This is a genomic window from Paraburkholderia sp. BR10882, assembly GCF_040948855.1.
GTDB classification, from domain to species: domain Bacteria; phylum Pseudomonadota; class Gammaproteobacteria; order Burkholderiales; family Burkholderiaceae; genus Paraburkholderia; species Paraburkholderia nodosa_A.
In genome coordinates, this window is record NZ_JBFPKP010000008.1 from 1 (window position 1) to 223,431 (window position 223,431).

Consider the following 223,431-nt stretch of genomic DNA (forward strand, 5'->3'; position numbering starts at 1 on the left):
CTGCGGCCCGCATCCGGTTTCTTCATGACATCCAGCCCATCCCGGCGACCCGGCAAGCCGTCTCAAGGCAAAAAGAGTTCCGCATCCCCCGCGCGCCCGCAGGGCGCGGCGCCGGCGCGCAGCCACGCCGTGCACCTGGCCCCCGATTCGCTGGGCTTTGCGCTCGACCAGGCCGCTCATGCGGTCGGCGCGGTGCGCGCCGGTTCGGCCTTGCCTGGCGCGCTCGCGAGCGCCTTCGCCGCCTTGCCCGCCGACTTCGCGCCGCAGGCTCGCGGCGCTGTGCAGGACATCGCCTATCGCACCATGCGGCGGCTCGGCACGGTCGACTGGCTGATCCGGCAGCGCGTGAGCAAGGCGCCGCCGCAGCTCGTCGCGAACCTGCTCGCCTGCGCGCTGGCGTTGCTCGCCGAAGACGAGGCGAGCGCCGCCTACACGCCGTTTACGGTCGTCGATCAGGTCGTGGGCGCGGTGGGCGCGCGCCGCGAGATCGCCTTCGCGAAGGGGCTCGTCAATGCGGTACTGCGCGGATTTTTGCGCGAGCGCGACACCGCGCTTGCCGCCGCCCAGGCCGATGAAACCGCCCACTGGAACTATCCGCGCTGGTGGATCGACGCGGTCCGCGCCGCGTGGCCCACGCAGTGGCAGGCGATTCTCGCCGCGGGCAACACGCAAGGCCCGCTCACGCTGCGCGTGAATGCGCGCCGCACGAGCGCCGCCGATTACGTCCAGCGGCTCGCCGCCGACAACATCGCCGCCACGCAGATCGGCGAACACGCCGTGCGTCTGGCCGCCGCGTTGCCGGTGGATCGCATCCCCGGGTTCCTCGCGGGCGACGTGTCCGTGCAGGACGCCGGCGCGCAAGTGGCCGCACAAATCCTCGGCGTGTGTGACGGCATGCGTGTGCTCGACGCGTGCGCGGCGCCCGGCGGCAAGAGCGGCCATCTGCTCGAGCTTGCCGACATCGATCTGGTTGCGCTCGAAAGCGACGCCACGCGCGCTGCGCGCATCGGCGAAAACTTCGCGCGCCTCGGTTTCGCGCAAGACGATCCCACGCACCCGATGCGGCGCGCATCGATCGTGGTCGGCGACGCGGGCAATCCTGCCGCGTGGCATGACGGCGAAGGCTTCGATCGCATCCTCGCCGACGTGCCATGCTCGGCCTCGGGCATCGTGCGCCGTCATCCGGACATTCGCTGGCTGCGCCGCGAGAGCGACATCGCGGCGCTTGCCGCCGAGCAGCGCCGCATCGTCGATGCGCTGTGGCCGCTCGTGAAACCGGGCGGCGAACTGCTGTACGTGACCTGTTCGATCTTCCCCGAGGAAGGCGAGGCGCAGGCGCGCTGGTTTGAAAGCACCCATGCGGATGCGGTACGATTGGACGCCCCGGGGCAACTGCTGCCCGTGGCATTCGGCGCGCCGGCCCAGGGGCCAGAAGACGGCGCAGCCGGCGAAGCGCGGCACGATGCTGCTGCAAAGGCCGAAGTGACGACGACTGTCTTTCCCGTTCCCGATCGCACCGCAGATCACGACGGATTCTTCTACGCGCGCTTTCAGAAACGGTGACCATCAAACGCTTCTTCCCGCTGCGGTTCGCGGCCCTGATCTGGCTGGTGCTTGCCGTCGTCGGCTTCGCGGCCGCCGCGCCGGCGCGCGCCGACTCGATCTCGGTGCAGCGCGCGTCGCTCCAGGCCGACAGCAACGGCTGGAGCCTCGACGCCCGTTTCGACTTCGACCTCAACAGCAGCCTGGAAGACGCGGTCAACAAGGGCATTCCGCTCTACTTCACCACCGACTTCGAGCTCACGCGCGCGCGCTGGTACTGGTTCGACGAACAGCCGGTGAGCGTTTCGCAAAGCATTCGCCTGTCGTTCCAGCCGCTCACGCGCGAGTACCGCGTCTCGAGCGGCGGTCTGCAGCTCGGCTTCTCGACGCTCGCAGAAGCGCTCGCGGTCATCAAGCACGTCACCTCGTGGCACGTGATCGATCGCAACGACGTGCACGCCGGCGAAACGTACACGGCCTCGGTGCGCATGCAGCTCGACGTCGCGCTGATGCCCAAGCCGTTCCAGATCGACGCCGTGAACAACCGCGACTGGAACCTCGCTTCCGACTGGAAGCGCTTCAACTTCACGGTGACCGAACGTGCTAAATAAAGTACGCCGCGCCACCAGCTTCAGCAGCGTCGTCGTCAAGCTGCTCGTCTCCACCGTCGCGTTCACCGCGACGCTGCTGCTCGTCCTGCTCGCCGCGGCGAGCGCGAACACCGAGTTCTTCGACCGCTACTACGGCTGGCTCTACGCAGCCAATATCGTCGTCGCGCTGATCTTCCTGTCGGTGGTCACGGCGCTCATGATCGTGATCGTCGTGCGCTTGAGGCGCGGCAAGTTCGGCACGCGGCTGCTCGCGAAGCTCGCGTTCTTCTTCGCGCTCGTGGGCGTGGTGCCGGGCGGCATCATCTATATCGTTTCCTATCAGTTCGTCTCGCGCTCGATCGAGTCGTGGTTCGACGTGAACGTGGAAACCGCGCTCACCGCCGGCCTGAATCTCGGCCGCGGCATGCTCGACGCCTCGCTCTCCGACCTGCAAACCAAGGGCCGTCTGATGGCCGAGCAGATCGCGAACGGCGATTCGGCAGGCACGACGCTCACGCTGCTGCGCGCGCGCGACCAGTTCGGCGTGCAGGACGCGATGATCGTCGAGCCGGTGCGCAGCATGTCGGGCGCGGCACCCGACATGCACGTGGTGGCGCAGGCGTCGAGCAACTTCTCGTCGCTCATGCCCGCCGATATGCCCACGGCGCTCATGATCGATCAGGCGCGCGGGCGCGGCTATGCGGCGATCGAAGGCGAAGTGGACGGCGACCCGCATCAGCTTGGCTCGAAGGGCGCGCTTCGATTGCGGGTGGTCACGCGCATTCCCGATGCGAACACAACGGATCTGCAGCCGGTCGAGCGTTTCCTGCAGCTCGAGCAGCCGGTGCCGGCCGCGCTCGCGCGCAACGCCGACGCCGTGCAGCGCGCGTATCGCGAGTACCAGGAGAAGGCGCTCGGCCGCACGGGCCTGCGCAAGATGTATATCGGCACGCTCACGCTCGCGCTCTTTCTCGCCACTTTCGTCGCGATGATGCTCGCGCTCGCCCTCGGCAACCAGCTCGCGAGGCCGCTCTTCCTGCTCGCGCAGGGCACGAAGGAAGTGACCGAGGGCGACTACACGCCCAAGCGCGAAATCAAGTCGCGCGACGAGCTGGGCTTCCTCACGCAGTCGTTCAACGCGATGACGCGCCAGCTTTCCGAAGCGCGCCAGGCCGTGGAGAAGAACCGCGTCGCGCTCGAGCATTCGAAGGCGTACCTCGAGAGCATTCTCGCGAACCTCACGGCGGGCGTGTTCGTGTTCGACCGGCAGTTCCGCCTCACGACGGCGAACCCCGGCGCGGAGCGCATTTTCCGTCAGCCGTTCCAGACGCAGCTCGGCGTCGCGCTCGATCACATCGGCGCGCTCACGGAGTTCGGCGCGATGGTGCGCAAGGCCTTCGCCGACCAGGAAGCTTCGCGCGGCGATGGCGATCAAGAGCGCGGCCATTGGCAGCAGCAGTTCTCCGTGCCGATTCCGGGCGAGACCGATCCGCTCACGCTGCTCGTGCGCGGCGCGCGCCTCGTATCCGACACGGGCCGCGACGCGGGCGACATGCAGACCTCGGGCTACGTCGTGGTGTTCGACGACATCTCCGACGTGATCTCGGCGCAGCGCTCGGTGGCGTGGGGCGAAGTCGCGCGGCGTCTCGCGCACGAGATCAAGAATCCGCTCACGCCGATACAGCTCTCGGCCGAACGCCTGCAGATGAAGCTCACCGACAAGCTCGCGCCCACCGACGCCGAAGTGCTCAGGCGCGGCGCGACCACCATCGTCAATCAGGTCGCGGCGATGAAGCAGATGGTCGACGACTTCCGCGATTACGCGCGCACGCCGCCGGCGGTGCTCGCGAACCTGCAGCTCAATGAACTCGTGAGCGAAGTGCTCACGCTCTACGGCGCGGAAGAAGGCAAGAGCGCGATCAAGGTCGAGCTCTCCGAATTGCCCGTGATACGCGGCGACGCGACACAATTGCGTCAGGTGATCCACAACCTGCTGCAAAACGCGCAGGACGCGGTGGCCGACACGCAGAATCCTCGCGTGACGCTCGAGACCCGCGCCGTAGAATACGGGGACCCCGACGCGCAAGGACGCACGCGCGTGGCGGTTCGTCTCACGGTATCGGACAACGGCCCGGGTTTCCCGGCGCGCATTCTCACGCGTGCGTTCGAACCCTATGTGACGACCAAGGCCAAAGGAACAGGACTCGGGCTTGCGATGGTCAAGAAGATCGTCGACGAGCACGGCGCGCGCATCGACATCCGCAATCGAATGAGAGCGGGCGATGTGATCGAAGGCGCGCAGATCTCGATTCTCTTTCTCCAGTTGGCAGACGATGCCGCCACGCCCGGACCCGGCCGATCCGGGGAGGGGCAGGCGCGTGCCGAAGCGGAGCAAGGATCAAAAGCAACAGTGCAGACAAGGGCAGCGTAAATGGCAACCATCCTGGTGGTAGACGATGAAATGGGCATCCGGGAATTGCTCTCGGAGATCCTCAGCGACGAAGGACACGTCGTGGAGCTCGCGGAAGATGCGCAGCAGGCGCGCGACTTCCGGCAGCGCCACGTGCCGGATCTCGTGCTGCTCGATATCTGGATGCCGGACACCGATGGCGTGACGCTGCTCAAGGAATGGGCCGCGCAGGGCCATCTCACCATGCCGGTCATCATGATGTCGGGGCACGCGACCATCGACACCGCCGTCGAGGCGACGAAGATCGGCGCGCTCAACTTCCTCGAAAAACCGATCGCGCTGCAAAAGCTGCTGAAGGCGGTCGAGCAGGGGCTCGCGCGCGGCACGGCCGCGCCGGTCGCGCCGGCCACAGCGGCGGCAGCGGGGAAGACGGCGGCGGGCGGACCCGCGGTCGTGGCATCGGCGGCGGCGCTGCCGGTACTGGGCGCCGACGGCGTCCATGGCATGCAGGCGGCGGCCACGCAAACGGCATCGATCTCGTTCGATATCCCGCTGCGCGATGCGCGCGACGCGTTCGAGCGTGCCTACTTCGAGTACCACCTCGCGCGCGAGAACGGCAGCATGACGCGCGTGGCCGAAAAAACGGGGCTTGAGCGTACGCACCTGTATCGCAAGCTCAAGCAGCTCGGCGTGGACCTCGGCAAGAGCAAGGGCGAATGAACGCGTGCAAGTGAGCGGCGCGGACAGGCGCGTCAATTTTGCGAAAGCCACTTGGCAAGCGCTGATTTCACCGCTATAATCTTCTTTCTTCGTTGGCCCGGTAGCTCAGTTGGTAGAGCAGCGGATTGAAAATCCGCGTGTCGATGGTTCGATTCCGTCCCAGGCCACCAGAATGCAGCCCCAGGAGATCGTTCGATTCCTGGGGCTTTTTCGTTGTGCGCGTTGTCCTGCGGCTTGAGCTCCAGACATCGACGGTATCCGGGGTATAAGGGTGCGCCGATGCCCGTAGAAGGGGCCCGGCCTATACTGCATGAGCCGGCGCGGGGGTTGTCCCTGCCGGCCCGCCGGGCGCCAGGCGACAAAAGCGGGCAAGGAAGCCAGCAAAGCGCCAGCAACGAAAGCATTCGCGCGGAAACCTCATACACGGAGTTTCACGGTGACTCGAACAGAAGCCAAAGGCGCGCTCGTCCTGTTTTCCGGCGGCCAGGATTCGGCCACGTGCCTTGCATGGGCGCTCGACCGCTACCAGAGCGTCGAAACGCTCGGCTTCGATTACGGCCAGCGTCATCGCGTCGAACTGGAATGCCGCGAGGGTTTTCGCGCGGCGATCGCCAGCACGTTCCCCGAGTGGGGCGAGCGTCTCGGCGACGATCACATGATCGATCTCTCGGTGCTCGGCTCGATCAGCGACACAGCCATGACGCGCGAGATCGAGATCGAAACCGCCGCGAGCGGCTTGCCGAACACCTTCGTGCCGGGCCGCAACCTGATGTTCATGCAGATCGCCGCGGCGATCGCTTATCGTCGCGGGCTCAAGGTGCTCGTGGGCGGGATGTGCGAAACCGACTTCTCGGGCTATCCCGACTGCCGCGACGACACGATGAAGGCGCTGCAGGTCGTGCTCAATCTCGGCATGGACACGCGCTTCGTGCTGGAAACGCCGCTCATGTGGCTCGACAAGGCCGATACATGGCGCCTCGCCGAAAAGCTGGGCGGCGAAGCGCTGGTGGATATGGTCCGCGTGGAAACGCACACCTGCTACCTGGGCGAGCGCGCGGAGCTTCACGCGTGGGGGTTCGGCTGCGGCGAGTGCCCGGCGTGCAAGTTGCGCAAGCGCGGGTATGAAGCGTATCTCGCCGGCGAGAACGTGACGGAAGCCCCGGCCTGAGTGTTAGCCTCGGGCCGCGCGCGTCACTTTCGCGGTGAATGAATACGGCCAGGGCCGCGCACGGGCGGCGCGCCCCCCCGCCGACACGATGATTTCGCGCCCGAGACCAACCGGCTTTGCACGCGCCTTGCGCGCATGAGCCAGAACCAGGCTGCACGATGACTTACGCGGTAAAGGAAATTTTCTACACATTGCAGGGCGAGGGCGCGAACGCCGGGCGTCCGGCCGTGTTCTGCCGGTTCGCCGGCTGCAATCTCTGGTCGGGCCGCGAGGAAGATCGCGAGCAGGCCGTTTGCCGCTTCTGCGACACCGACTTTGTCGGCACCGATGGCGAGAACGGCGGCAAATTCCGCACGCCGGAAGAACTCGTCGCGCAGATCGCCTCGCTGTGGCCCGAAGGCGAGGGCAACCGCTTCGTGGTCTGCACGGGCGGCGAGCCGATGCTGCAGATCGACCAGCCGTTCGTCGACGCGCTGCATGCCGCCGGTTTCGAGATCGCGATCGAAACGAACGGCTCGCTGCCGGTGCTGGAAACGATCGACTGGATCTGCGTGAGCCCGAAGGCCGACGCGCCGCTCGTCGTCACGAAGGGCAACGAGTTGAAGGTTGTCGTGCCGCAGGAAAACCAGCGCCTGGCAGAGTACGCGAAGCTCGATTTCGAGTATTTTCTCGTGCAGCCCATGGACGGCCCGTCGCGCGACCTGAACACGAAGCTCGCCATCGACTGGTGCAAGCGCCATCCGCAGTGGCGCCTGTCGATGCAGACCCACAAATACCTGAACATTCCCTGATTCACGCGAATTTACCTGAAGAAGCGCCGTGCTGACGATCACCCGAAAACTCGAATTCGACGCGGGCCACCGCATCCCCGACCACCGCAGCCAGTGCCGTAATCTGCACGGCCATCGCTACGTGCTCGAAATCACGCTGGAAGGCGACCTCGTCGAAACCGAGGGCGCGCCCGACCGCGGCATGGTGATGGACTTCGCCGATGTGAAGTCGCTCGCGAACCAGCATCTCGTCGATCTGTGGGATCACGCGTTCCTCGTCTTCGCGGGCGATACGCAGGTGCGCGGCTTCCTCGAAACGCTGCCGGGCCACAAGACAGTCGTGATCGACCGCATTCCGACCGTGGAAAACCTCGCGGCCATCGCGTTCGACATTCTCGCGAACGTGTACGACGCGCACTATGGCGTGAATCTGCGCCTGCACAAGCTGCGCCTGTACGAGACGCCGAACTGCTGGGCCGAAGTCACGCGCGACTGACGCGAGCAGGACCCCGCTTCAGTCGTTTCACCCGCCGCTTCACCCTCGCTCCGACGACCCGCGCAAGGCGGGTTTTCCGTGCCGACCGCCAGGTTTTTGTCGCGGTATGATCATTGCCGCAAGGCCTGCGCATCCCCGCGCGCGGCCCGACAAACACATAACGGAGCGAGACCTGCCGGCTGCCGCGCTGCCGGGCGACACCGCCCGCGCCTGGCGCGTGCGCCCCGCGGCCTCGCCGGGAGCACGGCGATGAGCACCTTCACCAATCCCCTCAAGGAACGCCTCAAGGAGGCGGACCCGCTATTCGGCTTATGGCTTTCGATGGGCAGCGAGACCGCCGCCGAGGCGCTCGCGCACGCCGGCTTCGACTGGCTGTTGATCGACATGGAGCACACGCCCAACGACAGCGCCGACACCATCGCGCAACTGCGCGCCATCGCGGCCGCGCATCTGCCCACCGAGCCCGTGGTACGTCTGCCGGACAGCGAGCCGTGGCTCGTGAAGCATGTGCTCGACGCGGGCGCGCGCACGGTGATGTTCCCCAACGTGGCCTCGGCTGAAGAGGCCGCACGCGCTGTGAGCCTCACGCAGTACCCCGACGCGCGCACGCCCGGCGGCCAGCGCGGCGTGGCGGGCGTGGTGCGCGCGGCGGCCTACGGCATGCGGCGCGATTATCTTCAGGGCGCGAACGCGCAGATCGCGACGATCGTGCAGATCGAGTCGGCGGCGGCACTGGCCGAAGTCGAGAAGATCGCGAAGGTGCCGGGCGTCGACTGCCTGTTCGTGGGTCCAGCCGATCTGGCGGCGAGCCTCGGCCATCTCGGCGACTCGAAGCATCCGGACGTCGTCGCCGCCGTGCAGCGCATCGTCGCGGCCGCGCGCGAGGCGGGCGTCGCGGCAGGCATCTTCGCCATGGATGCGGCCGCCGCCAGGCAGTATCGCGAGATGGGTTTCAGCTTCATCGCCCTGGCCGCCGACGTGATATGGCTCGTGCGCGCGACACGCCAGGCGCTGCAGGAGGCGAGATCATGAAGCGTCCGAAAGCGCTTTTCGGGCGAGCGCGCGTGCTCGCCATCGGCTGTCTCGCGGCCGCTGCGCTCGGTGTGAGCGGAGTGACGGCAGCCGCCGACGCTGCGAGCGCCACCGCAGGCGCGGAGTCCGATCCGCAAACGGCCAACGCCGTTGCCGACTACAACGCGGGCAACCTCAGCGCGGCGCGCGCCGAGTTCCTGGCGGCGGCCGAGCGCGGCAACCGGCTGGCGGAGTTCAACTACGCGATGATGCTCGTGAACGGCGAAGGCGGGGCCGCCGACGTGGGCGAGGGCCGCAAGTGGCTGCGCAAGGCGGCGGACGCGAACATGTCGCACGCGCAGTACGTGTACGGCAAGATGTACGACGACGGCGACTTCGTCGAGCGCGATCCCGTGCAGGCGCACCAGTGGTTTCTCAAGGCGGCGAAGCAGGGTCACGTGCAGGCGGAGCTGGCGCTCGCGAACCAGTACCTCGACGGGCGCGGCACCACGCGCGACAACAAGCAGGCGTTCTACTGGTACAAGAAGGCCGCCGAGGGCGGCGACATGACCGCGCAATACGTGACCGGCTCGTTCTACGAGCGCGGCGGCGACGGCGTGCCGAAGAACCTCAACGTCGCGCGCGCGTACTATGCCGCAGCGGCGGCGCAGGGCGATCCCGTGGCGCGTTTGAAGTACCAGCAGTTGAGCGCGCAGCTGATGAAGTCGGCGCCCACCCAGTAAGCGCCAGCAAGCGACCGCGAAACAAAAACGCGCCGGGCATGCCGGCGCGTTTTTTTTGGTTGCTTCGATCTCTGCGATCGGGCGGGCATAGCTTCCCGCCACGCCTTCAACTCTGCATCAACCGCTTCTGGCGTCCCACGCTCATGATGAGCCCGATCGCCACGCCGAGCGTGGTGAGCGCCGTGCCGCCATAACTCATGAACGGCAGCGGCACGCCCACCACGGGCAGGATGCCGCTCACCATGCCGATGTTGACGAACGCATAGGTAAAGAACGCCATCGTGAGCGAGCCGGCCAGTAATCGCCCAAAGAGCGTCGAGCCGTTCGCGGCGATATAGAGCCCGCGCGCGATCAGACACATATAGAGCGTGAGCAGCACGAGGCCGCCCGCGAGGCCGAACTCTTCGGAGAACACCGCGAAGATGAAGTCGGTGTGCTTTTCGGGGATGAACTCCAGGTGCGACTGTGTGCCCTTCAACCAGCCCTTGCCGAGCGGGCCGCCCGAGCCGATCGCAATCACGGCCTGGATGGTGTGGAAGCCCTTGCCGAGCGGATCGGAGGTCGGGTCGAGCAACGTGCAGATGCGGTGCTTCTGGTAGTCGTGCATGAGCGGCCAGTTCACCTGCGGCTGGCAGATCTTGTCCTGGAACGCCGCGATCGAGGCCACCGCGATCACGCCTGCGATCAGCACCGGCACGATCAGCTTGAACGAGAGCCCCGCGAAATAGATGACGAAGAGGCCCGACGCGAACACGAGCACCGCGGTGCCCAGGTCCGGCTGCTTGGCGATGAGCCCCACCGGCACGAGCAGAATCACGAAGCCGACGACGAAGTCGTACCAGCGCATCACGCCTTCGCGGCGCTGGTAGTACCAGGCGAGCATGAGCGGCGTGGCGATCTTGAGGATTTCCGAGGGCTGAATCACGACGCCGACGTTGATCCAGCGCTTTGCGCCCTTGCGCGTGAGGCCGAATAGCGCCACGGCGATGAGCAGCGCGATGCCGAACGTATAGATCGGCACCGCGAAGCGCATGAGCGTGTTGGGCGGCACATTGGCGAGCGCCCACATCAGCACGAAGGTGAGCATGATGTTGCGCAGCTGGTCTTCCACGCGGCCCGGCACGTCGAGGCTCGCGCTGTACAGCGTGACGATGCCTACGCACAGCAGCAGGAACACGGTGAGCGCGAGCGGTCGGTCGAAGCCGAGGAACATCTTGCGCAGCGTGTCGAGCACCGCGCGCTTGTCGATCTTGTCGAACTGAAGGAAAGGCATGGTGGTTCCTTACTCGTCGATGCCGCCCGTTGCGGGCTTGGGCGGCGGTGCGAGCGTAGCCGCGTCGCTCGCGCTGGCGGGGCGGTGCGGGCGATGGGGGCCAGGGCCGAAGTGGCGGGGCACGGAGGCGGGCGCGGGGCGGGCGGCACCCGTGTCCGCCGTGCCGTTCGTGCCGCCGGTGCCGCCGTTCACGGCGTCGGTTGTGGCGGGCGCATCGAGGCTAACGTTCTGGCGTGGCTTGCGAGTCTTGCCGGCGGCGCTGCTTGCGGGCGTAGCCCGCGCCGCCGCGCCGGGGGCCGCAGCCGCAGCGGAGGCAGGCGCAGCAGCGGCCGCGCCCGAGGCTTGCGAAGCCGCCGCAGCAGCAGCCGAAGCAGCCGCAGCCGCAGATGCCGCGCCGGGAATCGGCAACGGCGTGAAGCCGGCTGCGACCCGCACCGGCTGTGCGGCCGGTGTGGCCGGTGTGGCCGGGGCAACGCCCGAGGCCCCCGCGGCTGCTGAAGCCGCCGATGCCGCCTCAGGCGGCGCGCCGATCACGGGCGCGGACGCGTCCTCCGTGGCCGAAGCCGCCGCGCTCACGGCCGCCTGCTCGACGCCGGGCTTGAGCCGGTCGACGAGCCAGTAATCGAGCACGCGACGAGCGATCGGACCTGCGGCCTGTGCGCCCCAGCCGCCGTTTTCGACGATCAGCGCGACGGCGATCTGCGGCTTCTCGGCTGGCGCGAACGTGATGAAGAGCGCGTGGTCGCGCAGATTTTCGGCGAGCGCATGCGCCTTGTACTTGCCGCCCTGCAGCGAGAAGACCTGCGCCGTGCCGGTCTTGCCCGCCGAGGTGTACGGCGCGTTGCGGAACACCTGGTAGGCCGTGCCCGACAGATTCATCGTCACGTTTTCCATGCCGCGCTTGACCACGTCGATATCGGCCTGGCTCACGTTCAGGCGCCCGCTTTCGCTCGGCACCGTGAGGCGCTCCTGCTTCGTGATCGGATTCTCGATCTCCTTCACGAGGTGGGGCTTCATCAGAATGCCGTTGTCGGCGAGCGTGGCCGTGGCATGCGCGAGCTGCAGGATCGTGAACGAGTTGTAGCCCTGGCCGATCCCGAGGCTGATCGTCTCGCCCTCGTACCAGCGCTGCTGCTCGGGCTTGCGGTACGCCTTGCGCTTCCATTCGGTGGAGGGCAGGATGCCGCGCGCCTCGCCCGCGATGTCGATGCCGGTGAGCTGGCCGAAGCCGAGCGGCTTCATGAAGTTGGCGATGTTGTCCACGCCCAGGTCGTGCGCGAGCATGAAGAAGTAGGTGTCGTTCGACACCATGATCGCGCGGTTCATGTCGATCCAGCCCTGGCCCGAGCGCACGTCGTTGTTGAAGCGGTGGCCGCCGAACATGTAGTAGCCGGGGTCGGAAAAGCCCCACTGCGGCGTGCGCTTGTGCAGCGTGAGCGCGGCGAGCGCCATGAACGGCTTGTAGGTCGAGCCCGGCGGGTAGGTGCCGTGCAGCGGACGGTTCAGGAGCGGGTGATCGGGCGAGTTGTTGAGCTCGTCCCAGGTCTGCTGGTCGATGCCGTCCACGAACGAGTTCGGGTCGAAGCTCGGTGCCGAGACGAACGCGAGAATGTCGCCCGTGGACGGCTCGATGGCCACGAGCGCGCCGCGCTTGCCCGCGAAGGCCTGCTCGGCCACCTGCTGCAGACCGATGTCGATCGACAGCACGAGGTTGTTGCCGGGCGTGGCCTGGGTGCGCGAGAGCGTGCGCACGGGGCGCCCGCCCGCCGTCACTTCCACTTCCTCGAAGCCGGTCAGGCCGTGCAGCTCGGTTTCGTAGCTTTGCTCGACGCCGATTTTGCCGATGTAGTCGGTGCCGTTATAGTTGTTCGCGTCCAGACGCGGATCGTAGTGCTCGGGATCGCTGTCGTTCTTGTCGGAGAGGTCGTCGATGCGCTCCTGGTCGCGCTGCGAAATCCGGCCGATATAGCCGATCACGTGCGCGGCCGTGGGCCCGAGCGGATATTGGCGGAACAGGCGCGCGCGCACTTCCACGCCGGGGAAGCGGAAGCGCTGGGCGGTGAAGCGCGCGACTTCGTCGTCGGTCAGGCGCGTGCGGATCGGCAGGCTCTCGAAGTTCTTCGAGTCTTCGAGCAGCTTCTTGAAGCGGCGGCGGTCGCGCGCATCGATCGGAATCACGGTCGAGAGCTCGTCGATCGTGTTGTCGAGCGTGTCGGCGAGCTTCGAGGGCGTGATTTCGAGCGTGTACGCCGAGTAGTTCTTCGCGAGCACGACGCCGTTGCGGTCGGTGATGATGCCGCGGTTCGGCACGATCGGCGCGACGGAAATGCGGTTTTCGTCGGCCTGCAGCGAATACTTGCTGTGGTTCCAGACCTGCAGATAGAGGAAGCGGAACGCGATCAGCCCGAAGCAGACGAACACGAACAGCCCCGCCGCCGCGACGCGCAGGCGGAACTTCGTGAGCTGCTGCTGGGTGTCCTTGAATTCGGTCATGCTGTCAGACCCAGGCGCCGCGGTTCCAATCGCGAGGAACGGCGGCCCGGGGTGCGTAAGAGGTAGTCAAGCGAGTCTTCCAGCGGCGGGCGGCGGGCCGCTCAAATGGGCCGGGTGTCGTCGGGATCGACGGGGCGGCGCTGCGGCAGGAGCAGCAGCACGCTCGCGATCGGCCAGAGGATCGCCTCGACGAAGCCGCTGATGAGATAACCCCAGCCAGGAAACGAAGCGCCCATCAGCAGGCGGATCACGAACGGCACGACCTGCGCGCCGACCAGCATGGGCGTGACGGCGAACATCTGCAGGCCGATCGACATCCACAGCACGCGGCGGTGAATGGTGATCGCGCCATAGGAAAGCAACGTGTACGCGAGCGCGTGCTCGCCGAGCAGATTCGCGTTGTGGACGTCCATGAGGAGCCCGAGGAAGAACGCGACGCCCATGCCGACTTTGCGCGGCTGGTGAATGTTCCAGAACAGCAGCACGAGCGCGACGAAGTCGGGCACGCCGGGCAGCTTGCCCCAGGGCAGCAGGTTCAGCAGGAACGCCGCCGCGAGGCTGAAAACGATGAAGTACGGATTGACCGGCTGCAGAATGTATTGCGGACGCGGCATCAATGGCCCCTTTTCTCGACGGCCTTCGCTGCCTCTTCGCGCAGGCTCTCCCTGGGCCGCTTTTTCTCCGCCGGCTTCGTGTCTGCTGCGGCGGCGTTCGCTGCCGGCTTGGCCTGCTGCGCCGGGGCCGCGCCCGATGCGGCGGCGGCGGGCTTCGCCTTCGCGTCATCGGCCTTCTTGTCAGCCTTTTTGTCCGCGGCCTTGGCGGCCTTCTTCTTCGCGTCCTTCGCCTCGGCGGCCGCTGCGGCTTCCTCGGCGGCGATCGGGTTGGGCGGCAACTGCGGCACATAGTGCAGCACGAGCACCTGGCGCGCCCCGCGCACGGCGGCGAGCGGCAGGCAGACCACGCGTGCGAACGCGGTGTCGGCCTGCTTGTCCACGCGCAGCACCTTCGCGACCGGCAGCCCTTGCGGATAGATGCCGTCGAGCCCGCTCGTCACGAGTTCGTCGCCCACTTGGAGATCGGCGCTGATCGGCACGAAGCGCAGATCGAGCAGGTCGCCCTTCGCCGTGCCGTAGATCACACTGCGCAGGCCCGTGCGCACGACTTCGACCGGCACGGCCTGGTCCTTGTCGGTGACGAGCGTGACTTCGGACTGCATGGGGAACACGCGTGTGACCTGGCCGATCACGCCGTCTTCGCTCAATACCGGTGAGCCGTTCTGCACGCCCTGCTGCGAGCCGCCGCCGATCACGACCTTTTGCGTGAACGGGTCGCGCGTGTCGTACTGGATCTCAGCAGGCGTGGTTTGCGCGCCGATGCGCTGCGAGAGCTGCAAAAGCGCGCGCAGGTGCGCGTTTTCGGCGGCGAGCGAAGCGGCCGCGTTGGCCTGCTGCGAAAGCTGGAGATTGCGCACGTGCAGCTGGGTGTTTTCGGTGCGCAGCGTGGAACTCGTCACGGCCAGATCGGCGGCGCCCATAAAGAAGTCACGCGGCACGAGCGCCGCGCGTTGCAGCGGGTAGAGACCCGCGCCGAGCACGCCGCGCACGATCTCGAGCGTCTTGAAACGCGCGTCGGAGACGAGGAGCGCGAGCGACAGCACGACGAAGAAAATCAGCCGTGCGAGTGCCGATGGGCCCTGTTTAAAGAGGGGCGGCGGACTGTATTCCATGGTCGGCGCCGGGGGCGTGTGCGGTTCGGTGAAACAGAGGGTGTAACGGAGGGCACAACGAAGTGTGAATCTTCGGCGCCCCGCAGGACGTCCCGTTGCGGGCGCCGTAACGGCGCGCGCGTCGCCACGCCATCAGTGGCGCGGCGACGCCGAAACCGCGCCGCGGGCGAGCGCAGCGGTGCGCGGCGCGCTTACTCGTACGAGAAGATGCTGCCAAGCTTGTCCATGCGCTCGAGCGCCATGCCCGAGCCGCGCACCACGCAGGTGAGCGGGTCTTCGGCCACGAGCACCGGCAGACCGGTTTCTTCGGCGAGCAGGCGGTCCAGGTCGCGCAGCAGCGCGCCGCCGCCCGTGAGCATCATGCCGCGTTCGGCGATGTCGGCGCCCAGTTCCGGCGGCGTTTGTTCGAGCGCGATCTTCACCGACGAGACGATCTGGTTCAGCGGGTCGGTGAGCGCTTCGAGAATTTCGTTGCTCGAAATGGTGAAGCTGCGCGGAATGCCTTCCGACAGGTTGCGGCCCTTCACTTCCATTTCCTTGACTTCGGAACCCGGGAAGGCCGAACCGATTTCCTTCTTGATGGCTTCGGCGGTTTGTTCGCCGATCAGCATGCCGTAGTTGCGGCGGATGTAGTTGACGATCGCTTCGTCGAACTTGTCGCCACCCACGCGCACCGAGCCCTTGTAGACGATGCCGCCGAGCGAGATCACGCCCACTTCGGTCGTGCCGCCGCCGATGTCGACGACCATCGAGCCCGTGGCTTCCGAAACCGGTAGGCCCGCGCCGATCGCGGCGGCCATCGGCTCTTCGATGAGGTACACCTGCGAGGCGCCCGCGCCGTGCGCGGCTTCCTTGATCGCGCGGCGCTCGACCTGGGTCGAACCGCACGGCACGCAGATGATGATGCGCGGCGACGGCGAGAACATGCGCGACTCGTGCGCCGTCTTGATGAACTGCTTGATCATCTGCTCGGTGACGGTGAAGTCGGCGATCACGCCGTCCTTCATCGGGCGGATGGCTTCGATGTTGCCCGGGACCTTGCCGAGCATCTGCTTGGCTTCCTTGCCGACTGCCTGAATCGTTTTCTTGCCGTTCGGGCCGCCTTCCTGGCGAATGGAGACGACCGAGGGTTCGTCGAGGACGATGCCCTTGCCGCGCATGTAGATCAGGGTGTTGGCGGTGCCGAGGTCGATCGCCAGGTCGTTGGAGAAGTAGCTACGCAGAAAACCGAACATTCAAAAATCCTGTCTCGCTTGTGGCCGTCCTTCCAGCTTGGTGGGCGAGGGCGGCAGCGGAAAAATTCACAGCCTCAGGGCGATATGCTCCACCACGAGAGCACTCCGAAATCACGGCGGAGGGCGTCGCAAGGGGCGCCACGAGGGGCCTGAGACTGCGGGGATAGTTACCGGAGGCAGCCTGGCTGCGCCGCCCGTTTGATCTTGTCTGGCCGCATTGAGTTGCGTACAGACCTGAAAGGCGGATGCAAGGCGGTCCGGGTTTGGGTCGAACGCGTAATGATACCTTATAATTTTGCCTGTTTTGCAGGATCCGGAAGGCAGTTTTTGACCTCATCGAAGCTTTCCTCCCGAGCCGGATCCGGCGCGATAAACCGCTGTTGCAGCACCGATTTCCGCACTGCCGCAGCCCCTTTTTCCGGTGACCGCATGGCCCTGACCCTGAACGATGTGAAGCGCATCGCGCATCTTGCGCGCCTCGAACTGGCCGACGCCGAAGCCGGCAATACGCTCGAACGCCTGAACGACTTCTTCGGCCTCGTCGAGCAGATGCAGGCCGTGGACACGACCGGCATCGCCCCGCTCGCCCACCCGATCGAGCAGATCGAGGACGTCGCGCTGCGTCTGCGCGAGGACGCCGTGACCGAAATCGTGGACCGCGAAGCGCTGCAGCGTCCCGCGCCCGCAGTGCAGGACGGACTTTACCTCGTACCGCGCGTGATTGAGTAAGCGCGCAGCATTTTTTCGCCATTTCGAAATCTTTCGAGTCGTCGGAACAGTTCGAAACGGCACGGACTCCCGAATTTTCCGGGGTTTTCCGGGTAGCGGCCCACACGTTTGCCAACGTCGGTCGAGCGGCTCCCGGACGGCGCAACGATCGGATTTCGACCACGCCGTGACGTTCTTCCAGGAATCACGCAATGCATGACAAAAGCTTGACCGAACTGCGCGCCGCGCTGGCTGCGAAGGAGTGCTCCGCAGTCGAGCTGGCCCAGCACTTTCTGGGCCGGATTGAAGCGCATCAAGACCTGAACGCCTTCGTCGACGTCAATCCCGAATTGACGCTCGCCCAGGCGAAGGCCGCCGACGCGCTCCTGCACTCGGGCCACGCGGGCCCGCTCGCGGGCATTCCGCTCGCGCACAAGGACGTGTTCGTCACGCGCGGCTGGCGCTCGACCGCCGGCTCGAAGATGCTTGCAAACTACGTGAGCCCGTTCGACGCGACCGTGGTCGAGCGGCTCGAGCGCGCGGGCATGGTCTGCCTCGGCAAGACCAACATGGACGAATTCGCGATGGGCTCGTCCAACGAGAACTCGCATTTCGGCGCCGTGAAGAACCCGTGGGACACGAAGGCCGTGCCGGGCGGCTCGTCGGGCGGTTCCGCCGCGGCCGTCGCCGCGCGCCTCGCGCCCGCCGCGACCGGCACCGACACCGGCGGCTCGATTCGCCAGCCGGCGTCGTTCACGGGCGTGACGGGCATCAAGCCCACCTACGGCCGCGTCTCGCGCTACGGCATGATCGCGTTCGCCTCGTCGCTCGACCAGGGCGGCCCGTTCGCGCACAGCGCCGGCGATTGCGCGCTGCTCCTGAGCGCCATGGGCGGCTTCGACGAGCGCGACTCGACGAGCCTCACGCACGAGCACGAGGACTACACGCGCTTCGTCGGCCAGACTTGGAGCCAGGACGCCAGCGCCGACAAGCCGCTCGCGGGCCTGCGCATCGGCCTGCCGAAGGAATACTTCGGCGCGGGTCTCGCCGACGACGTGCGCGCCGCCATCGACGCCGCGCTCAAGACGTACGAGTCGCTCGGCGCCACGCTCGTGGAAGTCACGCTGCCGAAAACCGAGCTGTCGATTCCCGTGTACTACGTGATCGCCCCGGCGGAAGCCTCGTCGAACCTCTCGCGCTTCGACGGCGTGCGCTTCGGCCACCGCGCCGCCGAATACCGCGATCTGCTCGACATGTACAAGAAGTCGCGTGCCGAGGGCTTCGGCCCCGAGGTGAAGCGCCGCATTCTGGTGGGCACCTACGTGCTCTCGCACGGCTACTACGATGCGTATTACCTGCAGGCGCAGAAGATTCGCCGCATCATTGCGCAAGACTTCCAGGAAGCGTTCAAACAGTGCGACGTCATCATGGGACCGGTCGCGCCGAGCGTGGCATGGGACCTGGGCGCGAAGGGCGACGATCCGCTGCAGATGTACCTCGCGGACATCTACACGCTCTCCACGAGCCTCGCGGGCCTGCCCGGCATGAGCGTGCCGTGCGGCTTCGGCGCGGGTGCGAACGCGCAGCGACCCGTCGGTCTGCAGATCGTCGGCAACTATTTCAACGAGGCCCGCATGCTGCAGGTCGCCGACGCCTTCCAGCGCGCGACCGACTGGCATCGCAAGGCGCCGGCAGGGGTATGAACATGGCAACACAGTGGGAAGTGGTGATCGGTCTGGAGACGCACGCGCAATTGTCGACGGCGTCGAAGATCTTCTCGGGCGCATCGACGCAGTTCGGCGCCGCGCCCAACTCGCAGGCCTGCCCCGTCGATCTCGCGCTGCCGGGCGTGCTGCCGGTGATGAACCGCGGCGCCGTGGAGCGCGCGATCCAGTTCGGCCTCGCGATCAACGCGACGATTGCGCCGCGCAGCATTTTCGCGCGCAAGAACTACTTCTATCCGGACCTGCCCAAGGGCTATCAGATCAGCCAGTACGAGATTCCGGTCGTGCAGGGCGGGCAGATCACGATCCAGGTCCCGGCCAACGAAAAGGCCGGCAAGGAAGCCTACGAGAAGACCGTCAATCTCACGCGCGCGCACCTCGAAGAAGACGCGGGCAAGTCGCTGCACGAAGACTTCGCGGGCATGACGGGCATCGACCTGAACCGCGCCGGCACGCCGCTGCTCGAAATCGTCACGGAACCCGAAATGCGCAGCGCCGCCGAAGCGGTTGCGTACGCGAAGTCGCTGCACACGCTCGTCGTGTGGCTCGGCATTTGCGACGGCAACATGCAGGAAGGCTCGTTCCGCTGCGACGCGAACGTCTCCGTGCGTCCGGTCGGCCAGAAGGAGTTCGGCACGCGCGCCGAGATCAAGAACCTGAACTCGTTCCGCTTCCTCGAAGAGGCGATCCAGTACGAAGTGCGCCGCCAGATCGAGCTGATCGAAGACGGCGGCACGGTGGTGCAGGAAACGCGCCTCTACGACCCGGACAAGCGCGAGACGCGTTCGATGCGCAGCAAGGAAGACGCGCACGATTACCGCTATTTCCCCGACCCCGACCTCATGCCGCTCGTGATCGATGCCGCATGGGTCGAGCGCGTGAAGGGCGAGCTGCCCGAGCTGCCCGCGACGATGCAAACGCGCTTTGTCGAGCAGTACGGCGTGACGCCGTATGACGCGAACGTGCTCACGTCGAGCAAGGCAATGGCGGCTTACTTCGAAGCAGTGGTGGCGAAGGCGGGCGCGGCGCAGGCCAAGACCGCCGCCAACTGGTTGATGGGCGAAGTCTCGTCGCAGCTCAACCGCGAAGGCCTCGACATCGCCGCTTCGCCGGTCTCGGCCGCGCAGTTCGCCGTGCTGCTCGCGCGCATCGCCGACGGCACGATCTCGAACAAGATCGCCAAGGAAGTGTTCCAGGCGATGTGGGACGAGAAGGCCGCCGACGAAGCCGCTGCCGATCGCATCATCGAAGCGAAGGGCCTCAAGCAGATCTCGGACACCGGCGCGCTCGAAGCGATCATCGACGAGGTGCTCGCCGCGAACCAGAAGTCGGTGGAAGAATTCCGCGCCGGCAAGGAAAAGGCGTTCAACGCGCTGATCGGCCAGGCGATGAAGGCCACCAAGGGCAAGGCGAACCCGCAGCAGGTCAACGAGCTGCTGAAGAAGAAGCTGGGCTGAGTTTGGGCGGGTTTGAGTAGCGTGCCGCCCTGATTCGGGCATGCTAGCGAGGCGGCGTCGTGCGTAGCAGCGCGGCGCCGCCTTGCCGCTTCAGGCGGGCTGCGGCGCTGGCGCCGTCAAATTCACGAGAGAGAGGAGAACAACGCATGTCCCACATCCCGAGTCTCGACAGTTACCGCGTGCCGTACTTCAGCGACAAGAAGGCGGAGACGTTCTCGCTCAACGCGCTCGACCCCGCCGCGAAACCGTTCTCGACCGGCAGCAAGGACGGTGACCGCGACCGGCTCGCCGAGATCGGCAACCAGCTCGACATATTGCAGGAGCGTCTGCATTCGCAGCGCCATCAGCGCGTGCTGCTCCTGTTGCAGGGCATGGACACGAGCGGCAAGGACGGCACGATCCGCGGCGTGTTTCACGAGGTCGATCCGCTCGGCCTGCGCATCGTGCCGTTTCGCGCGCCGACGCCCATCGAAGCCGCGCGCGACTTTCTCTGGCGCGTGCACCTGCAAGTGCCCGCGGCGGGCGAGCTGGCGATCTTCAACCGCAGCCACTACGAAGACGTGCTCGTGCCGCGCGTGATTGGCCAGATCGATTCGGCCGAGTGCGAGCGCCGCTACCGGCAGATTCGCCATTTCGAGGCGCTGCTCGCCGAGAGCGGCACGTCGATCATCAAGTGCATGCTGCACATCTCGAAGGACGAGCAGCGCAGTCGCATCCAGGCGCGCATCGACGACCCCACCAAGCACTGGAAATTCGACGTCTCCGATCTCGAAGCGCGCAGGCATTGGGACGCCTATCAGGCCGCGTACCACGACGCGCTCGCGGCTACCTCCACGGAATACGCGCCGTGGTACGTGATTCCCGCGAACTCGAAGTCGCATCGCAACCTCATGGTGGCCGAACTGCTGCTGCGCCTGATGGACAGTCTGAAACTCGAATTTCCGCCGGCCAAGGCCGAACTCAAGGGTCTCAGGATCGACTGAGACCGACCGTATTCCCTCGCGCGGCGCGGTGCAGTTCCGCTTCGGCGCGCCGTGCGAGGCAACGCACAATCAAGAGGAAAGAAGACATGTTGCGTGTGATCACCGCGAATCTGAACGGCATCCGCTCGGCGGCGAAGAAAGGCTTTTTCGAATGGTTCGGCGAACAGAAGGCCGACGTGCTCTGCGTGCAGGAAATCAAGTGCTCGCAGGACGACATGACCCCGGAATTCCTCGCCCCGCACGACTTCACGGGCTACTTCCAGCATGCGGTCAAGAAGGGCTATAGCGGCGCGGGCGTCTATTCGCGCCACGAGCCCGACGAGGTGATCATCGGCTTTGGCAGCGAGGAGTTCGACCCGGAAGGGCGCTATGTGGAAACGCGCTTCGGCAAGCTTTCGGTGATCTCCGTGTACGTGCCTTCGGGCTCGAGCGGCGACGAACGGCAGGCCGCGAAGTACCGCTTCATGGACGAATTCATGCCGCATCTCGCGGAACTCAAGCGTGAGCGCGAAGTGATCCTGTGCGGCGACGTGAACATCGTCCACAAGGAAATCGACATCAAGAACTGGAAGGGCAACCAGAAGAACTCCGGCTGCCTGCCCGAAGAGCGCGCATGGCTCACGAGCCTCTTCGACGACGTGGGCTACGTGGACGTGTTCCGCACGCTCGACCCGCGCCCCGAGCAATACACGTGGTGGAGCAACCGCGGCCAGGCGTATGCGAAGAACGTGGGGTGGCGAATCGACTATCAGATCGCGACGCCCGGCATTGCGCACAAGGCGAAAAAGACCTCGATCTTCAAGGACATCAAGTTCAGCGACCACGCGCCGCTGACCATCGACTACGACCACAAGGTCAAGAGCTGACGCTCACACCGGCGCGCTGTGAAACCGCTTTCAGGGCGCCGAGACCACCTTGCGCTTTTGCACGGCCGGGATGCCCTCGTAGTCGGGCAACTCGGCGAGCGGCTTGCCCATGGCCTTTGCGTAGAGCGGCATCATGTCGGCGAGGCGCTTGGCGATATCGGCGCGTCGCGCCGGCGTGTACGGATGCACGTAGATGAATCCCTGGTCGCGGTCGGCGCGCGTCGCCACCGCGAGCTTGTCCCACAGCGTGAGCGCCGCGCGCGGATCGAATCCCGCGCGCGAGGCGATATCGCTGCCGATCACGTCGGCTTCGGTTTCGTCGGCGCGGCCGTAGTGCATTTCCACGAGCTGCGAGCCGATACCGAGCGGAAACACGCCGAGATCCGCGAGTCCGAATAGCTGCGGCACAGAGCCCGATTCGATCTGCGCGGCCTGTTGTTCGCCCAGGCGCTCGCGCACGTGCTCGCGCACTGCATGCGCGATCTCGTGGCCAAGCAGCATGCCGAACTCGTTGTCGTTGAGCTTCACGCGATCGAGCAGGCCGCCATACACGACGATCTTGCCGCCCGGCAGCGCGTACATGCGGATGTCGTTCGAGCGGATCACCGCCACTTCCCACTTCCAGTTCTTGACGCGATCGCCCCACTTCAGCGAGTAAGGCGCGAGCCGGTCGACGAACGCCCGCACGCGCTGCACGTGCGGATCGCTTTCGGCATAGAGGCGGTTCGAATGGGCCGCGCCGCGCACGATCTCGTTGAACTCGGCAGTGGCCTGCGCTTCGAGCATCGGCGAGGGAATCAGATTGCGGTACACGGCGGCGTTGCCAAAGCGCACCACGCGGCCCGTGTTCGGCGCGCCGGGGGCGACGCTGCCCGGCGTAGCGCTCGCGTTTGCGCCGATGTTTGCTGCGCCGTTCGTGTTATTCGCCGGGTTGGTCGCGCCATTGCCGGCTGGCGGCAGTGCAGGATTGCCTGGCACGGCGGCGGGGGCGTTCGTCGCGGCGGGGTTCTCGGCAGCCCACGCATTCCATGCGCCAAGCGCCGGCCAGGCGGTGGCGAGCGCCAGCACGAGCGCACGCGCGCGCGCGCCGCTGCGCTGCAGCGCACGCGGGCTTTGCGCGACGGTCTCATGCGTGCTCACGACCGGACTCTCCACGGGGCAATACGAATGAGCAGGAGCATACCCGGTACCGCGAGCACCGTGCAGACGATGAAATAGTCGAACCAGCCGATCTTCGCCACCACGTAGCCGCTCGCGGCGGAGGCCAGCGTGCGCGGCACGGAGGCGAGGCTCGTGAAGAGTGCGAACTGCGTGGCGGTGTAACGCGGATCGGTCGTGCTTGCAATATAGGCAGTGAACGCAGCGAGCGTGAGTCCCGTTGCGAAGGTCTCGAAGCCGTACACGAGCGCGAGCGCAACGGCGCGCGGATCGAGCGTGAACTGCACGGTGGCGCCGAAGAGACCTGCGGCCCACGAAACCGCGTGGCTCACGGCGAGCACGGCATCGTAGATGGCGGCGAGCGAGGGCGAGCCTGCGCCGAGCTGCGCGAGCCACGCGAAACCCAGAGTAGAAATCATTTGCAGGAAGCCGAAGATCCACAGCCCGCGCCCAATGCCGATCTTCACGAGCGCCACGCCGCCGATAATGCCGCCCGCGAGGCTCGCGCCGAACGCCGTCATCTTGGCGATCACGCCGATCTCCGTGCGCGAATAGCCGATGTCGAGGAAGAACGATGTGGACAGGGTCGTCGCCATCGTATCGCCGAGTTTGTAGAGGAAGATAAACGCGAGCACAAAGAGTGCCGCGGCGAGACCGTCGCGGCGCACGAATTCGGCGAACGGCTGCACGATCGCTTCGCGCAGGTTCTTCGGCGGCGCGCCGTGCACTTCGGGCTCTTTCACGACGAGCGTCATGATCATGCCGGGAATCATGAACGCCGCCGTCACGACGAATACGGTGCTCCACGGCAGATGATCGGAGAGGATCAGCGCGAGCGAGCCCGGCACGAGTGCCGCGATCTTGTAGGCATTCACGTGCACGGCGTTGCCGAGGCCCTGCTGCGTATCAGTGAGCAGTTCGCGCCGGTAGGCGTCGATGGAGATGTCCTGGCTCGCGCCGAAGAACGCCACCAGCGCGGTGAGCGCGGCAACCGTCCAGATCGAATCTTTCGGCGAAACGTAGCCGAGCGTGCCGATGGCGAGCGCCACGAGAATCTGCGTGACGAGCATCCAGCCGCGCCGCCGCCCCGGGCGCCAGCCGGGCAGACGCGGCACGTAGCGGTCCATGAGCGGCGCCCAGACGAACTTCCAGGTGTAGGGGAACTGGATCAGCGCGAAGAGGCCGATCTCCTTGAGATTGACGCCCTCCGAGCGCAGCCACGCCTGCACCAGATAGACGAGCGTGAAGAGCGGCAGCCCGGAGGTAAAGCCGAGGAACACGCAGATCAGCATGTGCGTATTCAGATACGCACGCCAGCCGGGGTGGGATTCGTGAGCGGTAAGAGCGGGTGCCTCGTGGGGCGGATTCTGCATGTCGTCGTTAGCGGCGGCGGTGTTGGGTGCGGTTCCAGGTGAACTGGTCGGGCAGAAAAACACGCGACGCCGCGCACGGCGTCATTTTTTTCTCACGCGATAGACCGCAAGACTACCACGCCAGTTCACACCCCAACGAACGGTCTGACCCCCATGGAGCACGGCGCGGTCGAGAATTTCGATGCCCACCTCGGGCGCGAGCGCCTCGAAGTCCTTCACCGTGAGAACACGCACGTTCGGCGTGTTATGCCACTGGTAGGGCAGCGACTTCGAAACCGGCATGCGTCCGCGCATGACCGAAAGCCGGTGCGGCCAGTAGCCGAAGTTCGGGAACGAGACGATGCACTCCTTGCCCACGCGCGCCGTCTCGCGCAGGATGGCGGCCGTCTGGTGAATGGTCTGCAGCGTTTGCGAGAGGATCGCGAAGTCGAAGCTCGCGTCCTCGAACAGGCGCAGGCCGTCTTCCAGATTCTGCTGGATCACGTTGATGCCGTTCTTCACCGAAGCGAGCACGCCCGCGTCGTTGATCTCGATGCCGTAGCCCGTGCACTCCAGTTCCTCGGTGAGCAGCGAGAGCAGCGAGCCGTCGCCGCAGCCGAGGTCGAGCACCTTCGCGCGCGGTTCGATCCAGCGCGCGATGGTGCGAAAGTCGGGACGGGCGGAAAGACTGTCGAAAGCGCTCTGGTTCATGCGCCCACCTCAGCAGCAATACGTTCGTAGTAAGCGCGCACCACATTGTGATAGCGCGCGTCGTCGAGCAGGAAGGCGTCGTGGCCGTGCGGGGCGTCGATTTCCGCGTAGGTGACCTGGCGCTTGTGATCGAGCAGCGCCTTCACGAGTTCGCGCGAGCGTGCGGGCGCGAAACGCCAGTCGGTCGCGAAGCTCGCCACGAGGTATTTCGCCTTCGTGTGCGCGAGCGCGCGCGTGAGGTCGCCGTCATACGCCTTCGCGGGATCGAAGTAATCGAGCGCACGCGTGATCAGCAGGTAGGTGTTGGCGTCGAAGTAGTCGGCGAACTTGTCGCCTTGATAGCGCAGGTACGACTCCACTTCGAATTCCACGTCGAAGTTGAAGTTGTAGGCGTTCTCCGCGCCTTCCGCGCGGCGCAGCGCCCGGCCGAATTTCTCGGCCATGTCGTCGTCGGACAGATAGGTGATGTGGCCGATCATGCGCGCCACGCGCAGGCCTCGGCGCGGCTTCACGTGGTGGGCGTAGTAGTCGCCGCCATGGAAGTCGGGGTCCGAGAGGATGGCCGAGCGCGCGACTTCGTTGAACGCGATGTTCTGCGCCGAGAGCTTGGGCGTGGAGGCGACCACGATGCAGTGGCCGAGACGATCCGGATAGCGCAGGCTCCATGCAAGCGCTTGCATGCCGCCAAGGCTGCCGCCCATCACCGCGGCGAACTTCTCGATGCCGAAGCGATCGGCCACGCGCGCCTGGGCGTCCACCCAGTCCTCGACGGTCACGACCGGAAACTTCGCGCCATAGGGCTGGCCGGTGGCCGCGTCGAGGCTCATGGGGCCGGTCGAGCCGAAGCACGAGCCGAGATTGTTCACGCCGATCACGAAGAAGCGGTTGGTGTCGAGCGGCTTGCCCGGGCCGACCATGTTGTCCCACCACCCCACGTTCTTGGGGTCGTCCGCGTAGACGCCCGCCACGTGGTGCGACGCATTGAGCGCGTGACAGACGAGCACCGCGTTGCTGCGCGCGGCGTTGAGTGTGCCGTAGGTTTCGACCACGAGGTCGTACCCGGCCAGCGCCGTGCCGTTCTGCAGTTGCAGAGGCTCGTCGAAATGCAGTGTTTGAGGAGCGACGATGCCGATCGATTCCATTCGTTCCGCCTTGGTTTTTCGGGCGGCTAAACGGTGTCGGCGGGCGCGGAGTGCGAAAGGGTTGGCGCAGCTGACGACCTCTTTAGCCGCATTTATATCGAACTCCCGGGCCCAAGCCTTGAGAGTTCACGCGCCCGCAATCGAGTCAGCAAATCGGCGCGTGGGTATTGCAAAAGGAACGCAGAGTATATCGGAAAAAGTGCAAAGCGACGCGGCGCACGGGAAAGGCGGCCCGGGCGGCGCGCTGCCGCCCCGGCGCTTTTGCACCGTCCCTTCACGTGCCCGCGCACCGCGCGAGGCCGCGAAGTCTTATCACTTGCCGGGTGCGGACGGATTCGCGTTGCGCCAGCGCCGCAGCTGCAAGGCCGCGATGATCATCAGGAGGCCGTAGAGGACCGCATAGGCGGCGATCACCCAGATCAGCGAGAGCGCGCCAGCACCTGGGAACATCGCGAAGAAAAAGCCCACCGTGGCCGAGAGCAGCCCCGAAATCCCGACCGCCCACGGATGCGCGATGGCGTGCCGGTACTGGATCGCGTAGACGATCTCGAAGATGCCCGTGAAGAACGCCCAGACGCCGATGATCATGACGAGGACGATGGCGGTCTCGCCGGGCCAGAAGAACGCCACGAGGCCCGCGATCACGCCGATCAGACCGATGACGATGTAGGTCCAGCGCCGCGTGCCGCCGCCGCGCGCCCCGTAGATGAGCGCGAACGCGCCGTCGACGAGGGCGTAGGCGCCCCAGACGATGGCGAGCGTGAGCACGGTGAGGCCGGGCAGCGAGAAGGCGAGCACGCCGAAGACGATGGCGGCAATGCCTCGCGCAACGAGCCAGCCCCAGTGGGCGGAGAGGCCCATCAGGATGGGCGGCAGGCCGAGGGGAGGAACGGGACGGTTCATGCGACGGTTCTCCTTCCTGTTAGCGACGCGAGCAGCCGCCACGGAAAAACGCCGCCGCGGCCGCGCTATTGAAGAATGATGCGGATCTGCTCGTCGGCGTGCTCGCTCGGTGAACGCGTGAAGCCGCTTTGCGCGTAGCGATGCCAGCAACCGATCACATAGCGCACGACCAGATTCGCCCGGACCGTTGGATCGTATCCCTTGGCGGCCGGCTTCGCGTTGACATGGTCGGACCCCGAAATTGCCTTGCGCTCGGCCTCCTGGGCGAGGTCGACGCGCAGGCACTGGCGCAGCGACGCCTCGACGCGATCGAGCATCTGGTTCACGCGCTCGGCGAGGCGCTCATGCTCGCCCACGAGGGCTTCGCAGGTCAGTACGCGGGTCATGCCGGCGTTGCGTGTGGAAAAGTTGACGAGCATGAGGGCGATCGCACGCGCCTGCAGGACGCCGCTCGGCTCTTTTTCGACGATCTGGTTGATGAGGCCGAAGAGCGTCTGCTCGATGAAATCGATGAGGCCCTCGTACATCTGGGCCTTGCTCGCGAAATGGCGATACAGCGCGGCCTCGGAAACGCCCAGGCGCGCGGCCAGCGCCGCGGTGGTGATCTTCTCGCCGCGCGGCGCCTCGAGCATGGTGGCGAGCGTCTGGAGAATGTGGATACGGCGTTCGCCCGGTTTCGGGCGGGGGGCGCGGCGGGCCGCGCCCGGCGAATCTGCTGCTTCGACTGCTTCACGCGTTTGTGTCGGCTGCATGGATATCGTCCCTGGCGTTGGCCTCTGGGTTGGCGCTCCCCCGTTTTACTTCGAGCGTCCCGACTGCAGGCCTGGTTTCAGGGATTTTAGCGAACGAATGCGACGATCGACATAGTGCGGTCTGCCGGTGCCCGGCAGATGCGCCGGCAAATGCCCGGTGATCCAGACGGTGCGGATGCCGAGGCGCCGGTAACGCTTGAGATGGCTGCGCGTGTCTTCGATCAGGATCGCATCGGCGAGCGCCACGCCGGCCCGGCGCAGCGTGCCGCGCAGCATCGCGCAATCGGGCTTGGCGCGCCAGTAGCTGCGCGAGCGCATGCCTTCGATGGCGATCACGCGCTCGAACAGCCCCTCGATGCCGAGCGCCGCGAGCACCGCGTGCGCGTAGTCCTCGGGGCCGTTGGTGAGCACGATCTTGCGCCCGGGCAGCGCGGCGAGCGTGCGGGCGAGGCCGCGCTCGGCGTGCAGCATGCCGTGCAGGTCGTCGAAGGTGTGCACGACCTTGAGAAAGTCGTGCGGGTCGATCGGATGATGGCGCGTGAGGCCGAGCAGCGTCGCGCCGTAGCGGCGCGTGTAGCTCGTGCGCAGGTGATTGGCTTCGTCGCGGCTCACGCCGAGCGCGTCGATGATGTACTGCGTCATGCCGGCGTTGATGGCCGGGAAGATTGCGCGCGACGCATTGTGCAGCGTGTTGTCGAGGTCGAAGAGCCAGACGGGAGTGCCCACTTTGCGGGCGACGCGGCGCGGCCGGCGCCGGGCACGCCTGGCATGAAGGCTGGAGTCGGTCATCGCGGACGTGAGACGCGGCGGCGGCACGGCGCCGCCGCTGGGAGGAAGGCGCTTAGTGCGAGCGGATCATCGTGCCGAACGGCTGTTCGGTCAGGATTTCCAGCAGCACGGAGTGCTCGATGCGGCCGTCGATGATGTGCACCGAGCGCACGCCGCTCTTGGCTGCGTCGAGCGCCGACGAGATCTTCGGCAGCATGCCGCCCGAGATCGTGCCGTCTTCGAAGAGCGCGTCGATCTCGCGCGCCGAGAGGTCGGTGAGCAGATTGCCCGCCTTGTCCATCACGCCCGGGATGTTCGTCATCATCACGAGCTTTTCGGCGTTGAGCACGACGGCGAGCTTGCCCGCCACGAGGTCCGCGTTGATGTTGTACGAGAGGCCGTCTTCGCCGAAGCCGATCGGCGAGATCACCGGAATGAACGCGTCGTCCTGGAGCGCCTTCACGACCGCCGGGTTGATGGCCTCGACTTCGCCCACCTGGCCGATGTCGATGTACTGACCGGGTTTGTCGCGGTCCGGCATCATCAGCTTGCGCGCGTGGATCAGGCCGCCGTCCTTGCCGGTCAGGCCGACCGCGTGGCCGCCGAAGTGGTTGATCAGCGTGACGATGTCCTGCTGCACCTCGCCGCCGAGCACCCACTCGACGACTTCCATGGTTTCTTCGTCGGTCACGCGCATGCCCTGGATGAACGTGCCTTGCTTGCCGATCTTCTTGAGCGCCGTATCGATTTGCGGGCCGCCGCCGTGCACGATGACCGGATTGATGCCCACGAGCTTGAGCAGGATGACGTCGCGCGCGAAGCCCTGCTTGAGCCGCTCTTCGGTCATGGCGTTGCCGCCGTACTTGATGACGACGGTCTTGCCGTGATACTGGCGAATGTAAGGCAGCGCTTCGGCCAGAATTTCGGCTTTCAGGGTGGGGGCGATCTGCGAAAGGTCGATGGGCTCGGACATGGCGGCGGAGACTTGGACGAAAAACAGACGAAACTCGCGGACGAAGATCCGCGGACGAAGAACGCGGCCGCAAAACGGTCGAAACAGGGCGGATTGTACAGGACTGGCGCGGTGCAGCAGGGAAAACGGCGGGGAAAACGACGGGCACCGGACGCTTCGCGAGGCACATGCGCAACACGGGCGCGAGCGCATCGGCGCGCCGCAAAACGGGGCGAAATCGGCTGGGAAACGCGGGCGTGAAAAGCGAGGTGCAAGACGCGCGCGCGGGCTGTGGCATCATCTTCCTGTCGCCAACCCATGGCTTCGAGAGGAGTGCGCGCCATGACCGCCTCCGCCGTGCCCGCCACCGGCATGAAAAGCGCCCGCTGCCCCCGCTGCGGCAACAGCTTCGATTGCGGCAGGAACACCGAACCCTTCGATTGCTGGTGCAAGTCGCTGCCCGCCTTGCCCGCGAGCGAGCTGGACCCGCGCGGGCGCTGCCTCTGCCCCCAATGTCTCGCGGCGGCGGCGGCGCCGGCAGCGAGCGACGCGCCGAAGGGCAGGAGCGCTATGCCGTGAAGGGCGTGCTGCGTTGCGCAGCGTGCGCGAGCGCCGCGAGATCGGCGCTCACTTCGTCGAGCACCGGTTCCCACTGTCTGAACGCCTGCTGACGGTACAGCCGGGTATTCGGATACCACGGACTGTCGCGTCGATCCAGCAGCCAGACCCAATGCGGATTCACGTCCAGCAGCACCCAGGCGCGCTTGCCGAGCGCGCCCGCAAGGTGTGCGCTCGACGTGCACACGGAAATCACCAGGTCGAGCGCGTCGACGAACGCGGCGGTGTCGTCGAAGGTCTTCCACTGGGCGCTGAAGTCGGTCACCTCGAAGCCCGCTTCGTGCGCCGCGGCGATGTCCTGCTGTGCGCCGGGCTGCAGCGAATAGAACGCCACGCCCTCGATGCCGCCGAAATGCCGGGCATACCGCTCGAGTCCGATGCGACGAAACGGATTGCGCTTGTGCGTGAGGCTGCCCGTCCACGCGAGCCCGACCTTCAGACGCTGTTCGCCCGCCAGGCGCTCGCGCCAGCGCGCCGCCGCCTCGGGATCGGCCATGAGATAACCGGTGGGGCCCGGGACAGTCGCTTCTTCAGTACCGAATATCAGCGGCAGGCTCAACAGCGAGACTTCGCAATCGTAGGGCGGTAGGTTTTCGACGGGGCCGCCCGCGCAGTACAGGTCGCAATGGCGGCCCAGGCTGCGCGCGAGCAGCGCGCCCATCTGCGGAAACGTATTCCAGACGAGCCGGCCGCCTTCGCGATGCACGCGTTCGGCGAGCATGGGCACGTAGCGGCAGAATTGCAGCAGGTCGCCCATGCCCTGTTCGCCCCACACCAGCAATGTGCGGCCCGCGAGCGGCTCGCCTCGCCACTCGGGCTTCGGGAACACCGGGCGGCCCATGGCCAGTTCACTGGAGCCCTGCCAGCGCAGCTCGTGTCCGGGCCAGCCTTCGGCATAGTTGCCGCGCAGAAGCTGGATCATCGACAGGTTCGAACGTAGCGATGCGTCGTTGGGCGCATACTGGCAAGCGGCGCGCGCGGCGCGTTCGACCTCGTCCCACTGCTGCGTTTCCTTGCAGGCCATCGCATGGTTGTTCAGAGCGAGTGGGCTTTGCGGCGCGAGTTCGAGCGCGCGGCGGCTGGCGTGGAGTGATCGCGCCGCGTCGGTATCGGTTGGGAACACGCGCGCCAGGTTGATCCAGGCGTTGACGTTGTCGGGCTCTTCGGCGACCGTTTCTTCGAGCAGCTGCAGAATCTCGCGGTCTCCAAAATTGATCTGCATCAAAGCTGTTGCAAGATTGTTGCGCAGATTTGGAAACGTACGCGCGATTCCCAGCGCGTGGCGGTAAGGTTCTACCGCTTCGGCGTGACGGTTTGCAAACTGCAGCGCGAGGCCCGCTGCGAACCACGCGGCGGCCCGCTCCGGTGCGAGCCGGGCAAGCGCGGCGCTCAGGCGTATGGCTTCTTGCGCCAGCGCGCTATCCTGTGCGCGAGCGGCGATGAGGACGAGCGTGTCGTCGTCCAGGCCGCGCAGCTCGGCGCGCGTGGCGGCCAGCAATTCGTGTGCGGACGCATCGGTCGCCTCGTCGGTCCCACTGGCGGTGGCAGCGTCGATGAAATCGAGAAAGAGATTGCGCACAGCGTGGAGTACGTCAGGGGGCGAGGCTTGCATTGTTCCGTCTTGCTTGTCAGAAAGCGCCGAAGCAAAAGTGGTCGGCGGATGACATGGATTGAAGCAAACCCTTTCAAGATGATGAATCAGATAAGTCTTAACCGGTAAACTGACAGCATGCATCGCATAACCGTCAGTGCTCGCGTCAATCTCAGCCATCTGTTCTGGCTGCGCAGTCTCGCCATCATCGGCCAGCTCTGCACGATCGCGTTCGTGCAACTCTTCATCGGCGTGCAGTTGCCGTTGCCCGCCATGCTGTTCGTGATCGCCATGGAAGTGGCGTTCAACGGCGTGACCTGGCTGCGCGTCACGCAGGATCGTCCCGAATCGAATCTCGAACTGTTCGGCCAGCTCTGGGTCGATCTCGGCGCGCTTTCCGCGCTGCTCTTTCTCTCCGGCGGTACGACCAATCCGTTCGTCTCGCTGTACCTGCCCTCGCTCGCCATCGCGGCCGCCGTGTTGCCGTGGTATCTCACCGCCTGGCTCGCGGCCTTCGCAGTGGCCTGTTACGTGCTGCTCGGCTTCGATAACGTGCCGCTCAATCTCGACAATCCCGCCAACCTGTTCGACTACTATCGCGCGGGCATGTGGGTGAACTTCATGGTGAGCGTGTGCCTGATCGTGTGGTTCGTCGCGCGCATGTCGCGTGCGCTGCGCCAGCGCGACACCGCGCTCGGCGACGCGCAGCAGCGCCTGTTGCGCGACGAGCGTGCCGTGGCGCTGGGCGTGCAGGCCGCCACCGTGGCGCACGAGATCGGCACGCCGCTCTCGACCATCGCCATGCTCACCGAGGAGCTGCGCGACGTCGCGCGCACGGACAAGGGCCTCGAACCGTATGCCCCCGACCTCGAACTGCTCGACAAGCAGATCTCGCTTTGCACCTCGGCGCTCGCACGACTCAGAAGCCGCGCCTCATCCACCGGCGCGCGCCAGCTCGTGAGCGAATGGCTCGGGCCGTTCGTCGAGCAATGGCGCCTGCGCCATCCGCACGTGAAGTTCGAACTCCTCGACAATGGACTGAACGACTTCGCCCTCGACGACGCCGTCGCCGTTGGCCAGATCCTCACCATCCTGCTCGACAACGCCGCGCGCGCCAGCCGCGATTTCGTGACGCTGCGCGCCTATGCGGCCGCGCGGGCCGGCTACGTCGATTTCGAAGTTTGCGATGCCGGGCCCGGCATTCCGTCCTCGCTGCGCGCTTCGCTGGGCGCCGCGCCCGTGGACAGCACCCAGGGCGGTCACGGCGTCGGGTTGTATCTGGCGTTTTCGTCGGCGGCGCGGCTTGGCGGCTCGATCGAACTCAACGACGTCACGCCGCCCGGCAGCGCGTCGGGCGAAGTGAGCGGCGCGGATGACGAGACGTCGACCGGCGCCGTAACCGGCAGCGGCACGCGCACGCGCCGTCCACGCGGCACCCGTGCGGTGTTGCGCTTGCCGGCGAAGCAGGTCAAGGCGGGTCAGGCGAACCCCGCGGCGGCGCGCGAAGGCGCAGCGCCCGCGAGTTCGGAGATTGGATCAGGCGAGGGGCCGACCCGGTCCGACGCCGCGTAACAACACGGAGAATCAGGCATGAGCGATATGAGTTTTCTGGTCATCGACGACGACGAAGTGTTCTCCGACATCCTCACGCGCGGCCTCACGCGGCGCGGCTTCGAGGTGAAGCAGGCACACAATGCGGAAGAGGCGATTCGCTTCGCCAATCAGCAGAAGTTTTCGCAGATCACCGTGGACCTGCATCTCGGCAACGACTCGGGCCTGTCGCTCATCGCGCCGCTGCGCGAACTGCAGCCGGACGCACGCATGCTCGTGCTCACGGGCTACGCAAGCATCGCCACAGCGGTGCAGGCCGTGAAGGACGGCGCGGACAACTATCTGGCCAAGCCCGCCAACGTCGAGATGATTCTCTCGGCACTCCAAAGCGATGCGAGCGCCGTGCAGGCCGAAGAGGCCATCGAGCACCCGGCGCCGCTCTCGGTCGCGCGCCTAGAATGGGAGCACATCCAGCGCGTGCTGGCCGAGCACAACGGCAACATTTCGGCCACGGCGCGCGCGCTCAACATGCACCGCCGCACGCTGCAGCGCAAGCTCGCGAAGCGCCCGGTGCGCCAGTAAGCACAGTCCGGAGCGGTAAAAGAAAAGGGACCCCGCGGGGTCCCTTTTTCATGCGTCATGCGTAACGTTTAGAGCACGTAACGCGACAGGTCTTCGTCCTGCGCCACTTCGCCGAGCGCGCGGTCGACATAGGCAGCGTCGATCGTCACGCTCTTGCCCGCGTGATTGCCGGCCGCGAACGAGACATCTTCCAGCAGCTTCTCGATCACCGTGTACAGACGGCGCGCGCCGATGTTCTCGGTCTTCTCGTTCACGGAGAAGGCGATTTCCGCGAGGCGGCGAATCCCGTCTTCGGCGAAATCGAGCTGCACGTCCTCGGTGGCGAGCAGCGCCTGATACTGCTTCACGAGGCTCGCGTCGGTCGCGACCAGAATCGCTTCGAAGTCCTTCACGGAGAGCGAGTCGAGTTCCACACGAATCGGGAAACGGCCCTGCAGTTCGGGAATCAGATCGCTCGGCTTCGAAAGATGGAACGCGCCGCTCGCGATGAACAGAATGTGATCGGTCTTCACCATCCCGTATTTCGTGTTGATGGTCGTGCCTTCCACGAGCGGCAGCAGATCGCGCTGCACACCCTGACGCGAAACTTCGCCACCGCTGCCTTCGTTGTTGCGCGAGGCGATCTTGTCGATTTCGTCGAGGAACACGATGCCGTTCTGCTCGACGTTCTGCACGGCCTTTTGCTTGACCTCTTCGTCGTTGAGCATCTTGCCGGCTTCCTCGTCGGTCAGCAGCTTGAGCGCTTCCTTGACCTTCACCTTGCGGCGCGTTTTCTTGCCGCCGCCGAGATTGGCGAACATCGAGCGGATCTGCTCGGTCATGTCTTCCATGCCCGGCGGCCCCATGATGTCCATGCCCACTTGCGGCTGCTCGACGTCCAGCTCGATTTCCTTGTCGTCGAGCTGGCCTTCGCGCAGGCGCTTGCGGAAGGTCTGGCGCGTGGTGTTGTCGCCGCTTTCGGCGTGGCTCGCCGCATCGGACGAACCGAAGCCTACCGGGCGCGCCGTCGGCAGCAGGATGTCGAGAATGCGGTCTTCGGCCTGATCCGTGGCCTTGCTGCGCACCTTGCGCATTTCCGTTTCGCGCGTCTGCTTCACCGAGATTTCGATGAGGTCGCGCACGATGCTATCCACGTCGCGGCCCACGTAGCCCACTTCGGTGAACTTGGTCGCTTCGATCTTGATGAACGGCGCGTCAGCGAGCTTCGCGAGACGACGCGCGATTTCGGTCTTGCCGACACCCGTCGGCCCGATCATAAGGATGTTCTTCGGCGTGATTTCCTGGCGCAGCGGCTCGGCGACCTGCTGGCGGCGCCAGCGGTTGCGCAGCGCGACGGCCACGGCCTTCTTCGCGTTCGCCTGGCCGATGATGTGCTTGTCGAGTTCCGAGACGATCTCGGCGGGGGTCATGGTGCTCATCCTGATTCCTTCTCGTCGGTACGGTCGGTTGGCGAGTTATTCGATGGTTTCGATCACGCGGTTGTGATTCGTGTAGATACACATGTCGCCCGCGATCTCGAGCGATTTTTCGACGATCTCGCGCGGCGAGAGTTCGGTGTTCTCCACGAGCGCGCGAGCCGCGGCCTGCGCATACGCGCCGCCCGAACCGATCGCGCAGATGCCTTCTTCGGGATCGAGCACGTCGCCGTTGCCGGTGATCACGAGCGTGGTGGTCGCGTCGGCGGCGATCAGCATGGCTTCGAGGCGGCGCAGCATGCGGTCGGTGCGCCAGTCCTTGGCGAGTTCGACGGCGGCGCGCGTGAGGTTGCCCTGATGCTTTTCGAGCTTGGCTTCGAAGCGGTCGAGCAGCGAGAACGCGTCGGCGGTGCCGCCGGCGAAGCCGACCATGACCTTGCCGCCGTAAATGCGCCGGACCTTCTTCGCGCCACCCTTCATGACGATGTTGCCGAGGGTGACCTGGCCGTCGCCGCCGAGCGCGACCTTGTCGCCGCGCCGCACGGATACGATCGTCGTGCCGTGAAATTGCTCCATGTGCGTTCCTTTTTACCGTTGATGCCGGGTTGGATGCGAAGGTGGTATGCCTGCCGCTTTCGGGTGGGCGCCGCGGTGCTCGCGCGCCGTGCACGCTGCGGGCGCGGCCGCCCTGAATCCGGGTGCGTCGCGCGCGCTTTTCGCGCGCCGCGAGCGCATATCACCTGGAGTTTAGGGCGGCGATGGGCATATCAAGGGCCGCGGGCGCAGAAAACGGCACGGCGGCTCGGTGGCGCCGCGGCCACGCGCAAAAGAAAAAAGCGCACGGGGCTCCGTGCGCTTCGACAGGGAAGGCAAGTCGCTAGCCGCGCAAGCAGGGCTTCGCGGCCAGAATAAAGCTCAATCGCCGAACAGCTTCTGGCGCAGTTCGCGTCGCTCTTGCGCTTCGAGCGAGAGCGTGGCGGTCGGGCGCGCGAGCAGACGCGGGATGCCGATCGGCTCGCCCGTTTCTTCACACCAGCCGTAGTCGCCGGAATCGATGCGCGCGAGCGATTGCTGCACCTTCTTGAGCAGCTTGCGTTCGCGGTCGCGCGTACGCAGCTCGAGCGCATGCTCTTCTTCGATCGTCGCGCGGTCGGCCGGATCGGGAACGATCACGGTTTCGCGCAGATTCTCGGTGGTCTGGCCCGCATTGCGGAGGATTTCCGCCTGCAGCTGTTCGAGCCGGTTCTTGAAGAAGGCGAGCTGATCCTCGTTCATGTAATCCTTGTCGCTCATCTTCAGGATTTCGGCTTCGGTCAAGAGTCGTTTCGTCGTCATCTGGCTTGCTTCTTCAATGAGTGAGGCAAAACTGGCACATCTTGCCTGCACTTTTGTGTTGCCCGCAGTGGCCGCGGTGGCCGTTACCAACCTTTACCACTTTGCCAGGCGCAGTTACCGCGCCGTTATATGCGCGCTGGCGGGCACGGACGATGAACTGTCGTGACGCCCGAAGCGCCGCTGCGGGGCCGAACTCCTCTGGAAACCGGTCATCAGATGCTTGTGAGGCATATATCGTACCGACTGCGCGCTGCGACGCGATGCGCTGCCGGCGGGGCGTCCCTCGGGAATTCCGGGGCACCTCTCTTCCAGTGGGGCCGTATTGTAACCGAACCGCAAACTCGCGCCGCAAGCGGGAAATCCCTGCTGCCACCCGCCTGTCGCCAGGCCGTTTGCGCACCGGTCGATATCCAGAAAATATAACGCGCCAATCGTGAAAAAGCGATGGTCGGGTACGTTATTTGACGCACAGAACCGGAAGGAATGCTTTGCGCCGGCCGCAAACCTGGCGCCGGCGCTGCGTCGCAGTGCAAACTCCAGACGAAAACGCCCGGCAGCGAGCCGGGCGTATCGGGAAAAGCGGGGGAGCCGCTCAGGCGAGGCAGGCGTCGAGCCCGTCGGTGATGAGGTCCTGCGGCAGTTCGATGCCGATGAACACCATCTTGCTGCCCTTCTTCTCGATCGGCAGCCACTTGGCGGCCAGGTCGCTGCCCATCATCTGGTGCACGCCCTGGAACACCACCTTGCGGTCCACGCCCTTCATGTAGAGCACGCCCTTGTAGCGCAACAGGCGCTCGCCGTAGATCTGCAGGATGCCGCCGAGGAAGTCTTCGAGGCGGTTCGGATCGAACGGACGGTCGCTGCGGTAGACGAACGACTTGATCTTGTCGTCGTGGTGTGCGTGATGGTGGTGGGCGTGATCGTGGCCTTCGTGGTCGCACTGGCCGTGATCGTGGTCGCAATCAGCGTGGTCATGGTCATGCGCGTGGTCATGGTCATGATCGTGATGCGCATGAGCGTGATCGTCTTCGGCGAGGAAATCGGGGTCGATTTCGAGCTTCGCGTTCAGGTTGAAGCCGCGCAGGTCGAACACTTCCTTGATGTCGGCCTCGCCGAAATTGACCTGGCGGATCTGCGCCTTCGGATTCATGTGCAGCACGCGATGGCGCAGATCGGCGAGTTCATTCTCGTCGACGAGGTCGGCCTTCGTGATGAAGAGGCGGTCGGCGAAACCGACCTGGCGCTGCACCACTTCGTGCTCGTCGAGCTGATGGTTGCCGTGCTTGGCGTCCACGAGCGTGATGATCGCGTCGAGCAGGAATTCGTCGGCGATCTCGTTATCCATGAAGAACGTCTGCGCGACCGGGCCCGGATTGGCGAGGCCGGTGGTTTCGATCACCACGCGGTCGAAGTCCAGCTTGCCGTCGCGCCTTTGCTGCGCGAGATCGCCGAGCACGCGCGCGAGGTCGCCGCGAATCGTGCAGCAGATGCAGCCGTTGCTCATCTGGATGATCTGCTCGGTGCTGTCCTGCACGAGGATTTCGTTGTCGATGTTCTCTTCGCCGAACTCGTTCTCGATCACGGCGATCTTCATGCCGTGCTTCTCGTTCAGGATGCGCTTGAGCAGCGTGGTTTTACCGCTGCCGAGAAAGCCGGTCAGGATGGTGACGGGAATCATGCTGGTTGCCATGCTGTCTGCCTGGTAGGTGTTCGAGGGGTACGTTCAGGCGCGCCGCTTCGTGCTGTCGCTGCCTTCGAGTGTTACAACATAACTTCCTATTGAAACATATCTGCGCCGCGCCCGCATGCGGCGGCCGGGCGTGAGACCCAATCGGGGCGCGAACAGGCGGCCCGAAAGGCGTTCCGGCGCGGCGCCGAAAAGCCTCAAGTAAGGCCGTCTCAGGCGATTTGCAACAGCAGGCCTTTCAGATATTCGCCTTCCGGAAATGCCGTGAGCAGCGGATGATCCACACCGGCGCCAAGGCGCTTGAGGATACGCGCGTCCACCCTGGCGTCGGCGGCGGCGCCCGCCACGATCTTCTGGAACAGCGCCGAATCGATCGCACCCGAGCACGAGTACGTGAACAGCAGACCGCCCGGACGCAGCAGCTTGAAACCCGTGAGGTTGATGTCCTTGTAGGCGCGCGCGGCGCGGTCCACGTGTTCGCGCGAGGCCGCGAACTTCGGCGGATCGAGCACCACGAGATCGAAGCGCTCGCCATCGTCGTAGAGGCGGCGCAGCGTCTTGAAGGCATCGGCGTCGAGCCAGGCGGCGAGCGCGGCGTCGAAGCCGTTCGCCTCGACGTTTTTCTGCGCGGTGGCGAGTGCTTCGCCCGAGGAATCGATCGACACGACCCGTTTCGCACCGCCCTTCATGGCCGCGAGCGAGAAGCCGCCGGTGTAGCAGAAGCAGTTGAGCACCTCGCGCTCGCGCGCGTACGTCTGCACGAGCGCGCGGTTGTCGCGCTGATCCACGTAGAAGCCGGTCTTGTGCCCGTTGCGCACGTCCACGTGATAGCGCACGCCGTTCTCGCTCGTGATGATCGTGGCCGGCGGTTCGTCGCCTGCGAGCAGGCCGGTGATCTGTTCGAGCCCTTCCTTTTCGCGGATCGACACGTCCGAGCGCTCGTAGACGTTCGGGCAGCCCGTGGCCGACGTGAGCGCGGCGACGATCGCCTCCTTCCACGCCTCGACGCCCGCCGCCATGAACTGGCACACGAGCTGGCCGCGGCCGCTTTGTGCAACATCAACGCCGTCTTCGATGTAGTAGTCGACGATCAGACCAGGCAGGCCGTCGGCCTCGCCGAAGATCAGGCGCACCGCGCCCGTGCCGCTCACCATCGCGCGGCGGTCGGCCACGGCGCGCTGCACGCGTCGCTTGAAGAACGCGTGGTCGATGGGCTCGTTTTCGTCGAAGCTCCACACGCGTGCGCGAATCTGCGAATGCGGGCTGTAGGCGGCGCGCCCGAGGAAGCGGCCGTCGGCCGAGCGCACGATCACGGTCGCGCCTGGCGCGGGCTTGCCTTCCACGCGGTCGATCGCGTTCGCGTAGACCCACGGATGGCGGCGCAGCAGGGATTTTTCTTTGGACGGCTTGAGGGTGACGATATTCATGATGGCTTCGATGCTGGGTAACGGCACTCGTGTCGCGCAGCGTTGCGCGAGCGCCGTGGCGTATCAATCGCGCTTCTTGGCGCGCGGATGCGCGGTGTCGTAGACCTTCGCGAGATGCTGAAAGTCGAGCGACGTGTAGACCTGCGTGGCCGAGATGCTCGCGTGGCCGAGCAGTTCCTGCACGGCGCGCAGGTCGCCGCTCGACTGCAGCAGGTGGGTGGCGAACGAGTGCCGCAGCACGTGCGGGTGCACGTTCGCGGGAATGCCCGCCGCGATGGCGGCGCGCTTCACGCGCTCGCGCACCACGCCGGGCGCCATGCGGTTGCCGCGCACGGAGAGAAAAAGCGGGGCGTCGTCGTGCTTCACGAAGGCACTGCGGGCGGCGAGCCAGGCGTCGAGCGCGTCGAGCGCCTTGCGCCCGACCGGCACCATGCGGTGACGGTTGCCCTTGCCCAGCACCTCGACTTCGGCGGCGTCGCGCTTGAGCCAGCCCGCCGATTCGTAGCCGTCACGCTTGACGTAACGCACGTCGAGTCCCACGAGTTCGGCGAGCCGCAGTCCCGACGAGTAGAACAGCTCGAGCATCGCGCGGTCGCGCAGCGCTTCCGGGCCGCCTTCTTCCGAGCCGGCGATGGCGGGCGCTTCCATGAGATGCGCGGCGTCGTCGACGGAAAGCGCCTTCGGCAGCGTTTTGGCGCGCTTGGGCGCACGCACGGCGGCCACGGGATTCGCGTCCATTTCGATGCGCCCCGCGAGCCAGCGATAGAAGGCACGCCAGGCCGACAGCCGGTGCGCGATCGAGCGCGCCGAGAGGCCGCCCGCGTGCGCGCGGGCCACCGCGCCGCGCACTTGCGCGGGGGTAACCGTTTCGAGCGGCTTGCCGTTGGCGAGCTTCTTCAGCTCGTCGAGTTCATGCGTGTAGCCGCGCAGCGTGTGCTCCGAGAGCCGCCGCTCGTGTTCGAGCATCGCGAGATAGGCGGCGATCGGATCGGTTGGGTTCACGTTGGGCGGTTTCGGTGTGCGTCAGTGCGGCAGCAGGCGCGAGAGCGCCGCGCTCGCCAGTGCACCGATCTGCGTGAGAAAGTCGGTGGCCATGCCTTCGTGGAAGCGGCGCGGGTCGGTCGAGCCCATCACCAGCAGGCCGAAAGCTTCACCCCCTGGCGCGTCGTTCGAGGCCACAGCGGGGGCGCGCAGCGCGATGATCGCGACCGATTCGGCGGCGCCGTCGCTCGAGTCGAGCCATTGCGCGGCCTCGAAGCCGGTGTTCGCGCCGCAATACGGCGTGTCGAGACTGTTCGCGAAGATACGCACTTCCTCGCCGGTATGGCGCGCGAAATCGGCCTGGCTGTAGGACTCGGCGACGTCCCAGACGCGCAGCGCGGCTTGCGGCATGTCGAAAACGTCGCGCAGGTTCTGCGTGATCGAGCGCGGCAGCGCGTACGGGTCGCGCTCGGCGATCATGCGCGTGGTCCAGCGGTTGAACTTCGCGGCGATCGAATCGTTCTCGTGGCCATAGCGCAGCAGCTCAGAAAGACGCCGCTCGAGATGCTTGTTCTTCTCGCGCAGCATTTCCATCTGGCGCTCCTGCAGCGAGACGGCAGCCTTGCCGTGCGGATTGCCTAGCTTGATCGTCGCGAGCAGTTCGGCGTGCTCAACGAAAAAATCGGGGTGGGCGAGCAGATAGTCGGCAACTTCGCGATCGTTCATGTTGTGGACGCGTTGTAGTTGTGAGGCGCGCACGGCGGCGCGCAGTCTGTCATGCGGTTGATTGTTTTCGAGTATTCGTGCGGCGCGACGTTCTCTCGTTGCGCGCGCCGTACGAGGCCGATGTTGCGTGTCAGTCGGCCAGCTCGATCTCGCCTTCGAACACCGTGGCGGCCGGCCCCGCCATGGTGAGCGCGGCGGATTCGTCGCGCGCGCCGTCCCAGGCGATGGTCAGCAGGCCGCCGTGGGTATGCACCTTCACGGGCGTGTCGAGCAGCCCGCGGCGAATGCCCGCCGCCACGGCCGCGCATGCGCCCGTGCCGCACGCGAGCGTTTCGCCCGCGCCGCGCTCGAATACGCGCAGCTTCACTTCGTGGCGCGAAACGATCTGCATGAAACCGGCATTCACCTTGTTCGGGAAGCGCGCATGCGTTTCGATGACCGCGCCTTCGGCTTTTACCGGGTACGCCTCGACGTCGTCGACGACCTGCACCGCGTGCGGATTGCCCATCGAGACGACCGATACCCAGCGCCGGGTGCCGTTCACGTCGAGCGGCCAGAGCGTGTCGTTGCCTTCGCGGCGGCCTTCCAGGCCGTTCGCGTTGAACGGCACGAGCGCCGGCTCGAACTCCGGGCGGTCCATGTCGACGACGACTTCACCGTTTTCCTGCACGACGAGCGTGATCGTGCCCTTCTGCACCTGCACGCGCACGCGATTCGAATTGGTGAGCTTGCGGTCGCGCACGAATTTCACGAAGCAGCGCGCGCCGTTGCCGCAGTGCTCCACCTCGCCGCCGTCGCAATTGAAGATGCGATAGCGGAAGTCGACGCCTTCCACGGTCGGCTTCTCGACCAGCAGCAACTGGTCCGCGCCGATGCCGAAATGGCGATCGGCGAGCGCGCGCACACGCTCGGGCGTGAGCGCGAGGTCCTGGCTGTAGCCGTCGAGCACGACGAAGTCGTTGCCCGCGCCGTGCATCTTGGTGAATTTGAGTTTCATGCCGGTATTGTAAGCGAGGCCCGGGCGAAAACCCGGGCCCGGGTCGTGTGCGCAACGCTCAGTGATAGACGCTCGGCTCGCCTGGCGGGCGCGTCTTGAAGCGCTTGTGGACCCAGTAGTACTGCTCGGGAATGTGCGGAATCTGTTCTTCGAGGAAGGCGTTCATGCGGCGCGCGTCGAGATCGTCGTCGCCGGTTGGATAATTTTCCCAAGGTTTGAACACTTTCAGCCGATAACCCTTGTAATTGGGCAACACCTCGCCGATGAACGGTACCACCTGCGCATGACCGACCTTCGCCAGACGTCCCACCGCAGTCAGCGTGCACGCCGGCACGCCGAAGAAGGGCACGAACGTGGAATTGCGCATGCCGTAGTCCATGTCGGCGCCGAGCATCACGGGCTTCTTGTCGCGCAGCCAGCGCAGCACGGCGCGCGCGCTGTCCGCGCGGCTCACCATTTCCGCGCCGAAACGGCTGCGTCCCGCCTTGGCCGCGGCTTCGAATTCCGGGTTCGAGAACGGCTGGTAGAGCGAGCCGCACGGCCGGTGCAGCGAGTAGTTCAGAAACATGGAGCCCGCCTCGATGCCCACGAAATGCAGGCCGAGAAAGAGCGTCGGCGGCAGGTGCGGATCGGTGAGATCGATCTCGCTGTCGAGTTCGACGATCTTTTCGAGCTTCTTCGCCGAGGCGAACCATTGCACGCTGCGCTCCATGTAGCTGCGAATGGCGTGGCGAAAGTGCAGCCCCGCCACTTCCTCGCGCTTTTCGTCGCTCCATTCGGGGAAGCACAGCCGCAGATTCGTATGAACGACGCGCTTGCGCCGGCTCGGGATCTTGTAGAGCAGCCAGCCGAGGCCGTCGCCCAGACGCGCGACGAAGCCATAGGGCAGGATCGCGAACAGCTTGAGCAGGCCGATGGCGAAACGGGAGCCGAGTTTGCCTATCATGCGGCAACTCCGCTGCAGGGCTTGCGAACTGTGAAGGGGGCGATGAGCGGCACGCGGGAGAGACTCTGCGACAATTTAAGGAAGTCGCTATAATAAGGGCTTCGCCGAGTTAATAGACAACTTGCGGGGCGAAGCCGGTGGGCTGTGAACTGCGCGTAATCGAACGCGAATCATGGCAACCGGGCAGCAATTCCGCTAAAGCGTCGCCGCTTCAAAGCTCCCGAAGCTGGCTACGTGAACTCAACCGTCACCAGCTACAAGGAGCTAGACACGTGGCAAACGACTATTTCTTCACCTCCGAATCCGTCTCCGAAGGCCATCCGGACAAGGTCGCCGACCAGATCTCGGACGCGATCCTCGACGCCATCCTCACGCAAGACAAGTACTCGCGCGTTGCAGCGGAAACGCTGTGCAACACGGGTCTCGTCGTGCTGGCCGGTGAAATCACCACGACGGCCAACGTCGACTACATCCAGGTCGCGCGCGACACCATCAAGCGCATCGGCTACGACAACACCGACTACGGCATCGACTACCGCGGCTGCGCGGTGCTCGTCGCTTACGACAAGCAGTCGCCGGACATCGCCCAGGGCGTGGACCGCGCGCACGACAACAACCTCGACCAGGGCGCCGGCGACCAGGGCCTGATGTTCGGCTATGCGTGCGACGAAACGCCCGAGCTGATGCCGCTGCCGATCCACCTGTCGCACCGTCTGGTCGAGCGCCAGTCGAACCTGCGCCGCGACGGCCGTCTGCCGTGGCTGCGTCCGGATGCGAAGTCGCAGGTCACGATTCGCTACGTCGACGGCCGGCCGCACGCCATCGACACCGTCGTGCTCTCCACCCAGCACTCGCCGGACATCGACCTCGGCACGCTGCGCGAAGCCGTGATCGAGGAAGTCATCAAGCCGGTGCTGCCGGCCGAGTTGATCAAGGGCGACATCAAGTTCCTCGTGAACCCGACCGGTCGCTTCGTGATCGGCGGCCCGCAGGGCGATTGCGGTCTCACGGGCCGCAAGATCATCGTCGATACGTACGGCGGCGCAGCCCCGCACGGCGGCGGTGCGTTCTCGGGCAAGGATCCGTCGAAGGTGGACCGCTCGGCAGCCTACGCCGGCCGTTATGTCGCGAAGAACATCGTGGCCGCCGGCCTCGCGTCGCGCTGCCTGATTCAGGTGTCGTACGCCATCGGCGTGGCCGAGCCGACCTCGGTCATGGTCAACACGTTCGGCACCGGCAAGGTTTCGGACGCGACGATCACGAAGCTCGTGCGCGAACACTTCGACCTGCGTCCGAAGGGCATCATCCAGATGCTCGACCTGCTGCGCCCGATCTACGAAAAGACCGCCGCTTATGGCCACTTCGGCCGTGAAGAGCCGGAATTCTCGTGGGAAGCGACCGACAAGGCGCTGACTCTGGCCGAAGCCGCCGGCACGGAGCCGGTGAGCGCAGCCGTCGCGTAAGCGTTCGCATAAGCCGGCCTCGCGCCGGCTCAAGTGAAGCAAGCGAAGAAAAACCCCGCAGGGCGCAAGCCCGTGCGGGGTTTTTTGTTTTCTGCGGATCGCGCGGCGTGGGTCGCGCGCGGGTCTCAGCGCATCGCGAAGCCGAACCAGCCCGCACTGCTCGCGGCCATCCGGCGCGGCTTGCGCGTGCTGCGCGCCACATGAACCGTGGAAGGCGCGGCGAGCGTGCGCAGCGGTGCATTCGGACGATACAGCAGCGTGCGCAGCGAGAAGTGACGCGAGCCCGAGCGCATGCGCAGCACGGCGAAGAACGAGTGGAACCAGCTGCGCATGCCGTCGACGGGCTTCGCTTCGCGCACTTGTTGCGTGAGCGCGCGGGTGCGGGCGGCGTGGTGTCGCAGTGCGCGCACGAGGTGACGGCGGGCTGGGCGTGCCGCTTTCAGGGCAGTGTGGGCGGCGTGGGTCATGCGTTGAGTATCGAAGAGGGTATGCATGGCGGTTGAGCAATCGGGTTCGAGGTGCGCCTTGCGCGACGCTTTGCATCGAGCAGCAAACGTGCCTGTCTTTCAGGGCGTCACGATGTCGGTGGACGGGAGACGGGCCGCATGGCGCGGCGTAGGACGCGACGCGACGGATTCTTCTGTTGGAGCACCTTGTGTGGCAAGGCGTTCACGGCGATCCGTCCGTGCGATGAGAATTCGGCGAAGTCGAACAACATCGCGACAGGCTACACGCGAATCGTGACCGCAAAAAGTCGGTTAATACCCGGCCCTGCGCGTCTTTGATGCACACGATCCCGCCCTTTGTCTTCATCGCGGTGCGCGTGCGCCATTCGCGTGCGGCTCGATCCGAGGCGCGCATGGAGCCACTTCGTGTGAGCGCGTGGTCCTTCCCGCCGTGCCGGCACGCTTTACAATCGATGAGTCGGCGCGCGCCGACGCCTCAGCCTTATCGTTTGACGAAGCGACGAACGCAGGCTGCGGCCCTTGCTCGCATCGAGATCGCATAACGGAAGTCCCATGTCAGTCCATTCAAAGAAAGAACAGGTGCAGGCGCTGCGCGAGCGCGGCTTCGTGGTCGTGCCAGGGCTCGTTTCGCCCGAGCGCTGCGAGGCGATCAAGCGGGTTGCGCAGGAGCAGTTGCAGGCGGCTGCGGCGCCGCTCGAATTCGAAGCCGATTTGCGCTACCCCGGCGCGCCCGAATCGAAGGCCGCTCCCGGCGGCCACACGGTGCGGCGCCTGCTCGACGCCTACTCGCGCCACGCGCTGTATCGCGAGTGGGCCACGTCGCCGGAAATCGCGGGATGGATGGAGCTGTATTTCGGCGAGGAGCCGGTCCTCTCGCGTGCGCATCACAACTGCATGATGACGAAGCACCCGCACTACGGCAGCCTGACGGGCTGGCACCGCGACGTGCGCTACTGGTCGTTCGAGCGCGACGACCTCGTGTCGGTCTGGCTCGCGCTCGGGCCGGAGAAGATGGAAAACGGCGGTCTATGGTTCGTGCCGGGCTCGCATGACGCGCCGTTCACCTCGGACAGGTTCGACGCCGCGAAATTCTTCCGCGCCGACCTGCCCGAGAACAAGGCGTGGATCGATCGCGCCATCGCCCCGACGCTCGCCGCCGGCGATGTGGTCTTCTTCCACTGCAACACGCTGCATTCGGCGGGGCAGAACCAGAGCGATCAGGTGAAGTTTTCGCTCGTGTACACCTATCACGGCGCGAGCAACGTGCCGCTGCCGGGCACGCGCTCGGCGTCGAAGCCCGAGGTGAGGTTCTGAGGCGACGCAGTCGTGCTCTTCGTTAGCGCCGACGCCCCGACATCGCAAGCCCGGTGATGCCCGCGAGCGTCGCGGCGATGCCGCCCCCAATCAGGAGGATCGTGCGATTGGTGGGCGCGCCGGTAAAGAGGCGCGACATGTCGTTCGCGAACGAATGGAGCGACTGGCCGCCGAAGTACAACAGGACGACGCCACAGGCGATGAGCGCGATCGAAATCGCTTTGGCCATGAACAACCTCTCGCAAAGGATGGACGCCGCAGTGTAGGCGAGCGGCCGCGGCGCGTCCAGGGTGCGGTTTTTTCACCGGCCTGACACGCGCTCTCCATCGCCTTTCCCGCATAGTGGGCATCTGCACGGCTTGGGCGGATTGGCTAACATAGCTGCCTCACGCGAGCGTCGCGCCCACGGCACGTCGCGCCCATCCCTTCGCTCACTTCCCGTTTTCGCCGAGGATTCAGATCATGGCTTACGAAGCAGCCTCAGAACGCTATTCGGACATGCAGTACCGCTTTTGCGGCAAGTCGGGGCTCAAGCTGCCCGCGCTGTCGCTCGGTCTGTGGCACAACTTCGGCGACACCACGCCGATCTCGACCCAGCGCGACATCCTGCGCACCGCGTTCGATCTCGGCATCACGCACTTCGACCTCGCGAACAACTACGGGCCGCCGTACGGCAGTGCCGAAACCAACTTCGGCCGCATTTTCAAGGACGATTTCCGTCCTTACCGGGACGAACTGCTGATCTCGTCGAAGGCGGGTTGGGACATGTGGCCGGGCCCGTACGGCCAGGGCGGCGGCTCGCGCAAGTACGTGCTCGCGAGCCTCGATCAGAGCCTGCAGCGCATGGGCCTCGACTACGTCGACATCTTCTATTCGCACCGCTTCGACGTGGAAACGCCGCTCGAAGAGACGGCGGGCGCGCTGGCCACGGCCGTGCAGCAGGGCAAGGCGCTCTATGTCGGCATCTCGTCGTATTCGCCCGCGAAGACGCGCGAAATGGCGCGACTGCTCGCCGAATACAAGGTGCCGCTGCTCATTCACCAGCCGTCGTACAACATGCTCAACCGCTGGGTCGAGGAAGAACTGCTCGACACGCTCGAGGACCTGGGAACGGGCAGCATCGCGTTCACGCCGCTCGCGCAGGGCGTGCTCACGAACAAGTACCTGAACGGTGTGCCCGAAGACGCGCGCGTGAACCGTCCGGGCGGCGGCTCGCTCAAGAGCGAGCACCTGAGCGAGCAGAACATCGAGCACGTGCGCAAGCTCAACGACCTCGCGCTGCGCCGCGGCCAGAGCCTCGCGCAGATGGCGATCGCCTGGACGCTGCGCGGCGGCCGCGTGACCTCGGCGCTGATCGGCGCGAGCCGCGCGGAGCAGGTGCGCGAGAACGTCGCGGCGTTGAAGAACCTCGAGTTCTCGAAGGAAGAACTCGCGGAGATCGACCGCTATGCGACCGAAGGCGGCGTGAACCTGTGGGAGAAGCCGTCGACCGATCAGCCCATCTGAGCGGCACGCTTCTGCCTGCTTGCCGGCGCAAGGAACCGCCTCCTCGCGAGGCGGTTTTTTATGCGCGAACGATAGGCCTTACATCGGCCGTGGCCGCGCGGCGCGCCGTTCTTCGCTTTGTCATGTGGCCCTGCTAACGTCGCGGCAGCCTTTGCCGCGAGGAATCACCATGGAGTTCTCGAGCGCCGAAACTGAAGCGCTTTCCCCGTCCGCCACCCGCGCTGAACCCGCCAGGCGGCCAACCCACTCGCCCCAGCCCGCAACGGCGGCTCGCACCAACGCCGCGCTGATCGCATTCGCGTTCACCGCGCTCTGCTACGAACTCGTCGGATTGCCGCTCTTGCTGGACGCAACGGGCGGCCCGACGCTCGCCTTGCTGGCGACGCTCGCCCCCGTCGTGCTCGCCACGCCGATCCACTGGGGCCTCATTCACGAAGCTATCCACGGACAGCTGGCGCGCGACCGGCGCGTGAACGAATGGCTCGCCCGCGCGCTCGCGATCGGTCTGGCGATGCCGTTCGACGCCGTGCGTTTCGGACACCTGATGCATCATCGCTTCACGCGCGAGCCGTTCGACCGGCCCGATGTGCACGACACGCACGGCGCGAGCGGCCCGCGCTGGCGTCGTCGCGTGGCGTACTACGGGCGGCTGATGGGCGGCCTCTACCTCGCCGAATTGCTGCTGCCGCTCTTGGCGTTCATGCCGGGGCGGCTCGCGCGCGCGATCATCGAGCGCGGCGTGGGCGCGCATGGCCGCGAAGGCGTGCAGGTGCAGCGGCTCTTCGCGAACCACGCCACCGATCCCGTGAGGCGCGGCCGTGCGCGGCGCGACTGGCTTGCGTCGCTCGCCCTCTATGCGGCTTCGTTCGCGCTCTACGGCAAGGCCTGGCCCGTGCTGCTCGCGGTGATGTATCTGCGCGGACTGTGGCTCTCGCTCGCCGACAACCTGCCGCACTACGGCGTCGCGCTCGACGAACCGGGTCGCGCGCGGGATTTTCGCGTGCCGCGTGCGCTGGGCGTGCTGCTGATGAATCACCATCTGCATCGCCAGCATCATCTGCGTCCGACGCTGCCGTGGACGGCGCTGCCCGCGCTAGCACACGCCGAAGAGGCCGCAGGCGCGTCTGCGCGAACGGGCTATCTGGCCGCTGCGTTGCGTCAGTTCAAGGGCTTGCAGCCGGGGGGCGATCCCGGCTGAGGAGGGGGCAAGCGAATGCCGCGCGTGCGCGCAAGCCGCGGCGCTTCGAGCCGCGAGGATTCCGCTTCGTCGGTTCGCGCGTCTGCGCATCGCGAGCCGCCGTGCGTAGGGAGCGTACGGCAGACGTCCGCTACATCAGCGCCGGCAGTGTCTCGACGAGTGCAACGGCCGCGAGTACGCCGATCAGCGCGCCGATCACGCGCAGCGTGTTGTGTCTGAATTCCGTTGCGCACGGCACTGCGCCAAGAAAGAGCGCGCCAGCGAGGGCCATCGGGATGATCATCACGAAATCGCCGATCGTGAAATAACCTTCCATGCTTGTCTCCTGTCGATCCGGAGTGAGTGCTTCAGCACTGACTCCGGTCCCATGCAGGGGTTGCGTATCGTATGGGCGACGAAGGCTCGCAGTGGTTGTCGTTCTCGTCGCCATGCCGATGGCATGGCGCTGCGGCCCCGGGCCTGAAATCGAGTATAGGTGAGGCCGGCGAGCGCGGCGGCACGCGTGAGCGCCGCGAGGCTTTCCGTGAATCTCCTGTCGCGCCGCAAAAGCCCGCCAGAGGCGGAGTTCCGCTGCGGTGCGATGCGCGCGGCGCGCAAATCGCCAGTCGTCTGAATATTACGGACGCCTTTCGATTGCGGTGGCCCGCGGCACACAGAGGCGCGGGTGCGAACGTTGCATGCCGCGCGGGCTCAGGCCGCTCCGGCGCGCTCGCGCGCGCGCAAGGTGAGCGCGAGTGCTAGGCCCACGACCAGCAGCACGATCACGAGGCCGGCCACGCCGCCCCAGCCTGCACCGGCCCAGAAGTGTCCGCCGATCGAACCCATCACGCTCGACCCGAGGTAGTAGGCGAGCAGGTAAAGCGCAGCCGCCTGGCCCTTCGCTTCGCGCGCGAGGCGCCCAACCCAGCCGCTTGCTACTGCGTGCCCCGCGAAGAAGCCGATGGTCAGGCAGGCGATGCCCGCGGCAATCGCCGTGAGCGGCGCGAACAGCGTGAGCACGACGCCCGTGAGCATCAGCGCGAGACTGGCGATCAGCACGCGGCCGCGCCCGAACGTGTCGGCCATGCGGCCCGACCACGGCGAGGCGACCACGCCCGTCAGGTAGACGAGGAAGATCGCGCCGATGGCCGCCTGGCTCATGTGATAAGGCGCCGCGATCAACCGGTAGCCGATGTAGTTGTAGACCGTGACGAAGCTGCCCATCAGCACGAAGCCCATCACGAACAGCATGGGCAGACCCGGCCGCGCGAAATGGCGCAGCAGCGCCGCGCGGTGATGCACGAAACCGAGGCCGCTCTTCGGCGCGAAGTGGCGCGAGGGCGGCAGCAGCGAGCGGAACGCGAACATGGAGGCGAGCCCGAGCACGCCAATCACGGCCACGGCCGCACGCCAGCCGAACAGATCGGTGACGATGCCCGTGATCACGCGCCCCGCCATGCCGCCGATAGCCGTGCCGCCGACGTAGAGGCCCATCGAGAGACCGAGACCGTCCGGGTGCATTTCCTCGGCGAGCCAGGCCATGGCCACCGCGGGCACGCCGCCGAGCGCGATGCCCAGCAGCGTGCGCAGCACGAGCAGCTCATGCCAGTGCGGCACGAAGGCGGTGGCGAGCGTGAGCAGCGACGAGGCGCACAGCGATGCGGTCATCATGCCGCGCCGGCTCCAGCCTTCGGAGACGAAGCCCGCGACGAAGATCGCAACGGAAAGCGCGGCCGTGGTGAACGAGAGCGAGAGGCTGCTCTGCGCGGGGCTCACGCCGAAGGTCTGGGAGAACGCGGGCAGGAGCGGCTGCACGCAGTAGAGAAGCGAAAAGGTGGCGTAGCCGGCGAACAGCAGCGCGAGGCTTGCGCGCCAGAATGCGGGGGTGCCGCGTTCGATGTACGGAACGGCGGAGGGCGCGGAAGTGCGCGGGGCGCCCGGTGATGCAGTCACGACAGGATCTCCAGCAATATGGCAAAGGCGCAACGATACGCCTGTTGGGCAAATGGCGTTGTCGAGCGCCGCAGGCCGGGTGCCTGGCGTGACCGCGCGGCCGTTTAGCCCGGAGCGCGCGAGGCGCCTGGCTGCGCGCTGCGAGCGGCGGCCGGCGCAGCGCCTTGCGGCCCGCTGGCGGGCTGCGCTTTGTGCGCGTCGTCCGGGTGGACCAGCGCCGCGTCGCTCGGCAAGTCCGCCGCGTTCCAGCCGCCGCCGAGCGCCTTCACGAGCGCGACGCTCGCCGCCATGCGCCGGCGCGAGATCGCCACGGCCTGGCGTTCGTTGGTGAGCGCCGTGGTTTGCGCGACCACCACGTCGAGATAGGTGATCGCACCGCCCAGATAGCGATTGTTGATGGTGACGAGCGTGCGCTGCGCGGCATCCACCGCGCGGTCCTGGGCGTTCGCCTCCTGCTCCAGCACGCGCAGCGACGCGAGGTTGTCCTCGACCTCGCCGAAGGCGTCGAGCACTGTCTGGCGATATTGCGCGACGTTCTCGTCGTACTGCGCGCGCGCTTCGTTGCGCACCGCCTCGCGCCCGCCGAAGTCGATCAGCGTGCCCGCGAGCGTCGGCCCGAGCGACCAGAAGCGCGCGGGCGCGACGAGCCACTGGCTGAAGTTGGTCGCCTCCAGGCCGCCCGTGACCGCGAGCATGAGGTTCGGGAAGAACGCCGCCGTCGCCACGCCCACCTGCGCGTTCGCGGCGGCCACACGGCGCTCTGCGGCCGCGATGTCGGGGCGCCGTTCGAGCAGCGTCGACGGCACGCCCGGCGGGCTCGCGATCGCGCGCACCGCGTAGGCTTCCTTCGGCGCGGCAGCGAGTGTGAACGTGGAAGGCGACTGTCCGATCAGGATGGCGATGGCGTGCTCGAGCTGAGCGCGCTGCACGCCGAGATCGATCGCCTGTGCCTCGGTGGTCTGCAGCTGCGTTTGCGCCTGGCCCACGTCGGCGTCGGTGGCGATGCCGCCCGCGTAGCGGTTCTGCGTGAGTTCGAGCGATTCGCGGTAGGCCTTGATCGTGTCGTCGAGCAATTGCCGTTCGCGGTCGATGCCGCGCAGCTCGAAGTAGTCGGTCGCGAGTTCGGCCTGCATGGAGAGCAGCACGGCCTGCATGTCGGCGGCGCTCGCCTGTGCGTTCGCCTTGGCGGCCTCGACGTTGCGCGCGACGCGGCCCCAGATATCGGGCTCCCATGTGGCGTCGATGCCCACGGAGTAGTCGTTGATCGTTTGACCGGCCTTCGACGTGTACAGGAGATTCTGCGAGGTGCGGTAGCGCGAGAAGTCGCCGCTCGCCGTCACGAGCGGAAAAAAGCTCGAGCGCTGCTGCGCGACGTTCGCGCGCGCCGCGCGAAAGTGCGCCTGCGCGGCCTGCACGTTCTGGTTCGCGCCTTCGACCTGGGCTTCGAGCGCGTCGAGCGTGGCGTCCTCGTAGATTGTCCACCACGCGCCGCGCGAGGCGCTATCGGCGGGCTGCGCAATCGTCCAGCCCGTGCCTTCGAGTTCCTTGAACGTCGCGGCCACGGGCATGGTGGGGCGCACGTAGTCGGGGCCCCCCTTGCAGCCGCCGAGCGCCGCAAGCATGGCCAACGCGCACAGTCGAATCCGCGCGTGCTTCATCATTCGCCCTGCGCCTGCGCGCTGTTGCCCGTGTTCCTGCCCGCGCCACTCGCACCGCTCGCGCCATGCGCCGCATCGGCCTCGTGCTCGCCGTGCGGCTGCACGATGCGCACCGGCGTGCCGTCGACGATCGCGTCCTGCGGATTGACGATCACGCGCTCGTCGCCCGTGAGTCCCGACGCCACCGCCACGCGCGTGCCGAAGTCGGTGCCGAGCGTCACATTCACGAGCTTCACGCGATTTTGCGCATCGACAGTCGCCACCTTCACGCCGTCGGGGCGGAACAGGAAGGCGTTGCCGGGCAGCGTGATCGGCGTGGCCGAACCGTCGAGCGCGAAGTGGACCTGCGCGTAGGCGCCGGGCAACAGTTCGCCGCTGCGGTTGTCCACATCGACTTCGACCAGCATCGTGCGCTGCTGCGCATCGACGGCACCCGCCGTGCGCGCGACGATGCCGGGAAAGTGCTTGCCCTGCTCTTCGTTGAGCGTGAGATACGCATGCTGCTGCACGCGGATCTGCTGCGCGTAAGCCTGCGGCACGTTCGCGTACACGCGCAGACGGTCGGCCTGCGCAAGATGGAACAGCTCCTTTTGCGAGGTGCCGCCGTTGCCCGCGTCGATGAGTGCGCCCACGTCCACGTTGCGCGCCGTGACGATGCCGTCGAAGGGCGCCGTCACGCGTTCGTACGACTGCAGCTGCGAGAGCCGTGAGACGTTGAAGCGCGCGGAGTCGAGCGTGGCCTTTTTCGCGAGCATGTCGCCGACTTTTTCATCGGTGTCCTGTTTTGCCACCGAGCGCGTTTGCAGCATCTGCGTCCAGCGGTCGGCCGTGGTTTTCGCGAGCGCGTAGTTCGCTTCGGCGTTGGCGAGATCGGCGCGCGCGGCGCGCAACTGGTCGTCCACTTCGGGCGCGTCGATTTCGGCGAGCAACTGGCCCGCCTTCACGTGCGCGCCGATGTCGAAGTACCACTTGCGCAGATAGCCGCTCGTGCGCGCGTAGATCGGCGTGTCGAGAAACGCCTGCACGTTGCCGGGCAGCACGAGGTCGAGCGCGCGCGTCGAGCGCTGCGGCGTGACGACCTGCACGGTCAGCGTACTCGCGCTCTTTGCCTCGCGTTCGAGCGCCGCATGCGCGCTATGGCGCGACCAGATGCCCTGCGCCGCGAGGCCGAGCACGATGAGCGCGGCGAGCACAAGGGGCCAGCGCCGCGATCGATGACGCGACGGCTCTTGCGGCGAAGGCGTTTGCGAATGATTCGTCATGACAGGGTATTCATGATTTGGGCACCACGTTTTCACTGGCGCGCTGGCGGCGCTCGCCGAGCTTGCGGTAGATGAGCGAGAACACCACGGGGACGAAGATCAGCGTGGCGAGCGTGCCCACCGCGAGGCCGCCGATCACGGCGCGCCCGAGCGGTGCGTTCTGCTCGCCGCCTTCGCCCAGGCCGATGGCCATCGGCACCATGCCGATCACCATGGCGAGCGCGGTCATGAGCACGGGGCGAAAGCGCGTGTAGCCCGCTTCGATCGCGGCGCGCGCCGCATCGCCGTGCAGGCGCAACTGCTCGCGCGCGAAGCTGATGACGAGAATGGAGTTCGCCGTGGCGATGCCGATACACATGATCGCGCCCGTGAGCGCGGGAATGGACAGCGTGGTGTGCGTGAGGAACAGCATCCAGACGATGCCCGCGAGCGCGCCCGGCAGCGCCGTAATGATGATGAACGGATCGAGCCACGACTGGAAGTTCACGACGATCAGCAGATACACGAGCACGATCGCGAAGACGAGCCCGCCGAACAGTCCGGAGAACGAATCGTTCATCGTCTGCACCTGGCCGCGCAGCTTGATGCTCGACGTCTTCGGCAGCTCGCCGCGCGTCTGGTCGACGATCTTCGCGATGTCGTCGGAAACGGCGCCCAGGTCGCGCCCGTCGGCGGTGCCGTAAATGTCGATAGTGGTCTGCGCGTTGTAGTGCGTGACCACCGCGTCGCCCGAGATGCGCTGCATGCTCGCGAGCGAGCCGAGTATGTTGCTGCGCCCGTTCGCGGTGAGTGGAATGTTGGCGAGCGATTGCAGCGAATCGATCGTGTATTGCGGGGCTTCGGTGACGACGTTGTAGCTCACGCCGTTGATCGGGTTGAGCCAGAACGTGGGGGTGGTCTGCTGGCTGCCCGAGAGTGTGATGAGCAGGTCGCTCGCCACGTCCTTCTGCGTGAAGCCCGCCTGCTGCGCGCGCGTGCGGTCCACGTCGATGAAGATGCGCGGCAGGTCCGCGGGCTGCTGGATGCGCGCGTCGACGAAACCGGGCACGCCGCGCAGCCGAGCGAGCAGCTTCGCCGCGAACGCGCGGTTGCCGGCCACGTCGCGCCCGACGATCTGCACATCGATGGGCGAGGGCATGCCGAAGTTCAGCGTCTGGCTCACGATATCGGCGGGCAGGAAGGCGAACTGCACGCCCGGAAACTCGTTGTTGAGCGTGTGCCGCAGGAGGCGCACGTAACCGGCGGTGGAGTGATGGTCCTCGTTCAGCGAGATCAGCACGTCCGCGTCGGACGTGCCGATGGTGCCCGTGTTGCTGTACGAGAGGTTGATGCCCGAGACCGGCAGGCCGATGTTGTCGATGATCGAATGCAGCTCACCCGGCGGAATCAGCGTGCGCACGCGCTTGTCGATACGGTCGACGAGCACGGCAGTTTCTTCCACACGCATGCCGGTTTTCGCGCGCACGTGCAGCGCGATGGTGCCCGCATCGACCTGCGGAAAGAAGTCGCGCCCGAGGAACGGCATGAGCAGCAACGACGCGCCACAGCAGGCGAGAAACGCCACCACGAACCACACGGGATGCTTCACGCGCGCCGTGAGAAACTCGCGATAGCGCTCGCGCAGCCCCTCGAAGCCGCGCTCGAACGCGAGGTGCACGCGCATGAACGGATTGCGCGTCGCGCCATGCGTGTGATGCAGGTCGGCGGCCTTGCGATGGTGGCGCATCAGGTACTTCGCGAGCGTGGGAACGAGCGTACGCGAGAAGAAGTACGACGCCAGCATCGCAAACACCACGGCTTCCGCGAGCGGAATGAAGAGGTAATGCGCCACGCCCGTGAGCAGGAACATCGGCACGAACACGATGCAGATGGAGAGCGTGGAGACGAGCGTGGGGATCGCGATCTGATGCGCGCCGTCGAGAATCGCCTGTTCCAGCGTCTTGCCTTGCTCCAGTTGCTGGCTGATGTTCTCGATCGCGACCGTTGCGTCGTCAACCAGAATGCCGACCGCGAGCGCGAGCCCGCCCAGCGTCATGATGTTGATGGTCTCGCCGAGCGCCGCGAGCACGATGACCGAGGTGATCATCGACAGCGGAATCGAGATCGCGATGATGAGCGTGGCGCGCCAGTTGCCGAGAAACAGCAGGATCATGAGCGCCGTGAGCGCGGCGGCGATGAGCGCTTCGCGCAGCACGCCCTGCACGGAGGCGCGCACGAACAGCGACTGGTCGGCGACCGGATCGATATTGAGCGACGGTGGCACGAGATTGCGCAGCGTCGGCATCATTTCCTTGATGCGATCGACGATCTCCAGCGTCGACGTGTTGCCGCTCTTGTTGATGGTGAGAAGTGAGGCGCGCTGTCCGTCCACGCGCACGATATTGGTTTGCGGCACATAGCCGTCGCGCACGTGCGCCACGTCGCGGATGTAGATCGTGCCGCTATCCGTGGTTTTCACGGGAATGTCGTTCAGGCCCGCTAAGCTCTCGGGGCTTGCATTCATCGTCACCGAATATTCGGTTGCGCCGATTTTGGCCGTTCCCGAAGGCAGGATGAGGTTTTGCGCGCTGATCGCGTTCACCACGTCCATGGGCGAGAGATTGTGCTGCTGCAGCGCGCGCTGGTTGATGTCGACCATGATCTGCCGCTGCTTGCCGCCATAGGGCAGCGGCGCGGAGGCGCCCGGCACGGTCGCGAGCTGCGTCTTCAGGAAGTTGTTGCCGTAGTCGAACAGCTCCTGCTCGGTCAGCTGCGGCGAAGACAGCGACAGGCGCAGGATCGGCACCGTCGAGGCGTTGTAGCGCAGGATGAACGGCGGCTGGATGCCGGGCGGCAGCGAGCGCAACTGCGCCTGTGACAGCGCCGTGACTTCGGCGAGCGCTTCCTGGATATTGGCATGCGGCTGGAAGAAGATCTTCACGACCGCAATGCCATTCAGCGACGTCGATTCGGTGTGCTCGATATCGTTCACCGCCACGGAAAGGCCGCGCTCGTAGTTGAGCACGATGCGCTTTTCCATCTCGTCGGCGGGCAGACCCGTGTAGGTCCAGATCACCGAGAGCACCGGAATGTCGATGTTCGGGAAGATGTCCGTGGGCGTGCGCAGGATCGTCAGCGGCCCGACAATCAAAAGCAGCAACGCGAGCACGACGAACGTGTACGGGCGCTTGAGCGCGAGTCGAACGATCCACATGGAACGGCGGGTTCCTTCGCTGGTGGCGGAGTCTGGCTCGCGCGGCTGGTCTGGCCGCGGTGGCGAGCGTTCAGGTTATCGGTATCGTGGCGGGCTGTTGTGGCGCGCGTGCGGTCTTTGCCTGTGCTGCGCCGGGCCTTTGTGGTGCACGGTTGGGACAGGACTATAGCGCCACTCACCTTGCATCAGCGTACTTTTTCAGGGACTGCCCTAGCAAGGTCGCGAAGAATGGGGTTTACCATCTGTTACAGTCAGGTTTTCGTAAGATGCGTGAGCGAAGCGGGGCGGGGCTGTGGCGGCACGAGGCGCCAAATGCATGCCGCCGTTGATACACCCCCCTATTTTTTCGCTTTGCTCGCGCGCTCAAACAGGCAACAATGGGGTTGCCAAGGGTCCGGCCGTGCTTAAGCGCGCGGCGAGAGCGGGTCGCCCGAGGCGGGTTTGGATGCGCGCGCAACTGATCGTGCGCATCGGTTTTTTTGTCAGCATGCCGACCGGACTTCCTTCGAGGGAGCCGGCGAAGGTAGCGAGGTAACGGGGAAACATCATGCAAATCGGTTCTATTGTCCGTTCCGTTCATATCGCGGTGCCACAGGGTGCGCGCGGCATCGTGATGCGCATTCTCGGCGACATGGCGATGGTGACGTGGTATGCCGGGGAGCCCGGCACGTCGGCGCAGCTCAATACCGAGCCCTTTTTTCTCGAAGATCTGATCGATACGGGCGAGCACGTCATGCCCGCCGGCGCGCAGATCCACTGAGTCTGGGCCGTGTGACACGTTGACGAGGCGCCCTGCGTCTCGTCGCAGGGTTGTGCGCCGCGTTTGTGTTCATCATGTCTGCCGTGCGCAGCGATTGCTCGCCGGCACTGCCCGCAAGAGGCACAATTGCGGGTATGAATTACGATCCTTCTCCTGTCCCGGGCGGCCCCTCCGGTCCCGGCGACCAGCAAGCCGCGCCGTACGCGCGCCTCACGCCCGAATGCGTGCTCGACGCCGTCGATGGCGTGCTGATCCCGGCCGAGCGCCGCACGGATGGCCGCATGCTCGCGCTCAACAGCTACGAGAATCGCGTGTACCAGGTGGGCGTGGAAGACGGGCCGCCGCTCATCGCCAAGTTCTATCGCCCTGAGCGCTGGAGCGACGAGGCGATACTCGAGGAGCACGCATTCGTCGCCGAACTCGCCGCGCGCGAGATTCCGGCCGTGCCTGCGCTCGCCTTCGAAGGGCGCACGCTGCACGAGTTCGACGGGTATCGCTTCTCGCTGTTCGAGCGGCGCGGCGGCCGCGCGCCGGATCTCGACCGCAGCGACACGCTCGAATGGCTCGGCCGTTTCATCGGGCGCATTCATGCCGTGGGCGCAACGAGGTCGTACGAGGCACGCCCCACGCTCGACATTCAGTCCTACGGCTACGAGCCGCGCACGTATCTGCTCGAACACGGCTTCGTGCCCGAGGACGTGCGCGAAGCATGGCAGGCCGCGGTGACGCTCGCGCTCGAAGGCGTGGAGGCGGCCTTCGAGCGCGCGGGCGAGGTGCGGTCGTTGCGCCTGCACGGCGACTGCCATCCGAGCAATGTGCTCTGGACCGACGCCGGCCCGCATTTCGTGGACTTCGACGACAGCCGCATGGGTCCCGCTATCCAGGATTTGTGGCTGCTTTTGCCCGGCGATCGCGCGGGCGCTTCGCGTGCAATGGCCGATTTGCTCGCGGGTTACGAGGACTTCTGCGAATTCGAGCCGCGCGAGCTGCATCTCGTCGAAGCGCTGCGCACGCTGCGCCTCATCCACTACTCGGCCTGGCTCGCGCGCCGCTGGCACGATCCCGCGTTTCCGGCCGCCTTCCCGTGGTTCAACACGCAGCGCTACTGGGAAGAGCGCATTCTCGAACTGCGCGAGCAGATCGGCGCGATGCAGGAAGGACCGCTCTGGCCCGTGTGAACGTCGTGCGCCGGCTCACTGCGCGCTCGCCGGACTATCCGGTGCGCCGCCCTGGGCCGACGGCTTGACGATCAACTGCGCGCGCAGGTCGCGCGCCATCGTCTCGAACGCGGGGCGCATCTGCGCGAAATCGTCGGCGCTGCATACGTCGCTCGCGAAATGCGTTTGACCCGTACGCGTGACGCGCAGCACATTCGCCTGCGGGTCGAGCGCGTAGTGCGAACTGAAATCGATGAAACGGTTGTCGGCGTGCTGCGGCATGGGGACGTCGAGTACGCGCATGCCCGGCGGCAGCACGATGCGCGTGCGCTCGGTCACCACCACGTTGCGGCACATGAAGGGCTGCGTGCGCCGCGATTCGCCGAGCCAGTAGCGCAGATTCGCGTCGAGCCCGCCCACGAAGCTCGTGAGCGTGGGCACGGGCGTGGTCATTTCCGGGTCGACGAAACCGTCGAAGGTGCCCGTGAGCGTGAGCACGAGCGGACCCGCCGTGGCGTCGAGCGGGCTGGAGGCGAGCGTGGCGTTGCCGCGCAGGTTGGCGTTGCGCAGCTCCCATTGCAGCGACTCCTCGCGCTGCGCGGGCGTTTGCAGGCGCAGCACGCTGCGCGTCTGTTCGGCGGACCAGCCCTCCGACTGCAAGCGGTAGATGAAGCGCGCCGAGCCGTCGGGCGCGACCGTGATGTCGAGATCGCTCTCGCGCGTGGTCGTAGCCGTGGCGGGCGTGCGGACCTGGGTGCCGTCGCCGGCGAGCACGGCCTCGCGGTCCATGTCCGTCGACGGCAAATAGCCGAACTCGATGTTGCTCGCCGTGGAGTCCGCGAACATCTGCAGATCGGGCAGCCAGGTGATGACGTGATTGATCACGCCGAAGCCGGGGACGCTCGGCAGCGTGTAGACCGTGCCGCTGTTCACGAGCGCCGGCGTGCTGCGGATGCCGACGGCCCCGAGCAGCGCGCCGTAGAGTGCGACGTGGTCCTTGCAGTCGCCGTAGCGGTTCGCGAGCACGTCGGTTACGTGGTGCGGCACGATCTCGCCGCGCCCGATATTCATCGCCACGTAGCGGATGTTGCGGCGCACCCAGTCATAGAGCGTTTGCGCTTTGGCGCGCGGCGTATCGTCGTGCGCCGTGAGCGTCTGCGCAAGGCGCACGATGGCCGGGTCGCGCACGGTCGGATCCGCCGCCGCCTCGCGATAGACCGTCGCGAAGGCCGCGTAATCGGGAAAGGTGGACACCATCAGCCGGTCGCCGTAGCTCACGTAGGCGACCGAGCCATATTCGAGGCGCTCGAAGTTCGACTTGTCGTAGCGGTACTCGTAGCGCGTGCGGCCGTTCACGGTGGCCGGCGGCAGCACCGTGAAGCCGCGCGCGTCGGCGTAGAGCGGCACTTTCGCGGGCAGGTCGTAGATCACGCGAAAGCGGTGCGTGGGCGCGAGGTCGGGCGGCGTGAAGTCGCTGAACCAGCCCGGCACGAGCGGCACGCGCTGGATCTTGCGCCACGTGAGATGCACGCGCGCGCCCGGCTCCACGGCGGGGAACACGATCACCTTGTCCTGCACGTCCTGGAACATCGGGGCGTCGAACGAGCGCACCTCCTGCACGTCGCGGATCTGCTCGGGGCGCACGTCGTGTCGCCCGCCCTGGGCGTCCTCGGTCCACGCTTCGAGCACCTCCACGTGGGCCATCTCGCGGTTGAACCACACGTAATACTGGCCCGCGCGCGCGATGCCGGCCTCCGTGTTCACGCGCAGCGTGAGCGAGTCGAGCTTGGTGTACGAGCCGTCCGCGTTGACGGTGAAGGTCTGCGTTTCCGCTTCGTTGGTGTAGGGCGCCTGCGCGGCGCTGCCTGCCGGATTCAGCGTGCCCGCTTCGAGGGGCACCGGCGTGAGCTGCGCCACGCCCGGGCGCAGGTCGGCGGCGAAGGTTCCCGTGACGGGGCCGAGCACGGCTAGGCAAAGAGCGAGAGCGAGGCGCATGGGGGGCTCGGCAGGTGGCGGGTCGCAGATAGGCGCTACTTCTGCCACTTAAAAGTCATGCAACCCGCTTGTCAAGCGGATGGCCCGCACACCGCCCGCAGGGGGCCCTGAATCGAGTGTTGAGTCTAAACGCGCAACGACATGCCCGCCTGCAACGTTCTCCGCGGCGTCATAGGTCCCCCCACCGATTTGCTGCGCACGCAACAATCGAGGAAACACGGCGGCGCGCGGGCCGTTGTAGGGCATATGTATGTTTACCTCATATTGCCAAGGAGGCGGTTGGGGACTAAGGTTCGTGCAGCCGTCAAGCGGCAATTAAGTGTTCTATGCGTTTGCGCATGTAAAGAGCACGAAAGACCACGCCTACCAACAGCCATTTTGGATGGAACCAGAGCGAGCGCCTACCCCGCGCTCTCAACCTCTGGTCGATTCGGGAGATCCCATGAGCAGCGTTGCAGATTCGACGCGCGGTGCGCAAAGCGCACCTTTCTTTTCCAAAGAGGCGACCATCGCCCCGCCGGGCTTTTCGCGCTGGATGGTGCCGCCCGCGGCGCTGGCCGTGCATCTGTGTATCGGCCAGGCCTACGCGTTTTCCGTGTTCAACGCGCCGCTCACGAAGGTGATCGGCATTACGCAGTCCGCGGCCGATGACTGGTCGCTCACCACGCTGGGCTGGATTTTCTCGCTGGCCATCGTGTTTCTCGGCCTTTCCGCCGCGTTCGGCGGCAAGTGGCTCGAACGCGTGGGCCCGCGCCGCACGATGTTTACCGCGGCGTGCTGCTTTGGCGGCGGTTTCCTCGTTTCCGCGCTCGGCGTGTATCTGCATCAGATCGCGCTGCTCTATCTCGGCTACGGCGTGATCGGCGGCATCGGCCTCGGGCTCGGCTATGTCTCTCCGGTTTCGACGCTGATCCGCTGGTTCCCCGACCGCCGCGGCATGGCAACGGGCCTCGCGATCATGGGCTTCGGCGGCGGCGCGATGATCGCCGCACCGCTCTCCGTCATGCTGATGAAGCACTTCGCGAGCGACACGAGCGTGGGCGTCGCCCAGACCTTCGTGGTGCTCGGCGTGGCCTACTTCATCTCGATGACGATCGGCGCCATCACCATCCGCGTGCCCGCGCCGGACTGGAAGCCGGCGGGCTGGACCCCGCCCGTCGTGGCGAAGAAACTCGTGTCGAACCAGCACGTGCATATCGACCAGGCGCTCAAGACGCCGCAGTTCTACCTGATCTGGCTCGTGCTGTTCCTCAACGTGACGGCCGGCATCGGCATTCTGGGTCAGGCCTCGGTCATGATCCAGGAAAGCTTCAAGGACACCGTGAGCGCCGGCGCGGCGGCGGGCTTCGTCGGCCTGCTCTCGCTCTTCAACATGGGCGGGCGCTTCGTGTGGGCGTCGGCCTCCGACTGGGTGGGCCGCAAGAACACCTACTTCATCTTCTTCGTGTTCGGCGCGGTGCTCTATTACGCGGTGCCGCAGTTCGCGCAGAGCGGCAACATCGTGTTCTTCGTGCTCGCGTTCTGCCTGATTCTCTCGATGTACGGCGGCGGCTTTTCGACCGTGCCCGCGTATCTCGCGGATATGTTCGGCACGGCGTTCGTCGGCGGCATTCACGGCCGTCTGCTCACCGCTTGGGCCGCGGCAGGCGTGGCGGGCCCGGTGCTCGTGAACTACGTGCGTGCGTATCAGGTCGCACACGGCGTGGCGAAGGCCGATGCGTACACGATGACCGTGCACATCATGGCCTCGCTGCTCGTGGTCGGCTTCATCTGCAACCTGCTCGTGCGCCGCGTGGACGCGAAGCATCACATGAGCGAGACGCAACTCGCCGCCGGTAAATAAGGAGGAACGCGCAATGTCTACCCAAGCTGCCCCGAAATCGTCGAACAAGACGCTGATGGCGATCTTCTGGCTCTACGTGCTGGTGCCGCTCGTGTGGGGCGTGACCAACACGCTCACGCAGGCGATGAAGCTGTTCGGCTGATGCCGTGACGCTCAGGTGAAGCGAGGCGGCGCAAGCCGCCCGCCAGAAACACCCTATTGCGGGCCGCCGACGAAAGTCGCGACCCGCAGTTTTTTTGGGGGGCATAGTAGTGACACGAGCGCGAGACAGACGACGACGGGCGCTCACCTCACGCGTGAAGGCGGCCGCGCAGCGGCCTCACACGTCGCACGTCGATCCCGCGCCTGCTGCGTGTTCGCGCGCGGCCTTTGCGCCTTCCACCTGGAGAATGGTCGGCAGCGAGACGCCGTTCTTCGCCGCCGTGACCTCCGCGAGGATCGACACCGCGATTTCCGGCGGCGTGCGGCTGCCGATGTAAATGCCCACCGGCCCATGCAGCCGCGCGAGTTCCGCCTCGCTCAGGTCGAACTCCTTGAGCCGCTCGCGCCGCGCCGCGTTGTTGCGCCGTGAGCCCAGCGCGCCGACGTAGAACGCGGGCGTCTTGAGCGCCTCCATCAGTGCGAGGTCGTCGAGCTTGGGGTCGTGCGTGAGCGCGATCACGGCGCAGCGTTCGTCGAGCTTCATGTCGAGCACCGTGTCGTCGGGCATCGTGCGCACGAGCGCCGTGCCGGGCACGTCCCAGGTGTCGGTGTATTCCTCCCGCGGGTCGCACACCGTCACCTGGTAATCGAGCCCCACCGCGATCTGGCAGAGATAGCGCGAGAGCTGCCCCGCGCCGATCACCAGCATGCGGTAGCGCGGCCCGTGGATCGTGAGCAGGCGCACGTCGTCGAAGTCCACGCCATCGGTCGCTTTCGCGGGGCCGAGCGTGGCGCGGCCGGTCGCCATGTCGAGTGTGCGCGCAACGAGTTCGCCGCGCTCGACGGTTTCGAGCAGTTCGCGAATGCCCGAGGCCTCGGAGAGCGGTTCGAGCACGAGCTGGATCGTGCCGCCGCACGGCAGTCCGAAACGATGCGCCTCTTCCGCCGTGATGCCGTATTTGACGGCTTCGGGCTTCACGATCGTCACGCCTTCGCGGCGCACGCGGTCGATCAGATCGTCCTCGATGCAGCCGCCCGACACGGAGCCGACCACGAGGCCGTCGCCGCGCACCACGAGCATCGCGCCCTCGGGACGCGGCGACGAGCCCCACGTTTTCACCACTGTCACCAGCAGCGCGCGGTGCCCTGCGTCGAGCCAGCGCACGCTGGATTTCAGGACTTCGAGATCCACGCTGTCCATGATCGTTTCCTCTTCGGTGTTTCCTCTGCGCCTTCGCCTTGCGGCTGGCCTTCTGCGTCGCTCGCGGCGGGTTCCGCCGTCTCGTCGGTATTTTCCTGCGCGCCGCCGCCCAGCTGTTCCCCGAAACGCTTGAAAAACTCGCCGGCGATCTTGCGCGCCGCGCCATCCACGAGCCGCGAGCCGATCTGCGCGAGCTTGCCGCCCACCTGGGCGTTCGCGGTGTAGGTGAGCGTGGTCGATTCGTCGCCGGCGGATTCGAGCTTCACGTGCGCGTCGCCCTTGCCGAAGCCTGCGGCGCCGCCCTGGCCCTCGAAGACGATCGTGTAGCTGTTCGGCGCGTCGATATCGGCGAGCTGCATGCGGCCTTTGAAGCGCGCCTTCACCGGGCCCACCGCGGCGGTTAGCGCGACGGCGTAGGCGTTCTCACCGTCGGCTTCGATGCTTTCGCAGCCCGGTATGCACGCCTTGAGGATCGCCGTGTCGTTGAGCGCTTCCCAGGCGCGCTGTTGCGGCACCGGCAGCGTGTGGCTTTCGGTCAGCTCCATCGTGTGTCTCCTTGTGCCGGGCGCGCCTCCAGAGTATGCAATGCGCGTGCCGGTTTTGGCAGATGAGTCGCCAGATGCGTTGCTGCACGAGGCGCGGGCCCGATCGGCGCGGCTTCGCACAAGCTGCGCGCAAACGCTTCGAGGCTGTCGAGATTGTGGACGGGGTAATGCGCGTCGACGTGGGGCAGCATCGCCTGCACGCCGCGCGCCTTGGGCGCGAAATCGCGGTAACGCAAGAGCGGATTGAGCCAGATCACGCGATGCGCGAAGCGGTGCAGGCGCGCCATCTCTTCGCTGAGCAGACCGCATTCATCGTGATCAAGCCCGTCGGTGACGATCAGCACTGTCGCGCGCCCCCCGAGCATGCGGCGCGCCCAGCGGCGGTTGAATTCCGCAAGCGTGGCGCCGATGCGCGTGCCGCCGGACCAGTCCGCGACCTGGGTGGCGAGCTGGGCGAGCGCGACGTCGGGGTCGCGTTCGCGCAGCGCGCGCGTGGCGTGGGTCAGGCGCGTGCCGAACAGGAACACTTGCAGGCGTTCGCGCGATTGCAGCAACGCATGGCAGAAGTAGAGCACCGCGCGCGAGTAGCTGCTCATCGAGCCGGAAATGTCGAGCAGCAGCACGAGCGGCAGCTTGCGTTCCACCGGCGCGCGATATTTCCACACGGTCCAGTCGCCGCCCGCGCGTACCGCATGGCGCGCGCTCGCGCGCAGGTCGGCGTGGGTGCCGCGCGACGATGCCTTCAGGCGCCGCGTGCGAACGGTGGCGAGCGGCAGGCGGCGCGCGCGGATCAGGTGGCGCAGCGTGCGCCATTCGTCGGCGGTGAGCGTATCGAAGTCGCGCTGGCGCAAGCGCTCTTCGGCGCTGAACGTGGCGTGTGCGCGCAACTCGTGTTCTTCGTGCGAGGGCGGTGGCTTCGCGCCCGGCCGATGGGCAGGGCGCGCCGCGAGCGCGTCGGCGAGGCGGTTGTTGCGGCGCGGCGGCGGCACGCCGCCTTGCACCTTCGGCAGCAGCAGCGCGCGCAGCTTGCCTTCGAAATCCGGATCGCGCCAGAACAGCGCGAACGCCGCGTCGAAGATCTCGCGCTCGTCGGGCGCACTCGTGAGGAGCGCGGCGAGCGCTGCGTGCACGTCGTCGCGGCGGCCGAGGTCGATGTGGCGCAGCGCGTCGATCGCGTCGACGGCGCGCGAAGGCGACATCGGCAGGCCCGCGCCGCGCAGCACGCGCACGAAATGCACGACGTTGCGCGCGAACACGGGCGCGAGCGTGGGCATGGCGGCGGGCGATGTGGCGCGGGGCATCGTCCTCACTCCGCGAGCGCGAGCGTTTGCGCGATGCGTTGCGCGTCGAGCTGCGCGAGGTCGTCCTGGTACTTCAGCAGCACGCCTAGCGTGTCCTGCACCGACTGCGGATCGAGTTCCGTCACGGCGAGCGCGCTAAGCGCGCGGCACCAGTCGATCGTTTCCGCAATGCCGGGCGCCTTGAAGAGATCCATCGTGCGCAACTGGTGCACGAACGCCACGGCGCGTTGCTGCAAATCCGCGGCGGTTTCAGGCGCGCGCGCGGCCACGATCGCGAGTTCGCGTGCACGGTCCGGGTAGCCGAGCCATTGATAAAGGCAGCGCCGCTTGAGCGCATCGTGCACTTCGCGCGTGCGGTTCGACGTGATCACGACGAGCGGCGGCGTGCTCGCGCGCACGGTGCCGTATTCGGGAATCGATACCTGGAAGTCCGAAAGGAGCTCGAGCAGGAAGGCTTCGAACGGCTCGTCCGCGCGGTCGATTTCGTCGATCAGCAGCACGCGGCGCGCGCCCGGGTTTTGCGGGTCGGGCTGCAGCGCCTGCAGCAGCGGGCGCTTGAGCAGAAATTCGTCGCGATAGAGCGTGTCGTTGCGGGGCTTTTCGCCGGCGGCTTCGGCCAGTCGCAGCGCCATGATCTGGCGCGGATAGTCCCACTCGTACAGCGCGCTGGCTGTATCGAGTCCTTCGTAGCATTGCAGGCGCAAGACCGTCGTGCCGAGCATCGCCGCCGCGGCCTTCGCGAGTTCGGTCTTGCCCACGCCCGGCTCGCCTTCGAGAAACAGCGGGCGTTCCATGCGCAGCGCAAGAAAGAGCGCCGTGGCGAGTTCGCGGCTCGCGAAATAGCCGCGCGCTTCGAGTTGTGCGAGGGTGTCGTCGATCGAGGCGGATTGCATGCGGGAATCTGGCAACGCGAATCAAAGGCGGCGAGCGCTCCCATGTTCACCTGGAAGCGCTCGCCCTCGAGACCAGCCTAGCCGTTGGCCTTCGCCACCGCGCGCGCCGCAAGCACCGGGATGAGGTGCGCGCGATAGGCCGCGCTCGCGTGCAGGTCGGTGTTGAGGTCGTCGGCGGGCATCTTCACCGCGCGTGCGGCTTCGGGCGCGAAGTTCGTCTTCAGTGCGCTTTCCAGCGCACCCGCGCGAAATACCGAAGGCCCGGCGCCCGTGACCGCCACACGCACCTCCCCGGCGTACTTTGCGACGAACACGCCCGCGAGCGCGAAGTGCGAGGCCGGATTGCGAAACTTCTCGTAGGCCGCGCGTTCTGGCACCTGGAATTCGACGGCCACGATCAGCTCGTCGGGTTCCAGCGCCGTTTCGTACATGCCGAGGAAGAAGTCGTCCGCTGCGATGCGCCGCCGGTCCGTCACCACCGTCGCGTTCAGCGCGAGCACCGCCGCGGGATAGTCGGCGGCCGGATCGTCGTTCGCGAGCGAGCCGCCGAGCGTGCCGAGCGCGCGCACCTGGCGGTCGCCGATCATGCCCGCGAGGTCCGCGAGCGCCGGCAGCGTGTTGCGGATCTGCGCGTTCTCGGCGACGTCGGCATGGCACACGGCCGCGCCCACTTTCACCACCTTGCCGTCCACCTGCACGGCTTTCAGCTCGGGAATGCGCGTGACGTCCACGAGCGTGGTGGGCTGGGCGAGCCGCAGCTTCATCGCCGCGAGCAGGCTCTGACCGCCGCCGAGGAATTTGGCGTCGGCGTCGGCCGCGAGGGCTTTCACGGCGCCTTGCGCGTCGCTGGCGCGCTGATAGTCGAATGCGTACATGGAGCGCCTCCGCTCAAGGTTGTGAAGGGGCCTGCGCGGCCTGGATCGCTTGCCATACACGATGCGGCGTGGCCGGCATCTGCAGGTCCTTCACGCCTAGCGGCGCGAGTGCGTCAAGAATCGCGTTGATCACGGCGGGCGGCGAGCCGATCGCGCCGGCTTCGCCGCAGCCCTTCACGCCGAGCGGATTGTGCGTGCACGGCGTGCCTTTCGCGGTTTCGACCGTATACGAAGGCACATCCGACGCGTGCGGCATCGCATAGTCCATGTACGAGCCGGAGAGCAGCTGGCCACTCTCGTTGTCGTACACGCACTGCTCGAGCATCGCCTGGCCGATCCCCTGGCCGAGACCGCCATGCACCTGGCCTTCGACGATCATCGGGTTGATGACGTTGCCGAAGTCGTCGACCGCGGTGAAGCGTTCGATGCGCGTCTTGCCCGTCTCGGGATCGACTTCGACTTCGCAGAGATACGCGCCCGACGGATAGGTAAAGTTGGTCGGATCGTAGAACGCGCTTTCGTCGAGGCCCGGTTCCAGCGTCTCCAGCGGATAGTTGTGCGGCACGTAGGCGGCGAGCGAGATTTCCGCGAAGGTCTTCGTGCGGTCGGTGCCCGCGACGCGGAACACGCCGTCGGCGAACTCGATGTCCTCCGCGCCCGCTTCGAGCATGTGCGCGGCGATCTTCTTCGCCTTCGCCTCGATCTTGTCGAGCGCCTTCATGATGGCCGAGCCGCCCACCGAGATCGAGCGCGAGCCATAGGTGCCCATGCCGAACGGAATGCGGCCCGTGTCGCCGTGCACGATCTCGACCTGTTCGATCGGCACACCGAGGCGATCGGCCACGACTTGCGCGAACGTCGTCTCGTGGCCCTGGCCGTGACTGTGCGAGCCTGTGAACACGGTGACGGAACCGGTCGGGTTCACGCGGACCTCGCCGGCTTCGAAGAGGCCCGCGCGCGCGCCGAGCGCACCCGCGATGTTCGACGGCGCGAGCCCGCATGCCTCGATGTAGCATGAGTAGCCGAGACCGCGCAGTTTTCCCTGCGCCTTCGATGCGTCGCGGCGCGCGGCGAAACCCTTCACGTCGGCGAGCTCCAGTGCGCGCCCGAGACAGGCTTCGTAGTCGCCCGTGTCGTAGGTGAGGCCAACGGGCGTGGCATACGGGAAGCTCTTGATGAAGTTGCGGCGGCGGATTTCGGCCGGGTCGATGTTCATCTCGCGCGCGGCCGTCTCCACGAGACGTTCGACCACGTAGGTCGCTTCCGGACGCCCTGCGCCGCGGTACGCATCCACGGGCACCGTGTTCGTGAACACGGCCTTCACCTCGGCGTAGATCGCGGGCGTGGTGTACTGGCCCGCGAGCAGCGTGGCGTAGAGGATGGTCGGCACGCTCGAAGCGAACGTCGAGAGATACGCGCCCATGTTCGCCGTGGTGTGCACGCGCATGGCGAGGAACTTGCCGTCCTTGTCGAGGGCGAGTTCGGCTTTGGTCACGTGGTCGCGGCCGTGCGCATCGGAAACGAAGGACTCCGATCGTTCGGCGGTCCACTTCACCGGCCGGCGGATCTTCTTCGCGGCCCACGTGAGCGCGACATCTTCGGCATACAGAAAGATCTTCGAGCCGAAGCCGCCGCCCACGTCGGGCGCGACGATGCGCAGCTTCGTTTCCGGCAGCCCGAGCACGAACGCGGCCATCAGCAGGCGCTCGACGTGCGGGTTCTGGTTCGCCACGTACACGATGTAGCTGTCGTCGTGCTGCGAGTAGCTCGCGTTCACGGCGCGCGGCTCGATGGCGTTCGGTATCAGCCGGTTGTTGACGATGTCGAGCGTCGTCACGTGCGCGGCCTGTGCGAAAGCGGCGTCGGTCGCGGCCTTGTCGCCGTGGCCCCACGTGTAGCAGGTGTTGTTCGGCACGCCGTCGTGCACGAGAGGCTGGCCGGCGTCGGCGGCGTGCGCCGTGTCGACGGCGGCAGGCAGCTCTTCGTAATCGACCTCGACCAGTTCGGCGGCATCCTTCGCGGCCTTGACCGAATCGGCGATCACGAGTGCGACCTGGTCGCCGACGTGGCGCGCTTTCTCGTGCGCGATCACGGGATGCGGCGGCTCGTTCATGGGCGTGCCGTCGATGCTGTGGATGAGCCAGCCGCACGGCAGGCCGCCCACGTTTTCCGCGGCGAGGTCCGCGCCGGTGAAGACCGCCACGACGCCGGGCGAGGCCTTCGCGGCGTTGACGTCGATGCGCTTGATACGCGCATGGGCGTGCGGCGAGCGCACGAACACGGCGTAGGTCTGTGCGGGCAGCACGACGTCGTCGGTGTACTGGCCGACGCCGGTGAGGAAGCGGAAGTCTTCCTTGCGCTTGACGGGTGCGCCGATCATGCGATTGGGTTCGGGTGCGTTCATGGTGGCCTCCCGAGTCACGCCGTCGTGGCGGCAGCGGGGGCGCCGGTGCGCATTGCCTGCGCGCCCGCGGCCACGGCCTTCACGATGTTGTGATAGCCCGTACAGCGGCAGAAGTTGCCGTCGAGTCCTTCGCGTATGTCGCTTTCCGTGAGGTCGGGATTGGCGGCGGCGAGCGCGGTCGCGCACATCACCATGCCGGGCGTGCAGAAACCGCATTGCAGGCCGTGGCATTCGCGGAACGCGGCCTGCATGGGATGCAGCTCGCCATTCTTCGCGAGGCCTTCGATCGTCGTCACCTCCATGCCGTCGCACTGCACCGCGAGCTGGTTGCACGACTTGATCGCGCGGCCGTTCAGGTGGACGGTGCAGGCCCCGCATTGGGCAGTATCGCAGCCGACGTGCGTGCCGGTGAGACGCTGCTGTTCGCGCAGGAACTGGACGAGGAGCGTGTGAGGTTCGACCTCGGCGGTCACGGGCGCGCCGTTGACCGTGAGGCTAATACTGATCGCCATTGATTGTCTCCAATGTCGACCGGAGCACGGCGCTGCGTGTGGCTCCGGTCCCATGCCAGATGATGGGATAGAGACCTGCCTGGGCCCGCTTTTTTACACTGAATCGACCGCCATAACCGCCCGTGGGAAAACTCGCCCGTCTAACGCATTGCGCCTCTTTGCGCGCGCAACGCACGGCGCCACGCAAACCACGCGGGGCGCTTCGGGCGGATCGAACCATTGCGGGTGGAGCGGAATCTGGGTCCGGCTGGTGCCTTGCTGTTCAGTGAAGCCTGGGGTGACGCCCGGACAGTAAAGCACAATTTGCCGAATTTCGCTGCGCGGAGTTTTACCCTCCAGAATGCTTGCAGCCTGCAAAAAAAACGGCCCGCCTCGATGACTCGGGCGGGCCGTTGCGTTGCAGTGCAGCGATGAGTCACCGCGAGATCACGCGCATCAGTCGTGATGCACGTGCTCGTGCGGTGCGTGCGCGAGACGCGAATGGCGACGCGAGTAGCCGAAGTAGACGATGAGGCCGAACGCGGTCCAGACCAGGAACGCGACCCACGTGAGCGGCTGGAGATTGATCATGAGGAACAGGCACGAAGCGACCGCGAGAATCGGCACCACGGGCACACCCGGGCAGCGGAACGCGCGCGGCAGGTGCGGGTGCGTACGGCGCAGGACGAGCACGGCGATCGACACCATCGAGAAGGCGGCGAGCGTGCCGATGTTGATGAGTTCGGCGAGCACGTTCAGGGGCACGAGCGCGCCGATCAGACCAAAGAAAATGCCGACCAGCCAGGTCGTGAAGAACGGCGTGGCGAAGCGCGGATGCACCTTCGAGAGCTTCGCGGGCAAGAGACCGTCGCGCGACATCGCAAAGATGATGCGGGTCTGGCCGTAGCTCATCACGAGGATCACGGTGAGCATGCCGAGCACGGCGCCCAGATCGATGAAGCCCGCGACCCAGTTTTCGCCCGCCACCTGCAGCGCGAACGAGACCGGGTGGCCGACATGGGCGAAGCGCGGCGAGGGCACGATGCCGGTCACGACCGCCGCCACGGCGACGTAGAGCACCGCACACACGGCGAGCGAGGCGATGATACCGATGGGCAGATCGCGCTTGGGGTTCTTTACTTCCTCGGCGGCGGACGACACCGAGTCGAAGCCGATGAACGCGAAGAACATCACGGCCGCGGCGCCGAACACGCCGCGCCAGCCGTTGGGCATGAACGGATGCCAGTTCGCGGGGGTCACGTGGAACACGCCCACGGCGATCACGAGCAGCACCACGGTCACCTTGATCGCCACCATGATGTTGTTGATGCGCGTGGATTCGCGCACGCCCACGGAAAGCAGCCCCGTGATCGCCATCATCACGAGGAAGGCGGGCAGATTGAAGAGCGTGTGCACGCCGGGCACGGCGCCGGGCGCGGCCGAGAGCGCGGCCGGCAGCGTGAGGCCGAAGCCCGAAAGCAGCGACTGCAGGTAGCCAGACCAGCCCACCGAGACTGCGGAAGTGGCGAGCCCGTACTCGAGCATCAGGTCCCAGCCGATCACCCACGCGGCCAGCTCGCCGAGCGTGGCGTACGAATAGGTGTAGATCGAGCCGGCCACGGGAATGGTCGAGGCGAACTCGGCGTAGGCGAGCGCGGCGAAGCAGCAGGCCACGGCCGCGATCAGGAACGCGATCATGAGCGCCGGGCCGGCTTGCACGGCGCCGGTGCCGGTCAGCACGAAAATGCCGGTGCCGATGATCGCGCCGATGCCGAGAAAGGTGAGGTCGAGTGCGCCGAGTGCTTTTTTCAGGCCGGCGCCCTGGGCGCTTGCCTGCAACATGTGCTCGACGTTCTTCTTGCGAAAGAGGGACATTTGGCGGGGAACTCCACGTAAAACGCGCGAAGGCGAGGAGCTGGAGCGGTGGTTGACCCGTGGTTGACCCATGATTGACCTACGCCCGCCTGCGCCGGCTTCGCGTGCCGGATGCCTTTGGGGGAAACCCTAAATTTTAGCGGAACTCGCGCGCGAGACCGGTCGAGCAGGGTCGGAAACGTTCGTTCGACGCGGACGATTCCGCCGCAATCCGCGACGCCCGCGCGCGATCCTTGCGGGGACCCGCGCAAACGGCGAGATTCATTTCCGGATCAACGGGTTGTGGCGAAAGGCCGCCTTGATGCCGCAGGGGCGCCGCGACGTCAGGCGTTGACGGTAGGCGAAAGGTCGACGAGCCGGTTGCTCATCACATAGAAGGTCAGCTCGGCGTTATTGGTGAGCTTCATCTTTTCGAGCAGGCGGGTACGGTAGACGCTCACGGTCTTCACCGACAGCGAGAGCGCGTGCGCGATGTCGGTGAGACGCTTGCCCGAGGCGAGCATGCACAGCGTCTGGTATTCGCGGTCGGAGAGCTTCTCGTGCGGCAGTTGCTCGCCGTCCACCAGCACGTAGTCGGCGAGTGCTTCGGCCATGGCCGGGCTGACGTACTTGCGGCCCGCGGCGACCTGCTGGATCGCGGAGATCATCTGCGCGGCGTCCACCGTCTTCGACAGATAGCCGGCCGCGCCCGCCTTCAGCGCGCGCACCGCGTATTGATCCTCGCGATACATCGAGAACATCAGCACTGGCACGCGCGGCGCCTTTTTCTTGGCGCGCTTGAGCACCTCCACGCCATTCATGTCCGGCAGCGAGATGTCGAGCAGGACCACGTCGCACACATGCTTCGCGATCGCGGCCAGCGCCTCGGCGCCCGTTTGCGCTTCGATCACCTCGGTGGCAATGCCGCGGTCGAGCAGCAACTGGCGAACGCCCTGGCGCACGACGGCATGGTCATCGACGAGCAGGATGCGATGGGTCATGAGCGGGCGCCTTGTTTCATGAGGAGGGGCGAGGCGGAATGGGCGGCGCCGAGCAGCGCGTCCCAGGCGAAGCGCGCGCGCACGGTCGTGCCGCGCGGGGCGGCTTCCTGCAGTGCGTCGTCGTGGTGCGCGTGCGTGATGCCGCCCTTGACCGCGCGCAGCGAGCCGCCGAAGGCGGCGCAGCGCTCGCGCATGCCGGCGAGGCCGTAGTGGCCGGTGCGGCTCGCGCCTTTGTCCGTGCTGTCGTCGCCATGACCGTTCGTCAGGCTGCGGCGCGTGCGGCCCGCGGCGCGCGCGAGGCCGATGCCGTCGTCGGCGATGGTGAGCGTGAGGTGGCGCGCCGTGCTTTCGAGCCGCACCTCGGCGCACGTGGCCTGCGCGTGGCGCGCCACATTGGCGAGCGCCTCCTGGGCGACGCGGAATACGGCGAGAGCGGCCTCGGCGGGCAGGCGGGCAAGGCGCGCGTCGTCGCCGGCGCCGGCTACGCTTGCGGCGAGGCCCGTGCGCGCTGCGAAGCTGTGCACCCACGACGAGAGCGCCGGTGCCAGGCCCGCGTCGAGGTGCGGCGCGTGCAGGCCGTCGAGCACCTGGCGCATTGCGCCGGTGGCGGCTTCGAGCGAGCGGGCGACGAGCGCGAGCGCCTCGGCGCATTGCGGCGGGGCATTGGCGGGCAGCCAGGTGTGGACGTTGGCGAGCGCGAAGTGCGTGGCGGCGAGTTCCGCGCCGACGCTGTCGTGCAGGTCGCGCGCGAGCTGGTGGCGCACGGCTTCGTCGGCGTGAATGGACTGGGCGGCGCTGCCGTGGGCAAGCGTGCGGCTCGCGCGGCGGCGTGCGCCGCGCGCTGGCGCGGCAATCTGCCGATGTGCGCGCTCGAGGCCTTCGAGCGCGGCCACCGTGGCCGCCTGGTCGGCGGCAGCGGACCAGGCGAGGAGGGCGAGGCCGTCGACGCCATGAGCGGCGCGCGGCGCATCGCCGGCGGGCGTGCGCGCGTTCGGCGCGGCGTATCTCGACGTATCCATCATTCCCCCGTTCAGGAACCGGTTCCTGCTGTCAGACGTCCGTCGGGATTTGGCTTCCCCGCGTGACGGCGAACAGCACGGCGCAGCGTAACGAAATTTACAACCAGTAACAACCTGGCTCTGCCCCTGGACACGTATGAGTGTGTCCAATGTTGCGTTGCGATAATATCTTAAAAAAAGAAAAACTTCAGGCTGGGCAAGGGTTAGCGGCCAAACTTCAGGTGTAGCATGAGGTCGCAGCGCTTTGTCATGTAGGAAAAATACTGACAGGAAAGGTATCGCATTTGTGTGACAACTGTAACTGCGTCAACGACAAAATACAGGGCCAATTAAAAATGCGCAGGCGAAAAAAAACCGGAGCACGAGGCTCCGGTTCTTCTTGTCGCGAGCGACCTGACGCGGGCGCTTAACCGACGAACGCCTTTTCCACCACGTAGTGACCCGGCTGGTTGTTGCTGCCTTCCGTGAGGCCGGCCTTTTCCAGCAGATCGACGGTGTCGCGCAGCATGTGCGTGCTGCCGCAGAGCATGATGCGGTCGCGCTCGGGCGAGAACGACGGCAGATCGAGGTCTTCGAACAGCTTCTTCGTGTCGATCAGCTCGGTGATCCGACCGCGATTGTCGAACACTTCGCGCGTGACGGTCGGGTAGTACACCAGCTTCTCGCGCACGATCTCGCCGAGGTATTCATGCTCGCGCAGCTCTTCGGTGATGAAGTCCTTGTACGCGAGTTCGTCGACGAAACGGCAGGTGTGCGTGAGCACGATCTTGTCGAAGCGGTCGTAGATGTCCGGGTCTTTGATGATCGACATGAACGGTGCGAGGCCCGTGCCGGTCGAGAGCAGCCACAGCACCTTGCCGGGCAGCAGGTTGTCGGCCACTAGCGTGCCGACGGGCTTCTTGCCGATCAGCACCTTGTCGCCGATCTTCAGGTGCTGCAGGCGCGACGTGAGCGGGCCGTCCGGCACCTTGATGCTCAGAAACTCCAGATGTTCTTCGTAGTTCGCGCTCGCGAGCGAGTACGCGCGCATCAGCGGCTTGCCGTCCACTTCGAGGCCGACCATGGTGAACTGGCCGTTATCGAAACGCAGGGCCTGGTCGCGCGTGCAGGTGAAGCTGAAAAGCGTGTCGGTCCAGTGATGGACGCTCAGAACGGTTTCTTCGGTGAATTTGCTCATGGTTCCTGAAGTGCGAAACAAGCGCCGCCTGACTGCGGCGATCCTGCCGGCCTGCTGTCCAGTACAGCGTAGCTTTGACGATATGCCCGGGACCCGTCGGCCTGGCTTTACGCCACGGCAGGCAAGTCCCTGTTGTTTTGCCAGTTTGCCCCGCTGCGAACGGGGCGCAATCCGCTATTTTACCGCGCTCGCGCCGCAAGGACCCGGTCGATCCTGCTTGTCGATCTGCCTGGACCGGGTTGGGTCCGCTGCGCGGCAAGGGAGGGTGGCTCGCTGCGGCGGTGTGCTGGCGTTCGCGCGCGGGCGCAACACGCTTTCGCGGGGACGGCTGGCGACGGCAAAAGGGGGCGGCGGGTCAAACTTCACCCGGCCTCGCGGGCCGGAGCGGAGCTTGCCAGGACCCGCGAGAGCGGGTTCTCCTGCTGCTGGCGGCACGCGCCGGATTGCGAAAACGCGATCGGCTTGTGCGAATTTTCCGCTAAATGATACCGGAAGGTCTGACAGCCCGCAGCATTGACCCTGCTGGCGGGGCTGTTTCGGCGCGGGTTTTAGGCACCGATGCGCGCGTAATGGCGCCATTTTCGATGCTGCAGCGGTGCTGCGACGGTGCGCCGCGGCGCGCGAGACAGCGTGGCGAGGGAATGCATCTGAGGAGACCTGACGAAACGCGCGGCGCGCGCGACGCGACATATTAGCGCGGGCTTGCACGCGCCGCGGGCCGCGGGCCGCGATCGGGGGAGTGTCGCGCGGATGCTTCGGTGGAAGCCGCGCGCCGCCACTACTGCGTAGTGTGTCAGTCTTCGAGCCGCAGGCGCGCCATATACGGCAGATGATCGGAGAGCCAGGCGGTCTCCTGCGCGGGCTGGATCAGCTCGACGGGCTTGAGGCCCCGGACGAACATCTTGTCGAGCGCGAGCGCCGGCGAAAAGGCCGGAAAGGTGCGCGCCGGCTCGCCGAGCAGCGTCGCGACTTCCTGCAGCCCATGCTCCGCGAAGAGCGGCACGGAGTCGTTGCGCCAGTCGTTGAAGTCGCCCGCCAGCACGAGCGGCCCCTGCGGCGCCTCCTTCACGATCCAGTGCGCGATCCAGTTCATCTGCCGCAGCCGCGCGCTGCGGGTGAGCGCGAGGTGCGCGCACAGCAGCGTGACGGACTGGCCGGCTATGTTTGCGCGCGCAACGAGCAGCCCGCGCCGCTCGAAGCGGTGCGCGGAAATGTCCCAGCGTCCGCCCAGATCGAGCGGATGCGGCGAAAGAATCGCATTGCCGTGCCGCCATGAAGGCTTGAACACGTTGGGCCCGAGGGCGATCTGCAATTCGAGCGCGGTGGCGATTTCGGTGGCCTGGCAGTGCCAGACGTCGTCGAGCGGGTCGCCCAGCTGCGCGCCGAAGGCCGAGGCGAGCACCGGCTGCGGCAAGCGGCGGGCCATCGCCTCCTGGAGAAACCAGGCGTCGGCATGGGTGGACTGCACCCAGCGCCGCATCGCCTCCCAGGCCTCGAAGCCCAGCGGCGAGCGGCCCTTGTGCAGATTCCAGCTCACGGCGACGAAGTCTTTGCTCAGTGAGGTGTCGATGAGCGGTTGTTCGGGATTTCGCATGCGTTTTTTTCTAACGGATTGGGTCACGCCGGGTCGTGCATTGAATCGGTGCGGTCACTGTGCGGATGCGGACGGCGGCGCGAGCGTTGCGCGTACCCGGTACGCAAGCGAGGGGTTCTGGTCGACGATCTGCCAGGTCACCCACTGCCCATCGGGCACGATCAGGCCCGGGTGGCTCGCGTTCACCTGGCGCGGCTGCGGTGGCAGCCGGCAGCCTTCGGGCGTAGTCGGCACGGTGTCGTTCTCGAGGGTTTCCTGCGCGTCGACCGACAGGACGACCAGGTTCGCACGAACCTGCAGCGGCGAAACGGTGATCGTGCGCGAGAGATCGATGCTGCCGGCCGGCTGATCCTTGCAGCCCACGCGGTGCGAGACGACCTTGTGATGCGTGTCCGTGTGCGCCTGGCCGATCGAGGTCGTGCCATTGAACGCGTCGATTTGCTGGCCGTCGCGCATCACCTGCAACTCCCACTGGACAGCGCCCTGCGTGACAGGAGCGGGCGCACCGGCGGTCCCGGCGGGTGCAGTGGGCGGCGGCGGGGGCGGTGGCGTCACGGCGCGTGAGGTCGGCGGCGGGGGAGGCGGAGGTGGCTCCGCCGGCGCTTGCGTGCCCGGCAGGATGGGCGGCTCCGAAGGCGTCGTATAGGCCGGCTGCGCCGTTGTTTGCGCCAGCGCGCACACGCTCGTTCCGGCGAGAGCGGCCAAGAGCAGCAGGGCAAGGCAATGTATCCACAACTTCATATAGGTGGCTCCGTGCACGGCGCCGCGCGAGGCGACAGTGTCGGCAACGCTACGGCGGGGCGGGTACGTTCTGACCATCGATCCTATACCGGGTTCGCAAACGCCGGACCGCAGCGGTTCATGGGAGATGGGGGCGCGGCAGGCGCGCTTCAACCATCGCGCGCCGAGTGATTGGTTATTGAAGCGCAACAAACATAAATATATTGGGGTGTTTTGTCGAAAATTGTTGTCGTGACTGCAACGCTGACTTGTTCCTTATCGGGATGGCTTTTCGATAGCCCGTGTTTACACTGGCTTCCACGCGCCCAACGCGTTGTTCGGATTCCGCCGGCTGGCCAGCATCGGTTGCAAAGCTTGCCGGGCATCGTCTCGAAGGAGCATCGCCATGAAGCAGTCCGTTACGCTTGCTGTCCTGCTGGTCAGCGCCGCCACCGCTCTTGCCACTGCGCCCGCGTTCGCCGGCGGCGATGCGGCGACGCCGGCGGTTCAATCGCTTCCCGTCGCGGCGGTCGCCACGAACGCCCCGAAGACGCGTGCCGAGGTGAAGGCCGAGCTGGCCAGCGCCCGTGCTCACGGTGAACTGAGTCTGGACCCGAATTCGCCGGCTTATCCGCAGCAATACGCGATGGGCGGCTATACCGCGCCTCGCGAGCAGGCCGCGGGCTTCTTCCGCGCACACAACATCGCCAACTGACGCTTCGGCGCATGCGCGCCGACAGCCCTGCTCTGTTCCCTTCCGCTCTTTCCTTGCGAGAGTCTGGCGTAGCCTCCCCGCCGGGCGGCGTACAATTTTTGTCAGGCGGCGGCGCGCGTAGTGCGCTGCCCACCCCATGGCAGAGAGGATCGCGGTGCGGCCGGCTTGCCTGCCGGCGCTGCGAAGGCGGGACGCAGGGACATGGACCAGATCGAATGCGTGGTGATCGGCGCGGGCGTGGTCGGCCTCGCCGTTGCGCGTGCGCTTGCCGCGCGCGGGCGCGAGGTGATCGTGCTCGAAGCCGCCGAGGCCATCGGCACCAGCACCAGTTCGCGCAATAGCGAGGTGATTCACGCCGGGCTCTACTACCCGCGCGGCTCGCTCAAGGCCACGTTGTGCGTGCGCGGGCGCGAAATGCTCTACGAGTACTGCGCGTCGCACAATGTCACGCACGCGCGCTGCGGCAAGCTGCTCGTCGCCACGGCGGCGAACCAGATTCCGCAACTCGAGGCGATTCGGGCGCGCGGCAAGGAAAACGGCGTGTTCGACCTCACGCGCATCAGCGGCAGCGAGGCGCTCGCGCTCGAACCGGCGCTCGAATGCGTCGCGGCCGTGTACTCGCCGCAAACCGGCATCGTCGACAGCCATCAGCTCATGCTCGCGCTGCAAGGCGACGCGGAGCGCGACGGCGCCGTGATCGCGCTGAAGTCGCCGGTCGAGTCGATCGATGCGCTGGGCGGCGGCTTCACGGTGCGAACCGGCGGCGACGCGCCGATCGACATTCGAGCCACCTGCGTCATCAATAGCGCAGGCCTCTATGCGACGAAGCTCGCCAAACGCATTCGCGGGCTCGACGCGCGCCATGTGCCGCCGTTCTATCTGGCGCGCGGCAATTACTTCAGCGTTTCGGGTCGGGTGCCGTTCTCGCGCCTCATCTATCCGATGCCCAACGACGCGGGCCTCGGCGTGCATCTCACGCTCGACCTGGGCGGCCAGGCGCGCTTCGGCCCCGACGTCGAATGGATCGATGCGGTCGATTACGACGTCGATCCCCGCCGCGCCGATTCCTTCTACGCGCAGATCCGCACCTACTGGCCGGCGCTGCCAGACGGCGCGTTGCAGCCCGCTTACGCGGGCATCCGCCCGAAGCTCTCCGGGCCGGGCGAACCCGCCGCCGATTTCATGATCCAGGGCGCGGCGTCGCACGGCGTGCGCGGCCTCGTGAACCTGTTCGGCATCGAGTCGCCGGGGCTCACGGCTTCACTGGCGATCGCACAGCGCGTGTGCGAGATGGCTTCGTTCGATTGATCGGGCTTTGGGCCCTTCTTCCGCCGAGCGGCATCATGCCGCTCACTTATCTCCGGCATTGCAGCGTCACCGGGGCTTGCTTCGTTGTTAAGCTTCTTCGCGACGCCGCCACCAGAGCGGCTCAGAGGCATGCGCGGCACGCGCCACACCATAGCGCCGCGCGAAAACCCAGCGAACGAATCGCCACAATACTGGAGTGAGTCATATGAAATCGTCCCGCCGCAGCTTTCTGATTACGAGCATCGGCGTCGCTTCGACGCTCGCGCTTTCGCGCCAGGCCTTCGCCGACGCGCCCAAGGCTGCCGAATCCGATCCCACCTCCCAGGCGCTCGGCTACAAGCTCGACGCGACCAAGGTCGACCGAGCGAAGTTCGCGAAGTACGCCGCCGGCCAGGACTGCAGCAACTGCACGTTCTACCAGGGCAAGGCCACCGACGCGTTCGCGCCGTGCCCGATGTTCGGCGGCAAGCAGGTCGCGGGCAAGGGCTGGTGCAGCGCTTATAACAAGAAGGCGTGATGGAACGGTGCGGGCACTGCAACGCGTAGACCCCACACGCTTCGCTGCCCGCGCACGTCGTTCATGAAAGCGCGAGCGCGCTAGCGCCGCGCCTGCAGCAGCGGCGGCCGACGGTTGAACCACGGGCGCGCCGCCTCCAGTTGCGCCGCGAGGCGCAGCAACAATGCGTCGTTGCCCTCGCGCGCGGCGAACTGAACGCCGATCGGCAGCCCACGAGCGTTCCATGCGAGCGGCACCGACATCGACGGCTGGCCCGTCAGGTTGAAAAGCTCCGTGCAGCCGGCCCACGCGAATGCCTTGTTCGAGGCTTCGGTCAGCAGCTTTCTCATCAGCACTTCCACCGGCATGGCCGTGACCGCGCGCATCTGGATGCGCTCGCTCTGGCTTGGCTTCAGTTCGCCGATTTTCACCGGCGGAGCCGCGAGCGTCGGGCACAGCAGCACGTCGTAGCGCTTCATCAGGTCGGCGAGCTGCGCCGTGATGCGCTGCTGTACGTCGAGCGCCGCGGGCAGCTCGCGCTCGCCGAGCTTCTGGCCGATGTGCGCCATGGCCCAGGTTGCGATCTCGAACTCCCGGCGGTGCGGCTTCGTGCCCGTGATGTCGTCCGCGTGCAGCACGTATTGCTCGGCCACCACCGACCACAGCATCAGGAACGCCTCGCGCGCCTGTGCGTAATCCACGGGCAGCGAAAACGGCTCCACGCGATGGCCGAGCGACGTGAGCAGTTCGGCGGCATCGTCGAGCGCGCTGCGCACTTCGGGCGCGAGTGTGTCCGCGAACATCGGCTCGGTCAACAGCGCGATGGCGAGCGGCTTCGATCCGTCGAGCGGGGCGCGCGCGGCGGCGAGGAAGGTGCCGGGCGCGCCGGCAGGCAGCGCGGGGTCGCCGGCGATCAGGTCGAGCATCAGCGCGCTGTCACGCACGCTGCGCGATACGGCGAGATCGACGCCGAGTGCGCCGGGCGGCGGCGGCACGTCGGACGCCGGCTGGAACGCGCGCGACGGCTTGAAGCCGAAGAGCCCGCAGCACGACGCCGGAATGCGGATCGAACCGCCGCCGTCGGACGCGTGCGCGAGCGGTACGATGCCCGCCGCGACCGAGGCGGCCGCGCCGCCGCTCGAGCCGCCGGGCGTGTGATCGAGGTTCCACGGGTTGCGGCAGGGGCCGAACAGCTCGGGTTCGGTATAGGGCATCTGCCCGAGCTCCGAGGCGCTGGTCTTGCCGAAGATATTCAGGCCCGCGGCGCGAAAACGCGCAACCACGGGCGCGTCGGCGGTGGGAATGTAGTGGCGGTAATGACGGCTGCCAAGCGTCATCCGCAGCCCGGCCACGGCCGCGCCGAGGTCCTTGACGAGAAACGGCACGCCGGCGAGCGGTCCTTCGCTCAGCGCGCTCACGCCGTTGCCGGAGGCCTCGATGCGCCGCGCGCGCTCGCGCGCCGCTTCATAGTCCTTGAGGACGATGGCGTTGATCGCGGGATTGGCGGCTTCCGCACGGGCGATGGCGGTGTCGAGCAACTCGCGCGCGCTCACCTCGCGGCGGCGCACGAGATCGGCGAGGCCGATGGCGTCGTATTCCAGATAGTCGGATTGCAAGGCGCGCACTCCTCGTCGTCGGGTTGGGCCGGGCTTGAGCGATACGGGCTACGCAAGGAGTGTAAGCGGGCGGCGCGCCTGCGGGGTTTGTCGTTGCGCGCGCATCGATGCAGCAAGGCGTGCGCAACGACGGCCGGGCGACAACCGTCGTCGCCGCCCGAAGGGTATTACAGATGCTCGGCCAGGAAGCTCAACGTGCGGCCGTGCGCGAGCGCCGCAGCGTGCTGGTTGTACGAGGCGCGCACCGAGCAGTTGAAGCCGTGATCGGCGTTCGGGTACAGGTGGAACTCGGCGTTCAGGCGGCCCGCGAAGCGCTCCTTCACCTGGCCCACCGCCGACAGCGGAATGCCGTGATCGAGTTCGGCGTAGTGGAAGAGAATCGGCTTGGTGACCTTGTCGGCGAGATCGAGCTGATTCTGGATGCCGCCGCCGTAGTAGGACACCGCCGCATCCACCGAACCGCTGGCGGCCGCGAGGTAGGCAAGACGGCCGCCGAAGCAGTAGCCGATCGCCGCGACCTTGCCCGTGCACTCGGGCAGCGCGCGCAGCGCAGCCGCGGTCGCGGCGATGTCCTCGACCACGAGGTTGACGTCCGTCTTCTGCATCAGCGCGATGCCGCGATCGCGGTCCGCGCCCACGTAGTCGAGCTCGACGCGCGGGGCCGCGCGCCAGAACACGTCGGGGGCGATCGCCACGTAGCCGTCGAGCGCATATTGCTCGACGACGTCGCGGATGTGCCCGTTCACGCCGAAGATCTCCTGCAGGATGACGATGCCCGGTCCCTTGCCGCCCCTGGGCAGCGCGAGGTACGCGCCGAAGCTGTCATTGCCGGCGGGAATGTCGATCCATTTGGTCGAAACGCTCATGTTGTTTCTCCGTCTTCATCAATGAGTCATGCGACGCGCCGCAGCGCTCAGGCAGGCGGCTCGCACACTGCCCGCGGCGCGTCGCGAAATCGGGGAGCCAGTTTGCCATAGGCCCTTGAACCTCTGCAGCGCACGCCACGGAAAACGCGTTCTCGCAAGCGGATCGTAATGATCTCGATTATTCATTTTTCGGGCAGGAGGGCTTTGGCTAGAGTCGGTAGCGATTGCATCGTCATCGCTCATTCAGCCATACAAGGATCGCCTCATGAGTTCTACTCCCGCGTTGCGCACGTCGCCCGACTTTTCCACGCCGTTCAGCCGCCGCTTCGGTTTGCGCCTGCCGCTCGTGCAGGGGCCGATGGCGGGCGGCCCGACCACGCCTGCGCTCGTCGCGGCGGTGTCGAACGCGGGCGGGCTCGGTTTTCTCGCCGGGGCGGCGCTCGCACCCGAAAAGATCGCGAGCGAAGTCGCCGCGATTCGCGCGCTCACCGACAAGCCCTTCGGCGTGAATCTCTTCGTGCTCGACCCTGCGAATCCCGACGAAGCCACCGTGCGCCGCGCGCTCGAAGCGATCGATCCGGTGGCGGCCCAGCACGGTTTGCCGCCCGGTGAGGCGCTCGCACGTTACGCGCCCGACTTTCGCGCGCAACTCGACGCGGTGATCGAGCTGCGCGTGCCGGTGGTGAGCTTCACGTTCGGCCTGTTGCCCAAGTCCGACGTCGCGCGCCTGCATGCGGCGGGCAGCTACGTGATGGGCACGGCCACTCACGTGGCCGAAGCCATCGCGTGGCGCGACGCGGGTGCGGATGCGATCGTCGCGCAAGGTGCCGAAGCGGGCGGGCACCGCGGCACGTTCATCGGCGAGGCGCCGCACGCGCTCATCGGCACGATGGCGCTGGTGCCGCAACTCGTCGATGCGGTCGATGCACCAGGTGCGGTCGGCCTCCCGGTCCTGGCGGCGGGCGGCATCATGGACGGGCGCGGCATCGTCGCGGCGCTCGCGCTGGGCGCGCAAGGCGTGCAGACGGGCACCGCGTTTCTCGGCAGTGCCGAAAGTGCGATTCCCGCTGACTGGAAGGCGCGGCTGCGTGCGTCGACGGATACCGCGACCTCGGTCACGCGCGCAATCACCGGACGCCACGCGCGCGGCATTCGCAATCCGCTCATGCAGCAGCTCGAGGCTCGGCCCGAGACGGTCGCGCCGTACCCCGTGCAAAACGCGCTCACGCAGCCGTTGCGGCAACGCGCGGCGCGCGAGAACGACGGCGATTATCTGTCGCTGTGGTCGGGGCAGGGCGCACCGCTTTCGCGTACGCGCGAGGCCGGTCTCGGCGCCGCGCAAATCGTCGCTGCGCTCGATGCCGAATGGCGTGCTGTGTCAGGCAAACTACCCGGCAAACTGAGTCACGACGCGTGAGGCAGGTAGCCGCATGAGAGGCGAGTCCGCAACGCATCGGCGTGCAAAATTAATCGAATGCTTACTTGAACCGGCACGCGCAAAAAAGTGCGTTCCGGGCGTCCGTGCGACTCGCAAACGTTATCGCGAATGGGAGGGGTTTTCATATGGTCGCACGGCACCCTGGTGTATTCCCGGAACGCGTGCGCTAACACACCAATAACTCCCGTCAAATAATCCAAAAAACGATTCGTGCGGGACCCCTCAGGGAATCTCCCAATAATTGGATCCAAAGTCCGGATGCCTTATTACATAAGGCTTGCGGTCGATTGATCAGGGTTTCGAACTGTTCTTGCAGTACGCATATTGGTACTCGCACCAATATCTGAAAAAAGTCCCCCAAATTAATTTGATCACCTACACTTGCGCGCAAGTATGGATGGGCGGCCCGCCATGAACGGACCATTCGCCATGCTGGCCAGGTGCATCAAGGATGCATCCTGCGTGGTCGTCCGCACGGGGAGCGACACGTTCGGGGCGCGGGAGCACTGGGCGATTACGTAGCTTTTGGGTTCGAAACTGGAGACTTACATGACTATCAAGCTTCACAAGCTGTTGCCGATCAGCGCTGCGGCCATTATGTTCGCGTCGTTCGCAACGGCAGCGAGCGCAGACGTTACGGTCAAGATTGGCCACGTCGCGCCGCTTACGGGTGGGATTGCGCACCTCGGTAAAGACAACGAAAACGGCGCACGTCTCGCAGTCGAAGAGATCAACGCGAAGGGCCTCATGGTCGGCGGCCAGAAGGTCACGCTCGTGCTCGACGCACAAGACGACGCAGCTGACCCGCGCACGGCCACCCAGGTCGCGCAGAAGCTCGTCGACGACAAGGTCGTTGCCGTCGTCGGCCACCTGAACTCGGGCACGTCGATCCCGGCATCGAAGATCTACAGCGATGCAGGCATCGTGCAGATCTCGCCGTCGGCCACGAACCCGGCCTACACGCAACAAGGCTTCAAGACGACCTACCGTGTCGTGGCGACCGACGCCCAGCAGGGCCCGGCGCTCGCGAACTACGCGGCGAAGAACCTGAAGGTCAAGACCGTTGCCGTGGTCGACGACTCGACGGCTTATGGCCAGGGTCTCGCGAACGAGTTCGAGAAGACCGCCAAGTCGCTCGGCATGAACGTGCTGTCGCATGACGCGACGAACGACAAGGCCGTGGACTTCCGCGCCATTCTGACGAAGATCAAGGGCGAAAACCCCGACGCGATCATGTACGGCGGCATGGATGCCACCGGCGGCCCGTTCGCCAAGCAAGCCAAGCAGCTTGGCCTGCGCGCGAAGGTGCTCGCGGGTGACGGCGTCTGTACCGACAAGCTGGCCGACCTCGCCGGCGACGCGACCGACAACATCGTGTGTTCGGAAGCCGGCATGGCGCTCGAAAAGATGCCGGGCGGCAAGGAATTCGAAGCCAAGTTCGAGAAGCGCTTCGGCCAGCCGATCCAGATCTACGCACCGTTCACGTATGACGCTGTGTACATCATCGTCGACGCCATGAAGCGTGCGAACTCGACGGATCCGGCAAAGATCCTCGCCGAAATGCCGACGACGGACTACAAGGGCGTGATTGGCGAGACGACCTTCGATTCGAAGGGCGACCTCAAGCACGGCGTGATCTCGCTGTACAACTACAAGTCGGGCAAGAAGTCGCTGCTCGACGTCGTGAAGATGTAATTCGCGCTTAGCGCGTATTTACCCATTTCGCTCACGCGATTGGAAAAGCCCGCAGGTTTCGGCCTGCGGGCTTTTTTTCGTTTGGGGCTGCGCGTGACGCAGTTATCGATGCGCTTTCAGATCCCCAGCCGCCGCAGCACCTTCGGCCCCGCAAACGCCACGAGCGCCGCGCACAACGCCACCACGGCGAGCCCGACCGTGAGGTTGGTCACCTGCGCGATGCCGCCGATCACCACCGGCCCGAACAGCAAGCCGAAATAGGCGATGCCCGCGACGTGCGCGAGCCCTTCGGCCGCGTGGATACCTTTCACGCGCGCAGCGGCCGCGAACAGCACCGGCATCATGTTGGCGAGGCCGAGCCCCATCAGCGTGAAGCCCGTGAGCGCGGTGAACGAGAACGGCAGCAACAGCGCGCCGATCATGCCCGCGCACGCGAGCGAGGCGCTCGCCATCACGAGCTGCGGCGCGCCAAAGCGCGCGCGCACGGCGTCCCCGGCGAAGCGCGCCGCGGCCATGCCGCCCGAAAACGCCGCGTAGGCCGCGCTGGCGAGCGCAGGCGTGGAGAGCACCACGTCGCGCATGTAGACCGTGGCCCAGTCGTACATCGCGCCTTCGGCGATCAGAGCGATCAGCGCGATGGCGCCTAGCGCCCAGAGCGCGGGCGTGCGCCAGCGGTTGCCGGTTTTCGCGTGCTCGCCGTGCGTAGCGTGCGGCACGTGCGGCAGGACAGCCGGGCACGAGACGAACAGCACGAGCGCCGCCAGCGCCGAAGCGAGAAAGAGATGCAGCGCCGGCGCCATGCCGCGCGCGAGCAGCGCGCCGCCAATCGCGGCGCCCGCCATGCCGCCCAGGCTGAACATGCCATGCAGCCCCGACATGATCGGCTTGGCGACGGCTTCTTCCACGGCGCTCGCTTCGGCGTTCATGGCGACATCGAGCGTGGCCATGCCCACGCCGAAAAAGGCGAGCACGACGATCAGCATCCAGTAATACGGGACCACCAGGATCAGCGCGCCGCACACGGACATCGTCAGGCCGCCGGTGAGGCAGGCGCGGCGCGAGCCCGCGCGCGCGATCCAGCCGCCGATCGTCGTCATCGCGGCGATAGAGCCGCCCGCGACCGCGAAGAGCGCGTAAGAGAGAAGTGCCGGGCTCAGATGAAACTTGTCGCGCACGGTCGGCACGTGCACGCCCCACGACGCGTACATCATGCCGGCGACGAAAAAGAGCGCCATGGTCGCGATGCGCGCGCGATGGCGCGTGGCGGCGGGCAGCGCCCGATGGTGGGCGGCTGGGCTCGCAACGGCGAGGGCGGGGTCGGTCGGTCGGTCGGACACGGGAATTCCGGGCAGAAGGAAGAGAAGGGACCAGGAAGGCGCCTGAAAGCAAACGATGATTCTAACGAAGGTGCGACTGGCCTGTCGCAGCGCGTTGGCCGGGTCAGCTGCTCTAATATCAGGAGCATCCATCGTTCGACTCGAGGACGCGCCCTTGAAGATTCCCGCTCACGCCCCGCTGCATCTGCTGCACCAGACGCCTATCGGCACGCTCGCCACGCACTCGCGCGAGCCGCGCGGTTTTCCGTATCCGACGCTGCTGCCGTTTGCGCCCGACGCGCAGCACCGTCCGGTGATCCTGGTGAGCCGTCTGGCCGAGCACACGCGCAATTTGCTCGACGACCCGCGCGCGGGCTTTCTCGTCGCGCACGTACCCGACGCCGACGTGCTGAACGCCCCGCGCGCCACGCTGCTCGGCCGCTTCGAACCAGTCGCGCCGGTCGATTCAGCCGCCCACGAAGCGAGCGAGGCGCTGGCGCGGCGCTACGTGCGCTATCACCCGGACGCCGAGCGCTATCTCGCACTCGGCGACTTCACCTTCTGGGTCATGCACGTCGAGCGGCTGCGTTATATCGGCGGGTTTGGCGCAATGGGCTGGATGGACGGCGCCGACCTCGACGCGCTCCCCCCGCTCGCTCCCGCCGACGAAACCACGCTGATCCGCTTTTTCGAAACGCACCCCACCCGCCGAGCCGGACTGGACCTCGCAGGCGTGGATCGCTACGGCGCCGATCTCGTGATCGACGGCGCCCGCACGCGCTTTGTTTTCGATGCGCCACAGTTTGATTTGCAATCCTTGCATGCGGTGCTAGCCGACTGCATTGAGCGCCATACGCAATGACGGTTTATTCCGCCCATGCGGGCGTTGTCCGCCGTCCTATATAGCGCGTCGCCTCATGCTGCTTAGCAGCAACCGGTTTCTATCCCCGTTGATTGGCTCAAAGTTGTCATGGGATGAAATGTTTGACGTATTTCAACGCATTTAATTTTCATCCGCTGCTAATTATGAGATGTGGATTTATCTGGCAAAAGCGGGATTTAGTAAAAATACCGATTTGCACGAAATGACAATGAGTTAGAGGCTTGCTGGAAGGCGCGGGATTGGAAATCTGGCTTTAATTATTTTTATTGCTTACACGCAACCCGGCATTCAAATCTGTGTTAATCTCGCCACCGATTTCCGAGGCACGCATCTATCAATCGGCATACTGACGCGAGATCAGTAGCCATTAAGATCAAACCACAAGGGCACCTATGTCTTCCTACAAGGAACTTCTCGCTCAGCGAGAGAAGCTGGAAAAGCAGATTGAAGAGGCGAAGGCTCGCGAATATGCCGAGGTCCTCGATGAAATCAAGCAGAAAATGGCCGACTACGGCATTACCCTGGCAGAACTCGGTGGCGGCCGCGCCAGCGCCAAAGCCGCGAAGGCAGCCAGCCGTTCGCGTGCGAGCGTCGCGCCGAAATACCGCGATCCCGACAGCGGCAGCACGTGGTCGGGCCGTGGCAAGCCGCCGCGCTGGATCGCCGGTCAAGACCGCGATCGTTTTCTGATCCAGAAGTAAATCAACTTGTCAGCGGCGCGTTTGAACGCGCTGCGCATGAGTGAAAGCAGGAGCGGAGTCGGGCGAGGTATCTCCTGATTCTCGAAAACAAGAAGCCGCGCAGTCCGGGGACGCGCGGCTTTTTGATTTTCTGCACCATGTGCGGTTTGGTTCGAACCGTATCCACGGCTTGAATGAGAATGCTTCCTGGTCTTGTAGGCATCTGATTTAAAAGAGATTTTTAGGGCTATCCATAAAATCGTCGCATGCAGTCGCTACAATCGCGGTTATTCCCCTAATTTGCTCTCTCGCCGCGCATGACTTCTTCCGCCGCCCCCCCGTTCTCAGATAAACACGAGGTCGCACGCCGTACGACGTGGGTCAGCGTTGGCGTCAATTCTGTTCTGGTGGTGTTGCAAATCGTCATCGGTGTGTTTGCGCATTCGCAGGCGTTGATTGCCGATGGCGTGCATTCACTCGCCGATATCGTTTCCGACTTCGTCGTGCTGCTGGCCAACCGGCATAGCGGCGCCAAGCCGGACGCCGATCATAACTACGGCCACAGCCGTTATGAGACGGTCGCGTCGTTATTCCTTGGCGCATTATTGATTGCGGTGGGCGTCGGCATGCTGGTGCGCGCCGGCACGCGCATCATGAATCTCGGCGATATTCCGGCGCTGCACGTGAGCGCGCTGGTCGTGGCGCTCCTCGTGCTGGTTTCCAAGGAAGGGCTCTTTCGCTACATGCTGCGCGAGGCGCAGCGCGTGCGCTCGGCCATGCTGATCGCCAATGCCTGGCATGCGCGCTCGGACGCGGCTTCGTCGCTGGTCGTGGCGATCGGCATTGTGGGCAGCCTCGCCGGCGTGCGGCTGCTCGATCCGATCGCGGCGGCCATCGTCGGCTTCATGGTCGCGCGCATGGGCTGGGTGTTCGGCTGGGACGCGCTGCAGGACCTCTCCGACCGCGCGCTCGACGAAGCCGCCGCCGCGGACCTGCGCGCGCTGCTGATGAGCACGCCGGGCGTGCTCGACGTGCACGAGATGCGCACACGCAAGACCGGCGACCTCGCGCTAGTGGATGCGCACATCCTCGTCGATCCGCTGATTTCGGTTTCGGAAGGGCACTACATCGCGGAGACGGCGCGTGCTCGCCTGCTCACCGACGCACGCGTGCTAGATGCACTGATTCACGTCGATCCCGAAGACGACATGCACGTGCGCTCCGTGGCCAACCTGCCTGCGCGCGACGACGTGGCCAGGCGCCTGCGAAGCGAGCTGTCGGAGCATGACGTGCATGTCGAAGGCATCACGCTGCACTACCTGAGCACGGGGCTGGAGATTCAGGTGGTGCTGGCCGCGGCGGACGACGCGCGGCGCGTGGCCGCCATGGATCTGGAAGCGCTGCGCGCGCGCCTCGGCGCGAGCAAGCTCGTCGTGATGCAGCCGCTCGATGCGCATGGCGCACTGGCCGCGCACGGCAAATCGCGCGAGTCGCATTGAGTGCGCTCGGCGCGGCAGAGAAGCCGCCGCGCCGTCGTGGCTTCACAGCGGCAATTGCGTATCGAACTTGATTTCCCGCAGCACGACGCTCGTGCGCACCTGCGCCACCGCGGGAATGCGGAAGATGCGTTCGTGCAGGAAGGCGTCGTAGGCCTTGATGTCGGGTGCGACGATCTTGAGGATGTAGTCCGACTCGCCCGTGGTGCTGTAACACTCGGTGACTTCGGGGCAGGTGGCGATCTCGCGTTCGAAGGCTTCGACGCCGCCTTCGGTGTGGCGCGTGAGATGGATATGCGCGAGCGCGCAGACGTGCAGGCCAAGCTTTTCGCGATCGAGCAGCGCCGTGTAGCGCTGGATCACGCCCGACTGTTCCATGTCCTTGATACGGCGCCAGCAAGGGGTGCTGGAGAGCCCCACCTGGTCGGAGATTTCCTGGACCGAGCGGCGCGCGTCGAGCTGCAGCAGGCGCAGGATCTTCTGAGAGAACGTATCGAGTGTCAACTGCGCCTCCAATGCGTCGCTGTATTCCTGAATGTTAGAGGCCAGGAGAACAGAACGCAATGCAAAGCGCAGATGATGAGGGAGATTACCTAATTTGCCGGAGTGCTCGCGGCGTTTTGCCCTGAGTCGTCCCCATCAGCGGCGAGCGCGGCTTGCTGTGCGCGCAGGTCGGCCAGCATGTTGCAGAAGAGGGCGCCTTGCTCGATCGCGTCGTCGAGCGCGACGTGCGTGTGCGGGTGATCGTCGAACCAGTGCTTCGGAAAGCGCGGCTTGATGCACTTGCGGTACGGCAGGCCCGTCATCGCGAAGGCGAGCGTCTTGATGTCGAGCGCCGACCATGAGAACGGGCAGCGCCCGGCGAAACGCATCATGTACCAGAACATGAAGGTGAAATCGAAGCCCGCCGGCATCGCCACGAACACCGGCTTGCCGGGCAGCGCCTCCACCCATTCGACGTAGGCGACGAGCGCCGCCGCCGGGTCTTGCAGATCCTTGCGGCATGCGGCCCAGGCCTCGGGCTGCGTCTCCCACCAGGCGGCCTGCACCGGATGCGGCGCCGCGCCTCCGAGCATCTCGAGATTGGCCGAGAACGTGGCGATCAAACGCTTGTCGGCGGTGTACGCCGCCGAAGCGAAACTCAGCATCGAATGCGGGCCGGGAATGGGACCATCGGCCTCGACGTCAGTGCTGACGTAAATCTCCTCAATAGCGGCTTGATTCATCTTACTTTTCACTCTCATCCAGGTACGCCATCTGCGACGTACGGGTTGGAGCGGCGCTCCTCGCCGAATGTCGAAACGGGGCCATGGCCCGGCACGAACGTGACGTCGTCGCCCAGCGGCCAGAGCTTTTCGCGGATCGAACGGATCAGGTCCGCATGATTGCCGCGCGGAAAGTCCGTGCGGCCGATCGAACCCGCGAACAGCACGTCGCCGACCGTGGCGACCCGGTGCTTGCGGCTGAAGAAGATCACGTGACCCGGCGTGTGCCCGGGGCAGTGATAGACCTCGAGTTCCTCGCCGCCGAAGCGCACCGTGTCGCCGTCTTGAAGCCAGCGCGTGGGCTCGAACGCCTCGGCGTGACCGAAGCCAAAGCGCACGCTCTGCTGCGGCAACTGGTCGATCCAGAAGCGCTCGTCTTCCTGCGGGCCTTCGATCGGCACGCCGAACTTCGTGGCGAGCGCCTTCGCGCCGGCGCAGTGGTCGAGGTGGCCATGGGTGAGCAGCACCTTTTCCAGCTGCACGCCCTGACGTTCGATCTCGGCCTCGATGCGTTCGAGGTCGCCGCCCGGATCGACGACGGCGGCGCGGTTCGTCGTTTCGTCGACGAGCAGCGAGCAGTTTTGCTGGAACGGCGTGACGGGAATCAGCGTGACTTTCATGCGGGGATCGTGGGGTTCAGGTCTCGCGGGGCGGGTACAGCGACGCGTCGAAATCGACGTCGCGTGCCGACGGCCCCAGCCAAAGGATCGATTGTACCGGGGTGCAGGAAGCGCCGCCGACGCCGCTCGCGACAGCCTCAGTCCCTTGTCTGACAAGGGATGCGGCGGCGCAAGGCGAACGGCTTTGTTACATCAATAGTGAAAAATCATGGAGATTTGTGAGGCACCGGCGTGACAGGAATAACTTTTGGGTATAATGCGACCCATCACGCACGGAATTCGTGCTTTCAAAGGGCGGTGTGACCTTCGTAAAAAAAGAGGTCGCATACATCGCCGTCAAGCAGTGCTGTCGTTCTAGGCGGGCCGAAACAGGCTGCCTTACAAGATAGCAAATCAGGTGTCGATCCGTTCGACGCCGCACGTCTTGCCCAGCCAGGTGCCACGCGCCTGCAACGGCCTACATGCCGTGACGCTGGGTGGGGCCTACGCCGCCGTTCCTGTGCGCCGAGAGTTTCCGGCGCGCCTGAACGAGCTTCATCGTTCGATGGCGGCATGTGGGGTCTGGTCAGGCTGCCGGGGACAGGTTGCGCCAGACGTGAAAGATAACTAGCGGTTAGCGGCTTATTAGGGCTGCATCCGGGCATTGGCACGCGTTCGCCTTTTTCATTTCAGGCGAGCGATGGCGAAGCTTTGCCCGCGACCGCCGAAGCCTTTCCGACAACGCGCACACATGGCGCGGGACAGGCTTCGAGAACGTGATGGCAATGTTATGAACCTTCGACTGACTCGACGACGACTCGGGAGTCTCGCAGCCGTGTCCATTCTGGCCGGTTGCGCCGTGCCGCCTGCCCAGCAGGACCAGGCATCCAGCGACGCCCTTCGCACGAAGGACGCGGCTTTCACTGCGCCGCAGGGCTACGGCTCCGCGCTCGCTGCGCTGCCCGCATCGGGCACCGCGAAGGACAACTCGCTCGCGAACGCCGAGGCGATCGACGAGAACGGCCCGGACGTCCACTCGTTCCACCAGACCGGCCGCGCCTCGTGGTACGGCCGCGCGTTCCACGGCCGCCGCACCGCAAGCGGCGAGCGCTTCAACATGAAGGCGCTCACTGCTGCGCACCGCACGCTGCCGCTCGGCTCGTATGTGCGCGTGAGCGTGCCCGGCACGTCGAAGTGGGTAGTGGTGAAGATCAACGACCGTGGCCCGTACGCACGTGGCCGTGTGCTCGACCTCTCGTATGCCGCCGCCAAGCTGCTTGGCGTGCAGCATGCGGGTACGGCGAAGGTGGACATCGAAGGCCTCACGCGCCAGGAAGCGAAGGCCGCGCAAGCGGATATGCTTGCCGCGAACTCGAACATCGATCACTAAGCGATCTCGTTTGGGCGTGGCGCTGAGTGCGCCGCGACGCGCCTGAGACTGAACCGCCTGGCAGAGTTGGATGTATACGCGAAAGGCCGCCTGATTGACTCAGGCGGCCTTTCGGTTTTTCTGGCTGGTGCTTTTGACTGTAGTCGGCTGGCGGCTCAGTCGCCCGCTTCTTCCCCGCCTTCACCCTTCAATTCCAGCGCCCGCGCGTAGAGCGCATTGCGCGACGCGCCCGTGAGCGCCGCCGCGATCTTCGCCGCGCCCTTTACCGGTACTTCCTGAAGCAGCACGCGCAAGAGCGCGTCGTGATCGGCTTCGCCTTCCGCCTGCTCGCTCGCGCCTTCCACCACCAGCACGAACTCGCCGCGCTGACGGTTCGCGTCCCCTGCCAGCCACGTTGGCGCTTCGGCCAGGGTGCCGCTCCAGAGCGACTCGTGTAGCTTCGTCAATTCGCGGGCGATGAGGATGCGGCGCGCGGGACCGAACGCATCGGCGAGCGACTGCACGGTTTCGACGATGCGATGCGGGGCTTCGTAGAACACCATCGCATGCGTATGCGAGGCGAGCGGCTGCAATGCGGCTGCGCGCTGCTTGGGCTTGGGCGGCAGAAAACCGAGGAACGTGAAGGTCGAGACCCAGTCGCCGGCAGCGGAAAGCGCCGTTGCGAGTGCGCTCGCGCCAGGTAGCGGCATGACGTTCAGGCCGGCGGCGCGCACGGCGTCCACGAGTTTCGCGCCCGGATCGGAAATGCCGGGCGTGCCCGCGTCCGAAACGCAGGCCACGCGCTCGCCCGCGCGCAGAAATTCGATCACGCGCTGCGCGGCCTCGCGCTCGTTGTGCTCGTGCACGGCGACGAGCGGCTTCGAAATACCGTAGCGCGCGAGGAGCTGGCCGGTGTTGCGCGTGTCTTCGGCGGCGATGCGATCGACGAGGCCGAGCACGTGCAGGGCGCGCAGCGTGATGTCGGCGACATTGCCGATGGGCGTCGCCACGACGTACAGCGTGGCGGCCGGATATTGCTGGGCCTGTGCGAGTTCGAAGGGGGACGAGAGGGACGTCATGACACGCAACGCGCGAAAGCAGGAAAAGAGGCCGACATTGTGCCACGCGGGCGCGAGTGCACCCGAGGGAAGCGGCGCGAACGAAAGTGCACGCGTCGACAACTTTTGCGCGCGGGCGCAGTCGAATGCCCAACGCCGCGCGACAGGCGCGCGTTTCGAGGCGCACGCACTGGCGTTTTTACGTCGCGAGCGCCTGGAGCTGGTCGCGCGCAACGTGAATTGCCGCGGCGGCGAACTCGATCTCGTGATGCGCGAGCGCGACGGCACGCTGGTTTTCGTGGAAGTGCGCGCCCGCGCGCGGCCGGCATTCGGCGGGGCGGCGGCGAGCGTGGGATGGCGCAAACAGCAGCGCGTGCTGCGCGCGGCGCGCTACTTTCTCGCGACGTGGCGCGCCGCCGATGCGAACGGGAAAGCGGCCACGCAAGCGCGAACGCCGCCCGCGTGCCGCTTCGACGTGATCGCGTTCGAGAGCGGCCGGCTCGTGTGGCTGCGCGACGCGTTTCAACCGGAAGCGCACGAGAGCTAAAACTTACGCAACAGAAAGAAGGGTGAAAATGAACGCCCTCGAGTGCGCTAAACTTGCGGCACGCCGCACCGCGCGGAAATTTTGCGATACCCGCAGTACAGATTAGAGAGTCGATGTCCGTCGAACGCATTCAACAGCACTTCCGCGATAGCGCAGCCACTACGCTCGCGGCCATGGAAACCCTGGCGGTCCCGATTGCCGCCGCGGTCGATACGATGTTCGCCGCGCTCGCGAACAGCAACAAGATTCTCGCGTGTGGCAATGGCGGATCCGCCGCCACCGCCCAGCAACTCGCCGCCGAACTGATCGGCCGGTTCGAGCGCGAACGCCCGGGCCTGCCCGCGCTCGCGCTGACCACCGACGCCTCGGTGCTCACCGCCGTTGCCAACGACTACGCGTACGAGCAGGTATTTGCGAAGCAGGTGCGCGCGCTCGGCCAGCCCGGCGACGTGCTGCTCGCCATCACGACCTCGGGCAACTCCGTAAACGTGCTGGCCGCCATTCAGGAAGCGCACGAACGCGAAATGGTCGTGATCGCGCTGACCGGCAAGGGCGGCGGCGACGTGAACAGCGTGCTCGCCGATACCGACATTCAGCTGTGCGTGCCGAGTGACCGAACGGCGCGTGTTCAGGAAGTGCATCTGTTAACTATTCACTGCCTGTGCGACGGCATCGACGCGATGCTGCTGGGCGAAGACTGACACCGTAAGACGAAGAGAGGGGAAGTTGATGAGCAGATACGGCATGACGCGCGCGCTGGCACGGACCACGCTGACGATCGGCTTCGCAGCCTCGCTCTGCGCAAGCCTGCAGGGCTGCTTCCTGGCGCTGGCGGGCGCGGCGGGCGGCACAGCGCTGGTGGCAACCGACCGGCGCACGGTGGGATCGCAAACGGAAGACCGCGAGATCCAGGTGAAGGCGCTGGCCGATCTCGGCAAGCAACTGCCCGACACGGCGCACGTGAACGTGGCGGTGTTCAACCAGCGCGTGCTGATCACGGGTGAAGTGCCCGACGACGCCTCGAAGCAGAAGGCCGAGAGCATTGTGCGAGCCGTGACGAACGTTGCATCGATCGTCAACGAGCTGGCGGTACAGCCGGCCAGCTCGTTCTCTTCGCGCGCGAACGACTCGTACCTCGAAGGACGCGTGAAGGGGGAGCTGATTGCCTATAAGGACATCTCCGCGAACAACTTCAAGGTCGTGAGCGAGCGCGGCACGATCTATCTGATGGGGCTGGTTACGCCGCAGGAAGGCAATATCGCCGCCAACGCGACGGCCGGGGTGATGGGCGTGACGCAGGTGGTGAAGTGCTACCAGTACATCGACCCGCAACAGGCGACGGTGGCGACGGCGGCTGCGCCCAGTGCGCCGGCGGCGGCGCCTGCTGCCGATGCGCCGACGGTGGGGGCGGTGCCTGATTCGGGCGTGACCTCGCAGCCTATTGAGCATCAGGCGCCCGCGCCTGTGACTAATTCGTCGGCTACGAAGGCGGGGAATACGGGGGCTTTGTGATGCGGCGGTTTGTTGGTGGGGTTGTGGCTGGGGTGGTGGTTGCTGGGGCTGGTTTGGGTCTCGCTTCGCCGGCGGTTGCTGCTGTGGCGGATGGGGTGAAGGTGGCTCAGGCGAATGCTTGCATGGGGTGCCATGCGGTGGATCGCAAGCTTGTTGGGCCTTCGTTTAAGGATGTCGCTGCGAAGTACAAGGGCGATGCAGGGGCCCAGGGCAAGCTGGAGAAGAAAGTGCGGGACGGTGGGGCAGGGGTGTGGGGGGCTATTCCTATGCCTTCTCATCCCGGGATGAGCGCCGGCGATATCCATTCCGTTGTGGCCTGGGTGCTCGCCGGAGCGCCTTCGAAGTAGTTTTGCTTGGGGTCAAACTTGATGCTTGGCAAAACGGATTTTGTGTGTGTAGAATCGGTGATTCGTTGGGGCGGTAGCTCAGCTGGGAGAGCGTCGCGTTCGCAATGCGAAGGTCGGGAGTTCGATCCTCCTCCGCTCCACCAAGAATTTCCTTTAAAACCGGCTACTTAGGCCGGTTTTTTTCTTGCCTTTCTCTGTATTAGTCTCGGTCTTTTTTGGTCGAATCGGGTCTATTGGTGTCCCAGATTTGTCCCGTCTGAGACACGTTGTCGTAGCGAGCGATGTCCCATGGTGTCGTCGCCCACAGCGGGCCTTCCTTGACTGGTCTAGTCAGACCAAAGACAATCCAGATCGTAGTTATCCTGTACCCATGAGCCTTTACTTGGATCGGGAGATCCAAGGCCCGCGTTGGCAAGCACCGCCTACGTGGGTTAACGACATGCAGACCGGCTAATACGGACGGAGCCGGAGCGACAGCGAGACAACGCACGCGCGCATGTCGAGGGACCGACAGAGGGCCACTCGGCCCGCCACCGGTACAACGCTTCTGCGTCTAGGCCGTTGGCTGGTGCGCACGTTCGGTAGCTCACACGCTTTTGGCGTGTGGGCCGCCGGAGTTCGCCCATGTCAACGAAGTTTCCCGTCGAACTGCTGACGCTCGGTCAGCTATGCCTTCTTCTCCACAGAAAGCCCGCAACAGTCTACTCAGACATTGCGGCGAAACGCTTCGATCGTCTGCCGCCGATCGTGCGGTTGCCAGGCCAACGGAAGTTGTTCTGGCGAAAGCAGGACGTCCACGACTGGATTGATCGACACGTCCAACCAGCAGTGGCGGCTACCGTTGATATGCTCAGGTCCCGCAAAGCGGCGCGACAGACCGATCGAGTAGCCGAGCCACAGCAAGCACGTCGAAGCGGGCGACCGACGAAACGCGAGCAGCTTGAACGACGGGCCGCGTCGCGGGAGGGCGAATGACCTCCCTGAATCAACACACCTTATCCCTTGTCGCAGAGGGCGTCGAGGACGCGTGTTTGGACAGGAGTTCAATCGCGTCCGACGTATCGTCAACCGCTTGTAGCTCAAAAATATATGCCGGACAGGGAAGGCCCCACCGCGCTGTAGAACTGGCCCTGCGGCTTCAATCTGAATCGTCGTCTCGCGCTATGGAGCGATGTGAAAAGGAGGAGCCGCAAGACCTCGTGCTGCCCGGAATCGACGACTTCATGCGGGCGATGTCCAACCACATCGCCCGCTCATCTCTGTTTGCGCCGATCGCAAAGGGACCACGGAAGTTCCATGTGGATACTCCCCTCGTAACCCGTCGCGACGCGGTGATGAGTTACACCGGGGAGCAGTTCGACGAACCTGACGCTGACCTGACGTTCCAGCTCATCCAGGAGGGTCACCGCTTTCCGCTCGGTTCGCCGGTAACGCTCAACCGAGCCGCGCTGCTGCGAGCACTTGATCGCGAAACAGGCAAGTCACAGTATGCGTGGCTGCACCGCCGCATAAAAGCGCTGACAGTGGGGACGCTTTTCATCGAGGCGAGGACGCCGGACGGATCCACCAAATATCGCGTCGGCGATACAGATGCGTTCCACATCGTACAGAGTTTCCGTTACAACCACGCGGCCGAGAGCTACACGTTCACGCTTGATCCACGCTGGGCCGTGCTGTTTAGCAATCGAGAGTTCGCTTTGATCGACTGGAACAAGCGACTGCGAATTAGGCGTGGCCAAGACATGGCAAAGGCGATGCAGCGATTACTCGCCACTTCGTCGAACCAAAGACAGTCGTATGCACTCGACTGGCTGAAAGAAAAAATGCAATACGGGAGCCCTATGCGGAAGTTCCGTCAGGCGCTAGATGCTGCTATGCATGAACTCGAACGAGTGGAGATCATTGCAGCCTGGCGGATGGAACTCAGCGCCAAGCGGAAGGAGCAACTCACAATCTGGTTGCCAGAGCATCGGCATAGCGTTCCTCCGTCGTCGGCATAGCGTTCCGCTTCATCGGCATAGCATTCCGTTTCAACGGCATAGCATTCCGGTGTCGCTTCGCAAGCCATTGATCTAAATCGGGAAAACCGCGTCGGCGTGACCTTTACCTTCTTTTACCTTCTCTTTACTAACGCGTGATGTGAATAACTGTGGCATCAAAGGACAAGTCCCCGTAGCAAGAGCGACCCCGCCCCCGGCAGGCACGACGGTCCGCAAGCGTTGCGCGCCCGCGCCATCGGCTCACCGGGCTACGGGGTCGCCCACCCTGCGGGCGGGCGAGTCCTACCGGACCGGCCCCTACCGGCTCGGCGGCTTCGCCGCTTCCCTTCATGGCGCGGTGTTAACGTGTCGGCATGCTGGCGTCGGACAAGTTTTGCAGAGGGGGAGGGGCGCAACCGGCGTCGCTCGAAACGGGGCATGGCGAGATGCAGGCCATAGACTGCCCTCTATCGTGGGGCAAGGCCCATAGGGCCGCGTCAGCCCGTAGGGGAAGGGCCGTGAGGAGCCGGTGGGCGGGTGCAGCACGCCGGCCTCACACGCCGGCGCTGTCCACACCCTTGCGGTGTGGGCAGTGCTCCCGTCCACGGGCGGGCGCGGGATAGACGACGGTCTCCACACATATCGGCGGGTTGTCGGCGTAACTCGATGGCGCTGAAAGCGGCGCGCTCCAAGCCAAGGCGCGACCAAATAACCTCAGCCGATGGGCGCAGAGAGGGGTAGACAATTCGTCGTCGAATGTTTCACGGACGACTAAGAGACTCGGCTGCGCGATTGCGCGACAACGCTCTCAGCCGTTTCGAGGAGAAATGTTTCACGGTTGGAGAGGGCTCAATGGCGGGTTCGTGTTACGGCCCAGACATAACAACGCTTATGTCAGATTAGGTCTGTTGATCGTCATAGAGATGACGTTATACGTAATAATGAGGTGGTCCGCTGTGGCGGATCACGAGCGCTTCGGTCCAGTACGCCACGGTCGGATTGGCGAGGTCGCCCGGTGGCGCTCGTCGGCAGCGTGCGAGGCCGCTTCAATTCGGCGACGCTGCACCCTTTACCGGCCGCTATGCGTCTGGGCAGATGCGCAGCCACGGCCCCAGCGCGTCGCGCACGCATTGCTGGCATAGATCAATGCTGACTGTAGCGGCGTCGCCGAACACCGAGGAATAGCCACCCCGGTACTCGACGGTTAGCTTCTCATGCCAATCATCGTCGTTCGGAGTGAGTCTGCGACCGCAACGGTCGCAGGTGCAGGCTGCAACTTTCCGCACAACCCCGCTTGGTATGGGGTGCCCTCAAGAAAGGGATTTTTACGTACGCTAGCCCGCCCTCGCGGCAGACGACGTCAGTCGCCAGACGGACCCGCCAACGCCGCTGACATCATGACGCCCCAACGCGTTGCACGCTAACTACGCTGCTTTAGGTACATCTTTTCGGGGTCGGGCAACACCCCGAAAACGTTCACCTATTCCCTGGAATATGACCTGACGCCTGCCAACGGGCGCAAAGGTGACGCCTTGTGGCCCCAAGGTGACCGACCGAGAACAGTCATTCGGTATCACGCTCGCGCTGCTCGTCCAGGTAGCGACCGAGCAGCGTCACCATTGTCGATTACCTCTGCACGGGGAAGTGCGATGACCAGCTTTTCGGTCTCGTCGGACACGACCTCATCATCGGACAGCCGCGAAATGACCTCTGCCAATGCGCTATAGCCGTTCCCTCACATACGTCACGCCGTGACGCTTCGCCAGATCAGTGATGAACTCGCGCAGGCCGGTTGGCGGTATCTCAAGCGTCAAGGCAGGCTCCGGTGTTGGCGAAATCACACGAACTACGTATCGAGCGACTCGTCCCATTCGGCCCCGAGCACCCAGCTAAGTGCCGACATGCGCCCACTCAGAAGTCCCCACTCGAAATCATCCCACCCCAGGTTTTCCTTTCCGAACTTGAGTTCGATCCGCTTCGCTGCTTCTTTTGCCGTTGCCAATATTTCCTCTTGTCCTGGCCTGAGCTTTTCGATTCCATTTTCGAGTCGATAGACCCAATTTTGATGACGGTTCCACCACACCTTATCCCAAAGGTCGTTGTATTCCCTGAGGATTGCTGCGTCGTTGCGGCGGAGGATCATCGGCCAGAACTCGCCTTCCTCCTCATCGGACGGTATCCACTCAACCTTGTCGCCATCACTGTTATAGCCGATGCGATGGCCGTTCGGACCTACCTCCGCTTGCAACGGCTCACGTGTCTGAATTGCATCACGCTGGATGCCACGTACCGGATGCAGTGCCGAGAACTCCTGGTTCAGCTCACGCAGCTCAAGTACGAGGTCAGGATCAAACCGGGTGATTTCAATGCCTGCATCTTGCAGGCGCAGCTCACCGAGCCCACGAATCATCTGGTTCGGATCGAGTGTGCCGATAACAACCCGCTTCAGTTTCCGGTCAATAACGCGGTCGGTGCACGACACCTTTGGATGATTCCTGTGGGTGCATGGCTCAAGCGTCGTGTAGATCGTTGCACCTTCGAGGTCCACACCTTGCAGCTTCCGTTCTAGCAAAGTGTATTCGGCATGCTCGCCAGCCTTCAGTTCGCCACGATACGCCGAGGCCAGAACAACCCCGTCCCGGACCACAACGGCGGCAACCTTGGGAGAGACCCTGTTTTCTTCGCTTACGCACTTGGCGGCCAGATCAACAGCCAGTCGCATGATTGTCCGATCGTCTTTGACGTGAGACTCATCTTGTGCGGTCATGTGTGGCCGGTTCGTAGGTTCTTCCATCTTTTTGCTCGCGACTTAAAGGCAGGGCCGTCCGGCCCTTGAATGAAGAAGCTTCCAGTTTATCCGCCCGCGTCGGCGGGCGATGTCAGTCGCCAGCCGCGCCTACGTTGCGTGCCGCAGCAGGTAGGCTGGCTGCCAGTGGGGATCGTTCGGGCGCTTGAGTTCAAGCACTTTCCACGCGTTGTTTTTGGTGTCGCCGCGCATCACATTGGCAAGATTGGCAAACGAGGGGTAGGTCTCGCCTTCCCAGATGATCTCGGTGCCGACCACTTCGGCGCGTTTTTCTTCGCCGTAGTAATGCGTGCGGGCGAGTGTGCCGCTGGGCAGAAACAGGCCTTCCCAGCGTACGCCGGCACGTCTTGGCATCGGCGCGTCATCGGCGGTGCGTTCCAGAAAATCCGTCACGACGTCTTCAATGAGCGTGCTTACGCCGCCGGGAAAGCGCTGCACCAGACGGACATACAAATCGGTCGTGATCGGGACGGCGACAAAATCGTCAAGGGACATGACATGGGCTCCGTGGATATTTACTCCAATAGTGCTCCAGAGTTCTCCAAAAGTAAAGGGGTCGATGGGACGCCGCGAGAGCCGAAACCGCCTGACAACGGGCGTTATGTCCAGCTCCGGCCTCGCTATCCTGATGCCTGTCAATCACAATCCTGGATTGTGATAACCTCTATCCTGAATCCCGATTCATCAAAAGGGCCGGAAAAGTCACCTTATCCCATAGCGAGGCACCATGCGCCCCGAACAGATGCTCCCCGCCGAAAAGCAGGCCCTCGAAAACCTGCTGTCCATCGCTGGTGGCGACACCGGCCAGAGCCGCCGCGTCGCCGATTTCCTGCTCGCCTGGTGGAACCCGGCCAGCTGCGGCAAGTACGACATCTGCACGGGCTGGGCGCTCGATGACGACATCATGGAGGACGTGTGCGTGGTGTTCCGCCTCGCCTCCCGCGCGAACAGCTACCCGGACACGCTGGGCTATGGTGAGCACTTCGAAGCCGTCGTGCGTGCGTGGCGGCCCGAACTCGTGAAGGAATGAACATGGCCACCGAGACCATCGACCAGAAAACCCTCTCCGGCCTCGTCGAGGCGGGCGCGGTGCGCGCGGCCCACGTGGTCGGCCAGCGTGGCGGCTGGGGCGTGCTGTTCCGCTACGGCATGACCGAGCGGGCGCTGGCAACCCAGCGCGGCAACGTCCGCACCTGGGCGAACTTCGAGACGCTGGCCACCTACCTGCGCGAGCTGGGCATCGTGCGTTTCGAGGTGGACGCGGCGCATTACGATCCGGTCGCCCCGCGCTCGAGCGCGGAACAGTCCAAGGCCGAGCGGGCGCGCGAGCAGATGAAGGCCGCGCACGCGGACGCTGCCTATAACCGGTGGTTCCGTGAGACCGTCCGCGCCTCGATGGCCGAGGCCGACGAACCGGGCAGCGTGAAGGTGCCGCATGACGCCGTGGCGGCGCTGCTGCGCGCCGGCGATACCGCAGGCCTGCGCGCGCTGGCCGCAGGCAAGGCGGCCACGCCAGCCACGAAGCCGAAGCGGACGGCCCGTAAATGACGGTGACTGTCGAATGGACCGCGACAGCGCTACTTAACCTTGCTGATATTCTCGATTACGTGCGCGAGCAAAGCCCGCAGGGGGCCGATACGCTCGCGGCGGAAATCCAGGCCAGAACCGGCCGCATTGCCACCGATCCGAAGCTGTACCGCGTGGGCCGCGTGCGCGGCACGCGCGAGGCCGTGGTGACGGAAAACTATCTGCTGGTCTACCGCGTCGCCCGCGACGTGGCGCAGATCCTCAACGTGCTGCACGCGCGGCAGCAGTGGCCAGCGCATAAGAGCGGGACGCCTTAGCGTACGAAAAAATCCCTTTCTTGAGGGCACCCCTCACAGCGAGATTTGATTTCGCTTGGACGATTTCGAATCATGAAGGGCTCAAATGCGAGGTTATTTGGTCGCGCTTAGGGACGTCGAATCCGCCGCCGGGTCAACGCCCTTCTGCTAGCTTACAGCTCGTTCCATCGAAATGAGAGCAACCGCGAGTAAGTAGATTCGATCAGTTTCTCGACCTCCTCGTCAAACTTCTCGTGGTTAAAGGCAATGTGTGGCGCGAGGCGTCCGGCCCCCCAATAGTGAAAAGCATCGTGCACCGCTTGGTCAGTATCCAAGTGGCTGCGCAGCCAATAGAAGCTGTCTGCTTCCACTTGGACGCGGTCTGGAGACGCTATGAACTTGTGCTCACTACCGCCGTACATCGTTCGCCCAGAAAAGTTACTACTTCCCACGATGGCAAGGACCGGCTTTGAGTCACTGAGAAACACCGCAACCTTGGCGTGCCATTGCAGCGGGACCTCGCCCCTTTCGGGGGGCGCAAGTCTGTGTGCGTGAGCCGCAACGCCGCGCTGGATTAACGCGTCCCTTAGTTCGCAAAGCGCTGTGGAGTCTGCCTGGTAGCCACCGAGAAGAAACACACGCTTCCCTTCCATCTCCTCATCGATTCCGAAGTCGGGGGCTGTGTATGCCAGGCGATCGGTGAAATCAGTGAAGAAACCCGAGGCGATGTAAGCGCAGTCGATATCGCGCGCCCTCAATGCGCGCACAAACGAGTCACGGTAGTAGCTGCCCGAGAAATGGTTGCGTAGTGCGATTGCTATTGGAATGGCACTTCTCCTTACGTGGGTGGAAAAAGGGGGCGTGGGGCAATCGGGCCTAGCGAGTGGCCTCCGACTTCCGCAAATCCTTGCCGGTCCGACTTCGACTTCAGGCAGCCGCAGACGTCGCTTCGCGGCGTCCTTGGCGGCGATCGGCGAGTCGAGACCGTCACCCAGCCGAACGGTTTCTGAGGCCCCCAAATTCCCCCAATTCTGCCAGCAGATTGGGGTTATTTGGTCGCGCTCGCGGCGGTCCGAGCTCGCAGCCGAGATGGACTTATACTGACCAATACGCCAAGGTGAGAGCCAAGAGGGGGTTAGCTATGCCAACGGATAAGTTAGGACGCTACATGGTCAGCCCCGAGTTTCTCGCGCGAGCAAACGCTGCCGTTACCAAAGCTGTACAGGAGTTAGAGGCGAGGGGTATCAAGCCCGCTTACGCTAACCGGAAGTCGATGCGAGTCGTCGATGGCGGTGAAGATGCGGCATGTGAAAAGCGCTCTTGCGAAGGGTCCGGCGTTCCCGATATATTGAAAACTGGAATCGGGGATAGCCAAAAGGGGCGCAAGAATGAGCGATAACGGAGCCGTGCTTGGCAGAGCGTTCGCTGCGGAGCGAAACGCGGCGGACTGGATGACCTACGCAAGAAAGCTCGAACAGCAACTCTTGGCAGCCCAGGCGAATCTTGCGGGAAACAAGGCGCTGAAGGACGCGGCTCTTCGCGAGTTGGCGCGTGCAGATCCAACAAATTACCTGATGGCGCAACTGAATCGCCAGCGGATCTACGACAAAGATTTTGACGCTGTAATCGCGAGCGGTCGTCGCTCAGCATAGCCAATCGCACGACGTAAAGCCCGTCCCTCGGACGGGCGCGCCGACTATACTCGTTCGCGCGGAATGCTGGCGTTATCTTTCGGATCAGCCGGAGTGCCACTGCCCCCCAACAGGGTAGGCGCTTGGCTTCGCGCCACGTTGGCTCCTTGGCTGGTGCCTGCTCCGAAGTTCTGATGGGCTTTTTCGTGTATGTCGCGACCAACCGCACCCGCCATTTGTCCGCCGATCCAGGCGAACACCTGATCGGGGATCACGTGGATGAGCGCGAAAGCACCGTTAACTAGGCCGAGGCACATGCTCACGTACAGGACGATGTAGCCGATGATGCTCACCAGCCCGGTTGTCGAGTCGAATTGTGAGTTGGCCAATGCGACCCCGAACATCGTGTTCAGCAACGTGCCGAGCACAACCACGCCAGCCCCACCAAAAATGAAGCCGAGCATCATGAAGACGGGGCGAAACATAACGTTCAGCAGGAAGATATAGCCGTGAGTCGTGCGCTGGCCCATGCCTTCGCCTTCGCCATCGAGGTGAGCAAACGCCCATAGCGGTGCCGCAACGACGCTTTCACAGACGACAGCGAACCAGCCTACCACGCTCCCGAACCACACCATGAACGGCAGCATCGGAATGTAGATCGACAACGTTGCGCCAAAGAAAAACAACGTCAGGATGAGTATCACGATGAACGGAGCGAGCGCGCTCATCATGCCGTCGCCTGCGCCGGTCAACAGACCTGACACGCCGGCCGTCACCACGTCGGCCACTTTCCCTATCACGCTGCCCTGCGCTGCGCCTACGGCCGCCTTCACGCCAGTGTATGCACCGAGAGCGTACCAGCCAGCGTCGAGAATGTAGTCACCAAGGTTTTTCATCCCAATCAGCGGATTGGTCGATCCGCTTGGCCCTTGCCCTGAGTTGAGATTGACCGCCCATCTAATGAGACCCTGCGTGTTGAAAAGCTTGCCGAGCACGCTTTTCGGGTCCGTGCCGCTGATGCCCGTGGTCAGGTTTTGCAGGGAATCTTGCGCAGCCGTAACCGAGGCGTCCTGCTGTAGCTGCTGGCTGTAGACGGCGCTGACCTTTCGGTAAAGCTGCGGATAAGGCAGGTTGTCGGGGCTGGTTCCCGACACTGCTGCGGCCGTCGCGTTCGCGAGGCTTGCCAACTGAGAGTTCGCCTGTGCGAAAGTCTGATACCAAGTGCCCATCATGACCCAGCCGTCACGCTGTAGGTTCGACTGGATGACGCTTGCGAGCTGGCTGATGCCGCTCGAAGAGTCAGCGAGCGCCTTCGTGATCGTGGCCTGGTATTGCAGTGCGGCTTGGTTGATGGTGTTTGCAGGGTCGGCCGGCTGAGCCTGTCCGGTGTTGATCGCGGACACGTAGGTTTGCGCGGCACCGGCCAGCGCTGATTGCATCGCCGTGAGCGCGCTTTGGTGCGCGGCAAGCAGTTGCGAATATGCCTGGTTCGGATCGTTCGCATAGACGGCCATACCGTCGTATTGCGGGATCGTCGGTGGGGCCGCAATGTTGATTTCCGCTCCGCCGCACGAGAGGCCGCGCTGGTTCATCAGGACGATCTTTGTCCCGGTTCCGGCCGAGTTGAATTTCTCAGCGGGATCGACAGATATGCCCGTGTCGTTGGGCATGTTATCGATGGCCATGTTCGCGGCCTGCGCGCACAGGTTGGCTTCGAAAAGGGCCTTTGCCAACGACGTTGCTTGCGGCGCTGCAGGCGTCGCGATCATCGAACCACCGCTATTGAGCACGTTCAGGGCGGCGTCCATTGTGAGATTGGCGATGCCGACACCGAGCACCGTCCCCCAAAGCATGATCGCCTGCGCGCCATTGAAGCCACCGAAGACAGGAACCAGCGAAGAAAAGCCGGTAGACGTTCGAATCACGAACCAGGGCGACGACTTTTTCTGACCCATGAACTCGCCATCCTGGCCGGTCGCAATCAGTGAGGCGACGAAGTGATACGTGGCCCAAATCCCACCGACCGCGAGCATGCACGAATTCAGCACGAGAAACATTCGCGCGACCATGCTGCCGGCACCACTGCCAGCGGTCAACGGGTTGCGAACGATCGAGCCGAACACCGTTTCGAGCAGCGACATTGATTTGTCGCCGCTGCGATTCGCCGCGTTCTGGATATCGCCCATCGAAACGCTCGCCTGTTGGGCAAATGACGTTGCTGTTACGAGGATGAGCGGGACAGCAACAGCAACCCGTTTGAGTATCTTGAGCATCGACATACCCCGTGATCTAGAACAGGCGCGGATTGACCAGCCGCAAGATCGCTCCACGAGAGCGGAAGAAATCACGGTAGCTGCCAAGAGGTTCATCGGGACGCTGTGGGCCTGTCTCCAGTTGCCAGAGTTGATGTTCGTACTTGACTGTGAATAGCAGCGGGAGCATGGCACCAAACACGCTTTTGAATACGGCCAACATGTCCCCGCTGAACACCCCCCAGATGAAATACAAAAAGCAGGCGAGTGAGACCGTGAGGCACACCCTCTTGCTATTGAGACACTTCCGTGCGATCTGCTTCAGCGGCAGGGCGTCGGCGGGACGGAGTGCAAGTGCTTCGCGATAGGTTCGCACTTGGCGGGTTGTTGGTCGCTGCCGTTCGAGTTCGTTGTGCAGATCGCGCAATGTCTTTGCCCCGCTGCCTGCTGTTTCCTTGACGGACTGAAACGCCTTGTAGATGGGATATCCGGGGAGCATGTACAGGCTCGCGCGTTTGATGCGGCGGCCGACGCCGGATTTCTTCGTTTCGTTGCTCATCGTTGGATCTCCCGCGCGACAGCGTTCTCGACCGTTTGATATGCCTGCTTCAAGAGGACGCACCAGAAAAAGAGCACCCACGCTACGGCCACCGCGACGGCGAGCCAGCGCGTCGGATCGCCCTCGTGGCTGCGTGCCCACCAGATCGAGGTGGCGGCGAAGCAATGCACGAGAAGACAAATCTGGAAGATGAGGCAGACATCCTTGAACTGCTGATGGGTCAGGCCGCCACGCGCGCGGCGACGGCGTAGGACGCGCGGGGACGCAGAGAGCACGCGGAACACATGGTTGATAGTTCGCGTCATCGCGTCACCTCGCATTTGTCACGCGCACGCGCTGCAGTTGGGATTCGATTGACGGGCGATCCGTGCCGCGCTCATTGGCTGCCAGCAGTTGGCCCAATAGCACGTTTGTCTGCCGCTGCAACTTGACGTGCTCGTGGGTCTGATCGGCCAAAAAGGCCGTCGTGAATAGCAGTTCGCGCATGAGCTTGGTCGGGTCCGCAATCGCGCCAAATTCGATTTGCCAGTACGGATTCTTCCAGCGGCGGCCGGCCTCGAAATCTTCAAGCTCGGCGAGACTCATCGAGCCCGTGGTCTTGGCGACGCTCGATGCGGTCGCGTTGAAATATTGCGCGGCGGCATCAGACTGCTTGAGATCCTGAATTAGTTGGGCACTGCCGTTAAACGGCTGACGGGAGCCGATAAGGTCGTTGATCGGCTTGATGGCGCTCGACATGTTGGCTTGATAAGCCTTCTGCATCGCGATATACAGCTTGCCGGCCTCCGTGCCTGCCTCAGCCTTGTTGATGCTCTCTGGCGGTTGAGGGTCGATCGACATGCGCGCATAGGCTCGTGCCGCGTCCTGTTGCTGCTGCGTGAACGTGAGATCGACGCCCTTACCGGGCACACCTGCACCGATGAAAACGCTGTCCACGTCCGCATCGCCATCGGGCATTTGGGATGCCTTGCAGCCGGGATACCCAAGCTGCAACTCCAGAGGGGTGCAGTAGTTGTCGGCGTGGATGCTCGCCGAAGCACGACGTGAAGCCTCAACAGACGGGGCCGGCGAGTTCAGTGCCTTGTCGAGTGGCGCATAGCTGACGTGCGTTCCGCCCGGACGTAGAGACGACGAAACCGAGGCAGCGCCGCTCACGGCTTGTACCGCATAGTTGCTCGAAGACGTGGCGCACGGGTCAATCGGCAACTCGGTCTCACGGGCGACCTGATCCATTTCCTGCTGTCGCTGGACTTCAAGCGCCATTTCGCGCTGCGAATCAGACGCTTGCGTGACGGCGTTCGAGACCTTCGTGCCAACGCTCGCGATATCGGTGTCTATCTCGTTGAATAGCGTCGTGAACGATGTACCGAGCGCCTGGATCGTGCTGCCGAGCGTAATTGCCGCTTGCTCGACCGCGCTAACTACGCACCCGTCGCACACGGCGTACGCGCTGCTCGTCGAAAGCATGGTCGAGCCGGCCAGCGCGGCGCAAAGGACAGTCTTTCGTAGCTTCATGGGCTTCTCAGTGGCAGGAGGAAAGCAGTCGCATCGCTGTCGGAGCGGATACAAACGCTTCGAGCAACCGCGCCTTCATGGCAAGGGCCTTGCCTTCGTTCAGGTACTGCCGCGGCGTCGTTTGACGGTAGACGGATACCCCGTTCACGCAGTCACACACCGTCACGACGCGATCCATGGCCGCGTCGTCTTCGGACTCTTCGGCCTTGAGGTGCGCAGTGACTTCGGCGTGGTGTGCATCAGCCGCTGCCTGCGCGGCCGCGATCAGATCGGAGACGACGCGTTGATCAGCACCAACTGGCGCCGAGGCGGCAGCGAGCAGGCACGCGCAAATGAGCGTTCGCATGTCAGTGCCCTCTCGCGTAGACCATTGCGCGGCGCAGATCGAGTAGGCCAAACAGATAGCCTCTCATCTCCGTGCCGGGTTCCGTGTCCTCAATGAGACTTTCGAGCCGATCGAGCGGCATATGAAACGGATCGCTCAATTCGAACTCGATCGACAATTTGCTTTCGCTCGAAAGGGAGGAAAGGGGGTGACTGCTAGAATGCTTATTAGCCATTGCGTAGCCTCTCGTACAGGTGACGTGGTGGTTAGGTGCAACGGCCGGTTCCAGCCGATCGTTGCACCGCTTTCTCTTAAGGTAATCTAATTAAAGATAATCAATTATCACCCTTGCAGATAATCGAGCAATAGCAGGGTTGCGCTATAGTTCAATGTCGGCAAAGTTTTTTTCTGTCTGTTGTGAAATTGCCGAAGATTCCATGTGGTCGACTCACGTGACGCTTCCTGCCCGCCACCGTCAAATTTAGAAGGAGGGGCAAAGTGGGCTGACGTGTGCACGCAGCCAAAACGCTGGATATCAGCGAAATGGGAGTTGAGGAACGCGCAACGAGTGAACTTCGTCTACTATCCGTTCCGGGGCGTTGATCGCCGGATGGGTGCTTGCATTGGCGGAGTCGGTTTTGCGGTTTGCGCTTGCCTGAATTCGGACCAAGCGCTGCGGCGCGGAGCATAGTGTCGGCGCGCAGTGCGGGTCGATCGGTGGCCGAGGAGAGCGGCAACCTCTTCTGCGGACGCGATAGCCTTCGCGTTCGCAGAAAATTGATGGCGAGCGGAGTAGAGCGGGTATCTTCGCTTGTCGTCGCCAGGCCACAGAGCGGCGCACGTTCGGCGAATTGCTTGCGTGCACCCCTTCTGTATCACGGAGAATTCGAGCCCGCGAGCGAGAAGCTCTCGGAGTGACCCGAGGTGAGCACGGACTAATGGGAAGTTGTCAGCATTAACGGGGACCACTCGGCTTATGCCTGTCGCTCGGCCGTTGGTAGCTTTCGCGTTCAGTACGTTGAGAGTCTTTCCGTCTTCGGACAGCCATGCGTTTTCCCATTCGCACGGGCGCAACCCCGTCGCGAGTCCCGCCATCAGCCAAAGTGCGGCGCGTTTCGAATAATTGCTAGCCCTGGCTGGATTGGCGAGGTTTGCTACCAGTAGATCGTAGTCGCGCCTGGGAATGCCTTTTCGTTTGCGCGATGACGTGTGACCGGGATCGCGGTTTGACTGACAATCTGCGGACGAAAGGTTGCGGATCTCTTCTGCAGTCTGTTGGAACAGCGGGTCTCGGTTTCGCTCGAATTCGATTTCATATCTGCAAACGAGGCTGGCTTGATACTGCCGAAACGTCGCCCACTTCCAGTCTTTGGCGCGCCGCTTCATGTAGGCAACGACATCGCTTGGTGCCGGATAGGCATCCTCAGGCAACTCCAATTCTTCTGCAATCCGACACAAGAGGCCATGGGCCCGCGCCAAGTATGCAGCGATGGTCGGCTTCGTCCGGGTTTGATTTCTTGCCGTTTGACGTGGGTCCTTCATGATGTGGATCCGGCTTCCCTCTCGGGGGCAGTTGGTGAGTGGTCGGCTTGGCGTGGTCGAGAAGTTGCGGTTTCAAGGCTATCAGTTTTCGAATGAATTTGGCGTGCCGCCCGATCGTATTCTGAGTGCTTCGGGATTCGTTACACGGTGAGGTATCACGTCGCGGCCATATTCCATATAGCCGCGTTACAGCTTCACTTGCGGTGAGCTGTAACGGCCGTTAGGTGTCTAAATAACTTCAGATACCGATGGGATCGAATCCCGCATTCGGCAGGTTTCATTTATATCTCGGTGCCTGTCCGGGTGTTGTGGTCACGATGACGGATAACTTGAAGATGTCTAGGCTACGCGGAGAAATGGGTGCGTTGACATTGCGTCGTTTGACTTTGCTCCTGGGACTTAACCGCCGGAACGTGCGCAAAACGACGCAAGTTTGCGTCGTTTGACTTTGCGGCTAAGACTCAACCGCTGGGAACACGTGCAAACGACGCAAGTTTGCGTCGTTTAAGTTTGCGGCTAAATCTCAACCGCTCGGAACGTATGCAAACGACGCAAACTTGCGTCGTTTTTCAACCGCTCGTACGGACTCGGCATGAAGGGCTGGGATCTAGGACGTGTCGGAATGAGATGCCCGCACGTTCTGGATCTAGGAGATCAAGTTTGACCTCAATACCGTGCGCTGTAACCTGAAGAAATTGCGGAACTGTGTAGCTGCCGCGCATTGCTCCTGCTCAGTGCCAAGTGCGCCAAGCGCCTCCAGCAGAGTAAAGTTGGGGGCAAGTTTGGGGGTATCTCCGCCTTCTCCTTCTAGGGGCGGTTAGCTGTATTGCGGTCGGGAGTTCGATCCCCCGCTGCAAGCTGGCGAAAAGTTCCGGCTGAGCGCCGCCGACGTCGGCGGCGTTTCACCGCCTATTCCCCATGCCCCGACCTAATAGTCGGCCGAACTGTGCGGCAGTTCCCAGATACAATCGCTCGGTCCCTTTGATCCGACGTTCACGCCATGGCTGCCCTCTCGTTCCCGGAAATTCGCACCCGCCTGCAAGCGTTCGCCAAACAATGGAAGCAAGCGGAGCGCGAGAACGCCGACGCAAAGTTGTTTTGGGCACGGTTTTACGAGTGCTTCGGCATCCGCCCGGAGTCCGCGACCATCTACGAGAAGGCGGTGGACAAACTTGATGGCTCAAGGGGCTTCATCGACTCGTTTATTCCGGGGCTGTTGATCGTCGAGCACAAGAGTAAAGGCAAGGACCTGAACTCGGCCTTCACCCAAGCCTCCGACTACTTCACGGCGCTGGCTGAAGGTGAGCGTCCGCGGTACATCATCGTGTCGGATTTCGCTCGTTTTAGGCTGTATGACCTGAAAACCGACACCCAAGCGGAATGCAAGCTCGCCGACATATCCAAGCACGCTGGCTGGTTCCGGTTCCTCGTCGAGGATGACGCCGCGCCGGAAATCGTCGAAGAGTCGCCGATCAACCGGCAGGCTGCGTATGCCGTCTCGAAGTTGCACGAAGCGCTGTTGCAGGCGAACTTCCGCGGTCGCGATTTGGAGGTTTTCCTGACGCGGCTGCTGTTCTGCTTCTTCGCGGACGATACCGGGATTTTTGGGCAAGACGGCGTCTTTCGACGATACGTCGAAACCACACGGCCCGACGGGCGCGACACTGGGCAGAGCTTGGCGATCCTGTTCGACGTACTCGACACGCCGGACAGCGATCGGTCATCGAACCTAGACGAACGCCTGGCCGTGTTCGCCTACATCAACGGGTCGCTGTTTTCCGAGCGCACACGCATCCCGTCGTTCGATGTGGACATGCGAACTCTGCTGGTGAAGTGCGCAGAACTGGATTGGAGCGGGATCAGCCCGGCGATTTTCGGGGCGATGTTCCAGGGCGTACTGGAAGCGCACACGCCGGACGAAAAGCGCCAGGCCAGTCGCCGGGAACTGGGTGCGCACTACACCTCGGAACGCAACATCTTGCGGGTCATCAACCCGTTATTCATGGACGATCTGCGCGCCGAGTTCGAGAAGGCGCGCAAGAGCAAGCCCAGATTGCAGGCGCTTTACGACAAGTTGCCGACGCTCACATTCTTCGATCCGGCGTGCGGCTGCGGCAACTTCTTGGTGATCGCGTACCGGGAACTGCGCCGGCTTGAAAACGACGTGATCGCGGCGTTGTTCGTGGACTTCGGGCAAGGTCCTGGCTTGCTGGACGTCTCGACGCTCTGCCGCGTCCGGGTCAATCAGTTTTACGGGCTTGAAATCGACGACGCGGCGGCGCACATCGCTCGCGTCGCGCTGTGGATCACCGATCACCAGATGAACCTAGAATCAGCGGACCGCTTTGGCAACACGCGCCCGACGGTTCCCTTGGTCGATACACCGCACGTCCACCAAGAGAACGCCCTTCGCGTCGATTGGGCGTCGATCCTACAGCCCGCGCAATGTTCCTACGTAATGGGCAATCCGCCGTTCGTCGGCGCGAAGTACCTGAGCGATGCACAACGGGAAGATACCCGCCTGATCTTTGCGAAGATCAACAACGGCGGTCTGCTGGACTACGTGGCCGCCTGGTACGTGAAGGCGCTGGCTTACATTCAGCAAAACCCGATGATCGACGTGGCGTTTGTCTCGACCAACTCGATTACGCAGGGCGAGCAGGTGTCGGCGCTTTGGGGGCCGTTGCTGCAAGGCGGTATTCATATCCGCTTCGCGCATCGGACGTTCCAATGGAGCAACGAAGGCAAAGGCATCGCCGCGGTGCATTGCGTCATCATCGGCTTCGGTCTGCGCGTACCGGATCGCTGTACGATTTACGACTACACCGGCGACATCAAGGCCGAGCACGCGCAGGTCATTGCTGCAAAACGCATCAACCCTTACCTGGTTGATGCACCCGACTACTTGCTGCGCAATCGGCGTACACCGATTTGCCCCGTGCCAGAAATCGGCATCGGGAACAAGCCGATTGACGGCGGGCATTACCTGTTCACCGACGACGAAAAGGCCGCGTTCATCGAACTTGAACCGAAAGCCGCATCTCTGTTTCGCCGATGGTATGGTTCGGTCGAGTTCATCAACAACCTGAACCGTTGGTGCCTGTGGCTGGGCGACCTTAAGCCCAACGAACTGCGCTCGATGCCTGAATGCATGAAACGCATTGAGGCTGTGCGCAAGCGCCGTCTTGCGAGCGATAGCATCCCAACGCAGAAGTTGGCCGATAAGCCGACGCGCTTTCACGTCGAGTTCATGCCGGACAAGCCATTTTTGGTCATACCTGAAGTCTCGTCGTACCGCCGCGAGTTCATCCCGCTCGGGTACTTGGAACCGCCGACGCTTGCGAGCAACAAAGTGCGGCTGATGCCCGATGCCACGCTCTACCACTTCGCTGTTCTGCATTCGACCATGCACATGGCATGGGTTCGCACTGTTACCGGGCGCTTGAAGAGCGACTACCAATACTCTGTCACCATCGTGTTCAACAACTACCCGTGGCCGGAACCGAGCAACGCCCAACGCGAGGCGCTGGAGGCGACAGGGCAAGCGATTCTCGACGCCCGCGCGCTGTACCCTGGGTCGTCGCTGGCCGATCTTTACGATCCGCGCACGATGCCAACCGAGCTTCGCAAGGCCCATGTGGCCAACGATCGCGCGGTCGACGCCGCGTACGGGTTCAAGGGCGACAAATCCGACGCAGTGCGCGTCGCCTTTCTGTTCGTCCTGTACGGCAAGTTGACGAGCCTACTTCCGCGTGAAAAGCCGAAACGTGCACGGAAGGAGAGAGCCGCCGCGTAACGGTGGCCGAGGCTGTCGGGCGGTCATAGCGTCCGCCTCTACGGCAGCAACTCGCCGTTTTGTATCACCTTGAAGTTCCGAGCGTTCATGAGACGCGCGGAGCGCGCAGTGACTCGAACATCGCCGTGGCATTGCACCAAGTGCTTGTCGCCGTGAGCGTTGACCGCGTCTTGATAATCGTCCTTGTCGAGTTCGACCGACACATTCTTTGCTTGGCCTTCGATTGTCGTGGCGATCGTGATCGTGCCACTTTCGTCCTCCAGAGCGCGATCGAGCTTTTCGACGGAACCCGTGATCGTACGGTCATACAGAGTGTAGTCCTCGCGCTTGTAGTATGCGGCGGCTTCCGCAACCCGTTCCACCTTATCGCGGTCGAACACAAACGTAACAGGTAGGCTCGGGGCCTCGCTTCCGCTGGCTGGCGAAATCGTTACTTCAAACCCGCGCTTCTTGTCCGTGCCGCTCAATCCAAGCAAGGCATCGCACAAGTTCGCGCTCGCACCGTTGTTGATCGCCTCATCGAGCACGACCGGGCTGCCGCCGCTTGCCACGGTTTCGATCGCGTTGTCGAGCGCTCGCAAACCAGATGACAGCGTGGCAGTCACCAAGTTGGTCATTGGAACGGACGGTAGGCCCAGTTGTGTGGTCTGCTGCTGCGGCACGGGAGCGATGATGTTGACGACGTAACTGCCCACCTCGGTTTGACCCAGACGCAGCGATTTCAGATACTCGGTGGCTTCTTCCGGTCTGCGCCCGCTGAACTGTCGGCGTTTGGACATCGATGCGCACGCGGCGGCTTCCATCAGGTCGCGTGCGCGCTCGTTCAGCAACACACCATCGTCGAGGGGAATGGTGCCGCCTTCTACGTCGAAGTGAAACACACGCACCCGGATGCGGTCAGCAAAGTGACCCATCACGTCGGAAACAATGTCCACCGGTGCGCGCTGCTCAAAGTCAGCGAGCGCGGTGACGGCATCAACGAGGCGGTTGTGGAAGTCTTTGGCCCGCTGCGCCGACGTGGGCAGCACCACCTCAGCGTCGATAGCGTCTGGCTCGGGCCGGTGCCACACCGTTGCAAGATCGCCAAGGTCCGCGTCCTTCCTCCAGCCTGTGAGCGTGAGATACGCAGCAAGTTGGTCGGTCGTGACGTCAGCCAGGCGTTTCAGGAAATCATTGCGGTCCATCACGCGCTCTCCCGATTGCTCGCAAGCGTCATGAGGTGCATGAGGCTGTCGGTCGTGAGCCGCTGGTTTAGCGGTACGTCAACTGTAATGTTACTGCTGTTCGTCGTACTTGGCTGGTCGCGCAGCGACACATAGAAACATGCGTTGTACATGCGCATGTGTTCCTGGTGATGTTCCATCCAGTGGGCCGGATCGTCAGGAACGAGTAGAACAGCCAGGTAGCGCGGGCACAGCACGTCGGTGCCGCGCAGGTCGTCATAGTTCTTGCGCGATAGCGGGAACTTGATCACGTCACCCGAGATGAGGTCCCTCGAAGTACATTTGAGTTGGAACTGCACCTTGGGGTTGCGAAGCACGCCGGTGAACCCGCGACCACTTAGTTCTAGGTCAACGCTGTCGTCGTCCACCTCCAGCTCGGACGGGTTGAGCCCGGCCTGCGCCGCGATGGCGCGGACGTACGCCTTGTTGAACTGCTCCTTTTGCTTCGCGATGTCCATTCGACCCCGATCCTCGCAACCAGTTGCTCACCCGAGCAGGGCAGCCTCGCCTTCGATTTTTTCCCAATTGTAACGGCCCTACGCAGTCCGGGCTCGGACACAACGTTCAACGCGATCGGGCCGCCGCTCGCCCTTCCAGCATTCGAATGAACCGGATTGACGCACCGATGTGGCTGAAAATCAGCAGAGCCTCGCTGTGGTTCAGGATGGGATTGTCGTGCGCCAGGCTCTTGTTGTTGCGCACATCGCTGAACGCTTCGAGGATGCTGATGCTGCTCCGCAGGATGCGGTCGGTCATCTCCGACTCAAGCAGTCCGGCCGCCCGAACTGCTTTGACGTACTCGCCCATAAGGCTGTGCAGCGGCTTGTCCCGGTTCACCTCGATGCCACGGCGTTCGCAGTGCGTGCGTAGAAATTTGATCGTGAACACGTGCAAGCGATCGAGCGCGGCGGCCGGTTCGTTTTGATCGATCGCCGTCCGTATGTGTTTCGCCGCTGCTTCGAAGTCCAGGTCGTTGACGCTGGCCGTAAACGCGTCGACCTCCGGAACCGGACTCGACGGGTTTTGATGGAGCCGGTCAATGATCTTCTGTATGTCGGCGAGCAGGGCGTTGTCCACATCGGCCGGAAGACACTCGTATTCGTTGGCGTGCTCGATCATCGCGGCTAGCACTTTGACAACAATGTGGTCTGGTTCAATGGTCCAGAAGCCCCGCATCCGGTTGGCCTTGGAACCCGAACTCATATTGATTCGGTATTTGGCGTCTTCGATGTCCAGACCGGTGTGCTCCTCGAAGAAGAGGGAAAACGTGCGGTCGGAAAAGTTGAGCACGTAGCCGCTGCTCATGCCAAGCAAGCGTTCGAGTTTCCGCTTTTCGATGGAGGACAGGGTTGCCATGCTGGTCCCGATGTATTGGCTGGTCTGTCGACGATTGTACCGAGGAACAACGGCGCGACTGGGCAAACGGCACGTACAGGCAGGGAGCGGCAAGCGCCGTCATGCCGTTTCGGTCGGACCGTCCCTTGGTCCTGCGGCGGGCGGCATGGGGATGATGGCTTGGCGGTCGTCGGACACAACGCGATCGTACCGCTGCACGAACGTCCGCATCTTCTCCGGGTGATCGTTATACGACACGATCCACCGCTGGATCGCCGCCGCCACCGCTTCGATCAGCCTATTGACGTTGATGTACTTCACCATCGGGTCAGTGCTTGGCGGATGGTCTTGGGCTCCGACATAGGGCGTCAACCTGGCGACCTTGCCCGCGGCGACTTTCCGCGACTCCAGGTTCGACATGTGCAGCAGGCTGTTGCGGAACTCCCATAACTCTTCGGGCGTCGCCCCGACCGGGTCCGGGTCGGCGAACGTACGCAGCCAGTCGATGAACACGGGTGTCTCGCGAGGGGCGCGGTCGCCGAACTCGACGTACGCGATCGTGTCGAGGAACGACATCAGGAGTTTGAGGCACGAGATGAAGTGCTGGTTGTTGAACAGCAGCCGTATGGCTTTGAAATAGTCGTCGTGGATCAGGGCCGGCATATTGAACGTGCCGGCCTCTTCGTCAATGTACTTGAACAGGTAGTCGTCCATCTTCCCCGGTCCCACAACGCCGTCGGGCAGTTTCGACATGTCGAGCGGCCCTAGCGGCACACTCACGTGGATCGTTGGCACGCCGTCGACGATCGGTGTGACGCAGAACAGCGGTGCCGGTCCCGCACCGACCTCGGCGAACAGGGGCTCGAACATCGCGACGGTCTCGCCCATGCGCTCCCTGGCGTGGTACTCCTCGCGGCGCATCGGTCGGGCCAACGGCACGCGCATCGCGGATGAAAAATCGAGCGTGGCGCGCTCTCGCAAAAAGGCCAGTTTCTTCGCGTCGGTACCCTGCCGGTAATACTTCTTGATCGCGACGGCGCGCAGTTCGCCGGCTTCGAAATACGTGAACACGTTGTACACCGGTTCGTGCTTCTTCATCGCCCCCGCCGTCGGCCTCGTAGTGCCGTCGATGGTACCCGAACGACCGCCGTGGGCGATACGGCGCGAAGCGATCGGGGGCCACCGGCCTCAAAGTGCGTCAGTAGCGCCCGGGTTGGTAAGCTTGTCGCTACGCCATCGGCTGCTTGCTTGTGGCCTTGACGGGGGCCGAGCGTCCGCAGGGTCTGAGGGGCGGCCCTTATCAATTGACGACCTCTTACTCATACCTGCCCTAACTGGCACCGCCTGCCCCCTTCTAGGAATCACCCTCGCACGCGCAATCAATAGTCTTTCGGTGACTACGACGTAAACGGCCAGATCATCGATCTAGACGGACGCAGGGTGAGTCCCACCTGTCGCGCTTGCTCAAGCAGTGTGTCAAGGTCAGCTCTCCTTTTCATTGAAAGTTCCTGCAAACACTTTACGCGCGCGCCAGATTCACGAAGTTCCGCATTAATTTCCAGATTTTTGTCGGCTGCTGACATGGCGCTGGTTAAACATTTTTGCAAGTCCAGTTTCCGCTGCTCCAACTCCACTTGATATTTCATTGTGGGTTGGTAAAGCTCGGGGAAATACAATTTTGCATAGGCGATAGATTGACTAACAGGCGTGTCCGCTGTACAAGCCTCCCGAGCGTTGGATCCGCCCTCAAAGGCCAGTTCGCATTGATTTGATTCAAACAGATCAGTTACTAGAATTTCTAACTTCTGCCGGCGTTCTGTCTGATAGTCTTTTTGTACGGAGCTGTAATTCGTCGCATAAGTCCCTGCCAGTGCAATGGCGGCACCCAAAACAACGGTCAATACTGGCATAATACTTTTTACAGCCATCTTTACTTCGCTCCCCGCTCTCTTCACGTAACTAAGGTTAATCGCCATTTTTAATTTTAAATTGGAATAATATGAAATTAAGCGTCTACCAAATAGACGGGCGAATTATCGCGCCTCCGTCTACCCTGCACAAGCCCGTTTGACAGTCGCGGCACTAACGCCGAAGTGCCCCGCCGTTTGCGCAATGGTCGCGCCGCTCTCAGTACGCCAGTCCTTTATTTCGGCATAGTTGGCTGTACGCTGGCGACCCGAGAACTTCCCTTCGGACTTGGACGCCGCCGACCAAGCCCGCACGTATGCGCTCGCCCTTTGCAGTTGGCCGCGTGCTGTCTCGGCTGGGATTGCGCCGGAACCGTAGAAACTCGCCTGCTCTACGCTTGCGTTTATCGTGACAATCTCCGAGTCCGATAGACCTCGATCCGCGTAGGTTGCCCGGCGCCACACAGCACGAGGCCGGGGCGTCGAGTGAGATATGTCCGGGTCTTACTCGGTCGCCGGCCGTCACGCCGACGGGCGGGATTACCTTCGTCTGGTGTTAATCAAGCTTTTTGGCAAGGTCCTCGGCTCTTGGGTGGTAGTACCGCATCAGCATCTTCGTGTCCCGATGGCCTGTAATTTTCGCCAGCTCATGGAGGGGGAACTTCTCAGCAAGCCTCGACGTGGCCTCATGGCGCAAGTCGTGGAAACACAGGTCGATCAGAAATTTAGGATCCGGGGATACCCCGCTGTTAGCGCAATCCTCCTCGTAGATTTTCCTCGCTCGTGCTACTGCTCTCTCGAACGCTCGAGTCACTGCGTCGGCGCGTAGCGGGAAAAACAATTCGCGCCCGTCTTTGCTCAACTCCTCAAAGACGGCAATCGCTTTACTCGAAAGGGGAACATCTCGCGCAGTGCCATTTTTCGTCATGGCAAGCCGGGCAACTCGCTTTGTTAGATCAACTTGGGCCGGACCCAGCGAGATCAATTCGCTTCGACGCATTGCCGTTTCGACTGCAATGTCGACTAGGGCTGGCAAGTATGCAGAAGCGGATGCTGCCTTTACGTATGCAAGTTCATCAACGGAGGTGCCTCTTTGGGTGTCTGGTTCGACGCTGGAAATGCGTCGGGTCCGCCCATTCCTGACCGTGGGTTTGCGAACCAACTCGACGGGGTTGGAAAGGCTCTCCAGTCCCCACTCCTTGCGCGCAATCGTGAAGAGATGTGAAATAAGTGCGAGACGGCGGACAACGGTCGCCGGGCTGTGAGTTTCGCACCATTCGTCGCGTAGCTTCGCGATGTCGGCACGCCTTATGGCGGCGAGCGATCGCTTGGCCAGCCACGAGTCGCGCAACATGCGAATGAGTGACTTCTCCTGTACTGCTCCTCGCTTGTTCGACGCAATCTCGCGCTCGTAGCGGTCGAGTGCCTCTGTGAACGTCGTGCTTTCGGCCTCCGCACTACTCACGAAGCGACCACGGTCCATTTCTCGTTCGATGGCGCGAGCCCACTTTTCTGCGTCAGCTCGGGTGTCGAAAGTTTTCGACTGCGGGGGATAGCCCTTCCGGCGTACCTTGGCCTGCCATTGAAGATCGCCGCGCTTGGTGATAGTTGCCATGGGTCTTTATTGGGACTCGACTGTCTCAAAAGTGTCCCAAAAATGCCCGCATCGGTCAATAACCATTGGCTCTATTGGGTAGGCATTCCGATTCGCAATGCGAAGGTCGGGAGTTCGATCCTCCTCCGCGCGTTAGGACAATCACTTTCATAGCCTCAGGCAGGCAGATACGTCCTCTTCAGCGGAACCAGACGTTTCGTTTCTGCATCCGTAGCTTCATAGTGGTCGATCAACGCACGCACGACATGCTCCGATGTCCAAAGGGTTAGTGGAACCGAAGCACGATCCGCCTCGTAATATGCCTCCTTGCTGAACCCCCCTGTACTCACGTACAAGCCGCGATCGTCTGGATGGCGTCCACCGAGAAAGCTTCGAATCTGCTGAGTCCCCATCTGGCCTTTTCGATGTTTCACCTCGACAATAATTCGGGGATGCTCGAATCCAAAGCCATCTGGTGACGCGATGATGTCTTTACCGCGATCGCTGCCAGCCGGCGACACTTGAGTCTTGTACCCCATTGCACGAAGAATCCCTGCGACCAATTCCTGCATTTCGGACCAGTCGAGGCCATTCACGATGTCTTTGATGCGTTCGACTGCGAGAGATTCGAGGCCAGTCAGTGGGTCAGCTTCAGCTTGCTCCTCCAGGACTTCAGGAGAGGGGCTCATGGGCTTTCCAGCCACTTCGCCAAGCAGTTCCTGCATCGCAAAGTCTGCAACGACGAAGATGGTAAGTGTTGAACCGAGGCTATTTTTGCTCGGATCACTCAAGCTGTCCCGTTCGACCTCCTTGTCCGTCCACACTACTGGCCGCGCGAGCGTCATGCCGAAATCTACCAACTCTGGATGATATTGGGCATCTCCGGTTACCTTTCCAATGAGATAGGTGCGATTCGCCGGTGAATACGTTACGACCCAATCATCGACCTTAATTTCATTCATGAAGCGCCAGACCTGCGATGCACCCGAAATGGCCGTCTTAACTTTCGCGCTAGGTTCGATCAGTTGGTATAGGGAGATCAGTTCTTGCCGAGACATGCCCGCATTGACATGTGGCGCGAAGTTGGTCCAACCAATAGCTGCGATACCTCGTTCACGAAAATCGTCGTAAAGACTCCCACCTTCCGCCCGAATCATCCACATGGTGCTCATACAATCTCCTTGTTCGATGCATGGAGTCTACTCTGGTCAGAGGGGTGCAATATTGAGATCAGGTGATGTTTCCTTCGGGTTGTTGTCGCTAGGTGCGACGACCGCGGTGATCTGTTTGCTAATCGATCCATTTCAGTCGGACTTGCTGCTAGCCAATTCTACTCATTGATCTAGTAGCTATATTCGGAGCTCTCTGAGGTCGCGCTGGCAGGCAGGGCCGCCCGCAAGTTAGCTATCAATTTCTTCTGTTCGAGGCGCGTATCCCTAATTTGATCGTAGTTAACAAGTCTTTAAAAATACTCGTATTAAAAGCGACTCCAAAATTTAGCGATAGTAGATTCGCTACAATGAATGATGATTTAGAAATTTAACGCGTTATTTCCACCCGTGTGCTGCCAGCTCTGGATTTAGCCATGAACGAAAAAGATCAAGAGTTTTTTATTGAACTTGGTGAACGCATTGCCAAGGCGCGAAGAGCGCGCGGAATGACGCAACAAGAATTAGCAGAGGCGCTCGGGATCGCGCAGCAAACGCTGGCTCACTATGAAGTCGGCCGCTCTCGCGTGCCGACATCGTTGTTGCCACCGCTAGTGGAACTATTGATGTCCTCTTTCGAAGAGTTGCTGTCCAGGCCAGCCGCGCGATGGCCAAGCAAAGGAAGTGCGATATCACGCCTACAACGTCAAATCGCCGCAATCGAACAACTCCCCAAGCCCAAACAGCAGTTCGTCTCACAAATGTTGGACACCGTGCTCGCCCAAGCACGGAGGTAGAAGGAGTCTCAATGCAGTAAACGAAGCGCGGGCCATGAGTGTTACCAGCACTCAGGCCCGCTAACCAAAACCAACTCACTACAGGAGTTGACCATGGCTGACGCCAATCTTAATGCATTGCACGCACATCCCGAGCGCCGCGTAACCATCCAGCAGTCCTGGCGGTACCGCAAGTACAGTTCACGTGCAAGAAATGACCCGCCGCTTTACCCCTGGCTCAAGCTTTCTGGCCGATGGCTCGAAGTCGCAGGCTTTGAACCAGGCCAGCGCGTCCGAATCACGGTCGAAGACAAAAGGCTTGTAATCACCCCAGACTGACGCGCCCGTCAGGCCAAAGCCCGCACCAAACAAAGAAGGCCACGAACCACACGGTTCGTGGCCTTCACGCCTTCTGCAGCATCACCACCAAATCTTTTTTGAAAGACTGGATCCACAAATCCACTTGGAGTAATCTGCGCCAACGACTCAGCAACCGCAATGGCATCCTCCCGCACCGCACAAAACGGATCAAGCGCACAAAAATGCCTGCCACCAGCGTCCGCAACACCGCCGGCCTAGCCTTAACCGCCGAGGAAGAGGCCTACCGCTTCCTGCTGGAAGCCATCATCGAAGGCCGCTACGCAGCAGGCCAGCGCATCGTCGCCGAGACGGTTGCAGAAGAGCTTTCAATGAGCCGCATGCCTATCCGCGCGGCACTAAAAAGACTTCAAACCGAAGGCCTGATCATCCAGCGCCCCAACCGCGGCGCAATCGTCCGCGGCCTGACCGTGGAAGAAGTCCAGGACATCTTCGACATGCGCATCGCGCTCGAATGCCTGGCCATGCGCGTCGCCGCCCCCCGCTGCACCGAAGCGCATCTCATCAAGCTCCAACGGCTGCTGGAAGACATGGACGCCTGCGTAGGCGACACCGACACCTGGGTCCAGCGCCACTGCGCATTCCACGAATACCTGTGCGAAATCAGTGGCCGCACGCGTCTCTACCAGCAAATTCACTCGCTCTACACGCTTATCGAAGGCCCCATGCGCCTGTGGATCGAGCAGGCCACCTTCAGACGCAAACGCGCGCGCGACGCCCATCAGATCCTCATCGACGCGCTGCGCGCCCGCGACCCCGCGCAAGCCGAGCAGGCGCTGCGCGAGCACCTCGAATCAACCGTTCCCCAGATCGTCAAGTTCCTCGAATCGCCCGCGTCACGAGCGTAACGCGTCGGCGTCCTAACTGTCGTCGTACCTCACGCAGCTCACACCAGGAGCCTCTCGATGTCAGCAAAACAGTTCAAGCGTCTTCGTCTCGCCGCCTGCGCAGGCTTTGCGCTCCTCGCGCAGGTTGCTGGAACTTCCGCGGCGCAGGCCGCCGATCTGGGTCTCGTGAAAGGCGGCACGCTCACCTACTGTTCGAGCATGGACGCGCCGCCGCTCGCATCCTACGACGAGAACCAACAGCCGCGTGGCTTCTCCGTCGACGTGGCGCATGACGTCGCGAAGCAGCTCGGCAATCTCAAGGTCGAGTGGAAGGTCATGTCCTTCAGCGGGCAGATTCCGGCGCTGCAGGCGAAACAATGCGATCTCGTCATCGGCCAACTCTTCGACAAGCCCGAGCGCCGCCAGATCATCGACATCGTCGACTACATGTATTCGAGCCAGTCGATCATGGTGCCGCGCGGCAACCCGCATCACGTGCGCTCGCTCGGCGATCTTTCTGGCATGAAGGTCGCGGTGCTCAACGGCACCACCATCAGCACGCTGCTCGACAAGGAAAACGAGAAGCTGAAGGCTGCGGGCAAGCCGCCCATGAACATCGTCGTCTATAGTTCGGATGCCGATGCATTTCAGGCCTTCCGCCTGAATCAGGTCGATGCCTACGGCACCACGTCGGAAAGCGCGGCGCACTTCCAGCAGGTCTCGGGCGACATGTTCGAGGAGGCGGTGCCCGGTTTCAATCGCATCGCGACCGGCATTGGCGCGCGCAAGGGCGAGCCGCTTTCGCCGGCCGTGGCGAAGGCCGTGGCAGATCTCGTGAAGAGCGATCGCTACGGCAAGATGCTCGCCACCTGGAAGCTCGAAAACGATCGCCTGTGAGCGCGGGGTGACGCCATGAATTTCAGTTGGGAAATCTTCCGGAAATTCCTGCTGGACCCAAGCCCGGCGTATCTGCACGGCTTGTGGCTCACGTTCTCGATCAGCGCCTGCGCGATCGCGTTCGGCGCCTCGCTCGGCCTGATCGTCGCGCTCATGCGGCTTTCGTCGAGTCTGCCCGTGCAGTATCTCGCGCGCGGCTATATCTGGGTCATGCGCGGCACGCCGTTGCTCATGCAGATCGTGTTCCTGTACACCGCGTTTGCCGCGGCGAACATCTTTCACTTTCACGATCTCGACTTCGGCATCATCTCGCTGCCCGGCAATATTCAGGCAGCCGTGCTCGCGCTCGGCATGAATTCGGCGGCCTATCAGGCGGAGATCATTCGCGCGGGTCTGAGTTCGGTGGATCGTGGGCAGTATGAAGCGTCGCGCTCGCTTGGCATGTCTTCCGTGCTGCTCATGCGCCGCGTCGTGCTGCCGCAAGCGTTCCGCGTGATCGTGCCGCCGCTCGGCAACGAGTTCAACGTCATGCTCAAGAACACCACGCTCGTGAGCGTGATCGGCGTGCCCGAACTGCTGCTTAGCACGCAGATGATCACCTCGGTGAACTTCCGCGTGTTCGAGCTATATCTCGTGCTCGGCATTTACTTCCTCGCGCTCACCACGCTTTGGGGTTTCGTGCAGCGGCGGCTCGAAGCCCACTTCGGCCGCGGCGAGGCGAAGCCGGCTGCGAATACGCGTCTGTTCGGCGCGCAAACGATGAAACTGCTGCGGGGGCGTTGACATGAACGAAGCACGCGAAATCGTCATCGAGGCGTCGGACATTCACAAGTCGTTCGGCCCGACCAAGGTCCTCAACGGCATTTCGTTGAGTGTCGCGAAGGGGGAAGTGGTGGTGCTGATCGGCTCGTCGGGGTCGGGCAAGACCACGTTCATCCGCTGCCTCAATCTGCTCGAGTCATACGACAGCGGGCGGGTGCGCGTGAACGGCCATCTGCTCGGCTTTGTCGAACGCCCGAACGGCACGCTGGTGCGCGATTCGGCGCGTCAGCTCGCACGGCAGCGCCGCGATATCGGCATGGTGTTCCAGCGCTTCAATCTGTTTCCGCACATGACGGCGCTGGAGAACGTGATCGAGGCGCCTATCCATGTGCTGAAGATGCCGCGCGAAGAGGCGATCAAGCAGGCAAAGGCGCTGATCGCCCGCGTGGGTCTTGCCGATCGCGCCGACCACTATCCGTCGCAGCTTTCCGGCGGCCAGCAGCAGCGCATCGCCATCGCCCGCGCGCTTGCCATGCAGCCGAAGGTGCTGCTCTTCGACGAGCCCACCAGCGCGCTCGATCCGGAAACCGTTGGCGAAGTGCTGCAGGTCATGAAGGAGCTTGCGGAAGACGGCATGACGATGGTCGTCGTCACGCACGAAATGGGCTTCGCGCGCGAGGTGGCCGATCGCGTGGTCGTGCTCGACCAGGGCGAGCTGATCGAAGAGGGGCCGCCCGAGCGCATCTTCACCGCGCCTTCGCATCCGCGTACGCAGACGTTCTTGAAGCGCACGTTGCGAACTGCCATGCCTGCTTCTGCATAGGCATGAGCCGCAATGCTGTGTCACGTGAAATAACACATCATCAGGATACCAAAAGAGGAGAACGCTTCGATGCGTAACTTCGAAACGCCGGGCCGCTCGCTCGTCATGGCTCGCAACGGCATGGCTGCGACTTCGCACCCGAGCGCGACGCTCGCCGCCGTCCAGATTCTCGCCGCCGGCGGCAACGCCATGGATGCCGCGATTGCCGCGTGCGCGGTGCAGTGTGTGGTCGAACCCGGCTCGACGGGCGTAGGCGGCGACTGTTTCGCGCTCTATTCGCGCGCTGGCACGGATGACGTGATCGCCTACGACGGCTCCGGCTGGGCCCCCGCTGCAGCAAGCGCCGAGCGTCTGCGCGCCATGGGCGTGGAAACCATCGCGCGTCATTCGCCGCACGCGGTCACGGTGCCGGGCGCGGTGGATGCCTGGACCACGCTCCATCGCGATCACGGCCATTTGCCGCTGCGCGACGTATTGGCTCCGGCCATCCGCTTCGCTGAAGAAGGCTACGCCGTCGCGCCGCGCACCGCGCACGACTGGGCGGCAGAAGTGGAAACGCTCTCGCGCGACGCCGTAGCGCGCACCACCATGCTCGTGGATGGCGCTGCGCCGCGAGCCGGCTCGACGCACCGTCAACCGCGCCTCGCGAACACGCTGCGCGCCATCGCCGAATCGGGCCGGGACGCGTTCTACCGCGGCGCCATCGCGGCCGATCTCGTCGCGCAGCTTCAAGCGCACGGCGGCTTGCACACGCTGGACGATTTCGCCGAATTCCGCGGCGAATACGTCACGCCGATTCGCGCGAAATTCCGCGGCTACGACGTGATCGAATGCCCGCCGGCGGGGCAGGGCGTCATCGCGCTGCTGTTGTTGCGTCTGCTCGACAAATACGACGCCGAAGGCAGCCCGCTCGACGCCGATCGTCTACATCGCGAGATCGAGGCGGCGAAGCTCGCCTACGCCGTACGCGACGCCGTGCTGGGCGACCCGCGCCATGGCGGCGTCGATGTCGAGCGCCTGCTATCCGACGACTACGTGGACAAACTCCGCAGCCGCATCGACCTCGAAAGCGTCCTGGACTCAACTGCCGCGCTCACCCAGGTCGAGCACCGCGACACGGTCTACATCACCGTCGTCGATCGTGACCGCAACTGCGTGAGCTTCATCAATTCGTTGTTCTATCCATTCGGCAGCGGGCTGATGGGCAAGGAATCCGGCGTGATGCTGCACAACCGCGGCATGAGTTTCTCGGTCGCGCCAGGACACCCCAACGCGATTGCGCCGCACAAGCGTCCGATGCACACCATCATTCCCGGGATGGTCGCGCGTGACGGCCGCGTGCAGATGAGTTTCGGCGTGATGGGCGGCCACTACCAGGCCATGGGCCATGCGCACTTCCTCTCGAAGGTGCTGCATTACGGCCTCGACATGCAGGCGGCGATGGATCTTCCGCGTGTCTTTCCGCGCCCTGGCACGGGCACCGTGGAAATCGAATCGACCCTGCCCGCCAACGCGCGCGCGGTGCTCGCGGATCGCGGCTTCAAGCTCGTGCCCGCTGCCGGGCCGATTGGCGGTTCGCAGGCGATCCGCATCGACTGGGAGCGGGGCGTGTTGACCGGCGCGTCCGATCATCGCAAGGACGGCTGCGCGCTCGGGTATTGAGGCAGCACACGGTCGGAAAGAAGGGGCGCGAGCGCCCCTTTTTCTTTACTGCTGGATTTCGGCTTCGACGAGCTTCGCGAGCAACGCCAGCGACTCCTGCCAGCCCAGATAACACGCCTCGACTGGAATGATCTCCGGTATGCCTTCCTGCACGACGGTCATTTCCGCGCCGAAGAACACTGCGCGCAGCTCCACGGTCGTCTGCATGGTGCCGGACAGGTGCTGATCCTCGAACACACCGGTGTAGCGCAAACGCTCGTTCGGCACGAGCTCGAGATATTCGCCGCCGAACGAATGACCGTGGCCGGCCGTGAAATTCTTGAACGACATCCGGTAGTGGCCGCCGACTTTCGCGTCGAGTTCATGAACCGTGCAGGTGAAGCCGTTGGGCGGCAGCCATTTTACGACTGCGCTCGCGTCGAGAAAGGCGCGATAGATGCGCTCGGGCGGCGCGCGCAGCACACGATGCAGGCGGACGGTGTTCGATGCCATGTCTAAGCTCCCAGGGTGGTGGATCGCCCTGCAATAGTAGGCCACCCGCCCGGGACCCATCGCCTAAACTTCCCAATACCGAATCAATACCGAACACCTGGCCGCATACCCATCGGCCGGATAGCCCGTAGCCGCTAACCCGCGGCACCCGGAGGTCACCATGAGCGCTCAACCGCTTGCGATGCATGAGGTCGACTACGAAGGCTTCGAGATTCACATCAGCGCCACGCCAGCCGAGGAAGGCGCGAACCGCTACACCTACACGGCCTACGTTTGCCATCCCGGCGCGAATCCCGCGAAGCCGGGCCATACGGTCACGTATCACGCGGATGGCGACGAAACCTGGCGCAGCGAGCAGGATGCCATCGAAGAGGCGGTGCACGTCGGCCGCAGCATCATCGACGGCACGCACCCCGATCTTTCCGTGCTCTCGCTCGTGACCCACGGCTTCTAGGCCCTGCGAGTGAGCCGCCTTCGCGCGCGGCCCGCGCTAATAAAGCGGGCCGCATGCGTCGCGAGAGGGAAGGAGGAAAAAGGCCCGGACCTCAGTCCGGGCAAAGCCGCCGGATTTCCGGCGGCGGAGGTTTTCGTGGGCGTGCCGCTTATTTCCGCCGCGCGCATTGCACGGGCGGCGCAGAAATGAACGGCGGGCCCGCTGTCTCCCAATCGGGAGAGCGGGCCCGCCAGGCGTTGCTCGCGTAGTGCGCCGGCACTACGTGTGAGCCGCAATTACTGGCCGAAGTAGGTCGGCTTGATGTTCGGTGCGCGGGTGCCGGTTTGGGCGCTGCCGTTCGTCGATGCGCCGTAGGCCGTGGCTTCTGCAGCGCCGTTCTGCTGGGCGACGCGCGCCTCGGCAGCCTGCAGATCTTCCGGATAGTACGGGCTCGACAGGTTCGGGCGGTAGCCGGCCTTTTCCAGCTGGACCAGTTCGGCGCGAACTTGAGCGCGCGTCACGGGAGCTTGCTCGGCTTGTGCGAACGACAGGGCCGGAGCGGCGAGGACGGTAGCGGCGAGTGCAGCAGCAATCAGATTCTTCATGGTAACAACCTCCGAAAATTATGTTGTCGATCCGTAACAATCGTGCTGTTCGAACCGTTAATGACACTTTATTGCAGCGCACTTCAAAGAAAAATACCGCAGTCCAGCAAACATCATTACCGAGATTGCAATAATTCCGCCGATCAGCGGCGCTTCGACCGGGCTGGTCGCGCTCTGGTGAGGCAAAATAGGGCACCCAGGGCCGCGCGTTGCGACGGCTGCGCAGCCGATCGCTTGCTGCGAAACCCATTTCGAAGTTCAAGGAGAAACGCGATGAAGAACTCTCTCGGCCGCCAGGCGCTGATCGCCGCCGCGCTCGCGGGGTTTGCGACGGCCGGCGCGGGCGTGGCCCGCGCGGACGGCACCGTGAATTGCTACGGCGTCGCCAAGGCCGGCCAGAACGATTGTTCGAGCAAGACCGGCGTGCACGACTGCGCGGGTCAGGCCAAGGTCGACCATGACAAAGGCGACTTCAAGACCATGCCGAAGGGCACGTGCGAGAAGCTTGGCGGCACGGCCGAAAAATGAGCCTCGCGGCTGAGGCGGCGCGCAAGGCGGGACGCGCGAGATGAGCGCGCCAGGCGCACTCAGTGGCGTGGGCATTGGCCTGCGTCACGCGCACTACGAGGCCTTCATGGCCGGGCCTCCTGCGGTCGACTGGATCGAAGTCCACAGCGAGAACTACTTCGGCGAAGGCGGCTACGACCTGCACGTGCTCGAAACGGTGCGCCGCGATTTGCCGGTGAGCCTGCACGGCGTGGGGCTGGGGCTCGGCTCTGCCGCGCCGCTCGATACGGCGCATCTCGCGAGGCTCGCGCGGCTCGTGGAGCGCATCGACCCCGCTCTGGTTTCCGAGCATTTATGCTGGGGCGCGAGCGCGCAAGGCGCGCTGCACGATCTGCTGCCGATGCCGCTCACGCAAGCCTCGCTCGATCACATGAGCGCGCGCGTCTCGCAGATGCAGGACGCGCTGCGCCGCACCGTGCTGATCGAAAATGTTTCGACCTACGTACGATTTCGCGGCGATACCTGGAGCGAGGCGGAATTCCTCGCGACGCTCGCGCAGCGCACGGGCTGTGGCGTGCTGCTCGACGTGAACAATCTGTACGTGAATCAATGCAACCACGGCGAGGATGGAGTGGCGGCCATGGCCGCACTGCCGCCGCAGATCGTCGGCGAAATCCATCTGGCAGGGCATCGCGCGACGCCCGCCGCCGTGATCGACGATCACGGTTCGCGCGTCGCGCCGGCGGTCTGGTCGCTGTACGAGGCCGCGCTCGAGCGATTCGGCGCGACGCCCACGCTCATCGAGTGGGACACGGCGGTGCCGGCGCTCGAGGTGCTGCTCGACGAGGCGCGTCTCGCGCGCGAACGCTTCGCGAAACATGCGCGTCAAGCATCGGAGCTGCGCTCATGACCGTGCACAACACGCTGGGAGCGACGCAACAAGCTTTCGCCGCCGCACTGGACGATCCCGCCGCCGATGCCGCGCTCGCCCACGAACTGCTTCCCGCCGATGCCGCGCTGCTGCACGAGCGCATGGGCCTGTATCGCGGCAATGGGCGGGCAGCGCGGCGGCTTGCGCTTGCGAACGCGTATCCGGTGCTCGCGGCCCTGTCTGGCGAGGCCTGGTTCGATGCGCTCGCGCTAGCCTACGCGCGCGCGCATCCTTCTCGCGATGCCGATCTGAACCGCTTCGGCGCGCGACTGCCCGAATTCGTCGAGCGCTACGAGACCGACATACGTTATGCGTATTTCGGCGATGTCGCGCGGCTCGAATGGGCGCTGCACGCCGCCAGCTACGCAGCGAACGCCACGCCACTTAACGCGCACCAATGGCAAGCGCTCGGCGCGGAGGGTCTGGCGCAGGCGCGTCTCGCGGTGCATCCCGCCTGCGCCGCGCTCGCGTTACGCTTCGATGCCGTGGCGATCTGGCGGGCGCACCAGCCGGGCGGCGTCTGGCCCGAGCGTGTGGACATGCCGTCGTGGACGCTCGTGGTCCGGCCGCAATGGCGGCCCACGCCGCTCGTGCACACGCATGCCGCCCACGCGGCCTTTGTGGCGCTGCGCGACGGCGCCACGCTCGACGATGCGCTTGCGCAAGCCTTCGACATCGACCCGGCTTTCGACTTCGGCGGCCAGTGGCGAGCATGGATCGAGGCGCGCGCAATCGTCGGCGTGCACGACGACTGACGCTGCAGCATGACAAGCGCGAACGGACTCACACGATAAAGCAGAGGAATCCAAACTAACAAAACGCACGGCACTCGAAGCGCACTTTATTCAGGAGAATGGGGCGCTCGACCGGACTTGCCCGCATAGCCACGACTCACATGGCATGCGAGGATGAATGCATACGCACAGCAAGCGCCCGGCAACCGGCGCTGCTGCAAGGCCAGTCCCCGAAGGCCCGAGATGATGATACGCCGACCGAACGCCGTGCTTGCCATCGGCATCGCGCTGGCCGCAGTGCTGACGCTGATCGCCGCGTGGGTCATGGCGCAGATGCGGCACGACGCGCTCGCGAGCGCCCGCGCTTCCGCCTCCAATATGGCGCTGCTTTTCGAGCGCGACACGGCGCGCAATTTCGACGTCTACAACCTTTCGCTGCAGGCCGTCATCGACGCCATCGACGATCCGCGTCTCGCCGCGCTGCCCCCCGACATTCGCCAGAACGTGCTGTTCGATCGCTCGGCCACGGCGAAGAATCTCGGCGCGATCTTCGTGACCAACGCAGTGGGCGACGTGGTGTTCGATTCGCGCGCGGTGCCGCCGCGCTCGCTCAATGTGGCCGACCGCGACTACTTCATCGCGCAGCGCGACTCGCCGCACGTGGGCCTCTTTCTGAGCCACCCGTTCATTCCACGCGACGGACCGGCCAACGCGACCATCGGATTGAGCCGCCGTCTCTCGAACCCCGACGGCTCGTTCGCGGGCGTCGTGGTCGGCACGATGCGGCTCGATTATTTCCGGCAATTGTTCAGCGGCGTGGACATCGGCACGAACGGCGCGCTGGCGCTCACGCTCGCCGATGGCACGCTGCTCATGCGCCGCCCGTACGTTCCCGATCTGATCGGCAAGAGCGTTGCGGAATCCGCGCTCTTCCAGCGATTCCAGCGATCCCAGGCTAGCGGTTTCTTCTCGCTCGGTCCGGTCGACCGCGTGCGGCGCTGGTTCGCGCTGCGGCGCGTGGAGGGTTACCCACTCGTGTTCAGCGTCGCCGTCGCGGCGGACGACATCTATCGCGAATGGCGCGTGCGCGCCTGGATCATCGGCACGCTCACGGCGGTGCTCGACATCTCGCTGATCGCGCTCGCGTTGATGTTCACGCGCCAGTTGCGCCAGCGCGGCGCAGTGGAGGCGGAGTTGCGCGCGCAGGCGGGCACGGACGCGCTCACGTCGCTCGCGAACCGGCGCGCCTTCGAAACCCGCGCGGACCACGAATGGGCGCGCGCACGCCGCTCGGGCAGCCCGCTCGCGCTCGTGCTGCTCGATGTGGACCGCTTCAAGCTCTACAACGACCGCTACGGTCACCTCGCGGGCGACGACGCGCTCGCGGCCGTCGCCCACGCGATCGGCGCACACGCACGCCGCGCGGCGGACTGTGCGGCGCGCTACGGCGGGGAAGAATTCGTGCTGGTGCTGCCCGACACGGGCGAGGCCCAGGCGCTCGCGCTGGCCGAGAAGGTGCGCGCCGCGATCGAGGCGCTGGCGCTGCCGCATGCCGACAGCCCGAACGGCGTGCTCACGGTGAGCGTGGGCGTGGCCTGCACGACGCAAAGCGCGTTTGCCGACTGGCGCGCGCTGACCGATGCCGCCGACGCGGCGCTTTACACCGCCAAGCGCTCGGGCCGCAACCGCGTGGCGGCATGGCTGCCCGCCACGACCGACGACGCGCGCGGCGCGGATCTAAGAGGCCGCTCCGGCTGACCGTCATCAAATTTTACCCGGATGATATTGCACCACCCAATTTACCCGGGTAATATTCGCCCATCATTGGATACCAGGGAGGAGAACACCATGGTGGTGGCGAACGGCTGTACGGCTTTTGCGGGCACGCGCCTGGTCGCGCGCGGCGCCCCGCTTCAGGTGGCGCTGGCGGTCAAGGCGGAACTCGAACGCGAAGTGAACGAAAACGGAAACGAAAACGGCGCAACGGTGCTGGTCTTCGACGACCGCGACGCGCGTCCGGTCGAATTCGATCTGCGCGGCACGGATAAGGACATCGAGGCGCGCATCGTCGCACAGGCCTGTCCCGAGCAAGGCGCAACCGCGCCGGACGTCATCGACGTAGCCGCCCCGGACGACGCCCCGCGTGGCCGCGGCCGCCCGAAGCTCGGCGTGGTGGCGCGCGAGGTGACGCTGTTGCCGCGCCACTGGGACTGGCTCGGCGCGCAGCCCGGCGGGGCCTCGGTGGTGTTGCGCCGGCTCGTGGATGCCGCGCGCCATGCGAGCGAGGCACGCGAACGCGTGCGCGCGGCCCAGGAAACCGCGCATCGCTTCATGACTGCACTGGCCGGCGATATGCCGAATTACGAGGAGGCGTTGCGCGCGCTGTACGCGGGCGAGCGTAGCCGCTTCGAAGCGGCGAATGCGCCCTGGCCGGAAGACGTGCGCGATTACGCGCGGGAACTCGCGGAATCCGCATTCGCCTGAACGCGCGAAGGGCTCCGATCGTGTGGGCAAAAAAAGCCGCTCCAGCGGGGAACTGGAGCGGGGAAGTCGGAGAGTTTGCTGCTTGCCAACACTGCATGAACTCTCGTGAGGGTCACGCAGCAAGGACAGTCTAGATCCGCCATCCCACCCCTAATATAGGATGAGTCTGAAACTCCATTCGGTGCTGACTTCACGGCTCGGGTCGACGGCCGCCCAGAGTGTTTCGGATGCCCGACATCCGGCTTGCCACGCTGATTGCGGCTCCGTACACTCCCGCCTGACCTGCATCAAGGGCGGCCGTTGCTTCGATGCATGCGCGCCAACAATCAAAACCACAACCAGACCGCAAATCCCGCCGACAAGAGGAACCCATGTCCGACTCCTATTTCCCCCGCTGGCGCGCGCAGACGGGTGACGCCCGCAGCGTCGTGGCTCCCGACGAGCGCCTGCCCTGGCCGCAGATGTTCGCCATGGGCGTGCAGCACGTCGTCGCGATGTTCGGCTCGACCGTGCTTGCGCCGCTGCTCATGGGCTTCGATCCGAACCTGTGCATTTTCATGTCGGGTGTCGGCACACTGCTGTTCTTCGTGGTGGTGGGCGGGCGCGTGCCGAGCTATCTCGGTTCGAGCTTCGCGTTCATCGGTCTCGTGATTGCTGTCACGGGCTACGGCGGGCAGGGACCCAATCCCAACATCCCGGTCGCGCTCGGCGGCATCATCGCGTGCGGCGTGGCTTATACGCTGATCGGCCTGCTCGTCTCGGCCGTCGGCACCAAATGGATCGAAACGCTCATGCCGCCGGTGGTGACCGGCGCGATCGTCTGCGTGATCGGGCTGAATCTCGCGCCCATCGCAGTGAAGGGCGTGAGCGGTTCGATCTTCGACTCGTGGATGGCGATCGTCACCGTGCTCTGCGTGGGCGGCGTGGCCGTGTTCACGCGCGGCATGCTGCAGCGTCTGCTGATTCTCGTCGGCCTGCTGATCGCCTATGTGATCTACGCGATCGTCACGAACGGCATGGGCCTGGGCAAGCCGATCGACTTCTCGATCGTCGCGAACGCCGCCTGGTTCGGTATGCCGAAGTTCACCGCGCCGGTGTTCGACCCGCACGCCATGGCGCTGCTCGTGCCGATCGCCGTGATTCTGGTGGCGGAGAACCTCGGCCACATCAAGGCGGTTTCCGCGATGACGGGCTACAACCTCGACCGCTATGTGGGCCGCGCGTTCATTGGCGACGGCCTAGCCACGATCGTCTCGGGATTCGCGGGCGGCACGGGTGTCACGACCTACGCGGAAAACATCGGTGTGATGGCCGTGACGAAAATCTACTCGACGCTCGTGTTCGTGATCGCCGCGCTCATCGCGCTCGTGCTCGGCTTCTCGCCGAAGTTCGGCGCCGTCATTCAGACGATTCCCGGCCCGGTGCTGGGCGGCGTCTCGATCGTCGTGTTCGGTCTGATCGCCGTGACGGGCGCGCGTATCTGGGTCGTCAACAAGGTGGACTTCTCGGACAATCGCAATCTCATCGTCGCCGCGGTCACGCTCGTGCTCGGCGCGGGCGACTTCTCCCTCAAGCTCGGCGGCTTCGGGCTGGGCGGCATCGGCACCGCCACGTTCGGCGCGATCATTCTCTACGCGTTGCTGCGTCGCAAGCCGGCGCAGGAAGCGGCGGTTTAAGCCATTCACCGTTACATGCGGCGCCGGTCCTCGGCGCCGCGTTTTCCCTTCTCCCGATTCCCACGCATCTGCGCCTACGTGCTCAGTTGCGATTGCGCCCGCGCGTCGTCATCGCCGTCTCCGAAAGATCGACTTCGCGCATCAGCTTCGCGAGCGTCTCGTCGTTGATCTGCATCTGGTTGCGCAGCTTGAGCAGCGTCGCGCGTTCGGCGCGCATGCCGGCGAGGCGCATTTCCATTTCCAGCGCGTCCGAGCGGCGCGCGTTCGCGCTGCGGTCGCGGTCGGCGTCGAGCGAGGCGAGGCGGCGGCGATAGGCGTCCATCACGCGTGCGGTCGTGTCGGCGGCGTAGGCGGCCTGCGATTCGTCGAGATCCTCGCTGACCTTTTCGTGCACCGCATCCACGGCGCGGATGGCCGCCTGCGCCGCCTGGATGCGCGCCGCGCGCTCCTCGGCCGCGTGCGGTCCCTGCGCGCCACGCCGCACGCCGCGCAGCAGGAGCGGCAGGCCGACGATCGCCACCAGCAGCGAGGCGAGGATCACGCCCGTCGCGATGAAAATGGCGCTGTCGCGACCGGGCAGCGGGCTGCCGTTGGCGAGCGCCACGGGCAGCGAGAGCACGCCCGCGAGCGTCACCGCGCCGCGCACGCCCGCGACCGTGGTGATCGCCACGGTGCGCAGGCCCGGCACCGCGTTCGCCACGCCGTGACGCGCGGCGCCGCGGCTCGCCACCCAGCGCAGCAGCCACACCCAGCCGAAGCGCATGGCGTAGAGCGCCGCAAGCACGGCGGCGATGTAGCCGATGAGGCGCAGCATCTGCACGTTGCTCGTGTGGTGCGCGTCGAGCAGCGCCTTGCCGAGAATGCCCGGGAACTGCAGGCCGAGCAGCGTGAACACCATGCCGTTGAAGACGAACTCGATCATCGACCAGGTGCTCGTGGCGCGCACGCGTGTCGACACCGGTCCTTTGTGCGCGACGCTCGTGAAGTTCATCGTCATGCCGGCGGAAACGGCTGCGAGCACGCCCGACACTTCGAGGTGCTCGGCGAACAGATACGCCGCGAACGGAATCAGCAAGGTGAGCACGACGCCGGGCGCGGGGTCGCCCTCTTCGGTCGTGTTGAGAAAGCGCGCCGACACGAAGCTGAAGAGCCAGCCGATCGCCGCCCCAAGCGCCAGACCGCCCGCCGCGATCACGACGAAGCTGAGCGCCGCCGCGCGCAGCGAAAAGTAGCCGGTGAGCGCGGCCGCCACGGCGAACTTGAGCGCGACGAGGCCCGAGGCGTCGTTCATCAGCGCTTCGCCTTCGAGGATGTGCATGAGCTGCGCGGGAATGCGGTCCTTGCCGGCGATGCCCGCGAGCGCGACGGCGTCGGTGGGCGAGAGCACGGCGGCGAGCGCGAACGCCACGGGCAGCGAGATCTGCGGCACGAGCCAGTGCACGAAATAGCCCACGGCGACGACCGTCAGCAGCACGAGCCCGAGCGCGAGCATGAGGATCGCGCGGCGCTGCAAGAAGAACTCGCGTTTGGGCATGCGCCAGCCGTCCGCGAACAGCAGCGGCGGAATGAACAGCGCCATGAAGATGTCGGGATCGAACGTGACGTGCGGATTCACGAGCGGAAACGTGAGCAACGCGCCGATACCGATCTGCACGAGCGGCAGCGGAAGCTTGAGTGGCACGGTGCGCGCGAGGATGCCGGACACGGCAACGGCGAGCAGCAGAATGAGAACGGTGAAGAGAATGTCCATCGAAAAACGTAGCGGGGGCCAAACGGGACCCAACGAGGCCAAACGAGGCCAAACGAGGCCAAACGGGACCAGGGGAAGCGTTGAAGAGGGGACGGACGCCTCTTTTCACGCGCGGTGCGGCACGGCGTTCTGGCGCGCATTAGAGGAGGGCGCGCCGGTCGAGGGACAGTGTAGCCTGACGCGTCTGTAAGCCGCCGCGAAGCGCGCAGGGCGAGCGCGTGGCAAGCCCGATATGTGCCGAAAGTGCGGCAATTTGTCCGCCCTGTGTGCGCCACCACCGAAGCAAAGGCGCGTGGAAAGGCGCACGATATCGGTGCGCCGTGCGATGTCTCGCGCGGTGCACGGCGTGCCCCTTCGCGGCGCACGCGATGGGCGCGAACGCATTTCGCGATGCGTGCCGGATCGCAGTGCGAGCGAGCACGGACCTTGCTTAACCCCTCCTGTGACGCAACGAAAATCAGGCTATGGAGGACGAGCGCGGGCCGTGCAGAGGCTGTGCGGACTGCAGCGTCCTTCCTACGCGCTAGAGGATGGCATGATCACAGAGCAACAGGACAAAACGGCCGTGACCCCTCACGGCTTCGATCTCAGCGTCACTTCGGGGCTGCAGCGCTACAGCGCACACCATGGCGAACTCACGCTCACGAGCGTGTTCCAGCCGGTGTTCAGCCTCTCGCACATGCGTGCGGTGGGCTACGAAGGGCTACTGCGCGCGCACGATCCGCTCGACCGCCCGGTCTCGCCGCTCGACGTGTTCGGCGACGCCGCGCGCGTGGGCGAAGCGCTGCTGGTGGACCGGCTCGCCCAGGGGCTGCATCTGGAGAACTTCGCGCTGCTCGGCGCGGAGCGCGAGTGGCTCTTTCTCAACGTGCATCCGGGCACGCTGATCGAGCCGTATCACTCGGCGGCGCTGCTCGCGAACCTGCGGCGGCTGAACATCGCGCCGCGGCGCGTCGTGCTCGAGGTGCTGGAAGACGACGCGACCGATCTCGACGCCCTCGCGCAGGCCGTGGCGACGTTTCGCGAGCGCGGCTTTCTCGTGGCGCTCGACGACTTCGGCGCGGGCAACGTCGATATCGGCCGCGTGTGGCAGCTCAATCCCGACATCGTGAAGCTCGACCGCATCATGCTCATGCACGCGCAGCATCGCGCCGACATGGCCGCGACGCTGCCCGCGCTCGTGGCGCTGTTGCACGACGCGGGCAAGCTCGTGCTGATCGAAGGCGTGGAGACGGAACACGAGGCGCAGCTCGCGCTCGCGTGCAACGCGGATTTCGTGCAGGGCTTCTTCTTCGCGCGGCCCGCGCCCGGACTCGCCGACGCCGCCCAGGCGCAAGCCGTGATCGCCGAGGCGACCGAGCGTTTTCGTCAGCAGACCGAAACGCGCGAGCGCGGCGAGACGAATCGCCTCGTGCCTTATCTGCGTGCGTTCGAGCGCGCGGCCGAACGGCTTTCGGCCGGCGAATCGATGGAGGAGGTGTGCTGGAACTTCCTCGCGCTCGATCATGCGGCGCGCTGCTATCTGCTCGATTCGAACGGCCGGCAGGCGGGCCGCAACGTGGTGCTGCGCGTCGACCGCGCGGAGCGCGATGCGCGCTTTTTGCCGCTCGAGGACGCACAAGGCGCGAGCTGGCTGCGCAGGCCGTACTTCCGCACGGCGCTCGTCACGCCGGGGCGCGTGCACGTGACCGGACCGTATCTATCGATCAACGAGGCGCTGCCGTGCCTGACGCTGTCGATGGCGGTGCAGGTGGGCGAGCGCCTGTGCGTGCTGTGCGGCGACATCGACTGGTTCGAGTAGGCGTGCATCTGCGATCATGTCGTGTTTCTCACGACATGGCGCGCAAACATGCCACATGAACGGGTCCTGCTGGAGGTCATCGCGACCACCGTCGCCGATGCGCAAGCCGCCGAGCGCGGCGGCGCGGATCGTCTCGAACTCGTGACCGCAATGGGCGAGGGCGGCCTCACGCCGAGCATCGGCATGATCGAAGCCGTGGTCGCGGCGGTGGCGATTCCCGTGAACGTGATCGTGCGGCCGCACAGCCGCTCATTCATTTACGACTCGGACGATTACGCGGTGATGCTGCGCGACGTGCGCGCCGCGAAGCTCGCGGGCGCGCATGCGGTCGTGATCGGCATGCTCACGCCTTCGCATGAAGTCGATCGCGAAGGACTGCAGCGCGCGATCGAGGCCGCCGACGGCATGTCGCTCACGTTTCATCGCGCGTTCGACGAAGCGCGCGATCTGCAGGAGGCGTTCGACGTGCTGCTCGGTTTCGACGCCGTGACGAACGTCCTCACCTCGGGCGGCAAGCCCTCGGTGCTGGACGCGCAGGCGCAGATCGCAACGCTCGTGCAGCGCGCGGCGCGCACGCATTGCACGGTGCTGGCGGGCGCGGGACTCACGCTCGACCGCGTGGCGCAATTCGTGAGCGCGACGCGCGTGCGCGCGGTTCACTTCGGCTCGGGCGTGCGCATCGACGGCAAGGGACTCGCTCCCGTCGACGAAAACAAGGTGCGGCGCGCGCGGAACCTGCTCGACGCCTGACCCATAAAAAAGCGCGCGCCATTCAGATGAACGGCGCGCGCCTGCCGGCTCACTTCACCTTATTTCGCCACGACCACCGGAATGCCGCGCAACGCGCCAGCACCCTTGAACGACGCGAGGGCTTCCTGGACCGCGGCGCTCGTCTTCACGTCGATGGCAAGGCGCGCCGCCAGTTCGCGCTCGCTGCGTTTGACCGCCGCGAGGTTCGCCAGCTTGACGTGCCCATAGCCACGCACACGTTGATGCAGAGTCGCGAGCTTGGCGATGTCGTCGGCGTTTTCAGCGGTGAGGCTCGCGAACGCACCGCGCAGCGTCGCCTCGTAGTCGCCGGCGAGGGCGCGCTCCATGCGGCGCTCCAGTGTCTTGCCGAACGGATCGAGCCACGTGCCGCGCACGCTGCGGCCCTTCTTGAGCAGCCCGAACGCACTCCACATCCACTGGCCGAACTGCATCTTGCGCGGAGGCTGGCCGTTCTTTTCACGCGCGATGAGCGGCGGCGCGAGGTTGAACTTCACGGTGAAGTCGCTGCCCGCCGTGCCCTCGAACTGCGCCTCGAGCGCGGCGCGCAACGCCGGGTCGGCGTGCAGGCGCGCGACTTCGTATTCGTCCTTCACGGCAAGCAGCCGATAGAACGTGGTCGCGACGGCGCGCGCGAGCGTTTTCTCCGCACTCTTGTCGGCGCTGCGTGCGGCATCGACCAGCGCGCGATAGCGCTTCACGTAGCTCGCGCCGCCATACGCGAGCAGACGCGCTTCGCGGTCGGCGATCAGTTCGTCGAGCGTTTGCGTGAGCTTGCGCGCCGTGGCTTTCGCGGCGGCTGCACGTTGCGTGTCGAGCGCTTCGAGCGCAGCGGGATCGGCGGCGGCCATGCGGCCGATGGAGAACGCGAACAGGTTCGCCTGCACGGCCACGTTGTTCAGTTCGATGGCGCGCGTGAGCGCCGCGAGCGAAACCGGCACGAGGCCAAGTTGCCAGGCGAAGCCGAGCATCACGATGTTGGCGCCGATCGTGTCGCCGAGATAACGCTGCGCGAGTGCCTGCGCGTCGCATGCGGAGAGTGGATCCTGCGCGTTCGATGCGCCGCCCGTCGCCGCGTGCCGCATCTTCGCGAGCAGCGCGTCGGCGTGCAGGTTCGCTTCGGGGTTCTGCACGAACGACGCGTTCGGAATCTCATGCGTGTTCACGACGATGCGCGTGCGGTCGTGCCGCACGGTTTGCAGCGCATCGGCGCTCGCGCCCACCACCATGTCGCAGGCGAGCAGCAGGTCGGCCTGCTGCGTGTCGATGCGCACCTGGTTGAGCAGCGCGTCGGTCGCCGCGAAGCGCACGAACGAGAGCACCGAGCCGCCCTTCTGCGCGAAACCCATGAAGTCGAGCACCGAAGCGCTCTTGCCTTCCAGATGCGCGGCCATACTGATGAGCGCGCCCACGGTCACGACTCCGGTGCCGCCCACGCCCGTCACGAGGATGTCGTAGGGCGCGTTGTCGAGATGCGTGGCCGGCATGGGCAGCGCATTCACGCGCGCGGTGAGCGCCTGCGGATCGAACGCGGCGCCCGCGGCCTTCTTGAGCTTGCCGCCCTCGACGGTCACGAAGCTCGGGCAGAAGCCGTTCACGCACGAATAGTCCTTGTTGCACGACGACTGGTCGATGCGGCGCTTGCGGCCCAGCTCCGTTTCCACGGGCTCAACTGAAAGGCAATTCGACTGCACGCCGCAATCGCCGCAGCCTTCGCACACTTCCTCGTTGATGAAGAGGCGCTTGTCCGGGTCGGGGAATTCGCCCTTCTTGCGGCGGCGGCGCTTTTCGGCGGCGCAGGTCTGGTCGTAGATCAGCACGGTCACGCCCGGCGTTTCGCGCAGTTCGCGCTGCACCGTGTCCAGTTCGCTGCGGTGATGGAACGTCGTGCCCTTCGGGAACAGACCGTGATGGCCGTCGTACTTCTCGGGCTCGTCGCTCACCACCACGAAGCGCGAGACGCCTTCGGCTTCCACCTGGCGTGCGATCTGCGGCACGGAAATGCTGCCGTCCACGGGCTGGCCGCCCGTCATCGCCACGGCGTCGTTGTAGAGGATCTTGTAGGTGATGTTGGTCTTCGCCGCGACTGCCTGGCGAATCGCAAGGATGCCTGAGTGAAAGTAGGTGCCGTCGCCGAGATTCTGGAACACGTGCGGCATCTTCGTGAACATCGAGTGCGCGGCCCAGTCCACGCCTTCGCCGCCCATCTGGATCAGACCCGTGGTGTCGCGCTCCATCCACGAAGCCATGAAGTGGCAGCCAATGCCGGCCTGCGCGATCGAGCCTTCGGGCACCTTGGTCGACGTGTTGTGCGGGCAGCCCGAGCAGAAGTAGGGCGTGCGGCGCACGGCGTCGGCGGCGTTCGAGAGGATTTGCGGCGCGACGAGATCGACCACGCGCTCGCGGCGGTCGAGCGCCGGACGGTGCTTCGCGAGCCACGCGGCGAACACGGGCAGGATGCGCGAGGGACGTAGCTCGCCCAGTTCCGAGAGCAGCAGCGTGCCGTCTTCGGCGTGCTTGCCGATCACGGTGGGGCGCGCGCCTTCCTTGCGGTTGTAGAGGTAGTCCTTGATCTGCTGCTCGATCACCGGCCCCTTCTCCTCGATCACGAGCACGTCGGTGAGGCCCGCGACGAACGCGTCGATACGCGACATCTCCAGCGGGAACGACAGGCCCACCTTGTAGATGCGCACGCCCGCGCGATCGAGGTCGTCGACGGTGAGATCGAGACGGCGCAGCGTTTCCATCAGGTCCAGATGCGCCTTGCCGCAGGTGACGATCCCCACGTTCGCGTGCGGGCTCGGCGCGATCCACTTGTCGATGCTGTTCATGCGCGCGAAGTGGCGCACGGCGTCGAGCTTGGCGGCGAGGCGCTGCTCGATGGCGAGACTCGGCAGATCGGGCCAGCGGTTGTGCAGGCCGCCCGGCGGCGGCGTAGAGCCCGCAGTTGCCAAATCGGGTGCTTGCCAGTCGGTTTTGATGGCATCGAGATCGACGGTCGAGCCCGACTCCACCGTCTCCGAAATCGCCTTGTAGCCCACCCACGCGCCCGAGTAGCGCGAGAGCGCCCAGCCATACAGGCCGAATTCGAGCATGTCCGCGATGTTCGACGGATTCACGACAGGCATGTGCCACGCCATCAGCGCGAAGTCACTCTGATGCGGCATGGACGACGACACGCAGCCGTGGTCGTCGCCGGCCACCACGAGCACGCCGCCGTGCGGCGACGAGCCGTAGGCGTTGCCGTGCTTGAGCGCGTCGCCGGCGCGATCGACGCCCGGGCCCTTGCCGTACCACATCGCGAACACGCCTTCGACGGTGCGCTCCGGGTCCGCTTCCACGCGCTGCGTGCCGAGCACGGCGGTGCCGCCCAACTCCTCGTTGATGGCGGGCAGGAAGCGCACGTCGGCGGCTTCGAGCAGTTTCTTCGCCTTCCACGCCTGCTGATCGACCATGCCGAGCGGCGAGCCGCGATAGCCGCTGATGAAGCCCGCGGTGTTCAGGCCATGCGCGCGGTCGAGTGCGCGCTGCATGAGCGCGAGGCGGATCAGCGCCTGGGTGCCGGTCAGGAAGATGCGGCCGCGCGTGGCGGTGAGGTTGTCGGTGAGCTTGTAATCAGCGAGGGGCGGCGTATCAAGCGGCGAGGGCGTGTCGCCGAACGCGGGGCGCGCGGTCATTGGGGGGAGTCTCCATATATCGACCGCAGTGAGCGCTTCAGCTGTCGCCCGGAGTTAGTGCTTCAGCACTTACTCCGGGCCCATGCAGAGCACTTGCTGCGATCTCATGCTTAGCTTTGCTGTCGTACGCCCTCCGAGGAGAGCGGCGAAAGAGACTCTATTTTTTCTCGCCAATGACGGAAATTTTTTGCTAACTCTCCGGCGCTGCCGCCTATTCGCGCGAGAGCCTGCCCGCGCCGGGCGAATTTGGAGAGAGATTTTCCCTGCGCGGCCGCGATCCCGCCCGGATCGGCCTTCGGGACAATCCGTCAGATCGTCCGCGGTGCGTAGGGCTTCGCGCGATCGAATGGCACGACATCGTGAAAGTGCGTGTAGTCCATCGTGCTCACGCCGTCCGCGTCGCTCATCAGGTCGACGTAGCGGTAGTCCCAGCGGATCTGGCGGTCCGACCAGCTAAAGCGCGCCTGCATGGTCTGCGCGGTCGATTCGTCGGAGCCCTCGATCACGACATGCAGCGTACCGTGCTGCTCGGCCAGCATCTCGGGTGTGACGCCGTAGAGCGGGCTCGACTCGTCGATCACGTGCATGAGATTCCAGCCCAGCGTGAAGAGCGGATGCTGGTCGCGCACGAGCTTGAGGTCGTGGATGCGCCGCGCGCGAAAGCCGTCCGACGAGGTTTCGATGCGGATGAGCCGCAGCTTCGCGCCCGCTTCGGCGATCACGTTCTGGCGGGCGTTGGCCGCGCGCGCCATCAGCGTCATGCGGCCTTCGATGGGGTGCACCACCACCTGGCTCGCGAACATGATCTTGGCGCGCGGGCGCGAGAAGCGCGCGAACACGAGGCCGGTCGCCAACGCGATCCCCGACATGCCGACGAAGATCTCGAACGTGGCGACGATATGCGCGTAGAGCGTTTGCGGATGCATGTCGCCGTAGCCGACGGTGGCGAGCGTCTCCACGCTGAAGAAGAACGCGCCGAGAAAGCCCTTTGGATACTGGTTGGCGATGGGTGCGGCGCCGAGCTGGTAGAGGCACGCGAACACGCCGTTCATGAGCAGGAAGAGGGCCGCGAGCGACGCAAAGAAGGTGGGCCAGCGCATGGTGAGCGCCGTGTGATAGAAGTCGCCCCAGGACTGCGGCATGCCGTAGACGAGCACCTCGCGCGTGCCGATCATCAGCTTGCGCGGCGTGCCGCGTCTGGCTCTTTTCCTGGGCCCCGCAGGCGTTTCGGCCTTGCAGGCGTCCATGTCCACGCCGGGCGAAGCCCCGGATGCCGAATCGGCTTGCTGGGCTGCTTCCTGGTTGGCGAAGCGCTCCGGCGTCTCGGACGTCATGATGGTCCCTGCGGATCTGAAGTAAGGAGAAGAGCGTAGCAATGCCGCAGGGACAGGACAAGCGGGCACGCGCCGACGGGCGCTGGCAGGGCGCAGGGCTAGCGCTATGAGAGCAGCAGCGAGACGCGGCAGGAACGGCGTCGAACGAAAGGCTTACGGAAACCCATGCGGCTTCGGAATGCCCGCGCCATGTTCGATATCGGCGATGGCCTGGCGGCGCGCGGCGTCCACGGCGAGCGTCGCCGCGTCGAATCCCGAGTTGCCGCCGACCGTGACCCACGGCTGCACGGCCTTGTCGCGATGCGTGATCTGATACTCGGCGTCCCAGCGAGCGCCCTGCAGTTCGAGCGGATGCACGTGGATGGCGTAGACGCCGTATAGAAAGAGCTGTTCGGACATGGCTAACCTCCTGTCGACCAGAGTTGGCGCTTTAGCTGTCGGCCGGAGTTAGTGCTTCAGCACTTACTCCGGGCCCATGCAACGCCCTCACTCTGGCCCCATGCACAGCTGACGACCGCACATCGTGCGGCCCCATGCAGAGCCCCCCGTCTCTTGCAGCGCTGCCGGCAGTCCCCGAGCGGGCCCTGGGCTCACCGGGCGACTTACAGCTCGAGCTCGCCGAGAATGCGATGCGCCAGCGCCTTGGCTTCTTCGAGAGCTTCTTCCGGCGTGCCCGATGCGGCTTCGACTTCATACACCGCGTTTTCGAGTTCCTCGCCGTCGTCGCGCGCCAGGGAGACCAGGCCCTGGTACTGGCCGGCGTTCATGGGCCGCACTGTGGCGACGGCCGTGTAGATCCCCTTGGTGTAGCTGACGTCTTCCATAACGTGCTCCTCGTGGAAGGAAACTCCCCTCGACGGGTCAAGTCGATGAAAGCGCGCAAGCGTCGCGCCTGACCCGCAACAAGAGGGAGATTCCATGCTAGCACGTTGCCCGCGGGCCTGCGGGACACCCATATGACGACGGCGCGGCGCTTTCGTGTCAGCCCCGCGCCGTGTCCGGGCGGCGCGCCAGACTGCGCGCCGCGGGCGCCTTCAGTCGGCGAGCAACGCGACGACTTCGTCGAGCGTCGGCGAATGCGCGCCGGGCCGGCGGCACGCGGCCGCGCCCGCGGCGAGCGCGAAGGCGAGATGCTGGCGCCAGTTGCGCTGCGGCGCGCTCATGAGGCTGAACAGCAGTCCGCCGATGGACGCGTCGCCGGCACCTACCGTATCGGCCACTTCGACGCGCGGCGGCGCCGCCTCGATCACCTCGGTGCCCACATAGAGCGTGGCCGCCTGCGCGCCGCGCGTGACGAGCAGCGTGGCGGCCGGATTGAGCGCGCGCACGGCATCGATGGCGTCGGCCTCGCTCTTGCCGGCGAACAGCATGCGCAGGTCTTCGTCGGAGACCTTGATGAGATCGGCGAGCGCGGCCATGCGGCGAAGGATCGGCTCGTAGCCGTGCGCCATGAGGTTGCGGTAGTTCGGATCGAAGCTGATCTTCACGCCGGCCGCGCGCAGCTCGGCGGCGAGCGTGGCGAGCGTTTCGCCGAGCGGCTGGCGCACGAGGCTGATGCAGCCGAAGTGCGCCCACTTCGCATGCGCGCGCCAGCCTTCGGGCAGCTTCGCGGGATCGAAGGCAAGGTCGGCGCTGTGCTCGCCGATGAAGTAGTACGCGGGCGGATGCGTCTGATGCACGATCGCGAGCAGCGGCGCGCGCTCCACGCGCTGCATGAAACGCATGTCGAGACCGGCGGCCACGCTCGCGTTCCAGAGCTCGTCCGAGAAGTTGTCGACGCCGAGCGCCCCCACGCTCGCCGTGGGCAGCCCGAGGCGCGCGACCGCGCGCGCGACGTTCCAGCCCGCGCCGCCAGGATGCGCGCGCCAGTGCGAGTCCATGCCCGGTGCGCCGGGCTGCGACGTGTGCGGCGTGCCCTCGGGCGCGGGAGTGCGCACGAGATCGGTGAGAATGTCGCCGGCCGAGATGAAGGCCGGGAAGCCGGACGAAAAGTCCGGGCCGGTGCTGCAGGTGCTCATCGTCGTGTTCCTCTCTCTAGTTCTGGCCGCTCGTGCCCGTCATGCGTTCGCGCCACCGGCGTCGCCGGCGGTCGCTTCCTCGCGGCCGATGACCGGCGCCATGCCGCGTCCGGGCAGCGCGTTCAGCGCTTCGTAGCACGCGCCCATCGTGTGATAGTCGGTCTTGCCGGCGGGACTCTTCTCGTCACTGTACTTACGGTTGTCGCAGGTGAGGATGCGATACCACGCACCGTAACGATGATCGACGAAATTCGCCCAGCTGTAGCGCCAGATTTCGTCGTACCAGTCCCAGAATCGCTCGTTGCCGGTGCGCTTGCCGAGCAGCGCCGCCGTGGCGAAGGTTTCCGCCTGCACCCAGAAGTACTTGTCGTGATCGCACACGGTGCCGTCTGGGCCGAAGCCGTAGTAGAGGCCGCCGTGATCGTTGTCCCAGGCGTGCGCCATGGCGGCGTCGAACAGTTCGATCGCGCGCGGCAGCAGCCAGGGCAGCGGCCGGTGCCGTTCCAGCAGCAAGAGCAGCTTCGCCCACTCCGTTTGATGGCCCGGCTGGAAGCCCCACGGGCGGAAGATGTTCGAGCTGTCTTCCTCGTTGTAGTGCCAGTCCACCGACCAGTCCGCGTGAAAGTGCTCCCACACGAGCCCTTGCGAGAGCTTCGCCTGGCGCAGCGTGATGTTCGAGGCGACGCGCTCGGCGCGGTCGAGATAGACGAGATGGCCCGTCGCTTCGTAGGCCGCGAGCAGCGCCTCGGTCGTGTGCATGTTGGCGTTCTGGCCGCGATAGCCCGAGACGATCCAGTCGGCGCTCGCCTCGTCGGCGTAGAGGCCCGCCGCGCCGTCCCAGAAGCGGTGTTCCATCAGATCGAAGGTCGCGCCGATCATCGGCCGCGCTTCCTCGATGCCGGCCATCGCCGCATGCGCGTAAGCGAGCAGTACGAACGCGAGGCCGTAGCAGTGGCGCGTGGCGTCGAGCACGCGCTTCTTGCCGTCGCGCCAGTCGATCTCCCAGTCGTAGCCCTGCAGATGCGGGTCCCAGTGGCCCTCGCGCAGGAACTGCAGGCCGTGGCGCGCGTATTCGAGGTGCTGCGGATCGCCGAACTCGCGATACGCCATCGCGTAGTTGAAGACGTACCGGCAGCTGCTCACGAGGTGCCGCGAGTGCGCGTTGTAGATCGAGCCGTCGTCGCGGAAGTAGTGGAAGAAGCCGCCCGAGGGATCGAGCACGTTCGGCGCGTAAAAGCGCAGCGTGTCCTGCACGTGGCCGAGCAGGAAGCCGCGGTCGCGAAAGCTCGCGACGCCCGGTACGGCGACGGGGTTTGCGGTGGCGGGAGTGGCGGTGTCGGCGGTCATCGTCATGGCTTTCTCTTCTGTCCTGGACGTGGCTTCAGCGTATTTCGTGTGTGTTCAGCGTGTTTTCGACGGCGCGCGTCAGGCGCTTTGCGGCGCGCCTGCAGCGTGGTGGACGGCCTGCGCGGCAACGAGATTCGATGACGCCGCACCCAGCGTGCTCGCACGCGCGACGAGCTGCACCGGCAAACGGATTTCGCTCGCGGCAGGCGTTTCTTCGAGCAGCAGTTCGACGCCGCGCCGCCCGAGTGCTTCCTTGTCGACGGCGATCGTCGAAAGCGGCGGCGTGGCGTGCGTGGCGCCCGCGATATCGTCGAAACCGATGATGGCGATGTCCTCGGGCACGCGCAGGCCATTGGCGAGGCACACGCGCATGGCAGCGAGCGCGGCGGCGTCGTTGTAGGCGAAAAGCGCGTCGGGCGGCGGGCGCGATGCGGCGCGCGCCGCGTCGATCAAGCGTTGCATGGCGAGCGACGCGCCCGTGTCGGGATCGAGGCCGCCGTCGATCGTCGTTTCGAGCGACGGGTCGAACAACAGGCCCGCCTCGAAGAACGCGCGCCGGTAGCCGAGCGCGCGCTGCGCGATGCTGTAGTGCGCGAGCGAGCCGCCGATGAACGCAATGCGCCGCCGTCCCAGCTCGAACAGATGCTGCATGGCGAGCGCGGCGCCCGCCGCATTGTCGATGTTCACCGAGCGCAGACCCGCCGCCCACAGATCGATCAGCACGAGCGGGCGTTGCAGCGCGACGAGCGCGGCGAGCATTTCCGGTTCGACGAAGCCCGCCACGGCGATGGCGTCGGGCGCGTGCAGGCGCAACTGCTGGACGGTGTCGTCGGCGGGGCCGGCGGTGAGCAGCGCGGGCACGATGCCGTGTTCGCGGCACGCGTCTTCCACGCCGTGCAGCACGTGCGAGAAGAACGGGCTGGCCGCGAAGTTGTTGTGCTGGCGGTGGAGCAGGAAGGTGAGCCGGCGAATGCGCGGACGTAGTTGCGCGCAGTCATAGCCGAGCGTGCGCGCGACCTCGACGATGCGCTCGCGCGTGGCCTCGGAGAGGCCCGGCTGATTTTTCAACGCGCGCGACACCGTGCCGATCGACACGTTGGCGGCCTGCGCGACGTCGCGAATGGTTGTCCCCATGATTCCTGGCTAGCGGTGGCGCGGTGAGCGTTCCGGGTGTGGTCAGGTGTGCGGCGATTGTATAGTAAAAATCTGTTCGAAAAACCCAAATCGACGTCTCGAATTCCAGGTAAATACCAGTAAACAATGAAATAAACGCAAACATTAGTGTTTAGTAAAATTAGCTAAACACGTGCGGGCACGACGGTTGCGGAAAGGCGGATGCCAACATTCGACTTTCGGAGGCCTCATGCTCGGCACCCTGCTTCTGGTCATTCTGATCCTGCTGCTCATTGGCGCGTTCCCGGCGTGGCCGTATAGCCGCTCGTGGGGCTATGCGCCTTCAGGCACGCTCGGCATCATCGTCGTCGTGGTGGTCGTGCTGGTCTTGATGGGGACGATCTAGCGACTGCGCAGCAGTCAAGCAACGCAAGCAAAACGGGCCGGCGCGCGGCACGAGCCGCGCGGCCGGCCCGTTGACGTTGCGGGCTGCCGCAGGGGAGGCTCAGGTCGCTATGCTGTACCGGCGGTTTCGCCTGATGCCGAACTGAGCGTGGGCACGAGGTTGGCGCTCGCGTTGCCGTCGATCACGACGAGGCCGCTCGCTTCCTGTTTCGCGCGGCGCTTGGCGAGCGCCGCGAGCGAGGCGATGGCGTCGCTGCTGTGCTGCGCACCTTCGCCCGGTGCCACGTGCACGCAGCCGATCGCCATCGTCACGAAGGTGAAGAAGGTGGCGTTGCCGTGGCGATCCTCGCCGTGAATGCCGCCCGCGAGGCGGTCGCCCGGCGCGTAGAAGCGCTGCGCGCCCTCGTTGAACGTTTCGATCGCCTGGCGCGCGCGCTCGCGCCACGTCTCGCTCTGGAACAGGATCAGGAAGTCGTCGCCGCCCACGTGGCCGAGGAAGTCGCGCGTGGGGTCGCAGGCGTCGGCGAGCACCGTCGCCGCGAACTTCAGCACCTCGTCGCCCTGCCAGTAGCCGTACTGATCGTTGAAGGGCTTGAACTGGTTCAGGTCGACGTAGCACGCGTGAAAGCCCGCGTCGTGCGACAGCAGCCGCTCGATATGCGAACTGATGGGAATATTGCCCGGCAGGAAGGTGAGCGGATTGGCGTAGCGCGCCGCCTGGATGCGCACCTCCGTCACGGCTCGCACGAGGCTCTCGCCGGTGCCGAGCCCGGCGTACCGGCCGTTATCGGTGATGACGAAACCATCGGCGAGATAGCGCTGGTCGTCGCTGACGAGCAGCGTCGCCATCTGCTCGACCGTCATCGACTGCTCGATCACCACCGGCTGCGCGTTGGCGAATTGCAGGCAGGCCTTCTTGCCGAACAGCTCGCGGTGATACGGCAGCGCATAGCGGTCCATGAACGCGCGCCGGTTGATGAGCGCGACGGGCGCCTCGTCTTCCACCACGGCCACTGCGTGCAGGTCGGGTTGACCGTTGAACAGTTCGAGCACGTCGTTGTTGGTCGCCTCGCGCGGCAGCGCGGGCGCGCGCACGAGCATCTTGCTGGCCGGCGCGCCGCCACCCGCGGGCTGCGTGGCAGCGCTGCGGGTGGCCTCGGGGAACACGGCGATATGATCCGCGCGAATCGCCTCGCGCGCTTCGCGGGCGAGCACGCGCAGCGGCTCCACGTTGGGGCGGCCGAAGAAAAAGCCCTGGCCGCAGTCGATGCCCATGTCGCGCAGCACGATCAGGTCGGCCGCGTTCTCGATGCCTTCCGCCACGAGCCGCGTGCCGCTCGCCTGCGCGAAATGCTGGACGGCGCGCACGGCTTCGAACTTGAGCGCGTCGTTGGCGATGTCGTGGATGAAGAAGCGGTCGATCTTCACGACATCGGGCTGCAGCTGCACCCAGAGGTTGAGGCTGGCGTTGGCCGTGCCGTAGTCGTCGAGCGCGAACTGGGCGCCGGCCGCGCGCAGCGTCTCGACGACGGGCGAAAAGTTGCGCAGGTCGTGGATGGCGCTTTGCTCGGTGAGCTCGATCACGACGCGCGTGGGGTCGATCGGGCCGTCGAAGAGGGCGAGTGCGGCGTCGCCGTCGGCGGTCAGCTGGCGCAGCGCGTCGGCGCTGAAATTGAGGAAGAGCTTGCCGGGGCAGTCGAGTTTCGCGAACGTTTCGATGCAGGTGCGGGCGGCGGCGCGTTCGAGCGAGGCGGTGCACTGTTCGTCGCCGGCGCGCGCGAAGAGGGCGGCGGGCGTTTCGAGCGGCGAGCCTGCCGGCCCGCGAATCAGGCCTTCGTAGCCGAGGATCGCGCCACCCTCGAAATCGACGATGGGCTGGAAGACGGCGCGCAGCTGGCGCTGGGCGATCAGCGCCCCGACGCCGGGCGCCGCGTGCAGGAGTGGCGCGGGAGCAGACATGGACAGGCCGGAACGGGCGAAGACGATGAACTTAACGGCATATGATCGGATGAATTAAATGAAATTTTGGTGACAGCGCCGCGAAGCCCAGTCTTTGGGCATGTGACGCGGGAAGGGAGGCTGGCGGGGGAGGGTGAAATGCCGGGCGCTAGCCACGGCGTTTGCTGCAGCGGGGCGGCGGCCTCTCGCCGCCCCGGGTGACGTACTTGATGCCGTTTAACGGCGCGCAGCAGTAGCCGTGCGCTCGTTCGCGCCGCCGCGCGATTCGTCGCCCGCGCTGGCGGCGCGCTCGGCGCTCATGTCGCGGGCGCCCCAGCGCTGGGCGAGCGCCGCGCACACCATGAGCTGGATCTGGTGGAACAGCATGAGCGGCAGCACGACCGCGCCCACGGCGTTCGAGGCGAAGATGACCTTCGCCATCGGTACGCCGGCCGCGAGGCTCTTCTTCGAGCCGCAGAAAATGATGGTGATCTGGTCCGCGCGCGAGAAGCCGAGCTTCTTGCTCGTGAACATCGTGATGCCGAGCGCGAGCGCGAGCAGCACGGCGTTCACCACGAGCAGGCCGCCGAGCGCGGTGAGCGGAAGGTGATGCCAGAGCCCTTCGTTCACGGCCTCGGAAAACGCGCCGAACACCACGAGCAGGATCGAGCCCTGATCGACGAACTTGAGCACGCCCTTGTTGCGTTCGATCCAGCGGCCGATCACCGGGCGCAGCAGTTGGCCCGCCACGAACGGCACGAGCAGTTGCAGCACGATGTTCCACACGGTGTGCCAGGCCGAGCCGCCGCTCGCGCTCTGGTTCGTGACGATCAGGCTCACGAGCGCGGGCGTGACGAAGATGCCGATCAGGCTCGACGCCGAAGCGCTGCACACGGCGGCGGGCACGTTGCCGCGCGCGATCGAGGTGAACGCGATGGACGACTGCACCGTGGAGGGCAGCGTGCAGAGGAACAGCACGCCCGCGTAGAGCGCCGGGGTGACGAGCGGCGAAAGCACGGGCTTGAGAGCCAGGCCCAGCGCCGGAAAGAGCACGAAGGTGCTGAGCAGCACGACGATGTGCAGCCGCCAGTGCGTCGCGCCGGCGATGATCGCCTCGCGTGAGAGCTTGGCGCCGTGCAGGAAGAACAACAGGCCGACGGCCACATTGGTCAGCCAGTTGAAACCGGTGGCGGCCTGGCCGTGCACGGGGAACAGGCTCGCGAGAATCACCGTGCCGACGAGGCAAAGGGTGAAGTTATCGGGCAGGAATTTCGGACGTGCCATCGGACAATCTCAAGTGCGCGCCTGGGCGCCTGGCTGCGCGCAGATCGATGTGCGTGCAACGGGTGAATCGGATCGTCTATTGTCGGCGCAAGCCGATTGAAAAAGCAAATTCATTTGAAGCATCGATTAATGACGGATGCGCATGTATCGCCGGCATCGATCTCACCTTTATGCCGGATTCCTTATCGACGTGCGAGGGGCATTCCCGGGCCGCAAAAGCCGTCAGGACTCCGCGCATTCTTCAGATCTTCAGACGTCCATCAACCATAAAACGAACCGTTCCCAGACTTGCGCGGAGAGCCGTGCCTGGCGGCCTTCCCAGGGCTTGCCCGAAGGCAGAAAACCCAGCAGTAACATGGTGTTACAACCCTTCGGGCGGCATAACATCTTTTGGCTCGACACCCATACAGCACGCCCATAAATTACCGTCAATGGGACGCCGCGACCGTTGTGGCGGCAATCGTTACGCGCCAGCGCGGCGAGCGTCCCGGGACTGGCCCGCCATGGCCCGAGCGGCGGGTGCCAGGCGCGAACGTCGGGCAGGTGAAACGTCACAATGCAGGCAGGGTTGTCAAAACTCGGACAGTGGGTCTTGGGGGCCGGATTTGCGGCCTTTGTTGCGCTCGCCCATGCTCAGCCCGGTTTTCCAGGGCACGGCGGGGGCGGCGGCTTCGCGCGCGCCCCTTCCATGCCCACGAGGCCCGCCATGCAATCGATGCCCGCGCCGCGCGGCGGCGGCATGGCGTGGGGCAGCGGCTACCACGACGGCGCCCCTGAACGCGGCCGTGGCCCCGCCGCTTACACCGGTGCCGCTTCGCCCATGCGCGTGGCCGACCAGGGCGGCCGGTACGAGCGCGGCGGTAACCGCTCGCCGAACCAGTGGCAAGGCCAGGTTCAGCAGCCGGCCCCGCATCGCGATTACAGCTACGGCACGCCGTTCGGCGGCTACGGTGGCTATCGCGGCAATCCCATCACGCCCGTGAGCGCGGAATCGCGCCAGGTGCCGCATCCGCCGCCCGAGTCGCCGGTGCGCGCGGGCTCGATCCGCGAAGACGTCGCGCGCTACAACGAGGAGCGCGGCGGTACCTACCGGCCCTTCACGCGCAACGGCGGCGAGGTCCCGCGTCCGCCCATGCCTTCGCCCTACCGTAATTGAGCGGTGCCACGCCGCGCGCTTTCGCTTTCTTCCCTCCGCACGCTTTATCCCGCTGTCTTCGTTTGACTCTCCTCAGGATTCGCTTCAGGCATTGACCTGTTAGCGCCGCCGAAACACGTCCAAAACAAGTTGCGTTCGTCCACGCCGCGAAAACTGACGCGCGGATACCACACTTTTTTGGAAATCTCTCGTCATGCAGAACCCTTTCGTCTCAAATCTCGCTTTCGTTTTGGCGGCGCGTCATTCGCAGCCACGCGCGTGCGGCAGCGCCCCACTGGGCGCGGCGCGGCAGCCTGCGACTAACCGTGACGCAGCGCAGCGCAAAGCAAAGTCGACAGCGGCAAACCGGGTGCTATCGGCGGCAAACTAATCCGCCCGATATACCGGCAATAACACCGGTTATTTTTGACCATAAAAATGGTCCGCAAAGATGGATCCGCCCAGAACGGCCACGTCTGCGAACGACGAAAAAACAAAGCCTTTGCGCGAGCGCCTCAGCCGCCCGACACCCTTTTTTGACAAAGACTGGAGAACCCATGAATACAACGGTCAGCCGAGCGCTGCGCACTACCCTGAAGGCGAGCGCGCTCGCCGCTGTTCTTGCCGCCGCGTCGTCGTCGGCGTTTGCGCAGTCGAGCGTCCAGCTCTACGGCCAGGTCGACGAGTGGGTCGGGGCGACGAAATTTCCGGGCGGCCAGACCGCCTGGAACGTGAGCGGCGGGGGCATGTCCACGTCGTACTGGGGCATGAAGGGATCGGAAGATCTGGGCGGCGGCTTCAAGGCGATCTTCACACTGGAAAGTTTCTTCCGCGCGCAGAACGGTCAGTACGGCCGCTTCGCGGGCGACACGTTCTTCGCGCGCAATGCGTACGTCGGCCTCGAATCGCCGTACGGCACGGTCACGGCGGGACGCCTGACGACGCAGCTGTTCGTCTCGACGATTCTCTTCAACCCGTTCATCGATTCGTACACCTTCTCGCCGATGGTGTACCACGTGTACCTCGGCCTCTCGACGTTCCCGACCTACACGACCGATCAGGGCGTGGTGGGCGACTCGGGCTGGAACAACGCCGTGCAGTACTCGACGCCTAACTTCAACGGCCTTTCGGGTTCGGCCATGTATGCGTTCGGCAACCAGGCCGGCCAGAACGGCTCGAAGAAGTGGAGCGTGCAGGGTCTGTACTTCCACGGCCCGTTCGCGGCTACGGCGGTCTACCAGTACGTGAACTTCAACAACACGCCGGGCGACATCGGCAGCATCGTGAGCGGCGACACGACCATCATCGGCCTGAAGAGCCAGGGCGTGGCGCAGGTCGGTCTTTCTTACGACCTCAAGTACGTGAAGTTCTTCGGCCAGTACATGTACACGGCGAACTGGCAGCAGGTGGGCAGCTGGCACGTCAACACCGCCCAGGGTGGCGTGACGGTCCCGGCCGGCCCGGGCACGGTGATGGCGTCGTATGCGTACTCGCGCGACGGCGGCGGCCTGAACCAGACGCGCCAGACGGCGGCGATCGGCTACGACTACCCGCTTTCCAAGCGCACCGACGTCTACGCCGCGTACATGTACGACCACTTCGACAACATGTCGAGCGGCCAGACCTACGGCGTGGGCATGCGCGCGAAGTTCTAAGCGGCGCAGCCTGTCAGTTCGAAGTTCGACGCGAAAACCCCGCGCTATTTGCAGCGCGGGGTTTTTTGCTTTCTGGGCCGCCTCACATAGGAAGCGCGCCTGCGCGTTTCAACACCCGCATTTGATAAAACGAGGAAAATATCGCCGATTGATTCCCGCTCATTTATGTTCGAGTTGAAGGCCGCGCAATGGATACCCTCGTCAGCATGAAAGTGTTCCGCCAGGTGGTGGAGGCGGGCAGCTTCGTCGCGGCGGCCGAGCGCTTGAATATGTCCGCCGCGATGGCGAGCAAGCATGTGATGCACCTGGAGCAGCAGCTCGGCGCGCGGCTGTTGAACCGCACCACGCGCCGCGTCGCGCCCACCGAGGCGGGGCGCGAATACTACGAGCGCGTGGCCCAGGCGCTAACCGAACTCGACGAGGCCGGCCAGGCCGTGGGCGCGGCGAGCGTGGTGCCGCAGGGGCGGCTGCGCGTGTCGTCGCTCACGGCATTCGGGCTGCGTCATGTGATGGGCGCGGTCGCCGACTACGCCGCCGGATTTCCTCAGGTGACGGTCGACATCACGCTGTCCGACCGCGTGGTCGAACTGATCGACGAGGGCTTCGACGTGGCGATCCGCGCCGCGCCGTCGGGGCTCAAGTCTTCTTCGCTGATCGCGCGGCCGCTCGCCACCGCGCACATCGTGCTGTGCGCCTCGCCAGAGTATCTGCGCCGCCACGGCGCGCCGAAAAGCGTGGCCGATCTCGCGCGGCACAACTTCGTCCAGTACGCGGGGGCATCGGCCCAGGAACTCGCGCCGTTCGCGGAGGGCGCGGGCGGCGTGAAGCCCAAGCCAGGCGGCAACCTCATCGTCAATCACCTGGAAGCGCTGCGCGTGGTGGTGCTGCAAGGCGGCGGGCTGTCGATGCTCGGCACCGAGGTGGTGGGCGACGATATCGCCGAAGGGCGCCTCGTGCCGCTGCTCGTCGACGCACTGCCGCCGCGCGAGCTGCCGATCTACGCCGTGTACGCGAGCCGCCGCCATCTGTCGGCGAAGGTGCGCTCGTTCGTCGATTTCCTGGCCGCGCGCTTTTCTGAGCGCGAGCTGTGGCCGGGCGTGGAGGCGATCCGCGCGGCGGCGCTCAATGCCGACGTCGCCCGTGTTGCGTCTACCCGGCGCTGAAACCGGGCGCGCCTCGCGCTCAGCGGCCCACGCCCAGCCGCGCCTTCGTCGCCTCGTACTCGTGCTTCAGGCGCGCCACGAGATCCGCCACCGAGGGCACGTCGTCCATCAGGCCCACCGCCTGGCCCGCACCCCACACGTCTTTCCAGGCCTTTGCCTTCGAGGTGCCCGCGCCGAAATCCATCTTCGACTTGTCCGACTCGGGCAGCGCATCCGGATCGAGCCCGGCGTTCACGATGCTCTCGCGGATGTAGTTACCATGCACGCCCGTGAAGAGGTTCGTGTAGACGATGTCCGCGGCCTTTGCTTCGAGAATGGCGTGCTTGTAGTCGTCCACGGCGTGCGCTTCTTTGGTCGCGATGAAGCGCGTGCCCATGTAGGCGAGGTCCGCGCCCATGGCCTGCGCGGCGAGGATCGATCCGCCGTTGGCGATCGCGCCCGACAGCACGATCGGGCCGTCGAAGATGCGCCGTACTTCGCCCACGAGCGCGAACGGCGAGGTCGTACCCGCATGGCCGCCCGCGCCCGCTGCCACGAGGATCAGGCCGTCTACGCCCGCTTCGAGCGCCTTGGCGGCGTGGCGCAGGTTGATGACGTCGTGCAGCACGATGCCGCCGTAGCTGTGCACGGCGTCGAGCAGCTCGCGCGGCGGCGCGCGCAGACTCGTGATGAAGATCGGCACGTGGTGCTCGACGCAGACGCGCACGTCGTGCTCGAGCCGCGCATTCGACTGATGCACGATCTGGTTGACGGCGATCGGCCCGATGACGGCCTCGGGGTTCGCGTTCTTGTAAGCGGTGAGCTCCTCCCGGATCTGCGTGAGCCAGACACCCAGCTCTTCGGCGGGGCGCGCGTTGAGCGCCGGAAAGGAGCCGACGATGCCCGCCTTGCACTGCGCGAGCACCAGCTCCGGATAGCTGACGATGAACATCGGCGAGCCCACGACGGGCAGCGAGAGGTTTTGCAGGACGGCAGGCAGTGCCATGGAGAGGTCTCCTTGCGGCGCTTCGATAGACGGCGGGGCGCGAATTCGGCCGTTCGATTATAGGCGCGGGGTCGTTCGGGCATCGCGCGTGCGGATCTCTCGTGCGGTATTCGAGGGAGTGTTCGGTTTCTACCGCTACGGGCCCAAAAGCACATTTTCGAGCCGCGCTCGCCTCATACAATGACCGCAGACCAACAAACACAAGAGACTAGCCCCATGCCTTTCGACGGATTCCAGCCTTTCACCGTTCGCACTGCGGGCGGCGTAGACATCTGCGGCGTGAAGGGCGGCGATGGACCGCCGCTATTGCTGCTGCACGGCCATCCGCAGACGCACATGATCTGGCACCGGTGCGCCTCCGCGCTCGCGCAGCACTTCACCGTCATCGCGACCGATCTGCGCGGCTATGGCGCTTCCTCGAAACCGGCCAGCGACGACACGCACGCCGCCTATTCGAAACGCGCGATGGCGGCCGATCAGGTCGAAGCCATGCGCCACTTCGGCCACGAGCGTTTTCTCGTATGCGCGCACGACCGCGGCGCGCGCGTGGCGCACCGCATGGCGCTCGACCACGCCGACGCCGTCGAGCGGCTGATGCTGCTCGATATCGCGCCCACGCTCGCCATGTACGAGCAGACCGACCGCGAGTTCGCCACGCTCTACTTCCACTGGTTCTTCCTGATCCAGCCCGCGCCGCTGCCGGAAACATTGATCGAAGCGAACCCCGACGTCTATATCGAGCGCGTCATGGGCAGCCGTCACGCGGGTCTCGCGCCCTTCGCGCCGAAGGCTCTGGGCGCCTACCGCGCTGCGCTGCGCCAGCCGGGCGCCGTGCATGCGATGTGCGAGGACTACCGCGCCTCGGCCACCATCGACCTCGAGCACGACCGGGCCGACCTCGAGCGCGGCAACAAGGTGGCGTGCCCGCTACGCGTGCTGTGGGGCGCGGAAGGCGTGATCGAGCGTTGTTTCGACCCGCTCGCCGAATGGCGCAAGGTGGCGCGCGACGTGAGCGGGCGCTCGCTGCCGTGCGGTCATTACATTCCCGAGGAGGCGAGCGAGGCGCTGGTCGAGGAGATGCTGGCCTTCTTCGAGACCACGGAGCGCTGACGGGCTGCCGCGCCTCGGCCTCAACGCAGCGGCGGCAGGCGGCGCGGCACCGGGGTGGACTTGACGATGGCCGTGCTGGTTTCGGCGCGCTCGGTGACTTTCGCGAGAATCTCGTCGAGCTGTTCGATCGAATGCAGATACAGCCGGGCGATGAAGCAGTCGTCGCCCGTGACCTTGTCGCACTCGACGAATTCGGGAATGCGCCGCAGCACCTCTTCCACCAGATGCAATTGTCCGGGCAGCGGCTTCACGCGCACGATGGCCTGTAAGGTGTAGCCGAGCGCGCGCGGATCGATCTGCACCGTATAGCCGCCAATCACGCCTTGCGCTTCGAGCCGGCGCAGCCGCTCGGACGTGCTAGGCGCCGACAGCCCCACGTGCTTGGCCAGTTCGGCGACGCTCGCGCGGGCGTCCTCGGCCAGCGCCGCGAGCAGCATGCGGTCGATGTCGTCGAGCGGGGCGGCGGTGGGCGTTGGGTTCGGGCGTCGGTTCATGATTGCGCGGGTGCTCCGCCAGGTTGGCCTTTCAATCGAAGGCAAGGGTTGCCTATCGCCTAAGTTTAGCCATGTATTCCTCGCCCTGCAGCCGATAAACTGACTTGCAGATGCGAAGGGCCGCGCGCCTTTCGTCCGCCACAACGAGGATGCAAGCTCATGTCTTCCACCACTCCTGAAATTCGCCGCGGCGCCGCCGAGATGGTCGTCGCGATGCTGATGTCCGGCACCATCGGCTGGCTCGTGGTCGCCTCGCGCCAGGCCCCGATCAACATCGCCTTCTTGCGCTGCGTGCTGGGCGGCGCGACCCTCACGCTCGTGTGCGCCGCGCTCGGCCTGTTGCGCCGCAAGCACCTGCCGCCACGCACGCTCGCGCTTGCCGTCCTGGGAGGCGCTGCCATCGTTGCGAACTGGGTGCTGCTGTTCGCCGCCTATTCGCGTGCTTCGATCTCCATGGCCACGGCCGTCTACAACACGCAGCCGTTCATGCTCGTCGGTCTCGGCGTGGTCATTCTGCGCGAGCGCGTGAGCGCTTCGACGGTGGCGTGGCTGGCGGTGGCCTTCCTCGGCCTCGTGTGCGTGGTCGAGGTGCAGCCTGCCGTGCTCGCCGTGCCCGGCGAGTATCTGCAGGGCGTGGCCTGCGCGGCGGGCGCGGCGTTTCTCTACGCGATCTCGTCGATCATCACGCGCCATCTCAAGGGCACGCCGCCGCACCTCATCGCGCTCGTGCAGCTCGCGTTCGGCGCGCTCGCGCTCGCGCCGTTCATCCACTACGGCACGCTGCCGGCCACGCCGCTGCACTGGGCGCAGCTCGTCACGCTCGGCATCGTGCACACGGGCATCATGTACGTGCTGCTCTACGGCGCGATCCAGAAGCTGCCTACGGCGATGACGGGCGCGCTCTCGTTCATCTACCCGGTGGTCGCGATCCTCGTCGACTGGTTCGCGTTCGGCCAGCGTCTCGCGTGGATCCAGGTGGTGGGCGCCGCGCTCATCCTCGTCGCGGCGGCGGGCGTGAACCTCGGCTGGCGGATCGTGCCGCAGCGGCGCAGCGCGCGTTCCGCCTGAGGCGTCGCGAGCGCGCCGCGCTGGCGCGGCGCTTCGGCATGCGGCGGTTGGCGCGCGGGCAGCATAATGTTGCGATTCGAACCCGCGACTCCCTGCTCCTCATGACGCCTTCGCACGCCCCACGGGACGAAGCCGAACTCACGCGCGCCAAGCGCCAGGCGCTGGCCTTTCTGCTGGTTGCGGCGCTCGTGTTCGCCGGCACGGCACTCTTTTTCCCGCCAGGCGTCGTGACGGATGGCGTCAAGTCCGTGAGCGAAGCGGCCATGGTCGGCGGCCTCGCCGACTGGTTCGCGGTGGTCGCGCTGTTCCGGCGCGTCCCGATTCCGTTCGTTTCGGCGCATACGGGCGTGATTCCGCGCAACAAGGAGCGCATCGCCGACGAACTCGCCGCCTTCGTGCGCGACAAGTTTCTCGACGTGGGTTCGCTCGTCGGGCTGATCCGGCGCCACGATCCCGTGGCGCGGCTCTCCAGCTGGCTCACCGCGCCGCAGAATGCGCAGCGCCTGGGCGACTACGCGGTACGCATGATGTCGGGCGTGCTCGGCCTAACCGATGACGCGCGCATCCAGAGCTTCATCCGCGACAGCCTGCACGCGGCGCTCGCGCGCGTCGACTTCTCGAAGTCGGCGGGCGCGATTCTCGACACCCTTACCCGGGATGGCCGCCACCAGGAGCTGCTCGACCAGATGCTCGAGCAGTTCGCCACCCTGTTGCGCGACGAGGGCACGCGCGCGTTCGTCGCGTCGGCCATCGTCGACTGGCTCAAGAGCGACTATCCGACGACCGAGAAGTTTCTGCCGAGCGAGTGGATCGGCGAGAGCGGCGCGCGCGTGGTGGAAAGCGCCGTGAACCGGCTGCTGCTGCAGGTGAGCGAGGATCGCGAACATCGTCTGCGCCAGAAGTTCGACGAAGTCGTGGAAAAGCTGATCGTGAAGCTCAAGAGCGATCCGGCGTTCCTGCGCAAGGGCGAGGAGCTGAAGGCGAGCCTGAGCGAGGGCGGCGCGCTCAACGATTACACGCGCGCGCTGTGGGACAGCCTGCGTGCGTGGCTGCGCGACGATCTGGAGCGCGAAGATTCGGCGCTGCACGCGAAGGTCGCCGCCACTGGCCAGTGGCTAGGCGAGACGCTCGCCGCCGACGCCGACCTGCGCGCCTCGCTCAACGGCCATCTCGAAGACGCCGCGCGCGCCATGGCGCCCGACTTTGCTCGCTACCTTACGCACCACATTCGCGACACCGTGAAGAATTGGGACACGCGCGAGACCGCCCGGCTCATCGAGTTGAAAATCGGCAAGGATCTGCAGAAAATCCGCGTGAACGGCACGGTGATCGGCGGCGCGATCGGGCTCGGACTCTACCTGTGTTCGCATCTGTTCGAACTCGTGAGGCTCAAGCTCGGGCAGTGAGATTGATTCGGATTCCAGATGAATGAATCCTGCGAGGACGCGCCAGGCCTGCGCTCGTAGGTGATCTGTAGGGAAATCACCGATGCTTCGGGAATTCCGGCGCGAGTATGATGACCTCGACAGTTTGATCACGTCAGAGCTAATTCCAACGCTCGTCCGGAAATCGGACGAGCGTTTTTTTTGCGCTTTCCCAGCGTTTGTCCTGCGGCGCGGCTAGACCGCTGCCGCCGGTGCTTCGAAGCGTTCGCCGTTTATGACCAGGGCGCCGCTCTTCGCCAGCTCCCCGGCCAGCTCGCGCAGCAGCCCGGGCCACGCGCTGCGCGGGGCGAGTTGTTGCGCCGCGGCGCGCAGCGAGGCGGCGTTTTCCAGCATCGCCAGTAGCGAGTCGAAGCTCATCGCGCGCACTTCCAGCAGCCTGAAGACGATCAGCACCTTGAGCGCGTTCTTCGCGTTGCGGGCCGGGTCGGCGCGCAGCCAGGCGAGGCGCGAGAACGCGCGCTCCAGCGCCGCCTCGACGTGGGTGAACGGCTTGCCATGGCCCGGAATGACCACGCGCACGTCGAGCTTCGCGATGGCTTCGAGCACCGCGTGCTGCTCGGCGAACCCGCTTTCGCCTTCGAGCTCGGGAAAAATCACGCCGAAGCCATTCTCCCAGAGCGCATCAGCGCTGATGAGCAGGCGCGGTCCGGCTGCATAGAGCATCACCGAGTCGGGGTCGTGCCCCGGCGCACCGATCACTTCCCAGTCGAAGCCGCCTAGCGCGAGCCGTTCGCCTGCCGCGAGCGTGCCTGTGAACGCGAATCGGTCGCAGGTCTGCCCGGTGGCGAGAAAGCTCAAACGCGCTTCGTCCCAGTCGCGCACAATCGTCGCGCTCGGCGCGGGGATCAGCGTCGCGCAGGGCCATTGCGCCTGCAGTCGCGCGTTGCCGCCGCAATGGTCGGAGTGCAGATGCGTGTTGACGATAAGGTCGAGCGCGCGCGGGCCGAGCGCCTGGCGCACGAGCGCGAGCGTCTGTTCGGCGTGCGTGGCGTAGCCGGTATCGACGAGTGCGGCGCGCGCCTCGTCGACGAGCAGCACGTTGTTCGACGACAGCCAGCCGCGCTCGAAGACGCGGATCGATTCAGGGAGGGCGGGCGCGGCGCTCATGCCGGTGCGTGCTCGGCCTTGGGCATGACGAGGATCGTCGCGCGCCCCACCACGAGCGTTTCGCCCTTCTGGTTCACGGCCTCGCCCACGAGCTTCACGAGATCGCCGTTCAGGCTCGGCTTCCACCACGCTTCGTCCACGCGCCACTCGAACGTGATCGTGTCGTTCGCGTGGGCGGCGCGCTTGAGCTTCATGTCGAATTCGAGCCCGAGCGGTTGCGCGTACTGCGAGTAGTGCGTGGCGAGCAGCGCCATGAAATGCGCCGTGGGTTGCGTGCCCGATGCGATCAGGCCGCCAAAGCGGCTTTGCGCCGCGTAGGCTTCGTCGTGATGCAGCGGGTTCAGATCATTCACGAGCAGTCCGAACGATTTCACCGATTCGGGCGTGAGTTGAAGCGTCGAGCGGAACGTCTCGCCGACCGTAACGACGCGGGCGGGCGCGTTCATTGTTGTTCTCCTTGCGACGCGAAGCGCTTCGCGACCCATTCGGCGTGCCGCGTCTCGATCGCGTCCCAGACGGCGCGCTTTGCTGCGTTGTCGAGCGTGGACCAGTTCGCAATCTCGTCGATGGTGCGCAGGCAGCCCTCGCACAAGCCGCTGCGCTCATCCATGCGGCAGATGTTGATGCAAGGCGAGGGCGGCGGCGCGACGGTGTCGTGTATCGCGGTCATGCTCACGCGTCGCGCAGCGCGACGTCCACCACGGGCGCGCCGGTCAGCGCTTCGAGTTCCTGTGGCGAGAGGTTGAACACCGCATGCGGATGGCCGGCAGCGGCCCAGAGGCTTTCGAGCTCGAACAGATCGGCGTCGATCAGCGTGACGGGCGTCGTGGCGTGGCCGATCGGGCACACGCCGCCAATGGCGTAGCCGGTCTTCTCGCGCACGAACTTCGCGTCGGCGCGGCCGATCTCGCCCACGTGCGCGGCCACTTTCTTTTCGTCCACGCGGTTCGCGCCGCTCGCGATCACGAGCACGGGCGCGTCGTCTTCACGGCGGCGGAACAGGATCGACTTGGCGATCTGCGCGACTTCGCAGCCCAGACCCGCGGCGGCTTCGGCGGAAGTCTTGCCGGTCTCGGGCAGCATCACGACGGGTCTGGCGTGGCCGCGCTCGCGCAGCATCAGGGCGACACGGCGCGCGGACTCGGGCAGGGCGTCGAGGTTATCGAGGGTTTCCGTCATAGATTGATTTCCTTCGTACTGCGCTTCGATGGGTCGCGTGTCACGAGCATGCGGCTTCGCTGCGGGCCTTCGCGAGCAGGGCCTTACCCGCGCGCGAGACGTTCGCCCGGCCGATGGCGGTCGAAATGAAGTCGCCCGCCGCGACGACCTGGTTCAGATCGATGCCGGTATGAATGCCCAGGCCGTTCATGAGGTACAGCACGTCTTCGGTCGCGACGTTGCCCGTGGCGCCCTTCGCATACGGACAGCCGCCCAGGCCCGCCACCGAGGCGTGGAAAATGGCGATGCCTTCTTCGAGCGCCGCATAGATGTTGGCGAGCGCCTGGCCGTAGGTGTCGTGGAAATGGCCCGACAGGCGCTCGCGCGGGAACACCTTCGTCACCGCCTCGAACACTTCGTGCACGCGCTTCGCCGTACCCACGCCGATGGTGTCGGCAATGTCGATCTCGTCGCAGCCGAGCGCGGCGAAGCGCTCCACGACATCGACGACCGAAGCGACCGGCACTTCGCCCTGATACGGGCAGCCGAGCGCGCACGACACGCTGCCGCGAATGCGCACGCCGCGCTCCTTCGCGGCTTGCGCCACCGGTGCGAAGCGCTCGATGCTTTCCGCGATCGAGCAGTTGATGTTCTTCTGCGAGAACGCCTCGCTCGCCGCGCCGAAGATCACGATCTCGTCCGCGCGCGCGGCGAGCGCGCCTTCGAAGCCGCGCAGATTCGGCGTGAGGACCGAGTAGATCGCGCCGCTGCGCCGCTCGATGCCGGCCATGACTTCGGCGCCGTCGGCCATCTGCGGCACCCATTTGGGCGAGACGAACGAGGCGGCCTCGATGTTCGGAAAGCCCGCGGCCGAGAGCCGGTTGATCAGTTCGATCTTGGTTGCGGTGGGAACGAATTCCTTCTCGTTCTGCAGGCCGTCGCGCGGGCCGACTTCGACGATCTTGACTGCGGTGGGTAATGCCATTGCCGTGTCTCCAACAATTTTTTGAAAAGGCTTCGCGATGTGCCGCCGCGATGTTCAGTAACCGCGCCCGACATGCACCACGCCGCTCACGGTCTCGCCGCGAGCCAGCGCGCCGATCTTGTCGGCGACCTGCGAAATCGCTTCGTCGCGCAACGTGAGCGCCGAACTGTGCGGTGTGATCGTGATGCGCGGCTCGCGCCAGAAGAGATGATCGGGCGGCAGCGGCTCTTCGCGGAACACGTCGAGTGTCGCCGCCGCGAGGGTGCCGCTCGCCAGCGCGTCGAGCAGGTCCGGTTCGTCCAGATGCGTGCCGCGCGCCACGTTCACGAGATACGCGCCGCGCGAGAGCTTGCTGAAGGTGCGCGCATTGAGCACGCTTTCAGTGTCGGGCGTGGCGGGTAGGAGGTTCACGAGCAGCTTAACGCCGTCGAGGAAGGCGTCGAACTGCTCGCCGTGCAACTCGCCCGAGTACGTTTCGATGCCCTCGATCGTCTTCATGCTGCGCGAAAAGCCGCGCACCGGCACGCCGAGCGAGGCGACCGCGTGCGCGACCTGCGCGCCCAGTACGCCGAGGCCCAGCACGCCCACCGTGAAGGTCTCATGCGGATGCGGCGCGAGCACGTGCCATTCGCGGCGCGCCTGCGCGAGCGCGTATTCGTCGAAACGGCGCAGGTAGCGCAGTACAGCGTGCTGCACGTACTCGCTCATTTGCCGGCCCATGCCCGAGTCTTCGAGCCGCACGAGCATGGCGGTGCCGGGCAGCGTGCCCGGCCGCTCGCGTTCGTGGGCGAGGATCGCGTCGACGCCCGCGCCCAGATTGAAGATGGCGCGAAGCCCCGGCACGCCGAAGAGTTCGCGCGGCGGGTGCCAGACGACAGCATAGTCGGCGGGATCGGTGTCGCCGGGCTGCCACTCTCGCAACTCGGCATCGGGCAGCGCGCGCGCGAGGCCGTGGAGCCACGTTGAGGCGTCGGTCTGCGGGAACCAGAAAATGATCTTCATGATGGGTGAACCTGTCCCTGGTAACGGCTGTGCGGCTCGAGCCTACGCGCGCTGTTGCGTTGCGTGCAGCCCGCGAGGGCCGCGAGAGCCGCGTGCACCGGCACCATTCTACTTTTTCAGGCCCGCGCCCGCCGCGCAAATCGCGGCGCGCCGGCCCGCGGCCTGTCTCGGGCAGGACCCGGCCGGGCGCGCCGAAAAGCTAAGCAAAAAAAATTGGTTCGGCGTGCGCGGCTCGCAGGCCACAATCGATTCACGCCGTGTTCCAGCGAGGAAAAAATCATGCTTTCGTGCGCGCAAATGCGTTGGCCGCCCCGCCTCGTCACCGTGCCGGGCCTGCACGGCAGCGACGGCGCTCACTGGCAGAGCTGGCTCGAACGCCAGTTCGCGCGTTCGCTGCGCGCGGAACAGGACGACTGGGACGCGCCCGATCTGGCGGTGTGGGGCGCGGGGCTCGCGCGGCGGCTGGCGGGCGAGCGCGGGCCGTTCCTGCTGGCCGCGCACAGCTTCGGCTGCCTCGTGGCGGCGCATGCGCTGCACACGGGCATGCTGGGGGAAAGCGGCGCCGACATTGCCGGTGTGTTGTTCGTCGCGCCCGCGAGTCCCGAGAAGTTCCGCTTTGCCGGCGCGTTCGAGGCGCGGCAGCTGCCCGTGCCGTCCATTCTCATCGGCAGCGAAACCGATCCGTGGATGCCGCTCGAAGGCGCCCGCGCGCTCGCGCAGCAACTGGGCAGCACGTTCGTGAATCTCGGCGATGCGGGTCACATCAACACGGCGGCAGGCTTTGGGCCGTGGCCGCGCGCGAAGTATTTCGTCGATACGCTCGTTCACGGCGCGGCGCCGGGGCGCTTGCGCGACGCGGCATTCGACCGGGGCGGTCCGGCGTACGCCTGAAGTCAGGCGTAGCGAACCGCGGCGCCGTGCCCGCTCAGTGCCTGAGCGCCGCCCGCAACAGCCGCGCCGTATGGAGCGCGATCATCCCCTCTTCGTCGGTGCGGATCGCGAAAACGGGAACGCGGCTTTCGCGCGTGCTCACGCGCTCGTTGCCGTTGCTGCTGCCCACCTCGTTGACTTGCGCGTCGAGCACGGTGCCGAACACCGGCGCGAGCCGCTCGCACACCTGCGCGCGAATGGGCGCGGCATGCTCGCCGATGCCCGCCGTGAACACGAGCGCGTCGAGCCCGCCCAGCACCACGGCGAGCTTGCCGACGTCCTGCGCGATGCGATACGTATAGAAGTCGATCGCGAGCCTCGCCCGGTCGCTGCCGCTCGCGAGCAGCTCGCGCATGTCGCTGCTCAGGCCCGACAGGCCCTTCAGGCCCGACTCCTGATACAGCACCTTCTCGATGGCGTGGTAGTCCATACCCTTCGCCATCATCCAGAGCACGGCGCCTGCGTCGAGCGCGCCGCAGCGCGTGCCCATGGGCAGGCCGTCGAGCGCGGTGAGGCCCATGGTGGTCTCGATGCTCTTGCCGTCCTTCATCGCGCACAGGCTCGCGCCGTTGCCCAGGTGCGCGACGACGACGCGCCCGCGCGCAATGTCGGGCGCGACCTGATGGAGGTGCCTGGCAATGTATTCGTACGAGAGGCCGTGAAAGCCGTAGCGCCGCACGCCCTCGCCGTAGTAGCTGTACGGCAGCGCGAAGAGCTGCGCCATGATGTCGTTGCCCGCATGGAACGCGGTGTCGAAGCACGCCACCTGCGGCAGCTCCGGCGCGGCCTGACGCACCGCACGAATCGCGGCGAGATTGTGCGGCTGATGCAGCGGCGCGAGCGGGGTGAGCGCGTCGAGCTCCTGGATCACTTCGTCGTCGATGAGCACGGCGTCGGCGTAGCGCGCGCCGCCGTGCACCACGCGGTGGCCGATCGCGGCGGGCGGCGTGTCGCGCAGGCCAACGGCGAGCACGAGGCGCAGGAGGCGAAACGCGGCGTCGTGATCGGCGACCTGGGCAACCGGAAACTTCTCGTCGACGATCAGGCGCCCGTCGGCCATATTCGCGACCACGCGCGGCGCGACGCCGATGCCCTCGATCTGCCCGCCCGCGCCATGCAGCGCGCGCGCACCGCCTTCCACGTGGTCGTCTTCGATCACGCGAAACACCGAACACTTGATGCTCGACGACCCCGCATTCACGACGAGCACGACATGGCCTTCCACGGCCGGCTGGGCTTGGACGCTGCTCACAGGATCTCCGTTGCTTTGCGCGCACGTCGCGCATGCGCGAGCAGGACGGCGATCGCGCAACTGCCGATGCGCGAGCGCACGCTGTCGGCGCGGCTCGTGAGGATGATCGGCACGCGCGCGCCGAGGACGATGCCGGCTGCTTCCGCGCCGGCGAGGAAGGTGAGCTGTTTGGCGAGCATGTTGCCCGCTTCGAGGTCGGGCACGAGCAGGATGTCGGGGTCGCCTGCAACGGGCGACGTAATGCCTTTGATGCGCGCGGCTTCGGCGCTGATCGCGTTGTCGAAGGCGAGCGGGCCGTCGAGCAGGCCACCCGTGATCTGGCCGCGGTCGGCCATCTTGCACAGGGCGGCGGCGTCGATGGTGGAGGGCATCTTTTCGGACACCGTTTCCACGGCGCCGAGGATGGCGACCTTCGGCGTGCCCACGCCCAGCGACTGCACGAGGTCGATCGCGTTGCGCACGATGTCGGCCTTGTCGGCGAGCTTGGGGAAGATGTTGACGGCCGCATCGGTGATGAAAAGCGGCTTGTGGTACGACGGCACGTCCATCGCGAACACGTGCGAGAGGCGTCGCTCGGTGCGCAGGCCATTGGCGCCGAGCGCGACTTCGTGGAGCAGCTCGTCGCTGTGCAAGCTGCCCTTCATGAGCAGTTCGGCCTGACCCTCTCGCACGGCGCGCACGGCGAATTCGGCGGCGGCGTGGCTGTGCGGCGCGTCGATGATGGTGATGCCGTCGAGGCGCAGGTCGGCTTCCTCGGCCACCGCGCGGATCTTCGCTTCGGGGCCGACCAGAATCGGCACGATCAAGCCGAGGTTCGCGGCGTCGAGCGCCCCGGTGAGCGAGGACACGTCGCACGGGTGCGCCACGGCGGTGGGCACGGGCGCAAGGCCGCCACAACGGGCGAGCAGAACCGAATACTTGTCAGGCGATGAAGTCATGACGGTCTCCTCCAGGATGTGCATCTGGACCATGCTGCGGCGCGCAAAGCCGTAACAGTGTAGACCAGCGCGAACGAGGCGGTCGGCTGGATGCACGCCGGGCCGGCGCGGCATCGTGACGCGTCGCGGCGAGGTCCGGCAGTCGCGCCTGTCATGCTTCGTTCACAAGGCGTTGCGATCATGGAAGAGGCACTAGAGCCCGCCGCGAACCTTGACTTTCACAGGGCCGCCGCCTAAGTTTTTAGATGCCGCAGTGCAACATGATCTGGCTCTTTTCACGTCGCGGTCGCGTGGCGTACGAAACGCGCACGCGGCCGCGAATACCTTTTGCCGGCCCCGTTGCCCGCAATGCCGCCGCTCCGAGGGCGGCAGAACAGGGGCAGCGGCCAGGCCTCGCGCGTCGTTCGTCGTGACGGCACGCGTCCACGGCCCGCGCCGGCCTGGCGCTTGCTTGCCGCGAGGCGAGCCGGCGCTCCCTTAAAGGAGATTCGTCTCGTGGCAGTTCCCGCCTCCTCGCCGCTCGTTTCGTCGCCGTTTTCGTTTCTGCCCACGCTCGCATCGGGCACGTCTTTCTGGCCCTTCGCGCCTTTCTGGCCCCTCGCGGGCGCATCCGACGAGGAGTCATCGCCCCAGACGCCGCTGACCGAAGCGGCTTCGGCCGTGTCCTCGGCCGTGAACCAGGCAATCGAAACGGCGCAATCCGCACCCACGGTTGCGCAGCCGCTCTATGACTACGTCTACGACGCCTGGCAGCGCAGCGTGCTGTTCCTCGACGTGCTGCGCGAGCGCGGCAACCAGACTTATGTGCACGAGCAGGCGGGCATGCCGCCGGTACTCGCGTTCGACTATGAAGTGATCGTCGATGGCCGCGAACTCGACGATCCGTGCAATTACGCGCTGCTGCGCATCAAGCCCGAAGAGGGCGTGCCGACCGATCCGCGCATGCGCCCCTTCGTCGTGATCGACCCGCGTGCGGGCCACGGCCCCGGCATTGCCGGCTTCAAGATGGACAGCGAAGTCGGCATCGCGTTGCGCAAAGGCCACCCGTGCTATTTCGTGACGTTCTTCCCGCTGCCCTGCGAAACGCAGACGATCCAGTCGGTCGCGCAGGCCGAAGCCGTTTTCATTCAACGTGTGCGCGAGCTGCATCCCGACGCGGACGGCCTGCCGTTCATCATCGGCAACTGCCAGGGCGGCTGGGCCGCAGCGCTGCTCGCGGCCTCCGCGCCCGCACTGGTCGGCCCGCTCATGCTCGCGGGCTCGCCGCTGTCCTACTGGGCCGGCGTGCGCGGCAAGAACCCCATGCGCTATTCGGGCGGCATGCTGGGCGGCTCGTGGATGTCCTCGCTCGCGGCGGACCTGGGCGACGGCCGCTTCGACGGCGCGTATCTCGTGCAGAACTTCGAGTACCTCAATCCGGCCAACACGTACTGGGGCAAGCTCTACAACCTCTATTCGAAGGTCGATTCCGAGCGCGAGCGCTTCCTCGAATTCGAGCGCTGGTGGGGCGGCCATTTCCAGCTGAACCGCGCCGAGATCGACTGGATCGTGCAGAACCTCTTCGTGGGCAACCACCTCACGCGCAATGAAGTGTTCGCGAAGAACGCTCGCTCGCCGGTGGACCTGCGCAACATCCGCACGCCGATCATCGTGCTCGCCTCCTGGGGCGACAACATCACGCCGCCGCAGCAGGCGCTCAACTGGATTCCCGATCTCTACGCGAGCGTCGACGAGATCGTCGCCAACGAGCAGGTGATCGTGTACTGCCTGCACGACAAGGTGGGGCACCTCGGCATCTTCGTTTCGGCGAGCGTGGCCAATAAGGAGCACACCGAACTATTCTCGGCGCTCGATCTGATCGACGTGCTGCCGCCGGGCCTCTACGAAGCGAAAATCACCGACTCGACGCCGGAAGCCGGGCGCCTCGAAGCGCTCGAAGGGCGCTACGAGATCCGCTTCGAGCTGCGCACGATCGAAGATATTCTCGCGCTCGACGACGGCCGCGACGACGAACAGCCCTTCGAGGTGGTGCGCCGTCTCGCGGAAAACAACCAGCGCCTGTATGACCTGTTCGTCTCGCCGTTCGTGCGTGCGTCGAGCAACGCGTTCAGCGCGCATGCGCTGCGCGAGTCGCATCCGTCGCGCGTGGAGCGCAGCGTGCTGAGCGACGCGAATCCTACGTTGGGCGTGCTGCCCGCCATGGCGGAAGCGGTGCGCGCGCATCGCAAGCCGGCCGCGCCCGACAATCCGTTCACGCTTCTCGAAAAGCAGGCGTCGGCGACCATCGAGGCAACCCTCGATGCGTATCGCGACGCGCGCGACGCGTGGGTCGAGAGCACGTTCTACAACGTGTACACCGCGCCGTGGGTGCAGGCCTGTGTGGGCGTGGCGCCCAACCAGCCGCTCGAGCCCATCGCGCCGCCGCTCATGGCGCTGCGCAAGGAGCTTGCGCAGTACCGCCTGCGTGCGGCGCGCGCGCATCTCGCGAAGGGCTCGCTCGTCGACGCCTTCATGCGCATCGCCGCGTATATCGTCGATGAAATGCATGCCGTGCAGTACCGGCCGTTCCAGCGCATGCGCGAACTCGCCCGGGAGTATCTCGGCGATCGCCAGCCGAGCATCGCCGAGCTGAAGGAATCGGCGCGCCGCCAGGGCGCGATCGTGCAGCTCGATCCGCAGGCCGCGATCGACGCGTTGCCCGAGATCGTGCCCGACATGAAGACGCGCCGCGCGCTGCTCGCAGCCGTGTACCGCATCGCGACCGTATCCGGGCCGCTCGAAGGCGAGCGGCGCGAGCGCTATCGCCACGTGCAGCGCGCGCTGGGCGTCGAGCCGGGCAGCGAGAAGACGGGACTGCCGCCGCTCGATGGCGGCGGGTCGTCGTCGGAGGGCGGCGGTGTTTCGGGCCCAGGCGGCGGTACGGCTGGCGACGGCGGCGCCGAACAGGGTATCCAGGCGTCCTCCGCCGCGCAGGCTGCGGAACCTGAGCCTGCAACTGAAGCCCCGACAGCTCCCGCAAAGTCCTCCCGCGCGAAGGCCGCTCTGGCGGGCGAACACGCCGCGCCCACGAAACCCATGCGTGCGGCGCGCGCCGGCGTGAAGGTAAAGGCCGCGGAACCGGCCGAAGCGAAGAAGGCGCCGGCTGCCGCCAAGACGGCGGCGCGCCGCTCGCGCGCGGCATCGACGCCCACCGCCACGCGGGCTGCGGGCACGACGGCCACGCGCCGCCGCGCGACGCGCAACGCAGGCGAGTAACGAAGCCCGTTCTCGTTTCACCCTGCACGCGCCGCATCCCCACCGATGCGGCGCGTCGTTTTGAGCTCGACACACCGGCAGCCAGATCGGCAACTGCATCCGCGGCCATCACCGGCCGTCTTCCACTGCGAGGTCAGCCATGCATAATCCATCCGAACGGCCGCTTGCCGGCATGCGCGCGCTCGTCACCGGCGTGGCGAACGCCGATTCGATCGCTTACGGCTGCGCCCGCGCGTTCGCCGATCTCGGTGCGCAACTCGCCGTCACCTATCTCAACGACAAGGCCAAGCCCTACGTCGAACCGCTCGCCAACGAACTGGGCGCGCAATTGCTGCTGCCATTGAACGTCGAGGAAGACGGCCAGCTCGACGCCGTGTTCGACGCCGTGCGCGAAACGTGGGGATCGCTCGACATCGTGCTGCACTCCATCGCCTATGCGCCGAAAGAGGATCTGCAAGGCGGCCTGCTCGATTCGTCGGCGCAGGGTTTCGCGTATGCGATGGACGTGTCGTGCCACTCGTTCATCCGCATGGCGAAGCGCGCCGTGCCGCTGATGCCGCACGGCGGCACGCTGTTCGCGATGAGCTACGACGGCGCGAACCGCGTCGTGCCCAGCTACAACCTGATGGGCCCGGTGAAGGCGGCGCTCGAAGCGTCGTGCCGTTATCTCGCGTACGAACTCGGGCCGATCGGCATCCGCGTGCACGCCATCTCGCCCGGGCCGCTCAAGACGCGCGCAGCCTCGGGGCTGCCCGACTTCGACCGCATGCTCGCCGAGGCCGTGGAGCGCGCGCCGCTGGGCGAACTCGTCGACATCATGGACGTGGGTTACGCCACCGCGTATCTCGCCACGCGCTACGCCCGCCGCATGAGCGGCAACACCGTGTATATCGACGGTGGCGCGCACATCATGGCTTAGCACGAAAGCCGCAAAGCAAAGCTCGCATTGGTATAAGCCGTGCGCCCCGGCTCGCTAGAATCGGGCGTTCGGCCTGCTTACGAAAATCATGCAGGCAGGCCGAAACGCCTTTCAACGACAGACAGGGATCACCATGGCAGGTTTGGGACGCACGGCGCGCTGGCTCGGCGCGGGCATCATCGCATTGAGCGCAGCGGCTGCTCATGCCGAAACGTCGCTGCTGAACGTCTCGTATGACGTGACGCGCGAGCTGTACAAGGACATCAACGCGAGCTTCATCGCCGACTATCAGAAGAAGACCGGCGAGACCCTGTCGATCAAGCAGTCGCACGGCGCGTCGAGCGCGCAGGCGCTCTCGGTGCTGCAAGGCCTGCAAGCCGACGTCGTGACGATGAACCAGCCCAACGACATCGACCTGCTCGCGCAGCAGGGGCATCTCGTGCCCGCCAACTGGCGCACGCGCTTGCCCGACGCGAGCGCGCCCTACACGACGACGATGGTGTTCCTCGTGCGCAAGGGCAACCCCAAACACATCAAGGACTGGGACGATCTCGCCAAACCCGGCGTGCAGGTCGTGATCGCCAATCCGAAGACTTCAGGCAATGGACGCTACGCGTATCTGGCCGCGTGGGGCTATCGCAAGCAGCAGGGCGCGAGCGACGCCCAGGCGCTCGACTTCGAGCGCGCACTGCTGAAGAACGTGCCGGTGCTGGACGCGGGCGGCCGGGGCGCGACGACGACCTTCACGCAGCGCGGCATCGGCGACGTGCTCGTGACCTTCGAAAACGAAGTGGCGCTCATCGATACGGGCGTCGGTGCGAAGGACTTCGAAGCCGTCTATCCCTCGGTGAGTCTGCTGGCGGAGCCGCCGGTGACGATCGTCGACAAGGTCGTGGACAAGCGCGGCACGCGCAAGAGCGCACAGGCGTATCTCGACTATCTGTATTCGCCCGCCGCGCAGGAGATCATCGCGCAGCATCATCTGCGTCCGCGCGATGCCGCGGTGCTCGCGAAGCACGCAAGCGAGTTCAAGCCGATCAAGACCTTCACGGTCGAGCAGGTGTTCGGCAGCTGGCAAAACGCGCAGGCGACGCATTTCGCCGATGGCGGCACGTTCGATCAGATCGTCGCGGACCGTAAGTGATCGGGGCGTCACGCAACGATAGTGCGTAAAACAAAAGCGCCTCGCAGTTTGCGAGGCGCTTTGCATTTCAGGCTGCGGCTTTAGTACCAGCCGCGACGGCCATGCCATTCGTTGCGGCCGTACCAGCGGCGGCCGTCCCAGTAGCGGTCGCCGTGCCAGCCGATCACGACAGCCGGCGCGTAGGCCACGCGCACGGGCGGCGCGACGTAGACCGGACGCGGCGCGACATAAACGGGCTGCGGCGCGACATACACCGGTGCGGGTGCAACATAAACCGGAGCGGGCACGCCGACGTTCAGGCCGACTACCACACCGGCCATGGCGGTTTGCGAGGCGGCCAGGACGAGCGCTCCAGCACCCAGCGCGGCAAAGAGTTTGGTTTTCATTTTGAGCCCCTTCGGTTGAAGATTCGATGGCTTCAATGTAGCCAGGCGCTCGCCGGCTTGAGTTACCAAACTGCAACAAACTGCGCGCGAATCTTACCGGCGGTAATGGGAGGAAAGGGCGCTCGCCAGCGTGTGGCGGGCTTCCCGCATGTCTGGCGCAAGCGGGCGTGTTTCAATTCGTGATCGTCAGGGCAGCTCTGTAATGGCGCGCCGGGCGCGAACGCCCGGCGCGGCGAGAGCCGTCACTGCACCGCGACGCTCGCGAAGTTCTGGCGTCCGAACGGGCTCACCTGATAGCCGCTCACGTTCGTGCGCGTGATGGCGGAGGCGGTCGGGTAGCCAAGCGGAATCCACAGCGCCTGGTCGTGGATGATCTGCTGGGCGGCTTCATACAGCTTCACGCGCTTGGCCTGGTCGGCGGTGGCCTTGCCTTCGGCGATCAGCTTGTCGAGCTGCGGATCGCAAAAGCGCGCGAAGTTGATGCCCGACTGCACCGCATTGCAGCTAAAGAGCGGCGAGAGATAGTTGTCGGGGTCGCCGTTGTCGCCGGCCCAGCCCATGAAGAGCGTGTCGTGCTGGCCTTGCTTCGCCTGCTTGATCAACTCGCCCCACTCGATCACCTTGATCTCGGCCTTCACGCCGATCTTCGCGAAGTCGGCCTGCAACAGCTCCGCGCCCGCGCGCGGGTTGGGGTTCAGCACGCTGCCGTTCGGACGCACCCAGATCGTCGTCGCGAAGCCGTTGGGGAAGCCCGCGTCGGCGAGCAGCTGCTTCGCCTTCGCGGGGTCATACGGATACGGCTGGATCGACCGGTCGTAGCCCCAGGTGATGGGCGGCCAGGGGTTGGTCGCGGGCGTGGCGGTGTTGTCGAAAATCGCCTTCAGGTACGTCGTGCGGTCGAACGCCATGTTCAGCGCCTGGCGCACCTTCTGGTTGTCGAGCGGCTTCTTCTGCGTGTTGAGCGCGACGAACGCCGTCATGAACGCTGGCGTCTCCACCACCTTGAGCGACTTGTCGTCCTTCGCCGCGGCCACGTCCTGGGGCTTGGGCGAGAGCGCGATCTGGCATTCGCCGGCCTTCACCTTCTGCGCGCGCACGGCGGCGTCGGGCGTGATCGCGTAGATCAGGCGGTCCACCTTCGGTTTCGGCCCCCAGTAGGTCGGGTTCACGTCGTAGCGGATCACCGCGTCCTTCGTGTAGCTCTTGAGCGTGAACGGGCCCGTGCCTACCGGCTTCGCGTTGAGGTCGACCTGCTTGCCGCCCTTGAGCAACTGGTCGGCGTACTCGGCGGAATAGATCGACGCGAAGCCCATCGTGAGGATCGAGAGGAACGTTGCATTCGGCTCGTTGAGCTCGAACTTGACCGTGTTCGCGTCGACCTTCGCGACCGCCTTCACGAGCTTCACGAGGCCCATCGACTGCGCGTGCGGGAAGCCGCTCGCGCCGGCCACCTTGTGCCACGGGTTGTTGGCGTCGAGCATGCGGTCGAACGTGAAGAGCACGTCGTCGGCGTCGAGCGTACGCGTGGGCTTGAACCACTCGGTCGTCTGGAACGCCACGTCGGGCCGCAGATGGAACGTGTAGGTCAGGCCGTCGGCGCTCACTTCCCACTTGTCCGCGAGTGCGGGCACGACCTTCTTCTGCGCTTCGTCATAGGCCACGAGCGAATTGAAGATGACGTCGGCGGACGCGTTGGTCGTGACGAGCGAGTTGAACTGCACGACGTCGAAGCCGTCGGGGCTCGACTCGGTGCAGACTGTCAGCGGTTTGGCGAGCGCGGGCGTGGCCGCGAACGCGGCGCCAAGCGCGGTCGCGAGCACGAGAGCAGGCGCAAGCGTGCGCGCGGAGGGCGAGGTAAAGCGCATGGGATCTCCGTGGTTCTTCGGTGGCGGGCGGCGGACCGTTTTGTTCGATTCAGGAGAGGCGAGAAGGCTCGGAAGGGCGCCCGGACGAGCCAAGCTTATCGAAGGGAAATTGCCGAGACAACAATTTAATCGACATACCCATATGGCATGGAGGCGCCGTGCGGCAAGCCGAAGCGGCTTAGTGGCTCGCCGCGCGCGGCTTGCGCGGCGCCTTTTCGAACACGCGATCGTAGACCCAGCGCGGCAGCGCGCGCAGCAGCGTGGCGGCCACGCGCATCGGCCAGGGGAACACCGCGAACGACGTGCCGCGCGCGATCGCTTGCGCGGCCTTCGCGGCGAACTGGTCCGCGTCCATCAGGAAGGGCATGCGGTAGGGGTTCTTCGCCGTCATCGGCGTGCGGATATAGCCGGGCGCGATGGTGACGACGGGCACGCCGAACGGACGCATTTCCACGCGCAGCGCTTCGAGATAGGCGAGCGCCGCGGCCTTCGATGCGCTGTAGGCACCCGAGCCCGGCAGCCCGCGCACGCCGGCCACGCTCGCGATGCCCACGAGCGTGCCGCGTCTTGCCTTCGCCATGGCCGACGCGAACGGCTCGAAGGTGGCGACCATGCCGAAGTAGTTGGTGTCCATCACGTCGCGGAACGTGGCGAGATCGCCTTCGCCCGTCAGCACGCCGCGGCTCACGCCCGCATTGGCGATCACGATGTCGGGCATGCCGTGCTGGGCGATGAAGTCGCGCGCGGCGGCAGCGAGCGCATCGGCGTCGCGCACGTCGGCGGGATAGATGGAGATGGGGTGATCGGGGTGGGACTGCCGGAAGCCGGCAAGGGCCTCGCCGCGGCGCGCGACGAGCCCGAGGACGGCGCCCTGCCGCGCGTACACGGCGGCGAGCGCGGCGCCAATGCCGCTCGACGCGCCGGTGATGAAGACCTTCAGTGGCGCGTCTCGCATGGCGCTAACCTCACATCTTCTTCGCGCGGATCTGCGAGATGATGAAGTCCATCACCTGGGCCGTGCCCGGCAGCGCCTTGTCTTCCGGACCCTGGACCATGGCCGGGCCGGTTTCGTATTTGCCCTGGATGGCGATGGTCGGCACGCCGTCGATCTTGTAGGCGTCGAGCAGGGCCTTGTCGCGCTGCAGCGCGCTCTGCGTCGAGAACGAGTTGTACGCTTCCATGTACTTCTTCGCATCCACGCCTTGCGTCGCGAGGAACTTCGCCTGCTCTTCCGGTGTGAGCAGGTAGTTCTTGTTCACGTGGATTTCGTGGAACACGACCGGTGTGAGCTTCTGGGCGAGGCCGAGCGCGTCGAGCGCGTAGTACATCTTCGAGTGCGGGATGAAGTCGTCACGGAATGCCACCGGCACGCGCTTGAACACGACGTCCGGGCCCTGCTTCTTGATCCACGCTTCGAGATACGGGTCGAACGCGTTGCAGTGCGGGCAGCCGTACCAGAAGAACTCGATCACTTCGATCTTGCCCGCGGGCACGTCGAGCGCCTGGGGCGCCTTCAGGACCGTGTAGTCCTTGCCGGCCACGGGTGCCGCGGCCGAGGCGTGGGCCACGCCGGCGATCAGCGAAAGCGAGAGAAAAAGCGTACCGAGAAGTCGTTTCATGGCGTAGGAATCCACTGTTCTTGGACCGGCGGCGGCCGGTTGTCTGCCGCAGGACGCCGTTGGCGCGAGCCAGACGCATGCGGGTGCTGCGCGGGTGTTGCTTGTTGACGGACTTCGCGCCGCGCACCGTGGCCGGGCTTCACACGAATGCCGCTGAATGGCTGCGGCTTCGGTGGGCGGGCGCGCGGTGCGCGGCGCGGACGGCGATTACTGCTTCGTGAAGCGAATGACGGCCGTATCGATACCGGCGTCGGACAGGCGCTGACGCGTCGAGTTCATGTCGTCGAACTTCGTGAACGGACCGATGCGCACGCGATAGTACGTCACACCGCCGGCGTCGCGCTGCGTGATCTTCGACTCGAACCCCTGGAACGCGAGGCGCGCACGCTGCTGCTCGGCGTCGCCCGACGTCTTGTACGCGCCCACCTGCAGGAAGTAGCCGGTGTTGGCGTCGCCCGGTGCGGGCGCGGCGCTGCCGGGCTTGGCGCCCGGGGGCGTCGGCACCGCGTTGGCGGGCTTCTGCGGCGGGTTGTTCGCGAGGATCTGGGCCGGGTTGCTCGTCGAGTTGCTGGCCGACTGCGGCTTCTTCGCGATCGCCGTGCCGCTCGTGACGTTTTCACCCGTCGACGGTTGCGGCGCGACGGCCACGCCGTTGTTATTGGCGGCGTTGCTGTTCGAACCCGAGGGCGGCACTTCCACGATCTGCGGCTCCTCGAGCATGCCCGAGGACTGCGACTGGTTCGTGGTCTGCCCCGGGGCCGTGTTGGGCGGCGTGCTTTGGGCGGCCTGCGGCACCGGCTGGCCCGGCGACTTGCCCTGCAGCGCGCGGTTCGGATCGACCTGCTCGTTGTTCTGGCCGACGTCGGAAGCGGCCGGCGGCGCGACCTTCGAGACGAACGGCGTGGGCGCGCGCGTGATGTAGAGCGCCACCACCACCGCGATCGCAAGGCCGACGATCAGGCCCAGCACGATGCCGAGAAAGGTTCCCCCGGACTGCTTCGACTGCTGTTTTGTAGTGCGGCGCGGTTTTGCCATCGTCTGAATCACCTGCAAACAAGAGAATCCTGGAATGGCCGTCCGCGCGAGGCGGCGGCCCCAAACAAGCTGCTGCGCGCGGGTCTCGCGCGTCTCGTTACATGCGCTCCGGCGCGGACACGCCGATCACGGCCAGGCCGTTCGCGAGCACCCGGCGCGTGGCCGCGAGCAGGGCGACGCGGGCGTCGCGTTCGGCGGCGTCATCGACGAGAACGCGTTCGGCATTGTAGAACGAGTGAAACTCAGCGGCGAGTTCGCGCAGGTAGAACGCCACCGCGTGCGGCGCGAGTTCGCTGGCGGCATGCGTGAGCATGTCGGGGAATTCGCCGAGTTTCGCGATGAGCGCGAGCGCGCGCTCGCTGGCAAGCGGCGCGAGATCGACCTTGGGCAGCGCGGCCGGATCGCCGCCGAACTTGCCCTGCCAGTCGCCGAGAATCGACGAGATGCGCGCATGCGCGTACTGCACGTAGTACACCGGGTTTTCGTCGTTTTCCTTCAGCGCGAGGTCGATGTCGAACACGAATTCGGTGTCGGCCTTGCGCGAGATGAGGAAAAAGCGCACGGCGTCGCGGCCGCGGCGGATGGTCGCCTCGTCGAGCAGGTCGGGCGAGACTTCGCTGCCCGGGTTCGCGCCGCCCGACCATTCGATCAGGTCGCGCACCGTCACGTAGCTGCCCGCGCGCTTGGAGATCTTCACCTCCTGGCCGTCGCGCATCACCGTGACCATCTTGTGCAGCACGTAGTCGGGATAGCCCTTCGGAATGCCGATGCCGAGCGCCTGCAGTCCCGCGCGCACGCGCGCGATGGTGCCGTGATGATCGGAGCCCTGGATGTTGATGACCTTCGTGAAGCCGCGCTCCCACTTGGTGACGTGGTAGGCCACATCGGGCAGGAAGTAGGTGTAGGTGCCGTCGGACTTGCGCATCACGCGGTCCTTGTCGTCGCCGTAGTCGGTGGTCTTGAGCCACAGCGCGCCTTCCTGCTCGTAGGTCTGGCCCGAAGCGACCAGCGCCTCGACGGTCTTCTCGACGCGGCCTTCCGTGTACAGCGACGACTCGAGGTAGTAGCGGTCGAACTTCACGCCGAACGCCTGCAGGTCGAGATCCTGCTCGCGGCGCAGATAGGCGACGGCAAAGCGGCGGATCGCTTCGAGGTTCTCCGGGTCCTTCTCGCCCGTGACGGGCTCGCCGTCCTTGGCCGCGACCGTTTCGCCCGCGAGGTAGTCGCGCGCGATGTCGGCGATGTATTCGCCGTTGTAGGCCGCCTCGGGCCATTCGGCGTCGCCGGGCTTGAAGCCGCGCGCGCGCGCCTGGGTGGAGACGGCGAGGTTGCCGATCTGCACGCCCGCGTCGTTGTAGTAGAACTCGCGGTGCACGTCATAGCCCTGCGAGGCGAGCACGTTCGAGATGGCGTCGCCGAGCGCGGCCTGGCGGCCGTGGCCCACGTGCAGCGGGCCCGTGGGATTGGCGGAAACGAACTCGACGAGTACGCGTTTGCCGGCTTCGCGCTGCGAGCGGCCGAATGCCTCGCCCTGCTCGAACACGGCGCCGATCACGGCGCGCTTCGCGTTGGCGGTGAGACGCAGGTTGATGAAGCCGGGGCCGGCCACTTCGGCCGCCTCGACGAGGCCGGCGGCCTCGGGCTGGGCGAGCACGGCGTCGACAATCTGCTGGGCGAGCTGGCGCGGATTCGCGCGCATGGGCTTGGCGAGCTGCATCGCGACGTTGCAGGCGACATCGCCGTGGGCGGCGACCTTCGGGCGCTCGAGCGTGATCACGGGCACGACGAATGCGCCTTCGCTCGCGCCTTCGGTGGCCTTCGCCACCTGGGCTACGGCTTGCGCGAGCAGGGTCTCCAGGGTGTGTTTCTGTGCGGGCAGCATGCTGGTTGCAAGTCCTGTGCGGGTAATGGGATGCGGGGCCGGGGCGTCCAGGGGCATGCATGGCCTCTGGCTTTCCGGCGCTGACCGCCTGATACGGGTGAGGGCGCGCCAGCCTCGCGGTGGCCCGATTGCCATGCGCCAATGCGCGGCGGGCCTCGTTGCGGCAGGCGGCGTGGCGGCGTACCTGACGCCAGAACGTCCGGGCGCCGCGCCCTGCGGGTAATTCCGTCCTGACGGATTTTAGCAGGTGCTAATATGTGAAATGAGGTAGCGCGACATGGGTCGCCTTGGCCCGTCTGGCTTCGCAGGCCGGAACGTCACGCGCAGATCCAAAAAATCATAAAGGGAACAGACATGCTGGTTACTTTTAAATGTCACGCGGCGCCCGACGTCACGATGCTGGAGAACCTCGCACAGTACCTTCTCGGCATCATCGGCAAGCGGCTCGGCCCGCGCGGCGTGATCACCCACGACGAACTCGATACCGCCATCACCAAGCTCGAAGCAGCCATCGCCACTGACAAGAAAGAGCGCCACGAGCAGGAAGGCCACTTTCACGAAGGCGAGGATGACCACGTGCATCACGAACTGCCGGTCGGCCTCGCGCAACGCGCCTTTCCGTTCCTCGATATGCTGCGCGCCGCGAAGAAGGAAGACAACGACGTTTTGTGGGGCATTTGAGGTCCGTGCTTGACGTCCTTGCGTGACATGACTGGGGGCGAGCGCGCCATTGCGCCTGATTGACCCGCCCAATTCAACGTTCCAAAAGCAAAGAGCCCGCAATCTCGCGGGCTCTTTGCTTATGTTCACCTTCGGCTCACCTTACTGGCTGGCGGCCGCCGGTTCGGCAGCAGAAGCCTCCGACTTCATCATTTTCTTTTTCTTCGGCTTCTTCACGTGCTTTTCGGTGGGCGCCGAATACGACGTCGCCGGGCTCGCCTGCTCCGGCGCGGCCGGCTGGGCGAACGACGGCTGCGCAAGCGCCGCGACGCCGAAGGCAGTCAACATCAACATCAGCTTCTTCATACGATTTCTCCGTCGAGGTTGCTTCGATTTTGCGTTTTAAGGATTTGCTGATGAGCGAGCCGGCGCGGCCTTGCCGCATGTGGCCGGGTGTCATGCAGGTGATACCGGGTCTTGCCGGGCCATCTTACAAAGCCGAAAAATCGCGCGCGCGTAATCTTCACCTTGCCGGATGGCGTATGTCGGGCGGCGACAACAGGGGGTAGCGCAACGGGGGAAAAGCGCGCCGCGCGGGGCGGCGCGCCGTGCGGCCTAGAGTTGCGGCGCGAGCGCGCGGCGGGCGTCCTGGTCGGAGAGCGACATACGCTTTGCATAGTCGGCGAGCTGGTCCTGGCCGATCTTGCCCACCGAGAAATACGTGCTGTCCGGGTGCGCGAGATAGAAGCCCGAAACGCTCGCGGCCGGCAGCATGGCGAGCGATTCCGTCACGCTCATGCCAATCTCGCCCGCCTGCAGGAAGTCGAACATGTCGCGCTTCACGAGGTGATCCGGGCAGGCCGGGTAGCCGGGCGCCGGGCGAATGCCCGCGTACTTTTCGGCGATCAGGGCGTCGTTGTCGAGCGTTTCGCTCGCCGCATAGCCCCACAGGTCGCGGCGCACGCGTGCGTGCAGCGCTTCGGCGAACGCTTCCGCGAAGCGGTCCGCGAGCGCCTTGAGCATGATCGCGCTGTAGTCGTCGTGGTCCTTCTCGAACTGCGCTTCCTTCACGTCCACGCCAATGCCCGCCGTCACCGCGAACATGCCGATGTAGTCGGCCACGCCCGAGTCCTTCGGCGCGATGAAGTCGGCGAGCGACCGGTTCGGCCGCATCACGCCGTCCACCACCGGGCGCACCGACTGCTGGCGCAGGTTGCGCCACGTGAGCGCGACTTCGCTGCGCGACTCGTCGGTGTAGATCTCGATGTCGTCGTCGTTCACCGTGTTCGCGGGCAACAGCGCGATCACGCCGTTGGCCTGCAGCCAGCGGCCCTGAATCAGGCGCGAAAGCATCGACTTCGCGTCGGAAAACACACGGCGTGCCGACTCGCCCACGATCTCGTCGTTGAGGATCTGCGGATAGGGGCCGGCGAGATCCCACGTCTGGAAGAACGGACCCCAGTCGATGTAATTCGCGAGTTCGTTCAGGTCGAAATTCTTGAACACGCGGCGGCCGATGAACTTCGGCTTCACGGGCTGGAAGTTCGCCCAGTCGATCTTCGTCTTGTTCGCGCGCGCTTCTTCGAGCGTCACGAGCGGCGTCGCCTTCCGGTTGGCGTGCTGGTCGCGAATGCGCTCGTAGTCGGCCTTGAGCTCGTCGAGGTACTTCGCCGCGCCTTCGTCCGACAGCAGGCTCGACGCCACCGAAACCGAACGCGACGCGTCCGGCACGTACACGACCGGACCTTCGTAGTGCGGCGCGATCTTCACGGCCGTATGCACGCGCGAGGTGGTCGCGCCGCCAATCAAGAGCGGTATCTTCTTGATGCGGAAGTAGTCGTCGCGCTGCATTTCGCTCGCAACGTAAGCCATTTCCTCGAGCGAGGGCGTAATGAGCCCCGAGAGGCCGACGATATCCGCGCCTTCGACCTTGGCCTTCGCGAGGATCTCGTTGCACGGGACCATCACGCCCATGTTGACCACTTCGAAGTTATTGCACTGGAGCACCACTGACACGATGTTCTTGCCGATGTCGTGCACGTCGCCCTTCACGGTCGCGATGACGATCTTGCCCTTCGCGCGCACGTCGGCGCCCGACTCGGCGAGCAGGCGCTTTTCTTCCTCGATGAACGGAATGAGGTGGGCCACGGCCTGCTTCATCACGCGCGCCGACTTCACGACCTGCGGCAGGAACATCTTGCCCTGGCCGAACAGGTCGCCGACGATGTTCATGCCGTCCATGAGCGGGCCTTCGATCACGTTGATCGGGCGGCCGCCGCCGCCCATGATCTTCTCGCGCGCTTCTTCGGTGTCCTCGACAATGAAGTTCGTGATGCCGTGCACGAGTGCGTGCGCAAGACGCTTTTCGACCGCCTGGTTGCGCCACTCGAGGTTCTCTTCCTTCTTCGCGGCGCCGGTCTTGAACTTGTCGGCGATCTCGAGCAGACGGTCGGTGCCGTCGGCGCGGCGGTTGAGCACCACGTCTTCCACGCGCTCGCGCAGCTCGGCGTCGAGGTCGGCGTACACGCCGAGCTGGCCCGCGTTCACGATGCCCATGTCCATGCCGGCCTGAATGGCGTGGTAGAGGAACACGGTGTGGATCGCTTCGCGCACGGGGTCGTTGCCGCGGAACGAGAACGACACGTTCGACACGCCGCCGCTGATCTTCGCGTAGGGCAGGTTCTGCTTGATCCAGCGCGTGGCTTCGATGAAGTCCACCGCGTAGTTGTTGTGCTCCTCGATGCCCGTGGCCACCGCGAAGATGTTCGGGTCGAAGATGATGTCCTCGGGCGGGAAGCCCACTTCGTTCACGAGAATGTCGTAGGAGCGCTTGCAAATCTCGGTCTTGCGCGCGAATGTATCGGCCTGGCCCTGCTCGTCGAACGCCATCACCACGCTCGCCGCGCCATAGCGGCGAATCAGCTTCGCGTGATGCACGAACTGCTCCTTGCCTTCCTTGAGCGAGATCGAGTTGACGATGGCCTTGCCCTGCACGCATTGCAGGCCCGCCTCGATCACATCCCACTTCGACGAGTCGATCATGATCGGCACGCGCGCAATGTCGGGCTCGGAGGCAATGAGGTTCATGAAGCGCACCATGGCCGCCTTCGAGTCGAGCATGGCTTCGTCCATGTTGACGTCGATGACCTGTGCGCCGTTTTCGACCTGCTGGCGCGCAACCGCGAGCGCCTCGTCGAACTGCCCGTTGAGAATCATCCGCGCGAAAGCCTTCGAGCCGGTCACGTTGGTGCGCTCGCCCACGTTGATGAACAGCGTGCCTTCGGTCACGTTGAAGGGTTCGAGGCCGGAAAGGCGCAGGGTATGGTCAGTCATGGCGTGGGACCGGATCGTAGGGTGTGGGGGCGGGACTCGGAAGCAGCGGTCGAAATTGCCTTCAGGCGGCGTCGCGATACTGGCCGGGCCAGCGGCGCGGCTTGACCTCGGCGAGCGCTTTGGCAATGGCCGCGATGTGCTCGGGCGTCGTGCCGCAGCAGCCGCCCGCCACGTTCACGAGACCGGCGCTCGCGAATTCCTTGAGCAGTGCCGAGGTATCGGCGGGCGTTTCGTCGAAGCCTGTGTCGCTCATCGGGTTGGGCAGGCCCGCGTTCGGGTAGCACGAGACGTAGGTGTCGCAGAGCTTCGCAAGCTCGGCGATGTACGGGCGCATGAGCGCCGCGCCCAGCGCGCAGTTCAGGCCGAACGTGAGCGGTCTCGCGTGGCGCAGCGAATTCCAGAACGCTTCGACGGTCTGGCCCGAGAGAATGCGGCCCGAGGCATCGGTGACGGTGCCCGAGATCATGATCGGCAGATTCTCGCCCGTGTCTTCGAAAAGCTGGTCGAGCGCGAACAGCGCGGCCTTGGCGTTGAGCGTGTCGAAGATCGTCTCGACGAGGAAGAGGTCGCAGCCGCCGTCCATGAGCGCCTTCGCCTGCTCGTAGTACGCATTGCGCAGTTCTTCGAACGTGACGTTGCGCGCGCCCGGATCGTTCACGTCGGGCGAGATGCTTGCCGTTTTCGGCGTCGGCCCAATCGCGCCCGCGGCGAAGCGCGGCTTGTCCGGCGTCGAATACTTTGCGCACGCGGCGCGCGCGAGCTTCGCCGACTCGACGTTCATCTCGATGGCGAGATCGCCCATGCCGTAGTCGTCCTGGGCCACCGTGGTCGCGCCGAACGTGTTGGTCTCGATGATGTCCGCGCCCGCCGCGAGATACTGCTCGTGAATCTCGCTGATGATCTGCGGCTGCGTGAGCGAGAGCAGTTCATTGTTGCCCTTGATATCGCGCGGGTAGTCCTTGAAGCGTTCGCCGCGATAGGCGGCTTCGTCGAGCTTGTAGCGCTGGATCATCGTGCCCATCGCGCCGTCGAGGATCACGATACGCGAGGCGAGCAGCGCGGGAAGCGCTGCGCCGCGCGTGTATTTGGCGTCCCCGGCGGAGCGCGGGGCAAGGGCTGCGGGCTGGTTCATGGATCGCGGGCGTGGTGCCGGTTGAACTGGGAAACCCCACATTGTAGCCGCTGCGGCAACGCGCCGCTGCGGGCGGCGTCGCGCGCAGGCAACCGCTGTGGCGCGCGCCGGACGGCCAAAAGAAAACCCCGGCCGGGCAAGCCGGACGGGGTTTCGTGTGAAGGACGCTGCGCGTTGAGTGCCGCGGGGTGCGCTAGCGTCAGTGAAGCACGACGGGTTGCTGCATGAGGCTGTCGAACTGTCCGAGGAATTCGTCGACTTCGTCGAGCGACTGGTCTTCGTCCATCAGCTTTTGCACGTCTTCGCGAAAACGTGCCGCCATCACGCCGTCGATGAAGATCTCGCGGCGTGCGTTTTTGTCGACGATCTCGTAGCCGCCCGCGCGCATCGCGCTGTGGCCGTCCTGCGGTGGGAACTCGACGACGCAATAGTTGGGACTGTTGTAGATCATTTGCATGGCGACACTCCTTTTTCCTGTGCTCCCTGACCTTCTCGGTCAATACATGGAGCGTCCGTTCTGGAATTCAAGGGGTGGGTCCCGCATCACCTCTTATGTGGACTGCTCTCCCTTTTTTACTTCACTTCTCAACTGCGTCTGCTGCCACTGCCATGATGCTTTTACTTCGAACTACTTAGACCAACTGTTTGAGAAACGCTTCTAGCAAAGCGGTGAAACGGTGCGACTCCTCTACCGGGGCCAGATGTGCGGCATCGAGCACCACGAAATGCGACCCTTCTATCGCGCTTGCAAGGGCCTGCGTCATGGCCACCGGCGTGCCGCTGTCGTGGCGGCCCGCGACTGCGAGCGTCGGCACGCGCAGTTGCGCGAGCCTCTTTTGCACGTCGAAATCGCGTAGCGCCTCGCAGGCCATCGCATAACCTTCTGAAGGGGTCCGTAATAAAACGTCACAAATGCGCTCGACAGTCGGCGCATGCGCATGCCGGAAGTCGGCGGTGAACCACCGTGCCATCGTTGCGTCGACGAGCGCCCCGAGGCCTTCGCTGCGTACTGTGGCGGCGCGCTCGTTCCATGTTTCGCGCGCTTGTGGCGGCGTATGACTCGCCGTGTCGCAAAGCGTGAGCGTTGTCACGCGTTCCGGGAAATCGAGCGCAAACTGCTGCGCGATCATGCCGCCCATCGACATGCCCACGAGATGCGCATGCTCGATGCCAGTGGCGTCGAAAAGCGCATCGAGGTCGGCGGCGAGTTCTGTGAAGCCGAAAGGCTCGCTCGCGACGGCGCTCGCGCCGTGGCCGCGCACGTCATAGCGCAGTACGCTGTGGCGGTGGCGGAAATGTCCGGCGAGCGTGTCCCACACGCCAAGGTCGCCGCCCAGTTGGTGAATGAACGCCAGCGCGGGCCCACCGCTCCTGTCGTCGAAGACATAGTGCGTATCGATGCCATTGACAGTCACTTGCATGGGTTCCTCCTTCGCCTTCCAGGCTGGGAGTCAAGCCGTTTGCGAGGTACTGCATGCACGCGATGCTGGTGGAGCAATCCGCGCGCCTGGCGCGCGCAGACGATGCGCGATGCGATGTTCGTTAGCTTGTGTGTCGCGTCCCTGTTTGCTGCGCTGTTTATTGTGTCGTGCCGATTTTGTCCGTCTTGTGCAGCGGTGTATCGGTTTGTTCGTGCTGGTCCGTTTGTTGGTCCGTTTGCTGGTCAGTTTGTCGGTCCGTTCACTGGTCCGTTGTTTGCGCGCGGCGTCGTGCTGCCGTGTTTCGTCTGCTTGTTCTTTGGCCCTTCGTAATGCGCGCGATGCCTTGCGATCCTTGACGCATGGCTCGATTCCAGTATGCGCTATTTCGCGAATTTGTGTTGTGAAGCGGGCCGTCCGGATCAAGTGGTGCGTGCGCTTGCGCGCTCAGGGATGCTCGGCCGCCGGGCCTGGCGAAGCGGATGAGGGTTGCGCATCGCCAGTAGACGGTTGAGGCGGTGATTCTGTTGGCTGTTCTGTCTGCAAATTGGCGGGTGGCGCCGGCTGCGCAGACGGTTGCGGTTGCGCTTGTGATGCAGCAGGCGCAGAAGCCGGCGCCGCCTCCGGTGTTGCCGATTGTGCCGATGTTGTGTCGGGTGCCTTGCTGGGCGCCGGGGCGGTTGCGGCCGCCGCAGAATCGGGCGCTGGCGCGGGCGCGTTCGATGCGCTCGGCACCGTGAGTGCGCCACGCCACACCAGTTCGAACTGGTTGCCATTCGGTTCGGTTTGCACGAGGCGCACGGGCAACCAGCCGAGCGACTGCGCGAGCCACACGTCGATGCGCCGCTTGTCGCCCTCGCGACGGGGCAGACGCATGAAGTGGCGCGCGGTGACGTAGCCATGATCCGTGCTCACGGTTTCGTCGCCGATCGTGGTGATGGGCCAGGTCTCGCCGCTGTCGTTGTCCGCGACATAGAACTCGCGCGTGACGCCGGGCTTGTACGCGTCGGGGTCGCCGCGCACGAGGCTCGCAAGCTGCATCACCATGCTGAAGCGGTCCTGCGCGCCATCGGGCAGCGCGAGCGAGTTCGGCGTGCGCGTGAACACGATCTGCTTGTCGGTGCGATTGAAAACCGTCACATCCGAAGGGCGATGGCCGCGCTTTTCGATGTACTGATCGGGTGCGAGGCCGAAGGCGTCCACACGGCCCTTGCTCGTCCAGCTGAACTCGCCGACGAAGGGCAGGGGCACACGCACGACCATCTCGTAGCGCTGCCCGTCGCTCGACCAGTGGATCGTGCCGGGCTGATTGCGCACGCCGTTATAGAACGTGTCGTACTGCAGTTCGCCCGATGGGGGCACCGAAAACTTCAGTCCGTGCGAGGCCTGCGTGGCTTGCGCCGAAGGCTGCTTGCCGTTGCCGGGCGCCGTGCCAGCGGTCCCGCTGGTGCCGGCGGCGCTCGCGCTGGCCGGCGACGCGGCTGCGGGCGCGGACGCCGCCTGCGTATCCGGCGGCGCAGCCGGCGCTTTGGGGTGCGGTTTGGGCGGCGTCACCGTGTGCAGCGTGTGCGGCTCGGCAGGCTTCGGTGCGGCTTTGGGCGCGGCATGCGCAGGCGCCGCCGCGGGGCCCGCGGGCTTGGCCTCGCGCTCGATGCGCTCAGGTTTGAGGAGCGCCACTTGCACCGGCACGCGCACGTGCGCGACAGGCGGCGGCGCGCCGTGATGCCGCTCGAACCATTCGGCTGCGAGCCAATGCAGCGCCGTGACCGCGACGAACACACCGACCCAGCGCCACGCGCGCATGCGCGGCGGCGTGCGTGAGTCGGTGTCGAGGCGGCGTGCCTCGCGCGGGGCGGCTGGCGTGGACATCGGCGGTTCGTGAGTCGGTATCGGTCGTACGTTAATGTGACACAACCCGCCGGGTGCTTGCAGAAACGCAGACGCGCGCGAGCAGGGTCACATGTGCCGGCCCCGGGGACACAGCCCTCAGCGCGGCGTTGGACTGTACCCCAATTCGTACGACAGTTTTTCGGCGCACGCGCGCAGCGCGGTGTCCACGACGCCGTTCCAGGCGATATCGAACGCGCCTTCGTGACCGAGCGCGATGAGCCCGAGCGCGAGTTCGCCGCTCGCGTCGAACACGGGCGTGCAGAACGCGTGGATGGTCGGCAGCAACATGCCTTCCACGCGGGCTGCGCCATGCTCGCGCACTTCGGCGAGCGCCTGTTCCAGCGCATCGGCCGTGCGCGGCGTCGAGCCGTATGAGTACTGCTGCGCGCCCGCGAGTTCGCGCTCGATCATGGGGGCCGTCTTGCTGCGCGGCAGGTAGGCGGCGAACAGCAGGCCCGTGGCGGAACTGAGCATCGGCATCACATCGCCGAGCTTGAGCGACGCTTTCGCGGGGTGGCTCGACTCCAGCCAGTGCACGACGGTCGGCCCCTGGTTGCCCCACACGGCGATGCCCACGGTGATGTCGAGCGCGTCCCGCAATTCGGTGAGCGCGAGGCGCGCGAGCTTGACGCCGTCCACGCGCGCGAGACGCGCGAGTCCGAGCTGCAACGCGAAGCCGCCCAGTTCGTAGCGCCCCGAGAGCGGGTCCTGCGCGACCACGCCAAGGCGCATGAAGCTCACGAGATAGCGGTGCGCCTTCGCGGGGCTCATGCCCGCGCGCTGCGCGAGGTCGCGCAGCATCATCGCGCGAGGCTCGCTGGTGAGCACTTCGAGCAGGCGAAACCCCACTTCGATCGACTGGATGCCCGAGCGCAGTTTTTCTTCGCCGGCTTCGGCGCCTTCCGCAGCTTCGGCGGTGTCGAGGGGATCGGCGAGATCTTCGGCGTTCGTGGCGTCTGGGGCGCTCGCGCGCGGCGAGGCGGATCGGACGGTTGGCGGCATGGGATGCGTTGTGGTGTTCAAACGTACGGCGACTGGGGCGTACGGCACGCCCGCTTGGGGCCCGCCGATTCACCATCGTAGAATACATTTCCCTTATCGTCACTCACGTCTGATTCCATGAAACTTGCCACGCTGAAGGACGGCACCCGCGACGGCCAGCTGATCGTCGTTTCCCGCGACCTGCGCAGCGCCGCCATTGCCGACGCGATCGCACCCACGCTGCAGCGCGTGCTCGACGACTGGCGCTTTTACGCGCCGCAACTCGCCGAGCTGTACGACGCGCTCAACTACGGGCGCGCGCGCAACGCGTTCAGCTTCGACGCGCGCGATTGCATGGCGCCGCTGCCGCGTGCGTACCAGTGGGCGGATGGCTCGTCGTACGTGAATCACGTCGAACTCGTGCGTCGCGCGCGCGGCGCCGAGATGCCCGCCGAATTCTGGACCGACCCGCTCATGTACCAGGGCGGCAGCGACGACTTCATCGGGCCGTGCGACGACATCGTGTGCGCGTCCGAGGCGTTCGGCATCGACTTCGAGGCCGAAGTGGCCGTCGTGACCGGCGACGTGCCGATGGGCGCAAGCCCCGACGAAGCGCTGCGGGCCGTGCGGCTCGTCACGCTCGTCAACGACGTCTCGCTGCGCAATCTCATTCCCGCGGAACTCGCGAAAGGCTTCGGCTTTTTCCAGAGCAAGCCGGCCAGCGCATTCGCGCCGGTGATGGTCACGCCCGACGAGCTCGGCGAGCACTGGCGCGAAGGGCGCGTGCACCTGCCGCTCATCGTGCACTGGAACGGCAGGAAGGTCGGCCAGCCCGATGCCGGCACGGACATGGTGTTCCACTTCGGCCAGCTGATCGCGCACGCTGCGAAAACGCGCAATCTGCGCGCGGGCGCCATCGTCGGTTCGGGCACGGTCTCGAACAAGGACACAAAGCGCGGCTACTGTTGCATTGCCGAGAAGCGCTGCCTCGAAACGATCGAAAGCGGACAGGCGAGCACCGAGTTCATGAAGTTCGGCGACAGCGTGAAGATCGAGATGCTCGACGAAGCGGGCAAGTCGATTTTCGGCGCGATCGATCAGGCCGTGGCGTCGCTCCACGGCGAGCATTGACACGCAAACGCTGAAGGGTTTCGCCGGATGCCGCGCGCCACGCGTGCGGCTACACTGGCGAACGCCCTTTTTCTTCGAGCGCATCGGGCAGAGCAGTCAAGGTACGAGCCGTAGAAGCACGCAGCATCCGAACGTAAAACGACAAGGAGACACCGTGAACGCTTCTCGCCCCAGCCGTCTTGCTGTACGCATCGCCCTGCTTTTTTCTGTCTGTGCGCCCACGATCGCGCTCGCGCAGGTCAAGATCGGTCTCGTGCTTTCGCTCACGGGTCCGGCCGCCTCGCTCGGCATTCCCGCGCGCGAGACCGCCGCGATGTTCCCCACCGAGATCGCGGGTCAGAAAGTTCAGTACATCGTGCTCGACGACGCGTCGGACACGACCCAGGCCGTGCAGGACACGAAGAAGCTCATCGACGAGCAGCATGTCGATGCGATCATCGGCTCGTCGATCACACCCAACTCGCTCGCGATGCTCGACGTGATCGCGCAAGGCGAGACGCCCACGATCTCGCTCGCATCGTCGGCGAAGATCATCGAGCCCGTCGACGACAAGCGCCACTGGATGTTCAAGACGCCGCAAACCGACGCGATGATGGCCGGCGCGATCATGGAGCACGCCGCCGCGCACAACGTGAAGACGCTCGCCTATATCGGCCAGGCCGACGCGCTCGGCGAGACGTTCTACGCCGAGATTGCGAAGGCCGCGCAGCAGCACGACATCAAGCTCGTCGCGAACGAGCGCTTCAATCGCACCGATCCGAGCGTGACCGGGCAAGTCCTCAAGATCGTCGCGGCGCACCCGGAGGCAGTCGTGGTCGGCGCGGCCGGTACGCCCGCCGCGCTGCCGCCCAAGGCGCTCAAGGAGCGCGGCTACAAGGGCGTCATCTATCACAACCACGGCGTGGGCAACCGCGACTTCCTGCGCGTGTGCGGCGCCGACTGCAACGGCACCTTCCTGCCCGCAAGCCAGGTGCTGGTGGCCGCGCAACTGCCCGAGGACCAGCCCGGCCGGCGCCTCGCGCTCGACTATATTTCGCGTTACGAAGCCCGTAACGGCGCGGGCACCGTGTCGGCATTCGGCGCCTACACGTGGGACGCGGGGCTCCTGCTGCAGAACGCGATACCCGTCGCGCTCAAGTCGGCTGCGCCCGGCACGCCCGCGTTTCGCCGCGCGCTGCGCGACGCGCTCGAAGCGACGCACGGGCTGCATGACACCAATGGCGTCGTCAACATGAGCGCCACCGATCACCTCGGCCTCGACGCGCGAGCGCGCGTGATGGTCGAGATCCGCGATGGCAAGTGGGTGTATCAGCCGCATTGACGAGCGGCACTGCCATCGCTCTCACGTAATCAGTAATCCGAAGCAAAGGAGGTCCGCCCATGAACGATCCTTTTTACGCCCACTATCACGCTTTGCGCGTGCGGCGGCACGAGCACGGCATCGTCGAGATCGTGATGAGCGGCGAGGGCACGAACAAGAGCGGCCTCGCGACCGCCGACGCCAACATGCACCGCGAACTCGCCGAGATCTGGCGCGACGTGGATCGCGATCCCGACGCGCGCGTCGCCGTGATCCGCGGCGAGGGCAAGGGCTTTTCGGCGGGCGGCGACTTGCAGCTCGTCGAGGACATGGCCACGCATTTCGACGTGCGCGCGCGTGTGTGGCGCGAGGCGCGCGACCTCGTCTACAACGTGATCAACTGCGGCAAGCCGATCGTCTCGGCCATGCACGGTCCGGCGGTGGGCGCGGGGCTCGTCGCGGGACTGCTGGCCGACATTTCCATCGCCACCAAAACGGCGCGCATCATCGATGGCCATACGCGCCTGGGCGTCGCGGCGGGCGACCACGCGGCGATCGTGTGGCCGCTGTTGTGCGGCATGGCGAAGGCGAAGTATTACCTGCTGCTGTGCGAGCCGGTGAGCGGCGAGGAGGCGGAGCGCATCGGCCTCGTCTCGCTCGCCGTGGACGAGAACGACTTGCTGCCGAAAGCGTTCGAAGTGGCGAAGCGCCTCGCCAACGGTTCGCAAACCGCGTTGCGCTGGACCAAGTACGCGCTCAACAACTGGCTGCGCATGGCGGGGCCGAACTTCGACACGTCGCTCGCGCTCGAATTCATGGGCTTCGCGGGACCCGACGTGCGCGAAGGCGTGAAGTCGCTGCGCGAGCGGCGCGCGCCGGAGTTTCCGGGCGGCGATCCATTCTGATTCGCGCTTTCTGCCGATTTCTGGTTTTACGCGCGCTATCATCGAAGAGATCGTTTCGTGCCGCCCGCGCGCGCGCATTTGACCACCTATCTATGCGAGGGAGTACCGCATGACCGACTCAGCAGGCACCATGCCGCCGTTCCCGGGTTTTCCGGGCTTTCCGCCCGCCGAAATGCTCGACCAGATGTGGGGGATGATGCGCCTCACGCCGTTCGGCGGCGCGTTTCCGGGCGGCGAACCGGGCGTGGCGCAAGCCTTTGGCCCGCCGCTTTCGATGATGACCGACATGATGACGCCGCTCACCAACATCGAGGAACTCGACAAGCGGATCACCGATCTGCGCGCCGTCGAGCAGTGGCTGAAGCTCAATCTCGGTATGTTGCAGTCCGCCATCCAGGCGCTCGAGGTACAGCGCGCCACGCTCACCACGCTGCGTGCGTTCGGCGCGTTCGCGCAGGCGCAGATGACTCCGACGCACGCCGAATCCGAAGCGCCGAGAGCGGGCGCCGCGCGCGAGCGGGCCACCGAGCCCGAGGCCGCGAACGCAGGCGCTGCGTCCGAAGGTGTGGCAGCCGCGCCGCCGGGCTTCGACGCGGGTTCGTGGTGGAATCTCGTCCAGGCGCAGTTCAACCAACTTGCGCAATTCGCGATGGCGCAGCCCGCCGCCGCGGCGCAGGCCGCGCAAGCGGCGGCGCAAGCGGTGAGCGAGGCGCAGGCGAAGACCGAAGCCGCCACGGCCAAACGCAGCAGCGCCGCCAAGCGGAGCAGCAACACCGGCAACGGCAACGGCAACGGCAACGGCAACAGCGGCGGCGCAGGCCGCAGCGCGCCGCGCGGCGCGAAGAAGGCGCCGGCGCAGCCCGAATAAGGCGCGCCGCGGCGCTCGCCGTCACGGCGCAGCTATTCGTCGGGGCGGCACGTCACGTTCTACCAGGTGCAAGCCGATTGTCGTGGCGGCGCGTGCAACGCACCGCGCGCATGGTCGCGCTCACGCTCGCGCATCTGCGCTTCGGCGGCGATTCCATTCGTGTTCCCGGCCGTGCGTCTCGAACTCGACGGCCGCCACGAATATTTCGGCGACGGCTGAATTGATCGAGCTGGGTGACCACGACACGCTCGCTCAAAGCGACGTTCTTTTGACTTGGCTCAAAGCTCCGACAGACGGCGCGATCATGGATTTCGGGGCGCGGCGGAACTGAAACATCGGCATGCTATTATTGTGTAAGGTTTTTCCGGTCATTTGTGGGAGTTGTGGACGGCGTTGCGACGCTCCGCCGCGCAGGTTCCACGGCCTTGACGGGCGGGATGTCGGCCCATTGGAAAATCAGCCAGCAGGTGTGTCAAAAAGACGTCGACGTGGGGTGCGAGAATGCGGCATTGTGTCGCATAGCCGCGCGGCGATGGCTTGCATGCCTTGCCGGTATCGGTAGTGATCAGCGGTATCAGGCGGCCGGGTTCGAGGAACGGAGCAGCTACCCAGAATCCACGACGGCGCCTTCATTCCGGTTGGCTGGATTGTCGTGGGGCAACGCGTGTTGCGTTCGCCGGTCTGCGATTGCGTCCAGAGGGCCGGATACCGCGTAAAATTAAATGCTTTTTGCCTGCGCGGCCGCGTTGTATGCGGGCACGCGGCACGCTACGAATTCGTCATGCGCGCGTTTTGCGCAGATCAGGGGCGGGACTATGAACACGATGCTTTATCCGGAACTTTACAAATCGCTCGAATCGGTCCGATGGGACATGGAAAAGGACATTCCCTGGGACAAGTTCGATGCGTCGCTCCTTACCGATGAGCAGGCCGCGACCATCAAGATGAACGCGATCACCGAATGGTCGGCGCTGCCGGCCACGGAAATGTTCCTGCGCGACAACCACCACGACAGCGACTTTTCGGCGTTCATGAGCGTGTGGTTCTTCGAGGAGCAAAAGCATTCGCTCGTGCTCATGGAATACCTGCGCCGCTTCAAGCCGGAAATGGTGCCGACGGAAGAAGAGCTGCACGCCGTGCGCTTCGAGTTCGATCCGGCGCCGCCGCTCGAAACGCTCATGCTGCACTTCTGCGGCGAAATCCGCCTGAACCACTGGTATCGCCGTGCCGCCGAATGGCACACGGAGCCGGTCATCAAGGCCATCTACGAAACGATTTCGCGCGACGAAGCGCGCCACGGCGGCGCCTATCTGCGCTACATGAAGAAGGCGCTCAACAATTTCGGCGACGTCGCGCGCGCGGCGTTCGCGAAGATCGGCGTGCTGATGGCTTCGGCGCGCCGCACCGAAAAGCCGCTGCACCCGACGAATCTGCACGTGAACCAGGCGCTGTTCCCGCGCGACACCGTGCAGTCGCGCCTGCCCGACCCGGAATGGCTCGAGCGCTGGCTCGACGAGCAGATCCGTTTCGACGACGGCTGGGAAAAGAAGGTGATCGAGCGCATTCTGCACAACCTCTCGATCCTGTTCGAGCGCACGTTCACCACGGCGCAGGAACTGAACCGCTATCGCAAGGAAGTGGTGCAGCGCCTGCAGGCCGAGCAAGGCACGCAACAGCCGGCCTGACGCGCCGGGACATCTCGCGTGCGTGCTCTCGTGGCGCGCCGCGACCGGGACGGCCCGAAGCGCTTTTCGCGTGACGGGCCGTTTTCATTGGCGCGCGTCTCACTGGCTTGCTCAATGCGGCACGCCCAAATCGATCCGCGCCTATTTTTTATCCGAGCCTCATTCCATGCCCGCTTCCTTCGAACGCAAGATCACGACCCGCGAGGCGCTCGCGCAACTGCGCGCCTCGCTGCCCGGCCCTGTGGTGTTCACCAATGGCGTCTTCGACATCCTGCACCGCGGACACGTCACCTATCTCGCCGATGCGAAGGCGCTGGGCGCCACGCTGATCGTCGGCGTGAACAGCGACGCGTCGGTGAAGATGCTCGGCAAGGGCGATGACCGCCCCATCAACAACGAGAACGACCGCATGGCGCTGCTGGCGGCGCTGGAGAGTGTGGACTGGGTCGTGCAGTTCGGGGAGCAAACGCCCGTCGAGCTGATCGGAGCCTTGCGCCCGGACATTCTCGTGAAGGGCGGCGACTACGACATGGACGCGCTGCCCGAGTCGGCGCTGGTGCGCGGCTGGGGCGGTCGGGCGCTCGCGATCGCCTTCGAGCACGACCGCTCCACGACGAAGCTGCTGCAGAAAGTGCGCGCGCAGGAAGGATCGAAGTAAGTCGCGACGTACGTCCGCACGATGTGGCGGACGATGCAAAACCGGCCGGAGGCCGGGCCGCCCAACGCCTGGGCGCGCCCGACTCCGGCCGGTTGCGTTTGAGGTGTCGCTTACTGCGTGAGGGTCGACGCCTGCACCGACGGTACCGTCACCGGGCCGCCGACGGTCGGCACGTCGGCCGATTCGGACGGCCGGATCGGCTTCACCACGAGCCGCTCGGGGTGGATCTGCCGGTTCAGGTGCTGGGTTTCGCGCGAACCCGACGAGGGCGTCGGGCCGAACACGCCGCCTATGGCCGCAAAGGCGAGGCCGTTGGCGAGAATCAGAATGGCGATCAGCCAGCGCAGCATCGTGTGAAGCTCCTTCGAAAACGTTCGTTCAGTTTCAGGGCCGGATGTAAGCGGCGCGCGGGTGACGCGCGTCTCAGGACTGCGCCGCGATGAGCGCCAGGCCCGACAGCACCAGTGCATCGTGGCGAGTATGCGGCACCTTGAGCGCCGCTGTCACTTCGGCCGCTGCGCCGCCGCTCACCACGAGCCGCACTGGCATTCTCCACGCATCCTGTAGATCCGCCCAGGCGCGCTCGATGAGCGCGGCCTGCGCGAGCGCACAGCCCGCCGAAATCGAGCTTCGCGTGTCGGTGGCGAAAGCGATGCCTGGCTGGGCAGCATTCGCCATGCCGCCGGCGACCACGGGCAGCTGCGCGGTGTGCTCGCCGAGCGAGCGCATCATGAGCGTGAAGCCCGGCGCGATCATGCCGCCCACGAAGGTGCCGTCGGCGCGCAGCGCTTCGAGCGTGGTGGCCGTGCCGAATGTTGCGATCAGGAGCGGCTCGTCCGGATAGGCGGCGTGCGCGCCGATCATGCCGGCCCAGCGGTCGCTGCCGAGCGCGTCGGGCGTGGCATAGCTGTTCGTCACGCCGCACTGCTGCGCGCAGGCCCGCACCACGATGCGCGGGAGTCCCGGCCAGTGCGTCTCGACCAGCGCGCCGAGGCGTTCGCCCACCGCCGCACCCGCGACGTTCGAGATCCACGCGCCGGCGGGGCGGGGCAGCGTAGCCCATTCTTCGCTTCCGGCTTCACCCGCGGCCGGCGTGGATTGAACACCGTCGTCGCGCACATGATCCATCGTTCCCGCGTGCAGGCGCGACCCATCCTGCGCGACGAGCGCCCATTTGATCCGGCTGTTGCCTGCATCGATGAGGAGGAAGGGGCCGCGGCTCATGCGCCGCTGTCCGCGAGCCGCAGCGACACGTCGCCGGCCGTGACGGTCTCGCGCCCGTTCGGCGTATCGAGGATCAACTGGCCGCGCTCGTCCACACCGGTCGCGGTGCCGCGCAGCAGTTCCTTGCCCTGCTCGTAGATGGCGACCTCGCGGCCCGCGTACGCGTGGCACGCGTTCCAGCGCGGCTGGAAGGGCGCAAAGCCCGCCGCGCCGAAGCGTTGCAGCGCGGCTTCGAGTGCGTTGAGTTCGGCGGCGAGCGTGTCGGTGAGATTGGCGTTCGGCCACGCGCGCGAAAGCGCCGTGGGCGTCGTGCCGGGCACGACTGCCGCGTTGCCGCCCGCGGCGTTGAGCGCCTCGACGCTGGCGGCGAGCGCATCTTCGCCGCGCACGTTCGTGCCGATGCCGATCACGACCGCTGTGGCGTCGGCGGTGGTCCAGGCGGTTTCCACGAGGATGCCCACCAGCTTGTCGCCTTCGAGCAGCACGTCATTGGGCCACTTGAGCGCGATTTGTCCGGGCGCCGTGACGGGCAGCGTGCGCAGGCCGTCCACCAACGCCGAGCCGACGGCGAGGCTCAAGCCCGCAAGCCCTTCGATCGGGCGCGGCAGCACGCAGCCGATCGAGAACAGCAGTGCGTCGCCGGGCTGCGCGACCCAGGTGCGGCCGCGCCGGCCCCGGCCGGCCGTCTGCAGATAGGCCACGCGCACGATCGGGCGTGCGAGGGCGTCGCGCTTTTGCGGCAGCGCTTTCAGGCGCGCCATGAGGTCGGCGTTGGTCGAGCCGGTTTCCTCGACGATCTCGATGGGCCAGTCGTGTGCGGCCGGGCCGAACAGCGTGATCGCGCGGTTGCGGTCGATGCGCCAGTCGCCGGCGCTCGGAGTCTCGGGGGTGGGGGGCGTCGCATTCATGGCTCATATTGTAGTGGCTGACACGCGGGTAGCAGCCCGCAACACTGGTTTCGACCCGAAATGTGGGCAATTCACATGCCACCCACAGGCAGCCCACAGGTTATCCACGGAATCGTCCACAGGGTGACGGTGGCAATCGCCCCCGTCGATTCCCCGCAATTTGCCCAAACTTTAGGCAATTCACAGGCCGCCCGCAGGCAGTCCACAAGTTATCCAGAGAGTTGCCCACAGTTCGCCTCGTGTCTGAAAGCCAACCGTGCGCTTTCGGACCGACGAAACGGGGCGCGTTCGCTACAATGTTTGCTCACCCCGTCCGTCGAGTGCTTACCCTTGAATCAAGACACGCCGCCCGGCCTTGAAGTCTCGGCCGGCACCCACGGAAAGACCGTGCGCCTGTCTGGCCAGTGGACGGCGCTCGCGCTCGCGCGCGACCGCGATCAGGGCGGCGCCGCGCGCCGTCTGCGTGCGCTCGCCGAAGAGCGCGTGGGCGCTTGGGACCTCTCGGGCGTCGAGCGCATGGATCACGTCGGCGGCCAGGCACTCTGGCGCGTCTGGGGCCACAAGCTGCCGGCCGACCTCGTCGACCTCACGCAAACGCAGCGCGACATCTTCGAGCGCATCGCCCTGCTCGACTCCGTGCGGGAGCCGGCGGAGCGCATCGTGCGCATCGATCCGGTCACGCAGCTCGGCCTCGCGATCTTCTCGTTCTTCGACCATCTGTACGGCGGCATCGCCATGTTCGGGCGTGTGATCCTCGATCTGCTGCTCGTGGTGCGCAAGCCCAAGGTCACGCCATGGATCGAGATTTCGGCGAACATCTACAACGCCGGTGCGCGCGCGCTGCCGATTACGGCGCTCGTCGCGTTTCTGATCGGCATCGTGCTGTCGTACCTCTCGGCGCAGCAATTGCGCCTGTTCGGCGCGAACCAGTTCATCGTCAATATCCTCGGCCTTGCGGTGATCCGCGAACTCGGGCCCGTGCTCTCGGCGATTCTCGTGGCGGGGCGCTCGGGCTCTGCCATCACGGCACAGATCGGCGTGATGCGTGTGACCGAAGAACTCGACGCCATGCGCGTGATGGGCATCTCGCACGGCCTGCGTCTGATCCTGCCTCGGGTGATCGCGCTCGGCATCGCAATGCCGCTGCTCGTGATCTGGACCGACATCATTGCGTTGCTAGGCGGCGCGATCGCGGCGAAGATCGTGCTGGGCATCGACATTTCGTGGTTCATGCGCTCGATGCCCAGCGTCGTGCCGATCGCCAATCTCTGGATCGGCCTCGGCAAAGGAGTGGCGTTCGGCATGCTGGTGGCGATCGTGGGCTGTCACTTCGGCTTTCGCATCAAGGCGAATTCGCAGAGCCTGGGCGAGGGCACGACCACGTCGGTCGTCACGTCGATCACGATCGTGATCCTCGCCGACGCCGTGTTCGCGATCCTGTTCCAGAACGTGGGGCTTTCATGAGCACGACTGGCACGACGGTTACGACGATCGAGACGAAAACGACCGGCACGATCACCACGCCGCTCAAGGAGGTCGCGCAGGATCTGCCGCTGCCGACCATCGGCGAGCCGGTGATCGAGGTCCACAACCTCTCGAAGCGCTATGGGCGCAACGTCGTCCATCAGCATCTGAACCTGGAAATTCGCCGTGGCGAGATCGTCACGCTGGTAGGCGGCTCGGGCTCGGGCAAGACCACGCTCGTGCGCCAGATCCTCGGGCTCGAGAAGCCGACCTCGGGCACCATCAAGATGTTCGGCGAGAACATTTCGACCATCGACGCCGAGCGTGCGCGCCTCATGCGCACGCGCACCGGCATGCTGTTCCAGCAGGGCGCGCTGTTCTCGTCGCTCACGGTGTTCGACAACATCGCGCAGCCCGTGCGCGAACTCGGCAAGGTGCCGGCCGGCCTGCTGCGCGACATCGTGATGCTCAAGCTCGAAATGGTCGGACTGCCGTGCAAGCACGCGTCGAAAATGCCGGCCGCGCTCTCGGGCGGCATGATCAAGCGCGTGGGCCTCGCGCGCGCGATCGTGCTGGAGCCGGAGCTGCTCTTTCTCGACGAACCCACGGCCGGGCTCGACCCGCGCTCCTCCGACGAAGTGGTGGAGCTCATCAGCACGCTGCACCGGGCGTTGGGGCTCACGGTGGTGCTCGTCACGCACGACCTCGACGCCATGGTCGCGCTCTCCACGCGCGTGGCCGTGCTCGCCGAGCGCAGGGTGCTCGTGGCGGCGCCCGTGGAAGAGGCGGCGAGCGTCGATCATCCGTTCATCCGCGAGTACTTTCTGGGCATGCGCGGTCGCCGCGCGCTCCAGGCGCTGCCGCCCGAGCGGCGCGCAAAGCTGCCGCCGGCGGCGCTCGCTCCCGCAGCCGTGGGGTACAAGCCGTGGTAGGGCCCGCGCGCGCCGCTATCCGGCTCGATCGGCCTGACCGGCTCAACCGGCGCGCCGCGGCCGCCAAAGAAGGAATCTGACGATGGAAAACAAACCGCATGCGTTCTGGGCGGGCATGTTCACGATAGGGCTGCTCATCGTGATCGCGCTTGTCGTCGTCTTCTTCAGCGCCGATCGGGCCGTGCGCGTGCCGTACGACCTCATTTCGCGCTCGAGCGTGACGGGCCTCTATCCGGACGCGGCGGTGCGGTTTCGCGGGATCGACGTGGGCAAGGTGCAGTCGATCAAGTTCGATACCCAGCATCCGGGCCAGATCCGCATTCGCATTCTCGTCGACCAGAAGGCGCCGATGACGCGCTCCACCTTCGGCTCGCTCGCGCTGCAGGGCGTGACGGGCATCGCGTTCGTGCAGCTCGACGACAACGGCGTGGACCTCTCGCCGTTGCATTCTTCGCCAGCGCGCGTGGCCGAGCTGCCGCTGCGCCCGGGCTTGCTCGACCAGCTCCAGCGCCGCGGCGACGCGCTCCTGCGCAAGCTCGACAACATTGCCGGCGACATCGACGAAATGCTCTCCGAGGACAACCGCAAGCAGGTGATGCAGGCCGTGAACAGCCTGCAGCAGGCCGCGAGCAGCGTGAACGTGCTCGCCGAGCAGCTCCAGCCCGCCACGAAGCAGCTACCGGGCGCGGTGACGCAGCTGCAGCACACGCTGCAGTCGACCAACACGCTGATCACGAGCATGAACCGCCCGGACGGCCCGTTCCAGACCAACCTCAACAAGGCCGGCACGGCGGCGGCCCAGGCCGGCGCGGCGCTCACCTCGATCGACACCTCGATCCAGGACCTGTCGGCGCGCGTGGGCTACGACACGCTGCCGCGCGTCGACTCGCTCACCGACGATGTGCGCTCGGCCATGCGCGCCGTGGACCGCGCGGCGGGCACCTTCAGCACGAGCCCGCGCAGCGTGCTGTTCGGCGGCGCGCCGCAGCCGGCGCCCGGGCCCGGCGAGGCGGGCTTTGCGTGGCCGGCTACTGCGGGGACGAGGTAGGCCGCGCCGCTGCCTGACGGTCCTACGCGACACCATTCGATGCACTTCGCGCGACGCATGCGCCGCGCGCCAAAGAAGGAAACGCAATGTCACGCACATCACGCCTGCCACCATCGATGCAACGCGCTGCAGCGGCCGGCTCAGCCTGGCTGGCGGCGCTCGCGCTCGGTGCGCTCCTCGCCGCCTGTGCGAGCAATCCGGCGATCAACGAGGCTCGCTACGACCTCGGCCTGCAGTCGTCGCAGGAAGCGCCTGGCGCCCAGGCCGCCCCGGCGGCGCCCGGCGCGCCGGGTGCCAGGCCGCTCTTGAAGGTGCTGGCCGTGAGCGCGCCGCCGCCGCTCGATAACGACGGCATCCTCTACCGGATGAATTTCGACTCGCAGCGCACGGCGCGCTACGCGAACAGCCGCTGGACGATGTCGCCCGCGCGGCTGCTCACGGAACGTCTGCGCACGTCGCTCGGCGCGCACGCGACGGTGCTCGCGGGCGGTGACGCCGTGCAGGCGCCGATGCTCAAGGTCGAGCTGTACGAGTTCGAGCAGGTGTTCGAGAGCCCGACGCAAAGCGCGGGCGTGCTGGCTGCGCGCGCAACGCTCATGCAGGGCGGCAGGGTGCTGGCGCAGCGCTCGTTCGCCACGCGCGCGCCGGCGCCCACGCCCGACGCCGCGGGCGGCGTGCGTGCGCTGCAGGCGGCCAGTGACGATTTCGCCAATCAAGTGGGCGCGTGGCTGAGCACGCAGTCGTTCGCGGGCACGCCTTGAGGGATATAGAGAGGCGTCGCGCGATTGCGATGTGCGGCGTGACATCGGGGGCAAGGGCGGGATAGCGGATGATCGAAGCGGGACGGCTCCGGCTGCGCGCCCCGCACGGCGGGCGGCGCGGGATGGACGGCGACGAGGGTGGTCAAAGCGGTGGCCAAAGCAACGGCCAGGGCGCTGGCGACGAACGCGGTGCGATCGCCAGCGGCGACACGCCCGCGTCGTCAGCGCCATCGCCATCGCCATCGCCATCGCCATCGCCTGCCGCCGCACGCGAGCCGCTGCCGCGCCAGGCCTCGACGCTCTCGCGCCAGGCACTCGCGCTTTACACGGCGCTGATCGTCTACGGCTCCTGGTATCCGTTCACTGGCTGGCGCTCGCTCGGCCTCAGTCCCTTCGCCTATCTCGGCGATCCGTGGCCACGCTACTGGACGGTGTTCGACATCGTCACCAACGTGCTCGGCTACATGCCGTTCGGCGCGCTCGTCGTGCTCGCCGCGTGGCCGCGCTGGCGCGGTTGGCTCGCCGTGTTGCTCGCCGCCATTGCGGGCACGCTGCTCTCGGGCGTCATGGAGGCCGTGCAGACCTGGCTGCCCACGCGCGTGGCGTCCAATCTCGATCTCGCCTCGAACGCGCTCGGCGCATTGCTCGGCGCGCTCGTGGCGGCGCCCGCCACCGGCGCGCTGCTCGAGCGCGGCTTCCTGCGCCGCCTGCGCTTTCGCTGGTTCGAGCGCGACGCGGCCGTGCTGATGGTGCTCGCGGGGCTTTGGCCGTTCGCGACGATGTATCCCACGCCGCGCCTCTTCGGCTTGGGCGAGTGGGCGCGTGCGCTCTGGCAGCGCCTCGACGTCTCGATGCAGGACGCTGTGCTCGCCTGGACGCCTGCCGCCTGGCATCTGCGCTCGCTGCCCGACATGCTGGCCGCGCGCCTGCCCGATAGCGGCTGGGAGGCGATCGTCACGACGCTGAACCTGTTCGGCGCGGCGGCGTTCGCGACGCTCCCCATGCGCTCGCGGGCGCCGCGCGCGCGGCTCGTCATTGCGCTGATTGCGGTGACACTCGTCGTCAAGGTAGGCGCGACCTTTCTGCAGTCGCAAAGCGGCCTGATTTTCGACTGGGCGACCCCGGGGGCGCTCGCGGGCCTCGTGTGGGGCACGCTGCTCGCGTTTCTCGCCTTGCGTCTGCCGCGCGCCGTGCGCGCCGCGGCGGCGACGCTCGCGCTCGCGGCGGCTCTCGTGTTCGTGAATGTGCTGCCCGTGAATCCGTATTTCGACGTCGTGCTCGCGGACTGGCGCCAGGGCCGCTACCTGCACTTCAACGGCCTCGCGCGCTGGCTCGCGTGGACGTGGCCCTGGGCCGCGCTCGCATGGACGGCGTTCTCGCTCGAACGCGCGTGGCTCGTGCGGCGAGCGCGACGGGCCGCGAAGCGCGCTCGCCACGACCGGTGAGGGCGCGCGGCGCTCGCAAGAGCGTTCACGCCGCGCTCGCTATAATCGACCGGATCGCCGCGCAGCCACGCTCGCGCGCCACGCAATGTATTGCCGCCAAGGCGGGCCACACGCTTTCAGCAAGCCCGCGCTCACTGCGCGACACTCACCGGTGCCCCACGCCATGACCGATTCGTTCTACAAGTACCACGTCTTTTTCTGCCTGAACCAGCGCGACCCCGGCGCGGACCGCCCGAGCTGCGCGAATTGCAACGCACAGGCCATGCAGGAGTACGCGAAGAAGCGCGTGAAGCAGCTGGGCCTCGCCGGTCCCGGCCAGGTGCGCATCAACAAGGCGGGCTGTCTCGATCGCTGCGAGGAGGGCCCGGCCGTCGTCGTGTATCCGGAAGGCACGTGGTACACGTATATCGACGAGAGCGACATCGACGAAATCGTCGTCTCGCATCTGCAGAACGGCCAGGTGGTCGAGCGCCTGAAAATCGATCGCTGATTGCTCCAATGCACGGCCAAACAGTACCCGTAAGGACTGCCGCACGATGAACGCCCAGACACAAAAATTTCAGATCGACGGTCCCGTCGGCAAGATCGAGTGCGCGCTCGACGTGCCCGACGCCGGCACGACACCGCGCGGCATTGCGCTCGTCGCGCATCCGCATCCGCTCTTTGGCGGCACGATGGACAACAAGGTTGCGCAAACGCTCGCGCGCACGCTCGTGCAACTCGGCTACACGACCTATCGCTCGAACTTTCGCGGCGTGGGCGAAACGGCGGGCACGCACGACAACGGCATCGGCGAACAGGACGACCTGCTCGCACTCATCGCCTACATGCGCGCGCAACCGGGCCACGCCGACGTGCCGCTCGTGCTCGCGGGCTTTTCGTTCGGCACCTTCGTGCTCTCGCACGTCGCGAAGCGCTACCTCGAAGCGGGCGGTGCGATCGAGCGCATGGTGTTCGTCGGCACGGCTGCGAGCCGCTGGGAAGTCGCGCCCGTGCGCGACGACACGCTGGTGATCCACGGCGAGCTCGACGACACCGTGCCGATTCTCTCGGTGTACGAATGGGCGCGTCCGCAGGAATTGCCGGTCGTCGTGATTCCGGGGGCAGAACATTTCCTGCACCGCAAGCTGCGTATCCTCAAGCGCATCATCGTCGAAGCGTGGCGCTGAAGCGTCGGCCCCACAGTTTCGGGGCCCGATGCTAGCCCTTCGTCACGTCGCGTATGTCTGCCGAAATGCGTGAAAAATGCACGACAGGTATGCGCAAACGTGTGACTTAGCGAAAATTCGCCACGACGTGACGCGTATAATGTTCGCCAATTTTGTGCTTGCTGCGCCGCGACCGGCGCATGCACGGCACCCGCATTCCGGCTTTCACCGACCGTGCGCCGCATGGCGCGCTACGTTCATCCCGTCCCAATTCAGCCCGACCTGAACCTATGCGTTTTCTCTCCTCCGGCCAACCGTCTTCTTTCGTTCCTTCCTCCGTCGTCCGCAATGTCACGCTCGCAACGCTGCTGCCCGCCACACTTCTCGTGAGCGCGAGCGCGTTTGCCCGCACGCCCGCACCCGCCGGCGCGAAAGTGCAGGCACAGCCGCAGGCGCAGGCGTCTGCCGGCGCGGCCGCAGACCAGGTGCTTGGCGGCCTGCCGCCGCCCGGCGTGAACGCGCGCTCGTGGGTGCTCGTCGACGCCACCGCGAACCAGGTGCTCGCCTCCGGCAACGCCGATGAGCGCGTCGAGCCCGCATCGCTCACGAAGCTCATGACCGCGTACCTCGTGTTCGAGGCGCTGCAGAGCAAGAAGATCTCGATGGAGCAGATCATCGAGCCGAGCGAAGCCGTGCGCCGCGTGAAGAACGACGAGTCGCGCATGTTCATCGAAGCCAACAAGCCGGTCTCGGTGCATGACCTCGTGTACGGCATGATCGTGCAGTCGGGCAACGACGCGGCCATCGCGCTCGCCGAACTCGTGGGCGGCAGCGAGGCGAATTTCACCAACATGATGAACGCCGAGGCGCAAAAGCTCGGCATGACGCACACGCATTTCGCCGACGTGAACGGCATGCCCGACCCGAATCACTACACGACGGCCGGCGACCTCGCCAGGCTCTCCGCGCGCCTGATCCGCGACTATCCCGAGTACTACGAAATCTTCTCGGTCAAGGAATTCAAGTACAACAACATCAAGCAGCCGAACCGCAATCGCCTGCTGTGGATCGACCCGACCGTCGACGGTCTGAAGACCGGCCACACCGAAGCTGCGGGTTACTGCCTGATCGCATCGGCCAAGCGTCCGATCGCGGGCGGCGCCTCCCGCCGTCTCGTTTCGGTGATGATGGGCGAGCCGAAGGAACACGACCGCGTGCAGGACAGCCTGAAAATGCTGAACTACGGCTATAGCGCATACGACACCACGCGCATCTATCAGGCGAACCAGGCCGTGGCGACGCCGCGCATCTACAAGGGCACGCTCGACGCCGTGAAGGTCGGCGTGCAGAAGGATCAGTTCGTCACGCTGCCCAAGGGCGCCGCCGAGAAGGCCAAGCCGCAGGTCGAACTCAGCAGCCCGCTGATCGCGCCGCTCGCCGTTGGCCAGCAGGTCGGTTCGGCGAAGTTCGTGGGTGCGGACGGCAAGGTGCTGGCGCAGGTTCCGCTCGTCGCGCTCGAAGCCGTGCCGCAGGCCGGTGTCGTCGGCCGCGTGTGGGATTCGCTCATGCTCATGGTCAACAAGAAGAAGTCATGACGTCCGCTTCAGCGACGCAGGCGGCCGAGCCGCTCGTCTGGCTCAACGGCGAGATCACGCCGCTTTCCGAAGCACGCATTCCCGTGCTCGATCGCGGCTTCATCTTCGGCGACGGCATTTACGAAGTCGTGCCCGTCTATGCGCTCGCCGATGATGAAGGCACGGTGCGCGTGCCGTTTCGCATCGCGCAGCATCTCGCGCGGCTCAAGCGCTCGCTCGAGAAGGTCGGCATCGCGAATCCGTTCGACGAAGCAGGCTGGCGCGCACTCGTCGCGCGTCTGATCGAGGCGAACGAAGCGGCGGGTGCGCTCGCGCGCGATGCCCACGCCAACTTCTACGTGCAGGTGACGCGCGGCGTGGCGCCGCGCGGCCACGCCTTCCCGGCGGCGGCCACGTCCACCGTGTTCGCGATGGTCAATCCGCTCAAACTGCCGGGCGTTGCACAGCGCGAACAAGGCGTGCGCTGTGTGACGGCTGAAGACAAGCGCTGGCTCAATTGCGACATCAAGTCGACCTCGCTGCTCGGCAACGTGCTGATGGCGCAGCACGCGGCGGAAAACGACGCGTTCGAAACGATCCAGCTGAGCGACGGCTGGCTTACCGAAGCGTCCTCGTCGAACGTGTGGGTCGTGAAGGGCGGCGCGCTCTTTGCGCCGCCGCGCAGCAACCGCATTCTCGAAGGCATTCGCTACGGCCTGGTCGAGGAGCTGGCCGGGGAGTGCGGCGTGCGCTTCGAAGCGCGCGAGATCGCCGAAGCCGAACTGCGCGAGGCGGACGAGATTCTCGTGACCTCGGCAACGAAGGAAGTGCTGGCGGTCGTCGCGCTCGACGGCAAGCCGGTAGGCGGCGGCAAGCCGGGGCCGGTCTATGCGGCGCTTCACGCGGCGTACCAGCGCGCGAAGCAACGCGAGGCGCAGGCATTGCGTGCAGCAGTTGCCGAGCTACAGGAAGTGGAGAAATGAACGTGACACAACAGGCAAACCCCCCCGCAGCGAAAGAATCGCTGATCGAATTCCCCTGCGACTTCCCCATCAAGGTGATGGGCAAGACGCATCCGGAATTCCAGGACACCATCGTGACGGTGCTGCGCGAATTCGACGGCGGCTTCGACGCCACGACCATCGAGACGCGTCCGTCGAGCGGCGGCAACTACACGGGCCTCACCGTGACGGTGCGCGCCACGAGCCAGGCGCATCTCGACGACATCTATCGCGCCCTCACCGGGCATCCGATGGTGAAGATCGTGCTGTAAGCGGGCAGAAGGCGTTCGAACGAAAAGGGCCGCAATGTGCGGCCCTTTTTGCATCGTGCGCCGCATCTGGCGTCCAGGTGGACGTCAGGGCATGTCGCCGATGCGCGCGCGCTGCGCCGCGGCGGCGGCCGTCATCAGCGGACCGGCTTCGCAAGCGTCCTCGTAGAGCCGTCGAAAGCGCGCGACCTCGTCGAACACCCAGTCGCGGAACGCCTGCACGCGCTCGGTCTGCATGCGTTGCGGCGGGCAGATGAAGTAGTAGCGCCACGGGCTCGGTCCGTCGATGTCCTTGAAAAGGCGCACGAGGCGCCCGCGTGTGATTTCGTGCATGGCGAGCGAGCGGCGCACGAGCGCGATGCCCTGGCCGTCCATCGCCGCCTGCAAAAGGTTCGACGAATCCTGGTAAAGCACGCCGCGCTTCGGCTCGGGCAGGTCCTGGAGGCCAGCGGCGTCGAACCACGGCCGCCACAGTTCGTCGTCCGAGCGCAGTAGCGGCAGCTTCGCGAGTTCGTGTGGATCGGTGGGCAGATTGCCGCCGTTGAATTCGGGCGAGCAGGCGGGAAAGAAGATTTCGTCGAGCAGCAGTTCGGCGTGCAGCCCCGGATAGTGCCCGTAGCCGAAGCGGATGGCGACATCGACGTCGTCGCGCGCGAAGTCGGTGAGCGAATTCGTGGATTGCAGCTCGACGTCCCACTGCGGATGCGCCTCGATGAAGCGGCCGATGCGCGGCGTGACCCAGCGCGCCGCGAACGACGACAGCATCGAAACGACGAGCCGCCGGTCGCGGTCGCCGGCGCGGATTTCCTGGGTGGCGTGCGCGAGCTGGCTGAGCGCGTCGCGGACCTGGCCGGCGTAGCGGCGGCCGGTGTCGGTCACGCGCACGCGTTTGCCGTCGCGGGCGAAGAGCGCCACGCCCAGTTCCGCTTCGAGCGCGCGAATCTGGTGGCTCACGGCGCCGTGCGTGACGAAGAGTTCGTCGGCGGCGCGCGAGAAGCTTTCGTGGCGGGCGGCGGCTTCGAAGGCCTTGAGCGCATTCAGCGCGGGTAGCTGGCGCAGATCCATATCGTATTTTTTCTCACATAGGCGTGAAAATTGATCGTTTTGCTCGACCCCTTATGGTGTCTACGATTGTAGCTATCGAAGCAGGTCATTCGGAGTGGAAAATGAGAGAAATTTCTTCGGATATCACGTTTGAGGTGGCGGCCGGCCAAACGGCTTCAGTGCGCGTCGCACGCAGCACGCGGCTGAGCGTGAAGTGCGGCACCGTCTGGGTCACGCGCAGCGACGACACGGCCGACTACTGGCTCGAACCCGGCCACACGATGCGGCTGCGGCGCGGCGAGCGCCTGTGGATCGGCGCGGAAGGCGGCGCGCCCGCGTGGGTGGGGTTCGCCGCGCCGGCGCGCCTGAGTGAGCGCGTGGTCGACCTGGCCGCGCGCGCCGCACAGCGCGCAGGCGTTCACATCGGCGACGGCTGGCGCACGGTTTGACCTGACGGCTCGTCACTCGAAAGCGGCGACGATGGGAAAGCCACCCATCGCCGCCGTTGTCCGCAGCATGCCCGGCGCGCTCGCCCCGAATTCGGTAAACTCCCGAAATCATGTGCGCCACCCCGGTTTCACCCTCGCAAATTCATTCCGACCCCGGCGCGGCCGCGGTCGCGTCTCAAACGGCAAGTTCGTCCATCGTCGTGCGCTGGCGCGGCAACGAGGCTTATCAAGCAGGCTTTGACGCCATGCGCGAGTTCACGGCCGCCCGTGACGCCAATACGCCCGATGAAATCTGGCTCGTCGAGCATCCGCCCGTGTTCACGCTCGGCCAGGCCGGCAAGCCCGAGCATCTGCTGGTGGCGAACAGCGGCATCCCGCTCGTACAGATCGATCGCGGCGGGCAGATCACGTATCACGGGCCGGGCCAGGTGGTGGCCTACCTGCTGCTCGACCTGCGGCGCCGCAAGCTGATGGTGCGCGAGCTCGTCACGCTCATCGAGGACGCCGTGATCGAAACACTGGCGGCGTATAATCTCGCGGGCGAGCGCAAGGCCGGCGCGCCCGGCATTTACGTGCCAGAAGACGCCAGCGGCGCGAGCGCCGCGCACCCGGGCGCGAAAGTCGCCGCCCTCGGGCTGAAGATCCGCAACGGCTGCAGCTATCACGGCGTGAGCCTGAACGTGTCGATGGATCTGAACCCATTTCTGGCGATCAATCCGTGTGGATACGCCGGTCTCGAAACCGTCGATATGGCCACGCTTGGCGTCCGGGCGGACTGGCGCGAAGTCGCCGCCACGCTGGCGGCGCGGCTCGAGGCGAATCTCGCGGCGCACGCAGCAACACTTCTCGCGGTAGCCGAAGCGGCTGCCACAGACCCTTCAGCCGAAGCGGCCGGGACGAAACCGGTCGCAGAGGCGGCTGAAAAGGAAGCGGCCGCTTACGCTGCCGCGATGGACCCGGCCGAAGCGGCCGTATCAGGCGGGCAACCGCCGCAACCGCAGGCTGGCGTTGCACCGGCGGCCTGACTGGATCGAAAGCATGACTGACGTAACCGCGAACCCCGCCGCAAACTCCGCTGGCACGAGCGCCGACGCCGTTGCCTACGACGCCACCGCAAAACAGAAGGCGCAGGCCAAGACCTCGCGCATTCCGATCAAGGTCATTCCCATCGAGAAGCTGAAGAAGCCCGAGTGGATCCGCGTGAAGGCGGCCACGGGCAACTCGCGCTTCTACGAAATCAAGAACATCCTGCGGGAGCACAACCTGCACACGGTGTGCGAGGAAGCGAGCTGCCCGAACATCGGCGAATGCTTCGGCAAGGGCACCGCGACCTTCATGATCATGGGCGACAAGTGCACGCGCCGCTGCCCGTTCTGCGACGTGGGCCACGGCCGCCCCGATCCGCTCGATCCGGATGAGCCGGCGAACCTCGCGCGCACGATCGGCGCGCTCAAGCTCAAGTACGTCGTGATCACGAGTGTGGACCGCGACGACCTCCGTGACGGCGGCGCCGGCCACTTCGTGGAGTGCATCCGTCAGGTGCGCGAGCAATCGCCCGAAACGCGTATCGAGATTCTCACGCCGGACTTCCGCGGCCGTCTGGATCGCGCGCTGCAGATCCTCAATGCCGCGCCGCCCGATGTGATGAACCACAATCTCGAAACGGTGCCGCGCCTCTACAAGGAAGCGCGCCCGGGTTCGGATTACGCGCACTCGCTCAAGCTGCTCAAGGACTTCAAGGCGCTGCATCCCGAAGTCGCGACGAAGTCGGGCCTGATGGTGGGCCTCGGCGAAACCGAAGAAGAAATTCTTCAGGTGATGCGCGACCTGCGCGCGCACGACGTCGACATGCTGACGATCGGCCAGTACCTCCAGCCTTCGGAGCACCATCTGCCAGTGCGTTCGTATGTGCATCCCGACACCTTCAAGATGTACGAGGAAGAGGCGTACAAGATGGGCTTCACGCACGCGGCCGTTGGCGCGATGGTGCGTTCGAGCTATCACGCCGATCTGCAGGCGCATGGGGCAGGGGTGGTTTAAACAATTCCGCCCTTCTCGCAAGCACGCAATCGAAAAGCCCGCTGAAAAGCGGGCTTTTTGCTTTTTTGCGTCGCGCCGCGCTCGAACAGCGCGATGCATGCATCGATTCCCGCACCATCCACCTCAACGCGAAAAGCAATGCTCCAGCAGCGTCATTAGCTAACGCGGATAAGTTAGAACCGGCCGCCGCCAGACTCCCTATAGTCGGAACCTTCATTCACTCGAACGTCGTTTCGCCGGAGTCTCCCGATGAACCCTCGCGCTATCCCTGCATTCGCACGCCGCCCGCACATCGCCGCCGTCGCATTCGCCGCCGCCTGCCTCGCTAGCGCGTTCGGCGCGCCGCGCGCGCACGCCGAAACGCGCGAGGTCGTGATCGCGTATCAGGACATGGTGGTGCCGTGGCGCTACGCGCAGGCAACCGGCGAAGTCGAGAAGGAAACGGGCTACAAGGTCACCTACCGTAAGCTCGCGAGCGGCGCCGATGTGATCCGCGCGCTCGCCTCGGGCTCGGTGCAGCTCGGCGAAGCCGGTTCGAGCCCGATTGCGGCGGGCCTCTCGCAGGGCGTGGATCTCTCGCTCTTCTGGATTCTCGACAACATCAACGACGCCGAAGCGCTCGTCGCGCGCGACGGTTCGGGCGTGACGAGCATCGCGGGTCTGAAGGGCAAGACGATCGGCGTGCCGTATGTCTCGACCTCGCACTTTCACGCGCTCGTCGCGCTGCAGAACGCGGGCGTGAATCCCGCCGACGTGAAGATCGTCAACCTGCGTCCGCCCGAGGTCGCGGCCGCCTGGCAGCGCGGCAACATCGACGCGACTTACATCTGGGACCCCGTGCTCGCGCAGGTGAAGAAGAACGGCAAAGTGCTGGTGACTTCGGGCCAGGTGGCGAAGGCCACGGGCAAGGCGACCTTCGACGGCTTCGTGGTCGATCGCAAGTTCGCGAAGGACAACGGCGATTTCGTCGCCAGGTTCGTGAAGGTGCTGGCCGCCGCCGACGCCGATTACGGCGCGCATCGCACGGCATGGAACGCGGCTTCGCCGCAGGTGCTGGCGGTGGCGAAAGAGTCGGGTGCGAATGCCGCCGAAGTGCCCGCGAGCCTCGCGCTCTACGCGTTCCCCACGCCCGCCGAGCAGGCCTCGAAGACCTGGCTGGGCGGTGGCGCGCAGTCGGGGGCGGCGCAGTCGCTGCTCGCCACGGCGGCCTTCCTCAAGGAGCAAGGCACGATCCAGAACGTGCTGCCCGACTATTCGGTAGGCGTCGATCCGCAGTACGTGCAGCGCGCCGCTGCGCATTGAACGCAAGGAGCAACCCATGAGCGCGCTCGAGATCCGCGATCTCACCGTCATCTACGAAGGCGCTCGACGTGACGCTGCGCCGAACGTCGCGCTCGCGAACGTGAACCTCGACGTGGCGAGCGGCGAGTTCGTCGTGGCGCTCGGCGCTTCGGGCTGTGGCAAGACCACGTTGCTCAACTGCATCGCGGGCTTCATCGAGCCGGCGCTTGGCGAGGTGCGCGTGAACGGCGCGCGTGTGGAGGGGCCGGGCGCCGAGCGCGGCGTGGTGTTCCAGAAGCACGCGCTCCTGCCGTGGCTCGACGTGCTCGACAACGTCGCGCTCGGCTTGCGCTTTCGGCGCGTGCCGAAGGCGCAGCGCGAGCGCATCGCGCGCGAGCAGCTTGCGCTCGTGGGCCTGGAAGCCCAGGCGCGCGAACGCGTGTATGCGCTCTCGGGCGGCATGCAGCAGCGCGTGGGCATTGCGCGCGCGCTCGCGAGCGATCCGCAGATCCTGCTGATGGACGAGCCGATGGGCGCCCTCGACGCCTTGACGCGCGAGCAGGTCCAGACGCTCGTGCTCGACGTCTGGGCGCGCACGCAGAAGACGGTGTTCTTCATCACGCACAGCGTGGAGGAGGCGCTCTTTCTGGCGACGCGCATCGTCGTCATGACGCCGGGCCCGGGCCGCATCGAGCGCGAGTACGAGGTGCCGTTCGCGCGCCGGTATCTCGCCACGCGTGACGCGCGCGCCGTGAAGTCGTCGCCGGAGTTCATCGCGTGGCGCGAGCGGCTGGTGGAATTGCTGCATGCAGACGCGGGCGCTCACGTACACGAGGAGCCGGTATGAGCGTGTCGCACGAATCGTTGAGAGAAGTCGCGCTTAAAGCGGCCCGCGCGCTGCCCCGCACTGACGAGGCGCACGCGGCGCAAACGGCGCGCTCCAAAGTCTGGCGCATGCCCGGCGAAGGCCCCACGGCGGCGCTGAGCGCAGCGTCGGTGGCGGCGCTCGCGCTGCTCTGGTGGCTCGCGACGCACCTGCACTGGCTGCCGCCGCTTTTCCTGCCGACGCCGGAAGCCGTCTGGCAAGCCTTCACGGACGCGCTGCACGGCCGCATCCAGGGGGGCCTGCCGCTCTCCGAGCATCTGTTCTGGAGCGCGCTGCGCGTGTTCGGTGCGTTCTTGCTGGCGGTGGTGACGGCCGTGCCGGTCGGCATTCTGATGGGCGTCTCGCGCATCGCGCGCGGCCTGCTCGATCCGCCGCTCGAGTTCTACCGGCCGCTGCCGCCGCTTGCCTACCTGCCGCTCGTGGTGATCTGGTTCGGCATCGACGAAACGGCCAAGATCGTCGTGATCTGGCTCGCCTGTTTCGCGCCCATCGCCATGGCCGCGCGCGCCGGCGCGAAGAGCGCGAGCGTCGAGCAGATACGCGCGGCGGCGTCGCTGGGCGGCAGCCTCGCGCAGATCGTGCGCTTCGTCGTGCTGCCCGCCGCGCTGCCGGAGATCCTCACGGGCCTGCGCATCGCCATCGGCTTCGGCTGGACTACGCTCGTGGCCGCCGAGATGGTCGCCGCGACGGCAGGTCTCGGGCAGATGGTGCTCAACGCGTCGAGCTTCCTGCGTACCGACGTCGTGGTGATGGGCATCGTGCTGATCGGGCTCATTGCCTGGGGCTTTGACCTCGCCATGCGCGCGCTCGAACGGCGCCTCGTGCCGTGGAAGGGACGCGGCTAAGGCGGCTCCTGTCTTTCTGGAAATCCGAACGCTCATAGGGCGCGATTCTGGAAAACCAGATTCGCGCCTTGGTTCGTTGGATAAAAATCCTTATAAATCAATGGCATGAGCGGTTGCGCTAGCTGGCATTCTCCTTGCAAATAAGAACGCGCGGCCACCCCGGCCGCGACAAAAAAAACAGCAAGGAGACAGCCGATGTCCGATCCCCTCTTCCGGTTTCGCTGATCCCCCAGTTTCGACCTGTCGCGGCCCGAACTCGATTCGTTCGGCCATTGGCTTAACTCATTTGCAGGAACCATCGTGAAGAAACCTCTCCACAAAGTCCTCTATTTCCAGGTGATCGTGGCGATCGTCATCGGCGTGATCCTCGGCCATTACTGGCCCGCCATCGGCATCGACATGAAGCCGCTCGGCGACGCCTTCATCAAGCTCATCAAGATGGTGATCGGGCCGATCATCTTCTGTACCGTCGTGACCGGCATCGCCGGCATGGAGGACATGAAGAAGGTGGGCCGCGTGGGCGGCAAGGCGCTGGTCTACTTCGAGATCGTCTCCACCTTCGCGCTCGTGCTCGGCCTGATCGCCACGCACGTGCTGAAGCCGGGCGCGGGCTTCAACGTCGACGTCCATTCGCTCGACGCCAAGGCCGTGGCCAGCTACGCCGAAAAGGCGCATGGCCAGAGCAGCGTCGACTTCCTGATGCACATCATTCCGGACACGATCACCTCGGCGTTCGCGCAGGGCGAAATCCTGCAGATTCTGCTGATCGCGCTGCTGTTCGGCGCCGTGCTCACGCAACTGGGCGAGCGTGGCCGCGTGGTGACCGAGTTCATCGACAGCATCTCGGGCGTGCTGTTCGGCGTCGTGAAGATCGTCACGAAGCTCGCACCGATCGGCGCGTTCGGCGCGATGGCGTTCACCATCGGCAAGTACGGCGTGGGCTCGCTGATCCCGATGCTCAAGCTCATCGGCACGTTCTACCTCACGTCGATCGTGTTCGTGCTCGTCGTGCTCGGCGCGATCGCGCGCTTCACGGGCTTCTCGATCATCCGCTTCGTTTCCTACATCAAGGAAGAGCTGCTGATCGTGCTCGGCACCAGCTCGTCGGAATCGGCCCTGCCGCAACTGATGCAGAAGCTCGAGCGCCTTGGCTGCTCGCGCTCGGTCGTGGGCCTCGTCGTGCCGACCGGCTACTCGTTCAACCTCGACGGCACCAACATCTACATGACGATGGCGGTGCTCTTCATCGCCCAGGCGACCAACACCGATCTCACGTGGACGCAGCAGCTCACGCTGCTCGCGGTGACGATGCTCACCTCGAAGGGCGCGAGCGGCGTGACCGGCGCGGGCTTCATCACGCTGGCGGCCACGCTCGCCGTGGTGCCGACCATTCCGCTCTCGGGCATGGTGCTGATCCTGGGCATCGACCGCTTCATGAGCGAATGCCGTGCGCTGACCAACATCGTCGGCAACGGCGTGGCGACGGTCGTGGTCTCGGCATGGGAGAAGGAGCTCGACCGCAACAAGCTGCGCGCCGTGCTCTCCGGCGAGGTCGAAGAAATGAAGGAAAGCGCAGGCGCGTAAGCCGCGCTGGGCGGGCGTGTGCAGGCCGTGAGGCGCGCCGCCCGCCGATGTCTGTTCTCTCGATCTTTCGCGGCCATCGCCGCTGGGCGGCGCGAGCGTTTCCCCTGCGCGAGCGCCGCCCGTTTTTGTTTCTCGTCCGACTTCGCCGCAGTTTGGCTGAGTGGGCCCCAAGCGCACCGTGCGACCCGGACGCCCCGGCGCGGCGCGGCCGTGTGCCACAATCTCCCTCATCCCCCTCGACCGTCTGGAAGCCGCTCACGTGACGCGCCGCCTCATCATCCTCTTCGCGCTCGCAGCCGGCCTCGTCGCGGTCTGCGCGCTGACGTGGGCGCTCACGTGGCAGACCGGGATCGACGCGCTGCGCCGCAACGCTGCCGTGCGCGGCGACCGCACCGCGGCTTCGCTCAAGAGCACGCTCGAGCGCTACGACTCGCTGCCCTATATCGTCGGCGAGCATCCGCTCGTGCAGGACGTGCTGGTCGATCCGAGACCCGAGTGGGTGGCCGCCGCGAACCGCTATCTCGAAGACGTGAACCGTCACGCGCGCGCCACGACGACCTACATCATCCGCGCCGACGGCAAGAGCATCGCGGCGAGCAACTGGCGCGACCCCGACAGTTTCGTGGGCGCGGATTACCGCTTCCGGCCGTATTTCATCGACGCGATGAACGGCCGCGTGGGGCGCTTCTTCGGCATCGGCACGATCTCGCACGATCCGGGCTACTACGTGTCGCAGCCCGTGCGGCGCGACGGCAAGATCGTCGGCGTGGCCGTGGTGAAGCTCAATCTCGAATGGTTTCCGGGCACCGATGCCACGGAGCCGCTGCTTGTCACCGACGATCACGGCGTGATTTTTCTCTCTTCGGTGCCCGCGTGGAAGTACCGCACGGTGCGCCCGCTGCCGCCGGCCGTGGTGGCCTCGATCGACGCCACGCGCCAGTACGCGAGCGAGCCGATCGCGCCGCTGCCGACGCGCGTCGAACGCGTGTTGCAGGGCGGCGCCGACATCGTGCGCATGGGCGCCGGCATCCGCGCACCGCGTTACCTGGAAACGCGCCGCTCGCTCGTCGAGCCCGACTGGCATCTCGTCACCATGTCGTCGATCGATCCCGTGCTCGAAGCCTCGCGCAACGCGACCATCATGACCGGTTTCGGCTACGTTTCCCTGTGCCTGTTCGGCTTCTACTGGCGCATGCGGCGCGCACGCGTGAGGGAAGTGATGCGCAGCCGCGCGATGCTGCAAAAGGCCTATGCGATGCTCAACGAGCGCGTGGCTGAGCGCACCGCCGATCTCTCGCAGGCCAACGAGCGCCTGCAGCGCGAGGTGGCGGAGCGCACGCGCGCCGAAGCGGAACTGCGCGCCACCCAGGACGAGCTGATCCAGGCGAGCAAGCTCGCCGCGCTCGGCCAGATGGCGGCGGGCATCACGCACGAACTGAACCAGCCCCTCGCGGCGTTGCGCAGCTTCTCGGACAACACGCGCGTGTTTCTGGAGCGCGGCCAATACGCGGCGGCCACCGAAAACCTCGAGGCGATCGGCTCGCTCACCGAGCGCATGGGCAAGATCGTCAATCAGCTCAAGCTGTTCGTCGGGCGCGCGCGGCCGAGAGGCGCGCGTGCACCGGTAACCCGCGCGCTGCGCAACTCGCTCGCGCTGCTCGGCAAGCGGCTCGACGGCTTGCGCGTGGATCTCACGTTGACGGAAGACGGCGCGCCGACCGTGCCGCTCGACGTGGACGCAGAGTACCCGGACCTGAGCGCGCAGAGCGACGACCTGCGGCTCGAACAGGTGCTCATCAACGTGCTCGGCAATGCGCTCGACGCCGTGGGAGGCCTGCCGTCGCCGCGCATTGCGATCGACGTGCAGGCGAGCGCCGCGACGCTCGCCATCGCGGTGAGCGACAATGGACCGGGCATTCCCGACGATGTGCTGCCGCGCCTCTTCGAGCCGTTTTTCACGACGAAGGAAATGGGGCAGGGGCTCGGCCTCGGACTCGCGATCTCCTCGTCGATCGCACGCGACTGCGGCGGCTCGCTCACGGCGAGCAACGTACCCGAAGGCGGCGCACGCTTCGTGCTGACGTTGCGCCGCGCGCGTGCCGATGCCGAGAGCGCGGCGCGTGCCGCGGGGTTGTGACGCTGGGTTGCGTGGCTGGCTTTTGAACCAGGATGACGAACGAACATGGTGAACGCATGGTCAATACCGCGCCCGGCCGGGTGCTCTACGTAGAGGATGACGAACTGGTGCGCCGCGCGGGCGTGCAAAGCCTGCAGCTCGCCGGCTTCGACGCCGCCGGTTTCGCCAATGCGGAAAGCGCGCTGCCGCTCGTCGATGCCGACTTCGCGGGCGTCGTGGTGAGCGATATCCGCCTGCCCGGCATGAGCGGGCTCGATCTGCTCGCGCAATGCCACGAGCGAGCGCCCGAGGTGCCCATCATCCTCGTGACGGGCCACGGCGATATCTCGATGGCCGTGCAGGCCATGCGCGACGGCGCTTACGACTTCATCGAAAAGCCGTTCGCCTCCGAGCGCCTCATCGAAACGGTGCGGCGCGCGCTGGAGCGGCGCCTGCTCGTGCTCGAAAACCTCGCGCTGCGCCGCGAGCTGGCGGGGCACGACGCGCTCGCGCCGCGCATCATCGGCAAAAGTCCGGCGATCGAACAGGTGCGCAAGCTCATCGCGAACGTCGCGCCGACGGACGCCTCGGTGCTCATCAACGGCGACACTGGCGCGGGCAAGGAACTCATTGCGCGCAGCCTGCATGAGCTTTCGCCGCGCCATGACAAGCCGTTCGTCGCCGTGAACTGCGGCGCGCTGCCCGAACCGATGTTCGAGTCGGAGATGTTCGGCTACGAGGCGGGTGCTTTCACGGGTGCGGCCAAGCGCCGGATCGGCAAGCTCGAGCACGCGAGCGGCGGCACGCTCTTTCTCGACGAGATCGAAAGCATGCCGCTCTCGCTGCAGGTGAAGCTGCTGCGCGTGCTGCAGGATGGCGTGCTGGAGCGCCTCGGTTCGAACCAGCCGGTGCGCGCCGACTTGCGCGTGGTCGCGGCGGCGAAGGGCGACATGAGCGAGCACGTCGCGGCGGGGACCTTCCGGCGCGACCTGCTGTACCGGCTGAACGTCGTGACGATCGCGTTGCCGCCGCTGGCCGAGCGCCGCGAGGACATCGTGCCGCTCTTCGAGCACTTCCTGCTCGACGCGGCGGTGCGCTACCAGCGTCCTGCGCCGCTCCTCACCGAGCGCGATCGCATGCGGCTCGCGCAACGCGACTGGCCGGGCAACGTGCGCGAACTGCGCAATGCGGCGGACCGCAGGGTCCTCGGGATTCCCGACGATCTGTCGGCAGTCGCGGCGGCCGGCGAGGACGACGCGTTGCCGCTCAAGGAGCGCGTGGAGCAGTACGAGCGCGCACTGATTGCCGACGCGCTGCAGCAGAGCAACGGCGCGGTCGCCCAGGCCGCCGAGCGGCTACAAATGGCGAAAGCCACGCTGTACGAGAAAATTCGCCGCTATGGGCTGGTGGCGCGCGGCGAGGCGTGAAGCGGCACAAAGAGGCATAAAAAAAGCAGCGGGTTTTCCGCTGCTTTTTTTATTGGCTACGCGAATCGCGTATCAGGTCGCCAGCGCCTTCTGCAGCAACTGGTCGAGTTCGGCGAACTGCGGCTCGCCCACGTAGCGCTTGAGGATCTTGCCGTCGCGGCCGATCACGAAGGTAGTGGGCGTGAGCTGGACGTTGCCGAACTGCCTGGCCGCCGAGCCGTCGTCCATCGCCACCTTGAACGGCAGCTGGCGCGTTTGCGCGTAGTTGGCGACGTACATCGGCGCGTCGTAGTTCATCGCCACCGCAACGAACTCGAGACCTTCGCCCTTGAAGCGGTTATAGGTCTGGACCATCTTCGGCATTTCCGCCATGCAGGTCGTGCAACTCGTCGCCCAGAAGTTGACGAGGTAGACCTTGCCCTTGAGGTCGTTCGTGGAGACCTTCTGGCCGGACAGGAGCGTGAAGGTGGCGTCGGGCACGCGCTGCTGGCTGCCGAAGAACGCGAAGTAGCCGGCCACAGCGATCGCGACGACGACCACCGCCGCGCCAATGCGCATGAGCGCGCCGGAACGCTTGTTCGAAGAATTCGGGGATGCAGCGGTCATGAGCCTTGCCTCGTGCGCCGAAGGGCGCGGGTGTCGAGCGCAAATATTGTAGCGCCGAATTTCCCGGCATAGCGGTTGCGAGACAACATCCGGGTATGCGTCGACGGATAATGTCGCGCACCTTTCACCTCCGTAACGAACCGCCCCCATGGTCCTGGACATCCTTCGCCGCGCCCGACTCCCGTTGAATCTACCGATGCGCGCCTCCGTTGCTGCCCGCGTGGCGGCGCTGGGCGTACTTGCCGCCGCGTTCGCGCTGGCCGCCTGCTCGCCCACTTACGATTGGCGCACGATTTCGAACGATGCGAGCGGCTACGCGATCGATCTGCCGGCCAAGCCCGACAAGGACG

The 223,431-nt window shown here is 65.4% G+C and carries 203 protein-coding genes, 2 tRNA genes and 4 pseudogenes (1 of these 209 only partly in view); 102 read left to right on the forward strand and 107 right to left on the reverse strand.

Going from position 1 to position 223,431, the window contains the following annotated elements; all coding sequences use genetic code 11:
- The first annotated feature begins 24 nt into the window (after window positions 1-24).
- The 10 genes from rsmB (at window position 25) to AB3X99_RS20760 (ending at window position 9,450) form a co-directional block, all read left to right on the forward strand.
- Complete coding sequence (gene rsmB / locus AB3X99_RS20715) at window positions 25-1,563, forward strand: 16S rRNA (cytosine(967)-C(5))-methyltransferase RsmB (protein ID WP_368618178.1); 1,539 nt, start codon at window positions 25-27, stop codon at window positions 1,561-1,563.
- Window positions 1,560-2,153 (forward strand): DUF4390 domain-containing protein, encoded by a 594-nt coding sequence (locus AB3X99_RS20720; RefSeq protein WP_368618002.1) that lies wholly within the window; start codon window positions 1,560-1,562, stop codon window positions 2,151-2,153. Before rsmB ends, AB3X99_RS20720 begins: the two co-directional genes overlap by 4 nt.
- Window positions 2,143-4,563 (forward strand): PAS domain-containing sensor histidine kinase, encoded by a 2,421-nt coding sequence (locus AB3X99_RS20725; RefSeq protein ID WP_069264607.1) that lies wholly within the window; start codon window positions 2,143-2,145, stop codon window positions 4,561-4,563. The genes AB3X99_RS20720 and AB3X99_RS20725 overlap by 11 nt, the downstream gene beginning before the upstream one ends.
- Window positions 4,564-5,262 (forward strand): response regulator transcription factor EsaR, encoded by a 699-nt coding sequence (gene esaR, locus AB3X99_RS20730; RefSeq protein ID WP_069264609.1) that lies wholly within the window; start codon window positions 4,564-4,566, stop codon window positions 5,260-5,262.
- 94 nt (window positions 5,263-5,356) lie between these two features.
- A tRNA-Phe gene (locus tag AB3X99_RS20735) sits at window positions 5,357-5,432 on the forward strand.
- A 266-nt stretch (window positions 5,433-5,698) separates the two neighbouring features.
- Window positions 5,699-6,430, forward strand: coding sequence for a 7-cyano-7-deazaguanine synthase QueC (gene queC, locus AB3X99_RS20740; protein ID WP_069264611.1), 732 nt, complete (start codon window positions 5,699-5,701; stop codon window positions 6,428-6,430).
- 158 nt (window positions 6,431-6,588) lie between these two features.
- On the forward strand, window positions 6,589-7,221 hold the full coding sequence (gene queE / locus AB3X99_RS20745) for a 7-carboxy-7-deazaguanine synthase (protein ID WP_368618003.1): 633 nt from the start codon (window positions 6,589-6,591) through the stop codon (window positions 7,219-7,221).
- A gap of 31 nt (window positions 7,222-7,252) precedes the next feature.
- Window positions 7,253-7,696, forward strand: a complete 444-nt coding sequence (gene queD, locus AB3X99_RS20750) for a 6-carboxytetrahydropterin synthase QueD (protein WP_028203213.1) — start codon at window positions 7,253-7,255, stop codon at window positions 7,694-7,696.
- Window positions 7,697-7,945: 249 nt separating this feature from the next.
- Window positions 7,946-8,728, forward strand: coding sequence for an HpcH/HpaI aldolase/citrate lyase family protein (locus AB3X99_RS20755; protein WP_133183264.1), 783 nt, complete (start codon window positions 7,946-7,948; stop codon window positions 8,726-8,728).
- Window positions 8,725-9,450, forward strand: a complete 726-nt coding sequence (locus AB3X99_RS20760; protein ID WP_368618004.1) for a tetratricopeptide repeat protein — start codon at window positions 8,725-8,727, stop codon at window positions 9,448-9,450. Before AB3X99_RS20755 ends, AB3X99_RS20760 begins: the two co-directional genes overlap by 4 nt.
- 106 nt (window positions 9,451-9,556) lie before the next feature.
- Here the strand turns inward: AB3X99_RS20760 and rodA are convergent, their stop codons facing one another.
- The 5 genes from rodA to AB3X99_RS20785 form a co-directional block, all read right to left on the reverse strand.
- A complete protein-coding gene (gene rodA, locus AB3X99_RS20765; protein ID WP_133183262.1) occupies window positions 9,557-10,723 on the reverse strand; it encodes a rod shape-determining protein RodA in 1,167 nt (388 codons plus the stop codon).
- Between the two features lie 9 nt (window positions 10,724-10,732).
- Complete coding sequence (gene mrdA, locus AB3X99_RS20770; RefSeq protein ID WP_368618005.1) at window positions 10,733-13,216, reverse strand: penicillin-binding protein 2; 2,484 nt, start codon at window positions 13,214-13,216, stop codon at window positions 10,733-10,735.
- Between the two features lie 101 nt (window positions 13,217-13,317).
- Window positions 13,318-13,830 (reverse strand): rod shape-determining protein MreD, encoded by a 513-nt coding sequence (mreD, locus tag AB3X99_RS20775; protein WP_069264625.1) that lies wholly within the window; start codon window positions 13,828-13,830, stop codon window positions 13,318-13,320.
- Window positions 13,830-14,942 (reverse strand): rod shape-determining protein MreC, encoded by a 1,113-nt coding sequence (gene mreC, locus AB3X99_RS20780; protein ID WP_368618006.1) that lies wholly within the window; start codon window positions 14,940-14,942, stop codon window positions 13,830-13,832. The genes mreD and mreC overlap by 1 nt, the downstream gene beginning before the upstream one ends.
- Before the next feature lie 191 nt (window positions 14,943-15,133).
- Window positions 15,134-16,177 carry a rod shape-determining protein gene (locus AB3X99_RS20785; RefSeq protein ID WP_004189550.1) on the reverse strand — a complete coding sequence of 348 codons (1,044 nt, stop codon included), beginning with the start codon at window positions 16,175-16,177 and terminating at the stop codon, window positions 15,134-15,136.
- A gap of 429 nt (window positions 16,178-16,606) precedes the next feature.
- Between AB3X99_RS20785 and gatC the strand changes: the two genes are divergently transcribed.
- From gatC to AB3X99_RS20810, 5 genes are all read left to right on the forward strand, one after another.
- The gene (gatC, locus tag AB3X99_RS20790; RefSeq protein WP_028203206.1) at window positions 16,607-16,906 is read left to right on the forward strand and encodes an Asp-tRNA(Asn)/Glu-tRNA(Gln) amidotransferase subunit GatC; all 300 of its coding nucleotides are present in this window, start codon (window positions 16,607-16,609) and stop codon (window positions 16,904-16,906) included.
- Between the two features lie 191 nt (window positions 16,907-17,097).
- Window positions 17,098-18,588, forward strand: a complete 1,491-nt coding sequence (gene gatA, locus AB3X99_RS20795) for an Asp-tRNA(Asn)/Glu-tRNA(Gln) amidotransferase subunit GatA (protein WP_368618007.1) — start codon at window positions 17,098-17,100, stop codon at window positions 18,586-18,588.
- Between the two features lie 2 nt (window positions 18,589-18,590).
- Entirely contained in the window at window positions 18,591-20,066 is a 1,476-nt protein-coding gene (gatB, locus tag AB3X99_RS20800) for an Asp-tRNA(Asn)/Glu-tRNA(Gln) amidotransferase subunit GatB (protein WP_368618008.1), read from the forward strand.
- A gap of 146 nt (window positions 20,067-20,212) precedes the next feature.
- Window positions 20,213-21,049 carry a PPK2 family polyphosphate kinase gene (locus tag AB3X99_RS20805; protein WP_368618009.1) on the forward strand — a complete coding sequence of 279 codons (837 nt, stop codon included), beginning with the start codon at window positions 20,213-20,215 and terminating at the stop codon, window positions 21,047-21,049.
- 86 nt (window positions 21,050-21,135) lie between these two features.
- A complete protein-coding gene (locus AB3X99_RS20810; RefSeq protein WP_069264632.1) occupies window positions 21,136-21,915 on the forward strand; it encodes an exodeoxyribonuclease III in 780 nt (259 codons plus the stop codon).
- Window positions 21,916-21,945: 30 nt separating this feature from the next.
- Here AB3X99_RS20810 and AB3X99_RS20815 read toward each other — a convergent pair whose 3' ends face one another.
- The 8 genes from AB3X99_RS20815 to argB all read right to left on the reverse strand — a co-directional run bounded on the left by AB3X99_RS20815 (window position 21,946) and on the right by argB (window position 29,674).
- Window positions 21,946-23,055 (reverse strand): M48 family metallopeptidase, encoded by a 1,110-nt coding sequence (locus AB3X99_RS20815; RefSeq protein ID WP_256094708.1) that lies wholly within the window; start codon window positions 23,053-23,055, stop codon window positions 21,946-21,948.
- Window positions 23,052-24,446 (reverse strand): AmpG family muropeptide MFS transporter, encoded by a 1,395-nt coding sequence (locus AB3X99_RS20820; protein WP_342949117.1) that lies wholly within the window; start codon window positions 24,444-24,446, stop codon window positions 23,052-23,054. Before AB3X99_RS20820 ends, AB3X99_RS20815 begins: the two co-directional genes overlap by 4 nt.
- An 81-nt stretch (window positions 24,447-24,527) precedes the next feature.
- On the reverse strand, window positions 24,528-25,136 hold the full coding sequence (metW, locus tag AB3X99_RS20825; protein ID WP_069264642.1) for a methionine biosynthesis protein MetW: 609 nt from the start codon (window positions 25,134-25,136) through the stop codon (window positions 24,528-24,530).
- Window positions 25,133-26,278 (reverse strand): homoserine O-acetyltransferase, encoded by a 1,146-nt coding sequence (locus AB3X99_RS20830; RefSeq protein WP_069264645.1) that lies wholly within the window; start codon window positions 26,276-26,278, stop codon window positions 25,133-25,135. The genes metW and AB3X99_RS20830 overlap by 4 nt, the downstream gene beginning before the upstream one ends.
- Window positions 26,279-26,590: 312 nt before the next feature.
- Window positions 26,591-27,181: an HdeD family acid-resistance protein gene (locus AB3X99_RS20835; protein ID WP_368618010.1), complete on the reverse strand. Its 591-nt coding sequence runs from the start codon at window positions 27,179-27,181 to the stop codon at window positions 26,591-26,593.
- Between the two features lie 65 nt (window positions 27,182-27,246).
- Window positions 27,247-27,933, reverse strand: a complete 687-nt coding sequence (slmA, locus tag AB3X99_RS20840) for a nucleoid occlusion factor SlmA (protein WP_342949116.1) — start codon at window positions 27,931-27,933, stop codon at window positions 27,247-27,249.
- A 45-nt stretch (window positions 27,934-27,978) separates the two neighbouring features.
- Window positions 27,979-28,722 (reverse strand): pyrimidine 5'-nucleotidase, encoded by a 744-nt coding sequence (locus AB3X99_RS20845; RefSeq protein WP_069264776.1) that lies wholly within the window; start codon window positions 28,720-28,722, stop codon window positions 27,979-27,981.
- A 52-nt stretch (window positions 28,723-28,774) separates the two neighbouring features.
- On the reverse strand, window positions 28,775-29,674 hold the full coding sequence (argB, locus tag AB3X99_RS20850) for an acetylglutamate kinase (protein ID WP_069264651.1): 900 nt from the start codon (window positions 29,672-29,674) through the stop codon (window positions 28,775-28,777).
- A 321-nt stretch (window positions 29,675-29,995) separates the two neighbouring features.
- Here argB and AB3X99_RS20855 point away from each other — a divergent pair, with 321 nt between their 5' ends.
- Window positions 29,996-30,232 carry a cysteine-rich CWC family protein gene (locus AB3X99_RS20855; protein WP_069264653.1) on the forward strand — a complete coding sequence of 79 codons (237 nt, stop codon included), beginning with the start codon at window positions 29,996-29,998 and terminating at the stop codon, window positions 30,230-30,232.
- On the opposite strand, the gene AB3X99_RS20860 is transcribed toward AB3X99_RS20855, so the two are convergent.
- Window positions 30,222-31,883 (reverse strand): hypothetical protein, encoded by a 1,662-nt coding sequence (locus AB3X99_RS20860; protein WP_368618011.1) that lies wholly within the window; start codon window positions 31,881-31,883, stop codon window positions 30,222-30,224. The two genes, AB3X99_RS20855 and AB3X99_RS20860, sit on opposite strands and share 11 nt — an antisense overlap.
- 117 nt (window positions 31,884-32,000) lie before the next feature.
- On the opposite strand from AB3X99_RS20860, the gene AB3X99_RS20865 reads away from it, so the two are divergent.
- Entirely contained in the window at window positions 32,001-33,434 is a 1,434-nt protein-coding gene (locus tag AB3X99_RS20865; protein ID WP_368618012.1) for an ATP-binding protein, read from the forward strand.
- A gap of 18 nt (window positions 33,435-33,452) precedes the next feature.
- A complete protein-coding gene (locus AB3X99_RS20870) occupies window positions 33,453-33,995 on the forward strand; it encodes a response regulator transcription factor (RefSeq protein WP_069264661.1) in 543 nt (180 codons plus the stop codon).
- A 68-nt stretch (window positions 33,996-34,063) separates the two neighbouring features.
- Here the strand turns inward: AB3X99_RS20870 and hslU are convergent, their stop codons facing one another.
- The 9 genes from hslU to AB3X99_RS20915 form a co-directional block, all read right to left on the reverse strand.
- A complete protein-coding gene (gene hslU / locus AB3X99_RS20875; protein ID WP_069264664.1) occupies window positions 34,064-35,413 on the reverse strand; it encodes an ATP-dependent protease ATPase subunit HslU in 1,350 nt (449 codons plus the stop codon).
- A gap of 36 nt (window positions 35,414-35,449) precedes the next feature.
- Window positions 35,450-35,986, reverse strand: a complete 537-nt coding sequence (gene hslV / locus AB3X99_RS20880) for an ATP-dependent protease subunit HslV (RefSeq protein ID WP_238465739.1) — start codon at window positions 35,984-35,986, stop codon at window positions 35,450-35,452.
- A gap of 339 nt (window positions 35,987-36,325) precedes the next feature.
- On the reverse strand, window positions 36,326-36,745 hold the full coding sequence (dksA, locus tag AB3X99_RS20885; RefSeq protein ID WP_028203189.1) for an RNA polymerase-binding protein DksA: 420 nt from the start codon (window positions 36,743-36,745) through the stop codon (window positions 36,326-36,328).
- Between the two features lie 592 nt (window positions 36,746-37,337).
- Window positions 37,338-38,423: a GTP-binding protein gene (locus tag AB3X99_RS20890; protein WP_368618179.1), complete on the reverse strand. Its 1,086-nt coding sequence runs from the start codon at window positions 38,421-38,423 to the stop codon at window positions 37,338-37,340.
- Window positions 38,424-38,644: 221 nt separating this feature from the next.
- A complete protein-coding gene (locus tag AB3X99_RS20895) occupies window positions 38,645-39,859 on the reverse strand; it encodes a class I SAM-dependent rRNA methyltransferase (protein ID WP_368618013.1) in 1,215 nt (404 codons plus the stop codon).
- A gap of 63 nt (window positions 39,860-39,922) precedes the next feature.
- Window positions 39,923-40,825, reverse strand: coding sequence for a tyrosine recombinase XerC (gene xerC / locus AB3X99_RS20900; RefSeq protein ID WP_368618180.1), 903 nt, complete (start codon window positions 40,823-40,825; stop codon window positions 39,923-39,925).
- A gap of 57 nt (window positions 40,826-40,882) precedes the next feature.
- Window positions 40,883-41,566 (reverse strand): DUF484 family protein, encoded by a 684-nt coding sequence (locus AB3X99_RS20905; RefSeq protein WP_368618014.1) that lies wholly within the window; start codon window positions 41,564-41,566, stop codon window positions 40,883-40,885.
- Window positions 41,567-41,696: 130 nt separating this feature from the next.
- Window positions 41,697-42,563 carry a diaminopimelate epimerase gene (dapF, locus tag AB3X99_RS20910; protein WP_368618015.1) on the reverse strand — a complete coding sequence of 289 codons (867 nt, stop codon included), beginning with the start codon at window positions 42,561-42,563 and terminating at the stop codon, window positions 41,697-41,699.
- Window positions 42,564-42,621: 58 nt separating this feature from the next.
- Window positions 42,622-43,509 carry a lipid A biosynthesis lauroyl acyltransferase gene (locus AB3X99_RS20915; protein ID WP_368618016.1) on the reverse strand — a complete coding sequence of 296 codons (888 nt, stop codon included), beginning with the start codon at window positions 43,507-43,509 and terminating at the stop codon, window positions 42,622-42,624.
- A 272-nt stretch (window positions 43,510-43,781) separates the two neighbouring features.
- Between AB3X99_RS20915 and metK the strand changes: the two genes are divergently transcribed.
- Entirely contained in the window at window positions 43,782-44,972 is a 1,191-nt protein-coding gene (gene metK, locus AB3X99_RS20920) for a methionine adenosyltransferase (protein ID WP_028203182.1), read from the forward strand.
- Between the two features lie 125 nt (window positions 44,973-45,097).
- On the opposite strand, the gene AB3X99_RS20925 is transcribed toward metK, so the two are convergent.
- Window positions 45,098-45,466, reverse strand: a complete 369-nt coding sequence (locus tag AB3X99_RS20925; RefSeq protein ID WP_069264679.1) for a hypothetical protein — start codon at window positions 45,464-45,466, stop codon at window positions 45,098-45,100.
- Between the two features lie 525 nt (window positions 45,467-45,991).
- Here AB3X99_RS20925 and AB3X99_RS20930 point away from each other — a divergent pair.
- A complete protein-coding gene (locus tag AB3X99_RS20930) occupies window positions 45,992-46,753 on the forward strand; it encodes a phytanoyl-CoA dioxygenase family protein (protein ID WP_342949110.1) in 762 nt (253 codons plus the stop codon).
- 22 nt (window positions 46,754-46,775) lie between these two features.
- On the opposite strand, the gene AB3X99_RS20935 is transcribed toward AB3X99_RS20930, so the two are convergent.
- Window positions 46,776-46,982 carry a DUF3185 family protein gene (locus AB3X99_RS20935; RefSeq protein WP_069264683.1) on the reverse strand — a complete coding sequence of 69 codons (207 nt, stop codon included), beginning with the start codon at window positions 46,980-46,982 and terminating at the stop codon, window positions 46,776-46,778.
- A gap of 233 nt (window positions 46,983-47,215) precedes the next feature.
- Between AB3X99_RS20935 and mgrA the strand changes: the two genes are divergently transcribed.
- Together mgrA and AB3X99_RS20945 are read left to right on the forward strand one after the other, a co-directional pair.
- Window positions 47,216-48,259 (forward strand): L-glyceraldehyde 3-phosphate reductase, encoded by a 1,044-nt coding sequence (mgrA, locus tag AB3X99_RS20940; protein ID WP_342949109.1) that lies wholly within the window; start codon window positions 47,216-47,218, stop codon window positions 48,257-48,259.
- A gap of 169 nt (window positions 48,260-48,428) precedes the next feature.
- Window positions 48,429-49,457 carry a fatty acid desaturase gene (locus AB3X99_RS20945; protein ID WP_368618017.1) on the forward strand — a complete coding sequence of 343 codons (1,029 nt, stop codon included), beginning with the start codon at window positions 48,429-48,431 and terminating at the stop codon, window positions 49,455-49,457.
- Between the two features lie 130 nt (window positions 49,458-49,587).
- On the opposite strand, the gene AB3X99_RS20950 is transcribed toward AB3X99_RS20945, so the two are convergent.
- From AB3X99_RS20950 to AB3X99_RS20970, 5 genes are all read right to left on the reverse strand, one after another.
- Complete coding sequence (locus AB3X99_RS20950) at window positions 49,588-49,773, reverse strand: hypothetical protein (protein ID WP_028203177.1); 186 nt, start codon at window positions 49,771-49,773, stop codon at window positions 49,588-49,590.
- Between the two features lie 374 nt (window positions 49,774-50,147).
- Window positions 50,148-51,389 carry an MFS transporter gene (locus tag AB3X99_RS20955; RefSeq protein WP_368618018.1) on the reverse strand — a complete coding sequence of 414 codons (1,242 nt, stop codon included), beginning with the start codon at window positions 51,387-51,389 and terminating at the stop codon, window positions 50,148-50,150.
- Between the two features lie 104 nt (window positions 51,390-51,493).
- Entirely contained in the window at window positions 51,494-53,050 is a 1,557-nt protein-coding gene (locus tag AB3X99_RS20960) for an efflux transporter outer membrane subunit (protein WP_368618019.1), read from the reverse strand.
- Window positions 53,047-54,309: an efflux RND transporter periplasmic adaptor subunit gene (locus AB3X99_RS20965; protein ID WP_368618020.1), complete on the reverse strand. Its 1,263-nt coding sequence runs from the start codon at window positions 54,307-54,309 to the stop codon at window positions 53,047-53,049. The genes AB3X99_RS20960 and AB3X99_RS20965 overlap by 4 nt, the downstream gene beginning before the upstream one ends.
- Before the next feature lie 10 nt (window positions 54,310-54,319).
- A complete protein-coding gene (locus tag AB3X99_RS20970) occupies window positions 54,320-57,502 on the reverse strand; it encodes an efflux RND transporter permease subunit (protein WP_368618021.1) in 3,183 nt (1,060 codons plus the stop codon).
- A gap of 547 nt (window positions 57,503-58,049) precedes the next feature.
- On the opposite strand from AB3X99_RS20970, the gene AB3X99_RS20975 reads away from it, so the two are divergent.
- Together AB3X99_RS20975 and AB3X99_RS20980 are read left to right on the forward strand one after the other, a co-directional pair.
- The gene (locus AB3X99_RS20975; RefSeq protein ID WP_069265225.1) at window positions 58,050-58,262 is read left to right on the forward strand and encodes a hypothetical protein; all 213 of its coding nucleotides are present in this window, start codon (window positions 58,050-58,052) and stop codon (window positions 58,260-58,262) included.
- Window positions 58,263-58,396: 134 nt separating this feature from the next.
- Window positions 58,397-59,440 carry a serine/threonine protein kinase gene (locus AB3X99_RS20980; protein ID WP_368618022.1) on the forward strand — a complete coding sequence of 348 codons (1,044 nt, stop codon included), beginning with the start codon at window positions 58,397-58,399 and terminating at the stop codon, window positions 59,438-59,440.
- A 15-nt stretch (window positions 59,441-59,455) separates the two neighbouring features.
- Here the strand turns inward: AB3X99_RS20980 and AB3X99_RS20985 are convergent, their stop codons facing one another.
- Complete coding sequence (locus AB3X99_RS20985; RefSeq protein ID WP_368618023.1) at window positions 59,456-61,414, reverse strand: DUF3857 domain-containing transglutaminase family protein; 1,959 nt, start codon at window positions 61,412-61,414, stop codon at window positions 59,456-59,458.
- A gap of 442 nt (window positions 61,415-61,856) precedes the next feature.
- Here AB3X99_RS20985 and AB3X99_RS20990 point away from each other — a divergent pair, with 442 nt between their 5' ends.
- Window positions 61,857-63,257, forward strand: coding sequence for an OFA family MFS transporter (locus AB3X99_RS20990; protein ID WP_069265223.1), 1,401 nt, complete (start codon window positions 61,857-61,859; stop codon window positions 63,255-63,257).
- Between the two features lie 13 nt (window positions 63,258-63,270).
- The gene (locus tag AB3X99_RS20995) at window positions 63,271-63,399 is read left to right on the forward strand and encodes an oxalate:formate antiporter (RefSeq protein WP_069265222.1); all 129 of its coding nucleotides are present in this window, start codon (window positions 63,271-63,273) and stop codon (window positions 63,397-63,399) included.
- A gap of 177 nt (window positions 63,400-63,576) precedes the next feature.
- Here AB3X99_RS20995 and AB3X99_RS21000 read toward each other — a convergent pair whose 3' ends face one another.
- From AB3X99_RS21000 to AB3X99_RS21060, 13 genes and pseudogenes are all read right to left on the reverse strand, one after another.
- Window positions 63,577-64,599, reverse strand: coding sequence for an XdhC family protein (locus tag AB3X99_RS21000; RefSeq protein WP_368603787.1), 1,023 nt, complete (start codon window positions 64,597-64,599; stop codon window positions 63,577-63,579).
- Window positions 64,572-65,144 (reverse strand): carbon monoxide dehydrogenase subunit G, encoded by a 573-nt coding sequence (locus AB3X99_RS21005; protein ID WP_342949619.1) that lies wholly within the window; start codon window positions 65,142-65,144, stop codon window positions 64,572-64,574. The genes AB3X99_RS21000 and AB3X99_RS21005 overlap by 28 nt, the downstream gene beginning before the upstream one ends.
- Entirely contained in the window at window positions 65,135-66,445 is a 1,311-nt protein-coding gene (locus AB3X99_RS21010) for a VWA domain-containing protein (protein WP_368603789.1), read from the reverse strand. The genes AB3X99_RS21005 and AB3X99_RS21010 overlap by 10 nt, the downstream gene beginning before the upstream one ends.
- 5 nt (window positions 66,446-66,450) lie before the next feature.
- On the reverse strand, window positions 66,451-67,338 hold the full coding sequence (locus tag AB3X99_RS21015) for an AAA family ATPase (protein ID WP_368618024.1): 888 nt from the start codon (window positions 67,336-67,338) through the stop codon (window positions 66,451-66,453).
- Between the two features lie 77 nt (window positions 67,339-67,415).
- Window positions 67,416-68,213 (reverse strand): xanthine dehydrogenase family protein subunit M, encoded by a 798-nt coding sequence (locus tag AB3X99_RS21020; protein WP_324162975.1) that lies wholly within the window; start codon window positions 68,211-68,213, stop codon window positions 67,416-67,418.
- Between the two features lie 13 nt (window positions 68,214-68,226).
- Entirely contained in the window at window positions 68,227-70,617 is a 2,391-nt protein-coding gene (locus AB3X99_RS21025) for a xanthine dehydrogenase family protein molybdopterin-binding subunit (protein ID WP_368618025.1), read from the reverse strand.
- Window positions 70,618-70,631: 14 nt separating this feature from the next.
- Complete coding sequence (locus tag AB3X99_RS21030; RefSeq protein ID WP_342949615.1) at window positions 70,632-71,129, reverse strand: (2Fe-2S)-binding protein; 498 nt, start codon at window positions 71,127-71,129, stop codon at window positions 70,632-70,634.
- Window positions 71,130-71,564: 435 nt separating this feature from the next.
- A complete protein-coding gene (locus AB3X99_RS21035; RefSeq protein WP_069265215.1) occupies window positions 71,565-72,983 on the reverse strand; it encodes an amino acid permease in 1,419 nt (472 codons plus the stop codon).
- A gap of 323 nt (window positions 72,984-73,306) precedes the next feature.
- Entirely contained in the window at window positions 73,307-73,963 is a 657-nt protein-coding gene (gene rqpR / locus AB3X99_RS21040) for a response regulator transcription factor RqpR (protein ID WP_069265214.1), read from the reverse strand.
- A complete protein-coding gene (locus tag AB3X99_RS21045) occupies window positions 73,960-74,982 on the reverse strand; it encodes a sensor histidine kinase (RefSeq protein WP_368618026.1) in 1,023 nt (340 codons plus the stop codon). The genes rqpR and AB3X99_RS21045 overlap by 4 nt, the downstream gene beginning before the upstream one ends.
- Before the next feature lie 406 nt (window positions 74,983-75,388).
- Window positions 75,389-76,159: a ferredoxin--NADP reductase gene (locus AB3X99_RS21050; RefSeq protein ID WP_069265213.1), complete on the reverse strand. Its 771-nt coding sequence runs from the start codon at window positions 76,157-76,159 to the stop codon at window positions 75,389-75,391.
- 793 nt (window positions 76,160-76,952) lie between these two features.
- Window positions 76,953-77,753, reverse strand: coding sequence for an endonuclease/exonuclease/phosphatase family protein (locus AB3X99_RS21055; RefSeq protein WP_069265212.1), 801 nt, complete (start codon window positions 77,751-77,753; stop codon window positions 76,953-76,955).
- A 54-nt stretch (window positions 77,754-77,807) separates the two neighbouring features.
- Window positions 77,808-78,230, reverse strand: a pseudogene (locus AB3X99_RS21060) (hypothetical protein); the annotation flags it as partial.
- Window positions 78,231-78,879: 649 nt separating this feature from the next.
- Between AB3X99_RS21060 and AB3X99_RS21065 the strand changes: the two are divergent.
- From AB3X99_RS21065 to AB3X99_RS21075, 3 genes are all read left to right on the forward strand, one after another.
- Complete coding sequence (locus AB3X99_RS21065; protein WP_368618027.1) at window positions 78,880-79,188, forward strand: DUF4148 domain-containing protein; 309 nt, start codon at window positions 78,880-78,882, stop codon at window positions 79,186-79,188.
- Window positions 79,189-79,389: 201 nt separating this feature from the next.
- Window positions 79,390-80,496, forward strand: coding sequence for an NAD(P)/FAD-dependent oxidoreductase (locus AB3X99_RS21070; protein WP_069265210.1), 1,107 nt, complete (start codon window positions 79,390-79,392; stop codon window positions 80,494-80,496).
- Window positions 80,497-80,701: 205 nt separating this feature from the next.
- The gene (locus tag AB3X99_RS21075) at window positions 80,702-81,013 is read left to right on the forward strand and encodes a high-potential iron-sulfur protein (RefSeq protein WP_069265209.1); all 312 of its coding nucleotides are present in this window, start codon (window positions 80,702-80,704) and stop codon (window positions 81,011-81,013) included.
- Window positions 81,014-81,093: 80 nt separating this feature from the next.
- Here the strand turns inward: AB3X99_RS21075 and AB3X99_RS21080 are convergent, their stop codons facing one another.
- The gene (locus AB3X99_RS21080; RefSeq protein ID WP_069265208.1) at window positions 81,094-82,608 is read right to left on the reverse strand and encodes an amidase; all 1,515 of its coding nucleotides are present in this window, start codon (window positions 82,606-82,608) and stop codon (window positions 81,094-81,096) included.
- Between the two features lie 167 nt (window positions 82,609-82,775).
- A complete protein-coding gene (locus AB3X99_RS21085) occupies window positions 82,776-83,474 on the reverse strand; it encodes a dienelactone hydrolase family protein (RefSeq protein WP_368618028.1) in 699 nt (232 codons plus the stop codon).
- 265 nt (window positions 83,475-83,739) lie between these two features.
- Here AB3X99_RS21085 and AB3X99_RS21090 point away from each other — a divergent pair, with 265 nt between their 5' ends.
- The gene (locus AB3X99_RS21090) at window positions 83,740-84,891 is read left to right on the forward strand and encodes an NAD(P)H-dependent flavin oxidoreductase (protein ID WP_368618029.1); all 1,152 of its coding nucleotides are present in this window, start codon (window positions 83,740-83,742) and stop codon (window positions 84,889-84,891) included.
- A gap of 570 nt (window positions 84,892-85,461) precedes the next feature.
- Window positions 85,462-86,607: a branched-chain amino acid ABC transporter substrate-binding protein gene (locus AB3X99_RS21095; protein ID WP_342924397.1), complete on the forward strand. Its 1,146-nt coding sequence runs from the start codon at window positions 85,462-85,464 to the stop codon at window positions 86,605-86,607.
- A 116-nt stretch (window positions 86,608-86,723) separates the two neighbouring features.
- Here AB3X99_RS21095 and AB3X99_RS21100 read toward each other — a convergent pair whose 3' ends face one another.
- A complete protein-coding gene (locus AB3X99_RS21100) occupies window positions 86,724-87,944 on the reverse strand; it encodes an MFS transporter (RefSeq protein WP_368618030.1) in 1,221 nt (406 codons plus the stop codon).
- Between the two features lie 154 nt (window positions 87,945-88,098).
- Here AB3X99_RS21100 and AB3X99_RS21105 point away from each other — a divergent pair, with 154 nt between their 5' ends.
- From AB3X99_RS21105 to AB3X99_RS21115, 3 genes are all read left to right on the forward strand, one after another.
- Entirely contained in the window at window positions 88,099-88,785 is a 687-nt protein-coding gene (locus AB3X99_RS21105) for a HugZ family protein (protein WP_368618031.1), read from the forward strand.
- Window positions 88,786-89,198: 413 nt separating this feature from the next.
- Window positions 89,199-89,507: an H-NS family nucleoid-associated regulatory protein gene (locus AB3X99_RS21110; RefSeq protein ID WP_069265202.1), complete on the forward strand. Its 309-nt coding sequence runs from the start codon at window positions 89,199-89,201 to the stop codon at window positions 89,505-89,507.
- A gap of 296 nt (window positions 89,508-89,803) precedes the next feature.
- Window positions 89,804-90,985: a cation diffusion facilitator family transporter gene (locus AB3X99_RS21115; protein WP_368618032.1), complete on the forward strand. Its 1,182-nt coding sequence runs from the start codon at window positions 89,804-89,806 to the stop codon at window positions 90,983-90,985.
- A gap of 42 nt (window positions 90,986-91,027) precedes the next feature.
- Here AB3X99_RS21115 and AB3X99_RS21120 read toward each other — a convergent pair whose 3' ends face one another.
- From AB3X99_RS21120 to AB3X99_RS21130, 3 genes are all read right to left on the reverse strand, one after another.
- Window positions 91,028-91,486, reverse strand: a complete 459-nt coding sequence (locus AB3X99_RS21120; protein ID WP_027815813.1) for an Lrp/AsnC family transcriptional regulator — start codon at window positions 91,484-91,486, stop codon at window positions 91,028-91,030.
- 89 nt (window positions 91,487-91,575) lie between these two features.
- Window positions 91,576-92,208 (reverse strand): exonuclease, encoded by a 633-nt coding sequence (locus AB3X99_RS21125; protein ID WP_368618033.1) that lies wholly within the window; start codon window positions 92,206-92,208, stop codon window positions 91,576-91,578.
- 14 nt (window positions 92,209-92,222) lie between these two features.
- Window positions 92,223-92,867, reverse strand: coding sequence for an MBL fold metallo-hydrolase (locus tag AB3X99_RS21130; protein ID WP_069265200.1), 645 nt, complete (start codon window positions 92,865-92,867; stop codon window positions 92,223-92,225).
- A gap of 769 nt (window positions 92,868-93,636) precedes the next feature.
- On the opposite strand from AB3X99_RS21130, the gene AB3X99_RS21135 reads away from it, so the two are divergent.
- Window positions 93,637-94,236 carry a septal ring lytic transglycosylase RlpA family protein gene (locus tag AB3X99_RS21135; RefSeq protein ID WP_069265199.1) on the forward strand — a complete coding sequence of 200 codons (600 nt, stop codon included), beginning with the start codon at window positions 93,637-93,639 and terminating at the stop codon, window positions 94,234-94,236.
- A gap of 155 nt (window positions 94,237-94,391) precedes the next feature.
- Here the strand turns inward: AB3X99_RS21135 and rsmI are convergent, their stop codons facing one another.
- Window positions 94,392-95,294 carry a 16S rRNA (cytidine(1402)-2'-O)-methyltransferase gene (rsmI, locus tag AB3X99_RS21140; protein ID WP_368618034.1) on the reverse strand — a complete coding sequence of 301 codons (903 nt, stop codon included), beginning with the start codon at window positions 95,292-95,294 and terminating at the stop codon, window positions 94,392-94,394.
- Between rsmI and AB3X99_RS21145 the strand changes: the two genes are divergently transcribed.
- From AB3X99_RS21145 to trfA, 7 genes are all read left to right on the forward strand, one after another.
- Window positions 95,293-95,820 (forward strand): YraN family protein, encoded by a 528-nt coding sequence (locus AB3X99_RS21145; protein ID WP_368618035.1) that lies wholly within the window; start codon window positions 95,293-95,295, stop codon window positions 95,818-95,820. The two genes, rsmI and AB3X99_RS21145, sit on opposite strands and share 2 nt — an antisense overlap.
- A 113-nt stretch (window positions 95,821-95,933) precedes the next feature.
- On the forward strand, window positions 95,934-96,521 hold the full coding sequence (locus tag AB3X99_RS21150) for a phosphoheptose isomerase (protein ID WP_069265196.1): 588 nt from the start codon (window positions 95,934-95,936) through the stop codon (window positions 96,519-96,521).
- Between the two features lie 28 nt (window positions 96,522-96,549).
- Entirely contained in the window at window positions 96,550-97,332 is a 783-nt protein-coding gene (locus tag AB3X99_RS21155) for a BON domain-containing protein (protein WP_368618036.1), read from the forward strand.
- Window positions 97,332-97,679 (forward strand): c-type cytochrome, encoded by a 348-nt coding sequence (locus AB3X99_RS21160; protein WP_368618037.1) that lies wholly within the window; start codon window positions 97,332-97,334, stop codon window positions 97,677-97,679. Before AB3X99_RS21155 ends, AB3X99_RS21160 begins: the two co-directional genes overlap by 1 nt.
- Window positions 97,680-97,746: 67 nt before the next feature.
- Window positions 97,747-97,822: transfer RNA gene (locus AB3X99_RS21165), tRNA-Ala, on the forward strand.
- A gap of 481 nt (window positions 97,823-98,303) precedes the next feature.
- A complete protein-coding gene (locus tag AB3X99_RS21170) occupies window positions 98,304-98,654 on the forward strand; it encodes a DNA-binding protein (protein WP_368618038.1) in 351 nt (116 codons plus the stop codon).
- Window positions 98,651-99,679: a plasmid replication initiator TrfA gene (trfA, locus tag AB3X99_RS21175; protein WP_368618039.1), complete on the forward strand. Its 1,029-nt coding sequence runs from the start codon at window positions 98,651-98,653 to the stop codon at window positions 99,677-99,679. The genes AB3X99_RS21170 and trfA overlap by 4 nt, the downstream gene beginning before the upstream one ends.
- A gap of 1,825 nt (window positions 99,680-101,504) precedes the next feature.
- On the opposite strand, the gene AB3X99_RS21180 is transcribed toward trfA, so the two are convergent.
- The gene (locus AB3X99_RS21180; RefSeq protein ID WP_368618040.1) at window positions 101,505-102,425 is read right to left on the reverse strand and encodes a deaminase; all 921 of its coding nucleotides are present in this window, start codon (window positions 102,423-102,425) and stop codon (window positions 101,505-101,507) included.
- Between the two features lie 129 nt (window positions 102,426-102,554).
- Window positions 102,555-102,959, reverse strand: coding sequence for a hypothetical protein (locus AB3X99_RS21185; RefSeq protein WP_368618041.1), 405 nt, complete (start codon window positions 102,957-102,959; stop codon window positions 102,555-102,557).
- 232 nt (window positions 102,960-103,191) lie between these two features.
- Here AB3X99_RS21185 and AB3X99_RS21190 point away from each other — a divergent pair, with 232 nt between their 5' ends.
- From AB3X99_RS21190 to AB3X99_RS21200, 3 genes are read left to right on the forward strand one after another with little or no spacing between them, the layout of a single operon-like run.
- Window positions 103,192-103,494, forward strand: coding sequence for a hypothetical protein (locus AB3X99_RS21190; protein WP_368618042.1), 303 nt, complete (start codon window positions 103,192-103,194; stop codon window positions 103,492-103,494).
- Window positions 103,495-103,496: 2 nt separating this feature from the next.
- The gene (locus AB3X99_RS21195) at window positions 103,497-104,012 is read left to right on the forward strand and encodes a hypothetical protein (protein WP_368618043.1); all 516 of its coding nucleotides are present in this window, start codon (window positions 103,497-103,499) and stop codon (window positions 104,010-104,012) included.
- A complete protein-coding gene (locus tag AB3X99_RS21200; protein WP_368618044.1) occupies window positions 104,009-104,308 on the forward strand; it encodes a type II toxin-antitoxin system RelE/ParE family toxin in 300 nt (99 codons plus the stop codon). Before AB3X99_RS21195 ends, AB3X99_RS21200 begins: the two co-directional genes overlap by 4 nt.
- Window positions 104,309-104,460: 152 nt before the next feature.
- Here AB3X99_RS21200 and AB3X99_RS21205 read toward each other — a convergent pair whose 3' ends face one another.
- On the reverse strand, window positions 104,461-105,054 hold the full coding sequence (locus tag AB3X99_RS21205; RefSeq protein ID WP_368618045.1) for a hypothetical protein: 594 nt from the start codon (window positions 105,052-105,054) through the stop codon (window positions 104,461-104,463).
- Window positions 105,055-105,675: 621 nt separating this feature from the next.
- Between AB3X99_RS21205 and AB3X99_RS21210 the strand changes: the two genes are divergently transcribed.
- Window positions 105,676-105,939: a hypothetical protein gene (locus AB3X99_RS21210; protein WP_368618046.1), complete on the forward strand. Its 264-nt coding sequence runs from the start codon at window positions 105,676-105,678 to the stop codon at window positions 105,937-105,939.
- A gap of 44 nt (window positions 105,940-105,983) precedes the next feature.
- On the opposite strand, the gene AB3X99_RS21215 is transcribed toward AB3X99_RS21210, so the two are convergent.
- Genes AB3X99_RS21215 through AB3X99_RS21235 form a run of 5 tightly spaced genes read right to left on the reverse strand, consistent with a single transcriptional unit; the run spans window position 105,984 to window position 110,641 of the window.
- Window positions 105,984-108,191, reverse strand: coding sequence for a DotA/TraY family protein (locus tag AB3X99_RS21215; RefSeq protein ID WP_368618047.1), 2,208 nt, complete (start codon window positions 108,189-108,191; stop codon window positions 105,984-105,986).
- Between the two features lie 16 nt (window positions 108,192-108,207).
- Window positions 108,208-108,729: a hypothetical protein gene (locus tag AB3X99_RS21220; protein ID WP_368618048.1), complete on the reverse strand. Its 522-nt coding sequence runs from the start codon at window positions 108,727-108,729 to the stop codon at window positions 108,208-108,210.
- Window positions 108,726-109,034, reverse strand: coding sequence for a hypothetical protein (locus AB3X99_RS21225; RefSeq protein WP_368618049.1), 309 nt, complete (start codon window positions 109,032-109,034; stop codon window positions 108,726-108,728). Before AB3X99_RS21225 ends, AB3X99_RS21220 begins: the two co-directional genes overlap by 4 nt.
- A 4-nt stretch (window positions 109,035-109,038) precedes the next feature.
- Complete coding sequence (gene traW / locus AB3X99_RS21230) at window positions 109,039-110,196, reverse strand: conjugal transfer protein TraW (protein ID WP_368618050.1); 1,158 nt, start codon at window positions 110,194-110,196, stop codon at window positions 109,039-109,041.
- A 55-nt stretch (window positions 110,197-110,251) separates the two neighbouring features.
- The gene (locus AB3X99_RS21235) at window positions 110,252-110,641 is read right to left on the reverse strand and encodes a hypothetical protein (protein ID WP_368618051.1); all 390 of its coding nucleotides are present in this window, start codon (window positions 110,639-110,641) and stop codon (window positions 110,252-110,254) included.
- Window positions 110,642-113,111: 2,470 nt separating this feature from the next.
- Here AB3X99_RS21235 and AB3X99_RS21240 point away from each other — a divergent pair.
- Window positions 113,112-115,907 (forward strand): class I SAM-dependent DNA methyltransferase, encoded by a 2,796-nt coding sequence (locus tag AB3X99_RS21240; RefSeq protein WP_368618052.1) that lies wholly within the window; start codon window positions 113,112-113,114, stop codon window positions 115,905-115,907.
- Between the two features lie 38 nt (window positions 115,908-115,945).
- Here AB3X99_RS21240 and AB3X99_RS21245 read toward each other — a convergent pair whose 3' ends face one another.
- From AB3X99_RS21245 to AB3X99_RS21280, 8 genes and pseudogenes are all read right to left on the reverse strand, one after another.
- On the reverse strand, window positions 115,946-117,091 hold the full coding sequence (locus tag AB3X99_RS21245; protein WP_368618053.1) for a hypothetical protein: 1,146 nt from the start codon (window positions 117,089-117,091) through the stop codon (window positions 115,946-115,948).
- Window positions 117,091-117,588 (reverse strand): DUF4365 domain-containing protein, encoded by a 498-nt coding sequence (locus tag AB3X99_RS21250; RefSeq protein WP_368618054.1) that lies wholly within the window; start codon window positions 117,586-117,588, stop codon window positions 117,091-117,093. Before AB3X99_RS21250 ends, AB3X99_RS21245 begins: the two co-directional genes overlap by 1 nt.
- A 106-nt stretch (window positions 117,589-117,694) precedes the next feature.
- Entirely contained in the window at window positions 117,695-118,486 is a 792-nt protein-coding gene (locus tag AB3X99_RS21255; protein ID WP_368618055.1) for an abortive infection family protein, read from the reverse strand.
- A 99-nt stretch (window positions 118,487-118,585) separates the two neighbouring features.
- Complete coding sequence (locus tag AB3X99_RS21260; RefSeq protein ID WP_368618056.1) at window positions 118,586-119,563, reverse strand: hypothetical protein; 978 nt, start codon at window positions 119,561-119,563, stop codon at window positions 118,586-118,588.
- Between the two features lie 299 nt (window positions 119,564-119,862).
- Window positions 119,863-120,393 carry a hypothetical protein gene (locus AB3X99_RS21265; protein ID WP_368618057.1) on the reverse strand — a complete coding sequence of 177 codons (531 nt, stop codon included), beginning with the start codon at window positions 120,391-120,393 and terminating at the stop codon, window positions 119,863-119,865.
- Between the two features lie 120 nt (window positions 120,394-120,513).
- Window positions 120,514-120,672: pseudogene (locus AB3X99_RS21270) on the reverse strand (recombinase family protein); the annotation flags it as partial.
- Between the two features lie 256 nt (window positions 120,673-120,928).
- A complete protein-coding gene (locus AB3X99_RS21275) occupies window positions 120,929-121,987 on the reverse strand; it encodes a tyrosine-type recombinase/integrase (protein ID WP_368618058.1) in 1,059 nt (352 codons plus the stop codon).
- Window positions 121,988-122,142: 155 nt separating this feature from the next.
- Window positions 122,143-123,138 (reverse strand): restriction endonuclease, encoded by a 996-nt coding sequence (locus tag AB3X99_RS21280; protein WP_368618059.1) that lies wholly within the window; start codon window positions 123,136-123,138, stop codon window positions 122,143-122,145.
- Between the two features lie 413 nt (window positions 123,139-123,551).
- Between AB3X99_RS21280 and AB3X99_RS21285 the strand changes: the two genes are divergently transcribed.
- The 7 genes from AB3X99_RS21285 to ggt all read left to right on the forward strand — a co-directional run bounded on the left by AB3X99_RS21285 (window position 123,552) and on the right by ggt (window position 129,239).
- Window positions 123,552-123,911: a helix-turn-helix domain-containing protein gene (locus tag AB3X99_RS21285; protein ID WP_368618060.1), complete on the forward strand. Its 360-nt coding sequence runs from the start codon at window positions 123,552-123,554 to the stop codon at window positions 123,909-123,911.
- Between the two features lie 93 nt (window positions 123,912-124,004).
- On the forward strand, window positions 124,005-124,229 hold the full coding sequence (locus AB3X99_RS21290; RefSeq protein ID WP_342949600.1) for a SymE family type I addiction module toxin: 225 nt from the start codon (window positions 124,005-124,007) through the stop codon (window positions 124,227-124,229).
- A 98-nt stretch (window positions 124,230-124,327) separates the two neighbouring features.
- Complete coding sequence (locus tag AB3X99_RS21295; RefSeq protein ID WP_368618061.1) at window positions 124,328-125,116, forward strand: GntR family transcriptional regulator; 789 nt, start codon at window positions 124,328-124,330, stop codon at window positions 125,114-125,116.
- Between the two features lie 57 nt (window positions 125,117-125,173).
- Window positions 125,174-125,992, forward strand: a complete 819-nt coding sequence (locus tag AB3X99_RS21300) for an ABC transporter substrate-binding protein (protein WP_368618062.1) — start codon at window positions 125,174-125,176, stop codon at window positions 125,990-125,992.
- Between the two features lie 15 nt (window positions 125,993-126,007).
- The gene (locus AB3X99_RS21305) at window positions 126,008-126,775 is read left to right on the forward strand and encodes an amino acid ABC transporter permease (RefSeq protein WP_069265183.1); all 768 of its coding nucleotides are present in this window, start codon (window positions 126,008-126,010) and stop codon (window positions 126,773-126,775) included.
- 1 nt (window position 126,776) lies between these two features.
- Complete coding sequence (locus AB3X99_RS21310) at window positions 126,777-127,577, forward strand: amino acid ABC transporter ATP-binding protein (RefSeq protein ID WP_028201726.1); 801 nt, start codon at window positions 126,777-126,779, stop codon at window positions 127,575-127,577.
- A gap of 69 nt (window positions 127,578-127,646) precedes the next feature.
- Complete coding sequence (ggt, locus tag AB3X99_RS21315; protein WP_368618063.1) at window positions 127,647-129,239, forward strand: gamma-glutamyltransferase; 1,593 nt, start codon at window positions 127,647-127,649, stop codon at window positions 129,237-129,239.
- A gap of 45 nt (window positions 129,240-129,284) precedes the next feature.
- Here ggt and AB3X99_RS21320 read toward each other — a convergent pair whose 3' ends face one another.
- Window positions 129,285-129,731, reverse strand: coding sequence for an SRPBCC family protein (locus AB3X99_RS21320; protein WP_342949595.1), 447 nt, complete (start codon window positions 129,729-129,731; stop codon window positions 129,285-129,287).
- Window positions 129,732-129,891: 160 nt separating this feature from the next.
- Between AB3X99_RS21320 and AB3X99_RS21325 the strand changes: the two genes are divergently transcribed.
- The gene (locus tag AB3X99_RS21325; protein WP_368618064.1) at window positions 129,892-130,185 is read left to right on the forward strand and encodes a hypothetical protein; all 294 of its coding nucleotides are present in this window, start codon (window positions 129,892-129,894) and stop codon (window positions 130,183-130,185) included.
- A gap of 275 nt (window positions 130,186-130,460) precedes the next feature.
- Here AB3X99_RS21325 and AB3X99_RS21330 read toward each other — a convergent pair whose 3' ends face one another.
- Window positions 130,461-130,769 carry a DUF4148 domain-containing protein gene (locus tag AB3X99_RS21330; protein ID WP_069265178.1) on the reverse strand — a complete coding sequence of 103 codons (309 nt, stop codon included), beginning with the start codon at window positions 130,767-130,769 and terminating at the stop codon, window positions 130,461-130,463.
- 273 nt (window positions 130,770-131,042) lie between these two features.
- Between AB3X99_RS21330 and AB3X99_RS21335 the strand changes: the two genes are divergently transcribed.
- The 6 genes from AB3X99_RS21335 to AB3X99_RS21360 all read left to right on the forward strand — a co-directional run bounded on the left by AB3X99_RS21335 (window position 131,043) and on the right by AB3X99_RS21360 (window position 137,101).
- Window positions 131,043-131,297, forward strand: a complete 255-nt coding sequence (locus AB3X99_RS21335) for a DUF2282 domain-containing protein (RefSeq protein ID WP_368618065.1) — start codon at window positions 131,043-131,045, stop codon at window positions 131,295-131,297.
- 40 nt (window positions 131,298-131,337) lie between these two features.
- A complete protein-coding gene (locus tag AB3X99_RS21340) occupies window positions 131,338-132,186 on the forward strand; it encodes a DUF692 family multinuclear iron-containing protein (RefSeq protein ID WP_368618066.1) in 849 nt (282 codons plus the stop codon).
- The gene (locus AB3X99_RS21345) at window positions 132,183-132,962 is read left to right on the forward strand and encodes a putative DNA-binding domain-containing protein (RefSeq protein WP_368618067.1); all 780 of its coding nucleotides are present in this window, start codon (window positions 132,183-132,185) and stop codon (window positions 132,960-132,962) included. The genes AB3X99_RS21340 and AB3X99_RS21345 overlap by 4 nt, the downstream gene beginning before the upstream one ends.
- A 222-nt stretch (window positions 132,963-133,184) precedes the next feature.
- Window positions 133,185-134,699 carry a diguanylate cyclase gene (locus AB3X99_RS21350; RefSeq protein ID WP_368618068.1) on the forward strand — a complete coding sequence of 505 codons (1,515 nt, stop codon included), beginning with the start codon at window positions 133,185-133,187 and terminating at the stop codon, window positions 134,697-134,699.
- Between the two features lie 90 nt (window positions 134,700-134,789).
- The gene (locus tag AB3X99_RS21355) at window positions 134,790-135,425 is read left to right on the forward strand and encodes a DUF2239 family protein (RefSeq protein ID WP_368618069.1); all 636 of its coding nucleotides are present in this window, start codon (window positions 134,790-134,792) and stop codon (window positions 135,423-135,425) included.
- Between the two features lie 371 nt (window positions 135,426-135,796).
- On the forward strand, window positions 135,797-137,101 hold the full coding sequence (locus AB3X99_RS21360) for a solute carrier family 23 protein (RefSeq protein WP_342949589.1): 1,305 nt from the start codon (window positions 135,797-135,799) through the stop codon (window positions 137,099-137,101).
- A gap of 82 nt (window positions 137,102-137,183) precedes the next feature.
- Here AB3X99_RS21360 and AB3X99_RS21365 read toward each other — a convergent pair whose 3' ends face one another.
- The gene (locus tag AB3X99_RS21365; protein ID WP_069265171.1) at window positions 137,184-138,851 is read right to left on the reverse strand and encodes a Na+/H+ antiporter; all 1,668 of its coding nucleotides are present in this window, start codon (window positions 138,849-138,851) and stop codon (window positions 137,184-137,186) included.
- A 535-nt stretch (window positions 138,852-139,386) separates the two neighbouring features.
- Between AB3X99_RS21365 and AB3X99_RS21370 the strand changes: the two genes are divergently transcribed.
- Entirely contained in the window at window positions 139,387-140,652 is a 1,266-nt protein-coding gene (locus AB3X99_RS21370; RefSeq protein WP_368618070.1) for an EAL domain-containing protein, read from the forward strand.
- A 48-nt stretch (window positions 140,653-140,700) separates the two neighbouring features.
- Window positions 140,701-141,402 (forward strand): copper homeostasis protein CutC, encoded by a 702-nt coding sequence (locus AB3X99_RS21375; protein WP_368618071.1) that lies wholly within the window; start codon window positions 140,701-140,703, stop codon window positions 141,400-141,402.
- A gap of 59 nt (window positions 141,403-141,461) precedes the next feature.
- On the opposite strand, the gene AB3X99_RS21380 is transcribed toward AB3X99_RS21375, so the two are convergent.
- The 7 genes from AB3X99_RS21380 to AB3X99_RS21410 form a co-directional block, all read right to left on the reverse strand.
- On the reverse strand, window positions 141,462-145,097 hold the full coding sequence (locus tag AB3X99_RS21380; RefSeq protein WP_368618072.1) for an indolepyruvate ferredoxin oxidoreductase family protein: 3,636 nt from the start codon (window positions 145,095-145,097) through the stop codon (window positions 141,462-141,464).
- 308 nt (window positions 145,098-145,405) lie between these two features.
- Window positions 145,406-146,344, reverse strand: coding sequence for an ion channel (locus AB3X99_RS21385; RefSeq protein ID WP_342949631.1), 939 nt, complete (start codon window positions 146,342-146,344; stop codon window positions 145,406-145,408).
- 240 nt (window positions 146,345-146,584) lie between these two features.
- Window positions 146,585-146,830 carry a hypothetical protein gene (locus AB3X99_RS21390; protein ID WP_069265167.1) on the reverse strand — a complete coding sequence of 82 codons (246 nt, stop codon included), beginning with the start codon at window positions 146,828-146,830 and terminating at the stop codon, window positions 146,585-146,587.
- 203 nt (window positions 146,831-147,033) lie between these two features.
- Entirely contained in the window at window positions 147,034-147,255 is a 222-nt protein-coding gene (locus AB3X99_RS21395; RefSeq protein WP_069265166.1) for a hypothetical protein, read from the reverse strand.
- Window positions 147,256-147,465: 210 nt separating this feature from the next.
- Complete coding sequence (locus tag AB3X99_RS21400; RefSeq protein WP_069265165.1) at window positions 147,466-148,449, reverse strand: carbohydrate kinase; 984 nt, start codon at window positions 148,447-148,449, stop codon at window positions 147,466-147,468.
- Window positions 148,450-148,488: 39 nt separating this feature from the next.
- On the reverse strand, window positions 148,489-149,796 hold the full coding sequence (locus AB3X99_RS21405; protein ID WP_368618181.1) for an AGE family epimerase/isomerase: 1,308 nt from the start codon (window positions 149,794-149,796) through the stop codon (window positions 148,489-148,491).
- A gap of 78 nt (window positions 149,797-149,874) precedes the next feature.
- Window positions 149,875-150,930, reverse strand: a complete 1,056-nt coding sequence (locus AB3X99_RS21410) for a LacI family DNA-binding transcriptional regulator (protein ID WP_069265163.1) — start codon at window positions 150,928-150,930, stop codon at window positions 149,875-149,877.
- Window positions 150,931-151,159: 229 nt separating this feature from the next.
- Here AB3X99_RS21410 and AB3X99_RS21415 point away from each other — a divergent pair, with 229 nt between their 5' ends.
- Window positions 151,160-151,315, forward strand: a complete 156-nt coding sequence (locus AB3X99_RS21415) for a DUF3309 family protein (protein ID WP_069265162.1) — start codon at window positions 151,160-151,162, stop codon at window positions 151,313-151,315.
- Window positions 151,316-151,422: 107 nt separating this feature from the next.
- Here the strand turns inward: AB3X99_RS21415 and AB3X99_RS21420 are convergent, their stop codons facing one another.
- The gene (locus tag AB3X99_RS21420) at window positions 151,423-153,273 is read right to left on the reverse strand and encodes a phosphodiesterase (protein ID WP_069265161.1); all 1,851 of its coding nucleotides are present in this window, start codon (window positions 153,271-153,273) and stop codon (window positions 151,423-151,425) included.
- Between the two features lie 216 nt (window positions 153,274-153,489).
- The gene (locus tag AB3X99_RS21425) at window positions 153,490-154,536 is read right to left on the reverse strand and encodes a bile acid:sodium symporter family protein (protein WP_368618073.1); all 1,047 of its coding nucleotides are present in this window, start codon (window positions 154,534-154,536) and stop codon (window positions 153,490-153,492) included.
- A gap of 706 nt (window positions 154,537-155,242) precedes the next feature.
- Here AB3X99_RS21425 and AB3X99_RS21430 point away from each other — a divergent pair.
- The 3 genes from AB3X99_RS21430 to AB3X99_RS21440 all read left to right on the forward strand — a co-directional run bounded on the left by AB3X99_RS21430 (window position 155,243) and on the right by AB3X99_RS21440 (window position 158,489).
- Window positions 155,243-155,692, forward strand: coding sequence for a hypothetical protein (locus AB3X99_RS21430; protein ID WP_368618074.1), 450 nt, complete (start codon window positions 155,243-155,245; stop codon window positions 155,690-155,692).
- Between the two features lie 536 nt (window positions 155,693-156,228).
- Window positions 156,229-157,326 carry a porin gene (locus tag AB3X99_RS21435; protein WP_368606330.1) on the forward strand — a complete coding sequence of 366 codons (1,098 nt, stop codon included), beginning with the start codon at window positions 156,229-156,231 and terminating at the stop codon, window positions 157,324-157,326.
- Between the two features lie 188 nt (window positions 157,327-157,514).
- Window positions 157,515-158,489 (forward strand): LysR family transcriptional regulator, encoded by a 975-nt coding sequence (locus AB3X99_RS21440; protein ID WP_069265157.1) that lies wholly within the window; start codon window positions 157,515-157,517, stop codon window positions 158,487-158,489.
- A 19-nt stretch (window positions 158,490-158,508) separates the two neighbouring features.
- On the opposite strand, the gene AB3X99_RS21445 is transcribed toward AB3X99_RS21440, so the two are convergent.
- Window positions 158,509-159,474, reverse strand: coding sequence for a nitronate monooxygenase family protein (locus AB3X99_RS21445; protein WP_069265156.1), 966 nt, complete (start codon window positions 159,472-159,474; stop codon window positions 158,509-158,511).
- A gap of 216 nt (window positions 159,475-159,690) precedes the next feature.
- Between AB3X99_RS21445 and AB3X99_RS21450 the strand changes: the two genes are divergently transcribed.
- Window positions 159,691-160,584, forward strand: a complete 894-nt coding sequence (locus AB3X99_RS21450) for an alpha/beta fold hydrolase (RefSeq protein WP_069265155.1) — start codon at window positions 159,691-159,693, stop codon at window positions 160,582-160,584.
- A 20-nt stretch (window positions 160,585-160,604) separates the two neighbouring features.
- Here AB3X99_RS21450 and AB3X99_RS21455 read toward each other — a convergent pair whose 3' ends face one another.
- Entirely contained in the window at window positions 160,605-161,078 is a 474-nt protein-coding gene (locus AB3X99_RS21455; RefSeq protein WP_368606334.1) for an Lrp/AsnC family transcriptional regulator, read from the reverse strand.
- A gap of 159 nt (window positions 161,079-161,237) precedes the next feature.
- Between AB3X99_RS21455 and AB3X99_RS21460 the strand changes: the two genes are divergently transcribed.
- A complete protein-coding gene (locus AB3X99_RS21460) occupies window positions 161,238-162,146 on the forward strand; it encodes a DMT family transporter (RefSeq protein WP_342949582.1) in 909 nt (302 codons plus the stop codon).
- 101 nt (window positions 162,147-162,247) lie between these two features.
- Window positions 162,248-163,552: a DUF445 domain-containing protein gene (locus tag AB3X99_RS21465; protein ID WP_069265152.1), complete on the forward strand. Its 1,305-nt coding sequence runs from the start codon at window positions 162,248-162,250 to the stop codon at window positions 163,550-163,552.
- Window positions 163,553-163,765: 213 nt separating this feature from the next.
- Here the strand turns inward: AB3X99_RS21465 and AB3X99_RS21470 are convergent, their stop codons facing one another.
- The 6 genes from AB3X99_RS21470 to AB3X99_RS21495 are packed head-to-tail and all read right to left on the reverse strand — an operon-like array spanning window position 163,766 to window position 167,843.
- Window positions 163,766-164,698, reverse strand: a complete 933-nt coding sequence (locus AB3X99_RS21470) for an MBL fold metallo-hydrolase (protein ID WP_368618075.1) — start codon at window positions 164,696-164,698, stop codon at window positions 163,766-163,768.
- Window positions 164,695-165,144 (reverse strand): MaoC family dehydratase, encoded by a 450-nt coding sequence (locus AB3X99_RS21475; RefSeq protein WP_368606336.1) that lies wholly within the window; start codon window positions 165,142-165,144, stop codon window positions 164,695-164,697. The genes AB3X99_RS21470 and AB3X99_RS21475 overlap by 4 nt, the downstream gene beginning before the upstream one ends.
- A complete protein-coding gene (locus AB3X99_RS21480; RefSeq protein WP_368618076.1) occupies window positions 165,141-165,368 on the reverse strand; it encodes a DUF1289 domain-containing protein in 228 nt (75 codons plus the stop codon). The genes AB3X99_RS21475 and AB3X99_RS21480 overlap by 4 nt, the downstream gene beginning before the upstream one ends.
- 2 nt (window positions 165,369-165,370) lie before the next feature.
- On the reverse strand, window positions 165,371-165,877 hold the full coding sequence (locus AB3X99_RS21485) for a YbaK/EbsC family protein (protein WP_368606338.1): 507 nt from the start codon (window positions 165,875-165,877) through the stop codon (window positions 165,371-165,373).
- Window positions 165,878-165,917: 40 nt separating this feature from the next.
- Window positions 165,918-166,841 carry a hydroxymethylglutaryl-CoA lyase gene (locus tag AB3X99_RS21490; RefSeq protein ID WP_069265147.1) on the reverse strand — a complete coding sequence of 308 codons (924 nt, stop codon included), beginning with the start codon at window positions 166,839-166,841 and terminating at the stop codon, window positions 165,918-165,920.
- A gap of 54 nt (window positions 166,842-166,895) precedes the next feature.
- Complete coding sequence (locus AB3X99_RS21495; RefSeq protein ID WP_368618077.1) at window positions 166,896-167,843, reverse strand: 2-hydroxyacid dehydrogenase; 948 nt, start codon at window positions 167,841-167,843, stop codon at window positions 166,896-166,898.
- 279 nt (window positions 167,844-168,122) lie between these two features.
- Here AB3X99_RS21495 and AB3X99_RS21500 point away from each other — a divergent pair, with 279 nt between their 5' ends.
- On the forward strand, window positions 168,123-168,734 hold the full coding sequence (locus AB3X99_RS21500) for an alpha/beta hydrolase (RefSeq protein ID WP_069265145.1): 612 nt from the start codon (window positions 168,123-168,125) through the stop codon (window positions 168,732-168,734).
- Between the two features lie 34 nt (window positions 168,735-168,768).
- Here the strand turns inward: AB3X99_RS21500 and AB3X99_RS21505 are convergent, their stop codons facing one another.
- Together AB3X99_RS21505 and AB3X99_RS21510 are read right to left on the reverse strand one after the other, a co-directional pair.
- The gene (locus tag AB3X99_RS21505) at window positions 168,769-170,025 is read right to left on the reverse strand and encodes an acetate/propionate family kinase (protein WP_368618078.1); all 1,257 of its coding nucleotides are present in this window, start codon (window positions 170,023-170,025) and stop codon (window positions 168,769-168,771) included.
- On the reverse strand, window positions 170,022-170,963 hold the full coding sequence (locus tag AB3X99_RS21510) for a bifunctional enoyl-CoA hydratase/phosphate acetyltransferase (RefSeq protein WP_069265246.1): 942 nt from the start codon (window positions 170,961-170,963) through the stop codon (window positions 170,022-170,024). The genes AB3X99_RS21505 and AB3X99_RS21510 overlap by 4 nt, the downstream gene beginning before the upstream one ends.
- Window positions 170,964-171,458: 495 nt before the next feature.
- Between AB3X99_RS21510 and AB3X99_RS21515 the strand changes: the two genes are divergently transcribed.
- From AB3X99_RS21515 to AB3X99_RS21525, 3 genes are all read left to right on the forward strand, one after another.
- On the forward strand, window positions 171,459-174,218 hold the full coding sequence (locus tag AB3X99_RS21515; protein ID WP_368618079.1) for a DUF3141 domain-containing protein: 2,760 nt from the start codon (window positions 171,459-171,461) through the stop codon (window positions 174,216-174,218).
- A gap of 139 nt (window positions 174,219-174,357) precedes the next feature.
- Window positions 174,358-175,137: an enoyl-ACP reductase FabI gene (fabI, locus tag AB3X99_RS21520; RefSeq protein ID WP_368618080.1), complete on the forward strand. Its 780-nt coding sequence runs from the start codon at window positions 174,358-174,360 to the stop codon at window positions 175,135-175,137.
- A gap of 133 nt (window positions 175,138-175,270) precedes the next feature.
- On the forward strand, window positions 175,271-176,281 hold the full coding sequence (locus AB3X99_RS21525) for a sulfate ABC transporter substrate-binding protein (RefSeq protein ID WP_069265142.1): 1,011 nt from the start codon (window positions 175,271-175,273) through the stop codon (window positions 176,279-176,281).
- An 80-nt stretch (window positions 176,282-176,361) separates the two neighbouring features.
- On the opposite strand, the gene AB3X99_RS21530 is transcribed toward AB3X99_RS21525, so the two are convergent.
- The 6 genes from AB3X99_RS21530 to argS form a co-directional block, all read right to left on the reverse strand.
- A complete protein-coding gene (locus AB3X99_RS21530) occupies window positions 176,362-176,667 on the reverse strand; it encodes a hypothetical protein (RefSeq protein ID WP_368618081.1) in 306 nt (101 codons plus the stop codon).
- Between the two features lie 242 nt (window positions 176,668-176,909).
- Window positions 176,910-178,532 (reverse strand): ABC transporter substrate-binding protein, encoded by a 1,623-nt coding sequence (locus AB3X99_RS21535; RefSeq protein ID WP_368618082.1) that lies wholly within the window; start codon window positions 178,530-178,532, stop codon window positions 176,910-176,912.
- 178 nt (window positions 178,533-178,710) lie between these two features.
- Entirely contained in the window at window positions 178,711-179,487 is a 777-nt protein-coding gene (locus AB3X99_RS21540) for an SDR family oxidoreductase (RefSeq protein ID WP_368618083.1), read from the reverse strand.
- A 10-nt stretch (window positions 179,488-179,497) separates the two neighbouring features.
- Window positions 179,498-180,151 (reverse strand): thiol:disulfide interchange protein DsbA/DsbL, encoded by a 654-nt coding sequence (locus tag AB3X99_RS21545; protein WP_069265132.1) that lies wholly within the window; start codon window positions 180,149-180,151, stop codon window positions 179,498-179,500.
- Window positions 180,152-180,358: 207 nt separating this feature from the next.
- On the reverse strand, window positions 180,359-181,204 hold the full coding sequence (locus AB3X99_RS21550) for an SPOR domain-containing protein (protein WP_368618084.1): 846 nt from the start codon (window positions 181,202-181,204) through the stop codon (window positions 180,359-180,361).
- A 79-nt stretch (window positions 181,205-181,283) separates the two neighbouring features.
- Window positions 181,284-183,068, reverse strand: coding sequence for an arginine--tRNA ligase (gene argS / locus AB3X99_RS21555; RefSeq protein ID WP_368618182.1), 1,785 nt, complete (start codon window positions 183,066-183,068; stop codon window positions 181,284-181,286).
- A gap of 354 nt (window positions 183,069-183,422) precedes the next feature.
- On the opposite strand from argS, the gene AB3X99_RS21560 reads away from it, so the two are divergent.
- A complete protein-coding gene (locus AB3X99_RS21560) occupies window positions 183,423-183,749 on the forward strand; it encodes a DUF1840 domain-containing protein (protein ID WP_069265127.1) in 327 nt (108 codons plus the stop codon).
- 141 nt (window positions 183,750-183,890) lie between these two features.
- Here the strand turns inward: AB3X99_RS21560 and AB3X99_RS21565 are convergent, their stop codons facing one another.
- The 7 genes from AB3X99_RS21565 to AB3X99_RS21595 all read right to left on the reverse strand — a co-directional run bounded on the left by AB3X99_RS21565 (window position 183,891) and on the right by AB3X99_RS21595 (window position 192,503).
- Window positions 183,891-184,094 carry an acid-shock protein gene (locus AB3X99_RS21565; protein WP_069265125.1) on the reverse strand — a complete coding sequence of 68 codons (204 nt, stop codon included), beginning with the start codon at window positions 184,092-184,094 and terminating at the stop codon, window positions 183,891-183,893.
- Window positions 184,095-184,343: 249 nt separating this feature from the next.
- Window positions 184,344-187,061 carry a methionine synthase gene (gene metH / locus AB3X99_RS21570; RefSeq protein WP_083245277.1) on the reverse strand — a complete coding sequence of 906 codons (2,718 nt, stop codon included), beginning with the start codon at window positions 187,059-187,061 and terminating at the stop codon, window positions 184,344-184,346.
- A gap of 61 nt (window positions 187,062-187,122) precedes the next feature.
- Window positions 187,123-188,193 carry a homocysteine S-methyltransferase family protein gene (locus tag AB3X99_RS21575; RefSeq protein WP_368618085.1) on the reverse strand — a complete coding sequence of 357 codons (1,071 nt, stop codon included), beginning with the start codon at window positions 188,191-188,193 and terminating at the stop codon, window positions 187,123-187,125.
- 199 nt (window positions 188,194-188,392) lie between these two features.
- Entirely contained in the window at window positions 188,393-188,650 is a 258-nt protein-coding gene (locus AB3X99_RS21580) for a DUF3567 domain-containing protein (RefSeq protein ID WP_028201771.1), read from the reverse strand.
- A 175-nt stretch (window positions 188,651-188,825) separates the two neighbouring features.
- Window positions 188,826-189,614: a 3-oxoadipate enol-lactonase gene (gene pcaD / locus AB3X99_RS21585; RefSeq protein WP_368618086.1), complete on the reverse strand. Its 789-nt coding sequence runs from the start codon at window positions 189,612-189,614 to the stop codon at window positions 188,826-188,828.
- A gap of 444 nt (window positions 189,615-190,058) precedes the next feature.
- Window positions 190,059-191,480: a DUF3108 domain-containing protein gene (locus tag AB3X99_RS21590; protein ID WP_368618087.1), complete on the reverse strand. Its 1,422-nt coding sequence runs from the start codon at window positions 191,478-191,480 to the stop codon at window positions 190,059-190,061.
- Between the two features lie 117 nt (window positions 191,481-191,597).
- Entirely contained in the window at window positions 191,598-192,503 is a 906-nt protein-coding gene (locus AB3X99_RS21595) for an IclR family transcriptional regulator (protein WP_368618088.1), read from the reverse strand.
- Window positions 192,504-192,620: 117 nt separating this feature from the next.
- On the opposite strand from AB3X99_RS21595, the gene AB3X99_RS21600 reads away from it, so the two are divergent.
- The 7 genes and pseudogenes from AB3X99_RS21600 to rfaE2 all read left to right on the forward strand — a co-directional run bounded on the left by AB3X99_RS21600 (window position 192,621) and on the right by rfaE2 (window position 199,029).
- Window positions 192,621-193,613 (forward strand): fumarylacetoacetate hydrolase family protein, encoded by a 993-nt coding sequence (locus AB3X99_RS21600; protein ID WP_368618089.1) that lies wholly within the window; start codon window positions 192,621-192,623, stop codon window positions 193,611-193,613.
- A 190-nt stretch (window positions 193,614-193,803) separates the two neighbouring features.
- Window positions 193,804-194,934 (forward strand): ABC transporter substrate-binding protein, encoded by a 1,131-nt coding sequence (locus tag AB3X99_RS21605; RefSeq protein WP_368618183.1) that lies wholly within the window; start codon window positions 193,804-193,806, stop codon window positions 194,932-194,934.
- 59 nt (window positions 194,935-194,993) lie between these two features.
- The gene (locus AB3X99_RS21610) at window positions 194,994-195,818 is read left to right on the forward strand and encodes an enoyl-CoA hydratase/isomerase family protein (RefSeq protein ID WP_342949565.1); all 825 of its coding nucleotides are present in this window, start codon (window positions 194,994-194,996) and stop codon (window positions 195,816-195,818) included.
- 109 nt (window positions 195,819-195,927) lie between these two features.
- Window positions 195,928-196,686, forward strand: coding sequence for a PhaM family polyhydroxyalkanoate granule multifunctional regulatory protein (locus AB3X99_RS21615; protein ID WP_368618090.1), 759 nt, complete (start codon window positions 195,928-195,930; stop codon window positions 196,684-196,686).
- 30 nt (window positions 196,687-196,716) lie between these two features.
- Window positions 196,717-196,902, forward strand: a pseudogene (locus tag AB3X99_RS21620) (patatin-like phospholipase family protein); the annotation flags it as partial.
- Between the two features lie 599 nt (window positions 196,903-197,501).
- Window positions 197,502-198,371, forward strand: a complete 870-nt coding sequence (locus AB3X99_RS21625; RefSeq protein ID WP_028201777.1) for an acyl-ACP desaturase — start codon at window positions 197,502-197,504, stop codon at window positions 198,369-198,371.
- Window positions 198,372-198,537: 166 nt separating this feature from the next.
- Complete coding sequence (gene rfaE2, locus AB3X99_RS21630; RefSeq protein ID WP_342949562.1) at window positions 198,538-199,029, forward strand: D-glycero-beta-D-manno-heptose 1-phosphate adenylyltransferase; 492 nt, start codon at window positions 198,538-198,540, stop codon at window positions 199,027-199,029.
- A 110-nt stretch (window positions 199,030-199,139) separates the two neighbouring features.
- On the opposite strand, the gene AB3X99_RS21635 is transcribed toward rfaE2, so the two are convergent.
- The 3 genes from AB3X99_RS21635 to AB3X99_RS21645 form a co-directional block, all read right to left on the reverse strand.
- Window positions 199,140-199,379, reverse strand: coding sequence for a hypothetical protein (locus tag AB3X99_RS21635; RefSeq protein ID WP_342949561.1), 240 nt, complete (start codon window positions 199,377-199,379; stop codon window positions 199,140-199,142).
- 73 nt (window positions 199,380-199,452) lie between these two features.
- Entirely contained in the window at window positions 199,453-200,253 is an 801-nt protein-coding gene (locus AB3X99_RS21640) for a type III pantothenate kinase (protein WP_368618091.1), read from the reverse strand.
- Complete coding sequence (locus AB3X99_RS21645) at window positions 200,250-201,161, reverse strand: biotin--[acetyl-CoA-carboxylase] ligase (RefSeq protein WP_368618092.1); 912 nt, start codon at window positions 201,159-201,161, stop codon at window positions 200,250-200,252. Before AB3X99_RS21645 ends, AB3X99_RS21640 begins: the two co-directional genes overlap by 4 nt.
- A gap of 330 nt (window positions 201,162-201,491) precedes the next feature.
- Between AB3X99_RS21645 and AB3X99_RS21650 the strand changes: the two genes are divergently transcribed.
- From AB3X99_RS21650 to AB3X99_RS21695, 10 genes are all read left to right on the forward strand, one after another.
- Complete coding sequence (locus AB3X99_RS21650; protein ID WP_069265102.1) at window positions 201,492-202,625, forward strand: ABC transporter permease; 1,134 nt, start codon at window positions 201,492-201,494, stop codon at window positions 202,623-202,625.
- On the forward strand, window positions 202,622-203,557 hold the full coding sequence (locus tag AB3X99_RS21655) for an ABC transporter ATP-binding protein (RefSeq protein ID WP_083245276.1): 936 nt from the start codon (window positions 202,622-202,624) through the stop codon (window positions 203,555-203,557). The genes AB3X99_RS21650 and AB3X99_RS21655 overlap by 4 nt, the downstream gene beginning before the upstream one ends.
- Before the next feature lie 82 nt (window positions 203,558-203,639).
- Window positions 203,640-204,605, forward strand: coding sequence for an MlaD family protein (locus AB3X99_RS21660; protein ID WP_069265099.1), 966 nt, complete (start codon window positions 203,640-203,642; stop codon window positions 204,603-204,605).
- Between the two features lie 116 nt (window positions 204,606-204,721).
- Window positions 204,722-205,366: an ABC-type transport auxiliary lipoprotein family protein gene (locus AB3X99_RS21665; protein WP_069265097.1), complete on the forward strand. Its 645-nt coding sequence runs from the start codon at window positions 204,722-204,724 to the stop codon at window positions 205,364-205,366.
- A 68-nt stretch (window positions 205,367-205,434) separates the two neighbouring features.
- Complete coding sequence (locus tag AB3X99_RS21670) at window positions 205,435-206,811, forward strand: VanZ family protein (RefSeq protein WP_368618093.1); 1,377 nt, start codon at window positions 205,435-205,437, stop codon at window positions 206,809-206,811.
- A gap of 163 nt (window positions 206,812-206,974) precedes the next feature.
- Window positions 206,975-207,301 carry a ferredoxin gene (locus tag AB3X99_RS21675; protein ID WP_069265095.1) on the forward strand — a complete coding sequence of 109 codons (327 nt, stop codon included), beginning with the start codon at window positions 206,975-206,977 and terminating at the stop codon, window positions 207,299-207,301.
- Window positions 207,302-207,347: 46 nt separating this feature from the next.
- Window positions 207,348-207,980, forward strand: coding sequence for an alpha/beta hydrolase (locus AB3X99_RS21680; RefSeq protein WP_368618094.1), 633 nt, complete (start codon window positions 207,348-207,350; stop codon window positions 207,978-207,980).
- A gap of 269 nt (window positions 207,981-208,249) precedes the next feature.
- Window positions 208,250-209,554 (forward strand): D-alanyl-D-alanine carboxypeptidase family protein, encoded by a 1,305-nt coding sequence (locus AB3X99_RS21685; RefSeq protein ID WP_368618095.1) that lies wholly within the window; start codon window positions 208,250-208,252, stop codon window positions 209,552-209,554.
- Window positions 209,551-210,516 carry an aminotransferase class IV gene (locus AB3X99_RS21690; protein WP_368618096.1) on the forward strand — a complete coding sequence of 322 codons (966 nt, stop codon included), beginning with the start codon at window positions 209,551-209,553 and terminating at the stop codon, window positions 210,514-210,516. Before AB3X99_RS21685 ends, AB3X99_RS21690 begins: the two co-directional genes overlap by 4 nt.
- Entirely contained in the window at window positions 210,513-210,806 is a 294-nt protein-coding gene (locus AB3X99_RS21695; RefSeq protein ID WP_368618097.1) for a DUF493 family protein, read from the forward strand. Before AB3X99_RS21690 ends, AB3X99_RS21695 begins: the two co-directional genes overlap by 4 nt.
- Before the next feature lie 84 nt (window positions 210,807-210,890).
- Here AB3X99_RS21695 and AB3X99_RS21700 read toward each other — a convergent pair whose 3' ends face one another.
- On the reverse strand, window positions 210,891-211,868 hold the full coding sequence (locus AB3X99_RS21700) for a transcriptional regulator GcvA (RefSeq protein WP_069265086.1): 978 nt from the start codon (window positions 211,866-211,868) through the stop codon (window positions 210,891-210,893).
- A gap of 101 nt (window positions 211,869-211,969) precedes the next feature.
- Here AB3X99_RS21700 and AB3X99_RS21705 point away from each other — a divergent pair, with 101 nt between their 5' ends.
- The 9 genes and pseudogenes from AB3X99_RS21705 to AB3X99_RS21745 all read left to right on the forward strand — a co-directional run bounded on the left by AB3X99_RS21705 (window position 211,970) and on the right by AB3X99_RS21745 (window position 222,475).
- Window positions 211,970-212,296 (forward strand): DUF2917 domain-containing protein, encoded by a 327-nt coding sequence (locus AB3X99_RS21705; protein ID WP_069265084.1) that lies wholly within the window; start codon window positions 211,970-211,972, stop codon window positions 212,294-212,296.
- A gap of 110 nt (window positions 212,297-212,406) precedes the next feature.
- Window positions 212,407-213,321: a lipoyl(octanoyl) transferase LipB gene (lipB, locus tag AB3X99_RS21710; RefSeq protein WP_368618098.1), complete on the forward strand. Its 915-nt coding sequence runs from the start codon at window positions 212,407-212,409 to the stop codon at window positions 213,319-213,321.
- A 13-nt stretch (window positions 213,322-213,334) separates the two neighbouring features.
- Window positions 213,335-214,336, forward strand: coding sequence for a lipoyl synthase (lipA, locus tag AB3X99_RS21715; RefSeq protein ID WP_342949553.1), 1,002 nt, complete (start codon window positions 213,335-213,337; stop codon window positions 214,334-214,336).
- A 249-nt stretch (window positions 214,337-214,585) separates the two neighbouring features.
- A complete protein-coding gene (tauA, locus tag AB3X99_RS21720) occupies window positions 214,586-215,638 on the forward strand; it encodes a taurine ABC transporter substrate-binding protein (RefSeq protein ID WP_069265078.1) in 1,053 nt (350 codons plus the stop codon).
- A gap of 16 nt (window positions 215,639-215,654) precedes the next feature.
- Window positions 215,655-216,464 carry a taurine ABC transporter ATP-binding protein gene (locus tag AB3X99_RS21725; protein ID WP_368618099.1) on the forward strand — a complete coding sequence of 270 codons (810 nt, stop codon included), beginning with the start codon at window positions 215,655-215,657 and terminating at the stop codon, window positions 216,462-216,464.
- Window positions 216,461-217,348: an ABC transporter permease subunit gene (locus AB3X99_RS21730; RefSeq protein WP_342949551.1), complete on the forward strand. Its 888-nt coding sequence runs from the start codon at window positions 216,461-216,463 to the stop codon at window positions 217,346-217,348. The genes AB3X99_RS21725 and AB3X99_RS21730 overlap by 4 nt, the downstream gene beginning before the upstream one ends.
- 297 nt (window positions 217,349-217,645) lie before the next feature.
- A complete protein-coding gene (locus AB3X99_RS21735) occupies window positions 217,646-218,932 on the forward strand; it encodes a dicarboxylate/amino acid:cation symporter (protein ID WP_368618184.1) in 1,287 nt (428 codons plus the stop codon).
- Between the two features lie 241 nt (window positions 218,933-219,173).
- A pseudogene (locus tag AB3X99_RS21740) lies at window positions 219,174-221,069 on the forward strand (ATP-binding protein); the annotation flags it as partial.
- A gap of 56 nt (window positions 221,070-221,125) precedes the next feature.
- On the forward strand, window positions 221,126-222,475 hold the full coding sequence (locus AB3X99_RS21745; protein WP_069265239.1) for a sigma-54 dependent transcriptional regulator: 1,350 nt from the start codon (window positions 221,126-221,128) through the stop codon (window positions 222,473-222,475).
- 72 nt (window positions 222,476-222,547) lie between these two features.
- Here the strand turns inward: AB3X99_RS21745 and AB3X99_RS21750 are convergent, their stop codons facing one another.
- Window positions 222,548-223,081: a TlpA disulfide reductase family protein gene (locus AB3X99_RS21750; protein ID WP_254340890.1), complete on the reverse strand. Its 534-nt coding sequence runs from the start codon at window positions 223,079-223,081 to the stop codon at window positions 222,548-222,550.
- A 196-nt stretch (window positions 223,082-223,277) separates the two neighbouring features.
- Here AB3X99_RS21750 and AB3X99_RS21755 point away from each other — a divergent pair, with 196 nt between their 5' ends.
- Window positions 223,278-223,431: the 5' end (the start) of a hypothetical protein gene (locus AB3X99_RS21755; protein ID WP_368618100.1), read on the forward strand. Its footprint extends 395 nt past the window's final position; only the first 154 of its 549 coding nucleotides appear in the window; it begins with the start codon at window positions 223,278-223,280; the stop codon falls past the right edge of the window.

What these genes read in the sequence shown, in the direction of transcription:
- AB3X99_RS21425 (WP_368618073.1), bottom strand. Translation starts at nt 154,536, where the DNA reads ATGGCACGTCCGAAATTCCTGCCCGATAACTTCACCCTTTGCCTCGTC.
- gatC (WP_028203206.1), top strand. Translation starts at nt 16,607, where the DNA reads ATGGCCCTGACCCTGAACGATGTGAAGCGCATCGCGCATCTTGCGCGC.
- AB3X99_RS21340 (WP_368618066.1), top strand. Translation starts at nt 131,338, where the DNA reads ATGAGCGCGCCAGGCGCACTCAGTGGCGTGGGCATTGGCCTGCGTCAC.
- hslU (WP_069264664.1), bottom strand. Translation starts at nt 35,413, where the DNA reads ATGAGCACCATGACCCCCGCCGAGATCGTCTCGGAACTCGACAAGCAC.
- traW (WP_368618050.1), bottom strand. Translation starts at nt 110,196, where the DNA reads ATGCTTTCGACGAGCAGCGCGTACGCCGTGTGCGACGGGTGCGTAGTT.
- AB3X99_RS21750 (WP_254340890.1), bottom strand. Translation starts at nt 223,081, where the DNA reads ATGACCGCTGCATCCCCGAATTCTTCGAACAAGCGTTCCGGCGCGCTC.
- AB3X99_RS21455 (WP_368606334.1), bottom strand. Translation starts at nt 161,078, where the DNA reads ATGAACCGACGCCCGAACCCAACGCCCACCGCCGCCCCGCTCGACGAC.
- AB3X99_RS20860 (WP_368618011.1), bottom strand. Translation starts at nt 31,883, where the DNA reads ATGCAAGCCTCGCCCCCTGACGTACTCCACGCTGTGCGCAATCTCTTT.
- AB3X99_RS21350 (WP_368618068.1), top strand. Translation starts at nt 133,185, where the DNA reads ATGATGATACGCCGACCGAACGCCGTGCTTGCCATCGGCATCGCGCTG.
- AB3X99_RS21360 (WP_342949589.1), top strand. Translation starts at nt 135,797, where the DNA reads ATGTCCGACTCCTATTTCCCCCGCTGGCGCGCGCAGACGGGTGACGCC.
- AB3X99_RS21510 (WP_069265246.1), bottom strand. Translation starts at nt 170,963, where the DNA reads ATGACTTCATCGCCTGACAAGTATTCGGTTCTGCTCGCCCGTTGTGGC.
- AB3X99_RS20785 (WP_004189550.1), bottom strand. Translation starts at nt 16,177, where the DNA reads ATGTTCGGTTTTCTGCGTAGCTACTTCTCCAACGACCTGGCGATCGAC.
- AB3X99_RS21190 (WP_368618042.1), top strand. Translation starts at nt 103,192, where the DNA reads ATGCGCCCCGAACAGATGCTCCCCGCCGAAAAGCAGGCCCTCGAAAAC.
- AB3X99_RS21290 (WP_342949600.1), top strand. Translation starts at nt 124,005, where the DNA reads ATGGCTGACGCCAATCTTAATGCATTGCACGCACATCCCGAGCGCCGC.
- AB3X99_RS21260 (WP_368618056.1), bottom strand. Translation starts at nt 119,563, where the DNA reads ATGAAGAAGCACGAACCGGTGTACAACGTGTTCACGTATTTCGAAGCC.
- AB3X99_RS20930 (WP_342949110.1), top strand. Translation starts at nt 45,992, where the DNA reads ATGTCAGTCCATTCAAAGAAAGAACAGGTGCAGGCGCTGCGCGAGCGC.
- AB3X99_RS21095 (WP_342924397.1), top strand. Translation starts at nt 85,462, where the DNA reads ATGACTATCAAGCTTCACAAGCTGTTGCCGATCAGCGCTGCGGCCATT.
- metW (WP_069264642.1), bottom strand. Translation starts at nt 25,136, where the DNA reads ATGAACCAGAGCGCTTTCGACAGTCTTTCCGCCCGTCCCGACTTTCGC.
- AB3X99_RS21305 (WP_069265183.1), top strand. Translation starts at nt 126,008, where the DNA reads ATGAATTTCAGTTGGGAAATCTTCCGGAAATTCCTGCTGGACCCAAGC.
- AB3X99_RS21640 (WP_368618091.1), bottom strand. Translation starts at nt 200,253, where the DNA reads ATGAGCCGCGGCCCCTTCCTCCTCATCGATGCAGGCAACAGCCGGATC.
- AB3X99_RS20980 (WP_368618022.1), top strand. Translation starts at nt 58,397, where the DNA reads ATGAATTACGATCCTTCTCCTGTCCCGGGCGGCCCCTCCGGTCCCGGC.
- trfA (WP_368618039.1), top strand. Translation starts at nt 98,651, where the DNA reads ATGACCTCCCTGAATCAACACACCTTATCCCTTGTCGCAGAGGGCGTC.
- AB3X99_RS21345 (WP_368618067.1), top strand. Translation starts at nt 132,183, where the DNA reads ATGACCGTGCACAACACGCTGGGAGCGACGCAACAAGCTTTCGCCGCC.
- AB3X99_RS21420 (WP_069265161.1), bottom strand. Translation starts at nt 153,273, where the DNA reads ATGTCTGCTCCCGCGCCACTCCTGCACGCGGCGCCCGGCGTCGGGGCG.
- AB3X99_RS21680 (WP_368618094.1), top strand. Translation starts at nt 207,348, where the DNA reads ATGAACGCCCAGACACAAAAATTTCAGATCGACGGTCCCGTCGGCAAG.
- AB3X99_RS21365 (WP_069265171.1), bottom strand. Translation starts at nt 138,851, where the DNA reads ATGGACATTCTCTTCACCGTTCTCATTCTGCTGCTCGCCGTTGCCGTG.
- esaR (WP_069264609.1), top strand. Translation starts at nt 4,564, where the DNA reads ATGGCAACCATCCTGGTGGTAGACGATGAAATGGGCATCCGGGAATTG.
- AB3X99_RS21185 (WP_368618041.1), bottom strand. Translation starts at nt 102,959, where the DNA reads ATGTCCCTTGACGATTTTGTCGCCGTCCCGATCACGACCGATTTGTAT.
- AB3X99_RS21635 (WP_342949561.1), bottom strand. Translation starts at nt 199,379, where the DNA reads ATGCTGCGCTGGCTGATCGCCATTCTGATTCTCGCCAACGGCCTCGCC.
- AB3X99_RS20945 (WP_368618017.1), top strand. Translation starts at nt 48,429, where the DNA reads ATGGAGTTCTCGAGCGCCGAAACTGAAGCGCTTTCCCCGTCCGCCACC.
- AB3X99_RS21490 (WP_069265147.1), bottom strand. Translation starts at nt 166,841, where the DNA reads ATGGCATTACCCACCGCAGTCAAGATCGTCGAAGTCGGCCCGCGCGAC.
- AB3X99_RS20960 (WP_368618019.1), bottom strand. Translation starts at nt 53,050, where the DNA reads ATGATGAAGCACGCGCGGATTCGACTGTGCGCGTTGGCCATGCTTGCG.
- AB3X99_RS21475 (WP_368606336.1), bottom strand. Translation starts at nt 165,144, where the DNA reads ATGAACGCGCCCGCCCGCGTCGTTACGGTCGGCGAGACGTTCCGCTCG.
- mgrA (WP_342949109.1), top strand. Translation starts at nt 47,216, where the DNA reads ATGGCTTACGAAGCAGCCTCAGAACGCTATTCGGACATGCAGTACCGC.
- AB3X99_RS21465 (WP_069265152.1), top strand. Translation starts at nt 162,248, where the DNA reads ATGACGCCTTCGCACGCCCCACGGGACGAAGCCGAACTCACGCGCGCC.
- AB3X99_RS21310 (WP_028201726.1), top strand. Translation starts at nt 126,777, where the DNA reads ATGAACGAAGCACGCGAAATCGTCATCGAGGCGTCGGACATTCACAAG.
- AB3X99_RS20915 (WP_368618016.1), bottom strand. Translation starts at nt 43,509, where the DNA reads ATGATAGGCAAACTCGGCTCCCGTTTCGCCATCGGCCTGCTCAAGCTG.
- AB3X99_RS21375 (WP_368618071.1), top strand. Translation starts at nt 140,701, where the DNA reads ATGCCACATGAACGGGTCCTGCTGGAGGTCATCGCGACCACCGTCGCC.
- AB3X99_RS21615 (WP_368618090.1), top strand. Translation starts at nt 195,928, where the DNA reads ATGACCGACTCAGCAGGCACCATGCCGCCGTTCCCGGGTTTTCCGGGC.
- AB3X99_RS21675 (WP_069265095.1), top strand. Translation starts at nt 206,975, where the DNA reads ATGACCGATTCGTTCTACAAGTACCACGTCTTTTTCTGCCTGAACCAG.
- fabI (WP_368618080.1), top strand. Translation starts at nt 174,358, where the DNA reads ATGCATAATCCATCCGAACGGCCGCTTGCCGGCATGCGCGCGCTCGTC.
- AB3X99_RS21285 (WP_368618060.1), top strand. Translation starts at nt 123,552, where the DNA reads ATGAACGAAAAAGATCAAGAGTTTTTTATTGAACTTGGTGAACGCATT.
- hslV (WP_238465739.1), bottom strand. Translation starts at nt 35,986, where the DNA reads ATGGAGCAATTTCACGGCACGACGATCGTATCCGTGCGGCGCGGCGAC.
- AB3X99_RS20835 (WP_368618010.1), bottom strand. Translation starts at nt 27,181, where the DNA reads ATGAACCGTCCCGTTCCTCCCCTCGGCCTGCCGCCCATCCTGATGGGC.
- AB3X99_RS21470 (WP_368618075.1), bottom strand. Translation starts at nt 164,698, where the DNA reads ATGAGCGCCGCGCCCGCCCTCCCTGAATCGATCCGCGTCTTCGAGCGC.
- AB3X99_RS21610 (WP_342949565.1), top strand. Translation starts at nt 194,994, where the DNA reads ATGAACGATCCTTTTTACGCCCACTATCACGCTTTGCGCGTGCGGCGG.
- AB3X99_RS20995 (WP_069265222.1), top strand. Translation starts at nt 63,271, where the DNA reads ATGTCTACCCAAGCTGCCCCGAAATCGTCGAACAAGACGCTGATGGCG.
- AB3X99_RS21700 (WP_069265086.1), bottom strand. Translation starts at nt 211,868, where the DNA reads ATGGATCTGCGCCAGCTACCCGCGCTGAATGCGCTCAAGGCCTTCGAA.
- mrdA (WP_368618005.1), bottom strand. Translation starts at nt 13,216, where the DNA reads ATGACCGAATTCAAGGACACCCAGCAGCAGCTCACGAAGTTCCGCCTG.
- AB3X99_RS21645 (WP_368618092.1), bottom strand. Translation starts at nt 201,161, where the DNA reads ATGAATGCGACGCCCCCCACCCCCGAGACTCCGAGCGCCGGCGACTGG.
- metH (WP_083245277.1), bottom strand. Translation starts at nt 187,061, where the DNA reads ATGACTGACCATACCCTGCGCCTTTCCGGCCTCGAACCCTTCAACGTG.
- AB3X99_RS20935 (WP_069264683.1), bottom strand. Translation starts at nt 46,982, where the DNA reads ATGGCCAAAGCGATTTCGATCGCGCTCATCGCCTGTGGCGTCGTCCTG.
- AB3X99_RS21410 (WP_069265163.1), bottom strand. Translation starts at nt 150,930, where the DNA reads ATGGGGACAACCATTCGCGACGTCGCGCAGGCCGCCAACGTGTCGATC.
- argS (WP_368618182.1), bottom strand. Translation starts at nt 183,068, where the DNA reads ATGCTGCCCGCACAGAAACACACCCTGGAGACCCTGCTCGCGCAAGCC.
- AB3X99_RS21600 (WP_368618089.1), top strand. Translation starts at nt 192,621, where the DNA reads ATGAAACTTGCCACGCTGAAGGACGGCACCCGCGACGGCCAGCTGATC.
- AB3X99_RS21705 (WP_069265084.1), top strand. Translation starts at nt 211,970, where the DNA reads ATGAGAGAAATTTCTTCGGATATCACGTTTGAGGTGGCGGCCGGCCAA.
- AB3X99_RS21300 (WP_368618062.1), top strand. Translation starts at nt 125,174, where the DNA reads ATGTCAGCAAAACAGTTCAAGCGTCTTCGTCTCGCCGCCTGCGCAGGC.
- tauA (WP_069265078.1), top strand. Translation starts at nt 214,586, where the DNA reads ATGAACCCTCGCGCTATCCCTGCATTCGCACGCCGCCCGCACATCGCC.
- dapF (WP_368618015.1), bottom strand. Translation starts at nt 42,563, where the DNA reads ATGAAACTCAAATTCACCAAGATGCACGGCGCGGGCAACGACTTCGTC.
- AB3X99_RS21055 (WP_069265212.1), bottom strand. Translation starts at nt 77,753, where the DNA reads ATGCGAAATCCCGAACAACCGCTCATCGACACCTCACTGAGCAAAGAC.
- AB3X99_RS21210 (WP_368618046.1), top strand. Translation starts at nt 105,676, where the DNA reads ATGAGCGATAACGGAGCCGTGCTTGGCAGAGCGTTCGCTGCGGAGCGA.
- rsmB (WP_368618178.1), top strand. Translation starts at nt 25, where the DNA reads ATGACATCCAGCCCATCCCGGCGACCCGGCAAGCCGTCTCAAGGCAAA.
- AB3X99_RS21395 (WP_069265166.1), bottom strand. Translation starts at nt 147,255, where the DNA reads ATGGAAGACGTCAGCTACACCAAGGGGATCTACACGGCCGTCGCCACA.
- AB3X99_RS21280 (WP_368618059.1), bottom strand. Translation starts at nt 123,138, where the DNA reads ATGAGCACCATGTGGATGATTCGGGCGGAAGGTGGGAGTCTTTACGAC.
- AB3X99_RS20820 (WP_342949117.1), bottom strand. Translation starts at nt 24,446, where the DNA reads ATGCAGAATCCGCCCCACGAGGCACCCGCTCTTACCGCTCACGAATCC.
- AB3X99_RS20990 (WP_069265223.1), top strand. Translation starts at nt 61,857, where the DNA reads ATGAGCAGCGTTGCAGATTCGACGCGCGGTGCGCAAAGCGCACCTTTC.
- AB3X99_RS21500 (WP_069265145.1), top strand. Translation starts at nt 168,123, where the DNA reads ATGCTTTCGTGCGCGCAAATGCGTTGGCCGCCCCGCCTCGTCACCGTG.
- AB3X99_RS21560 (WP_069265127.1), top strand. Translation starts at nt 183,423, where the DNA reads ATGCTGGTTACTTTTAAATGTCACGCGGCGCCCGACGTCACGATGCTG.
- AB3X99_RS21385 (WP_342949631.1), bottom strand. Translation starts at nt 146,344, where the DNA reads ATGGACGCCTGCAAGGCCGAAACGCCTGCGGGGCCCAGGAAAAGAGCC.
- AB3X99_RS20865 (WP_368618012.1), top strand. Translation starts at nt 32,001, where the DNA reads ATGCATCGCATAACCGTCAGTGCTCGCGTCAATCTCAGCCATCTGTTC.
- AB3X99_RS21145 (WP_368618035.1), top strand. Translation starts at nt 95,293, where the DNA reads ATGACACGCAACGCGCGAAAGCAGGAAAAGAGGCCGACATTGTGCCAC.
- AB3X99_RS21180 (WP_368618040.1), bottom strand. Translation starts at nt 102,425, where the DNA reads ATGACCGCACAAGATGAGTCTCACGTCAAAGACGATCGGACAATCATG.
- lipB (WP_368618098.1), top strand. Translation starts at nt 212,407, where the DNA reads ATGTGCGCCACCCCGGTTTCACCCTCGCAAATTCATTCCGACCCCGGC.
- AB3X99_RS21220 (WP_368618048.1), bottom strand. Translation starts at nt 108,729, where the DNA reads ATGAGCAACGAAACGAAGAAATCCGGCGTCGGCCGCCGCATCAAACGC.
- AB3X99_RS21335 (WP_368618065.1), top strand. Translation starts at nt 131,043, where the DNA reads ATGAAGAACTCTCTCGGCCGCCAGGCGCTGATCGCCGCCGCGCTCGCG.
- AB3X99_RS21275 (WP_368618058.1), bottom strand. Translation starts at nt 121,987, where the DNA reads ATGGCAACTATCACCAAGCGCGGCGATCTTCAATGGCAGGCCAAGGTA.
- AB3X99_RS21170 (WP_368618038.1), top strand. Translation starts at nt 98,304, where the DNA reads ATGTCAACGAAGTTTCCCGTCGAACTGCTGACGCTCGGTCAGCTATGC.
- AB3X99_RS21460 (WP_342949582.1), top strand. Translation starts at nt 161,238, where the DNA reads ATGTCTTCCACCACTCCTGAAATTCGCCGCGGCGCCGCCGAGATGGTC.
- AB3X99_RS21250 (WP_368618054.1), bottom strand. Translation starts at nt 117,588, where the DNA reads ATGGACATCGCGAAGCAAAAGGAGCAGTTCAACAAGGCGTACGTCCGC.
- AB3X99_RS20870 (WP_069264661.1), top strand. Translation starts at nt 33,453, where the DNA reads ATGAGCGATATGAGTTTTCTGGTCATCGACGACGACGAAGTGTTCTCC.
- AB3X99_RS21730 (WP_342949551.1), top strand. Translation starts at nt 216,461, where the DNA reads ATGAGCGTGTCGCACGAATCGTTGAGAGAAGTCGCGCTTAAAGCGGCC.
- AB3X99_RS21405 (WP_368618181.1), bottom strand. Translation starts at nt 149,796, where the DNA reads ATGACCGCCGACACCGCCACTCCCGCCACCGCAAACCCCGTCGCCGTA.
- AB3X99_RS21155 (WP_368618036.1), top strand. Translation starts at nt 96,550, where the DNA reads ATGAGCAGATACGGCATGACGCGCGCGCTGGCACGGACCACGCTGACG.
- AB3X99_RS21135 (WP_069265199.1), top strand. Translation starts at nt 93,637, where the DNA reads ATGAACCTTCGACTGACTCGACGACGACTCGGGAGTCTCGCAGCCGTG.
- AB3X99_RS21020 (WP_324162975.1), bottom strand. Translation starts at nt 68,213, where the DNA reads ATGTACGCATTCGACTATCAGCGCGCCAGCGACGCGCAAGGCGCCGTG.
- AB3X99_RS21025 (WP_368618025.1), bottom strand. Translation starts at nt 70,617, where the DNA reads ATGAACGCACCCGAACCCAATCGCATGATCGGCGCACCCGTCAAGCGC.
- AB3X99_RS21540 (WP_368618083.1), bottom strand. Translation starts at nt 179,487, where the DNA reads ATGCGAGACGCGCCACTGAAGGTCTTCATCACCGGCGCGTCGAGCGGC.
- AB3X99_RS21125 (WP_368618033.1), bottom strand. Translation starts at nt 92,208, where the DNA reads ATGAATCAAGCCGCTATTGAGGAGATTTACGTCAGCACTGACGTCGAG.
- AB3X99_RS21005 (WP_342949619.1), bottom strand. Translation starts at nt 65,144, where the DNA reads ATGGAGCTGACCGAAAGCCACACGCTGCCGGTGCCGCAACAGCGCGCC.
- gatB (WP_368618008.1), top strand. Translation starts at nt 18,591, where the DNA reads ATGGCAACACAGTGGGAAGTGGTGATCGGTCTGGAGACGCACGCGCAA.
- AB3X99_RS21330 (WP_069265178.1), bottom strand. Translation starts at nt 130,769, where the DNA reads ATGAAGAATCTGATTGCTGCTGCACTCGCCGCTACCGTCCTCGCCGCT.
- AB3X99_RS21445 (WP_069265156.1), bottom strand. Translation starts at nt 159,474, where the DNA reads ATGGCACTGCCTGCCGTCCTGCAAAACCTCTCGCTGCCCGTCGTGGGC.
- AB3X99_RS21240 (WP_368618052.1), top strand. Translation starts at nt 113,112, where the DNA reads ATGGCTGCCCTCTCGTTCCCGGAAATTCGCACCCGCCTGCAAGCGTTC.
- AB3X99_RS21400 (WP_069265165.1), bottom strand. Translation starts at nt 148,449, where the DNA reads ATGAGCACCTGCAGCACCGGCCCGGACTTTTCGTCCGGCTTCCCGGCC.
- AB3X99_RS21595 (WP_368618088.1), bottom strand. Translation starts at nt 192,503, where the DNA reads ATGCCGCCAACCGTCCGATCCGCCTCGCCGCGCGCGAGCGCCCCAGAC.
- ggt (WP_368618063.1), top strand. Translation starts at nt 127,647, where the DNA reads ATGCGTAACTTCGAAACGCCGGGCCGCTCGCTCGTCATGGCTCGCAAC.
- AB3X99_RS21355 (WP_368618069.1), top strand. Translation starts at nt 134,790, where the DNA reads ATGGTGGTGGCGAACGGCTGTACGGCTTTTGCGGGCACGCGCCTGGTC.
- AB3X99_RS21030 (WP_342949615.1), bottom strand. Translation starts at nt 71,129, where the DNA reads ATGGCGATCAGTATTAGCCTCACGGTCAACGGCGCGCCCGTGACCGCC.
- AB3X99_RS21485 (WP_368606338.1), bottom strand. Translation starts at nt 165,877, where the DNA reads ATGACGGAAACCCTCGATAACCTCGACGCCCTGCCCGAGTCCGCGCGC.
- argB (WP_069264651.1), bottom strand. Translation starts at nt 29,674, where the DNA reads ATGTCCGAGCCCATCGACCTTTCGCAGATCGCCCCCACCCTGAAAGCC.
- AB3X99_RS20760 (WP_368618004.1), top strand. Translation starts at nt 8,725, where the DNA reads ATGAAGCGTCCGAAAGCGCTTTTCGGGCGAGCGCGCGTGCTCGCCATC.
- AB3X99_RS21665 (WP_069265097.1), top strand. Translation starts at nt 204,722, where the DNA reads ATGCAACGCGCTGCAGCGGCCGGCTCAGCCTGGCTGGCGGCGCTCGCG.
- AB3X99_RS21670 (WP_368618093.1), top strand. Translation starts at nt 205,435, where the DNA reads ATGATCGAAGCGGGACGGCTCCGGCTGCGCGCCCCGCACGGCGGGCGG.
- rfaE2 (WP_342949562.1), top strand. Translation starts at nt 198,538, where the DNA reads ATGCCCGCTTCCTTCGAACGCAAGATCACGACCCGCGAGGCGCTCGCG.
- slmA (WP_342949116.1), bottom strand. Translation starts at nt 27,933, where the DNA reads ATGCAGCCGACACAAACGCGTGAAGCAGTCGAAGCAGCAGATTCGCCG.
- AB3X99_RS21725 (WP_368618099.1), top strand. Translation starts at nt 215,655, where the DNA reads ATGAGCGCGCTCGAGATCCGCGATCTCACCGTCATCTACGAAGGCGCT.
- AB3X99_RS21525 (WP_069265142.1), top strand. Translation starts at nt 175,271, where the DNA reads ATGGCAGGTTTGGGACGCACGGCGCGCTGGCTCGGCGCGGGCATCATC.
- AB3X99_RS21575 (WP_368618085.1), bottom strand. Translation starts at nt 188,193, where the DNA reads ATGAACCAGCCCGCAGCCCTTGCCCCGCGCTCCGCCGGGGACGCCAAA.
- AB3X99_RS20805 (WP_368618009.1), top strand. Translation starts at nt 20,213, where the DNA reads ATGTCCCACATCCCGAGTCTCGACAGTTACCGCGTGCCGTACTTCAGC.
- lipA (WP_342949553.1), top strand. Translation starts at nt 213,335, where the DNA reads ATGACTGACGTAACCGCGAACCCCGCCGCAAACTCCGCTGGCACGAGC.
- AB3X99_RS21495 (WP_368618077.1), bottom strand. Translation starts at nt 167,843, where the DNA reads ATGAAGATCATTTTCTGGTTCCCGCAGACCGACGCCTCAACGTGGCTC.
- AB3X99_RS21255 (WP_368618055.1), bottom strand. Translation starts at nt 118,486, where the DNA reads ATGGCAACCCTGTCCTCCATCGAAAAGCGGAAACTCGAACGCTTGCTT.
- AB3X99_RS20925 (WP_069264679.1), bottom strand. Translation starts at nt 45,466, where the DNA reads ATGCATACCCTCTTCGATACTCAACGCATGACCCACGCCGCCCACACT.
- AB3X99_RS21075 (WP_069265209.1), top strand. Translation starts at nt 80,702, where the DNA reads ATGAAATCGTCCCGCCGCAGCTTTCTGATTACGAGCATCGGCGTCGCT.
- AB3X99_RS21655 (WP_083245276.1), top strand. Translation starts at nt 202,622, where the DNA reads ATGAGCACGACTGGCACGACGGTTACGACGATCGAGACGAAAACGACC.
- AB3X99_RS21130 (WP_069265200.1), bottom strand. Translation starts at nt 92,867, where the DNA reads ATGAAAGTCACGCTGATTCCCGTCACGCCGTTCCAGCAAAACTGCTCG.
- AB3X99_RS20890 (WP_368618179.1), bottom strand. Translation starts at nt 38,423, where the DNA reads ATGATTCCCGTCACCATCCTGACCGGCTTTCTCGGCAGCGGTAAAACC.
- AB3X99_RS20810 (WP_069264632.1), top strand. Translation starts at nt 21,136, where the DNA reads ATGTTGCGTGTGATCACCGCGAATCTGAACGGCATCCGCTCGGCGGCG.
- gatA (WP_368618007.1), top strand. Translation starts at nt 17,098, where the DNA reads ATGCATGACAAAAGCTTGACCGAACTGCGCGCCGCGCTGGCTGCGAAG.
- AB3X99_RS21390 (WP_069265167.1), bottom strand. Translation starts at nt 146,830, where the DNA reads ATGTCCGAACAGCTCTTTCTATACGGCGTCTACGCCATCCACGTGCAT.
- AB3X99_RS20965 (WP_368618020.1), bottom strand. Translation starts at nt 54,309, where the DNA reads ATGACGAATCATTCGCAAACGCCTTCGCCGCAAGAGCCGTCGCGTCAT.
- AB3X99_RS21245 (WP_368618053.1), bottom strand. Translation starts at nt 117,091, where the DNA reads ATGGACCGCAATGATTTCCTGAAACGCCTGGCTGACGTCACGACCGAC.
- AB3X99_RS21370 (WP_368618070.1), top strand. Translation starts at nt 139,387, where the DNA reads ATGATCACAGAGCAACAGGACAAAACGGCCGTGACCCCTCACGGCTTC.
- AB3X99_RS20970 (WP_368618021.1), bottom strand. Translation starts at nt 57,502, where the DNA reads ATGTGGATCGTTCGACTCGCGCTCAAGCGCCCGTACACGTTCGTCGTG.
- AB3X99_RS21380 (WP_368618072.1), bottom strand. Translation starts at nt 145,097, where the DNA reads ATGACCGCGCGCCCCGCGTTCGGCGACACGCCCTCGCCGCTTGATACG.
- AB3X99_RS21440 (WP_069265157.1), top strand. Translation starts at nt 157,515, where the DNA reads ATGGATACCCTCGTCAGCATGAAAGTGTTCCGCCAGGTGGTGGAGGCG.
- AB3X99_RS21000 (WP_368603787.1), bottom strand. Translation starts at nt 64,599, where the DNA reads ATGGACAGCGTGGATCTCGAAGTCCTGAAATCCAGCGTGCGCTGGCTC.
- AB3X99_RS20755 (WP_133183264.1), top strand. Translation starts at nt 7,946, where the DNA reads ATGAGCACCTTCACCAATCCCCTCAAGGAACGCCTCAAGGAGGCGGAC.
- AB3X99_RS21195 (WP_368618043.1), top strand. Translation starts at nt 103,497, where the DNA reads ATGGCCACCGAGACCATCGACCAGAAAACCCTCTCCGGCCTCGTCGAG.
- AB3X99_RS21545 (WP_069265132.1), bottom strand. Translation starts at nt 180,151, where the DNA reads ATGAAACGACTTCTCGGTACGCTTTTTCTCTCGCTTTCGCTGATCGCC.
- AB3X99_RS20855 (WP_069264653.1), top strand. Translation starts at nt 29,996, where the DNA reads ATGACCGCCTCCGCCGTGCCCGCCACCGGCATGAAAAGCGCCCGCTGC.
- AB3X99_RS21110 (WP_069265202.1), top strand. Translation starts at nt 89,199, where the DNA reads ATGTCTTCCTACAAGGAACTTCTCGCTCAGCGAGAGAAGCTGGAAAAG.
- rqpR (WP_069265214.1), bottom strand. Translation starts at nt 73,963, where the DNA reads ATGACCCATCGCATCCTGCTCGTCGATGACCATGCCGTCGTGCGCCAG.
- rodA (WP_133183262.1), bottom strand. Translation starts at nt 10,723, where the DNA reads ATGCCTTTCCTTCAGTTCGACAAGATCGACAAGCGCGCGGTGCTCGAC.
- AB3X99_RS21565 (WP_069265125.1), bottom strand. Translation starts at nt 184,094, where the DNA reads ATGAAGAAGCTGATGTTGATGTTGACTGCCTTCGGCGTCGCGGCGCTT.
- AB3X99_RS21430 (WP_368618074.1), top strand. Translation starts at nt 155,243, where the DNA reads ATGCAATCGATGCCCGCGCCGCGCGGCGGCGGCATGGCGTGGGGCAGC.
- AB3X99_RS21090 (WP_368618029.1), top strand. Translation starts at nt 83,740, where the DNA reads ATGAGTTCTACTCCCGCGTTGCGCACGTCGCCCGACTTTTCCACGCCG.
- AB3X99_RS21695 (WP_368618097.1), top strand. Translation starts at nt 210,513, where the DNA reads ATGAACGTGACACAACAGGCAAACCCCCCCGCAGCGAAAGAATCGCTG.
- AB3X99_RS21480 (WP_368618076.1), bottom strand. Translation starts at nt 165,368, where the DNA reads ATGACCGCGATACACGACACCGTCGCGCCGCCGCCCTCGCCTTGCATC.
- AB3X99_RS21325 (WP_368618064.1), top strand. Translation starts at nt 129,892, where the DNA reads ATGAGCGCTCAACCGCTTGCGATGCATGAGGTCGACTACGAAGGCTTC.
- AB3X99_RS21450 (WP_069265155.1), top strand. Translation starts at nt 159,691, where the DNA reads ATGCCTTTCGACGGATTCCAGCCTTTCACCGTTCGCACTGCGGGCGGC.
- queE (WP_368618003.1), top strand. Translation starts at nt 6,589, where the DNA reads ATGACTTACGCGGTAAAGGAAATTTTCTACACATTGCAGGGCGAGGGC.
- AB3X99_RS21660 (WP_069265099.1), top strand. Translation starts at nt 203,640, where the DNA reads ATGGAAAACAAACCGCATGCGTTCTGGGCGGGCATGTTCACGATAGGG.
- AB3X99_RS21065 (WP_368618027.1), top strand. Translation starts at nt 78,880, where the DNA reads ATGAAGCAGTCCGTTACGCTTGCTGTCCTGCTGGTCAGCGCCGCCACC.
- AB3X99_RS21115 (WP_368618032.1), top strand. Translation starts at nt 89,804, where the DNA reads ATGACTTCTTCCGCCGCCCCCCCGTTCTCAGATAAACACGAGGTCGCA.
- AB3X99_RS21745 (WP_069265239.1), top strand. Translation starts at nt 221,126, where the DNA reads ATGGTCAATACCGCGCCCGGCCGGGTGCTCTACGTAGAGGATGACGAA.
- AB3X99_RS21200 (WP_368618044.1), top strand. Translation starts at nt 104,009, where the DNA reads ATGACGGTGACTGTCGAATGGACCGCGACAGCGCTACTTAACCTTGCT.
- AB3X99_RS21150 (WP_069265196.1), top strand. Translation starts at nt 95,934, where the DNA reads ATGTCCGTCGAACGCATTCAACAGCACTTCCGCGATAGCGCAGCCACT.
- AB3X99_RS20830 (WP_069264645.1), bottom strand. Translation starts at nt 26,278, where the DNA reads ATGGAATCGATCGGCATCGTCGCTCCTCAAACACTGCATTTCGACGAG.
- AB3X99_RS20950 (WP_028203177.1), bottom strand. Translation starts at nt 49,773, where the DNA reads ATGGAAGGTTATTTCACGATCGGCGATTTCGTGATGATCATCCCGATG.
- AB3X99_RS21035 (WP_069265215.1), bottom strand. Translation starts at nt 72,983, where the DNA reads ATGTCCCTCTTTCGCAAGAAGAACGTCGAGCACATGTTGCAGGCAAGC.
- AB3X99_RS21690 (WP_368618096.1), top strand. Translation starts at nt 209,551, where the DNA reads ATGACGTCCGCTTCAGCGACGCAGGCGGCCGAGCCGCTCGTCTGGCTC.
- AB3X99_RS21580 (WP_028201771.1), bottom strand. Translation starts at nt 188,650, where the DNA reads ATGCAAATGATCTACAACAGTCCCAACTATTGCGTCGTCGAGTTCCCA.
- AB3X99_RS20895 (WP_368618013.1), bottom strand. Translation starts at nt 39,859, where the DNA reads ATGAATATCGTCACCCTCAAGCCGTCCAAAGAAAAATCCCTGCTGCGC.
- AB3X99_RS21070 (WP_069265210.1), top strand. Translation starts at nt 79,390, where the DNA reads ATGGACCAGATCGAATGCGTGGTGATCGGCGCGGGCGTGGTCGGCCTC.
- AB3X99_RS21415 (WP_069265162.1), top strand. Translation starts at nt 151,160, where the DNA reads ATGCTCGGCACCCTGCTTCTGGTCATTCTGATCCTGCTGCTCATTGGC.
- AB3X99_RS21530 (WP_368618081.1), bottom strand. Translation starts at nt 176,667, where the DNA reads ATGAAAACCAAACTCTTTGCCGCGCTGGGTGCTGGAGCGCTCGTCCTG.
- AB3X99_RS21535 (WP_368618082.1), bottom strand. Translation starts at nt 178,532, where the DNA reads ATGCGCTTTACCTCGCCCTCCGCGCGCACGCTTGCGCCTGCTCTCGTG.
- mreD (WP_069264625.1), bottom strand. Translation starts at nt 13,830, where the DNA reads ATGCCGCGTCCGCAATACATTCTGCAGCCGGTCAATCCGTACTTCATC.
- AB3X99_RS21625 (WP_028201777.1), top strand. Translation starts at nt 197,502, where the DNA reads ATGAACACGATGCTTTATCCGGAACTTTACAAATCGCTCGAATCGGTC.
- AB3X99_RS21045 (WP_368618026.1), bottom strand. Translation starts at nt 74,982, where the DNA reads ATGGATACGTCGAGATACGCCGCGCCGAACGCGCGCACGCCCGCCGGC.
- pcaD (WP_368618086.1), bottom strand. Translation starts at nt 189,614, where the DNA reads ATGCAAGTGACTGTCAATGGCATCGATACGCACTATGTCTTCGACGAC.
- AB3X99_RS20985 (WP_368618023.1), bottom strand. Translation starts at nt 61,414, where the DNA reads ATGCGCCTCGCTCTCGCTCTTTGCCTAGCCGTGCTCGGCCCCGTCACG.
- AB3X99_RS21435 (WP_368606330.1), top strand. Translation starts at nt 156,229, where the DNA reads ATGAATACAACGGTCAGCCGAGCGCTGCGCACTACCCTGAAGGCGAGC.
- AB3X99_RS21085 (WP_368618028.1), bottom strand. Translation starts at nt 83,474, where the DNA reads ATGAGCGTTTCGACCAAATGGATCGACATTCCCGCCGGCAATGACAGC.
- AB3X99_RS21015 (WP_368618024.1), bottom strand. Translation starts at nt 67,338, where the DNA reads ATGCAATCCGCCTCGATCGACGACACCCTCGCACAACTCGAAGCGCGC.
- xerC (WP_368618180.1), bottom strand. Translation starts at nt 40,825, where the DNA reads ATGCTCGAACACGAGCGGCGGCTCTCGGAGCACACGCTGCGCGGCTAC.
- AB3X99_RS21225 (WP_368618049.1), bottom strand. Translation starts at nt 109,034, where the DNA reads ATGACGCGAACTATCAACCATGTGTTCCGCGTGCTCTCTGCGTCCCCG.
- mreC (WP_368618006.1), bottom strand. Translation starts at nt 14,942, where the DNA reads ATGGAATACAGTCCGCCGCCCCTCTTTAAACAGGGCCCATCGGCACTC.
- AB3X99_RS21050 (WP_069265213.1), bottom strand. Translation starts at nt 76,159, where the DNA reads ATGAGCAAATTCACCGAAGAAACCGTTCTGAGCGTCCATCACTGGACC.
- AB3X99_RS20845 (WP_069264776.1), bottom strand. Translation starts at nt 28,722, where the DNA reads ATGACCGACTCCAGCCTTCATGCCAGGCGTGCCCGGCGCCGGCCGCGC.
- AB3X99_RS21590 (WP_368618087.1), bottom strand. Translation starts at nt 191,480, where the DNA reads ATGTCCACGCCAGCCGCCCCGCGCGAGGCACGCCGCCTCGACACCGAC.
- AB3X99_RS21215 (WP_368618047.1), bottom strand. Translation starts at nt 108,191, where the DNA reads ATGCTCAAGATACTCAAACGGGTTGCTGTTGCTGTCCCGCTCATCCTC.
- AB3X99_RS21160 (WP_368618037.1), top strand. Translation starts at nt 97,332, where the DNA reads ATGCGGCGGTTTGTTGGTGGGGTTGTGGCTGGGGTGGTGGTTGCTGGG.
- rsmI (WP_368618034.1), bottom strand. Translation starts at nt 95,294, where the DNA reads ATGACGTCCCTCTCGTCCCCCTTCGAACTCGCACAGGCCCAGCAATAT.
- AB3X99_RS21010 (WP_368603789.1), bottom strand. Translation starts at nt 66,445, where the DNA reads ATGCCCCGCGCCACATCGCCCGCCGCCATGCCCACGCTCGCGCCCGTG.
- AB3X99_RS20975 (WP_069265225.1), top strand. Translation starts at nt 58,050, where the DNA reads ATGCAAATCGGTTCTATTGTCCGTTCCGTTCATATCGCGGTGCCACAG.
- AB3X99_RS21685 (WP_368618095.1), top strand. Translation starts at nt 208,250, where the DNA reads ATGCGTTTTCTCTCCTCCGGCCAACCGTCTTCTTTCGTTCCTTCCTCC.
- AB3X99_RS20905 (WP_368618014.1), bottom strand. Translation starts at nt 41,566, where the DNA reads ATGAACGATCGCGAAGTTGCCGACTATCTGCTCGCCCACCCCGATTTT.
- AB3X99_RS21320 (WP_342949595.1), bottom strand. Translation starts at nt 129,731, where the DNA reads ATGGCATCGAACACCGTCCGCCTGCATCGTGTGCTGCGCGCGCCGCCC.
- AB3X99_RS21265 (WP_368618057.1), bottom strand. Translation starts at nt 120,393, where the DNA reads ATGGCTGTAAAAAGTATTATGCCAGTATTGACCGTTGTTTTGGGTGCC.
- dksA (WP_028203189.1), bottom strand. Translation starts at nt 36,745, where the DNA reads ATGACGACGAAACGACTCTTGACCGAAGCCGAAATCCTGAAGATGAGC.